Origin of the sequence: Mycolicibacterium hippocampi (assembly GCF_010723735.1) — a bacterium.
GTDB classification, from domain to species: domain Bacteria; phylum Actinomycetota; class Actinomycetes; order Mycobacteriales; family Mycobacteriaceae; genus Mycobacterium; species Mycobacterium hippocampi.
On record NZ_BLLB01000002.1, the window covers coordinates 4,272,152 to 4,502,837 of the forward strand.

General features: G+C 68.1%; 206 protein-coding genes, 3 tRNA genes, 1 other RNA gene and 2 pseudogenes (2 of these 212 cut by a window edge). 83 read left to right on the forward strand and 129 right to left on the reverse strand.

Annotated features, from left to right (window positions below; translation table 11 throughout):
* A protein-coding gene (locus tag G6N53_RS21580; protein ID WP_163891901.1) for a leucyl aminopeptidase crosses the window boundary here: on the forward strand, positions 1 to 309 show its 3' portion. It extends 1,218 nt beyond the left edge of the window; the window shows 309 of its 1,527 coding nt (coding positions 1,219-1,527); its start codon lies off the left edge, out of view; its stop codon occupies positions 307 to 309.
* A 6-nt stretch (positions 310 to 315) separates the two neighbouring features.
* Here G6N53_RS21580 and G6N53_RS21585 read toward each other — a convergent pair whose 3' ends face one another.
* From G6N53_RS21585 to G6N53_RS21595, 3 genes are all read right to left on the reverse strand, one after another.
* Complete coding sequence (locus G6N53_RS21585) at positions 316 to 681, reverse strand: type II toxin-antitoxin system HicB family antitoxin (protein ID WP_163891904.1); 366 nt, start codon at positions 679 to 681, stop codon at positions 316 to 318.
* A gap of 135 nt (positions 682 to 816) precedes the next feature.
* Complete coding sequence (locus G6N53_RS21590; protein WP_163891907.1) at positions 817 to 2,460, reverse strand: SDR family oxidoreductase; 1,644 nt, start codon at positions 2,458 to 2,460, stop codon at positions 817 to 819.
* Between the two features lie 23 nt (positions 2,461 to 2,483).
* Positions 2,484 to 2,840 (reverse strand): oxidoreductase, encoded by a 357-nt coding sequence (locus G6N53_RS21595; protein ID WP_159233104.1) that lies wholly within the window; start codon positions 2,838 to 2,840, stop codon positions 2,484 to 2,486.
* 171 nt (positions 2,841 to 3,011) lie between these two features.
* On the opposite strand from G6N53_RS21595, the gene sucB reads away from it, so the two are divergent.
* From sucB to G6N53_RS21625, 6 genes are read left to right on the forward strand one after another with little or no spacing between them, the layout of a single operon-like run.
* Positions 3,012 to 4,823, forward strand: coding sequence for a 2-oxoglutarate dehydrogenase, E2 component, dihydrolipoamide succinyltransferase (gene sucB, locus G6N53_RS21600; protein WP_163891910.1), 1,812 nt, complete (start codon positions 3,012 to 3,014; stop codon positions 4,821 to 4,823).
* 11 nt (positions 4,824 to 4,834) lie between these two features.
* Positions 4,835 to 5,746 carry a TIGR01777 family oxidoreductase gene (locus G6N53_RS21605; RefSeq protein ID WP_163891913.1) on the forward strand — a complete coding sequence of 304 codons (912 nt, stop codon included), beginning with the start codon at positions 4,835 to 4,837 and terminating at the stop codon, positions 5,744 to 5,746.
* 17 nt (positions 5,747 to 5,763) lie between these two features.
* The gene (lipB, locus tag G6N53_RS21610) at positions 5,764 to 6,462 is read left to right on the forward strand and encodes a lipoyl(octanoyl) transferase LipB (RefSeq protein ID WP_205390430.1); all 699 of its coding nucleotides are present in this window, start codon (positions 5,764 to 5,766) and stop codon (positions 6,460 to 6,462) included.
* Positions 6,459 to 7,421 (forward strand): lipoyl synthase, encoded by a 963-nt coding sequence (lipA, locus tag G6N53_RS21615; RefSeq protein WP_163891916.1) that lies wholly within the window; start codon positions 6,459 to 6,461, stop codon positions 7,419 to 7,421. The genes lipB and lipA overlap by 4 nt, the downstream gene beginning before the upstream one ends.
* A gap of 4 nt (positions 7,422 to 7,425) precedes the next feature.
* Positions 7,426 to 8,178: a DUF4191 domain-containing protein gene (locus G6N53_RS21620; RefSeq protein WP_163891919.1), complete on the forward strand. Its 753-nt coding sequence runs from the start codon at positions 7,426 to 7,428 to the stop codon at positions 8,176 to 8,178.
* A 41-nt stretch (positions 8,179 to 8,219) separates the two neighbouring features.
* The gene (locus G6N53_RS21625; protein ID WP_205390431.1) at positions 8,220 to 10,040 is read left to right on the forward strand and encodes an amidohydrolase; all 1,821 of its coding nucleotides are present in this window, start codon (positions 8,220 to 8,222) and stop codon (positions 10,038 to 10,040) included.
* 5 nt (positions 10,041 to 10,045) lie between these two features.
* Here G6N53_RS21625 and G6N53_RS21630 read toward each other — a convergent pair whose 3' ends face one another.
* Entirely contained in the window at positions 10,046 to 10,522 is a 477-nt protein-coding gene (locus G6N53_RS21630; protein WP_163891922.1) for an RDD family protein, read from the reverse strand.
* Between the two features lie 158 nt (positions 10,523 to 10,680).
* On the opposite strand from G6N53_RS21630, the gene glnA (G6N53_RS21635) reads away from it, so the two are divergent.
* Together glnA (G6N53_RS21635) and G6N53_RS21640 are read left to right on the forward strand one after the other, a co-directional pair.
* Positions 10,681 to 12,117 carry a type I glutamate--ammonia ligase gene (glnA, locus tag G6N53_RS21635; RefSeq protein ID WP_163891925.1) on the forward strand — a complete coding sequence of 479 codons (1,437 nt, stop codon included), beginning with the start codon at positions 10,681 to 10,683 and terminating at the stop codon, positions 12,115 to 12,117.
* A gap of 217 nt (positions 12,118 to 12,334) precedes the next feature.
* On the forward strand, positions 12,335 to 12,778 hold the full coding sequence (locus G6N53_RS21640) for a DoxX family protein (RefSeq protein ID WP_163891929.1): 444 nt from the start codon (positions 12,335 to 12,337) through the stop codon (positions 12,776 to 12,778).
* A 5-nt stretch (positions 12,779 to 12,783) separates the two neighbouring features.
* Here G6N53_RS21640 and G6N53_RS21645 read toward each other — a convergent pair whose 3' ends face one another.
* The 8 genes from G6N53_RS21645 to G6N53_RS21680 form a co-directional block, all read right to left on the reverse strand.
* Complete coding sequence (locus G6N53_RS21645) at positions 12,784 to 13,644, reverse strand: TIGR03619 family F420-dependent LLM class oxidoreductase (protein WP_163891932.1); 861 nt, start codon at positions 13,642 to 13,644, stop codon at positions 12,784 to 12,786.
* Positions 13,641 to 14,270, reverse strand: coding sequence for a PaaI family thioesterase (locus tag G6N53_RS21650; RefSeq protein ID WP_163891936.1), 630 nt, complete (start codon positions 14,268 to 14,270; stop codon positions 13,641 to 13,643). Before G6N53_RS21650 ends, G6N53_RS21645 begins: the two co-directional genes overlap by 4 nt.
* Positions 14,271 to 14,272: 2 nt before the next feature.
* Positions 14,273 to 17,254, reverse strand: coding sequence for a bifunctional [glutamine synthetase] adenylyltransferase/[glutamine synthetase]-adenylyl-L-tyrosine phosphorylase (locus G6N53_RS21655; protein WP_163896189.1), 2,982 nt, complete (start codon positions 17,252 to 17,254; stop codon positions 14,273 to 14,275).
* A gap of 22 nt (positions 17,255 to 17,276) precedes the next feature.
* Entirely contained in the window at positions 17,277 to 18,617 is a 1,341-nt protein-coding gene (gene glnA / locus G6N53_RS21660) for a type I glutamate--ammonia ligase (protein ID WP_159233133.1), read from the reverse strand.
* Positions 18,618 to 18,662: 45 nt separating this feature from the next.
* Positions 18,663 to 20,183: an alpha/beta hydrolase gene (locus G6N53_RS21665; protein ID WP_163891939.1), complete on the reverse strand. Its 1,521-nt coding sequence runs from the start codon at positions 20,181 to 20,183 to the stop codon at positions 18,663 to 18,665.
* A 58-nt stretch (positions 20,184 to 20,241) separates the two neighbouring features.
* Entirely contained in the window at positions 20,242 to 20,688 is a 447-nt protein-coding gene (locus G6N53_RS21670) for a GNAT family N-acetyltransferase (protein ID WP_237166600.1), read from the reverse strand.
* Entirely contained in the window at positions 20,682 to 22,214 is a 1,533-nt protein-coding gene (locus G6N53_RS21675; RefSeq protein ID WP_205390432.1) for an alpha/beta hydrolase, read from the reverse strand. The genes G6N53_RS21670 and G6N53_RS21675 overlap by 7 nt, the downstream gene beginning before the upstream one ends.
* Positions 22,215 to 22,279: 65 nt before the next feature.
* Entirely contained in the window at positions 22,280 to 23,671 is a 1,392-nt protein-coding gene (locus G6N53_RS21680) for a WS/DGAT/MGAT family O-acyltransferase (protein ID WP_163891946.1), read from the reverse strand.
* A gap of 162 nt (positions 23,672 to 23,833) precedes the next feature.
* On the opposite strand from G6N53_RS21680, the gene panB reads away from it, so the two are divergent.
* A complete protein-coding gene (panB, locus tag G6N53_RS21685; protein ID WP_163891950.1) occupies positions 23,834 to 24,697 on the forward strand; it encodes a 3-methyl-2-oxobutanoate hydroxymethyltransferase in 864 nt (287 codons plus the stop codon).
* A 1-nt stretch (position 24,698) separates the two neighbouring features.
* On the opposite strand, the gene G6N53_RS21690 is transcribed toward panB, so the two are convergent.
* Both G6N53_RS21690 and G6N53_RS21695 read right to left on the reverse strand, forming a co-directional pair.
* Complete coding sequence (locus G6N53_RS21690; RefSeq protein WP_163891953.1) at positions 24,699 to 25,481, reverse strand: enoyl-CoA hydratase/isomerase family protein; 783 nt, start codon at positions 25,479 to 25,481, stop codon at positions 24,699 to 24,701.
* Positions 25,482 to 25,520: 39 nt separating this feature from the next.
* Positions 25,521 to 27,290, reverse strand: a complete 1,770-nt coding sequence (locus G6N53_RS21695; RefSeq protein WP_163896192.1) for a fatty acyl-AMP ligase — start codon at positions 27,288 to 27,290, stop codon at positions 25,521 to 25,523.
* Between the two features lie 182 nt (positions 27,291 to 27,472).
* Between G6N53_RS21695 and G6N53_RS21700 the strand changes: the two genes are divergently transcribed.
* Entirely contained in the window at positions 27,473 to 28,996 is a 1,524-nt protein-coding gene (locus G6N53_RS21700; RefSeq protein WP_163891957.1) for a CYTH and CHAD domain-containing protein, read from the forward strand.
* A gap of 23 nt (positions 28,997 to 29,019) precedes the next feature.
* Here the strand turns inward: G6N53_RS21700 and rnpB are convergent.
* Positions 29,020 to 29,436, reverse strand: an RNA gene (rnpB, locus tag G6N53_RS21705) — RNase P RNA component class A.
* Positions 29,437 to 29,516: 80 nt separating this feature from the next.
* Between rnpB and G6N53_RS21710 the strand changes: the two are divergent.
* Both G6N53_RS21710 and G6N53_RS21715 read left to right on the forward strand, forming a co-directional pair.
* A pseudogene (locus tag G6N53_RS21710) lies at positions 29,517 to 29,971 on the forward strand (helix-turn-helix transcriptional regulator).
* A 10-nt stretch (positions 29,972 to 29,981) separates the two neighbouring features.
* Positions 29,982 to 30,398: a VOC family protein gene (locus G6N53_RS21715; protein ID WP_163891960.1), complete on the forward strand. Its 417-nt coding sequence runs from the start codon at positions 29,982 to 29,984 to the stop codon at positions 30,396 to 30,398.
* Positions 30,399 to 30,434: 36 nt separating this feature from the next.
* Here G6N53_RS21715 and G6N53_RS21720 read toward each other — a convergent pair.
* The 3 genes and pseudogenes from G6N53_RS21720 to G6N53_RS21730 form a co-directional block, all read right to left on the reverse strand.
* Positions 30,435 to 30,638: pseudogene (locus tag G6N53_RS21720) on the reverse strand (HNH endonuclease); the annotation flags it as partial.
* 144 nt (positions 30,639 to 30,782) lie between these two features.
* Complete coding sequence (locus G6N53_RS21725) at positions 30,783 to 31,430, reverse strand: class I SAM-dependent methyltransferase (RefSeq protein WP_163891964.1); 648 nt, start codon at positions 31,428 to 31,430, stop codon at positions 30,783 to 30,785.
* The gene (locus G6N53_RS21730) at positions 31,427 to 32,341 is read right to left on the reverse strand and encodes an NAD(P)/FAD-dependent oxidoreductase (protein WP_163891967.1); all 915 of its coding nucleotides are present in this window, start codon (positions 32,339 to 32,341) and stop codon (positions 31,427 to 31,429) included. The genes G6N53_RS21725 and G6N53_RS21730 overlap by 4 nt, the downstream gene beginning before the upstream one ends.
* Positions 32,342 to 32,387: 46 nt before the next feature.
* On the opposite strand from G6N53_RS21730, the gene G6N53_RS21735 reads away from it, so the two are divergent.
* Positions 32,388 to 32,972 carry a type II toxin-antitoxin system RelB family anti-toxin gene (locus tag G6N53_RS21735; RefSeq protein ID WP_163891970.1) on the forward strand — a complete coding sequence of 195 codons (585 nt, stop codon included), beginning with the start codon at positions 32,388 to 32,390 and terminating at the stop codon, positions 32,970 to 32,972.
* Here the strand turns inward: G6N53_RS21735 and G6N53_RS21740 are convergent.
* From G6N53_RS21740 to G6N53_RS21750, 3 genes are read right to left on the reverse strand one after another with little or no spacing between them, the layout of a single operon-like run.
* On the reverse strand, positions 32,963 to 34,090 hold the full coding sequence (locus G6N53_RS21740) for a bifunctional RNase H/acid phosphatase (RefSeq protein WP_163891973.1): 1,128 nt from the start codon (positions 34,088 to 34,090) through the stop codon (positions 32,963 to 32,965). The genes G6N53_RS21735 and G6N53_RS21740 overlap by 10 nt on opposite strands.
* A complete protein-coding gene (locus G6N53_RS21745) occupies positions 34,087 to 34,824 on the reverse strand; it encodes a zinc ribbon domain-containing protein (protein WP_163891977.1) in 738 nt (245 codons plus the stop codon). The genes G6N53_RS21740 and G6N53_RS21745 overlap by 4 nt, the downstream gene beginning before the upstream one ends.
* Positions 34,821 to 35,948 (reverse strand): Nif3-like dinuclear metal center hexameric protein, encoded by a 1,128-nt coding sequence (locus G6N53_RS21750; RefSeq protein WP_163891979.1) that lies wholly within the window; start codon positions 35,946 to 35,948, stop codon positions 34,821 to 34,823. The genes G6N53_RS21745 and G6N53_RS21750 overlap by 4 nt, the downstream gene beginning before the upstream one ends.
* Before the next feature lie 91 nt (positions 35,949 to 36,039).
* Between G6N53_RS21750 and G6N53_RS21755 the strand changes: the two genes are divergently transcribed.
* Genes G6N53_RS21755 through G6N53_RS21765 form a run of 3 tightly spaced genes read left to right on the forward strand, consistent with a single transcriptional unit; the run spans position 36,040 to position 38,079 of the window.
* Positions 36,040 to 36,729, forward strand: a complete 690-nt coding sequence (locus tag G6N53_RS21755) for an HAD-IA family hydrolase (protein WP_237166602.1) — start codon at positions 36,040 to 36,042, stop codon at positions 36,727 to 36,729.
* Entirely contained in the window at positions 36,722 to 37,222 is a 501-nt protein-coding gene (locus G6N53_RS21760; RefSeq protein ID WP_163891987.1) for a low molecular weight protein-tyrosine-phosphatase, read from the forward strand. Before G6N53_RS21755 ends, G6N53_RS21760 begins: the two co-directional genes overlap by 8 nt.
* Positions 37,223 to 37,224: 2 nt before the next feature.
* Entirely contained in the window at positions 37,225 to 38,079 is an 855-nt protein-coding gene (locus G6N53_RS21765) for an SURF1 family cytochrome oxidase biogenesis protein (RefSeq protein ID WP_163896197.1), read from the forward strand.
* Here the strand turns inward: G6N53_RS21765 and G6N53_RS21770 are convergent.
* Entirely contained in the window at positions 38,033 to 38,983 is a 951-nt protein-coding gene (locus tag G6N53_RS21770) for a cobalamin biosynthesis protein (protein ID WP_163896194.1), read from the reverse strand. The genes G6N53_RS21765 and G6N53_RS21770 overlap by 47 nt on opposite strands.
* Positions 38,984 to 39,055: 72 nt before the next feature.
* Between G6N53_RS21770 and G6N53_RS21775 the strand changes: the two genes are divergently transcribed.
* The gene (locus G6N53_RS21775; RefSeq protein WP_163891990.1) at positions 39,056 to 40,765 is read left to right on the forward strand and encodes an amidohydrolase; all 1,710 of its coding nucleotides are present in this window, start codon (positions 39,056 to 39,058) and stop codon (positions 40,763 to 40,765) included.
* A gap of 19 nt (positions 40,766 to 40,784) precedes the next feature.
* Here the strand turns inward: G6N53_RS21775 and G6N53_RS21780 are convergent, their stop codons facing one another.
* The 5 genes from G6N53_RS21780 to G6N53_RS21800 form a co-directional block, all read right to left on the reverse strand.
* Positions 40,785 to 41,081, reverse strand: a complete 297-nt coding sequence (locus G6N53_RS21780; RefSeq protein WP_163891993.1) for a hypothetical protein — start codon at positions 41,079 to 41,081, stop codon at positions 40,785 to 40,787.
* A gap of 84 nt (positions 41,082 to 41,165) precedes the next feature.
* Positions 41,166 to 41,240 (reverse strand) — tRNA-Val (locus tag G6N53_RS21785).
* 46 nt (positions 41,241 to 41,286) lie between these two features.
* Positions 41,287 to 41,751: a peroxiredoxin gene (locus G6N53_RS21790; protein ID WP_163891996.1), complete on the reverse strand. Its 465-nt coding sequence runs from the start codon at positions 41,749 to 41,751 to the stop codon at positions 41,287 to 41,289.
* Positions 41,752 to 41,786: 35 nt separating this feature from the next.
* Positions 41,787 to 42,260 carry a DUF3052 domain-containing protein gene (locus G6N53_RS21795; protein ID WP_276000290.1) on the reverse strand — a complete coding sequence of 158 codons (474 nt, stop codon included), beginning with the start codon at positions 42,258 to 42,260 and terminating at the stop codon, positions 41,787 to 41,789.
* A gap of 59 nt (positions 42,261 to 42,319) precedes the next feature.
* Complete coding sequence (locus tag G6N53_RS21800) at positions 42,320 to 42,892, reverse strand: Rv2240c family protein (RefSeq protein WP_205390586.1); 573 nt, start codon at positions 42,890 to 42,892, stop codon at positions 42,320 to 42,322.
* Positions 42,893 to 43,093: 201 nt separating this feature from the next.
* On the opposite strand from G6N53_RS21800, the gene aceE reads away from it, so the two are divergent.
* The 7 genes from aceE to G6N53_RS21835 all read left to right on the forward strand — a co-directional run bounded on the left by aceE (position 43,094) and on the right by G6N53_RS21835 (position 52,695).
* A complete protein-coding gene (aceE, locus tag G6N53_RS21805; protein WP_163892002.1) occupies positions 43,094 to 45,883 on the forward strand; it encodes a pyruvate dehydrogenase (acetyl-transferring), homodimeric type in 2,790 nt (929 codons plus the stop codon).
* 81 nt (positions 45,884 to 45,964) lie between these two features.
* The gene (locus G6N53_RS21810; protein ID WP_163892005.1) at positions 45,965 to 47,254 is read left to right on the forward strand and encodes a PucR family transcriptional regulator; all 1,290 of its coding nucleotides are present in this window, start codon (positions 45,965 to 45,967) and stop codon (positions 47,252 to 47,254) included.
* 143 nt (positions 47,255 to 47,397) lie between these two features.
* Entirely contained in the window at positions 47,398 to 48,348 is a 951-nt protein-coding gene (locus G6N53_RS21815; protein WP_205390587.1) for an ACP S-malonyltransferase, read from the forward strand.
* 65 nt (positions 48,349 to 48,413) lie between these two features.
* The gene (gene acpM / locus G6N53_RS21820) at positions 48,414 to 48,713 is read left to right on the forward strand and encodes a meromycolate extension acyl carrier protein AcpM (protein ID WP_159234008.1); all 300 of its coding nucleotides are present in this window, start codon (positions 48,414 to 48,416) and stop codon (positions 48,711 to 48,713) included.
* Positions 48,710 to 49,960 (forward strand): 3-oxoacyl-ACP synthase KasA, encoded by a 1,251-nt coding sequence (kasA, locus tag G6N53_RS21825; protein ID WP_163892011.1) that lies wholly within the window; start codon positions 48,710 to 48,712, stop codon positions 49,958 to 49,960. The genes acpM and kasA overlap by 4 nt, the downstream gene beginning before the upstream one ends.
* A 48-nt stretch (positions 49,961 to 50,008) precedes the next feature.
* Complete coding sequence (kasB, locus tag G6N53_RS21830) at positions 50,009 to 51,262, forward strand: 3-oxoacyl-ACP synthase KasB (protein ID WP_163892013.1); 1,254 nt, start codon at positions 50,009 to 50,011, stop codon at positions 51,260 to 51,262.
* A gap of 11 nt (positions 51,263 to 51,273) precedes the next feature.
* The gene (locus tag G6N53_RS21835) at positions 51,274 to 52,695 is read left to right on the forward strand and encodes an acyl-CoA carboxylase subunit beta (protein ID WP_163892018.1); all 1,422 of its coding nucleotides are present in this window, start codon (positions 51,274 to 51,276) and stop codon (positions 52,693 to 52,695) included.
* 91 nt (positions 52,696 to 52,786) lie between these two features.
* Here G6N53_RS21835 and G6N53_RS21840 read toward each other — a convergent pair whose 3' ends face one another.
* Positions 52,787 to 53,536 carry an SDR family oxidoreductase gene (locus G6N53_RS21840; RefSeq protein WP_163892021.1) on the reverse strand — a complete coding sequence of 250 codons (750 nt, stop codon included), beginning with the start codon at positions 53,534 to 53,536 and terminating at the stop codon, positions 52,787 to 52,789.
* Between the two features lie 87 nt (positions 53,537 to 53,623).
* Between G6N53_RS21840 and G6N53_RS21845 the strand changes: the two genes are divergently transcribed.
* Complete coding sequence (locus G6N53_RS21845) at positions 53,624 to 54,499, forward strand: LysR family transcriptional regulator (RefSeq protein WP_163892025.1); 876 nt, start codon at positions 53,624 to 53,626, stop codon at positions 54,497 to 54,499.
* Positions 54,500 to 54,560: 61 nt separating this feature from the next.
* On the opposite strand, the gene G6N53_RS21850 is transcribed toward G6N53_RS21845, so the two are convergent.
* Entirely contained in the window at positions 54,561 to 56,099 is a 1,539-nt protein-coding gene (locus G6N53_RS21850; RefSeq protein WP_163892028.1) for a glycerol-3-phosphate dehydrogenase/oxidase, read from the reverse strand.
* Positions 56,096 to 56,674, reverse strand: coding sequence for a TetR/AcrR family transcriptional regulator (locus G6N53_RS21855; protein WP_163896201.1), 579 nt, complete (start codon positions 56,672 to 56,674; stop codon positions 56,096 to 56,098). The genes G6N53_RS21850 and G6N53_RS21855 overlap by 4 nt, the downstream gene beginning before the upstream one ends.
* A gap of 53 nt (positions 56,675 to 56,727) precedes the next feature.
* Here G6N53_RS21855 and G6N53_RS21860 point away from each other — a divergent pair, with 53 nt between their 5' ends.
* Positions 56,728 to 58,308 carry an FAD-binding oxidoreductase gene (locus tag G6N53_RS21860; protein ID WP_163896203.1) on the forward strand — a complete coding sequence of 527 codons (1,581 nt, stop codon included), beginning with the start codon at positions 56,728 to 56,730 and terminating at the stop codon, positions 58,306 to 58,308.
* Positions 58,305 to 59,246: a diacylglycerol kinase gene (locus G6N53_RS21865; RefSeq protein ID WP_163892031.1), complete on the forward strand. Its 942-nt coding sequence runs from the start codon at positions 58,305 to 58,307 to the stop codon at positions 59,244 to 59,246. Before G6N53_RS21860 ends, G6N53_RS21865 begins: the two co-directional genes overlap by 4 nt.
* Here the strand turns inward: G6N53_RS21865 and G6N53_RS21870 are convergent.
* The 5 genes from G6N53_RS21870 to G6N53_RS21890 all read right to left on the reverse strand — a co-directional run bounded on the left by G6N53_RS21870 (position 59,227) and on the right by G6N53_RS21890 (position 64,501).
* Positions 59,227 to 59,739: a DUF3145 domain-containing protein gene (locus G6N53_RS21870; RefSeq protein WP_163892035.1), complete on the reverse strand. Its 513-nt coding sequence runs from the start codon at positions 59,737 to 59,739 to the stop codon at positions 59,227 to 59,229. The two genes, G6N53_RS21865 and G6N53_RS21870, sit on opposite strands and share 20 nt — an antisense overlap.
* 117 nt (positions 59,740 to 59,856) lie before the next feature.
* Positions 59,857 to 60,681 (reverse strand): serine hydrolase domain-containing protein, encoded by an 825-nt coding sequence (locus tag G6N53_RS21875; RefSeq protein ID WP_163892039.1) that lies wholly within the window; start codon positions 60,679 to 60,681, stop codon positions 59,857 to 59,859.
* 12 nt (positions 60,682 to 60,693) lie between these two features.
* Positions 60,694 to 61,662: a mechanosensitive ion channel family protein gene (locus G6N53_RS21880; protein ID WP_163892042.1), complete on the reverse strand. Its 969-nt coding sequence runs from the start codon at positions 61,660 to 61,662 to the stop codon at positions 60,694 to 60,696.
* A 51-nt stretch (positions 61,663 to 61,713) separates the two neighbouring features.
* Positions 61,714 to 62,796 (reverse strand): class I SAM-dependent methyltransferase, encoded by a 1,083-nt coding sequence (locus G6N53_RS21885; RefSeq protein WP_163892045.1) that lies wholly within the window; start codon positions 62,794 to 62,796, stop codon positions 61,714 to 61,716.
* Positions 62,797 to 62,884: 88 nt separating this feature from the next.
* Positions 62,885 to 64,501 carry a LuxR family transcriptional regulator gene (locus G6N53_RS21890; protein WP_163892048.1) on the reverse strand — a complete coding sequence of 539 codons (1,617 nt, stop codon included), beginning with the start codon at positions 64,499 to 64,501 and terminating at the stop codon, positions 62,885 to 62,887.
* Between the two features lie 141 nt (positions 64,502 to 64,642).
* On the opposite strand from G6N53_RS21890, the gene G6N53_RS21895 reads away from it, so the two are divergent.
* Together G6N53_RS21895 and G6N53_RS21900 are read left to right on the forward strand one after the other, a co-directional pair.
* Positions 64,643 to 65,728 carry an S-(hydroxymethyl)mycothiol dehydrogenase gene (locus G6N53_RS21895; protein WP_163892051.1) on the forward strand — a complete coding sequence of 362 codons (1,086 nt, stop codon included), beginning with the start codon at positions 64,643 to 64,645 and terminating at the stop codon, positions 65,726 to 65,728.
* A gap of 28 nt (positions 65,729 to 65,756) precedes the next feature.
* Positions 65,757 to 66,386 (forward strand): MBL fold metallo-hydrolase, encoded by a 630-nt coding sequence (locus G6N53_RS21900; protein WP_163892054.1) that lies wholly within the window; start codon positions 65,757 to 65,759, stop codon positions 66,384 to 66,386.
* Positions 66,387 to 66,490: 104 nt separating this feature from the next.
* On the opposite strand, the gene G6N53_RS21905 is transcribed toward G6N53_RS21900, so the two are convergent.
* A complete protein-coding gene (locus tag G6N53_RS21905; RefSeq protein ID WP_205390433.1) occupies positions 66,491 to 67,102 on the reverse strand; it encodes an SHOCT domain-containing protein in 612 nt (203 codons plus the stop codon).
* Positions 67,103 to 67,201: 99 nt separating this feature from the next.
* On the opposite strand from G6N53_RS21905, the gene G6N53_RS21910 reads away from it, so the two are divergent.
* From G6N53_RS21910 to G6N53_RS21920, 3 genes are all read left to right on the forward strand, one after another.
* Positions 67,202 to 68,287: a class I SAM-dependent methyltransferase gene (locus G6N53_RS21910; protein ID WP_163892057.1), complete on the forward strand. Its 1,086-nt coding sequence runs from the start codon at positions 67,202 to 67,204 to the stop codon at positions 68,285 to 68,287.
* Between the two features lie 105 nt (positions 68,288 to 68,392).
* A complete protein-coding gene (locus G6N53_RS21915; RefSeq protein ID WP_163892060.1) occupies positions 68,393 to 69,112 on the forward strand; it encodes a YciI family protein in 720 nt (239 codons plus the stop codon).
* The gene (locus G6N53_RS21920; protein ID WP_163892064.1) at positions 69,109 to 70,371 is read left to right on the forward strand and encodes an RNA polymerase sigma factor; all 1,263 of its coding nucleotides are present in this window, start codon (positions 69,109 to 69,111) and stop codon (positions 70,369 to 70,371) included. The genes G6N53_RS21915 and G6N53_RS21920 overlap by 4 nt, the downstream gene beginning before the upstream one ends.
* Here the strand turns inward: G6N53_RS21920 and G6N53_RS21925 are convergent.
* Together G6N53_RS21925 and G6N53_RS21930 are read right to left on the reverse strand one after the other, a co-directional pair.
* The gene (locus G6N53_RS21925) at positions 70,309 to 71,394 is read right to left on the reverse strand and encodes an NAD(P)H-dependent amine dehydrogenase family protein (protein ID WP_163892067.1); all 1,086 of its coding nucleotides are present in this window, start codon (positions 71,392 to 71,394) and stop codon (positions 70,309 to 70,311) included. The two genes, G6N53_RS21920 and G6N53_RS21925, sit on opposite strands and share 63 nt — an antisense overlap.
* A gap of 43 nt (positions 71,395 to 71,437) precedes the next feature.
* Positions 71,438 to 71,959 carry a hypothetical protein gene (locus G6N53_RS21930; protein WP_163892070.1) on the reverse strand — a complete coding sequence of 174 codons (522 nt, stop codon included), beginning with the start codon at positions 71,957 to 71,959 and terminating at the stop codon, positions 71,438 to 71,440.
* A gap of 100 nt (positions 71,960 to 72,059) precedes the next feature.
* Between G6N53_RS21930 and G6N53_RS21935 the strand changes: the two genes are divergently transcribed.
* The 7 genes from G6N53_RS21935 to G6N53_RS21965 all read left to right on the forward strand — a co-directional run bounded on the left by G6N53_RS21935 (position 72,060) and on the right by G6N53_RS21965 (position 80,540).
* Positions 72,060 to 73,619: an ABC transporter substrate-binding protein gene (locus tag G6N53_RS21935; RefSeq protein WP_163892073.1), complete on the forward strand. Its 1,560-nt coding sequence runs from the start codon at positions 72,060 to 72,062 to the stop codon at positions 73,617 to 73,619.
* 2 nt (positions 73,620 to 73,621) lie between these two features.
* On the forward strand, positions 73,622 to 74,596 hold the full coding sequence (locus G6N53_RS21940) for an ABC transporter permease (RefSeq protein ID WP_205390434.1): 975 nt from the start codon (positions 73,622 to 73,624) through the stop codon (positions 74,594 to 74,596).
* A complete protein-coding gene (locus tag G6N53_RS21945; protein ID WP_163892076.1) occupies positions 74,593 to 75,480 on the forward strand; it encodes an ABC transporter permease in 888 nt (295 codons plus the stop codon). Before G6N53_RS21940 ends, G6N53_RS21945 begins: the two co-directional genes overlap by 4 nt.
* A complete protein-coding gene (locus G6N53_RS21950; RefSeq protein WP_163892080.1) occupies positions 75,477 to 77,102 on the forward strand; it encodes a dipeptide ABC transporter ATP-binding protein in 1,626 nt (541 codons plus the stop codon). Before G6N53_RS21945 ends, G6N53_RS21950 begins: the two co-directional genes overlap by 4 nt.
* A 31-nt stretch (positions 77,103 to 77,133) precedes the next feature.
* Positions 77,134 to 77,874: an SDR family NAD(P)-dependent oxidoreductase gene (locus G6N53_RS21955; protein WP_163892083.1), complete on the forward strand. Its 741-nt coding sequence runs from the start codon at positions 77,134 to 77,136 to the stop codon at positions 77,872 to 77,874.
* 177 nt (positions 77,875 to 78,051) lie between these two features.
* On the forward strand, positions 78,052 to 78,942 hold the full coding sequence (locus G6N53_RS21960) for an LLM class F420-dependent oxidoreductase (protein ID WP_163892086.1): 891 nt from the start codon (positions 78,052 to 78,054) through the stop codon (positions 78,940 to 78,942).
* Entirely contained in the window at positions 78,942 to 80,540 is a 1,599-nt protein-coding gene (locus tag G6N53_RS21965; protein ID WP_163892089.1) for an FAD-dependent oxidoreductase, read from the forward strand. Before G6N53_RS21960 ends, G6N53_RS21965 begins: the two co-directional genes overlap by 1 nt.
* Here the strand turns inward: G6N53_RS21965 and G6N53_RS21970 are convergent.
* Positions 80,485 to 81,066 (reverse strand): TetR/AcrR family transcriptional regulator, encoded by a 582-nt coding sequence (locus G6N53_RS21970; protein WP_163892092.1) that lies wholly within the window; start codon positions 81,064 to 81,066, stop codon positions 80,485 to 80,487. The two genes, G6N53_RS21965 and G6N53_RS21970, sit on opposite strands and share 56 nt — an antisense overlap.
* A gap of 184 nt (positions 81,067 to 81,250) precedes the next feature.
* Between G6N53_RS21970 and G6N53_RS21975 the strand changes: the two genes are divergently transcribed.
* Positions 81,251 to 82,459, forward strand: a complete 1,209-nt coding sequence (locus G6N53_RS21975; RefSeq protein WP_237166603.1) for a cytochrome P450 — start codon at positions 81,251 to 81,253, stop codon at positions 82,457 to 82,459.
* 184 nt (positions 82,460 to 82,643) lie between these two features.
* Here G6N53_RS21975 and G6N53_RS21980 read toward each other — a convergent pair whose 3' ends face one another.
* The 3 genes from G6N53_RS21980 to G6N53_RS21990 form a co-directional block, all read right to left on the reverse strand.
* Entirely contained in the window at positions 82,644 to 84,170 is a 1,527-nt protein-coding gene (locus G6N53_RS21980; RefSeq protein WP_163892095.1) for a DUF222 domain-containing protein, read from the reverse strand.
* A gap of 145 nt (positions 84,171 to 84,315) precedes the next feature.
* Positions 84,316 to 85,392 (reverse strand): NAD(P)H-dependent amine dehydrogenase family protein, encoded by a 1,077-nt coding sequence (locus tag G6N53_RS21985; protein WP_163892098.1) that lies wholly within the window; start codon positions 85,390 to 85,392, stop codon positions 84,316 to 84,318.
* A 20-nt stretch (positions 85,393 to 85,412) separates the two neighbouring features.
* Positions 85,413 to 86,444: an aromatic ring-hydroxylating dioxygenase subunit alpha gene (locus tag G6N53_RS21990; protein WP_163892101.1), complete on the reverse strand. Its 1,032-nt coding sequence runs from the start codon at positions 86,442 to 86,444 to the stop codon at positions 85,413 to 85,415.
* A gap of 99 nt (positions 86,445 to 86,543) precedes the next feature.
* Here G6N53_RS21990 and G6N53_RS21995 point away from each other — a divergent pair, with 99 nt between their 5' ends.
* Together G6N53_RS21995 and G6N53_RS22000 are read left to right on the forward strand one after the other, a co-directional pair.
* Complete coding sequence (locus tag G6N53_RS21995) at positions 86,544 to 87,179, forward strand: TetR/AcrR family transcriptional regulator (protein ID WP_163892103.1); 636 nt, start codon at positions 86,544 to 86,546, stop codon at positions 87,177 to 87,179.
* Positions 87,180 to 87,199: 20 nt separating this feature from the next.
* A complete protein-coding gene (locus G6N53_RS22000; RefSeq protein ID WP_163892106.1) occupies positions 87,200 to 88,198 on the forward strand; it encodes an alpha/beta fold hydrolase in 999 nt (332 codons plus the stop codon).
* On the opposite strand, the gene G6N53_RS22005 is transcribed toward G6N53_RS22000, so the two are convergent.
* The gene (locus G6N53_RS22005; protein ID WP_163892109.1) at positions 88,178 to 90,880 is read right to left on the reverse strand and encodes a M4 family metallopeptidase; all 2,703 of its coding nucleotides are present in this window, start codon (positions 90,878 to 90,880) and stop codon (positions 88,178 to 88,180) included. The two genes, G6N53_RS22000 and G6N53_RS22005, sit on opposite strands and share 21 nt — an antisense overlap.
* Positions 90,881 to 91,104: 224 nt before the next feature.
* Between G6N53_RS22005 and G6N53_RS22010 the strand changes: the two genes are divergently transcribed.
* Entirely contained in the window at positions 91,105 to 92,724 is a 1,620-nt protein-coding gene (locus G6N53_RS22010; protein ID WP_435405301.1) for an alkaline phosphatase D family protein, read from the forward strand.
* Here the strand turns inward: G6N53_RS22010 and G6N53_RS22015 are convergent.
* Both G6N53_RS22015 and G6N53_RS22020 read right to left on the reverse strand, forming a co-directional pair.
* The gene (locus tag G6N53_RS22015) at positions 92,714 to 94,903 is read right to left on the reverse strand and encodes a molybdopterin-dependent oxidoreductase (protein ID WP_163892113.1); all 2,190 of its coding nucleotides are present in this window, start codon (positions 94,901 to 94,903) and stop codon (positions 92,714 to 92,716) included. The genes G6N53_RS22010 and G6N53_RS22015 overlap by 11 nt on opposite strands.
* Positions 94,904 to 94,990: 87 nt before the next feature.
* On the reverse strand, positions 94,991 to 96,439 hold the full coding sequence (locus G6N53_RS22020; RefSeq protein WP_163892116.1) for a peptide MFS transporter: 1,449 nt from the start codon (positions 96,437 to 96,439) through the stop codon (positions 94,991 to 94,993).
* A gap of 172 nt (positions 96,440 to 96,611) precedes the next feature.
* On the opposite strand from G6N53_RS22020, the gene G6N53_RS22025 reads away from it, so the two are divergent.
* The 5 genes from G6N53_RS22025 (at position 96,612) to G6N53_RS22045 (ending at position 100,554) form a co-directional block, all read left to right on the forward strand.
* Positions 96,612 to 97,475 carry an alpha/beta fold hydrolase gene (locus G6N53_RS22025; RefSeq protein ID WP_163892118.1) on the forward strand — a complete coding sequence of 288 codons (864 nt, stop codon included), beginning with the start codon at positions 96,612 to 96,614 and terminating at the stop codon, positions 97,473 to 97,475.
* 64 nt (positions 97,476 to 97,539) lie between these two features.
* Complete coding sequence (locus tag G6N53_RS22030; protein ID WP_163892121.1) at positions 97,540 to 98,031, forward strand: DUF427 domain-containing protein; 492 nt, start codon at positions 97,540 to 97,542, stop codon at positions 98,029 to 98,031.
* Positions 98,028 to 98,873, forward strand: a complete 846-nt coding sequence (locus G6N53_RS22035) for an adenylate/guanylate cyclase domain-containing protein (protein WP_371870848.1) — start codon at positions 98,028 to 98,030, stop codon at positions 98,871 to 98,873. The genes G6N53_RS22030 and G6N53_RS22035 overlap by 4 nt, the downstream gene beginning before the upstream one ends.
* Positions 98,874 to 98,943: 70 nt before the next feature.
* The gene (locus G6N53_RS22040; protein WP_163886479.1) at positions 98,944 to 99,105 is read left to right on the forward strand and encodes a hypothetical protein; all 162 of its coding nucleotides are present in this window, start codon (positions 98,944 to 98,946) and stop codon (positions 99,103 to 99,105) included.
* Between the two features lie 231 nt (positions 99,106 to 99,336).
* Positions 99,337 to 100,554 carry a hypothetical protein gene (locus G6N53_RS22045; protein WP_163892128.1) on the forward strand — a complete coding sequence of 406 codons (1,218 nt, stop codon included), beginning with the start codon at positions 99,337 to 99,339 and terminating at the stop codon, positions 100,552 to 100,554.
* 2 nt (positions 100,555 to 100,556) lie between these two features.
* On the opposite strand, the gene G6N53_RS22050 is transcribed toward G6N53_RS22045, so the two are convergent.
* The 4 genes from G6N53_RS22050 to G6N53_RS22065 all read right to left on the reverse strand — a co-directional run bounded on the left by G6N53_RS22050 (position 100,557) and on the right by G6N53_RS22065 (position 102,887).
* On the reverse strand, positions 100,557 to 101,081 hold the full coding sequence (locus tag G6N53_RS22050; protein ID WP_163892131.1) for a hemerythrin domain-containing protein: 525 nt from the start codon (positions 101,079 to 101,081) through the stop codon (positions 100,557 to 100,559).
* Positions 101,082 to 101,123: 42 nt separating this feature from the next.
* Positions 101,124 to 101,525 carry a thiol-disulfide oxidoreductase DCC family protein gene (locus G6N53_RS22055; RefSeq protein ID WP_163896210.1) on the reverse strand — a complete coding sequence of 134 codons (402 nt, stop codon included), beginning with the start codon at positions 101,523 to 101,525 and terminating at the stop codon, positions 101,124 to 101,126.
* A gap of 89 nt (positions 101,526 to 101,614) precedes the next feature.
* Entirely contained in the window at positions 101,615 to 101,875 is a 261-nt protein-coding gene (locus tag G6N53_RS22060) for a hypothetical protein (protein ID WP_163892134.1), read from the reverse strand.
* 19 nt (positions 101,876 to 101,894) lie between these two features.
* Positions 101,895 to 102,887: a GGDEF domain-containing protein gene (locus tag G6N53_RS22065; RefSeq protein ID WP_163892138.1), complete on the reverse strand. Its 993-nt coding sequence runs from the start codon at positions 102,885 to 102,887 to the stop codon at positions 101,895 to 101,897.
* A 47-nt stretch (positions 102,888 to 102,934) separates the two neighbouring features.
* Here G6N53_RS22065 and G6N53_RS22070 point away from each other — a divergent pair, with 47 nt between their 5' ends.
* Positions 102,935 to 103,324: an excalibur domain-containing protein gene (locus G6N53_RS22070; RefSeq protein ID WP_237166604.1), complete on the forward strand. Its 390-nt coding sequence runs from the start codon at positions 102,935 to 102,937 to the stop codon at positions 103,322 to 103,324.
* Positions 103,325 to 103,447: 123 nt separating this feature from the next.
* Here G6N53_RS22070 and G6N53_RS22075 read toward each other — a convergent pair whose 3' ends face one another.
* Positions 103,448 to 104,551, reverse strand: coding sequence for an FAD-dependent monooxygenase (locus tag G6N53_RS22075; RefSeq protein ID WP_163892141.1), 1,104 nt, complete (start codon positions 104,549 to 104,551; stop codon positions 103,448 to 103,450).
* 70 nt (positions 104,552 to 104,621) lie between these two features.
* On the opposite strand from G6N53_RS22075, the gene G6N53_RS22080 reads away from it, so the two are divergent.
* Both G6N53_RS22080 and G6N53_RS22085 read left to right on the forward strand, forming a co-directional pair.
* Entirely contained in the window at positions 104,622 to 105,233 is a 612-nt protein-coding gene (locus G6N53_RS22080; RefSeq protein ID WP_205390435.1) for a TetR/AcrR family transcriptional regulator, read from the forward strand.
* A gap of 80 nt (positions 105,234 to 105,313) precedes the next feature.
* On the forward strand, positions 105,314 to 106,522 hold the full coding sequence (locus G6N53_RS22085) for a Fic family protein (RefSeq protein WP_163892144.1): 1,209 nt from the start codon (positions 105,314 to 105,316) through the stop codon (positions 106,520 to 106,522).
* Between the two features lie 31 nt (positions 106,523 to 106,553).
* Here the strand turns inward: G6N53_RS22085 and G6N53_RS22090 are convergent, their stop codons facing one another.
* The 8 genes from G6N53_RS22090 to G6N53_RS22125 all read right to left on the reverse strand — a co-directional run bounded on the left by G6N53_RS22090 (position 106,554) and on the right by G6N53_RS22125 (position 114,517).
* Positions 106,554 to 106,940 (reverse strand): hypothetical protein, encoded by a 387-nt coding sequence (locus G6N53_RS22090; RefSeq protein ID WP_163892147.1) that lies wholly within the window; start codon positions 106,938 to 106,940, stop codon positions 106,554 to 106,556.
* Positions 106,940 to 107,608, reverse strand: coding sequence for a nucleotidyltransferase domain-containing protein (locus tag G6N53_RS22095; RefSeq protein WP_163892150.1), 669 nt, complete (start codon positions 107,606 to 107,608; stop codon positions 106,940 to 106,942). Before G6N53_RS22095 ends, G6N53_RS22090 begins: the two co-directional genes overlap by 1 nt.
* Positions 107,609 to 107,719: 111 nt before the next feature.
* Positions 107,720 to 107,793, reverse strand: a tRNA-Ile gene (locus G6N53_RS22100).
* A gap of 40 nt (positions 107,794 to 107,833) precedes the next feature.
* Positions 107,834 to 108,676 (reverse strand): carboxymuconolactone decarboxylase family protein, encoded by an 843-nt coding sequence (locus G6N53_RS22105; RefSeq protein ID WP_163892153.1) that lies wholly within the window; start codon positions 108,674 to 108,676, stop codon positions 107,834 to 107,836.
* 7 nt (positions 108,677 to 108,683) lie between these two features.
* Positions 108,684 to 110,057, reverse strand: a complete 1,374-nt coding sequence (locus G6N53_RS22110) for a metallopeptidase TldD-related protein (protein WP_163892156.1) — start codon at positions 110,055 to 110,057, stop codon at positions 108,684 to 108,686.
* Positions 110,058 to 110,061: 4 nt separating this feature from the next.
* The gene (locus G6N53_RS22115; protein WP_163892159.1) at positions 110,062 to 111,579 is read right to left on the reverse strand and encodes a TldD/PmbA family protein; all 1,518 of its coding nucleotides are present in this window, start codon (positions 111,577 to 111,579) and stop codon (positions 110,062 to 110,064) included.
* 29 nt (positions 111,580 to 111,608) lie between these two features.
* Positions 111,609 to 112,451 (reverse strand): CbiQ family ECF transporter T component, encoded by an 843-nt coding sequence (locus tag G6N53_RS22120; protein WP_163892162.1) that lies wholly within the window; start codon positions 112,449 to 112,451, stop codon positions 111,609 to 111,611.
* Entirely contained in the window at positions 112,448 to 114,517 is a 2,070-nt protein-coding gene (locus G6N53_RS22125) for an ABC transporter ATP-binding protein (protein WP_163892165.1), read from the reverse strand. The genes G6N53_RS22120 and G6N53_RS22125 overlap by 4 nt, the downstream gene beginning before the upstream one ends.
* A gap of 108 nt (positions 114,518 to 114,625) precedes the next feature.
* Here G6N53_RS22125 and G6N53_RS22130 point away from each other — a divergent pair, with 108 nt between their 5' ends.
* Together G6N53_RS22130 and G6N53_RS22135 are read left to right on the forward strand one after the other, a co-directional pair.
* The gene (locus tag G6N53_RS22130; RefSeq protein ID WP_163892168.1) at positions 114,626 to 115,105 is read left to right on the forward strand and encodes a MarR family winged helix-turn-helix transcriptional regulator; all 480 of its coding nucleotides are present in this window, start codon (positions 114,626 to 114,628) and stop codon (positions 115,103 to 115,105) included.
* A gap of 43 nt (positions 115,106 to 115,148) precedes the next feature.
* Positions 115,149 to 116,360: an MFS transporter gene (locus G6N53_RS22135; protein WP_163896216.1), complete on the forward strand. Its 1,212-nt coding sequence runs from the start codon at positions 115,149 to 115,151 to the stop codon at positions 116,358 to 116,360.
* Between the two features lie 5 nt (positions 116,361 to 116,365).
* Here the strand turns inward: G6N53_RS22135 and G6N53_RS22140 are convergent, their stop codons facing one another.
* Positions 116,366 to 117,100, reverse strand: coding sequence for a VIT1/CCC1 transporter family protein (locus tag G6N53_RS22140; protein ID WP_163892172.1), 735 nt, complete (start codon positions 117,098 to 117,100; stop codon positions 116,366 to 116,368).
* Between the two features lie 102 nt (positions 117,101 to 117,202).
* Here G6N53_RS22140 and G6N53_RS22145 point away from each other — a divergent pair, with 102 nt between their 5' ends.
* Complete coding sequence (locus G6N53_RS22145) at positions 117,203 to 119,182, forward strand: acyl-CoA dehydrogenase family protein (protein ID WP_163892174.1); 1,980 nt, start codon at positions 117,203 to 117,205, stop codon at positions 119,180 to 119,182.
* A 13-nt stretch (positions 119,183 to 119,195) separates the two neighbouring features.
* Here the strand turns inward: G6N53_RS22145 and G6N53_RS22150 are convergent, their stop codons facing one another.
* Positions 119,196 to 119,675, reverse strand: coding sequence for an LppP/LprE family lipoprotein (locus tag G6N53_RS22150; RefSeq protein ID WP_163892177.1), 480 nt, complete (start codon positions 119,673 to 119,675; stop codon positions 119,196 to 119,198).
* 107 nt (positions 119,676 to 119,782) lie between these two features.
* Positions 119,783 to 119,855 (reverse strand) — tRNA-Asn (locus G6N53_RS22155).
* A gap of 157 nt (positions 119,856 to 120,012) precedes the next feature.
* Here G6N53_RS22155 and G6N53_RS22160 point away from each other — a divergent pair.
* Positions 120,013 to 120,267 (forward strand): hypothetical protein, encoded by a 255-nt coding sequence (locus G6N53_RS22160; protein ID WP_163892180.1) that lies wholly within the window; start codon positions 120,013 to 120,015, stop codon positions 120,265 to 120,267.
* Positions 120,268 to 120,274: 7 nt separating this feature from the next.
* On the opposite strand, the gene G6N53_RS22165 is transcribed toward G6N53_RS22160, so the two are convergent.
* From G6N53_RS22165 to G6N53_RS22175, 3 genes are all read right to left on the reverse strand, one after another.
* Positions 120,275 to 120,586 (reverse strand): DUF7155 family protein, encoded by a 312-nt coding sequence (locus G6N53_RS22165; RefSeq protein WP_205390436.1) that lies wholly within the window; start codon positions 120,584 to 120,586, stop codon positions 120,275 to 120,277.
* A 71-nt stretch (positions 120,587 to 120,657) separates the two neighbouring features.
* The gene (dnaG, locus tag G6N53_RS22170) at positions 120,658 to 122,604 is read right to left on the reverse strand and encodes a DNA primase (protein ID WP_163892183.1); all 1,947 of its coding nucleotides are present in this window, start codon (positions 122,602 to 122,604) and stop codon (positions 120,658 to 120,660) included.
* 31 nt (positions 122,605 to 122,635) lie between these two features.
* The gene (locus G6N53_RS22175) at positions 122,636 to 123,904 is read right to left on the reverse strand and encodes a deoxyguanosinetriphosphate triphosphohydrolase (RefSeq protein ID WP_163892186.1); all 1,269 of its coding nucleotides are present in this window, start codon (positions 123,902 to 123,904) and stop codon (positions 122,636 to 122,638) included.
* Positions 123,905 to 123,981: 77 nt separating this feature from the next.
* On the opposite strand from G6N53_RS22175, the gene G6N53_RS22180 reads away from it, so the two are divergent.
* The gene (locus G6N53_RS22180) at positions 123,982 to 125,976 is read left to right on the forward strand and encodes a TPM domain-containing protein (protein WP_163892188.1); all 1,995 of its coding nucleotides are present in this window, start codon (positions 123,982 to 123,984) and stop codon (positions 125,974 to 125,976) included.
* An 86-nt stretch (positions 125,977 to 126,062) separates the two neighbouring features.
* Here G6N53_RS22180 and G6N53_RS22185 read toward each other — a convergent pair whose 3' ends face one another.
* Positions 126,063 to 127,454 (reverse strand): glycine--tRNA ligase, encoded by a 1,392-nt coding sequence (locus G6N53_RS22185; RefSeq protein ID WP_163892191.1) that lies wholly within the window; start codon positions 127,452 to 127,454, stop codon positions 126,063 to 126,065.
* A gap of 96 nt (positions 127,455 to 127,550) precedes the next feature.
* On the opposite strand from G6N53_RS22185, the gene G6N53_RS22190 reads away from it, so the two are divergent.
* Both G6N53_RS22190 and G6N53_RS22195 read left to right on the forward strand, forming a co-directional pair.
* The gene (locus G6N53_RS22190) at positions 127,551 to 127,922 is read left to right on the forward strand and encodes an ArsR/SmtB family transcription factor (RefSeq protein ID WP_163892194.1); all 372 of its coding nucleotides are present in this window, start codon (positions 127,551 to 127,553) and stop codon (positions 127,920 to 127,922) included.
* Complete coding sequence (locus G6N53_RS22195; RefSeq protein WP_163892198.1) at positions 127,919 to 128,320, forward strand: Fur family transcriptional regulator; 402 nt, start codon at positions 127,919 to 127,921, stop codon at positions 128,318 to 128,320. The genes G6N53_RS22190 and G6N53_RS22195 overlap by 4 nt, the downstream gene beginning before the upstream one ends.
* Here the strand turns inward: G6N53_RS22195 and G6N53_RS22200 are convergent.
* From G6N53_RS22200 to recO, 4 genes are read right to left on the reverse strand one after another with little or no spacing between them, the layout of a single operon-like run.
* Positions 128,317 to 128,505, reverse strand: a complete 189-nt coding sequence (locus tag G6N53_RS22200) for a hypothetical protein (protein WP_163892201.1) — start codon at positions 128,503 to 128,505, stop codon at positions 128,317 to 128,319. The genes G6N53_RS22195 and G6N53_RS22200 overlap by 4 nt on opposite strands.
* Before the next feature lie 29 nt (positions 128,506 to 128,534).
* On the reverse strand, positions 128,535 to 128,957 hold the full coding sequence (locus G6N53_RS22205) for a hypothetical protein (RefSeq protein ID WP_163892204.1): 423 nt from the start codon (positions 128,955 to 128,957) through the stop codon (positions 128,535 to 128,537).
* A gap of 49 nt (positions 128,958 to 129,006) precedes the next feature.
* Positions 129,007 to 129,894, reverse strand: a complete 888-nt coding sequence (locus tag G6N53_RS22210) for a decaprenyl diphosphate synthase (protein WP_163892207.1) — start codon at positions 129,892 to 129,894, stop codon at positions 129,007 to 129,009.
* Positions 129,839 to 130,675 carry a DNA repair protein RecO gene (gene recO / locus G6N53_RS22215; RefSeq protein ID WP_163892210.1) on the reverse strand — a complete coding sequence of 279 codons (837 nt, stop codon included), beginning with the start codon at positions 130,673 to 130,675 and terminating at the stop codon, positions 129,839 to 129,841. The genes G6N53_RS22210 and recO overlap by 56 nt, the downstream gene beginning before the upstream one ends.
* Positions 130,676 to 130,738: 63 nt before the next feature.
* Here recO and G6N53_RS22220 point away from each other — a divergent pair, with 63 nt between their 5' ends.
* Complete coding sequence (locus G6N53_RS22220; protein WP_163892213.1) at positions 130,739 to 132,256, forward strand: amidase; 1,518 nt, start codon at positions 130,739 to 130,741, stop codon at positions 132,254 to 132,256.
* 10 nt (positions 132,257 to 132,266) lie between these two features.
* A complete protein-coding gene (locus G6N53_RS22225) occupies positions 132,267 to 132,752 on the forward strand; it encodes a CAP domain-containing protein (protein ID WP_163892216.1) in 486 nt (161 codons plus the stop codon).
* 13 nt (positions 132,753 to 132,765) lie between these two features.
* Here G6N53_RS22225 and era read toward each other — a convergent pair whose 3' ends face one another.
* From era to hrcA, 10 genes are all read right to left on the reverse strand, one after another.
* The gene (gene era / locus G6N53_RS22230; protein ID WP_163892219.1) at positions 132,766 to 133,674 is read right to left on the reverse strand and encodes a GTPase Era; all 909 of its coding nucleotides are present in this window, start codon (positions 133,672 to 133,674) and stop codon (positions 132,766 to 132,768) included.
* Entirely contained in the window at positions 133,671 to 133,991 is a 321-nt protein-coding gene (locus G6N53_RS22235) for a cytidine deaminase-like protein (protein WP_163892222.1), read from the reverse strand. The genes era and G6N53_RS22235 overlap by 4 nt, the downstream gene beginning before the upstream one ends.
* Positions 133,988 to 135,295, reverse strand: a complete 1,308-nt coding sequence (locus tag G6N53_RS22240) for a hemolysin family protein (RefSeq protein WP_163892225.1) — start codon at positions 135,293 to 135,295, stop codon at positions 133,988 to 133,990. Before G6N53_RS22240 ends, G6N53_RS22235 begins: the two co-directional genes overlap by 4 nt.
* The gene (gene ybeY, locus G6N53_RS22245; protein WP_163892228.1) at positions 135,292 to 135,828 is read right to left on the reverse strand and encodes an rRNA maturation RNase YbeY; all 537 of its coding nucleotides are present in this window, start codon (positions 135,826 to 135,828) and stop codon (positions 135,292 to 135,294) included. The genes G6N53_RS22240 and ybeY overlap by 4 nt, the downstream gene beginning before the upstream one ends.
* Positions 135,829 to 135,839: 11 nt before the next feature.
* On the reverse strand, positions 135,840 to 136,886 hold the full coding sequence (locus G6N53_RS22250) for a PhoH family protein (RefSeq protein WP_163892233.1): 1,047 nt from the start codon (positions 136,884 to 136,886) through the stop codon (positions 135,840 to 135,842).
* Between the two features lie 82 nt (positions 136,887 to 136,968).
* Positions 136,969 to 139,857, reverse strand: coding sequence for an MMPL/RND family transporter (locus G6N53_RS22255; protein ID WP_163892236.1), 2,889 nt, complete (start codon positions 139,855 to 139,857; stop codon positions 136,969 to 136,971).
* Positions 139,857 to 140,276 (reverse strand): MmpS family transport accessory protein, encoded by a 420-nt coding sequence (locus G6N53_RS22260; RefSeq protein ID WP_163892239.1) that lies wholly within the window; start codon positions 140,274 to 140,276, stop codon positions 139,857 to 139,859. The genes G6N53_RS22255 and G6N53_RS22260 overlap by 1 nt, the downstream gene beginning before the upstream one ends.
* Before the next feature lie 111 nt (positions 140,277 to 140,387).
* Entirely contained in the window at positions 140,388 to 141,128 is a 741-nt protein-coding gene (locus G6N53_RS22265) for a 16S rRNA (uracil(1498)-N(3))-methyltransferase (RefSeq protein WP_163892242.1), read from the reverse strand.
* 7 nt (positions 141,129 to 141,135) lie between these two features.
* Positions 141,136 to 142,287, reverse strand: coding sequence for a molecular chaperone DnaJ (gene dnaJ, locus G6N53_RS22270; protein WP_163892247.1), 1,152 nt, complete (start codon positions 142,285 to 142,287; stop codon positions 141,136 to 141,138).
* Positions 142,288 to 142,331: 44 nt separating this feature from the next.
* Positions 142,332 to 143,363: a heat-inducible transcriptional repressor HrcA gene (hrcA, locus tag G6N53_RS22275; RefSeq protein WP_159234835.1), complete on the reverse strand. Its 1,032-nt coding sequence runs from the start codon at positions 143,361 to 143,363 to the stop codon at positions 142,332 to 142,334.
* 159 nt (positions 143,364 to 143,522) lie between these two features.
* Between hrcA and G6N53_RS22280 the strand changes: the two genes are divergently transcribed.
* The 3 genes from G6N53_RS22280 (at position 143,523) to G6N53_RS22290 (ending at position 145,771) form a co-directional block, all read left to right on the forward strand.
* Complete coding sequence (locus tag G6N53_RS22280; protein ID WP_163892250.1) at positions 143,523 to 143,837, forward strand: type II toxin-antitoxin system VapB family antitoxin; 315 nt, start codon at positions 143,523 to 143,525, stop codon at positions 143,835 to 143,837.
* Positions 143,838 to 143,960: 123 nt separating this feature from the next.
* Positions 143,961 to 144,617: a response regulator transcription factor gene (locus tag G6N53_RS22285; protein WP_163892253.1), complete on the forward strand. Its 657-nt coding sequence runs from the start codon at positions 143,961 to 143,963 to the stop codon at positions 144,615 to 144,617.
* Positions 144,614 to 145,771, forward strand: a complete 1,158-nt coding sequence (locus G6N53_RS22290) for a sensor histidine kinase (protein ID WP_163892256.1) — start codon at positions 144,614 to 144,616, stop codon at positions 145,769 to 145,771. The genes G6N53_RS22285 and G6N53_RS22290 overlap by 4 nt, the downstream gene beginning before the upstream one ends.
* Here G6N53_RS22290 and G6N53_RS22295 read toward each other — a convergent pair.
* The 9 genes from G6N53_RS22295 to G6N53_RS22335 all read right to left on the reverse strand — a co-directional run bounded on the left by G6N53_RS22295 (position 145,765) and on the right by G6N53_RS22335 (position 166,153).
* Positions 145,765 to 146,157 carry a hemophore-related protein gene (locus G6N53_RS22295; RefSeq protein ID WP_163892259.1) on the reverse strand — a complete coding sequence of 131 codons (393 nt, stop codon included), beginning with the start codon at positions 146,155 to 146,157 and terminating at the stop codon, positions 145,765 to 145,767. The two genes, G6N53_RS22290 and G6N53_RS22295, sit on opposite strands and share 7 nt — an antisense overlap.
* Positions 146,158 to 146,326: 169 nt before the next feature.
* The gene (locus G6N53_RS22300) at positions 146,327 to 146,542 is read right to left on the reverse strand and encodes an MbtH family protein (protein WP_163892262.1); all 216 of its coding nucleotides are present in this window, start codon (positions 146,540 to 146,542) and stop codon (positions 146,327 to 146,329) included.
* The gene (mbtG, locus tag G6N53_RS22305) at positions 146,520 to 147,836 is read right to left on the reverse strand and encodes an NADPH-dependent L-lysine N(6)-monooxygenase MbtG (protein ID WP_163892265.1); all 1,317 of its coding nucleotides are present in this window, start codon (positions 147,834 to 147,836) and stop codon (positions 146,520 to 146,522) included. The genes G6N53_RS22300 and mbtG overlap by 23 nt, the downstream gene beginning before the upstream one ends.
* Positions 147,833 to 152,371, reverse strand: a complete 4,539-nt coding sequence (locus G6N53_RS22310) for a non-ribosomal peptide synthetase (RefSeq protein WP_163892268.1) — start codon at positions 152,369 to 152,371, stop codon at positions 147,833 to 147,835. Before G6N53_RS22310 ends, mbtG begins: the two co-directional genes overlap by 4 nt.
* A complete protein-coding gene (locus tag G6N53_RS22315) occupies positions 152,368 to 157,614 on the reverse strand; it encodes a non-ribosomal peptide synthetase (protein WP_163892272.1) in 5,247 nt (1,748 codons plus the stop codon). Before G6N53_RS22315 ends, G6N53_RS22310 begins: the two co-directional genes overlap by 4 nt.
* A complete protein-coding gene (gene mbtD / locus G6N53_RS22320; protein WP_163892275.1) occupies positions 157,607 to 160,603 on the reverse strand; it encodes a mycobactin polyketide synthase MbtD in 2,997 nt (998 codons plus the stop codon). The genes G6N53_RS22315 and mbtD overlap by 8 nt, the downstream gene beginning before the upstream one ends.
* Positions 160,603 to 161,916, reverse strand: a complete 1,314-nt coding sequence (locus G6N53_RS22325; RefSeq protein ID WP_163892277.1) for a beta-ketoacyl [acyl carrier protein] synthase domain-containing protein — start codon at positions 161,914 to 161,916, stop codon at positions 160,603 to 160,605. Before G6N53_RS22325 ends, mbtD begins: the two co-directional genes overlap by 1 nt.
* Positions 161,913 to 162,656, reverse strand: coding sequence for a thioesterase II family protein (locus G6N53_RS22330; protein ID WP_163892279.1), 744 nt, complete (start codon positions 162,654 to 162,656; stop codon positions 161,913 to 161,915). Before G6N53_RS22330 ends, G6N53_RS22325 begins: the two co-directional genes overlap by 4 nt.
* Positions 162,653 to 166,153 (reverse strand): non-ribosomal peptide synthetase, encoded by a 3,501-nt coding sequence (locus G6N53_RS22335; protein WP_163892282.1) that lies wholly within the window; start codon positions 166,151 to 166,153, stop codon positions 162,653 to 162,655. The genes G6N53_RS22330 and G6N53_RS22335 overlap by 4 nt, the downstream gene beginning before the upstream one ends.
* Before the next feature lie 110 nt (positions 166,154 to 166,263).
* Between G6N53_RS22335 and G6N53_RS22340 the strand changes: the two genes are divergently transcribed.
* The 3 genes from G6N53_RS22340 to G6N53_RS22350 all read left to right on the forward strand — a co-directional run bounded on the left by G6N53_RS22340 (position 166,264) and on the right by G6N53_RS22350 (position 169,873).
* Positions 166,264 to 167,964, forward strand: a complete 1,701-nt coding sequence (locus G6N53_RS22340; protein ID WP_163892304.1) for a (2,3-dihydroxybenzoyl)adenylate synthase — start codon at positions 166,264 to 166,266, stop codon at positions 167,962 to 167,964.
* 84 nt (positions 167,965 to 168,048) lie between these two features.
* A complete protein-coding gene (locus tag G6N53_RS22345) occupies positions 168,049 to 168,243 on the forward strand; it encodes a hypothetical protein (RefSeq protein ID WP_163892307.1) in 195 nt (64 codons plus the stop codon).
* A 127-nt stretch (positions 168,244 to 168,370) separates the two neighbouring features.
* On the forward strand, positions 168,371 to 169,873 hold the full coding sequence (locus tag G6N53_RS22350) for a pyruvate kinase (protein WP_163892310.1): 1,503 nt from the start codon (positions 168,371 to 168,373) through the stop codon (positions 169,871 to 169,873).
* Between the two features lie 12 nt (positions 169,874 to 169,885).
* Here G6N53_RS22350 and G6N53_RS22355 read toward each other — a convergent pair whose 3' ends face one another.
* Positions 169,886 to 174,976, reverse strand: a complete 5,091-nt coding sequence (locus G6N53_RS22355) for a type I polyketide synthase (RefSeq protein WP_205390438.1) — start codon at positions 174,974 to 174,976, stop codon at positions 169,886 to 169,888.
* A gap of 143 nt (positions 174,977 to 175,119) precedes the next feature.
* Positions 175,120 to 175,500, reverse strand: coding sequence for a nuclear transport factor 2 family protein (locus tag G6N53_RS22360; protein WP_163892312.1), 381 nt, complete (start codon positions 175,498 to 175,500; stop codon positions 175,120 to 175,122).
* Positions 175,501 to 175,547: 47 nt separating this feature from the next.
* On the opposite strand from G6N53_RS22360, the gene G6N53_RS22365 reads away from it, so the two are divergent.
* Complete coding sequence (locus tag G6N53_RS22365; protein ID WP_163892315.1) at positions 175,548 to 176,408, forward strand: LLM class F420-dependent oxidoreductase; 861 nt, start codon at positions 175,548 to 175,550, stop codon at positions 176,406 to 176,408.
* 18 nt (positions 176,409 to 176,426) lie between these two features.
* Here G6N53_RS22365 and hemW read toward each other — a convergent pair whose 3' ends face one another.
* Positions 176,427 to 177,602 carry a radical SAM family heme chaperone HemW gene (hemW, locus tag G6N53_RS22370; protein WP_163896223.1) on the reverse strand — a complete coding sequence of 392 codons (1,176 nt, stop codon included), beginning with the start codon at positions 177,600 to 177,602 and terminating at the stop codon, positions 176,427 to 176,429.
* Positions 177,603 to 177,925: 323 nt separating this feature from the next.
* Between hemW and G6N53_RS22375 the strand changes: the two genes are divergently transcribed.
* The 5 genes from G6N53_RS22375 to G6N53_RS22395 all read left to right on the forward strand — a co-directional run bounded on the left by G6N53_RS22375 (position 177,926) and on the right by G6N53_RS22395 (position 183,534).
* A complete protein-coding gene (locus tag G6N53_RS22375) occupies positions 177,926 to 179,617 on the forward strand; it encodes a nitrite/sulfite reductase (RefSeq protein WP_163892317.1) in 1,692 nt (563 codons plus the stop codon).
* Between the two features lie 58 nt (positions 179,618 to 179,675).
* Positions 179,676 to 180,383 carry a phosphoadenylyl-sulfate reductase gene (locus G6N53_RS22380; protein ID WP_163892320.1) on the forward strand — a complete coding sequence of 236 codons (708 nt, stop codon included), beginning with the start codon at positions 179,676 to 179,678 and terminating at the stop codon, positions 180,381 to 180,383.
* Entirely contained in the window at positions 180,380 to 181,084 is a 705-nt protein-coding gene (locus tag G6N53_RS22385; protein ID WP_163896226.1) for a sirohydrochlorin chelatase, read from the forward strand. Before G6N53_RS22380 ends, G6N53_RS22385 begins: the two co-directional genes overlap by 4 nt.
* Positions 181,085 to 181,175: 91 nt before the next feature.
* Positions 181,176 to 182,543, forward strand: coding sequence for a hemolysin family protein (locus tag G6N53_RS22390; protein ID WP_163892323.1), 1,368 nt, complete (start codon positions 181,176 to 181,178; stop codon positions 182,541 to 182,543).
* A complete protein-coding gene (locus G6N53_RS22395) occupies positions 182,536 to 183,534 on the forward strand; it encodes a CNNM domain-containing protein (RefSeq protein WP_163892326.1) in 999 nt (332 codons plus the stop codon). Before G6N53_RS22390 ends, G6N53_RS22395 begins: the two co-directional genes overlap by 8 nt.
* A gap of 7 nt (positions 183,535 to 183,541) precedes the next feature.
* Here G6N53_RS22395 and G6N53_RS22400 read toward each other — a convergent pair whose 3' ends face one another.
* Positions 183,542 to 184,540, reverse strand: a complete 999-nt coding sequence (locus G6N53_RS22400) for an extracellular solute-binding protein (protein ID WP_163896228.1) — start codon at positions 184,538 to 184,540, stop codon at positions 183,542 to 183,544.
* A gap of 142 nt (positions 184,541 to 184,682) precedes the next feature.
* Positions 184,683 to 184,892: a hypothetical protein gene (locus tag G6N53_RS22405; protein WP_163892329.1), complete on the reverse strand. Its 210-nt coding sequence runs from the start codon at positions 184,890 to 184,892 to the stop codon at positions 184,683 to 184,685.
* An 87-nt stretch (positions 184,893 to 184,979) separates the two neighbouring features.
* On the opposite strand from G6N53_RS22405, the gene G6N53_RS22410 reads away from it, so the two are divergent.
* Positions 184,980 to 186,983, forward strand: coding sequence for a glycoside hydrolase family 15 protein (locus G6N53_RS22410; protein ID WP_163892332.1), 2,004 nt, complete (start codon positions 184,980 to 184,982; stop codon positions 186,981 to 186,983).
* 12 nt (positions 186,984 to 186,995) lie between these two features.
* Here G6N53_RS22410 and G6N53_RS22415 read toward each other — a convergent pair whose 3' ends face one another.
* The 3 genes from G6N53_RS22415 to lepA all read right to left on the reverse strand — a co-directional run bounded on the left by G6N53_RS22415 (position 186,996) and on the right by lepA (position 191,439).
* Positions 186,996 to 188,612 (reverse strand): inorganic phosphate transporter, encoded by a 1,617-nt coding sequence (locus G6N53_RS22415; protein WP_237166605.1) that lies wholly within the window; start codon positions 188,610 to 188,612, stop codon positions 186,996 to 186,998.
* Positions 188,613 to 188,732: 120 nt separating this feature from the next.
* Positions 188,733 to 189,470, reverse strand: a complete 738-nt coding sequence (locus G6N53_RS22420; RefSeq protein ID WP_163892334.1) for a sensor domain-containing protein — start codon at positions 189,468 to 189,470, stop codon at positions 188,733 to 188,735.
* 46 nt (positions 189,471 to 189,516) lie between these two features.
* The gene (gene lepA / locus G6N53_RS22425; protein ID WP_371870850.1) at positions 189,517 to 191,439 is read right to left on the reverse strand and encodes a translation elongation factor 4; all 1,923 of its coding nucleotides are present in this window, start codon (positions 191,437 to 191,439) and stop codon (positions 189,517 to 189,519) included.
* A 35-nt stretch (positions 191,440 to 191,474) separates the two neighbouring features.
* On the opposite strand from lepA, the gene G6N53_RS22430 reads away from it, so the two are divergent.
* Positions 191,475 to 192,086 carry a type II toxin-antitoxin system PemK/MazF family toxin gene (locus tag G6N53_RS22430; RefSeq protein WP_163892337.1) on the forward strand — a complete coding sequence of 204 codons (612 nt, stop codon included), beginning with the start codon at positions 191,475 to 191,477 and terminating at the stop codon, positions 192,084 to 192,086.
* 3 nt (positions 192,087 to 192,089) lie between these two features.
* Here G6N53_RS22430 and G6N53_RS22435 read toward each other — a convergent pair whose 3' ends face one another.
* From G6N53_RS22435 to G6N53_RS22480, 10 genes are read right to left on the reverse strand one after another with little or no spacing between them, the layout of a single operon-like run.
* Positions 192,090 to 193,484: an NADH-quinone oxidoreductase subunit N gene (locus G6N53_RS22435; RefSeq protein WP_163896235.1), complete on the reverse strand. Its 1,395-nt coding sequence runs from the start codon at positions 193,482 to 193,484 to the stop codon at positions 192,090 to 192,092.
* A 22-nt stretch (positions 193,485 to 193,506) separates the two neighbouring features.
* A complete protein-coding gene (locus G6N53_RS22440) occupies positions 193,507 to 194,997 on the reverse strand; it encodes a complex I subunit 4 family protein (RefSeq protein ID WP_163892341.1) in 1,491 nt (496 codons plus the stop codon).
* 7 nt (positions 194,998 to 195,004) lie between these two features.
* Positions 195,005 to 196,873, reverse strand: coding sequence for a proton-conducting transporter transmembrane domain-containing protein (locus tag G6N53_RS22445; protein ID WP_237166606.1), 1,869 nt, complete (start codon positions 196,871 to 196,873; stop codon positions 195,005 to 195,007).
* A 3-nt stretch (positions 196,874 to 196,876) separates the two neighbouring features.
* Positions 196,877 to 197,179: an NADH-quinone oxidoreductase subunit NuoK gene (locus G6N53_RS22450; RefSeq protein ID WP_163892344.1), complete on the reverse strand. Its 303-nt coding sequence runs from the start codon at positions 197,177 to 197,179 to the stop codon at positions 196,877 to 196,879.
* Positions 197,176 to 197,739, reverse strand: a complete 564-nt coding sequence (locus tag G6N53_RS22455) for an NADH-quinone oxidoreductase subunit J family protein (RefSeq protein ID WP_163892347.1) — start codon at positions 197,737 to 197,739, stop codon at positions 197,176 to 197,178. Before G6N53_RS22455 ends, G6N53_RS22450 begins: the two co-directional genes overlap by 4 nt.
* Positions 197,740 to 197,743: 4 nt before the next feature.
* Positions 197,744 to 198,634 carry a complex I subunit 1 family protein gene (locus tag G6N53_RS22460; RefSeq protein ID WP_163896239.1) on the reverse strand — a complete coding sequence of 297 codons (891 nt, stop codon included), beginning with the start codon at positions 198,632 to 198,634 and terminating at the stop codon, positions 197,744 to 197,746.
* A 5-nt stretch (positions 198,635 to 198,639) separates the two neighbouring features.
* On the reverse strand, positions 198,640 to 199,734 hold the full coding sequence (locus G6N53_RS30315) for a hypothetical protein (protein WP_163892350.1): 1,095 nt from the start codon (positions 199,732 to 199,734) through the stop codon (positions 198,640 to 198,642).
* Positions 199,725 to 200,069 carry an NADH-quinone oxidoreductase subunit A gene (locus G6N53_RS22470; protein ID WP_163892353.1) on the reverse strand — a complete coding sequence of 115 codons (345 nt, stop codon included), beginning with the start codon at positions 200,067 to 200,069 and terminating at the stop codon, positions 199,725 to 199,727. The genes G6N53_RS30315 and G6N53_RS22470 overlap by 10 nt, the downstream gene beginning before the upstream one ends.
* A 56-nt stretch (positions 200,070 to 200,125) precedes the next feature.
* A complete protein-coding gene (locus tag G6N53_RS22475) occupies positions 200,126 to 200,737 on the reverse strand; it encodes a GNAT family N-acetyltransferase (RefSeq protein WP_237166607.1) in 612 nt (203 codons plus the stop codon).
* A 5-nt stretch (positions 200,738 to 200,742) separates the two neighbouring features.
* Entirely contained in the window at positions 200,743 to 201,171 is a 429-nt protein-coding gene (locus G6N53_RS22480) for a CBS domain-containing protein (protein WP_163892356.1), read from the reverse strand.
* 112 nt (positions 201,172 to 201,283) lie between these two features.
* On the opposite strand from G6N53_RS22480, the gene G6N53_RS22485 reads away from it, so the two are divergent.
* Positions 201,284 to 202,144 (forward strand): ribonuclease Z, encoded by an 861-nt coding sequence (locus G6N53_RS22485; RefSeq protein WP_163892359.1) that lies wholly within the window; start codon positions 201,284 to 201,286, stop codon positions 202,142 to 202,144.
* Here the strand turns inward: G6N53_RS22485 and G6N53_RS22490 are convergent.
* The 3 genes from G6N53_RS22490 to G6N53_RS22500 are packed head-to-tail and all read right to left on the reverse strand — an operon-like array spanning position 202,128 to position 205,621.
* Entirely contained in the window at positions 202,128 to 202,967 is an 840-nt protein-coding gene (locus tag G6N53_RS22490) for a transglutaminase family protein (protein ID WP_163892362.1), read from the reverse strand. The two genes, G6N53_RS22485 and G6N53_RS22490, sit on opposite strands and share 17 nt — an antisense overlap.
* On the reverse strand, positions 202,968 to 203,942 hold the full coding sequence (locus tag G6N53_RS22495; RefSeq protein ID WP_163892366.1) for an alpha-E domain-containing protein: 975 nt from the start codon (positions 203,940 to 203,942) through the stop codon (positions 202,968 to 202,970).
* Positions 203,942 to 205,621, reverse strand: a complete 1,680-nt coding sequence (locus G6N53_RS22500) for a circularly permuted type 2 ATP-grasp protein (RefSeq protein WP_163892369.1) — start codon at positions 205,619 to 205,621, stop codon at positions 203,942 to 203,944. Before G6N53_RS22500 ends, G6N53_RS22495 begins: the two co-directional genes overlap by 1 nt.
* A gap of 240 nt (positions 205,622 to 205,861) precedes the next feature.
* Here G6N53_RS22500 and rpsT point away from each other — a divergent pair, with 240 nt between their 5' ends.
* The gene (gene rpsT / locus G6N53_RS22505) at positions 205,862 to 206,122 is read left to right on the forward strand and encodes a 30S ribosomal protein S20 (protein WP_163892372.1); all 261 of its coding nucleotides are present in this window, start codon (positions 205,862 to 205,864) and stop codon (positions 206,120 to 206,122) included.
* Positions 206,123 to 206,178: 56 nt separating this feature from the next.
* Here the strand turns inward: rpsT and holA are convergent, their stop codons facing one another.
* From holA to G6N53_RS22520, 3 genes are read right to left on the reverse strand one after another with little or no spacing between them, the layout of a single operon-like run.
* On the reverse strand, positions 206,179 to 207,153 hold the full coding sequence (gene holA, locus G6N53_RS22510) for a DNA polymerase III subunit delta (protein ID WP_163892375.1): 975 nt from the start codon (positions 207,151 to 207,153) through the stop codon (positions 206,179 to 206,181).
* The gene (locus tag G6N53_RS22515; RefSeq protein ID WP_237166608.1) at positions 207,150 to 208,661 is read right to left on the reverse strand and encodes a ComEC/Rec2 family competence protein; all 1,512 of its coding nucleotides are present in this window, start codon (positions 208,659 to 208,661) and stop codon (positions 207,150 to 207,152) included. The genes holA and G6N53_RS22515 overlap by 4 nt, the downstream gene beginning before the upstream one ends.
* Positions 208,658 to 209,473 (reverse strand): ComEA family DNA-binding protein, encoded by an 816-nt coding sequence (locus tag G6N53_RS22520; protein WP_163892380.1) that lies wholly within the window; start codon positions 209,471 to 209,473, stop codon positions 208,658 to 208,660. The genes G6N53_RS22515 and G6N53_RS22520 overlap by 4 nt, the downstream gene beginning before the upstream one ends.
* Between G6N53_RS22520 and G6N53_RS22525 the strand changes: the two genes are divergently transcribed.
* Positions 209,472 to 210,254, forward strand: coding sequence for a hypothetical protein (locus tag G6N53_RS22525; protein ID WP_371870852.1), 783 nt, complete (start codon positions 209,472 to 209,474; stop codon positions 210,252 to 210,254). The genes G6N53_RS22520 and G6N53_RS22525 overlap by 2 nt on opposite strands.
* A 101-nt stretch (positions 210,255 to 210,355) precedes the next feature.
* Positions 210,356 to 210,823 (forward strand): hypothetical protein, encoded by a 468-nt coding sequence (locus tag G6N53_RS22530; RefSeq protein ID WP_163892383.1) that lies wholly within the window; start codon positions 210,356 to 210,358, stop codon positions 210,821 to 210,823.
* 31 nt (positions 210,824 to 210,854) lie between these two features.
* On the opposite strand, the gene dmpG is transcribed toward G6N53_RS22530, so the two are convergent.
* The 7 genes from dmpG to G6N53_RS22565 form a co-directional block, all read right to left on the reverse strand.
* Positions 210,855 to 211,907, reverse strand: a complete 1,053-nt coding sequence (gene dmpG / locus G6N53_RS22535) for a 4-hydroxy-2-oxovalerate aldolase (protein WP_163892386.1) — start codon at positions 211,905 to 211,907, stop codon at positions 210,855 to 210,857.
* Positions 211,904 to 212,845 (reverse strand): acetaldehyde dehydrogenase (acetylating), encoded by a 942-nt coding sequence (locus tag G6N53_RS22540; protein ID WP_163892389.1) that lies wholly within the window; start codon positions 212,843 to 212,845, stop codon positions 211,904 to 211,906. The genes dmpG and G6N53_RS22540 overlap by 4 nt, the downstream gene beginning before the upstream one ends.
* 25 nt (positions 212,846 to 212,870) lie before the next feature.
* Complete coding sequence (locus G6N53_RS22545) at positions 212,871 to 213,749, reverse strand: enoyl-CoA hydratase (protein ID WP_237166609.1); 879 nt, start codon at positions 213,747 to 213,749, stop codon at positions 212,871 to 212,873.
* A gap of 102 nt (positions 213,750 to 213,851) precedes the next feature.
* Positions 213,852 to 214,292: a twin-arginine translocation pathway signal gene (locus G6N53_RS22550; protein ID WP_163892392.1), complete on the reverse strand. Its 441-nt coding sequence runs from the start codon at positions 214,290 to 214,292 to the stop codon at positions 213,852 to 213,854.
* 163 nt (positions 214,293 to 214,455) lie between these two features.
* A complete protein-coding gene (locus tag G6N53_RS22555) occupies positions 214,456 to 215,100 on the reverse strand; it encodes an Rv1363c family protein (protein WP_237166610.1) in 645 nt (214 codons plus the stop codon).
* Positions 215,101 to 215,306: 206 nt separating this feature from the next.
* The gene (locus tag G6N53_RS22560) at positions 215,307 to 215,546 is read right to left on the reverse strand and encodes an Rv2576c family protein (protein WP_237166611.1); all 240 of its coding nucleotides are present in this window, start codon (positions 215,544 to 215,546) and stop codon (positions 215,307 to 215,309) included.
* Between the two features lie 122 nt (positions 215,547 to 215,668).
* Positions 215,669 to 216,001, reverse strand: a complete 333-nt coding sequence (locus G6N53_RS22565) for a hypothetical protein (RefSeq protein ID WP_163896252.1) — start codon at positions 215,999 to 216,001, stop codon at positions 215,669 to 215,671.
* Positions 216,002 to 216,203: 202 nt separating this feature from the next.
* On the opposite strand from G6N53_RS22565, the gene G6N53_RS22570 reads away from it, so the two are divergent.
* Positions 216,204 to 216,719 carry an Rv2253/PknI dimerization domain-containing protein gene (locus G6N53_RS22570; RefSeq protein ID WP_371870853.1) on the forward strand — a complete coding sequence of 172 codons (516 nt, stop codon included), beginning with the start codon at positions 216,204 to 216,206 and terminating at the stop codon, positions 216,717 to 216,719.
* Positions 216,720 to 216,773: 54 nt separating this feature from the next.
* On the opposite strand, the gene G6N53_RS22575 is transcribed toward G6N53_RS22570, so the two are convergent.
* From G6N53_RS22575 to G6N53_RS22610, 8 genes are read right to left on the reverse strand one after another with little or no spacing between them, the layout of a single operon-like run.
* Positions 216,774 to 218,321, reverse strand: coding sequence for an MCE family protein (locus G6N53_RS22575; protein WP_163892396.1), 1,548 nt, complete (start codon positions 218,319 to 218,321; stop codon positions 216,774 to 216,776).
* Positions 218,321 to 219,580 carry an MCE family protein gene (locus tag G6N53_RS22580; protein ID WP_163892399.1) on the reverse strand — a complete coding sequence of 420 codons (1,260 nt, stop codon included), beginning with the start codon at positions 219,578 to 219,580 and terminating at the stop codon, positions 218,321 to 218,323. Before G6N53_RS22580 ends, G6N53_RS22575 begins: the two co-directional genes overlap by 1 nt.
* Positions 219,577 to 221,061, reverse strand: a complete 1,485-nt coding sequence (locus tag G6N53_RS22585) for an MCE family protein (RefSeq protein WP_163892402.1) — start codon at positions 221,059 to 221,061, stop codon at positions 219,577 to 219,579. Before G6N53_RS22585 ends, G6N53_RS22580 begins: the two co-directional genes overlap by 4 nt.
* Entirely contained in the window at positions 221,058 to 222,140 is a 1,083-nt protein-coding gene (locus G6N53_RS22590) for an MCE family protein (protein WP_163892405.1), read from the reverse strand. Before G6N53_RS22590 ends, G6N53_RS22585 begins: the two co-directional genes overlap by 4 nt.
* A complete protein-coding gene (locus G6N53_RS22595; RefSeq protein ID WP_163892408.1) occupies positions 222,140 to 223,171 on the reverse strand; it encodes an MCE family protein in 1,032 nt (343 codons plus the stop codon). Before G6N53_RS22595 ends, G6N53_RS22590 begins: the two co-directional genes overlap by 1 nt.
* Positions 223,168 to 224,355 carry an MCE family protein gene (locus G6N53_RS22600; RefSeq protein WP_163892411.1) on the reverse strand — a complete coding sequence of 396 codons (1,188 nt, stop codon included), beginning with the start codon at positions 224,353 to 224,355 and terminating at the stop codon, positions 223,168 to 223,170. The genes G6N53_RS22595 and G6N53_RS22600 overlap by 4 nt, the downstream gene beginning before the upstream one ends.
* Positions 224,356 to 224,362: 7 nt before the next feature.
* Positions 224,363 to 225,220 carry an ABC transporter permease gene (locus G6N53_RS22605; protein WP_163892414.1) on the reverse strand — a complete coding sequence of 286 codons (858 nt, stop codon included), beginning with the start codon at positions 225,218 to 225,220 and terminating at the stop codon, positions 224,363 to 224,365.
* On the reverse strand, positions 225,217 to 225,990 hold the full coding sequence (locus G6N53_RS22610) for an MlaE family ABC transporter permease (RefSeq protein WP_163892417.1): 774 nt from the start codon (positions 225,988 to 225,990) through the stop codon (positions 225,217 to 225,219). The genes G6N53_RS22605 and G6N53_RS22610 overlap by 4 nt, the downstream gene beginning before the upstream one ends.
* A 229-nt stretch (positions 225,991 to 226,219) precedes the next feature.
* On the opposite strand from G6N53_RS22610, the gene G6N53_RS22615 reads away from it, so the two are divergent.
* Complete coding sequence (locus G6N53_RS22615; protein ID WP_163892420.1) at positions 226,220 to 227,098, forward strand: alpha/beta fold hydrolase; 879 nt, start codon at positions 226,220 to 226,222, stop codon at positions 227,096 to 227,098.
* On the opposite strand, the gene G6N53_RS22620 is transcribed toward G6N53_RS22615, so the two are convergent.
* Together G6N53_RS22620 and G6N53_RS22625 are read right to left on the reverse strand one after the other, a co-directional pair.
* A complete protein-coding gene (locus tag G6N53_RS22620) occupies positions 227,095 to 227,949 on the reverse strand; it encodes an SDR family oxidoreductase (RefSeq protein WP_163892423.1) in 855 nt (284 codons plus the stop codon). The two genes, G6N53_RS22615 and G6N53_RS22620, sit on opposite strands and share 4 nt — an antisense overlap.
* Before the next feature lie 100 nt (positions 227,950 to 228,049).
* Positions 228,050 to 229,759 (reverse strand): flavin-containing monooxygenase, encoded by a 1,710-nt coding sequence (locus G6N53_RS22625; protein WP_163892426.1) that lies wholly within the window; start codon positions 229,757 to 229,759, stop codon positions 228,050 to 228,052.
* A gap of 132 nt (positions 229,760 to 229,891) precedes the next feature.
* On the opposite strand from G6N53_RS22625, the gene G6N53_RS30470 reads away from it, so the two are divergent.
* Both G6N53_RS30470 and G6N53_RS22635 read left to right on the forward strand, forming a co-directional pair.
* Positions 229,892 to 230,023, forward strand: coding sequence for a 2Fe-2S iron-sulfur cluster-binding protein (locus G6N53_RS30470; RefSeq protein ID WP_264062403.1), 132 nt, complete (start codon positions 229,892 to 229,894; stop codon positions 230,021 to 230,023).
* Positions 230,024 to 230,136: 113 nt separating this feature from the next.
* A protein-coding gene (locus G6N53_RS22635; protein WP_163892428.1) for an acyl-CoA dehydrogenase family protein crosses the window boundary here: on the forward strand, positions 230,137 to 230,686 show its beginning. Its footprint extends 632 nt past the window's final position; the window shows 550 of its 1,182 coding nt (coding positions 1-550); it begins with the start codon at positions 230,137 to 230,139; its stop codon lies off the right edge, out of view.

Sequence of the window (230,686 nt, forward strand, 5' to 3'; positions counted from 1 at the left end):
GTCGCCGAGATCTCCCAGGGGGTCGGCGAGAACGGCTGGGCGATGCCGCTTCCCGAAGAACTCAAGGACGACCTGAAGTCGACGGTCGCCGACCTGGCCAACGTCAGCGGCTCGCGCTACGCCGGGATGTTGGTGGCGGGCACCTACCTGCGGGAATTCGTCGCCGACGGGGTCCAATGGGCGCACATCGACATCGCGGCCCCTGCATACAACTCCAGCGGCCCGTGGGGTTACACACCCAAGGGCGGCACCGGGGTGCCGACACGGACCATGTTCGCGGTCCTCGAGGACATCTGCGAGAACGGCTGAGGGCGCTCACCAGTCCAGTGACGGGGGCCGGTTGGCGAGCTTCTGAACGACCCACTGGTTGAGCGATACATGCTGCTCGGCTGCTTCTATCGCCAACCGGGCGTGGAGTTCCCGAGACGTGCGGACCAGGAACGTCCCGCTGAAGTCGTGATCTGTCAACGGCGTTGGTGGCTCACCACCGAACATGTCGCCCATCGCTGCGAGGTGTTCGGCGGCCTCCCGCTCTGCGCGTGCGATGGCTTCGGACGCGGTGGGAGCCGACCCGGACACGCCCCGCAACTCCAGACAGCGGGCGACGTAGCCCTCGATTCTGGCCGACCACTCCACGCGGTAGGTGTAGCGGATTGTGTCGGCCGGCCCCGGTGATGCCATCGGAAAACGCTAACCCGACCGGGGGACGATCCACGTCACTGATTTCGGCTCACGACCCAGGTGTCCCGTCTTCAATTTCGATAGCGCATGCGATATCGGATTTCGCGAAGGGCGCATGTCCCCATCCGCTGACCTCTACAGAATGTTTCCGCCGCGTGCCGCACTGCGCATCGCCTGCGGTGCCGCATGGGCGACGCCGTAGAGGACGTACGCCTCCGGGGTGACCGGCCGGATCGCCTTGTTCGTCTTCACCGCCGCGACGATGGCCTTGGCGACCTTCTCCGGTCCCACCCGGCGCACGGCGAATCCCTTGCGCACCCGTCGGCGAATCGTCTCTGCGTCGTAGCTACGAGGCGCGGGGAGCGAGAAGCGGGTCGACTCGACGATGTTCGTGCCGATGACCCCGGGACAGATCGTGGTCAGCCCGACGCCGGCCGCATCCAGTTCGGCACGCAGACAGTCGGAGAACATGTAGACCGCCGCCTTGGAGGTGCAGTAGGCGTTCATCACGTTGACCGGGGTGTAGGAGGCCATCGACGCGACGTTGACGATGTGGCCTCCGGTCCCGCGCTCGACGAGGCGTTTGGCGAACGACCTGCAGCCGTTGACCACACCGCCGAAGTTGATGTCGAGCACCCGATCGAACTCCTCGGCCGGGGTGTCGAGGAAGAACCCGGCGTGTCCGACGCCTGCGTTGTTGACCACGATGTCGGGGACGCCGTGTTCGGCGCACACCCGTTCGGCGAACGCCTCGACCGCCGCCGCGTCGGCGACGTCGAGCGGGTAGCTGTGTGCGTCCGCCCCGGCGGCGGCGACCAGTCGGGCGGTCTCGTCCAGCGCGGCCCGGTCGACGTCGCTGATCACCACGTCGGCGCCGTCGCGGGCGAACGCCAGGGCGGTCTCCCGGCCGATGCCGCTGCCCGCGCCGGTGACCGAGACCAGCGTGTCGCCGAACGGCCCACGGGGGCGGCCGACCTGTGCCCGCAACAGTTCCCGCGCGGCCGGGGCACCTTCGAGATGGTCGACGAGCTGGGTGACCGAGCGCGCCAGTACCTGCGGATGGGAGGTGGGTGACCCGTGCCCGGCCTTGATGTCGCGCCGCCACAACCGCGGCGCCCAGACTGCGATGTCGTCGTAGAAGTGCGGCCGCAGGTAGGGGTCGAGAGCGTTCACGATCAGCTGCACCGGAACCCCGACGCCGAGGTCGTGGGGATCGGTCCGGGCTCCGGTGACGGTGTCCACGAAATTGGCGCGGTACATCTTCACCGGCACGGACCGGGGCAGCGCCGCCGCCAGCCTGCCGGTCTGACGCAGCCCCCGCAGGAACTGCCGCGGACGATACGGCCGGCTCAGCGTGTCCACGATGTAGCGGTGCACGTGACGGTGGCTCGGCCCCGAGACGGAGGTCAGCGACGCGACCCGGTCGGCGGCTCCGGGTCGGGTGAGGAGGAACTCCCAGACGCCCGTCGAGCCCCAGTCGTGGGCCAGCACGTGCACGGCGCGGCCCGGGGACACGTCGTCGACGACGGCGGCGAAGTCGTCGGCGAAACGTTGCATCCGGTACGCCGAAGTCCGTTTGGGGGCAGTGGAATCGCCCGCGCCGCGGTTGTCGTAGCGGATGATCCGGAACCTGTCCTCGAACAGGGCCACCACCGGATCCCAGAGGCGATGCGTGTCGGGGTACCCGTGAACCAGCACCAGGGTCGGCCCATCGGCACTGCCCTCTTCGTGGACCGCGATACGCACACCATCGCTGGTCTCGATAAACCGCCGCGTCATGACACCTCCGCGTGCGGACACTACTAGCGGCCTTCGAGCTCCTCGCGCTGGGCGCGCTTGCGCTGAATCCGCCGGCGCGCGTCGTAGTCGCGCATCCGCTGCGGGTAGCCGACCTTCTGGACGTCGTACACCGGGATCTTCAACCGGTCGGACAGCCGCCGCGCTCCGGCGTCTCCCCCGGCCTTGCGGCGTGTCCATTCGCCGTCGGCAGCCACCAGCACCACGGTCACCTCGGTGACTGTTGTCTTCGGTTCGACGAAAGCCTCCACGCCGATGTGCTCGGCGACCCATTGCTGCAGGTAACGAAGGTCCGCTGCCGGATCGCTTGCCGCGGCGCGACCTGCGCCACGCCGACGGCGAAGCTTGTCGAACAGTCCCACCTGGGGTTGCTCCTTTCCCGGCTTCCGGGCGCTCGCTGGATTTCGTGCCTCATTTCGATAGTGCCAGAGCGGCGAGTAACCCCGTCCGCGGCGAAACGTGACAGCGGACATGACAGGATGGGAAGCGACACTTCAACACCTGCGACTGACCGTGCAAGGGAGCCACGACATATGGCCATCTCCGTTCAGATGCCCGCACTCGGCGAGAGCGTTACCGAGGGGACAGTCACCCGCTGGCTCAAGCAAGAGGGCGACACTGTCGAGACGGATGAGCCATTGCTGGAGGTGTCGACCGACAAGGTCGACACCGAGATCCCGTCCCCCGCCGCAGGTGTGTTGAAGAAGATCGTCGCCCAAGAGGATGACACCGTCGAGGTCGGCGGCGAGCTGGCGGTCATCGGCGATGCCGACGACGACGACAGCGGTGACGACGACGACAGCGGTGACAGCGACAGCGGTGACAGCGGTGACGACGAGGCGGAGCCCGAAGCCGAGCCGGAGCCCGAAGCCGAGTCCGAGCCGGAGCCCGAACCCGAGGACGAGCCGGAGTCGAAGCCCGCCGCCAAGTCGTCGGGCAAGTCGGGTTCGGGAGGGTCCGCGACGCCGGTGCTGATGCCCGAGTTGGGCGAGTCGGTCACCGAGGGAACGGTGACCCGCTGGCTGAAGAACGTCGGCGACAGCGTCGAGGTGGATGAGCCGCTGGTCGAGGTGTCCACCGACAAGGTGGACACCGAGATCCCGTCACCGGTGGCCGGCACGCTGGTCTCGATCACCGCCGAGGAGGACGACACCGTCGAGGTCGGTGGCGAGCTCGCCAAGATCGGCGACGCTGATTCCTCGGCCGCCGACGAACCGGAGCCAGAGCCCGAACCGGAACCCGAACCCGAGCCCGAACCCGAGCCAGAGCCGGAACCGGAGCCCGCCAAGGAGTCCAAGCCGGAGCCGAAACCGGAACCCAAACCCGAACCGAAACCGGAGCCGAAGCCGGAACCCAAGCCGGCGGCGGAAGAGTCGGGCAGCGACAGCGGACCCTACGTCACCCCGTTGGTGCGCAAGCTGGCCAACGAGAACAACGTCGACCTGACGTCGGTCAAGGGCACCGGTGTGGGCGGCCGTATCCGCAAGCAGGATGTGCTCGCCGCAGCCGAGGAAAAGAAGGCTGCCAAGAGCGCTCCGGCCGAGGACAAGGCCGCACCCGCCGCCGAAGCGCCCGCGAAGTCGTCGTCGCAGGCTCCTGCGCCCGAGGCCGCACTGGCCCACCTTCGCGGAACCACGCAGAAGGCCAACCGGATCCGTCAGATCACCGCGAAGAAGACCCGTGAGTCGCTGCAGGCGACAGCGCAGCTGACCCAGACCCACGAGGTCGACATGACGAAGATCGTGTCCCTGCGGTCGAAGGCGAAGGCGAAGTTCGCCGAGCGTGAAGGCGTCAACCTCACCTACCTACCGTTCATCGCCAGGGCGGTCATCGACGCGCTGAAGATCCACCCGAACGTCAACGCCAGCTACAACGAGGACGCCAAGGAGATCACCTACTACGACGCCGAACATCTCGGCTTCGCGGTCGACACCGATCAGGGTCTGCTCTCGCCGGTGATCAAGAACGCCGGTGACCTGTCACTGGGTGGGCTGGCCCGGGCGATCGCCGACATCGCGGCGCGGGCCCGTTCCGGTGACCTCAAGCCCGACGAGCTGTCCGGCGGCACGTTCACCATCACCAACATCGGAAGCCAGGGCGCCCTGTTCGACACCCCGATCCTGGTTCCGCCGCAGGCGGCGATGCTCGGCACCGGGGCCATCGTCAAGCGGCCGCGGGTGATCGTCGACGAGTTCGGCAACGAGTCGATCGGTGTGCGCTCGGTGTGTTACCTGCCGCTCACCTACGACCACCGCCTGATCGACGGCGCGGACGCCGGACGCTTCGTCACCACGATCAAACGTCGTCTCGAAGAGGGTGCGTTCGAGGCAGATCTGGGCCTGTAGCTGCAGTGTCGATGCCATCAGATTCGGTCATCGCCGTCGCGGGATCCTCCGGTCTGATCGGTACCGCGCTGGTCTACGCGCTGCGCGCCACCGATCACCGGGTGCTGCGCATCGTGCGCCGGACCCCGGCCACCGCCGACGAGCTGTACTGGAACCCGGCCGCCGGCGAGTTCGATGCCGGCCTGCTCGGCGGCGTCGACGCCGTGGTCAATCTGTGCGGCGTCAACGTCGGCGAGAAGCGCTGGTCGGGGGCGTTCAAACAGAGTCTGCGGGACAGCCGGATCGGACCGACCGAAGTGTTGTCCAACGCTGTGGTCGACGCCGGGGTGCCGCTGCTGATCAACGCGAGCGCCGTCGGCTACTACGGCGACACCGGCAACCACTCGGTGGACGAGTCCGCCGGTCCGGGGAGCAATTTCCTGGCCAGGCTCACGGTGGACTGGGAGGCAGCGACCGCACCGGCCGCAGGCGCGGGCGTGCGGGTGGTGCTGACCCGCACCGGCCTGGTGATGGCCCCGTCGGGGGGCATGCTGAGCCGCCTCAAGCCGCTGTTCCTGCTCGGCCTAGGCGCCAGGCTGGGTAACGGTCGCCAGTACCTGCCGTGGATCAGCCTCGAGGACCAGGTGCGTGCCCTGTTGTTCGCGATCACGCACGACGAACTGTCAGGACCGGTCAACTTCACCGGGCCCGCGCCGGTCACCAACGCCGAGTTCACCACCGCGCTCGGGCGGACCGTGAACCGGCCGACCCCGTTGATGGTTCCCGGGTTCGCGTTGCGCACGGTGTTGGGCGAGTTCGCCGACGAGGGCCTGTTGGGTGGCCAGCGCGCAATCCCCGCGGCACTGGAGCGCGCCGGTTTCCGGTTCCGCCACAACACCATCGGCGAGGCCCTGGCATTCGCGACAGCGCCCAAGGGCCACTGAGGAGTACCGTCGTCCTGATGGTGGCATCGATTCGCTCGGACACCTCGCCGGTGCAGGTGCAGCGCCTGGGCACCCTCGACTACCGGCCTGCCTGGGACCGGCAGCGTGAGCTGGCCGACGCCCGCGCGGCCGGCGGCCCCGACACCCTGCTGCTGTTGCAGCATCCCCCGGTGTACACCGCGGGCCGGCGCACGCTCGCCCATGAGTTGCCGGTGGACGGCACGCCGGTCGTCGAGACCGACCGCGGCGGCAAGATCACCTGGCACGGCCCCGGACAACTCGTCGGGTACCCGATCATCGGCCTGGCCGAGCCGTTGGATGTGGTCAATTTTGTTCGGCGGCTTGAAGATTCATTGATCGCGGTGTGCGCCGACCTGGGCCTGCGGACCAGCCGCGTCGAGGGCCGGTCCGGCGTCTGGGTCCCCGCCGGTGACGCCCGTCCGGCGCGCAAGGTGGCGGCGATCGGGATCAGGGTGGCCCGGGCGACAACGCTGCACGGCTTCGCCCTGAACTGCGATTGTGACCTCAGCGCCTTCAGCGCCATCGTGCCGTGCGGCATCGCCGATGCCGGGGTCACGTCGCTGACCGCCGAACTGGGCCGCACGGTCAGGGTCGACGATGTGATGGACCGGGTGGCCGACGCGGTGTGTGACGTGCTCGACGGGCGCCTGCACACCGGCCGCATCAGCGCCGACGCAGTACCATCGACACAGTGACTGTCGATCCCGGAAACCGCAAGCTGCTCAGGCTCGAGGTGCGCAACGCGCAGACGCCGATCGAGCGCAAGCCGTCGTGGATCAAGACCAGGGCGAAGATGGGCCCGGAGTACACCGAGCTGAAGGCGTTGGTGCGCCGCGAGGGCCTGCACACGGTGTGCGAGGAGGCGGGCTGCCCCAACATCTACGAGTGCTGGGAAGACCGTGAGGCCACCTTCCTCATCGGCGGCGAGCAGTGCACCCGGCGCTGCGACTTCTGCCAGATCGACACCGGAAAGCCGGCGGAGCTCGACCGCGACGAGCCGCGCCGGGTGGCCGAGAGTGTCCAGGCGATGGGGCTGCGCTACTCGACGATCACCGGGGTGGCCCGAGATGATCAGCCCGACGGCGGCGCCTGGCTGTACGCCGAGACGGTCCGCCAGATCAAGGCGCTGAACCCGAACACCGGCGTGGAATTGCTGATCCCCGACTTCAACGCCGAGCCCGACCTGCTGCAGCAGGTCTTCGCCTCCCGCCCGGAGGTGCTGGCGCACAACGTGGAGACGGTGCCACGCATCTTCAAGCGGATCCGGCCCGGATTCCGGTACGAACGCAGCCTCTCGGTGATCACCAGCGCCCGCGATTACGGGTTGGTGACCAAGAGCAACCTGATCCTCGGCATGGGAGAGACGCCCGACGAGGTCCGCGCCGCGCTGCGTGATCTGCACGAGGCGGGCTGCGACATCGTCACCATCACCCAGTACCTGCGGCCGTCGGCACGCCACCACCCCGTCGAGCGGTGGGTGCATCCCGACGAGTTCGTCGAGCACGAGGAGTACGCGGCCGGCCTCGGCTTCCCCGGCGTGCTGGCCGGACCGCTGGTGCGCTCGTCGTACCGGGCCGGCAAGCTCTACGCGCAGACCGTCGCATCCCGTCCCGCCGGAGCGGCCGCGGCGGCGGCATCGGACTCCGTATCCTGAACGAATGGCGAAATCGCGTAACCCGGCGGAAGTGAAGGCGGCGAAGGCTGAGGCCAAGGCCGCCCGCAAGGCCGCTTCCAAGCAACGCCGCAGTCAGCTGTGGCAGGCGTTCCAGATACAACGCAAAGAGGACAAGCGGCTTCTGCCGTACATGATCGGCGTGTTCGTGCTGATCGTGGGCGCCTCGGTGGCTGCGGGGGTCTACGCCGGCGGGTTCACGATGTACATGATGATCCCGCTCGGTGTGCTGCTGGGCGGGCTGGTGGCCTTCATCATCTTCGGCCGCCGCGCCCAGAAATCGGTGTATCGCAAGGCCGAAGGGCAGACCGGTGCGGCCGCGTGGGCGCTGGAGAATCTGCGCGGCAAGTGGCGCGTCACCCCCGGGGTGTCGGCCACCGGCCACTTCGACGCCGTGCACCGGGTGATCGGCCGTCCGGGTGTGATCTTTGTCGGCGAGGGCTCCCCCACTCGCGTGAAGCCGCTTCTGGCGCAGGAGAAGAAGCGCACCGCCCGGTTGGTGGGCGACGTCCCGATCTACGACATCGTGATCGGCAACGGCGACGGCGAGGTGCCGCTGTCCAAGTTGGAACGGCACCTGGGCAAGCTCCCGGCCAACATCACGGTCAAGCAGATGGACTCTCTGGAATCCCGCCTCGCCGCGCTGGGCACCAAGGTCGGGCCTGCGGCGATGCCGAAGGGCCCACTGCCCGCCGGCGCCAAGATGCGCGGCGTGCAGCGCACCGTCCGGCGGAAGTGACCCCGTCCGGCGGTCGTTGACCGCAGCTACCGGGGGGCCTGATGTGTACTGCGTGCGAATGGGCGCCGCACTTCGCTGCTTTCGGTGCGGGCAGCCGCAGGCACCTGACGCGAAGAAATCTGTTACGGGCCGCCGCCATCACGACAACCCTGGCGGCTTCTGCCGCCTGCGCGGCCCAGTCCGGTCCGGGTGCGCAGCAGACCGCCGCTCCTCCGCCCGACGCTGATTTCGTATTCCGCAACGGAGCCGTCTACACGGTCGCCGGGCCGGCCCCCTGGGCCGAGGCCGTCGCGGTGACGGGCAACACCATCAGCTACGTCGGTGAGGAAGCCGGCGCGATGGCGCTCGCCGGGCCCGGCACCAGGGTCGTCGACCTCGACGGTCGGCTGCTTCTACCGGGGTTCGTCGAGGGCCACATCCACCCATTCCTCGGCGCCTTCCTCACCTCCGGTGTCGACCTCCAGGTGCCGACGGGTGCCGATGCGCTCGCCGCCATCGAGGACTACGCAAAAACCAACCCCGACGGTCCGGTGCGCGGCTTCGGCTGGCGGGTGGACATGTTCGGCCCCCAGGGCCCCACCCGTGCCGACCTGGACCGGGTGCTTCCCGACCGGCCCGGGTTCTTCTTCGCCATCGACGGGCACAGCCTGTGGGCCAACAGCAGAGCCCTCGAGATCGCCGGGGTCAACCGGGACACCGAGGACCCCATCCCGGGCTTCAGCTACTACGTCCGGGACTCCAGTGGCGACCCCACCGGCTACGTGCTCGAGGTGGACGCCGTGCTCGGCATCGTCGACGCCGTCGAGCCGATCTCGGCTCAGACCATGGAAACGCTGCTGGAGTCGTGGTTGCCGAAGGCGTCGGCCGCCGGCATCACCTCACTCTTCGACGCCGGCGTACCACCCATCGGAGACGATCAGGGAAAACTGATCAGCCTGTACGCCGACGTCGAGGCCCGGGACCTGCTGCCTTTTCGAGTCGTCGCCTCGTACAGCGTGAAGTCGCCACCGGTCGATGACGTGGTGGCCAGGCTGACCGACATCCGCGAGCAGATCTCCACCGACCTGGTGCAGGTGGGCGTCGTCAAGATGATCGGCGACGGCACCCAGGAGGGTTACACCGCGTGGCTGCTCGAGCCCTACGCGGACAAGCCGGAGTCCACGGGTGGATCACCGTTCACCGAACAGCAGTGGCAGCAACTGATCCGCGAGGTCGACGCTGCAGGATTCGACGTCCACGTCCATGCGTGCGGAGAACGCACGGCGCGCACCGCGCTGGATTCCATCGAACAGGCGGTCGGGGCGAACCCTCCGCGGGACCGGCGCCACACCGTGGCTCACCTGGTCTACGTGGAGGATCCCGACAGTCGGCGGTTCGGCGAGCTCGGCGTCATCGCCCAGTTCTCCGCCAACTGGATGTCCGCCGACCCCGACACCCTGGAGAACCTGGCGGCGCGTTACGGGCAGCCCCGCCAGGACCTGTTCTACCGGACCCAGGACGTGCTGAAGTCCGGAGGGCGCATCTCGCTGGGCACCGATTGGCCGGCGGCCGGGTACTACTCGACATACCGGCCGCTCGACTCCATCCAGATCGGCGTGACCCGCCAGCTGATCGGCACACCCGGGGCCGCGGTGCTGTCCCCGGCTGATCAGCGACTGTCCGTCGAGGAGGCGGTACACGCCAACACGCTCGGCGCCGCCTACCAGATCCGGCTCGACGCGCAGGTGGGCTCAGTGGAGGTCGGCAAGCTCGCCGACCTGATCGTGCTCGACAAGAACATCTTCGACGTCGACCCCCACGACATCCACAGCGCGACGGTGACGTTGACGATGATGAACGGGAAGATCTTCCACGAGCAATGAACCGGCTACCGGCGCACGACGGCGGTCTTGGTCGCGAGGTCGTGCAGGCCGCGCAGGTCGGAGTCGGTGAACAGCGCCGGGATGACGAGTGTGATCAGCAGCCCCCGCGCCAGTGCGCTTCCCGAACCCACGTGGGCACGGTCGTCGACGGCCGCCACCCGCAGGCCCAGCGCCAACTGCCCGGGGGTGAAGCCGAACAGGCGCACCGAGACGATGCCCATCACCAGCCAGACGACCAGGACCGCGGTCGACAGCATCGCCGGGCTCACGAGGCCCAACGCGATGGCCAGGCCCGCCAGCCCGTAGGACACCAGCCAGTCGACGCACAGCGCGGCAATACGCCGGCCGAATCGGGCGATCGACCCGGGTCCGGTTTGCGGGAGGCCGAGCCGTTCGCCCGGGTAGGTATTGGTGCCGGCGCCCGGATCATCGGATCGAGAGGGGTCCGGTCCTGACAGCCAGGACCCTAGTGCGCCGGCCATCCCGCCAGGATATGCGTGTGCCGAGGATGCGCTACCTCGGGTGTCGGGACGGGTGCTGGATCGCCATGCGTAACGTCCGCGCAACATATGGTTGACCACGGTGCAACATCGTGTCCATAGCGTCAACGCGGGCCTACCAGAAATAAGGAGACCAATCAGTGGCTGAAAAGACCGCCGACGACATCATCAAGCAGATCAAGGACGAGAAGGTCGAGTACGTCGACATTCGATTCTGCGATCTGCCCGGCGTCGTCCAGCACTTCTCAATCCCGGCTTCGGCGTTCGACGAGAGCGTGTTCGAGGACGGCCTCGCATTCGACGGTTCGTCGGTGCGTGGGTTCCAGTCCATCCACGAATCGGACATGATGTTGCTGCCCGACCCGGCAACCGCACAGATCGATCCGTTCCGCGCCGCCAAGACGCTCAACCTCAACTTCTTCGTGCACGACCCGTTCACGCGGGAGGCGTACTCGCGCGATCCGCGCAACGTCGCCCGTAAGGCGGAGAACTACCTGGCCAGCACCGGCATCGCAGACACCTGCTTCTTCGGCGCCGAGGCCGAGTTCTACATCTTCGACTCCGTGAGCTTCGACTCGAAGATCAACGGCACCTTCTACGAGGTCGACTCCGAGTCGGGCTGGTGGAACACCGGTGAGCCGTTCGAGTCCGACGGCAGCCCCAACCTCGGCTACAAGGTCCGCCCGAAGGGCGGCTACTTCCCCGTCGCGCCGTACGACCACTACGTGGACCTGCGCGACGAGATGGCCACCAACCTGCAGAACGCCGGCTTCGTACTGGAACGTGGCCACCACGAGGTGGGCACCGCGGGCCAGGCCGAGATCAACTACAAGTTCAACACGCTGCTGCACGCGGCCGACGATGTGCTGCTGTTCAAATACATCATCAAGAACACCGCGTGGAAGAACGGCAAGACGGTCACGTTCATGCCGAAGCCACTGTTCGGCGACAACGGTTCGGGCATGCACGCCCACCAGTCGCTGTGGAAAGACGGCAAGCCGCTGTTCCACGACGAGTCGGGTTACGCCGGTCTGTCGGATATGGCGCGGCACTACATCGGCGGCATCCTGCACCACGCGCCGTCGCTGCTGGCGTTCACCAACCCGACGGTGAACTCCTACAAGCGCCTGGTCCCGGGTTACGAAGCCCCGATCAACCTGGTGTACAGCCAGCGCAACCGCTCGGCGTGTGTGCGTATCCCGATCACGGGGAACAACCCGAAGGCCAAGCGTCTCGAGTTCCGTTGCCCCGACAGCTCGGGCAACCCGTACCTGGCGTTCGCCGCCATGCTGATGGCAGGTATCGACGGCATCAAGAAGAAGATCGAGCCGCTGGCTCCGGTCGACAAGGACCTCTACGAGCTGCCTCCCGAGGAGGCCGCGAACATCCCGCAGGCGCCGACGTCGCTGGCGGCGGTGATCGACAAGCTCGAAGAGGATCACGAGTACCTCACCGAGGGTGGAGTGTTCACCACCGACCTGATCGAGACGTGGATCTCCTACAAGCGGGAGAACGAGATCATGCCGATCCAGATCCGTCCTCACCCGTACGAGTTCTCGCTGTACTACGACGTATAAGTCGGCACCGCCGACGCGACGTATAAGTCGGCACCGCCGACGCGACGTATAAGTCGGCACCGCCGACGCGACGTATAAGTCGGCACCGCCGACGCGACACGCGTCAGCTCGAGAAGCCGGGTGGCTGCTCCGCAAGGGGCCGCCACCCGGTTTTCTGTTATCACCTTGTTCGCGTGCAGATCATTCGGACCCCGGTCCGTGAAGGTATTCTGCCCCCATGGCTCAGAATCTGGATGCCCGGTTGTCCCGCCTCTCGTCCCCGATGGTGAGCATCTTCCGCATCATGTTCGGGTTGCTGTTCACGCTGCACGGGACCATGAAGCTGTTCGGCTTTCCCCTCGGGGAGGCCGCTCCCGTGGCCACCTGGCCGTACTGGTGGGCGGGGCTGATCGAGGTGGTCACCGGCCTGCTGATCACCGTCGGCTTCTTCACGCGGATCGCGGCGCTGGTCGCGGCCGGCCAGATGGCGGTGGCCTACTTCTGGCAGCACTGGGGCATTCTCGGCGGAGAGCTGGGCAGCTTTTGGCCGTTCAGCAACGGCGGCAATGGCGGCGAGACGGCGATCCTGTTCTGCTTCGGGTTCCTGCTCCTGGCGACGACCGGAGCCGGCGCATGGTCGGTGGACGGTCAGCGGCGCGGGACGGTAGCCACGGCTCGCTGACGTCCCTAGTCCCCCAGCCCCAGATCCTTTCGGAACCGCCGCATCCCGTCGATCTTGTCGGCCACGGACGCGTCGGGCCCGCTGTAGAACATCCACGGCATCGTGATGATGCCGGTGATCCCGCCGGCCTCAGCGGCGGAGTAATGCTCCGGGGTGAAAGCGTCGGTCAACGGCGTGATGACCTCGAAACCCTCCATGGAGAGCCCCTTTTCGGCGCGCAGCTGCCGCAATACCGAAATCCTCTCCAACGCCTTCTCGGTGGTGATCAGGTCACCGATCCACCCGTCGTGGCGTGCGGCACGGCGCAGCGCGATGTCCGACAGCCCGCCGACGTAAACCGGAATCGGGGGCGGTGTCGGCTCCATCTCCATCCGCGGCGCGGTGTAGAACTCACCGCTGAACTCGGTCCACCCCGGCGCCCACAGCGCCTTCATCAACTCCAGCATCTCGTCAGTGCGCTTGCCGCGCCGGTCGAACTGCTGCCCCAGCAACTCGAACTCCTCGCGGCACCACCCGACGCCGATGCCCAGTTCCAGCCGCCCGGAAGCCAGCACCGCCGCCGTGCCGATCGACTTGGCCGCCGAATACGGATCACGCATCGCCGGCAGGTACACCGTCGTCACGAACCGCAGCCGGGTGGTCGCCAGCGCGATCGCGCCGATCATCACCCACGGGTCGGGCCAGTCGGTGAACGCCTCCCAGCGCCTGGCGCCGTCCTTGGTGTACGGGTAGGGCGTCTGCAGGGTTTCGAGGTTGATCACATGGTCGGGAATCGCCATCCCGTGGTATCCGAGATCATCTGCCGCCGTGGCGATCTCGACGGCCTCCCGGGTATCTAGGAACGCCGTGCTGACATAGAACCTCATCCGGCGTCACGCGCCCAGGCGGGCATGATGAACACGCCGTCGGCTTCCACGGTGACACCCTCGGCGTCCTTGAGGTATCCCCTCGCGTAGGTCTTGAATCCCTCCGACCGTTCGACGAACGCCTCGGCACGCACCGGCCCCAGATGTGTGCCGCGCAGGTATTTCACGCTGATCGTGCCGGTGAACTTCGGCAGGCTCAGGCCTTCACTGGCCACCTCTCCGAGGATGTGGTCGAGCAGCAGCGCGCAGATGCCGCCGTGCACCCATCCGGGCGGTCCCTCGTAGGTGCGCCCCAACGTGAACTCACTCCAACAGCTGCCGTCGGGCTCGTGCTGGATGATCATCGGTGGGGCGATGGCGTTGCGAAGCCCGACAGCGGGATTGGCCCAGGCGACCGGTTTGCCGGTGTCGGCGTGCCGCAGCGTCGAGGTCACGCTCCGCTGTTCACGTTCCAGCAACTCGGTGGCGGCCTCGAGGTGTCGCAGGGCCTCCTGCACCGTGGCGTCCTCGACGGCGGTGTGGATCCCCACATCGATGAGCCTGCGCAACGCATCGGTGAGCGGGTCATAGCTCGCGCGCTGCCGGTCGTAGTCCTCGGAACTGATCACGTCGAACGCGAACTCCACGCCTAGCCTCCAAATATTCTTAGTACCACCGCTTTTGCCCTTCGGGTGATCCTCAGGTAGTTGTCGAGGAACTCACCGCCGTCACCGTCGCGCCAGCCGGCAGCCACCGCCACCGCGTTGAGCAGGCGGCCAGGCCCGGGCAGTTGATCGGTCGGCTTGCCGCGCACCAGCACCAGCGCGTTGCGCGCCCGCGTCGCCGTCAGCCAGGCATCACGCAGCAGCTCGATGTCACCCTCGGCGATCAGCTCGGCGGCGCCGATGGCGTCGAGCGTGTCCAATGTCGACGTGGTGTGCAGCGCGGGCATCTTGTGCGCGTAGCGCAGTTGCAGCAGCTGCACGGTCCACTCGATGTCGGTGAGCCCGCCGCGGCCCAGCTTGGTGTGGGTGTTCGGATCGGCGCCGCGGGGCAACCTCTCGGCATCCACCCGGGCCTTGATTCGCCGGATCTCCTGCACGGTCTCCGTGGACACCCCGCCTGCCGGATACCGCGTCTTGTCGGCCATCAGCAGAAAGCGCTCACCGAGTCCGAGGTCGCCCGCGACGCGGTGTGCCCGCAGCAGCGCCTGGACCTCCCACGGCTGTGCCCACTGCTCGTAGTAGGCCGCATATGACGCCAGCGTGCGCACCAGCGGACCTGAGCGGCCCTCCGGGCGCAGGTTGGCGTCGACGTCCAGCGGTGGGTCCGCACCCGGTGTGCCCAGTCGTGACCGGACCTGCTCGGCGACGGTCTGCGACCATTTCACCGCCGCAGACTCCTCGACGCCGTTGTTGGGTTCGCAGACGAACAGCACGTCGGCGTCCGAGCCGTACCCGAGTTCCCCGCCGCCGAGACGGCCCATCCCGATGACGGCGATGCGCGCCGGCGGACCGGTGTCGGGGGTGTTGGCGCGGATCACCGCGTCCAGCGCGGCTTGCAGCACCGCCACCCACATCGAGGTCAGCTGCTTGCACACGGCGGTCACGTCGAGCATCCCGAGCAGGTCGGCCGACGCGATCCTGGCCAGCTCCCTGCGGCGCAGCGACCGGGCCGCGGCGATGGCCCGCAGCGGGTCGCTGTGCCGGGCCGCCGACGCGACCAGCGACCGGGCCACGCCCTCGGTGTCGACGTCACACAGCTTGGGACCGTTGGGTCCGTCGGCGTAGAGCTGGAGCACCTCGGGAGCGTGCATCAGCAGGTCCGGCACATACGCCGAGGTACCCAGGACGTGCATCAACCGCTTGGCCACCGCGCCCTCGTCGCGCAGCGTCGCCAGGAACCACCGCTGGTCGGCGAGCTCGTCACTGAGCCTGCGGTAGGCCAGCAGACCGGCATCCGGATCGGGGGTGTCGGACAACCAGTCCAGCAGTGTCGGCAGCAGCACCTGCTGGACACGGCCGCGGCGGGCGGTGCCGCCGGTCAGCGCGGCCAGGTGGGTCAGCGCGCTCTGGGGCCCCTCGTACCCGAGCGCGGCGAGCTGACGCTCGGCCGACTGGGTGCTCATTCCATCCGATAGCCCCAGTGTGGCCTGGCCGACCGACTCCAGAAGGGGTTGGTAGAACAGCTTGGCGTGCAGCCGCGACACCCGGCGGCTCTGCCGTTTGAGTTCCTCGCGCAGCACGCCCAGCGCGTCGTGGCGGCCGTCGGGGCGCATGTGCGCCGCCCGGGCGAGCCAGCGCATCGCCTCCTCGTCGTCGGCCTCGGGCAGCATGTGGGTGCGTTTGAGGCGCTGCAGCTGCAGCCGGTGTTCGAGCAGCCGGAGAAACTCGTAGGACGCCGTCAGATTGGCCGCGTCGTCGCGGCCGATGTACCCACCGGTGCCCAGCGCCGCCAGAGCGTTGACCGTCGAGGCGACGTGCAGCTCGTCGTCGTTGCGGCCGTGCACCAGCTGCAGGAGCTGGACGGCGAACTCGACGTCGCGCAGCCCTCCGCTGCCGAGCTTGAGTTCCCGGGTCCGGACGTCCGCCGGGACCAACTCCTCGACGCGCCGGCGCATCGCCTGCACCTCGGGGACGAAGTCTTCACGCTCGCAGGCCGTCCACACCATCGGCATCAGCGCCTCGATGTAACGCGCGCCCAGCCCGATGTCCCCGGCAGCCGGTCGCGCCTTCATCAGCGCCTGGAACTCCCAGGTCTTGGCCCAACGTTCGTAATAGGCGATGTGGGAGTCCAGGGTCCGCACCAGCTGCCCCTGCTTGCCCTCGGGCCGCAGCGCAGCGTCCACCTCGAAGAACGCGTCGGCGGCCAGCCTCATCATCTCGCCGGCGATCCTGGTAGCGGTGCCCAGGCTGGTGTGCGAGCCGTCGTCGGCGACGAAGATGACGTCGACGTCGCTGACGTAGTTCAGTTCGCGCGCCCCGCACTTGCCCATCGCGATGACGCTCAGCGCGGGCACCGGCCCGTCGCCGCACACCGATCGCGACACCACCTTCAATGCCGCGCCCAGCGCCGCGTCGGCAAGGTCGGACAGATGTTCGCCGACGACGGTGAACGGCAGCACCGGTTCGTTCTCCACCGTGGAGGCGACGTCCAGCGCGGCCAGCACCATCACCCGGTTGCGGTACAGCGTGCGCAGCGGTGGCACGGCGGCCGTAGCGCCCGTTGCCTTTTCGGCCTCCTCGGTGAACATCTCGGCCAGCTCCCGGACCGACGGCAGGGCGATGTTGCCCGCCAGCAGGTGCCAGGAGTCGGGGTTGGCGATCAGGTGGTCACCGAGCGCGAGCGACGATCCCAGCACCGCGAACAGGCGGCCCCGCAGACTGCGGTCCTTGAGCAGCGCGCCGTCGAGTTCGTGCCAATCGTCACCCAGCGCCTCCGACAGCCTGACCACCGCTCGCAGCGCGGTATCGGCATCGGGTGCCCGCGACAGCGACCACAGCAGTTCCACATGGGCGTCGGTGTTCCACCCGAGGCCGTTCAGATCGGCTTGCGCCTGCGGTTCGACCAGCCCCAGCCGACCGACGCCGGGCAGCTTGGGACGCTGCGTCGCGGGTTTGGCCACAAACAGAATCTAGTCCAGCCGGACCCGCCTACAGAGACAGGTAGGTCTTCAACTCGAACGGCGTGACGTGGCTGCGGTAGTTCTCCCACTCGGTGTGCTTGTTGCGCAGGAAGAAGTCGAAGACGTGTTCCCCGAGCGCCTCGGCGACCAGCTCCGATCCCTCCATCTCGCCCAGCGCGACACCGAGGCTGCCGGGCAGCTCCTTGTAGCCCATGGCGCGGCGTTCCTCCGGCGTCAGGCTCCACACGTCGTCCTCGGCCTGCGGGCCGAGCACATAGCCCTTCTCGATGCCACGCAGTCCCGCCGCGAGCAGCACCGCGAACGTCAGGTACGGGTTGCAGGCCGAGTCGGGGCTGCGCACCTCCACCCGCCGCGACGACGACTTGTGCGGGGTGTACATCGGCACCCGCACCAACGCCGAGCGGTTGGCCGCACCCCAGGACGCCGCCGTCGGGGCCTCACCGCCGTGCACCAGCCGCTTGTAGGAGTTCACCCACTGGTTGGTGACGGCGCTGATCTCGGTGGCGTGCTCCAGAATGCCTGCGATGAAGGACTTTCCGACATCGGAGAGCTGTTGCGGGTCGTCGGCGCTGTGGAAGGCGTTGTTGTCGCCCTCGAACAGGCTCATATGGGTGTGCATCGCCGAGCCGGGATGTTCGGAGAACGGCTTGGGCATGAACGACGCGCGCACCCCCTCACCGAGGGCGACCTCCTTGACGACATAGCGGAACGTCATCACGTTGTCGGCCATGGAAAGGGCGTCGGCGTAGCGCAGATCGATCTCCTGCTGACCCGGTGCGCCCTCGTGGTGGCTGAACTCCACCGAGATGCCCATCTGCTCGAGGGCGTCGATAGCGTGGCGGCGGAAGTTCGGCGCCGAGTCGTGCACGGCCTGGTCGAAGTAGCCACCGTTGTCAGCAGGGACGGGCTCACTCCCGTCGTACGGGCCCGGTTTGAGCAGGAAGAACTCGATCTCGGGGTGCACGTAGCAGGAGAAGCCCAGATCGCTGGCCTTCGACAGCTGGCGGCGCAGCACGTGCCGTGAGTCGGCCCAGGACGGCGAACCGTCGGGCATCGTGATGTCGCAGAACATCCTCGCCGAGTGGTGGTCGCCGCCGCTGGTGGTCCACGGCAGCACCTGGAACGTCGACGGGTCCGGGCGCGCGACCATGTCGGCTTCGGACACCCGGGCGAATCCCTCGATGGAGGATCCGTCGAAGCCGATGCCCTCCTCGAAGGCGCCCTCCAGTTCGGCGGGCGCGATGGCCACCGACTTGAGGTAACCGAGGACGTCGGTGAACCACAGCCGGACGAAGCGGATATCGCGTTCTTCCAGCGTGCGAAGCACGAATTCCTTCTGCCGATCCATGCCCGAAGCGTAGGTTCCGGCTGTTAATTCTGTGTTACGGCGCTGCTAGCAGCGCAATCCGGCAGCGGGCTGGACCAGGTCTGTGAGGAAATCGACGACGGCGGTGTCCACGCAGGCGTCGCCGTTGAACACCACCGTGTGCTGGCCGCCGTCGAACGTGATCAGCGACGCATCCATCTGCCGGGCCAGGTCGACGCCGGCCTGATAGGGCGTCGCCGGATCCCCTGTCGTGGACACCACCACGACCTTGCCCGGCCCCGGCGAGGTGGCGGGCTGCGCCGTCGAGGTGGGCGGCACCGGCCACATCGCGCAGACGTCGCGCGGGGCGAAACCGGTGAACGCGCCGTAGGACAGGAACGGCGCCGCCTCCCGCGCTCGGCGGTCGGCGTCGGCCCACGCGGCGGGGTCGGTCGGGTAGACCGCGTCGAGGCACCGAATGGCGGTGAACGCGTCCCGGCGGTTCTTGTACTGCCCGTTGCGGTCCCGCTGCTGGTAGTCATCGGCGAGCAGCAGCAGGTCGACCGGGTCGGTGCCGCGCTGCAGCCCGAGCAGTCCGCTGGTCAGGTAGGTCCAGTAGCGGGGTGAGTAGAGAGCGCTGACCGTCCCGGTGATCGCGTCCTGGTACCCCAGCCCGCGCGGGTCCGACGCCGCGGCCGGTCGGGTGGCCAGCGGATCGATCAGTTGGTGGTAGCGGCTGACGAACTGTGCAGGGTCGGTGCCCAGCGGGCATCCCGCCGACTGCGCGCAATCGGCCGCGTACCGGTCGAACGCCCGCTGGAAGCTGCGCAGCTGGTTCACGCTCTCGGTGATCGGATCGAGGCTGGGGTCCACCGCACCGTCGAGGACCATGGCCCGTACCCGGTCGGGGTAACGCTCGGCGTAGGCGGCGCCGAGTTGGGTGCCGTAGGAGAAGCCGAGATAGTTGATCTGCTCTTCACCCAGGGCCGCGCGGACCACGTCCATGTCCCGCGCCGCCGACGCCGTGCCGATGTTCGCAAGGAACTCGGCGCCCATCCGTTGCAGGCACTGTGCGGCGAGCTCGCGGCGCAGTTGCTCGGTCCGGGCGACACCGGCGGGGCTCTGGTCGGCCATCGGCTCGGCCCGGTAGGCGTCGAACTCGGCGTCGGTGCGGCACCGCAACTCCGGCGTCGAGTGCCCGACGCCACGCGGGTCGATACCGACCAGGTCGAAGCGGTCCAGGATCTCGGTCCCCGTCAGCGCGGCGCCCATGCCGGCGACGGCGTCGACCGCCGACGCGCCCGGTCCGCCGGGGTTGACGACGAGCACCCCGAGTCGCGGGCCGGTGGCGGGCACCTTGATGACCGCCAGTTGCGCCGCAGCGCCTTGCGGATTCGCGTAGTCCACCGGCACGGCGACGGTGCCACACTGGGCGGTGGGCAGCCGCGAGACGTCGTCGACGAAGTCCGCGCACGAACTCCACACGGGCGCAGCGGAGTACGACGGATCCTGCGGGGACTGCGGCGTCGCTGCCGCCGCCGGGGACAACACCGTCACCGCGGCGGTCATCGCCGCGAGCACTCGTCCCAGCCGCCGCATGGCAGTCATGGTTGCACGCGGGCGGGCCACCGGGCGCTGCCGGAACCCAAAGGTGATCAGGCCGTTATCAGGCGTCCAGCTCGTAGGTCAGCCACATCGACTTCTCGGCGCCGATGCTGTCGTAGAGCCGTTGGGCCGCCTCGTTGTCGGGCGCGGTCTCCCAGACCAGCTTCTCGGCTCCGCGGTCGTGGCACAGCGCAAGGCTGTGCGCGATCAGTGCCCGCCCGGTGCCGCCGTTACGTGCCTCAGGGGTGACGTACAGGTCGTTGAGCACGCCCACACGGGCGGCGTGCAGCGTCTGCCAGGTCCAGTAGATCGTGGCGAAACCCACCGGGGTGCGGTCGGAGTCGCGCGCGATGAGCTGCACACCCTCGTCGTCGGCGGCGATCAGCGCCCGCGACAGCGCCTCGAGCTTCTCGTCGGACGGGTCGACCCGATAGAAGTCGCAGTAGCTGCGCAACATCGGCAGCAACTCGGCCAGGTCGGCCTCCCCGACGGCCGAGATGGTCAGCACCGCGCGCCCTCCGGCGGGACGGTCACGTCGATGAGGTATTGCGACGCGATGTCGTCGACACACGACTCACCGCTGAACACGACGGTGTGCTGGGTGCCTTCGTAGGTCAGCAGCGTGCCGCCCAACTGTTCGGCCAGGTCGACGCCGGCCTGGTACGGGGTGGCTGGATCGTTGGTGGTCGAGACCACCAGGACCGGTGGAAGCCCGGAGACCTCGAGTTCGTGCGGTGTGCTGGTGGGTGGGACCGGCCAGAAACCACACGTCGGCATCGGCGCGAACCCGGTGAACTCGCCGTAGCTCATGAACGGCGCGGCCTCGCGGATGCGGCGGTCCTGCTCGACGAGAGTCTCCCGATCGGTGATCGCCGGCTTGTCCACGCAGTTGACGGCGACGCGCGCATCGGTGGCGTTGGTGTACTGCCCTTCCGGGTTGCGGCCCATGTACAGATCGGACAGCGTCAGCATGGTGTCTCCCCTGCCCTCCTCGAGCTCGCCGAGCGCCTCGGTGAGGTGGCGCCACAGATTGGGCGAATACAGCGGCAGGATGGTTCCGACGATCGCGTCGTTGTAGCTCAGGCCCCGCGGATCGTTGGTCTCGGCGGGGTTGTCCACCAGTGGGTTGACCAGGGAGCGGTAGACGTCGACCGCCTTGTCCGGGTCGGTGCCCAGCGGGCAGTCTTCGTCCTTGGCGCAGTCGGCGGCGTAGTCGTCGAAGGCCTGCTGGAATGCCTCGGCCTGGCGTACGTCGGCCTCGATCGGGTCGGCGTTGGGGTCGATGGCGCCGTCGAGGATCATCGCGCGCACCCGCTCCGGATAGGTCTCGGCGTACCCGGCGCCGATCCGGCTGCCGTACGAGTACCCCAGGTAGGTCAGCTTCTCGTCGCCCAGCGCCTCGCGCATCGCGTCGAGATCCCGCACCACACTGGCGGTTCCGACGTTGGCGAGGAACTCCTTGCCCATCTTGTCCACGCAGCGCTGGACGAACTCCTTGGTCTCCTTCTCGATGTGGGCCACCCCTTCCGGGGTGTACTCCACGACGTTGTCGGCGCGCAGCCGGTCGTTGTCGGCGTCGCTGTTGCACCACAGCGCCGGCGAGGAGTTCGCCACGCCGCGGGGGTCGAAGCCGACGAGGTCGAACCGTTGCCGCACCGCCTCGGGCAGCGTCGTCGCCATCGACGCGGCCGCCTGGACGCCCGACTCGCCGGGGCCGCCCGGGTTGATGATCAGCGAGCCGATCTTGTCGCCGGTGGCCGGGAACCGGATCATCGCGATGAGGGCGGCCTCAGCCTGCGGGTTGTCGGCGTTGTCCCAGTTGACCGGCACGGACAGCATTCCGCATTCGGCACCGACCAGCGCGCGCGGTATCTCGGACGGCCCGGCCTCGCAGGGGGTCCACTCGATGGGCGTGCCGGGCCGGGGCACCGAGATCAGTGCGCGTCCCTCCACCACCTTGCTGCACCCGGCGACCAGAAACAGCGCGCAGGTGAGCAGAAGGGCGGACCGCACCGCGCCGGACTTGAGCTTCATGGGAACACATGCTGCCATGGAGCTGCATCGTCGCTGGCGAGGCAGCTATCCTGGGCCTGGTGCGCTCACCTCGCGGCGCCGAGGAGTTCGTCGAGCGCGGCCTGGAAATCGTCGGCCATGCCCCACAGGTCGGGCAGCAGCTCCGGGCACGACACGATGCCCACATCCAGCTTGCCGTTGAGCGACATCACGGTGATGTTCAGGCCGGAGCCGTGGAAGATCGGACCCAGCGGATACATCGCCTCGACCTCACAGCCCAGCATGTACAGCGGCATCTGCGGGCCGGGCACATTGGACAGCACCAGGTTGTGCACGGGCCTTGCTCCGCTGAGCCTGCTGCTGGCATAGACCCGCATCGCGACGCCGAACACCGCGGGTGCGGCGAACTGCGTCCAGTCCTGCAGCAGAGTGGCGCCGATCGCCGAACTGTGTTGTTTGGAAACCGAATTCGCATCCGCGATGGCTTTGATCCGCTCGGCGGGATCCTCGACGCTGGTCTCGAGGCGGGAGAACATCCCCGACACCTGGTTGCGCCCGGGGCGGTCGGATTTGTCGTGCACCGACACCGGAACCATGGCGACCAGGGAGTTCGCCGGCAGCTGGCCGCGGTCCAGCAGGAACTTGCGGAGCACACCCGCCACCAACGCCATCACCACATCGTTGACCTTCACCCCGAAGTGGCTCTTCACCTTCTTGATGTCGTCCAGATCCAGTTGGGCGAAGGCGATGTTGCGATGTGCGGTGACGTTGGCGTTGAAGGACGTCTGCGGCGCCGCGAAGGGTGAGGCCATCGTGCTGCCGTTGCGGGCCCGCTTTGCGGTGTCGATCACGGTGGACACCGTCATCGGCACCACATTGGCCAGCTTCAGCGGCCGCGTCGCGAACTTCAGCGCGCCGCTGATCGCGATCTCCAGATCGCTCGCGTCCCCCGGCCCGTCGACCGGATCGGGCGGCGGCGCGTCGGGTTCGGTCGAGCACAACTTCGACATCAGGTTGGCCCCGGTCACGCCGTCGACGCTGGCGTGGTGCACCTTCGTCATGACGGCGATACGGCCCCCGTCGTGGGCATCCGTGCCGCCGACGTTCTCGATCACCCACATCTCCCACAGCGGCCGGGTCCGGTCCAACGGCAACGAGGCGATGTGTCCGCAGATCTCGGCGAGTTCGATGCGCCCGCCAGGCGACGGCAGACCGATGCGGTGGACATGGCGGTCGACATCGAAGTCTCTGTCTTCCACCCACACCGGGTGGTCCAGATTGAATCGGTTGTCGGCGAGCTTCTCCCGGAATTCCGGCATCGCCTTGATCCGCAGTGTCAGGCCGTCGCGGAGGCGGTCGAACGTATAGCCGCCCGGCATCGTCGAGGTGTCGAGCTCCAGGATCGAGCACACGTGCAGCGGTTGGGTTGCCGTTTCGAGATACAGGAAGCTGGCGTCGAGCCCGCTGAGCCTTTGCATGTCGCCGATGTTAGGCGTGGTAGGTGCGGGTGTGAGCAAATCCACTCAACGCGGCCGTTCAACTTCCGGCGCGATGGTGGCAGACTTGGACGGGTCAGCGAAACCCGGGGACCCTTTCCGGCCTCGAGGATTCGAAGAGACCCACCCGTCGAGGGGACAATGATGTCCGAGCAGACCGTTTATGGTGCTGTCGCCGATTCTTCTTCCACTGCCGAAGCAGCGCCGAAGCCGCGCATCAAGGTGCGCACCCACCACCTGCACAAGTGGAAGTCCGAGGGGCACAAGTGGGCCATGTTGACGGCCTACGACTACTCCACCGCCGCGGTGTTCGACGCGGCACAGATCCCGGTGCTGCTGGTCGGCGACTCCGCCGCCAACGTGGTGTACGGCTACGACACCACGGTTCCGGTGACCGTCGACGAGCTGATCCCGCTGGTGCGCGGGGTGGTACGGGGCGCTCCGCACGCGCTGGTCGTGGCCGACCTGCCGTTCGGCAGCTACGAAGGTGGCGCGGCGCAGGCCCTGGCCACCGCAACCAGATTCCTCAAGGAGACCGGTGCGCACGCCGTGAAGTTGGAGGGCGGTGAGCGTGTGGCGGAGCAGATCGCCGCGATCACCGCCGCGGGCATCCCGGTCATGGCACACATCGGGTTCACGCCGCAGAGCGTCAACGGCCTGGGCGGGTTCCGTGTGCAGGGCCGCGGCGACGCCGCTGAGCAGACGATCCACGATGCGATCGCTGTGCAGGAAGCCGGCGCGTTCGCGGTCGTGATGGAAATGGTGCCTGCTGAACTCGCCACCCAGATCACCGGCAAGTTGACGATCCCCACCGTCGGCATCGGCGCCGGGCCCAACTGCGACGCGCAGGTCCTCGTGTGGCAGGACATGGCGGGCCTCACGGCGGGGCGGACCGCGAAGTTCGTGAAACGCTTCGGCGGCGTCGGCGACGAACTGCGCCGGGCCGCCACCGAGTACGCCCAGGAAGTCGCCACCGGCGTCTTCCCCGCCGAGGAGCACTCCTTCTAGGTCAGCCGAACTCGGGTTTGCGCTTGGTCAGGAACGCGTCGATGCCTTCCCGACCGTCGGGTCCGTCGGCGTTGGCGGCGAGCAACCGCCCCTCGAGTTCCATCTGGGTCTCGATGCCGTTGTCGAACGTGGCGAGCAGCAACTTCTTGACCGCCGCGTGCGATTGTGTGGCACCGGCTGCGAGATCGGTCACGAGTTTGTCGGTGAAGCCAATGACTTCGGCGTCGTCGACGACGTAGTTCACCAGACCCCACTGCATGGCCTCGTCCGCGCTGAGCCGCCGATTCGTCAGCATCAAATCGTGGGTCCGGCGTATCCCGATCAGCCTGGGCAGGTGGTAGGAGGCGCTGCCGTCCGGGCTCAGACCGGCGCGCGTGTAGGCCATGGTGAACGTGGCGGAGGTGGCCGCGACCACCAGGTCGCCGGCGGCGGCCAGGGAGAACCCCGCACCCGCGGCGGTGCCGTTGACGACGGTGACCAGCACCGCATCCATGCGGGCGAACGTCGAGATGGCCCGGTGCAGGTCGTCGGCGATGCCCTTGACGAACCGTCCCGGCCCGAGCGGGGACGCCGCCATCGCCTTAAGGTCTCCGCCGGCGCAGAAGAATCGTCCGGCTCCGGAGAGGACCACGACTTTGGTTCCGGCGTTGTCACAGCGTGCCGCCACGTCGGCGAGCTCACGAGTCATGGTGTCGTCCATGCCGTTTGCGGCCTCGGGCCGGTTCAGTGTGATCCGGGCAACGGCACCGGATTGCTCGAAGATGATGGTCTGGTAATCGGTCACAGTCAGAAGACAGTATCTGCCCGTGTCGGCCGGCAGGGCTCAGAGGCCGCCGTCGAGATACTTGTCACGGCAGGCCCTACGGGCCAGCTTGCCGCTTGTCGTGCGGGGAATCGTTCCTGCGGCAACGAGTTTGACGTCGGCGACCGGCACGGCGTGGCGGCGGGAAACCGCCGCGCGGATGCTCTCCTGGACCGGCCCCGCCTCGGCGCGCCCAGCGCCCACCGCACGTTCGGCCACGATCACCACTTCTTCGCGCCCGTCACCCGGGACCGAGAAGGCTGCCACGAATCCGGCACGCACCGCCTTCGACGCCTCGGCGACGGTCGCCTCCACGTCCTGTGGATAGTGATTGCGGCCGTCGACGATGATGACGTCCTTGATCCGTCCGGTGATGTACAGCTCGCCGTCGAGGAAGACCCCGAGGTCGCCGGTGCGCATCCACAGCGCGCTCTCGGGGCTGCCCTCGGCGTGGCTGCCGTGCTGCAGGCGGGACTGCACCTTGTTCTGGAAGGTCAGCTCGGTGTCGTGCGGACGTCCCCAGTACCCGCGCCCGACGTTGTCGCCGTGCAGCCAGATCTCACCCACCCTGCCGTCGGGGACCTCGGCGTCGTTGGCCGGGTCGACGATCACGGCCCACTGGCTGCGCGCGATCTTGCCGCAGGAAACCTGGGCCAGGGCGTTCGGATGGTCCGCCGGGACGCGGACCGCGCGGCCCGCGCCCAGCTCGTCGCGGTCGAGGTGGATGGCTTCCGGGCGGGCGTCGTGCGAGGTGGTGGAGATGAACAGGGTGGCCTCGGCCATGCCGTAGGACGGCTTGATGGCGGCCGGGTTCAGGCCGTACGGCGCGAAGGCGGCGGTGAACTTGTCGACCGAGGTGATGCTCACCGGTTCAGACCCGTTGATCAGGCCCGCGACGTTGCTGAGGTCGAGCGCGTCGCCGGCAGGCGGCAGCCCACGCTGGGCCGCCAGCTCGAACGCGAAGTTCGGTGCGGCGGCGAAGGTCCTGCGGTCCGAGGCGCCGAGTTCACGGATCCAACGGTAGGGCCGACGCACGAACGCCACCGGTGACATCAGCGTGATGTGACCGCCGGCCAGCGCCGGGAACATGATCATCAGCAGGCCCATGTCGTGGAACAGCGGCAACCAGCTGACGCTGCGGATGTTGTGGTCGAGGCCGACCGACAGGATCATCTGCACGACGTTGGTGCAGGCCGCCCGGTGGGTGATCTCGACACCCGCAGGGGTACGGGTGGATCCCGAGGTGTACTGCAGGTAGGCGACCGCGTCGGTCCGCAAAGGTGCGGGGACGAATGCGGCGCCGACGGCGTCGGGCACCGCGTCGACGGCGATCACCCGCGGTCGACGATCACGCGGCAGCGTGCGGAGGAACTCCCGGACACCGGCTGCGGCCTCGGTCGTCGTCAGCACAACCGACGGGCGGGCATCGCCCAGCACAGCGTCCAGCCGCTCCGCGTGTCCCGGGAGTTCGGGCGCGAACAGCGGCACGGCGATGGTGCCCGCCTGGATCGCGGCGAAGAACGCGACGACGTAGTCGACGCCCTGCGGGGTCAGGACAGCGACCCGGTCCCCCGGCTGGGTGACCTGCTGCAGCCGGGCGCCGACGGCCCGCAGCCGGGTTCCCAGCTGGGTCCAGGTCAGTTCGAGGGTGCGGTCACGATCGAAGTCGAGGTACCGATACGCAGGGGTGGCTCCGAGTTCGGCGACGTTGCGATCCAGAAACGACGTCAGCGTGACACCGTCGGGTATGGCGATGTTGCCTTCTGGGTCGAGGTAGTCCTCGATCTTCATCTGGGCGGTGCCATCCGCAACCAGGGCTGCTTCCCGGTTCATAAGACGATTCTAAGAGCATGATGCGGGAAAACGTGACACCACCCGCCCCGCGCGCCCTTTTGATCCCGATACCCGTTCACCTGGATGTGGCACTCTTGGCTTTCCCAATTACCACCCGCATAGCCGCAGCAAAGGGGACCATGGCCGCCACCTCGCCCGAAAACTCCAGGTACACGGAGACCGAGCGCAAATTCGAGGTCGTCGAGTCCACGGTGACGCCCTCGTTCGACGGCCTGTCTGCGGTCGCCCGCGTCGAGCGGTCGCCGTCACAACAGCTCGACGCTGTCTACTTCGACACACCGGGGCGTGACCTCGCCCGGCACCGGATCACGTTGCGCCGCCGAACCGGGGGGTCGGACGCGGGCTGGCATCTGAAGCTGCCTGCCGGACCCGACACTCGCACCGAGGTGCGCGTGCCGCTGGACGACCGCGCGCCTGGCGATCCCGCCGATGCAGTCGTGCCGGAGAGCCTTCGCGACGTCGTGCTCGCGATCGTGCGAGACCGTCCGCTTGCGCCGGTGGCACGGATCAGTACCTCCCGCAGCATCGAGATGCTCTACGGCCCCGACGGTCAGGCGCTGGCCGAGTTCTGCGACGACCAGGTCACCGCCAGCGCCGAGGGCGGCGACGAACAACGTTGGCGTGAATGGGAATTGGAGCTGGTCGAGGCCACCGACCCTGAGTTGTTCGACCGGTTGACCAACCGGCTGCTGGATGCCGGCGCGCAGCCGGCCGGCCACGGTTCCAAGCTTGCCCGCGTGCTCGCCTCGAGTGAGCCCGCCGACGGTGAGGGTGGCGCGGACGAGGCTCCCGCCGCCTCCACGGACCCCCTGCACCGGGCGGTGGCCGAGCAGGTCGAGCAACTGCTCGAGTGGGACCGCGCCCTGCGGGAGGACAGCTACGACTCCGTCCACCAGATGCGGGTGACGACCCGCAAGATCCGCAGCCTGCTGCAGTCGTCGGAAGGGTCGTTCGGCATCACCGACGACGAGTGGATTCTCGACGAACTCCGCGAGCTCGCCGGGGTCCTCGGGGTGGCGCGCGACGCGGAGGTGCTGGCCGAGCGATTCGAGAACGCGCTGGACGATCTACCGGAGGACAACATCCGGGGACCGGTGCGAGAGCGCCTCGTCGAGGGCGCCAAGAAGCGCTACAAGAACGGGTGGAAACGATCGCTGACGGCGGTCCGCTCTCCGCGCTACTTCCGCCTGCTGGACGCTCTCGACGCGCTGGTGGCCGCCGAACCTCCCCCACCACAGCCCGGTGAGGAACCGGCCGAGGCCAACCTGGACTCGGCGTACAAGCGGGTCCGCAAGGCCGCCAAGGCCGCACGCGCCGCAGTCGACGACACCGAGGCCGACACCGACGAAGCGCTGCACCGAATCCGCAAGCGCGCGAAACAACTGCGCTACACCGCGGCTGCCACCGGGGAAAAGAAGGTGGCCGAGCGCGCCAAGGCGATCCAGAGCCTGCTGGGTGATCACCAGGACAGCGTGGTCAGCCGTGCGCACCTGAGCAGGCAGGCCGAGCTGGCGCACGCCGCCGGCGAGGACACCTTCACCTACGGGCTGCTCTACCAGCAGGAGAACGAACTGGCGAAGCGGTGTGAAGACCAGATCGACGATGCACTGGAGAAGCTGGACAAGGCTGTCCGCAAGTCCTGACAGCCCTTGGTCGCCGTGAAGGGCGGATGAGCTGGCCTGTAAGCCGGATTCTGTCCCTCAGCGCCGCGTGAACGGCGGCGAGGCGGCGACCATCCATCTGGACACACCGTCACCGGGTGCCTCGAGCGGCCTACCCGCAGACTCGGGCGAGCAGCCCTCGAACGCCTGCGCTGCCGCGCCTCGCGACGCGACATTCTTGGCCTTGCTTCGGGTGGGGTTTACCTAGCCGCTCCGGTCACCCGGAACGCTGGTGCGCTCTTACCGCACCTTTTCACCCTTACCACCCCAGCACCCGAAGGCGCTGTGGTGGCGGTCTGTTTTCTGTGGCACTTTCCCGCGAGTCACCTCGGATTGCTGTTAGCAATCACCCTGCTCTGTGAAGTCCGGACTTTCCTCGACATCCGGGTCACCCCGGATCCCGCGGCCGCCCAGCCAGCTCATCCGCCCTAACAACGTAATGGTTCGGGTCCCGATTCCGGTAACAGCGGCTCTGCACGGTCGCGGCGGCGATACTTGAGCCATGACGCAGGCTCCCCCGGCCCGCTATCTGATGCGAGCCAAGGATCTGGTCGATGCCCGGTACTCCGAGCCGATCACCGTCGACGACCTCGCTGCGGCGGCCGGGTTGTCGAGGGCCCACTTCAGCCGAATGTTCACCAAGACCTTCGGCGAGTCGCCGCGGGCGTATTTGCAGACCCGTCGCCTGGAGCGCGCCGCGTCACTGCTGCGCCACACCGACCGGACGGTGGCCGACATCTGCGTGATGGTCGGGCTGCAAACCGTCGGCTCGTTCACCACAAGCTTCGCCCGGATCTACGGCCTTCCGCCGGCGGCGTACCGCGCGGCATTGCCGCCCGCTGCCGTCCACGCCGGGTTCCGAGTTGCATCCTGCGTCGCGACACCCGACCCAGAGCAGACAGTCGGGTGGCCAAGACAGCACACGGGAAGAAGACGGGGTCGTCGGCCAAACCGTAGCGTCGCAGCCATGATCAAGATTGCAAGCGTCCACCTATGGGTTCACGACCAGGAAGTTGCATGCAGGTTCTGGACCGAGAAGGTGGGCATGGAAGTGCGGCAGGATGTTTCGCTCCCCGACGTCGACGGCATCTTTCGCTGGCTGACTGTCGGCCCGCCTGGTCAGGACGACGTCTCGATCGTCCTGATGGCGGTGCCGGGCGCACCGGTGATGGACGAGCCCACACGCAAGCAGGTCCTCGACCTCACCGCGAAAGGCTTTGCCGGCACCGTGTTCCTGACCACCGAGGACTGCCGCGCCACGTATGACGCCCTCTGTGCACGCGGTGTCGAGTTCACCGAGGAGCCCCACGAGATGCCATATGGCATCGACTGCGGCTTCCGCGACCCGTCCGGCAACAGCGTTCGACTCACCCAGTTGGCCTAGACCGGGCTAGACGCTCTCAGGCGGTGTCAGGCGGTGTCAGGCGGCGTCGAAGGTGGCCAGGTCGATGCTGAGGTGGCTCTCGGTGAGGCTGATTCGGCGTCGGATTGGTGGTCCGGGTAGTGGTGGGGCGGTGGAGTGGTAGACCGCCCCGGTGGGGGTGCGGTACTCGGCGCGGTGCTCCCCGTCAGCCTCGGTGGTGGTCACTTGCCAGCCGGGGGCTTCTTTGGCGTAGTTGCACGCCCCGCCGGATGGGCATAGAACCGGACACCCGCGCGACCACCGATTACCGCTTCGACACAGAAATCGTCGACCTCACCGACCACGGGGACCGCGTCGCGGTCGCCCTGAACGACGGCACGACCGTCGATACCTCCGCCTTCCCGACTATCCCGGCTGACCGGTCTCGGCCGCCTCCCGGCGCAGCACGATGAGGTTGTCCACCAGCACCCCGGCCTGACCGTCCGGTCCGACCGCATCGCGCTGCGCAGATCCGACCCGCACCCGATCCCACTGCCGCTCGTCGAGTTCGACGGTCTGCAACACTTCCTCGGCGCTGGGGAAGACGTGCTCGCGCAGGTGCGTCGAGGCCCACGGCGGTGCGGCGCCGTGATCAACGATGATCAACACCCCTCCTGGGGCGACGGCATTCGCGGCCGCGGTGAAGATCCGTACCCGGTCGAGGTGAACCGGAGACTGCAGAAACTGTGCCGACACCAGGTCGAAGGTTCCTGCGGGAAACGACTCCGACAGATCCATCTGCTCGAGTCGCACCCGGTCGGTGAGGCCTCGGGCCGCGACTTCAGCTGCTGCGCGGCTCAACGCCGTGTCGGAGATGTCCACCCCCAGCACGTCCCAGCCGTGTTCGGCGAGCCAGAGGGTGTCGCCGCCCTCACCGCAGCCGATATCCAGCGCGCGCCCAGGCGTCAACGGTGTCGCGAATTCCGCCAGCCGGGCGTTGACGTGCCCACTCCAGAACCGCTCACGTTCGGCGTACCTGTCCTCCCAATGCTGCTTGACCTCAGATGCCGTCATATCTCCTCCATCAGACTTCGAACCACAGATGCCGCAGCCGCCGAGCCCGCCGCAACAGCGGCCGCCACCTGAGGCATCTGCGTACACACGTCACCCGCTGCGAACACTCCCGGTGCAGACGTCTGATAGAGCGCGTCGACTTCGACCGCCTCCATCGAAACCGGCCCGGGTTCAACAAAATTCACACCAAGCTGGGCCGCGAGGTCGGTGCGCTGGTGCAACGTCGCAGCCACCAACAGCCCTCGTCGGGCCAGCCTGGATCCGTCGGTGAACACGATCGCCTCCAATTCGCCGTCGACCGATGCCAATCGCTCGATCGGGCGTTCGTCCACCGGAACCTCACTGGCACGCAGGCAGTTCCTGGTTTCCTCGGTGAGATCCTCTGTCCCGTTGGTCAGCACGATCACGTCGTCGGTCCACCCACGTAGCAACCGAGCCATGTGCATCGCACGCTCGCCCTGGGCCAGCACCGCGAGCGGCTGCTCGCGAACCTCCCAGCCGTGGCAGAACGGACAGTGGAACACCGAGCCTCCCCACAGTTCGTCCAGACCGGGCAGTGGTGGTGGGCGGTACTCCATCCCCATGGCCAGCAGCACCCGCTTGACGCGCTCGTGGCTGCCGCCGGCCAGCTCGATGTCGAATCCGCCGTCGCGGCGCTGGGCGGTGCGCACCTCCGCGCTTCGCACCTCGACGCTCGGATACTGTTGCAGCTCTTTTCTGCTCAGCTCGTACAGCTCGGTGGCGGGCCGCCCGTCGTGACCCAGCAGGCCGCCGATCCCCTTGGCCGCCAGGTTGCTCTGTCGGCCGGCATCAACTAGCAGCGTGCGCCGTCGTGCCCGACCGAGCACCAGCGCGGCGCTCAGTCCTGCAGCTCCGCCGCCGACGACCAGGCACTCCCAATCATTTTCCATGACCCGAGCTTGCCCAAACACCGCATCAATGCCAAGCTGGCTTGCCATGGAGGCAAAAGACGAGGACAGCGTGGATCTCCGGGTGCGGCGCCGACTGCGCGAACTACGGCAGCAGCGGGGCATGACGCTCGACGACGTCGCCGGCAGGTCCAACATCGACGTCTCCACGCTCAGCCGGTTGGAATCCGGCAAGCGCCGCCTTGCCCTCGACCACCTGCCCCGGTTGGCCGCTGCACTGTCGGTGAGCACCGACGAGTTGCTCAGCGCCCCCGAAGCGCCCGACCCGCGGGTGCGAGGGGGTGCACACACCCGTCATCTGGTCACCTACTGGCCGTTGACCCGCCAGGGCCCGGCAGGCGGACTCCACGCGTTCAAACTGCGGGTCAGCGCGCGGCGGCGCACCCCACCCGCCGAGCTACCGGTTCACGAAGGGCACGACTGGATGTACGTGCTGTCCGGGCGGCTTCGGTTGATCCTCGGTGACCGTGACTTCGTCATCGAACCCGGTGAGGCCGTGGAGTTCTCGACGTGGACGCCGCACTGGTTCGGCGTCGTCGACGGCCCGGTGGAAGCGATCGCGCTGTTCGGCGCACACGGTGAACGGGCACACCTGCACACTGATCACAGGTAGGCGGTCTGATTGACCAGCCGCACCGATGCCGCGCCGTCCGGATAGAACTCGGCGATCGACAGCGATGCGAGGTCGAGGTGCAGCCGGTACAGAATCGCCGGACCGGCATCGAGCGCCACTCGCAACAGGGTCTTGATCGGCGTCACGTGCGAGACCACCAGGACCGTCTGGCCACTGTGTTCGGCAACGATCCGCTGCTGGGCGCTGCGTACCCGGGTGGCGACGGCGTCGAAGCTCTCCCCGCCCGGCGGCGGCACCGAGGTGTCGCGCAGCCAGCTGCGGTGCAGCTCCGGATCGCGCTCGGCGGCTTCGCCGAATGTGAGTCCTTCCCACGCACCGAAGTCGGTCTCGATCAGGTCCTCGTCGACCACGACGTCGAGGCCCAACTTCCCGGCGGCTGCCGAGGCGGTGTCGTGAGCCCGCCGCAACGGAGAGGACACGACGGCGGCGATGCCGCCGTTCATCCCGAGGTACTGCGCGGCCGCCTCCGCCTGCCGTGCACCGAGATCGGTCAGCTCCGGGTTGCCCCGTCCGGAGTAGCGGCGCTGGACCGACAGTTCGGTCTGCCCGTGACGAAGGAGCAGCAACCGGGTCGGCGCTCCGGAGGCACCCGTCCATCCGGCCGGGTTGGTCACGACTGCCGTGCTGGCCGAAAGGGGGTCGGCGACTTTCGCGACTTCTGCGACGTCGGTGCCTGTCGGGGCATCGACGATGCCTGCGGCGGCATCCATGGCCTCGTTGGCCAGCCGGTCGGCGTGGCTGTTCTCGGCCCGCGGGATCCACTTGTAGGTGATGCGATCGAACTTTCGAGCGATGTCTTTCGCCTGCTGATGCAGCGGCGCGAGGTCGGGGTGCTTGACCCGCCAGCGCCCCGCCATCTGCTCGACCAACAGCTTGGAGTCCAGGCAGACCTCGACCTCGGTCGCGCCGACGCCGACCGCCTCCTCGAGACCTGCGATCAAGCCGCGGTATTCGGCGACGTTGTTGGTCGCCCTGCCGATAGCCGACTTGGCTTCCGCGAGAAGTGTTTTCCGGTCATCCGACCACACCACCGCACCGTAGCCCGCGGGCCCGGGATTGCCACGGGAGCCTCCGTCAGCCTCGACCCGCACCCTCACGCGTGCGAACCCTTGACCCGCAACAGGATCGCCGAGCACTCCGGGCAGCGCAGCACCTCGTCGTCGTCGGCCGCGGCGATCCGCGCCAGCTCACCTCTGTCGATCTCGATCCGGCAGGCGCCGCAGCGCCGGCCCTGCAGAGCCCCGGCACCCACTCCCCCGCGGGCACGCTGACGCTCATACGCCGCGATCAGGCCCTCGTCGATCCCGGCGACGAGATCGTCACGGCGGGAGAGGGATTGGTGCTGCAACTGAGTGAGCTGGCTGCGGGCATCGTCACACACCCGCTGAGCATCGCTCAGCGCGCTCTGCAACACGTCGATGTCGGCCAGAGCACGTTCCTGCTCGGCGGCCAACTCCTCCCGGCGCTCCATCACCTCCAGCAGCGAGTCCTCCAGGCTGGCCTGGCGCCGCTGAAGGGTTTCGAGCTCGTGCTGCAGCTCGGTGAGCTGCTTGGCGTCCACGGTCCCGCCATCGAGCAGGGAGCGGTCGCGATCCTCCCGCTGCCGTACTCCGTCGATCTCGGTCTCGAACTTCGCTATGTGGGCGTCGATGTCGGCGAGAGCGAGCTGCAATGCGGCAAGGCGGTCGTTGGCCTCCTGGTGCGCGCTCTGGGCCTCGTCCAGCGCCCGCTGCTCGGTGAGGTTCTTGGTCCGATGCTGGATCCGCGAGATCTCGGCATCCAGCTCCGCCAACTCGAGTAGCGACTGCTGTTGTGTCACATCAGCTTTCATGTACAGCTTCCTTCGACGTTCCATGGGTCGGTGCGTACGTCGGATACCGTGACCGGCAGCGACGCACCGAAGTGGTTGCGCAACAGTTGAGCCGCCTGGTGGCACCAGGGGAATTCGCTGGCCCAGTGCGCGACGTCGACCAGAGCGACGTCGGAGACCCGCCGGTGCTCGTCGGCGGGATGATGGCGCAGGTCGGCGGTGACGTAGGCCTGCACCCCGGCGGCGGCGACCTCGGCGAGCAACGAGTCACCCGCGCCGCCACACAACGCGACCCGCGACACCGGTGCCGAGGCATCCCCCGACGCGCGCACCCCCCACGACGTCGCGGGAAGCGCGTCACGGACCCGGGCCACGAACGCCGACAGCGGTTCGGGCTCCGGAAGCGTCGCGATGCGTCCCAGCCCCACCTCACCGGTGGTCACCGCGAGTTCGATCACGTCGAATGCGGGCTCCTCGTAGGGATGCGCACCGCGTAGACCGGTCAGCACCGCGGTCCGCCGGGACACCGGGGCGACCATCTCGATCCGGTCCTCGGTCACTCGTTCGACGGTGCCGACCGTCCCGATCGCGGGCGTCGCGCCGTCCTCGGGTAGGAACTCACCGGTGCCGCCGACGCTCCAACTGCACTGTGAGTAGTCGCCGATCTGTCCGGCGCCGGCCGCGAACATCGCCGCGCGCACCGAGTCGGCGTTCGCCGGCGGTACGAACACCACCCACTTGTCCAGGGCCGGCCCGGTCGGCAACGGGGAGAGCACGTCGGTCACCTCCAGGTCCAACGCGTCGGCCAGTGCGTCAGACACCCCGGGGGACGCGCTGTCTGCGTTGGTGTGCGCGGTGAACAGGGCGCGCCCGGTGCGGATCATCGAGTGGATCAGAGCGCCCTTGGCGGAATCAGCGGCCACCGAGTCCACGCCGCGCAACAGCAGCGGATGATGCGCCAGCAGGAGCCCGCGCTCGGGCACCTGCGCCAGCACAGCCGGTGTCGCGTCGACGGCGATCGTCACCGTCTCGACTTCTTCTGCCGGGTCGCCGCAGACCAGGCCGACCGAGTCCCAGCTCTGGGCGAATCGAGGGGGGTAGGCCGCATCGAGCACTTCGATGACGTCCGCGAGCCGGACCGTCATTGCGTCACCCCGAACAGGGAACTGCATCGACTTGCCACATCACGACACTAGTGCGGGTCGGCCCCGGCCAGGCATCAGGGACAATGGAGCCGTGACAGACACGCTGGACAGCACGCAGAACTCGGCGCAGGTGAGCCGCGGCGATCTGGTGATCTTCGATCTGGACGGCACGTTGACCGATTCGGCCGAGGGCATCGTCGCCAGTTTCCGCCACGCGCTGCAGACCGTCGGCGCCGCCGTGCCGGACGGTGACCTGGTCAGCCGGATCGTCGGCCCACCTATGCACCACACGCTGCGGGAGATGGGCCTCGGAGAGCACGCCGACGCGGCGATCGCCGCCTACCGCGCCGACTACACGAGCCGTGGCTGGTCGATGAACCGCCCGTTCGCCGGGATCCCCGCGCTGCTCGCCGACCTGCAGAGCGCCGGCGTCCGGCTGGCCGTGGCCACCTCGAAGGCCGAGCCGACTGCGCGGCGCATCCTCGCCCACTTCGGCCTCGACACCTGGTTCGAGGTGATCGCGGGGGCCAGCGTCGACGGTAGCCGGGCGTCCAAGGCCGACGTGGTGGCGCATGCACTGGCGCAGCTCGCGCCTCTCCCGGACCGGGTGATGATGGTCGGCGACCGGTCCCATGACGTCGAGGGGGCCGCCGCCCACGGCATCGGCACCATCGTCGTCGGCTGGGGCTACGGGCGCGCCGACTTCACCGCCGACGACAGCCCCCGGGCACAGGCGCACGTCGCCGACGTCGACGACCTACGGGAGGCGTTGGGTGTCTGACGCTGCGGTCCTCCACATCACTTTCATCTGCTCGGGCAACATCTGCCGCAGCCCGATGGCAGAGAAGATGTTCGCCCACCAGATCGGCGAGCGTGGCCTGGCCGACGTGGTGCGGGTCACCAGCGCGGGCACCGGTCACTGGCATGAGGGCGAACCCGCCGACCGCCGTGCCGGGCAGGTGCTGCGCGGCCACGGCTACCCGACCGCGCATCGCGCCGCTCAGATCGGTGACGACCACCTGTCGGCCGATCTGGTGGTGGCGCTGGGCCGAAACCATTTCCGCATGCTGCAGCACCTGGGGGTGCAGGCCGACCGGCTGCGGTTGCTGCGGTCCTTCGACCCGAGGTCGGGGGCACATGTCGACGACGTGGAGGATCCCTACTACGGCACCCACGACGACTTCGAAGACGTCTTCGCGGTGATCGACGCGTCGCTGCCCGGCTTGCACGCCTGGGTGGACGAGTGGCTGGCCGACCGGGAACAGGTGAGCTGACCATGCGTCGCTGGGCGTTCCTGCTGCGGCCGCAGTGGCTGGCGTTGTACGTGGTGGTGGCGGCGTTCGCCTACCTGTGCTTCACCGTGCTGGCGCCGTGGCAGCTGGGCAAGAACACCGCGACGTCGCGGGAGAACGCGCAGATCGCGAGCTCGCTGGAAGCCGAACCGGTCCCGGTGACGACGGTTCTGCCGCAGCAGGATTCCGCCGCCCCCGACGAGCAGTGGCACAGGGTGACGGCCACCGGACGCTACCTGGCCGAGGGGCAGGTCCTGGCCAGGCTGCGGGTCATCGACGGCGAGCCCGCGTTCGAGGTGCTGGCCCCGTTCGCAGTGGAGGGCGGGCCGACCGTGCTCGTCGACCGCGGCTACGTGCGCCCCGTCGAGGGTTCGCAGGTGCCGGCCATCGAGCCGCCGCCCGCCGGGACCGTGACGATCACCGCCCGACTCCGCGACCCCGAAGGCGTCGCCGTGGGAAAGGACCCGTTCCTGGCTGACGACATCCAGCAGGTCTACTCGATCAACACCGGCCAGATCTCCGACCTCACCGGTGTCCCGCTGGCGGGCTCATACCTGCAACTGGTCGACGGTCAGCCCGGCGGCCTGGGCGTCATCCCGCTGCCCCATCTCGACGCCGGACCGTTCCTGTCCTACGGCATCCAGTGGATCGCGTTCGGGATCATCGCGCCGATCGGCGTCGGCTACTTCGTGTACTCCGAACTACAGGTGCGACGTCGGGAGAAGGCCGCAGCCACGGCGACGGCCGAGGCCGCCTCGGCACGAGACGCCGCCGGTGAACCCGCGCTACCGGTCACGGCAGAGGAGAAACTCGCCGACCGCTACGGGAAGCGACGCTGACCGCCGCGACCGCGGCAGCCACCTGAACGGCGCGCGACAACCGCACCGCCCGGACGAGATCTGCAGCCTCCGGGGCCGCGCCGTCACCGAGCGTCGGCCGGATCTCCAGCTCGTGGGCGTACTGCGTGGGACCACCGAGACGCACCCCGAGAGCGCCGGCGAAGGTAGCCTCCGCGACCCCGGCGTTCGGGCTCGGGTGTTTACGCGCGTCCCGTCGCCAGGCCCGCACCGCGGCCACCGGCGACCCCCCGACCACAGGGGCGCACACGGCGACCAGCACGCCGGTGAGCCGAGCGCCGGCGAGGTTGACGAGATCATCGAAACGAGCTGCGGCCCAACCGAACCGGGCATACCGCGGGGAACGGTTGCCGATCATCGCGTCCAATGTGTTGGCGGCTCGGTACACCAGCACTGCGGGCGTGCCCCCGACTGCCGCCCACACCAGTGGGCTGACCTGGGCATCGGAGGTGTTCTCGGCGATGGACTCCAGCGCCGCACGGGCCAAACCCGGCGGGTCCAGAACCGCGGGGTCACGGCCGCACAGCGACGGCAGCAGCCGGCGCGCTCCTTCGATGTCATCGGCCTGCAGCAAGCCGGCCATCTGGTCACCGGTCCGGCACAGGGTCGTCCCGCCCAGCGCGACGAACGTCGCGGCCGCGACACACGCCGCCTCTCGCAGCGCGCCGCGGCCGCCCGCCCGTTCGGCGAGGGCTCCCAGGGCGGCGACGGCGGCCAGCAGTCCGGCGCTGTGCACGACACCCGCGGCCCGGCTGTCTGAATAGCTGTGCCGTTCCAAAGCCGCTGCACCGCTGCCGAACAGCGCGACCGGGTGAGCGCGCCGCGGATCGCCGAACACCGCGTCGGCCGCGACACCCGCGACGACGCCCGCGGCACGGGCCCCTATGAAAAGCACCACGGCAGCGTCTCACAGCACGAATCGCCCAAAGCCGCGAGGTTCAGCTGTCACACTGTGCGCATGGGCGATGTGATCTTGACCGCAGCAACGATCATCACCATGGACGACGCCACCCCGCGGGCTCAGGCGGTGGCCGTCTCCGGCGGCCAGATCGCCGCGGTGGGCAGCCTCGAGGACTGCCGGGCGGCACTCCCCGACGCCGAAGTGGTCGACACCGGGGCCGCTGCGCTGGCACCGGGATTTGTTGAGCCACACGGTCATCCGCTGATCAGCGGGGTGGCCACCCAGGCCCCGGCCCGGTCCATCGCGCCGTGGGACGCGGCGAGCTGGGCCGACGTGCAGAAGGTCTTCGCCGACGCGATCGCCACCACCGATCCGCAAACCCCACTGTGGTTCACCGGCTACGACGCCCTCCTGCATGGCCACCCGGCGCCCAAGGCCGACGAACTCGACGCCATCTTCGGCGACCGGGTCACGGTGATCACCGACAACTCGGGGCACGGCGTGTACTTCAACTCGGCGACGATCAGGCTCCACGGTTGGGACACCGACCCGCCCGCCGACCCGGTCGCGTCGCACTACGGCCGCAACGCCGACGGATCGCTGAACGGTCAGGGCTTCGAGTTGCCGGTGGTCACGGCGGTGGTCGGGCCGTTGATGGCCCAGATGGGCGACCCACTGCTGTCGGGCGCCCACTACTACGCGCTGATGTCACGCGGCGGCTACACCTCGACCTCCGACATGACCTACGACCCGAAGTTCGCCGCCGGCTACGAGGCGCTGGCAGCGGCGCCGTCGTGCCCGCTGCGGGTCAGCATGTGGGAGATGTCGATCACCGACACCTATTCGGAGACAACCACTTTCACCGCCGGCGAGGCCTGGCTGACTAAGGCGGGCGTCAAGCTGTGGACCGACGGCTCACCGTGGGTGGGCAACATCGCGATCTCGTTTCCCTACCTGGACACCGAGGCCACCCGCACGGCCGGGATCGACCCGGCCACCGCGGGTGGTGCCGAGTCGATGAACTACTCTCGCGCGCAGCTCGACGAGATCCTCGACCACGCCGCACCGAAGGGCTGGCAGATGGCGTTCCACGCCAACGGCGACCTGGCCCTGGACCTCGCGCTGGACGCCTACGAGAACGCGCTGCACCGGCACTCCCTGATGGGAACCGACCATCGCTGGCGGCTGGAGCACTGCGGTGCCGGCACCCGCGCACACTTCGACCGGGCCGCCCGGCTGGGCGTCCACGTGTCGTTGGCGCCGTTCCAGTACTACTACTGGGGAGAACTGCTCGACGGCGCGATGTTCGACAGCGAGCACGGTGCCCGCTGGGCCGCGTTCGCCGACGCCGTCGCCTCCGGGGCGTGCGTGTCGCTGCACAACGACGGATCGGTGTCGCCGCCCCTACCGGTCGTCAACATCGCCACCGCAGTCACCCGGCGCACCCGCAACGGCACCGTGCACGGCGCCGATCAGGCGATCTCGCTGGATCAGGCGTGGCGCGCCCAGACCATCAACGCGGCCCGCACGCTGCGTCGAGAGCATCTGGTCGGGTCCATCGCGCCGGGCAAGCTGGCCGATTTCGTCGAGCTGACCGCCGACCCGTGGACCGTGGAGCCGGCCGAGCTGATCGACGCGGTGCGGGTGAGCGGGACCTGGCTGGGCGGGCGCCGGGTCGACCTCGACGAGTTCCTCACCGCCGTCGGAGGCGGCGACAACGCCGAGCATGCGCACCTGGCCGAGCGCAGCGCACCGGGCTGCTGCTGAACATCCGAAGGGGCCGGGGTCACTCGGATCCGGTGCCGTGAACAGCGGCAAGAAGCACCAGGTTTGTCAGTAGGACCAGTACGCCCAGACAGGCGCCGAGCACGGCATCCCACCGGCTGGGAGCCAGACCCCGGTCGTATCGGTCGAATCCGATGAGGCCGGCGATGACCGCGCCGATGGCAGCGGGAATGGTGACGAACTCCCCCACGACGGGGACGAACATGAGCGCGGTCGCCAGCACCCCGAGGATCAGGGCGAGGTGTCCAGCACCGCCGGGCGGCGATGGCCTCGGCGTGTTGAGTGACCGCGTCGTCACACGTGTTCGCGCTCAGGCAACAGTGTCTCCGAAGAACACCGCACCAAGGCTACCGACACATACCCCGACCGGCGGGCCGAACGATGGTGGGCGCGGACGGTATCGAACCGCCGACCGCTGGTGTGTAAAACCAGAGCTCTACCACTGAGCTACGCGCCCGATCCCGGGCAGGCTACACGCACCTCGCCTGCCACCGGAAATTCTCTCAGCCCGGTCGCAACGCGGCCAGCGCATGTGACCACACGGCGCGGTCGCGCATCTCGCCGGGCTGCTTGCATTCGGCGAAGCGGATCACTCCCGAGCGGTCCACCGCGAAGGTCCCCCGGTTGGCGAACCCGCTCTCGTCGTTGAACACGCGATAGGCCTGGCTGACCGCGCCGTGCGGCCAGAAGTCGGCCAGCACCGGGAACGTGAAGCCGCGCTGGGCCGCCCACACCTTGTGCGTCGGCGACGGTCCCACCGAGATGGCCAGCGTGGCGGTCTCGTCGTTGACGAAATCGTCCGGGTGATCGCGGATCTCGTCCAGCTCACGGGCACAGATGCTGGTGAACGCGAGCGGGAAGAAGACCAGCAGCACGTTCTTGGCACCACGAAGGGAGCTCAGCGTCACCGGCTGGTTGTTCTGATCCTTGAGCGTGAAGTCCGGTGCGTCCTCGCCGACACCAAGCACGCGCTACCGCTGCCGTCTGCTCTTCGCGCAAGCGCTCATCGCTGCTTGGTGATGGCGTTTGCCTTCGGCTGCACCAGACGACTGGCGGACCAGTCCCCCAGGTTCGCCGACGATGTCTGCATCAGTCCCGCAGTCGGTGCCGACTCCGCGATCTCGGCCGGCTGCACGTGCCCGGCCTTGCCGGTCTTGGGAGTGACGACCCAGATGACGCCGTCGTCGGCAAGCGGGGTGATCGCATCCATCAGCGTGTCGACGAGGTCGCCGTCCCCGTCACGCCACCACAGGAGCACCACGTCGATGACTTCGTCGGAGTCCTCGTCGAGCAGGTCTGCGCCGCACGCATCCTCGATGGCGAACCGGATGTCGTCGTCGGTGTCCTCGTCCCAGCCCAGTTCCTGCACGACCTGATCTTTTTCGATGCCCAGTCTCTGGGCGTAGTTCGGGGGGTCACCCGCCGAGACCACCTTCAGTCCTCCTTCAGCCGACTCGCTCATTGTGCGCTGTGTCATGTTCGTCTCGCCCTATCGTCGCACGGCCTGCTGCGTCAGCGGACGTGTGATGGCAGGTTTCATCGGTATGCCGCGTCGCATCGGTCCAGCGCGACGGTCTTGGAGTCATTCAGTCGGGTGATCGCGGAGTTGAATTCCTCGGTCCCGTAATTGCCCACGATGGCGGTCGCGACGGCCCGCGCGGCATCCACCCAGCCGTTGAGCGCGTCCCGCAGTTCGGGGGGCAGCAGGTCGGACACGGTGCCCCCGACCAGGTCGGCGCTGAGGTTCAGCGCGTCCACCGCCGGACCGGCGGTGCGTGCGATGTCGGCGGGGTTGGAGTTGAATGCGGCGACGTAGGTGTTGACAGCGCCGATGGCATCGGCGCTGCTCGAGCTCATCGCCTCGCAGGAGGTCTGGATCGCCTCGGTGGTCAAGGTCTGCTGGCGTTCGGCCTCGCGGGCGCTCGAACTGGCCGCAGACTCCTCGAGCGAGGCCGACACCGATGCCCGGTACAGGGGAGCCTCACCTTCGGCCACCGCGGCGTCGCCGTCGGTGACGCTGGTGCACCCGACGATGATCATCGCCAGCGCCGCCAGGATGCCGGTGACGAAGCCGGCGACCCGGGCACGGGGCGCGCTCAGCCAACCCATCAGCACCGTGCAGACGTTACCGGTTCACCTGTCGGTCCACACGCACGTTCGGGTGCTGATCGACGGTTCCCCGCACTCCCGCCACCCCTTCGTCGCGGATGGGGCAGGATTGGACGAGGATGGGACCATCCGGGCGCGAGAAGCGAGGCAAACCCACTTCGCGGATCGCGCACATTTACCCCGCCTAACAAGGAGCGGAAGTTGACCACCGAGTTCGTGCGCCAGGATCTGGCCCAAAACTCCAGCAGCACAAGCGAACCCGACCGGGTTCGGGTCATCCGGGAAGGTGTCGCGTCGTATCTGCCGGACATCGATCCCGAGGAGACCGGCGAGTGGCTCGAGTCCTTCGACGACCTTCTCGACCGATCCGGGCCCGCCCGCGCCCGCTACCTGATGTTGCGGTTGCTCGAGCGCGCCGGAGAGCAGCGCGTCGCCATCCCGGCGTTGACCTCCACCGACTACGTCAACACCATCCCGACCGAGCTGGAGCCGTGGTTCCCCGGCGACGAGGACGTCGAACGCCGCTACCGCGCCTGGATCCGCTGGAACGCCGCGATCATGGTGCACCGGGCTCAGCGGCCTGGAGTCGGTGTCGGCGGCCATATTTCGACCTACGCGTCCTCGGCGGCTCTCTACGAGGTGGGGTTCAACCACTTCTTCCGCGGTAAGTCGCACCCCGGCGGCGGAGATCAGATCTTCATCCAGGGCCACGCGTCGCCGGGCATCTACGCCCGGGCGTTCCTGGAGGGAAGACTCAGCTCCGATCAACTCGACGGTTTCCGGCAGGAGCACAGCCACCCCGGCGGGGGTATCCCGTCCTATCCGCATCCGCGCCTGATGCCCGATTTCTGGGAGTTCCCCACGGTGTCGATGGGCCTGGGCCCGATGAACGCCATCTATCAGGCCCGGTTCAACCACTATCTGCACGACCGCGGCATCAAGGACACCTCCAACCAGCATGTGTGGGCGTTCCTGGGCGACGGCGAGATGGACGAGCCGGAAAGCCGCGGCCTGACCCACGTCGCGGCGCTCGAAGGGCTGGACAACCTGACCTTCGTCGTCAACTGCAACCTGCAGCGTCTCGACGGCCCGGTACGCGGCAACGGCAAGATCATCCAGGAGCTGGAGTCGTTCTTCCGCGGTGCCGGCTGGAACGTGATCAAGGTGGTGTGGGGCCGCGAGTGGGATGCGCTGCTGCATGCCGACCGTGACGGCGCGCTGGTCAACCTGATGAACACCACCCCGGACGGGGACTACCAGACGTACAAGGCCAACGACGGCGGCTACGTCCGCGACCACTTCTTCGGACGTGACCCGCGGACCAAGGCGCTGGTCGAGCCGATGTCGGACACCGAGATCTGGAACCTCAAGCGCGGCGGTCACGACTACCGCAAGGTCTACGCCGCCTACCACGCCGCGATGGAGCACAAGGGCCAGCCGACGGTGATCCTGGCCAAGACGATCAAGGGTTACTCGCTGGGCTCGCATTTCGAGGGCCGCAACGCCACCCACCAGATGAAGAAGCTGGCGCTGGAGGATCTGAAGAACTTCCGCGACGCCCAGCGCATCCCGGTCAGCGACGAGAAGCTCGAGGCCGACCCCTATCTGCCGCCGTACTACCACCCCGGGCCGGAGGCGCCGGAGATCCGGTACCTGCTCGATCGCCGACGAGCGCTGGGCGGGTTCCTGCCCGAGCGGCGCACCAAGTCCAAGCCCCTGACCCTCCCCGCCCGCGACGCCTACAAGGCGTTGAAGAAGGGTTCGGGCAAGCAGGAGGTCGCCACCACCATGGCGACGGTCCGCACGTTCAAGGAGATCCTGCGCGACAAGAACATCGGGGACCGGATCGTGCCGATCATCCCCGACGAGGCGCGCACCTTCGGCATGGACTCGTGGTTCCCGAGCCTGAAGATCTACAACCGCAACGGGCAGCTGTACACCTCGGTGGACGCCGAACTGATGCTGGCCTACAAGGAAAGCGAAGTCGGGCAGATCCTGCACGAGGGCATCAACGAGGCCGGGTCGATGGGCACCTTCATCGCCGCAGGCTCGTCGTATGCCACCCACAACGAGCCGATGATCCCCATCTACATCTTCTACTCGATGTTCGGGTTCCAGCGCACCGGTGACAGCTTCTGGGCGGCCGCCGACCAGATGGCGCGCGGGTTCGTCCTGGGCGCCACCGCGGGCCGCACCACGCTCGTCGGCGAGGGACTGCAGCACGCCGACGGGCATTCGCTGCTGCTGGCCTCCACCAACCCGGCCGCGGTGGCCTACGACCCCGCGTTCGCCTACGAGATCGCCTACATCATCGAAAGCGGCCTGGACCGGATGTACGGCAAGAACCCCGAGAACGTGTACTTCTACATCACGATCTACAACGAGCCCTACTCCCAGCCGCCCGAGCCGGAAGGACTCGATGTCGACGGGTTGCTGCGCGGCATCTACCGCTACCAGCAGGCGCCGGAGAAGAAGTCCCATGCGGCACAGATCCTGGTGTCCGGCGTGGCGATGCCCTCGGCGCTCAAGGCCGCCCAGATGCTCGCCGCGGAATGGGATGTCGCCGCCGACGTGTGGTCGGTGACCAGCTGGAACGAACTCAACCGCGACGGCGTGGCGATCGAGAAGGAGCGGCTGCGCCACCCCGACCGCGAGCCCGGTACGCCGTATGTCACCAAGGCGCTCGCCGAAGCGGCCGGCCCGGTGGTGGCGGTCTCGGACTGGATGCGTGCGGTGCCCGAACAGATCAGGCCCTGGGTGCCCGGCACCTACGTCACCCTCGGCACCGACGGTTTCGGCTTCTCCGACACCCGACCCGCCGCGCGCCGTTACTTCAACACCGACGCCGAGTCGATCGTCGTAGCAGTGCTGGAAGGCCTGGCCCGCGACGGCAACATCGACATGTCGGCGGCGGTCGAGGCCGCGAAGAAGTACGAGATCGACGATGTGATGGCGGCGCCGGAGCAGACGTCGGACCCCGGAGTCGCGTAAGCGACGACATTCGGCCAGGGCGTCGCCTGATACCACGAGTTCCTTGGAGGGATTCCCCAAAAACAGGCGTAGATTTTAGGGATGACCGACAACAATCGGTTCATCCCGCCGCGATCGACGGTCGAAGTGCTGGAGAACGTTCCCGAGTCCGCACTGCGCCGGCTCAAGCAGTACTCCGGACGGTTGGCCACCCAAGCCGTGCACTACATGGAGGAACGGCTGCCGTTCTTCGCCGACCTGGAGGCGTCGCAACGGGCCAGTGTCCAGCTGGTGGTACAGACCGCGATCGTCAACTTCGTCGAGTGGATGCGTAATCCCCAGAGCGACGTGAGCTACACCGCGCAGGCGTTCGAGGTGGTACCCCAGGATCTGCGCCGGCGCATCGCGCTGCGCCAGTCCGTCGAGATGGTGCGCATCACGATGGAGTTCTTCGAGGAAGTGGTGCCGCTGCTGGCGCGCTCCGAGGAGCAACTGACCGCGCTGACCGCGGGCATCCTGCGCTACAGCCGGGACCTCGCCTTCGCCGCTGCCAGCGCGTACGCCGACCAGGCCGAGGCCCGCGGCGCGTGGGACACCCGGATGGAGGCCAACCTGGTCGACGCCGTCGTCCGCGGCGACCTCGGCCCGGAGTTGCAGTCCCAGGCCGCCGCGCTGAACTGGGACGCCACCGCTCCCGCGACGGTCCTGGTCGGGACGCCGCAACCCGGCCGGATGGACTTCGCCAGCGACGACGTCCACGACGTGGCCAAGCGCAACGGCCGGGCCGCCCTGTCCGACGTCCACGGCACCTGGCTGGTCACCATCGTCTCCGGCGGACTGTCACCGACCGATCGCTTCCTCTCGGAGTTGATGAAGGTCTTCGACGCCGGGCCGGTGGTGGTCGGGCCGACGGCGCCGACGCTGGGCGCGGCGCACCGCAGCGCCACCGAGGCGATCGCCGGGATGAACGCGGTGGCCGGCTGGGCGGGCGCCCCGCGGCCGGTGGCGGCCCGCGAGTTGCTGCCCGAGCGGGCACTGTTGGGTGACGCCACCGCGGCGGTGGCACTCGAAGCCGAGGTGATGCGGCCGCTCTCGGACGCCGGCCCGGCATTGATGGAGACGTTGGACGCCTACCTGGACTCCGGCGGCGCCATCGAGGCTTGCGCACGCAAATTGTTCGTTCATCCAAATACCGTCAGGTATCGGCTCAAACGGATCGCGGATTTCACGGGCCGCGATCCGACGGTTCCGCGCGACTCCTATGTGTTGCGGGTGGCCTCCACGGTGGGCAGGCTGACCCGCCAGGCTCAGCAGTCGACCTCTGCGGTCGGCGGATCCGCACAGGCCGCAGGTGTTACTCCAGTCACACTCGCGGACCAAACGGGCGCATGACAGATTGCAGTCCGGTCTCAGTGGAGTCCCATCACATGCGGTTTTGTGGAGTACCTACAAAAACCTAAGACAAGGTTCATAATCTCTTACACCGTTCAAAACCGACTTCTCAATGTTTCCTTAGAGACGTGCCCCAGAAGACTGTGCTTGCCTTCCTCGCGCCCGGACAGGGTTCGCAGACTCCCGGCATGCTCGCCGACTGGCTCGAGCTGCCCGGAGCCGCCGAGCGCATTGCGGCGTGGTCCGACATCAGTGGCCTCGACCTGGCCCGTCTGGGCACCACCGCCACCGCCGAAGAGATCACCGACACGGCGGTGACGCAGCCGCTCGTCGTGGCGGCGACGCTGCTCGCCCACGAGGAGCTCACCAAGCGCGCCAACCTGGCCGAGGGCGGCGAGGACACCACGATCATCGCGGCCGGACACTCGGTCGGTGAGATCGCCGCCTACGCGATCGCCGGCGTCATCTCCGCCGACGAGGCCGTCTCGCTGGCCGCCACCCGCGGCGCTGAGATGGCCAAAGCCTGCGCGCTCGAGCCCACCGGGATGTCGGCACTGCTCGGCGGTGACGAAGCCGAGGTGCTCGCCCGCCTGGAGGCCCTGGACCTCGTTCCCGCCAACCGCAACGCAGCCGGGCAGATCGTCGCCGCAGGCGCGGTGTCGGCACTCGAGAAGCTGGCCGAGGATCCGCCGGCGCGTGCCCGGGTCCGGCGCCTCGCCACGGCGGGCGCGTTCCACACCCAATACATGGCCTCGGCGCTTGCCGGGTACACCGCGGTTGCCGATCGAATCGCGCCGGCTGAGATCTCCTCGCCCAACGTCAAGCTACTGTCGAACGCCGACGGCCGCCCGGTCTCGTCCGCTGCCGATGCGATGACCAAGCTGGTGGCCCAGATGACCAAGCCGGTCCGTTGGGACCTGTGCACCGCGACCATGCGCGAGTTGTTCGAGCAAGCGGACAACTCGGCGATCGTCGAGTTCCCCCCGGCGGGAACACTGACCGGGATCGCCAAACGCGAATTGAAGGGAACCCCGACCCACCCCATCAAGTCCCCCGCCGATCTGGACGGACTTGTGGAATCCCTCCGCAACTGACCATCACATCCCCGCAGTTCGTACGTTCCGTAACAAGTAACAACACACAGATAGAAGGAGCCACCGTGCCCGCCACTCAGGACGAAATCATTGCCGGCCTCGCCGAGATCATCGAAGAGGTCACCGGTATCGAGCCTTCCGAGGTCACGCCCGAGAAGTCGTTCGTCGACGACCTGGACATCGACTCGCTGTCGATGGTCGAGATCGCTGTGCAGACCGAGGACAAGTACGGCGTGAAGATCCCCGACGAGGACCTCGCCGGTCTGCGCACCGTCGGCGACGTCGTCGCCTACATCCAGAAGCTCGAGGCTGAGAACCCCGAAGCCGCCGCGGCCATCCGGGCGCAGATCACGGGTGACAAGTGACCAGACCTTCCACTGCTAACGGCGGTTACCCCAATGTGGTGGTGACCGCTGTAACAGCGACGACGTCGATCGCGGCGGACATCGAGAGCACGTGGAAGGGCTTGTTGGCCGGCGAGAGCGGAATCCACGTCCTCGAGGACGACTTCATCACCAAGTGGGACCTGCCGGTCAAGATCGGTGGGCACCTGAAGGAACCGCTCGACCCGCTGATGACGCGGCTCGACCTGCGCCGGATGTCCTACGTCCAGCGGATGTCGAAGTACCTGGGCAACCAGCTCTGGGAGACCGCGGGTTCGCCCGAGGTCGACCCGGACCGCTTCGCGGTGGTCATCGGCACCGGTCTGGGCGGCGGCGAGAAGATCGTCGAGACGTACGACGCGATGAACGAGGGCGGGCCCCGCAAGGTGTCCCCGCTCGCCGTTCAGATGATCATGCCGAACGGCGCCGCTGCCGTCGTCGGCCTCGCACTGGGCGCCCGCGCCGGGGTCATCACCCCGGTGTCGGCGTGCTCGTCGGGGTCCGAGGGCATCGCCCACGCCTGGCGGCAGATCGTCATGGGTGACGCGGACATCGCCGTCTGTGGCGGTGTGGAAGGCGGCATCGAGGCACTGCCCATCGCGGCGTTCTCGATGATGCGCGCCATGTCGACCCGCAACGACGATCCGGAAGGCGCGTCGCGGCCGTTCGACAAGAACCGCGACGGGTTCGTCTTCGGCGAAGCCGGCGCGCTGATGGTCATCGAGACCGAAGAGCACGCCAAGGCCCGTGGCGCCAAGCCCCTGGCCCGGCTGCTCGGCGCGGGCATCTCATCGGACGCCTACCACATGGTGGCACCGGCGCCGGACGGTCTGCGGGCCGCCCACGCGATGAAGCGGGCGATGGAGACGGCGGGCTTGTCCCCCGAGGACATCAGCCACGTCAACGCGCACGCCACGTCCACCTCGATCGGTGACCTGGCCGAGGCCAACGCCATCAGGGCCGCCGGTGTGGAACACGCCGCGGTGTACGCGCCGAAGTCGGCGCTGGGTCACTCGATCGGCGCAGTCGGCGCCCTGGAGTCGATCCTGACGGTGCTCGCACTGCGCGACGGTGTCATCCCGCCGACGCTCAACTACGAGACCCCCGACCCCGAGATCGGTCTCGATGTCGTCGCAGGTGAGCCTCGATATGGGGAATACCAGTACGCCATCAACAATTCGTTCGGGTTCGGCGGCCACAATGTGGCATTGGCCTTCGGTCGTTACTAGGAGACCCGACCGAGACGTTTGATCGGAGAAAGGACGCGCAGCTCACCCATGCCTTCGGCTACCACAGGTAACGGACTTCCGGACGTCGTCGTCACCGGTATCGCGATGACCACGAGTGTGGCCACCGACGCCGAGGCGACCTGGAAGGCGCTCCTGGATGGGCAGAGCGGCATCCGCAGGCTCGAGGATCCCTTCATCGAGCAGTTCCAGCTTCCGGTCCGCATCGGCGGTCACCTGCTGGAGGACTTCGAGTCGGAACTGACCAAGGTCGAGAACCGGCGGATGTCCTACGTGCAGAAGATGGCCGCCGTGCTGGGCCGGCGGGCCTGGGACGACGCGGGCGCGCCGGAGGTCGACACCGATCGGCTGTTGGTGTCGATCGGCACCGGCCTCGGCGGCGCCGAAGCACTGGTGTTCGCCTACGACGGCATGCGGGAGCGCGGCCTCAAAGCCGTCTCGCCGCTGTCGGTCCAGATGTACATGCCCAACGGGCCGTCCGCGGTGGTGGGACTCGACCGCCACGCCAAAGCCGGCGTCGTCACCCCGGTGTCGGCGTGCGCGTCCGGCTCGGAGGGCATCGCCCAGGCCTGGCGCAACATCGTGCTCGGCGAAGCCGACATCGCGATCTGCGGCGGCGTCGAGCAGCGCATCGAGGCCGTGCCGATCGCCGCGTTCGCCCAGATGCGCATCGTCATGTCGACCAACAACGACAACCCCGCCGGCGCGTGTCGCCCGTTCGACAAGGACCGCGACGGGTTCGTCTTCGGCGAGGCCGGTGCGCTGATGGTCATCGAGACCGAAGAGCACGCCAAGGCGCGCGGCGCCAAGCCGCTGGCGCGGTTGTTGGGTGCGAGTATCACCTCCGACGGGTTCCACATGGTGGCCCCCGATCCCAACGGGGAACGCGCCGGCTACGCGATGACGCGGGCCATCGAGCTGGGCGGTCTGCAACCCACCGACATCGACCACGTGAACGCACACGCCACCGGCACCAGCGTCGGCGACGTCGCCGAGGGCAAGGCCATCAACAACGCGCTCGGCGGTCACCATCCGGCGGTGTACGCGCCGAAGTCCGCGCTCGGCCACTCCGTCGGCGCGGTCGGCGCGGTGGAGTCGATCCTGACCCTGATGGCGTTGCGCGATGGCGTCATCCCGCCCACGTTGAACCTCGAGAACCTCGATCCCGAGATCGAGCTCGACGTGGTGGCCGGGAAGCCGCGTACCGGAGAACTCCGGTACGCGATCAACAATTCGTTCGGATTCGGCGGGCACAATGTCGCACTCGCCTTCGGTAAGTACTGACAGGAGATCACATGACGACAATGGCCCCCGACACGGTAGACGAATCACTCGATCCGCGTGATCCGCTGCTGAGGCTGTCCACGTTCTTCGACGACGGCACTGTCGAACTGCTCCACGAACGGGACCGCTCCGGTGTGCTCGCCGCGTCCGGAGCCGTCAACGGCGTGCGCACCATCGCGTTCTGCACCGACGGCACCGTGATGGGCGGCGCGATGGGCGTGGAGGGCTGCAAGCACATCGTCGACGCCTATGACGTCGCCATCGAGGAGCAGAGCCCGATCGTCGGCATCTGGCACTCGGGCGGCGCCCGGCTCGCCGAGGGTGTCAAGGCGCTGCACGCGGTGGGCCTGGTCTTCGAGGCGATGATCCGCGCGTCCGGCTACGTCCCGCAGATCTCGGTGGTCGTCGGCTTCGCTGCCGGTGGCGCCGCCTACGGTCCCGCGCTGACCGACGTCGTCATCATGGCGCCGGAAGGTCGGGTGTTCGTCACCGGACCGGACGTGGTGCGCAGCGTGACCGGCGAGGACGTCGACATGGCGTCGCTCGGCGGCCCCGACACCCACCACAAGAAGTCCGGTGTCTGCCACATCGTCGCCTCCGACGAGCTCGACGCGTACGACCGCGGCCGTCGTCTGGTCGGATACTTCTGCCAGCAGGGACATTTCGACCGCAGCAAGGCCGAGGCCGGCGACACCGATCTCAAGGCTCTGCTCCCGGAATCGTCACGCCGCGCCTACGACGTGCACCCGCTGATCGTCGCCCTGCTCGACAGCGACACACCCTTCGAGGAGTTCCAGGGCAAGTGGGCACCGTCGATGGTGGTCGGCCTCGGCCGGCTCTCGGGACGCACCGTCGGGGTGCTGGCCAACAACCCGCTGCGCCTGGGCGGTTGCCTGAACTCCGAGAGTGCGGAGAAGGCAGCGCGTTTCGTGCGGCTGTGTGACGCCTTCGGGATCCCGCTCGTGGTGATCGTGGACGTTCCCGGCTACCTGCCCGGCGTGGACCAGGAATGGGGCGGCGTGGTGCGCCGCGGAGCGAAGCTGCTGCACGCGTTCGGCGAGTCCTCGGTTCCGCGGGTCACGCTGGTCACCCGCAAGATCTACGGCGGCGCCTACATCGCGATGAACTCGCGGTCGCTGAACGCCACCAAGGTGTTCGCGTGGCCGGAGGCCGAGGTGGCCGTCATGGGCGCCAAGGCCGCGGTCGGCATCCTGCACAAGAAGAAGCTGGCCGCCGCCGCTCCCGAAGACCGTGAGGCGCTGCACGAACAGCTCGCCGTCGAGCACGAGAAGATCGCCGGCGGCGTCGACTCGGCGATCGAAATCGGCGTGGTGGACGCGAAGATCGACCCGTCGCACACCCGCAGCGTGCTGACCCAGGCGCTGGCCGAGGCACCCGCGCGCCGCGGCCGCCACAAGAACATCCCGCTGTAAACGACTGCTCTTTCGCCGAACTGAGGTTCCCGGCTGTGAATCCCGCCCGGATCACAACCGGGAACCTCATTTCGCTGCGACAAGGTCGCGTCTAGCGCGTGGTGTAGCCGCCGTTGGCCAGAATGGTCTGACCGTTGATCCAGTGCCCCTCGCCGGCCAAAAACACCACGAGGGGCGCGATGTCCTCGATCGTTGTCAGCCTGTTGTCCATCGCCTGGGATTTGTGGAACTCGACCCGCTCCGGCGTCTCCTGCGGATAGAAGAACGGTGTGTCCATCGGCCCCGGAGCGACGTTGTTGACGTTGATTCCGCGGACTCCGAACTCTTTGGAGGCGGCCCGGGCGAAGTGCTCGACCGGAGATTTGGCGCCGGCGTAGGTCGAGTACCCGTCGGTGTATGCAGCGAGCAGTGAGGTGACGACGGTGATCACCGAACCGTTGTCGTTGAGCCGTCTACCCGCCTCCTGCAGGAAGAAGTATGCAGCTTTGGAGTTGATCGCGAACATCGAATCGTATTCCGCCTCGGTCGTTTCCATGATCGGCTTGCGCAGCACCTTACCGACGGTGTTGACCGCGATGTCCACTCCGCCGAAAGCATTCGCTGCCGCCTCGAACAGCCCCGCCACGTTGGCCGGAACGGTGAGGTCGCCTTGCACCTTGATCGCCCGGGCACCAGCGTCTTCGACGGCCTGCACCGTGTTGTCTGCGTCAGCCTCGGTGCCGGCGCTGTTGTAGTGCACCGCCACGTTGACACCCTGACGCGCGAGCTGAGTGCTGATGAGCCCACCGAGGTTCTTCGCTCCGGCCGCGACGACTGCTGATTTCCCGTTGAGTGTTGTCATAGCGTCCACGCTAGGCAGCGGTTCCACAAATGAAAAACAACAATTTTTGGTCTTTCAACAGTTTTTCATTGTGGATACAGTGCAGGAATGACCTCCTCCGAACCCGACCTGCGCCGACTGCGCCACTTCATCGCCGTCGCGGAGTCCGGCGGGTTCACCAGGGCCGCCGCGTCGCTGCACCTGAGTCAGCAGGCCCTGAGCAGCTCGATCCGACAACTTGAAAAGGACCTCGGCACTGCACTTTTCACGCGGATGGGTCGCCAGGTGGCGTTGACCAGAGCGGGCCAGACGCTGTTGAGCGAAGGCAGGGTGCTGCTGGCGGCCGCACGCACCGTCGCCGAACACGTCGAAAGAGTCGGAGCCAGCAGTGCTGAGGCATTCGTCGTCGCCCACACTCCGGCCCTCAGCGGCATCGAGGCCTATACGGTTCTAGAACCCGCGATTGAAGCTTTTGGCGATGTCTCTTTCACTCTTCGACAGCTCTACCCCGCGGACTTGACGTCAGCGGTGCTGGATGGGTCGGTGCAGTTGGGGCTCAGACGCGGCGTCGTACCACCCGATGACCTAGCTGCGGCCGTGGTCGGCTATCACCCTGTCCGCCTTGCCGTTCCGTCGAACCATCGACTCGCGCACCGCCGGCGAGTAGATATCGACCAACTTGCCGATGAACGGATTGTTCTTTGGTCACCACCCGGGACGTCTTACTACAGCGACCTTCTGGCCGGTGCGTGCCGACGAGCCGGGTTCGAGCCCCACTACGTCATCAGCCGCGTTCAGGGGGCCGCGACCGTAGCCGCTCCCCTGACGACCGGCGCGATTGCGTTCGTCACATCGGCGGCCGGTCCGGCGATGGATGGACGCGTTCAGGTCATCGATGTGCACCCCGCAATCAAGGTTCCCGTTCAGGCCCTCTGGCAACGGCACACCGTTTCGGCGGTGCGCGACAAGATCCTCACCGGGTAGCGCGTTATCGCCGAACTGAGGGTCCTGGTTGTGAATCTCGCCCGACTCACAACCAGGAACCTCAGTTCGCCGCGGCGAGCATCTCCGCAGCCGCGGCTTCCGCGCGCGACCGGTCCCCGGCGACCAGGCCGATGCGGGTACGCCGGTCGAGGATGTCCTCGACAGTCAACGCGCCCTCATGGGTCACCGCGTACTCGAACTCCGCCCGGGTGACGTCGATGCCGTCGGCGACCGCATCGGTGGGTCGCTCGCAGCCGGCCTGGGCGATCACGTTGGGCGCCTCTGCGCCGTAGCGGGCCACCAGTGAGCTCGGGAGTTCGGCCGGCGACCGCAGCGTGGCCACCGGGTTCGACGGCGCGCCGACCAACGGCAGATTCCGGGTGCGGCAGACGCCTGCGGTCAGACCGCGCAGCGTCACGGCCCGGTCCACGACATCCTCGGCCATGTACCGGTACTCGGTCAGTTTCCCGCCGATCACGCTGATCACCCCCGAGGGCGATTCGGTCACCGCATGTTCGCGGGACACGTCGGCAGTACGACCCGACCCGGTGTCGATCAGCGGGCGCAGGCCGGCATAGGCGCCGACGATGTCGTCGTGGCCGAGCGCGGTGTCCAGCGCGGTGTTGACGGTGTCGAGCAGGAACGCGACCTCCGACGGGGTCGGATGCGGCACATCGGGGATCGGCCCCGGGGCATCCTCGTCGGTCAGCCCCAGATACACCCGACCGAGCTGCTCGGGCATCGCGAACACGAACCTGTTGATCTCGCCGGGGATCGGAACGGTCAGCGCCGCAGTGGGATTGCCGAACGCGGCGGCATCGAACACCAGATGGGTGCCGCGGCTGGGCCGCAACCGGATGGAGTCGTCGACCTCGCCGGCCCACACCCCGGTGGCGTTGACAACCGCGCGGGCGGTGACGTCCGTCGACTCCCCCGTCTGCACGTCGGTGAGCGTGACCGAGGTGCGGGTGGCATCCGACGCCGCGACCCGGGTGAGGATCCTGGCGCCGTGCTGCGCCGCGGTGCGGGCCACCGCGGTGACCAAACGGGCGTCGTCGACGAGCTGGCCGTCGTAGGCCAGCAGCCCACCGTCCAGTCCGTCGCGGCGCACCGTCGGCGCCAGCGCGACAGCACGTTGCGCATCGATCCGGCGGGACCGCGGCAGCGTCGCCGCCGGCGTGCCGGCCAACTTGCGCAGCCCGTCACCCGCGGCGAACCCGAACCTCACCAGCGCCCGGGAGGCGGCGGTCATCTCGGGCAGCAGCGGGACCAGCTGCGGCATCGCCCGCACGAGATGAGGGCCGTTGCGGGTCATCAGGATTCCACGTTCGACGGCGCTGCGCCGGGCGATGCCCACGTTGCCGGTGGCGAGGTAGCGCAGTCCGCCGTGCACCAGCTTGGAGCTCCACCGACTGGTGCCGAACGCCAGATCGTGCTTCTCCACCAGCACCACCGACAGGCCCCGGCTCGCCGCGTCCAGAGCGATGCCGGCGCCGGTGATGCCGCCGCCGATGACAATCAGGTCGACGGTCGTGCCGTCGGTGAGCGCGGCGAGTTCCCTGGCGCGCCGCGAGGCGTTCAGAGCCGTTGTGCTGCTCATGGTTTCAGATATCCGTTCAGCGAGTGGGCGAGCTCGACACCGAGCGCCTCGCGGTCGAGGATCTTCTCGACCATCTGGGAGGACTGGATGGTGGACTGCGTGATCAGCAGGCACATCGCGCCCATCTGGCGCGGATCACCCGGCCGGACGCTGCCGTCGTCCTGCGCGGCGGTGATCGCCTCTGCCAGCGCCTCGACGAGGATCTGCTGGCTGGTGCCGAGGCGTTCGGCGATGTACACCATCGCCAAGCTCGGCGCGTTGATGATCACCGACATCACGACCTCGTCGTTGCGCAGATGCTCGGCCACCGCGACCACCCGCTCGACCAGTGCCGTGCGCCCGGGCCCGCGGGACGGGATGGCGTCGAGCACCCCGGCGATCCGGGCCGTCAGCAGTTCGGCGATCACCCAGCGGATGTCCGGCCAGCGGCGGTAGATCGTCGGTCGGCTGACTCGTGCCCGCCGCGCGATCTCGGTCATCGTCGTCCGCTCGACGCCGAACGCCAGGATGCACGCCGCGGCGGCATCCAGGATTCGCTTCTCGACACTGGCATCAGCGTTACGGATTGACATGATCTGTAATACTGTAACTCATGACGCGCCCCAATGCCCATCCGGACCATCCCCCGATGCAGTGGAACGCCTGGGGTGACGCCGCTGCGGCCAAACCGCTGTCCCCCGGGATTCGCGCGCTGCTGGAGCAGGCGCTCGGGATCGAGGCGCACGACGTCGACGAGCCCAGCGCCGCTGAGGTCCGGTTGCGGCCGTCGGCGTTGTCCCAGACCGACCGCAACGGTCTGAGCGCCATCGTCGGCGCCGCCAACGTCACCGTCGACGACCACGCACGGTTGCTTCGCGCCGGCGGAAAGTCCACTCTGGACCTGCTCCGACGGCGCGATTTCGGGGTCCAGGACGCTCCCGATGCGGTGCTGTTGCCGGGCGGCGAAGACGAAGTGGCCAAGATCCTCACCTTCTGCGCAGATCGCAGCATCGCCGTCGTCCCCTTCGGCGGCGGCACCAGCGTCGTGGGTGGACTGGACCCGTTGCGCGGGGACTTCAAGGCGGTGGTGTCGCTGGATCTGCACCGACTCGACGGGTTGCACACGCTCGACGAGGTGTCGTGGGAGGCCGAGTTGGGTGCCGGCCTGAGCGGGCCGGAGGCCGAACGGCTGCTCGGCGAGCACGGTTTCGCCGTCGGCCACTATCCGCAGAGCTTCCTGTTCGCCACCATCGGGGGATTCGCCGCGACGCGGTCGTCCGGGCAGAACTCCGCGGGCTACGGCCGGTTTGACGACATGGTCCGCGGCCTGCGGGCCGTCACCCCGGCCGGCATCCTCGACCTCGGCCGGGCCCCGGAATCGGCGGCCGGACCCGATCTGCGCCAGCTGCTCATCGGCTCGGAGGGCACCCTCGGGATCATCACCCGGGTGCGAGTCCGCATCCACCCGATCCCCGAGGCCACCCGGTACGAGGCGTGGTCGTTCCCCGACTTCGCCACCGGCGCCGACGCGCTGCGCGCGGTCGTCCAGACCGGCACCGGTCCGACCGTGATCCGACTGTCCGACGAGGCCGAGACCGGCGTCAACCTCGCCACCACCGAGAACATCGGCGAAACGCAGATCACCGGCGGGTGCCTGGCGATCACCGCGTTCGAGGGCACCGAAGCCCACGTCGCCAGCCGTCACGCCGAAACCCGGGCCGTGCTGGAAGCCGGCGGCGGGACATCACTGGGTGAAGAACCGGCACGCGCCTGGGAGCACGGCCGGTTCAACGCTCCGTACCTGCGTGATGCGCTGCTGTCGGCGGGCGCCCTGTGCGAAACCCTGGAGACCGCCACCAACTGGTCGAACGTGCCGGTGCTGAAGGCCGCGGTCACCGAGGCACTCACCGCCGCGCTCACCGATTCGGGGTCACCGGCGCTGGTGCTGTGCCACATTTCGCATGTGTATCCGACCGGGGCATCGCTGTACTTCACGGTCGTAGCCGCTCAGCGCGGCAACCCGATCGAGCAGTGGCGCACGGCCAAAGCGGCCGCATCCGACGCGATGATGCGCGTCGGCGCCACCATCACCCACCACCACGCCGTCGGCGCCGACCACCGGCCGTGGATGCGCGACGAGATCGGCGACGTCGGAGTCCAGGTGTTGCGCGCGGTCAAGAAGGCCCTCGACCCCGCCGGGATCCTGAACCCGGGCAAGCTGATTCCGTGAGCCCTCCCGCGCGCGTCACCGTGCTGACCAACCCGGCCTCGGGGCACGGCCGCGCGCCGCACGCCGCCGAGCGAGCCATCACCCAACTGCACCGTCGCGGCGTCGACGTCGTCGCGGTCGCGGGCCGCGACGCCGAGCACGCCCGGCAACTGGTTGCCGGGGCCCTGGACCGCGGGATGGATGCGCTCGTGGTGGTCGGCGGCGACGGCATCGTCTCCCTCGCCCTGCAGGTGATCGCGCAGACCGAGATACCGCTGGCGATCGTCCCGGCGGGTACCGGCAACGACCACGCCCGGGAGTTCGGGATCCCGGCCGGTGATCCCGAAGCGGCCGCCGACGTCGTCGTCGACGGCGTGGTGCACGAGGTGGACCTGGGCCGCATAGTCGGCGCCGACGGCACCGACAAGTGGTTCGGCACCGTGATGGCCGCCGGCTTCGATTCGCTGGTCACCGACCGGACGAACCGGATGCGCTGGCCCCACGGCCGGATGCGGTACAACCTGGCGATGGTGGCCGAACTGTCCAAGCTGCGGCTGCTGCCGTTTCGTTTGACTTTCAGCGGGCCGGGAGGCGAGACAGATCTGGTCACCGAGCTGACGCTGGCCGCGTTCGGCAACACTCGCAGCTACGGCGGCGGGATGCTGATCTGTCCGGAGGCCGATCCGACGGACGGTCTGCTGGATGTGACGATGGTGGCCTCCGCGTCCCGCTCGCGGCTGATCCGGTTGTTCCCCAAGGTCTTCAAAGGCACCCACGTCCACCTCGAGGAAGTGCAGACGGCCCGCGCCCGCACCATCACCGTCGACTCACCGGGAATCAACACCTACGCCGACGGCGAGTACGTCTGCCCGCTGCCGGTGGAGGTGTCCGCGGTGCCGGGAGCGCTGAAGATATTACGTCCCGCAAAGCGAGGTCGGCCTAGCCGACTCCCCGGTTGAGCCAGCTGACCTCGGCGCCGGCGCCACCGTCGCGGTAGGCCTCGAGGGCTTCGTCCCAGGCGGTGCCCAGCACCGAATCCAGTTCGACGGCCAGGGTGTCCGCGCCGGATGCCATCAGGGTGCGCAGCCGCATCTCGCCGACCATCACGTCCCCGTTGGCGCTCATCGCTCCACTCCACATGCCCAGCTGCGGGGTGTGGCACCAGCGGTGACCGTCGACCCCGGTGCTGGGATCCTCGGTCACCTCGAAGCGCAGTACCGACCACGAGCGCAGTGCGTTCGCCAGTTGGGCTCCGGTGCCGACCGGCCCGACCCAGTTGGTGACGGCACGCAGCTGACCCGGCATCGCGGGTTGCGGGGTCCACTTCAGATTCGCCCTCGCGGAGAGGGTCGACGACAACGCCCACTCGACGTGCGGGCACACCGCCGCGGGTGAGGCATGGATGTAAACCACGCCCGTCGCCGCGTCGGCGAATTGGTTCGCTGCACGCATCTGTTGCTCCTTCGGCTCCACGAGGGACGTCTTCCCCAACGACCTGGTGAACCTTCAGAGGCTGTAGATGCAGTTGTGCTGTACGTGCCTATTGTGCCTTGTGAGGCGGATGTTGCGCTAGTCCGGTCCGAAATCTCTCAGAACTTCATCAGACAGGGCCGGCATCACCGACTGCGCCCACTCGCCGAATTTGCGGTCGGTCAGCACGACCAGGGCGAGTCCGGCTTCCGGGTCGACCCAGAGAAACGTCCCTGACTGGCCGAAATGACCGTAGGTGCCGGCGGAATTGTGCTTGCCGGTCCAGTGCGGCGATTTGCCGTCCCTGATCTCGAACCCCAGCCCCCAGTCGTTGGGGCGTTGCACGCCGAAGCCGGGCAGCACCCCGTCCAATCCGGGAAACTGCACCGACGTGGCCTCGCGGTGCATCTGCGGCGACACCGTCGCCGGCACCAGCAGGTCGCCGGCAAATGCCACCAGGTCGTCGACGGTCGACGTCGCCCCGTAACCGGCGGCCTGCGCCCCACCGTCGAGCACGGTGTCGGCCATCCCGAGCGGCTCACAGAGCGCCTCGCCCAGGTAGGTGACGAAGGGGATGGTCGATTCTCGCTCGAGGGTCTCGGCGAGCACCGCGAACCCGTGATTGGAGTAGATCCGGCGGGTGCCGGGCTCGGCGAGCACCTTCGCCGATGTCATCTCGTAACCGGCGGTGTGGGCGAGCAGGTGGCGCACTGTCGATCCGGGCGGACCGGCCTCGGTGTCGAGTTCCAGGGCACCTTCTTCGATCGCCACCTGGGCGGCGCGCGCGACCAGCGGCTTGGTCACCGACGCCAGCGGGAAGCGGTGCCGGGTGTCGCCGTGGCTGTCGAGCACCCCGGCGGCACCCACTACCGCCGCGGCGACGGTCGGAACCGGCCAGTCGGCGAGGACGTCCAGGGCTGCCATCGACTGAGCAGCCTAGTTCGTCTCCCCGTTCGGCTTCGAACCGCCGACCAGAGCGTGGATGCGTCCCCGCGGGTAGGGCAGATCGATCCCGGCCTCGTCGTAGGCGCGCAGGATCTCCCGGCGCAACCGCCGCTGCACCGCCCACTGGGCGCCCGGACGGGTCTTCAACGTCATCCGCAGCGTCATCAGATCGGGCGAGAGCTCCTGCACGCCGAGCATCTCGGGTTTCCCGAGAACCTTGGCCTCGATCGACTCATCGGCCAGGGCGGCCTCTGCCGCCTCCAGTGCGACCCGCTCGGCCTGGTCCACGTCGGCCGTCAGTGCCACCGGAACCTCGATCCGCGCCACGGCGTACTCCTGGCTCATGTTGCCCACGCGGGCGATCTCGCCGTTGCGGACGTACCACAGGGTGCCGTCGATGTCGCGCAGCGTGGTGATCCGCAACCCGACGCTCTGTACCTCACCGACCGCCTCCCCGAGGTCGACGATGTCACCCACGCCGTACTGATCCTCCAGCAGCATGAAAACGCCGGTGACAAAATCGCGCACCAGGTTCTGGGCGCCGAAGCCGATGGCGAGCCCGACCACGCCGGCAGAGGCGATGAACGGTGCGATGTTCACGCCGACCACGTTGAGGATCGCGAGGATCGCCCAGACCAGCAGCACGATCGACACCGTGGACTTGAGGACCGACCCGATGGTCTGGGCCCGCTGCTGGCGGCGTTCACTCACCTGCCGGCTGGTCGCGGTGGCCGGCACCCGATCGCGCAGACCACGCAGCAACGGCGGCTTGGCCGGCGCATTCTCGTCTCCGCTGGCCTTCTTCTTACCGGCCCGCCCGGTGGCCCGGTCGATCATCCGATGCAGGATGAATCGGGCGATCAGAACGACGACGAGATAGATCGTGATGCGCAGCGGCACCTCGCCGAGCCAGTGACGACTTGTCTCCGTCCATTCGAAAGCCAAGGAGTGCACATCCATGCTTTCGACCGTACGGATCGTCGCGGTGTTCTCCAACCCCGTCCCGGGCGCTCACTTCCTGGCGATGTAGTAGAAGTTCAGCGGGTCGGACTCGATCTCGCGCACCTGCACATCGGCGAACCCGGCGTCGGCCAGCATCGCCGTGGCGACCTCGCGACCCCAACAGGTACCGAGCCCGTCGCCGTCGAGACCCAACGACACACTCATGCAGTGCATCGTCGAGACGGTGTACAGGTAGGACCCGAACGGCACCCCGATGTTCTCCTCCAGCCGGCTGGACGCCTTGATGTCCACCATCAGGAAAACGCCTCCGGGCCGCAGTGCGCGATGGATGTTGGCCAGCACCTCGGCCGGGTGCGCCTGGTCGTGGATGGCGTCGAACGCGGTGATGACGTCGAAGGCCTCGGTTCTGCGGTCCTCGGCGACGTCGGCGGACTCGAACGTGACGTTGGTCAACCCGAGCCGCAGCGCCTCGGCGGCGCCCGCCGCGAGACCCTCCTGCGAGAAGTCGATACCGACGAATCGGCTGGACGGGAACGCCTGCCCCATGACGTTGACGGCGTGTCCACTGCCGCAGCCGAAGTCGGCCACGTCGGCACCGGCCTGCAGCCGTTCGGGCAGCCCGTCGACCAACGGCAGGATGCCGTCCACCAGAGCGGCGTCGAACACTTCTCCACTCTCTTCGGCCATCAGGGTGTGGAAGCGCGGATACTCGCTGTAGGACAGGCCGCCGCCGTGCTCGAAGCAGCTGATCACCTTCTGCTCCACCTCGCCCAGCAACGGGATGAACTGCGCGACGCGCGACAGGTTGTCCGGCCCGGCCGCGCGGGTCAGGACGGCCGCGCGGTGCTCGGGAAGCGAGTACGTCTGTGTCGCGGGGTCGTAGTCGACGATGCGGCCGGCGACCACACCGCCGAGCCACTCCCGGACGTAACGTTCGTTCAGCCCGGCGGCGTCGGCGATCTGTGTGCTGGTGGCCGGGGGCAGGCCCGCCAGCGTGTCGAACAGCTTGGTCTGGTGGCCGATCGACAGCAGCAGCGCCACGCTGGCGGCGTCGATCGCTCCGACGATCCGCTCGGCGAACTCCTCGGTGGCCTCGGTTGCACTTGTTGGGTTTACGTCCATAGTCGTCATGGGAGACACGCTAGGCCGACGGCGCCGTCGTCGGCATCGATCACCCGATGTAAGTCTCCGCAGACAAGTGGTGCAAATGATGCAGACGTCAGACGATGTTGTGGTCGCGCGCCCAGGACACCGCTGCAGTCCGGTTGGACACCCCCAGCTTGGCGTAGATGTTGGCCAGGTGCCTGCCGACGGTCTTGTCCGACAGACACAATCGCTGTGCCAGCTCCCGGTTGGTGGCGCCCCCTGCGATGCCGCACAGCACCTCGACCTCGCGCCGCGTCAGCCCGCCGGGCGCCGGTGATCCGCAGATCCCCGCAGGCTCCACGCCGAGTTCGGCGTAGATCGTGTCGGCCGTCGCCGCGTCGGCGGCAGCGGCAGCGGACTGCCCCAGCCCCCGTCGGGCCAGCGCCATCCACTCGTACACTTCGGCGGTTTCGTAGCGCGACTGCTGGATCCGGTACTCCCGCAACGCCGCCTGCAGCGACTGCAATCCTGCGTCGAACTGTCCCCGGCGCACCGCCACGGCACCCCGCGCATGCGCAGCCCATGCCAGATAACCCGGCGTCCCGAAGGACTCCGCGTCTTCTTGCAGTTCACGGGAGTACAGCTCGGCCTCGTCGAGATCGTCGCGGCCCAAAGCGATCTCCACGGCGGCCCGCAACAATCGCACTCGGGCCAGCCGGTCGCGGCCGGTGAGTGCCAGCCGGATCGCCGTCCACGCCCCGGCGATGTCGCCACGGCGGCATGCCAGCAGTGCCTCACCGGGCTGTGGATCCATGCCGAGCACCCGCGCCTGGGCGAAAGCGGTTGCCGCGCCGTCGAAGTCGCCCAGCAGCCGACGCACCTCGCCCAGCTGGTAATACCCTTCGGCGGCCGCCCAGGCGTTGGCCTCCTCCAGCGTCCTGCTGGCCAGGCCGAGCCGGTCCTCCAGCGCGCGGTAGTCCGCCTGATCACTGGTGGCCACCTGCACCTGCAGCCGGTGCACGTCGCAGACGCCCCCGTAGGGCACCGATCCCGACAGGCCGCACCACTGTTCCATCGACTGCGTCCAGGTGCGCATCCTCGGCATGTCGGCGAGCTTGTGGGTGTGGTGCAGCACGATGCAGTAGATGTCACCGGCCCATTCGATCGGCACCTGGTCGGCCAGCAGCGGCAGGATGCCCTCGTCGATCAGCGCGTATCCCTCGGCGGTGCGCGCGTGCAGGATCGCCTCGATGCCTGCGGCGATCAGCCCCAGCGCGGAGATCGCCGGGGTGGCCAGTCGCCCGCCCATCTCGCGCAACGTGTGCACCCGCGCCGTCAGTGCGTCCAGATCCAGGGAGAGTGCGGCGACGACGGCGTCGAGATAGGCGAGGTAGCCGTGGGCGGGCCCCTCCTCGGCGTCGGCGAGCAGTCGGCGGGCGCGGTTCATCCAGCCCTGTCCGATGTTGACATCGCCCCGGATCAGCCAGCCCAGCGCCAACTCGTTGGCCTTCATGGCCGCGGCCACCGGGTCGGTTCTGGTCAATTCGGCGAACACCCGCTCCGCAGCGCGGATGGACTCCTTGACATGGCCCAGCCGCCACGCGGCGAACGCGAATGCGTCCAGATCGTCGGTGTGCAGCGGTGCGTACCGGCCGGCGAGGTCGAAGGCGTGGTAGCTGGCAGCCCAGTCTCGCCGCCGGTGCGCTTCCCTGGCGGCGGAGAGGAGATCGGTCTGAGGATCGGCCAGCATCGACCCCTACGGTATGCCGATCCGGCTGCTCAGAACAGGTCGATGAGGTGTTCGGCGCACCGGTGCGCCGACGTGGACGGGCGTGTGGACACCAGTCCGGGCCGCTGCCCCGCCATCGGCGGGAACTATTAGGGTCTAGGCATGACTCAGACGGTGCGAGGTGTGATCTCCCGGACGAAGGCTCAACCGATCGAAGTGGTGGATATCGTCATCCCCGACCCGGGGCCGGGTGAGGTCGTGGTCGACATCCAGGCGTGCGGGGTGTGCCACACCGACCTGACCTACCGCGAGGGCGGCATCAACGACGAGTTCCCGTTCCTGCTCGGCCATGAAGCCGCCGGCGTCGTCGAATCCGTCGCACCCGGCGTGACGAATGTCGAGCCGGGCGACTTCGTGATCCTCAACTGGCGGGCGGTGTGCGGTCAGTGCCGGGCGTGCAAGCGCGGCCGGCCGCACCTGTGTTTCGACACCTTCAACGCCGCGCAGCCGATGACGCTGACCGACGGCACACCGTTGACCCCGGCGCTGGGGATCGGTGCGTTCGCCGACAAGACGCTGGTGCACGAAGGCCAGTGCACCAAGGTCGATCCCGCCGCCGACCCCGCCGCAGCCGGGCTGCTCGGCTGCGGCGTGATGGCGGGCGTCGGCGCGGCGATCAACACCGGGGCGATCAACCGCGACGACACCGTGGCGGTGATCGGCTGCGGCGGCGTCGGGGACGCCGCGATCGCTGGTGCCCGCCTGGTCGGCGCCAAACGCATCATTGCCGTCGACACCGACAACCGGAAACTGGACTGGGCCCGCCAGTTCGGCGCCACCCACACGATCAACGCCCGCGAACTCGACCCGGTGAAGACGATCCAGGACCTCACCGACGGCAACGGCGCCGACGTCGTCATCGACGCCGTCGGCCGGCCCGAGACCTGGAAACAGGCCTTCTACGCGCGTGACCTCGCCGGCACCGTGGTGCTGGTCGGGGTGCCGACCCCGGACATGACGCTGGAGATGCCGCTGATCGACTTCTTCTCCCGCGGCGGGTCGCTGAAATCCTCCTGGTACGGCGACTGTCTGCCCGAACGGGACTTCCCGACGTTGATCAGCCTTTACCTGCAAGGGCGCTTCCCGCTCGACAAGTTCGTCTCCGAGCGCATCGGACTCGGAGACATCGAGGACGCGTTCCACAAGATGCACGCCGGTGAGGTACTCCGTTCGGTGGTGGTCTTGTGATGAGCGCCCGCGCGAAGAACGGAGAATCATGAGCAGCAGCCCGATCCAGCGCCTGGTGACCAGCGGCACCTTCGAACTCGACGGCGGCAGCTGGGATGTCGACAACAACATCTGGCTCGTCGGCGACGACAAGGAGGTTGTGGTGTTCGACGCCGCGCACACCGCAGAGCCGATCATCGACGCGGTCGGCGGTAGGCACGTGGTGGCTGTGGTGTGCACGCACGGCCACAACGACCACGTCACCGTGGCGCCGCAGCTCGGCCAGGCTCTCGACGCGCCGGTGCTGATGCACCCGGCCGACGACGTGCTGTGGCGGATGACCCACCCGGACAACGATTTCCGATCGGTGGCCGACGGCGAGACGCTGCGGGTCGCCGGTACCGAGCTGCGTGCGCTGCACACTCCCGGGCATTCGCCCGGGTCGGTGTGCTGGCACGCACCCGAGCTGAACGCGGTGTTCAGCGGCGACACGCTGTTCCAGGGTGGGCCGGGGGCGACCGGCCGCTCGTTCTCCGACTTCCCCACCATTCTGTCGTCGATCTCCGAGCGACTCGGAAAGCTGCCCGGCGACACGGTCGTCTACACCGGCCACGGCGACACGACGACCGTCGGCGACGAGATCGTGCACTACGACGAGTGGGTGGCGCGCGGCAGCTGAGCTGCCAAATGGAGTGAGCAGCTGAGCTGCCAAATGGAGTGAGCAGCTGAGCTGCCAAATGGAGTCGGCAGCTGAGCTGCCAATTGGACGGAGCAGCTGAGCTGCTAGACCGGCGGCGGCAGCGGGCCCGGCCAGTTCGGCTCGTCCAGGCTGATGGGACCCTGGGCCGGACGTGCCTTCCTGCCCGCACGCACCCGCCATGCCAACGCGATCGCCAGTGCCGCCATGCCCGCTATGGACAAACCGCCGAACAGCCACAGCAGCCCAGCCGGTGAACTGTCGCGCCCGAACGACAGCTGCGGGTTGATGTAGCCGCCGACGTTGCCACCGGTCGAGATGTCGTACACGCCGTCCTGCGGGATCTGGGCGACCCAGATCCGGATCCGGACATCGTTGTTGATCGACGTCGTGGCGCCCATCGTCTCCGTGACGACCGGCTCTGGGACTCCCTCGGGTGGTGTGACGCCGAGTTGCAGGGCGGGGACCGGGAAGGCGCCGTTCACCCCACCCGTCACCGCGGTGTGGAAGCTGATGGTCACTTCGCCGGCGGGCAGTTGCAGCCTGCCCGAGCCCGGAATCGGCACCTCGCCGTAGGCGTCGAACTCGTCGAAGACGAACACGTTGAGCACGATCGCGACGATGAACCCGACCACCCCGGCCACCAGCGTCAGGACCGCACCGCCGATCGCGATCCGTGGACCGAGCCGCCCCGTCATGCGGCGAGTCTGTCATGCGCGCGCTTCTGCGGCGCGGCGCTCGCGCGAGGACTACCGTCCGAAGAGACGGAAAAGCCCAGATTCCCTCGAAAGGTCGCGATGCCTGAGTCCAGCATCGTCGTGCAGCCCGAGCCGATGGACAGCGGCACGTACACCGCTGCGTCTCGGCTCCAGGCGGCGGGGCTGCAGTCGGCCATCGCCGTCTTCGAGGAGTGCGCGGCTGCGGTGCCGATACCCGCGCCCCCGCAGCCGATCGTGATCGCCGACTACGGCGCGGCCAGCGGACACAACTCACTGCTGCCCATCGGCGCCGCAATCGCGGTGCTGCGCGGGCGTACCCGCCCCGAACACTCCGTGCTCGTCACCCACACCGACAGGCCGGACAACGATTTCAGCGCGATGTTCCGCACCCTCGAAGAGGATCCCGACAGTTATCTGCGCAAGGACCGCGCCACCTTCGCCTCGGCGATCGGCCGCTCCTTCTACAGCCAGATCCTGCCGTCCAACAGCGTCAACCTCGGCTGGAGTTCCTGGGCGATCCAGTGGCTGAGCCGGGTTCCGGGTGTCATCGGCGACCATCTCCAAGTCGCCTACTGCGCAGACGAATCCGTGCGCGCCGCGTTCGCCAAACAGGCCGCCCGCGACTGGCACGAGTTCGTCGCCTTTCGCGGCCGGGAACTGTGCCCCGGCGGCCGCCTGGTGGTGACGACGATGGCCGTCGGCGACGACGGCGAGTTCGGCTACCGGCCGCTGCTGTCGGCGATGGTGGACGGACTCGACGAACTCGCCGCCGGCGGACTGATCACCGGCGACGAGGTGTCCCGGATGTGTGTGCCGACGGTGTCGCGGCGTGCGGCGGACTTCGCGGCGCCGTTTGCGCCGTCCGGACGCTTCGAACGACTCGAGATCGAACGCATCGAGATGTTCGACGCAGAAGACCGGTTCTTCAATCGCTACCGGGTAGACGGCGAAGCAACCGCTTTCGGCGCCCGATGGGCGGGCTTCGCTCGCACGTCGGTGTTCCCGCAGTTGACGACGGCGTTGACCGACGGTGCCGCGGATCCGCGCGTACCGGAGTTGTTCGACCGGCTCGAAGCCGGTGTGGCCGAGCGGTTGGCGGCCGCACCGGAACAGATGCGAATCCCGCAGGCCCACGTCGTGCTGGTCAAACGCCACAGCACCTGATCGAGCGAGAAGACACCGGCAGCAGGTGTAGAGATCGGTTCGGCTTCTTCGTCGTATTCGGTAGAGGGGTGACAAGCCACTCACGACCGGAGAGGATCTGCTGATATGCACTATCTCGCGCTGCTGTACTGGCACGAAGACCCCAGGACGGCCGACCCCGACACGCCCGAGTTCGCCGAGGACGTCGCGCGGTATGCGGAGTTCGACAAGGCGGCGGGTGCGGCGGTCGTCGGTGGTGGCGCCCTGTACCCGGCGAGCGAGGCGCTGTCGCTGCGCCACGACGGGGACAAGGTGATCGTGACGGACGGTCCGTTCGTCGAACAGGCCGAGGTGATCGGCGGAGTCATGGTGCTCGATCGCGACAACCTCGACGACGCGCTCGAGGTCGCGGCGCAGATCCCGGCGGCCGCCGATGCCGGCGGCGCGGTCGAACTGTGGCCGATGGCGGAGTTCCGCCAGGACGACGGCCCACAGCCGGACTGGTGGCTGGCGCTGCTGTTCGAACCGCGCGACACCGCCCCCGGCCCGGGATCGGCGGCATGGGAGGAGGGTGTGCGGGAGCACTCCCGGTTCGGCGAGGTGTTCAGCAGCGTGCTCCGCGGGGGCGGTGCGCTGTACCCGGCGGTCGCCGCGACGACGGTTCGGGTCCGCGACGGCCAGATGCTGGTCACCGACGGCCCTTTCGTGGAGTCGACCGAAGTCGCCAGTGGCCTCTACTTCCTCGCCGCCGCCGACCGGGACAGTGCCGCCGCGGTCGCCGCGCAGATTCCTGTCGCCGGGAAAGGTGGCATCGAACTACGCCGGATCGTCGACATGGGCGAGTGAACCTCGACCACATCTACCGTGAGCAGTTCGGCCGGGCGGTCGCGACGACCGCCCGGCTCATCGGCGACATCGGCCTCGCCGAGGACGCAGTACATGACGCGTTCGCCGACGCGCTGCGGACCTGGCACGACCGCGGGCTGCCCGACAACCCGGGTGCGTGGATCACCACCGCCGCCCGAAACCGTGCTCTGGACCGGCTGCGCCGGGAATCCCTGCGCGGCAGGAAGGAGAGCGACGCGGCAATGGTCGCGCCACGGCCGGTGGACGACGAGACACCGCCGGTGGCCGATGACCGGCTGCGGCTGATCTTCACCTGCTGTCACCCGGCTCTCACACCCCAAGCGCGGGTCACGCTGACGTTGCGTCTGGTCTGCGGGCTGCGCACCACGGAGATCGCGCGGGCGTTCATGCAGCCGGAAGGCACTGTGGCCCAACGTCTTACGCGGGCCAAGGCGAAGATCCGGATCGCCGGGATCCCGCTGCGGGTGCCGCCGCCGCACCTGCTGCCCGAACGCCTGACCGACGTGCTGGCCTGCATCTATCTCGTGTTCGCCGAGGGCTATTCGGCGACGGCGGGCGATCAGATGGTGCGTCCCGAGTTGTGCGCGGAGGCGGTACGACTGGGCAGGCTGCTGTGTGAGTTGATGCCCGACGAAGGCGAGGCACACGCGCTGCTGGCGTTGATGCTGCTCAACGACAGCCGCCGTGGTGAGCGTTCCGGACCGACCGGTGAGCTGCTCACCCTCGAGGAGCAGGATCGCAGCAGGTGGGACCCCGCCTCGATCGACGAGGGAATGTCCCGGCTGCGGAGCGCGGCGGCGCTCGGCCGGGGACCGTACCTGGCACAGGCCGCGATCGCCGCAGCGCATGCCAGGGCGCCGAGTTTCCAGCGGACCGATTGGCGGGTGATCGTGGGTGCCTACGACGACCTGATGACGTGGTCGGCCTCGCCCGCGGTACGGCTGAATCGTGCTGTCGCGGTGGGGTTTCTGCGCGGTTTCGAGGTCGGGCTCGCCGAACTCGACGAGGTCGCCGCCGATCACCGGGTGGCCGAGGGCCACACACTGGCCGCGGCGCGCGCGGACCTGCTGCGGCGGCTGGGGCGAACATCGGACGCAGCCGTGCAGTACCGGCTGGCAATCAGCCGGGTCCGCAACGATCAGACGCGGCGGTACCTGCAGCGTCGGCTCGACGAGCTACCGGATGGTGCCGACCCCCGGGATCAACGGCAGATCCAAAGCCGTGACCCAGCCCGGTGAGAGGTCGTTGACCGCGGGTACGGCGTTGAGCGCCCGCAGACCGGTGGCCAGACAGCCGGCCGCGGCCGCGTCGCGACCGGACCCGTCGGTGAACCGGAACGCGGTCTCCTGGAAGATGCTCGGCGTCCCTTCGATGTCGACGCGATAGACGTCGTTCTGATCACCCGACGGCCAGTCGGGTGCCGCGTCGTTGCCGATCCGGTTGACGTGCTCGAGCTGGATGCGGGTCTCGCCGCGGTACACCCCGTTGATGGTGAACCGGACCGCGGCGACGTTGCCCGGTTCGATCACCCCTTTGGCGGTCTGACGCGGTTCGGGGGTGACCCACTTGTCCCAGGTGGTGGTGATCTCGTCGAGCATGATCCCCGCGGCGTGGGCGATCATCGGAACTGTTGCGCCCCAGGCGAACACCAGGATTTCAGGGTTCTCCAACATCGGCCGGTACTCGGGTGGTTTGCCGATACCCATCTCGCGGTCGTAGTCGCCCTCGTAATTGGTGTAATCCAGCAGCTCCGAGGCGCGGACCCGGCGTACCTCGGAACACAGGCCCATCAGCGTCATCGGGAACAGGTCGTTGGCGAAGCCCGGGTCGATACCGGTGGTGAAGCACGACGACTCCCCCAGTTCACACGCCACGGTGATCGGCTGGATCCAGTTCGGCGGGTTGAGGTGCATGGTCGGCCAGATCCACGGTGTCATCGCGGTGGAGCAGACGTCGATACCCGCGCGCAGGAACCGGGTGATCAGCTCGATGTTGGCGTCCGCGTGCGCGGCCGTGGGGCCGTAGTGCACCAGCGCGTCGGGCCGCAGATCGATCAGCGCGTCGACGTCGTCGGTGGCGGTCACGCCGAGGTCGGCACCGAGGCCGCAGATCTCCCCCACGTCTCGCCCGACCTTGTCCGGGTTGCTGACCCCGACCCCCACCAACTCGAAGCACGGGTGTCTGGCGATCTCGGCGATCACCATCCTGCCGACGAACCCGGTTCCCCAGATCACCACCCGCTTCACGTCGGATCCATTCACCAGCGCCGCCTCTCGTGGTCTCGACCGTCCGCCGGTTTCGGCGTCAGAAGCAGCGTCGCAGACCACCCGGTTCGCAGATCAGCGGGTACTGGTCGACCGGGATCGGCAGCGGTTCCTTGTACGACAACGTGAACGGCGTGTTGATGATCGCCGGTGCCAGGCCGCAGTTCCCGCTGTGCGAGACGCTGCGTGTCCCGGACATCGTGGCGTCGTCGAACTTGTACGTCTCGACCGTGGGGCCCCAGGTGCCGTCGGGGCACTGCATGCCGTCCTTCTGCGGCACGCTGAAACTCCATATCCCGCCGACCAGCCTGGCGTCACCGCTGAGCAGGCCCGTCGAGGCCGAGACCTTCAGCCGGCAACCGACCGGCAGGTACAGCGGCTCACGCAGATCCCCAACCACCGGCACGCACGACGGGTAGATGCTCCACGTCCCGGCCAGCCCCTCGGCCGGGGTGTAGTCGAAGACCCCCTCCATGACCTGCGCCGCCTGGGCGGGAGCAGGCAGTCCCAGAGCAACACCGAGGGCGACGACGGTGGCAGCGATGCCGCGCAGGATCTTCACGGAGTCGAGTATTTCAGTCGAGGACGGACAAAGTCACGGATTTGTCGCCCCGGCCAATGGGTAGTAAAACCGAGGCAGGCTCGAATCCGGGGTGGTGCAGATGACGAGAACAGCGGTCTCGACCGCTGTCCTCCGCATTTTCACAGCAGCGGTGGCCCTGGCCCTCGCGTTGACCGGCTGCTCCACCGGACAGCGGGTCGACCTGGGCGCCGGGGCCGACGGTGTGGTGGCGGCCATCGGCGGAGAGCCTGATCAACTGGACCCGCACAAGACCACCGCGTACTTCTCCTTCGAGGTCCTCGAGAACGTCTTCGACACGCTCGTCGAACCCGACGAGAACCTGCAGATGCAGCCCGCCCTGGCCGAGTCGTGGGAGGTCAGCCCCGACGAGCGCACCTGGACGTTCCGGCTGCGCGACGGCGTGGTGTTCCACGACGGCACCCCGCTGACCGCCGACGACGTGGTGTTCTCCTACCGCCGCATCATCGACGAAGAGCTCCCCAACTCCGACAAGTTCAGCGCGGTGACCGCCGTCGAGGCGCCGGACCCGTCGACCGTGGTGATCCGCACCGACCGCCCGGTACCGAACATGCTCACCAACCTCGGTGGGTTCAAGGGCATGGCGATCGTGTCGCGCGGCAACGTCGAGAGCGGAGAGATCGCCACCCGCCCGATCGGCACCGGGCCGTTCAGCTTCCGTGATCAGCGCAGCGGCGACTCCATCATGCTGGCGGCCAATCCGGACTACTGGGGCGGTGCTCCCGACATCACGGGGGTGACGTTCCGGTTCATCTCCGAACCGTCGACGGCCCTGTCGGCGCTGCAGGCCGGCGAGGTCGACTGGACGGATTCGATTCCGCCGCAGCGGGTGGCGCAACTCGGTGACGACGACTCGGTGACGCTGGCGGTGACCCCCAGCAACGATTACTGGTACCTGGCGCTCAACGAGGCCCGCGCCCCGTGGGACGACGTGCGGGTGCGTCAGGCGATCGCGTACGCCATCGACCGCGAGTCGATCGTGCAGGCCACCAGCTACGGCACCGCGGAGATCAATCAGCTGGCGATACCGCAGGGCAATCCCTGGTACACGCCGTACGACAGGTACCGCGAAGGCGGCAGCGAGGAAGGGCTCGACCGGGCCCGGGAGCTGTTGCAGGAAGCGGGCGCAGCGCCGTCACGGCTCGACATGCTGGTCACCACCGACTACCCGGAGACGGTGACGGCCGCCCAGATCATCGCCGACAACCTGTCCACTCTCGGCATCACCGTGGACATTCGCACCGTCGACTTCGCCACCTGGCTCGACGAGCAGAACTCCGGCAACTTCGACATGCTGATGATGGGCTGGCTGGGCAACATCGATCCGGACGACTTCTACTACGCCCAGCACCACACCGACGGGACGAGCAACGCGCAGAAGTTCTCCGACCCGGAAGTGGACCGGCTGTTGGACGCGGGCCGGGTGGAAACCGACAGAGACGCCCGCGCCGACGACTACGCCGAGGCGGCAACGCTGATCGCCGACAAGGTCAGCTACATCTTCTTGTACAACCCGTCGGTGATCCAGGCGTGGAATCCGGCCTTGTCCGGATATCAGGCGCGCCGCGACGGAGCCGTCCGGTTCCGCGACGCGACGATGAACCCGGACGGTGGTGTCTAGCCGTGGCCGCAGTCTCCGCGCTGACCCATCCGATCACCCGGTTCGTCGCGCGCCGGCTGGTGTACTCGGCGGTGGTGCTGCTCGGGGTGCTCGTGGTGGTCTTCGCGCTGGTGCACCTGGTGCCGGGCGATCCGGTCCGGATCGCGCTGGGAACCCGCTACACCCCGGAGGCCTACGACGCGCTGCGGGCGGCCAGCGGTCTGGATCAGCCGATCGTGTCGCAGTTCTTCGGCTACCTCGGCTCGGCGCTCACCGGTGATCTCGGGGTCAGCTTCCGCAACGGTGATCCGGTCACCGTCGCGTTGCTGGAACGGCTTCCCGCGACCCTGTCACTGGGCATCGCCGGCATGGCCATCGCGCTGGTGATCGCGTTGCCCGCCGGCATCTACGCGGCACTACGGGAAGGTCGGATCAGCGACGGAATAGTCCGCGTGACAAGCCAATTCGGCGTCTCGGTGCCTGACTTCTGGCTCGGCATCCTGTTGATCGCGCTGTTCTCGACGACTTTGGGCTGGCTGCCCACCTCGGGGTACCGGCCGCTGTTCGACGACCCGGCCGGCTGGCTGCGGCACATCGTGCTGCCGGCGTTGACCGTCGGCGTGGTGGCCGCGGCGATCATGACGCGTTATGTCCGCTCGGCGGTGCTCGAGGTGGCCGCGATGGGCTATGTACGCACCGCGCGGTCCAAGGGGCTCTCGCCACGGGTCGTCACGTTCCGCCACACCGTGCGCAACGCGCTGGTGCCGATCCTGACGATCACCGGCATCCAGCTGGCGACGATCCTCGGCGGGGTGATCGTCGTCGAGGTGGTGTTCGCCTGGCCGGGACTGGGCCGGCTGGTCTTCAACGCGGTGGCCGCCCGCGACTATCCCCTGATCCAGGGTGCGGTGCTGCTGATCGCCGCGCTGTTCCTGCTCATCAACCTGCTCGTGGATCTGCTCTACGCGGTGGTCGACCCGAGGATCCGGTTGGCATGACGACCTCCTCGAACTCCGTGGAAACCACCCGGGTCTCGTCCTGGCGGCTGCTGGCGGGCAACCCGATCACGCTGATCAGCGCGGTGACGTTGGTCCTGGTGGCAGTCGTCGCGGTGACCGCGAACTGGATCGCTCCGTACGGCGTGAACGACGTCGAAGTGCCCAACGCGCTGCAACCACCCAGCGGCTCACACTGGTTCGGCACCGACGAACTGGGCCGCGACGTGTTGTCCCGGGTGGTGGTCGCCATGCAGGCCTCGATGCGGATCGCCGTCGTCAGCGTCACGTTCGCCGTGGTGGTGGGGGTGGCCGTCGGGGTGGTGTCCGGGTATCGCGGCGGCTGGCTGGACGCGGTGCTGATGCGGGTCGTCGACGTGATGTTCGCGTTCCCGGTGCTGCTGCTGGCCCTGGCGATCGTCGCCATCCTGGGGCCGGGGGTGACCACCACGATGCTGGCGATCGGCATCGTGTTCACGCCGATCTTCGCGCGGGTGGCGCGCGCCAGCGCGCTGAGCGTCCGAAGCGAACCGTACGTCGCGGCCTCGCGCGCCATGGGGACCGGCGACCTGTACATCCTGCGGCGGCACATCCTGCCCAACATCTCCGGCCCGCTGATCGTGCAGACCTCGCTGTCGCTGGCCTTCGCGATCCTTGCGGAGGCGGCGCTGTCGTTCCTGGGTCTGGGCATCCAGCCCCCGGAGCCGTCGCTGGGCCGGATGATCTTCGACTCCCAGGGTTTCGCGACGATGGCCTGGTGGATGGCGGTGTTCCCCGGGGCGGCGATCTTCCTCATCGTGCTCGCGTTCAACCTGTTCGGTGACGGGCTGCGCGATGTGCTCGACCCCAAGCAACGCACCACCATCGAGGCCCGGAGGCAGCAGTGACGAGCCCGAAACCGGTGCTGAGTGTGCGCGACCTCGGAGTGCGCATCGGCTCGCGCACGCTTGTCGACGGGGTGTCGTTCGACGTCCACCGGGAGCAGACCGTCGGCATCGTGGGCGAATCGGGGTCCGGCAAGTCGATGACGGTTCTCGCGGCAACCGGACTGCTGGACGCGCCCGGGGCACGGGTGTCGGGCAGCAGCACGCTCACCGGTGAGGCGGGCGAACCGGTGCAGCTGGTGGGTGCGTCACCGCGGGTGCTGCGCCGGGTGCACGGCGCCCGGATCGGCTTCGTATTCCAGGATCCGGGCACCTCGCTGAACCCGCTGCTGACCCTGGAGCGCCAGATCACCGAGTCGCTGGAGACGCACCGCCGGATGACCCGGCGGGAGGCCGGAACCCGGGCACTGGAGTTGCTCGAGGCGGTCGGCCTGCCCGACCCCGAGATGCGTCTGCACGCCTACCCGCACCAGCTGTCGGGGGGCCAGCGCCAGCGGGTGATGATCGCGATCGCGTTGGCGTGTGACCCGGAGGTGCTGATCGCCGACGAACCCACCACGGCACTGGATGTCACGACGCAGGCGCAGATCGTCGAGCTGGTGCGGACGCTGCAGCGCGACTTCGGTACCGCGGTGGTGTGGATCAGCCACGACCTGGGCGTGATCGGGCAGGTCGCCCGCGAGGTGACCGTGTTGCGCGACGGCGTGGCCGTCGAGCAGGCACCGATCATGGATGTGTTCGACCGGCCGCGCGAGGAGTACACCCGTGACCTGTTGGCCGCCCGCCCGGTACTCGACGGTGCCGGCCCTGGCGCGGCCCCGGCCGACGCCAAGACTCTGCTGGAGGTCGACGGGCTCGATGTCCGGTTCGCGGTGTCCACCCCGGTGGGCCGGTCCACGGTGCACGCGGTCAAGGACGTGTCGTTTCGGATCCGCCGCGCGACGACGCTGGGCCTGGTGGGCGAATCCGGGTCAGGGAAGTCGACGGTCGCGGCAGTGCTGACCGGGCTGGTGAAGCCGGACGGCGGCAGCGCCACGCTGGACGGCACAGACATCCTGAGCGCAAAGGGATCCGGGGCCAAGGCGTTGCGCCGCCGCATCGGGCTGGTGCTCCAGGATCCGTTCTCCTCGCTGAATCCCCGTGCCCGTGTCGATGTCTCGATCTCCGAACCCCTGAAGGTGCACGGACTGGCGGAGGGCGCTCAGGCGCGCCGGGAGCGGGTCGCCGAACTTCTCGAGCTGGTGGGGCTGCCCACCTCGTTCGCGCAGCGCTATCCGCATGAGCTCTCGGGCGGGCAACGGCAGCGGGTGAGCATCGCGCGCGCCCTGGCCGCCGAGCCGGACCTGCTCATCCTCGACGAGGCGACCGCGTCGCTGGACGTGTCGGTGCAGGCCCGGGTGCTCGAGTTGTTGTCGCGGCTGCAACACGAACTCGGGCTGACCTACCTGCTCATCGGACACGACCTGGCGGTGATCCGGCAGCTGAGCCACGACGTGCTGGTGATGCGCGACGGCGCCGTCGTCGAGAGCCGGCCCGCCGACCAGTTGTTCGCCGCCCCCGAGCAGCCGTACACCCGGGATCTACTGGCGGCGGTTCCCCCGGTGACACCGCGCGCCGCCGTCTGACCTCTACTGCGGCCGTGAGAAGGTCGTGGGCATGAGTCAGCTGAGCGGAAAAGTCGCGTTGGTCACCGGTGCGTCGGCAGGTCTGGGCGCGGCGACCGCGCGGTTGTTCGCCGAGCGCGGCGCGAAGGTGTTCGGCATCGCCCGGGATGCCGCGCGGATGGCCGAGGTGTTCGCCGACGTGCCCGACGCCGGCTTCACGTCGGTCGACATCTCCTCCCCGCAGGCCTGCGCACAGGCCGTCGAGGACTGCGTCACGCACTTCGGCCGGCTGGACATCCTGGCCAACATCGCGGGGTTTCACCAGATGCGGCACACGCCGACGATGACCGACGACGACTGGGCCACCGATCTCGCGGTGAACCTCAACGGGCCGTTCTACCTGTGCCGGGCCGCGCTTCCCCATCTGCTGCAGACCGGGGGCAACATCGTCAACGTCTCGTCAATCGCCGGTGTCGAGGGCGAGGTGTACTCGGCCGGGTACTGCGCGGCCAAGCACGGGCTGATCGGCCTGACCCGGGCGCTGGCCATCGAGTTCACCAAGGAGAAGCTGCGGGTCAACGCGGTCTGCCCGGGAGGCATGCCGACCGCGCAGACCACCGAGTTCCAGGCGCCGGAAAACGCGGACTGGGATCTCATCATGCGGATCGCGTCGCCGCGGGGCTTCATGCAGACCGAGGACGTCGCCAAGACGATCGCATTCCTGGCCAGTGACGACGCCGCGGCGATCCACGGGGCCGTGTACCGGGTGGACAACGGCAAGGGCGCCGGCTGACCGGGCACACCTCGACTGGACACCTGTCTTGATTCGGCCCGTTCCAGGGATGCACAGGACGGTCTGCCGGACGTTGATCAGTGCGGGGTTCCCCGGCCGATAGCCCGATTGTCTCTTCCTGCAACACTTTTCCCACCGAGATTGTCTCGGAGGCCGCGATCTGCCTAGACTGGACTGGTGTCCAGTCAATCTTCCAGCACCGGTCTCGACTTCGGCTTGGTGTTGTTCACCTCCGATCGTGGTATCGCTCCGGCCGCAGCCGCCAAGCTCGCCGACGAACACGGCTTCACGACCTTCTACGTGCCCGAACACACCCACATCCCGATCAAACGCCAAGCCGCCCACCCCACCACCGGCGACGAAACCCTGCCCGACGACCGCTACATGCGCACCCTGGACCCCTGGGTCTCCCTCGGCGGCGCCGCCGCCGTCACCACCCGCGTGCGACTGTCCACCGCGGTGGCACTACCCGTCGAACACGACCCCATCACCCTGGCCAAATCCATCGCCACCCTCGACCACCTCTCCGCCGGACGGGTCTCCCTGGGCGTCGGATTCGGCTGGAACACCGACGAGCTCGCCGACCACAACGTGCCCCCCGGCCGCCGCCGCACCATGCTGCGCGAATACCTCGAAGCCATGCGCGCCCTGTGGACCGACGAAGAAGCCGAATACCACGGCGAGTTCGTCGACTTCGGCCCCTCCTGGGCCTGGCCCAAACCCGTCCAACCCCACATCCCGGTCCTCGTCGGCGCCGCCGGCACCGAAAAGAACTTCAAATGGATCGCCCGCTCCGCCGACGGCTGGATCACCACACCCCGCGACTTCGACATCGACGCCCCCGTCAAACTCCTCCAGGACACCTGGGCCGGCGCCGACCGCGACGGCACCCCACAAATCGTCGCCCTGGACTTCAAACCCGACCCCGACAAACTGCACCACTGGAAAAACCTCGGCGTCACCGAAGTCCTCTTCGGCCTCCCCGACCGCAACCCCGACGACATCGCCACCTACGTCGAACGCCTCGCCACCAAACTCGACGGCTACGGCTTCCGCGGAGGTGACTGATGGCCTACGTCATCACCCAGAACTGTTGCAAGGACGCCAGTTGCGTGCCGGTGTGCCCGGTGGACTGCATCCGCCCGGCGGGCGGCCCCGGCGAGTTCACCGGCACCGAGATGCTCTACATCGACCCGGAGGCATGCATCGACTGCGGGGCATGCATGGACGAATGCCCGGTCGACGCAATCCATTACGAGGAGGACCTGCCGGAGCACCTGGAGCGGTTCCGGGAGCTCAACGCCGCATACTTCGAACGGCACCCGCTGCAACCGGAGGCCACGCCGCCGGACAAGCGGCACGGACCGGTCGAGAACGGATCACTGCGAGTCGCCGTGGTCGGCGCGGGCCCGGCGGCGTGTTACGCCGCAGATGAACTGATCGCCGTCGACGGGGTCGAGGTCGACATGTTCGAGCGGCTGCCCACACCCTTCGGTCTGGTCCGGGCAGGCGTCGCCCCCGACCATCAGCACACCAAATCGGTGGTCAGCCTGTTCACCTCGGCGTTGGCCGACAAACGATTCGGTTGCCACCTCAATGTCGAGATCGGCAGGCACCTGGGCCATCAGGACCTGATGGACCACCACCACGCGGTGATCTACGCGGTCGGGTGCTCGGCCAGTCGCAACCTCGGCATCCCCGGCGAGGATCTTCCCGGCAGCCACCCCGCCTCCGATGTCGTCGGCTGGTACAACGGCCACCCCGACCACGCTCATCACCGATTCGACCTGTCGGGCCGGCGAGCGGTGATCGTCGGCAACGGCAACGTCGCGCTGGACGTGGCCCGCATCCTGTTGACACCCCCCGACCTTCTTGCCGGCACGGACATCGCCGAGCATGCGCTGGAGGCGTTGGCGCACAACTCGATCGAGGAGGTCGTGATCCTGGGCCGGCGCGGACCGCGGGCCGCGGCGTTCTCCGTCGGCGAGTTCCTGGCGCTGGGACATCTGCCCGGTGTGGACGTGGTCATCGACGGGTCCGGCCTGGAACCCGACCCCGACGACGACATCGAGACAGCGGCGAAGCTGGACGTCGCCCGCGAGTACGCTCGGCGCACGCCGACCCCGGGGAACAAGCGGGTGGTGTTCCGCTTCGGTTGCTCGCCGACGGCAATCGAGGGCAGCGAATCCGCGCAGGGGCTGCAGGTCAATGGCAGCGAGGTGATCGAGACGTCGTTGATTCTGCGCTCGATCGGATACCGCGGCGAGTCCCTGCCCGATCTGCCGTTCGACGACTCGACGGGCACGGTGACCAACGATCGCGGTCGGGTGACCGACGGCACCGGCAAGCCCGTCACCGGGGTTTATGTCACCGGCTGGATCAAGCGGGGGCCGCAGGGCGTCATCGGCACCAACCGATCGTGCGCGGAACAGACCGTTGCGCAACTGCTCACGGATTTCGACGCCGGCCTCCTGCGACGCGAGGTGGCAGCCCGAGACGCATTGCGGGCGTTGATGGATCATCGCGGACTGTCACCTGTGGACTGGAGCGGCTGGCGGGCCATCGACACCGCCGAACGCGAGCGAGGTTCGGCGGCGTCCCGACCGCGCGTCAAACTCGTTGCGATGGAGGAGCTTCTCGCCGCGGCGCGGTCGAGTCGGGGTTGAGGAAGCGCCGCAGCATCTCCCGCTCTTCGGCCGGGTCTGTGACCGGCCAGTACACCAGGGACAGCACCACCCGCACGATCCACTGACCGGCCTGGGTGTCGTCCTCGGCGTATCCGGACAGTTCGACCGCCAGCGCCGTCGGCAACGGCGACTCGGTGATCCATGCCAGGTCGGCAGCGCCCCGCATCGAGTTGATCAACGCCTGCCCGAGGGGGTCTGCCCTGATCCGTTCGAGCGCCACAATCACTGCGGTGAGCACGCGGTCGGGACCGCTGAGCCCGTCCACGGCGGACCGCACCGCCTCGATGATCCGTTCCGCGTTCCTTGCGAGCACCGCATCCCGGATCTTGGCCTTGCCGCCCACGTGTCGGTAGATCGTGGCCCGCGAGCAGTGCACCCGCTCCTCGAGAGCAGCGATGTCGAAGGCGTCGATGCCGTCGCGGGCGATCAGTTCGGCGGCGGCGGCGTAGATGCGCTCGGCAGCCGCGGCGCGCCGGTCGCCGACCAACCAGTCCCCTGTCACCACCGCATACCCTTCGCGAGAATCAAGCGCTTGGCTATCTCACCGTGAGACATTCTACGGACTTTTTCTCACTCGCCGTGCAGGTCGTGGCGTCGTCGTGAGACAGCCTGCCGGCGGGTCGCCGACCAGCGGTTTCGACTTCTGTTGGCGCATTGACGGGCCGCGACGCAGGGGCGACGCTGAGTGCGTGACAGTCCACGACGGTGACCTGGGCCTGTCGTTGTTCGACGACCGGTTCGTCCAGGATCCCTACCCGCTCTACGCGCGGATGTTGGCCGAGGCGCCCGTGCACCGCATCGGCACCTCGGGGTTCTACGCGGTCTGCAGCTGGGACGCCGTCACCGAGGCACTGGCGCGGCCCGAGGACTTCTCGTCCAACCTGACCGGGACGATGACCTATCGGTCCGACGGGACCGTGGACATGTTCCCGATGGACGGGCTCGGCGGGCCCACCCAGGTGCTCGCTACCGCCGACGACCCGTCCCACGCCTGGCACCGCAAGATGTTGGTGCCGCAACTGGCGGCCAAACGCATCCGAGCGCTGGAGTCGTTCGTCACCGAGACGATCGACCGGATATGGCGTGGCGGCCGAGTCGAATGGATGAGCGCGGTCGCCGATCGACTACCGATGATGGTGGTGTGTCGGCTCCTCGGCGTGCCTGTCGAGGACACCGATCAGCTGGCGTCCTGGGCATGCGCCAGCACTCAGTTCCTCGGCGGACTGGTCGGCCAGGACGGACTGGATTCTGCCGGCACTGCCGCAGTGCAGCTGAGCGGCTACATCGCCGAAAGGCTGCAGGAGGCGACGAAGAACCCGCCGGACAATCTGCTCGGCGATCTCGCCTCTGCCTGCGCCACAGGCGAAGTCGATGTGGTGACCGCCCAGATGATCATGGTGACGCTGTTCGGCGCCGGTGGTGAGTCGACGGCGTCGCTCATCGGCTCGGCGGCCGACATCCTCGCCACCCGGCCGGAGATCCAGGTCGGGCTGCGGGTGAACCCGCACCTCGTCCCGGCGTTCCTGGAGGAGGTGCTGCGGTTCGAACCGCCGTTTCGTGGCCACTACCGGCATGTGCGCAACGACTGTTCGCTCGGCGGGCAGGAGCTCGCAGCGGGCTCGCGGCTGCTGCTGCTCTGGGGAGCGGCCAACCGGGACCCGGCTCATTTCGAAGCGCCCGACGACTTCCAACCGGGCCGCCCCGGCGGCAAGACGCACCTGTCCTTCGGCAAGGGCGCACACTTCTGCGTCGGCGCCGCCCTCGCCCGGCTGGAGGCCCGGATCGTGGTCGAGCATCTGTTGGCACACAGCACCCGGATCGAAAAGGTCGAGCCGGCCCGGTGGCTGCCCAGCCTGCTGGTGCGTCGACTGGAAAGCCTCTGTCTCAAAATCGAATAACCGAGTGCACAGGGGGCGGTCCGCTCTGGCCCCTCATCATAGGCAATCGACATCGGCTGCATTCACCGACCGGCCTGTAGTCGTAAACTGTTGTCTTGCAGCCGGTTTCAGGCACGCCTCTTTGCAGAGTGCACCTCTCCTCCTTTGGGAACGCGGAGGTGCACTCTGCTGAAGCACGCGGCTGTCAGGCTGCTTGGTTTTCTGGTGGTGCGGGGCCGCCGGGTTCGCCGGGTTCGCCGGTGCGGGTCGCTTCGGCGGGCTCGCCGGGTTCAGTGGTGCGGGCCGCTTCGGGCTCGACCCGCTCGGCGGTGGTCTCTGAACGAGCGGGCTGTTCTGGTGGGTTGAGGAGTCGTTCGGGGAGGTGGTGGTAGTTGATCCGGGTCTGGCCGGTGTCCAAGGGTGGTGGCGGGATCCATTCGACCTCGCAGCGTTCGTTCATCCGGGTGCGCCAGCCGCCGTCGGTGTCCACAGCGCGGTTATCAGGCCCGCACGCCAAACCCATCTCGTCGACGTTGGTGTTCCCGCCGGCAGCCCAGTCAGCGGCGGCGTGATGGGCCTGGCAGCCGTAGGCACCCACGGTGCAGCCCGGTTTGGTGCACCCCCCATCGCGGGCGATCAGCATGATCCGCTGCGCCGGGGACGCGACCCGTTTCGCCCGGAACAACGCCAACGCCGAGCCGGTGGCTTTGTCGAACACCGCCAGGTGATGGTTGGCGTGGGCACCCATCCGGATCACCTCGGCGATCGGCACCACCGTGCCCCCACCGCTGACACCGACCCCGGCACGCGATTCCAGATCCTGCAACGTGGTGCGGATGATGACCGCGACCGGCAACCCGTTGAGCGTGCCGAGTTCCCCGCTCATCAACGCGATCCGCCCCACCACCACCAGCGCGTCGTGCTGGCGTTGAGCCAGGCTGCGGTGATCGTTGTCGATCTGGGCTTGCGACGGCACCCCCGAGGTGCACGGTTCAGGGTCATCAGGGTTGCACATTCCCGGTGCGGCGTACTTGGCGAAGATCGCCTCCCACACCACCGCAGCTTCAGGAGTCAACTCCCCGGTGACCGGGGTCATCGCATCACCGCGCTGCTTACCCAGCCTCACTCCGCGTTTGCGGGCCCGCTCGGCATCATCAGGCACCGGGCCGTCCTGATCGAGCAGAAACAACCTCAACGCGGCGGTGTCTTTGAGATCCTTCGGTCCCACCCCGGCCGCGACCCGCACCAAATCGACCTCGAACTGCCCACGGGTCGCGGCGTCGACAAAACCCGGCAGCCGGTTCACCGCATTGCGGATCACCGCGACATGCTCGGCGTTGATCAATCCCAACGCCCGGGCGGCCGCAGTCGCCGGCAGTGCTGCGGGCAGCGGCTCTCCGGTCACCGCGCGCCGCGGCGCCAACACCGCCGCCTCACCGAGACGGCGGTGGGCTTCGCCATGGGAGATCCGCCACCGGATCGCCAACACGTCCTTCCACGACTTGGCACCCAGCTGCTGCGGAGTCGCCTCGACCTGCAACCGGCCCAACAACCGATCCCGCAACCCCGGCAGCTGACACCACAACGTCTCCAACTCATCGAGCGAGTCGATCAACTCCGCACGGGTCAACAGGTCGAGATCGCAGGCGGCCACCACATCGAAAGCAGCCCGCAACGCGGCCACCGCCTCCTGCAACACCATCCCCGCACCCGACATGACTCGAACATACATTCGACCACCGACACGTTCCGGTCGCCGGCGCTACGACCTAGGCGATCAACGCGCCAGATCGACATCAAGGCTGCTCGAAACGTTTGGCGTCACGCCAGTCACAGCCGTGATGTCGATGTCGGCCCGAGGGTCCCGACTCGGTGTCCTAGAGCTTGAACCGGCCGGCAAATCCTCGCAGCGGCAGGTCGGCGCTGGTGATGATCCCCGGCGGCGCGGCCACCACCGACTTGATCGAGTTCAGCGCCGGCATTCCGGTGACGGTCATGCCGATGGAGGCGAAGTTGGCGGGGTCGGACAGGTCGACTCCCGGCCTCGGAAAGATCATGTGCTTGTTGTAGATGTTCGGGTCGCCCTTGATCTGGGTGATGTAGCAGCCCTTGATATCCCAGCTCGGATCCGTGTGCGGGGTCATCTGCCATTCCAGATGGGTTTCGACACGCGGTATCCCGTCCACGATGCCCTGGTATTTGATGTAGTTGCCGCCCAGCGAGCCTTTCGGCAGCCGATACCAGCCGAGGTCGACATCCTTGGTGCAGGCGCCGAGTTCGTAGCTGAACTTGACCTCGTCGAGCGCGAGATCGAAGCAGTCGGCCATCATCAGCACGCTGTCGGCGAACACCCGGGTGTACTTCTCCAGCTTCCCCGGGATCTCGGGATCGTCGACGGGCTGGCCGTAACCCACCTCGATCCAGGTGTCCTTGGAGTGGTGACAGGACACGTCGACCGACTCGATCGTCGTGACGTTCTCGATCTCGGCGACGTCCGCCGAGCAGACCACGCCGAGGATCTGGTTGACGCCGGGATTCATGCCGGTGCCGTAGAACGTCGAACCGCCCTTCTCACAGGCTTCTTGGAGCAGCTGGGTCACCGGTTTGCCGGAGTGGTGCGGGTGGTTGCGGTCACGGTGCCACCCGGTGATCCAGTCGGCGGTGGTGACGATGTTGATCCCTGCCTCAAGCACGCGGACGTAGAGGTCCTCGTCCGGGAACACCCCGTGGAAGGTGAGCACATCGGGTTTCGCGGCGATGATCTCCTCGATCGTGCCGGTCGCCGTCACACCGTTGGGCGCCAACCCGACCAGCTCGCCGACATCCCTGCCGATCTTGTCGGGCGAATAGCAGTGCACACCTATGAGTTCGACGTCGGGCTGGGTGGCAATCCGCTTGATCATCTCGGAGCCGACGTTCCCGGTGGCGACCTGGAACACCTTGATGGGACTCATGGAATGCCTTTCTGGAGTGGTCATCTGCTGTCGGCGGCGGCAAGTTCAGCGGCGCTTCCGCCCCTGCCGTCGGGATAGAACTTCATCGCCCACTGGCGGATGGCGGTGAACCCCGCCAACTCGGAGCTGGCCAGCGCCGGCGGGTCGGAATACCGCTGATGTGCCCAGATGTGGATGTCCTGGCTGAACTGCCGGATCACCTCGGCACCGAAGTCGTGGGCCTTGGCCTCGGCACGCGCAGGATCTCGGCCCGACTGGTCGGCAGGCCGGCCGATGTAGACCATGAACCGCACATCGGAGGTGAACTCGTCGACCGGGGTGATCGCCGAGATGGTCCGGTTGTCGATCATTCCCCAGCTCTTGGTCACCGCGATGCCGAGCCCGCCGTTGATCGCCTCGACGCCACTGTTGATGTCTTCGATCCGCTGACCGTCATCGCCTTCGAAGGTGATGGTGAAGTCGACGTAGGACACCGGCCCGTCGAAGTCGTGGCGGGTGAACACAGGCACGATCGGGGTGTTGTGCACGTACTTGAAGTGGGCGAAATCCACGCCGTTCTCCAGCACGTACTGCGGGTGCATCTGCAGGCCCTGCCGGAACAGCCGCTGCTGGGGAAAGTAGTCCGCGGCACTGCTGTCGTCGCCGAAGTCGGCGAAGATGTCGGGCGCCTCGAAGAACGGGTCGCGGTCCTCGATGTCGTGCCAGATGTAAACCGACTCGTTGCGCTCCACCACCGGGTATGTCTTGATACGGCGGCCACGGTTGGGCCGGTCCTCGTACGGGATGCACACGTTGCGCCCCTGCTGGTTCCACTGCCACCCGTGGAACGGGCACTGCAGCACCTCACCCTTGACGGTGCCGCCGTACCCGAGGTGCGCGCCCAGGTGTTCGCAGTAGGCGTTCATCACCGTCAAATCACCGGACTCAGCCCGCCAGGCCACCATCTCCTGGTCGAAGTACTTCATCGTGTGCACGTCTCCGACGGCGATCTCATCGGACCACGCGACCTGAAACCAGCCGGTCGGTTTCATCGACAGGGGTGGTTTGGCCATCGACAATCCCTTCGCGTCCGGCGGCGGCTTCGATGAATGGTAGAGCAGTCTATGAAAGAAACATAGTGGGTTCTACGAAACCTTCGCTATCCTCGGTGCATGACCGAGGTGGCCGAGCCGACCGGGGTGCCCGCGCGCCGCACGAACCGGCGCGGCCAAGCGACCCGCGAGAACATGCTCGAGGCCGCCCTGCGCTCACTGGCCTCGGGAGATCCCGGGTCGGTGTCGGCCAACCGGATCGCCAAGGACATCGGCGCCACCTGGGGTGCGGTGCAGTACCAGTTCGGCGACGCCGACGGGTTCTGGGCCGCGGTACTGCACCGGACTGCGCAGCGTCGCGCCGAGATCTTCGCCACCATCGAGGAGAGCGCACCGCTTCGCGACCGCGTCGCGGGCATCATCGACACGCTGTATCACGGCCTGGCGGAGCCGGATTCGCGTGCGATCGAGAATCTTCGGGCCGCCCTCCCCCGGGATCACACCGAACTCGAAAGGCTCTATCCCCAGACCGCCGCCGAACTGTACTCATGGGGTCAGTCGTGGCTGCAGACCTGCCGCAACGCGTTCGCCGGCCTCGACCTCGACCCCGAGCGGGTCCGCGAGGTCGCCACCCTCATTCCCGGTGCGATGCGCGGCCTGGTGTCCGAGCGCCAGCTGGGTTCCTACGCCGACCTCGACGTCGCCCGCCGCGGCCTGACCAACGCGCTGGTCGCCTACCTGCAGTCAAGGGACTGAATTTCCGCTAGCTTTCACGAGTGGACATCTTCGACGAGTGGCTTCGAGGCGGAACGCGGCTGCGCTGGACGTCGACCACACCGGCCAACGGCGGGGCCGAGGTCGAGGTGTTCACCCGCCGCTGCGGCACCCCCGGCGCACCGGCACTGGTTTGCGTCCACGGCTTCCCGACGTCCAGCATCGACTACCACGGGCTGGTGGGTGAACTCGGCGCCGAATTCGACGTCTTCACCGTCGATTTCCCCGGCTACGGGGTGTCCGACAAGCCGCCGCATCCCCATGTGTACTCGCTCTACGACGACGCGCGGCTGCTGGTGCACCTGATCACCGAGGTCTGGCAGCTCCGCGGATACCGGATGATCACCCACGACCGCGGTAGCAGTATCGGGATGATCGCCCTTGCCATGCTGGCCGAGCGCGGCGCCGCCACCCTGCCCGACGATGTGTTCCTGACCAACGCCAACATCTTCCTGCCGCTGGCGAACCTGACCGCCTTCCAGGTGGCGTTGCTCGATGAGGCCTCAGGACGGGCCACAGCGGCGGCTGCCTCACCCGAGATGCTGGCCGCCGGCCTGGGGATGACCACGTTCATGCCGCGGCGCACCCCCCAGGATCCCGAGATCGCAGCGCTGGCACGGTGTTTCGCATACGCGAATGGAATCGAGGTACTCCCCGACACGGTGAAGTACCTGCACGAACGTGCCGCCGATGAGGCTTCCTGGCTGCAGCGACTGTCCACCATCGATGTCGACATCACGCTGATCTGGGGTCTACACGACAGCGTAGCGCCGCTTCGGGTGGCCAACCACGTGTGGCAGACCTACCTGAAGGACAGTCCCGGCCACAACCGCTACTGGGTGGTGCCCGGTGCCGACCACTATGTGCAGTGCGACGCCCCCGGCGAAGTGGCCCAGATCATCCGGCTCACCACAGGTAGCACCGAGGTCGCACTCCAGACGATCGGCGATCGGCCCGACGGTCCGGTGCTGGTGGACCAGTCAGGCCGCGATACTGAATGAGGCTGCGGCGCCGAGGATTCCGACCGAGTCGAAGGCGTCGTCGATCGCCGCGAGTTGCGCGCTGGTGAACCCGAGTGTCGTCGCGGCGCTGAGCACAGCGGCGCGTCCGTCGGCGAAGACCGCGCCGGGGCTCAGCCGATACAGCGAGTGGTAGAACACCCTGGCCCAGGTTTCGTCCGAGACGCCGCTGGTGGCATCGGCCGTCATCATCCGGTAGGCGGCATGGCTGAAGATGGTGCTGTTGATGTGTTCGCCCGCGTCGTCAGCAGTGCCGGTGTAGCGCGTCGAGTAGTGGGACCGGTAGGGCCCCAGTCCCGTCGCCACCGACGCCGGGTCGGCGAGATTTCGGATGATCCCGTAGTCGGAGTCCTCGCCCAGCAGCCACCGCCCGGCACCCGACTTGCCTTCGATCAGCACACCGAGCACGTCGGCGTAGGCCTCGTTGAGTGCGCCGGACTCGCCGTAGTCGAGCACCGACCCTCCGGTGCCCACCACGTAACTGACGACGGCGTGGGTGAATTCGTGTCCGACGATGTCGAGTGCGGCCTGCAGGTAGCCGCTGTTGCCGTAGCCGAACTGCTGTCGGGTGGGGTCCCAGAACGCGTTGGCGTAACCACTGGCGGAGGAGTACGGGCTGTACCGGATGCTGACGTCGACGTGCGCGCCGGCGCCGTCGAACGAGGTGCGACCCAGCACGTCGACGAAGTAGTCGTAGACGACGGCGGTGTTGGCGTGCGCGGAGACCGCGGCCCGGTCCCAGCCGAACAACCAGCCACGCTTGACCACGGCACCGGGCAGCACCGGGCCGCCGAAACCGAAGAAACTGTACGAGGTCTTGTAGGTGGTGATGTTGCGCGTGCTGTCCGCCATCTTCCGGCTGGTGAAGAAGAACACCCGGGTGGAGTCGACGGTGATCGTCCGTTGCTCGCCGAGCCAGTCCGTGGCGAGGTTCGTCGTGGTGAGGTCCTGAGCGTTCGAGATCGTGACGAGGATGTCGCCGGCATCCTCTCCGGCAGCGCGAATCAGATACGTTGCGCCGGAAGGCGACATGTCGCCGGTGTCGGGAAGTTGCACGATCACCTGCCACACCAGGCCGGGTTCGGTGTCCTCGTGCCGGTAGACGACGAGCTGGTTGGCGAATGTGGTTCGGGCGATGAAGGACTCGACGGCTTCGGGGTCCGCGGAACCCAGGTAGGCGCTGCCGGCGATCAGGTGCACCTCCGTGTCGGTGTCCACCGTGGCGTCGGGGGTGACGTCGAAGCCCGCGGAGAGCCCGAGATAGTTGTTGAACAGACTGGTCACCGCACCCCCGGAGTCGGTCACCAGGATCACTTCACTGCCGACAACGGTGATGCCGGCGATGGTTTCGTTGAACTGGTAGAAGTGCTCGCGGGAACCCTGCGCGCCGGCCTGCGTGACGGTGATGGCCGACGGATCGGCGAACCCAGGTGCCGCGCCCAGGGCCGGCGCCACCGAGTTCATCACCGCGGCGGCGTCGGCCGCCGAGTTCACCAGGGTGTCGGTGAAGTGCCCGTCGATGATCCTCACGGACCCTTCGACGTCTGCGGTGACCGCGACGCCGCCGCGTGACACCAGATCGGTCAGGCCGATGGTCGCCAGATCGTCACGCTGGGCGGAGGGCGGCGCGGGGACCACGACCGTCACCTTCGTCGGCCCGGTGACGCCGAGAAGGCCGAGCAGTCCGTGGACGTGGAACGGGTTCCCGACGGTGTCGTCGACGGTGATCGTGAATCGGTCACCGCGAAGTGGCATTCCGGCATCCGGGGTGTAGGTGAAGTTGCCGAGCGCGTCGACGACCACGCTGCCGCGCTCGGGCGCTGCGCTGACGATGTAGGTCAGCGTGGTGTCGTCGAAGTCGACAGCGTTGAGGCTGCCGGTCAGCACACCGTCAGGGCCCGGACCTGAGGTGGAGACCTGCGCAGTGGGCCGTTGGTTGTTCACGACGTACTGCGTCTGGCGCACGGCCAGCCAGAGCGACTGCATCAGCGCGGACACCGGCGTCGCGGGGATGGGCAGATCCTCGGCCAGGGGCCGCAGGCCGACCCAGGTGAGCACATCGGTGACGATGCTGTTGACCGTGACGGGCCGGGCGCTGACCACGTCCTCGAGCGTGGGTTCACGCAGCGCGACGGCCGTGGTGGCCGGTTCCCGGGTCTGCGGCGCCGCGACGGGCGACACGGCGTCGTCAGCCTCGATGGCCGCTGCGCGCGGCTGGGCCGGTGCGCTGCCGGTGTCGGGTTCGACGGTGTCGGGTTCGTCGTCAGCGGTGGGTTCGACGGCGGCGGGTTCAATGTCAGCCGGCGCATGGTCGCGGGACAGCCGCTCCCCGGACTTCCGCGATTCGCGGGTCTGCTCGTCCTCGACATCTGGCTCGTCGGCTTGCTCGGTGTCCATGTCGACGTCGGCAACCTCGACGTCGGTGTCGCTCTCGTCGGGTTCTGCGGTGTGCTCGTCGGTGGCGGCCCGGTCGGAATCGGATCCGGCGCCGTCGTCTGACACCCGGGACGTGGTGGAGGCGGCGGGGGTGTCGTCCCGCTTGGCCGGCTCCGACGTGTCGGCGGACTGCGACGAGCCCGACGGTTCCGACGGGGCGGCCGCAGCGACGCCCGGGCCGACAGCCAGGCTGATGCCGATCCCGATCAGCGCAACACCGGCGAACATCCCCCGCCCCGGCCTGATCGGACGGCGTCCTCGATCACAAACGGCCACGTCGACCCCCCAGAGTTGGAAAAAACGTACCACCCCACAGCAAACATCCGAAGGGTCTGCGCGGATCGTCAGATCTGCCCGGTCGGCAAAGTGCGAAATCCTCACCTACCTGGCGACGGACACGCTCCGCCGATCCGAGAAGCGGGTGGCGGACACCCGCCTCTAGTCTGGGCACGGTGACACTTGTCCTGGGTCCCATCCTGCGCCATGTGGGCGAGACGACCGCGATGGTGTGGGTACAGACCGATACGCCGGCGGAGGTGGCGGTGCTGGGCTGCGCCGCCAGAACTTTCGAAGTGCAGGGACACCACTACGCGCTGGTCGCGGTGCAGGGACTGAGCCCGGACTCGGCAACCGAATACCAGGTACACCTCGACGGCGTGCAGGTGTGGCCCGAGCCGGACTCGCACTTCCCGCCGAGCGTGATCAGAACCAGGGGCCCGGACAGGGCCGACCGGCTGAGGGTGATCTTCGGCTCCTGCCGCTACCCGAAGACCGGTGACGACAAGCTCGACGCCAAGCTCGGGGTGGACGCCCTGGACAGCTACACCACCCGGTTGACAGCGCTGCCGATCGAGGAGTGGCCGGACGCGCTGTTGCTGCTCGGCGACCAGGTGTACGCCGACGAACTCACCCCGCAGGCCCGCCGCCACCTGGCCGGCCGCCGGGCCAAGGGCCGACGTCCACCGGACGAGGTCGTCACCTTCGACGAGTACGAGGGGCTCTACCGACACACCTGGGGTGATCCGGAGATCCGGTGGATCATGTCGACCCTGCCGACGGCGATGATCTTCGACGATCACGACATTCGTGACGACTGGAACACCTCCGAGGCGTGGCGCGCCGAGGTCAACAAGACACCGTGGTGGCGCGACCGCATTCGCGCGGGACTCGGATCGTATTGGGTGTACCAGCATCTGGGGAATCTGAGCCCAGACGAGCTGGCCGCCGACGACGACTACCGCAAGGTGCTGGCCGCCGAAGGAGACTGCTGGCCGCATCTGGTCGACCTGGCCGACCGTGCGGACACCGAGGTCGACGGCAGCAAGGGCCTGCGGTTCAGCTACCGCTGGGATCTGGGGCGCAGCCGTCTCATCGTGGTCGACTCGCGCAATGCCCGGATACTCGGCAGCGGGGCGCGAAAGATGCTGGGCGACGGCGAGTTCAGCTGGTTGGAGGCACAGGTCAACGACGATCTGGACACCATCGACCATTTGGTCATCGGGTCCTCGTTGCCGTGGCTTCTGCCCCCGGTGCTCGCAGATCTGCAGACGGTCAACGAGATCGCGGCCGGCCGCGGCGGGGTACGCGGTCGGCTCGCCGAGAAGATCCGTCAGGGAGCGGACTTGGAGCACTGGCCGGCGTTCATGGAATCGTTTCTGCGGCTGAGCAATCTGATCGACGACGCGGCGGCGCCGAAGAACGGACCGGCGACGGTGTCCGTGTTGTCCGGCGACGTGCACCACAGCTATGCCGCGCGCGCCGACTTCGGCGGAACAGCCGCCGGGCGGGTGCATCAGCTGGTGTGCTCTCCGGTGCACAACTACGTGCCGACGTACGTCAAACCGGCGTTCAAGTTGGGCTGGTCACCGCGGATGGCGCGGATCTCGCGGCGTTGGGCGCGTCGACACGGCTCGGCCGCGCTGCCGGTGTCGTGGCGCAACCTCAGCGGCCCGCTGTTCGGCAACACCATCGCGACGTTGCAGGCCCGCGGCCGGAGCGCCGACGTCATATTCGAGCAGCCCCGCGACGACGGCGAGTTGGCCACGGTCGCCAGGATCGACCTCACCGCCTGATCAGGCCACCGATCGGCTCGATGCGCACCGCCACGCCGTTGAGCACCGACATGCCGGCCAGTCGCTCCAGGTCGGCGGCGTCATTGGAGGTCAGCTCGTTGACGTTGGCACCTCCGGAACGGTTGGCCAGCTGCCAGCCACCGCGGTGTCCCCAGCCGTGCGGGATCGCCAGGGTGCCCGGCGACATCTCGTCGGTGATCTGCACCTCGGTCTCGATGGCTCCGTGCGGCGAGGTGATCCGCACGCCGCCTCCGTCCGACACCCCGGCGGCGGCCGCGTCGGCGGGGTGGATCCTGGCGCGATGACGTCGGTTGCCCTTCATCAGCGTCGGACTGTTGTGCATCCACGAATTCTGCGAGCGCATCTCGCGCATGCCGATCGCCATCAACGGGAAGTCGGGGTCGTCGGGGTGACGGTCACCGAGACTGCACACCTCGGTGAGAATCTCCTCGGGCGCCAGCACGACCTTGGCTTCGGGATGCCTGACGGCTGAGGCGCGGATCCCGGTACCGGCGTGCTCGGCCAGCACGATGCCGTGCGGGTTGGCTTTGAGCTTGCGCGGGTTGATGCCCTTGCGCCGCAGTCCGAACCGGTCGCCGTAGGGTCCGATCCGCATCAGCAGCTCGACCAGCCGCCGGGGTGTGATGCGGCCGATCCCGCGGCGATCCAGCCAGTGCAGGATGCCGTTGAACCGCGCGAGCGGACCGGTGGCGAAGATCGACAATCCCATCCGGCGGGCCAGCTCGTCGAACACCTCCCATTCGTTGCGCGCCTGACCGTACGGCGCGAACACGGGTTCGGCCGCCTGGATGAACACCGTCGGGGAACAGTTGGCGAAGCTGTACGGCACGTCGTAGCGCTCGAGGAAGGTGGTCGCGGGCAGCACGTAGTCGGCGTGGCGGTTGGTCTCGTTGACATACAGGTCCAGCGAGACCAGCAGATCGAGTTCGTCGAGCGCCTTTTCCAGCATCGGCCCGTTGGGCACGGTCAGCACCGGGTTGCCCGCGGTGACGAACAGTGCGCGCAGCTGCCCGTCGCCGGGGGTGATGATCTCCTCGGCGATCAGCGCGGCCGGGTAGGTGCTGATCACCTCCGGCAGGTCACCGATGCGGGACCGGGCGCTGTTGTACGTCAGCCTGCCCGCCTTCTCCCCCATGTCCTCCAACGGAATCACGGCCTGGGAGAACAGCATTCCGCCGACGCGATCGAGGTTGCCGGTGACGATGCTCAGCGCGTCCAGCAGGAAACTCACCAGGGTGCCGTGCCTGCCCAGACACGCCCCGGTCCGGCCATAGGCCACCGCGCTGCGGGCGGTGGCGAAGTCGCGGGCGATACCGCGGAGCACATCGGGGTCGACGCCGGTGCGGGCCTGGGTGTCCTCGGGCGGGAAACCGGCAGCGATGTGACGCAGCGTCTGCCAGCCCGTCGTCTGGGCCGTCAGCGCATCGGTGTCGGCGAGATCCTCGGAGAAGATCACCTGCAGCATCGACAGCAACAACCACGCGTCGGAGTCCGGTCGCACGGGCAGATGCTGGTAGGCGCGGGCGGTTTCGGTGCGCCGCGGGTCGACGACCACCACCCGTCCGCCGCGGCGGGTGATGGCCGACAGGTCATCCTTGATCCGTGGTGAGCGCACTGCGCTTCCGTGCGACACCAGCGGGTTGGCGCCGAGCATGAACAGGAAGTCGGTGCGCGGCAGGTCGGGGAACGGGATCTGGCTGGCGGCGCCGTAGAGCAGCTTGCTCGCGACGAAGCGTGAGTTGATGTCCTGAGAGCCCGACGAGTACTGGTGGTGTCCCCCCAGTCGGGTGAGGAACATCCCCGACCACAGCCCGGTGGCGTAGCCGAACGCGATCGGGTTGCCGAAGTACTGCCCCACCGCGCTGCCGCCGTGTTCGGCGACGACGCGGGTGAGCCGGCCGGCGATGTCGTCGAGGGCCTCGTCCCAGCCGACCTCCTCGAACGTACCGTCGGCACGTCGGCGCAGCGGCGAGAGCACCCGGTCGGCGTCGTTCTGGATCTCGGAGAACGCGATCCCTTTCGGGCATGCCCTGCCCCGAGACAGCGGATTGTCCGGATCCGGACGCAGCGACTGCAGGCGACCGTCCTCGACGGTGGCGATCATCCCGCACAGCGCTTCGCAGATGCGGCAGTAGGTGACGTGTTGCTCGACGGCCATCGAGACCCTTTCTGTCAGCCCCTACAGTCGCACCCCCGCCGACATTTCGCTAGACATAATCACAAAAGTGTTCACTGTGTCGCGCGGTCAGTGCACACCCTCCATCTGGCAGCTGATCCAACCCGCGATCGCGAACACCACCACACCGGCGACCACCGCCACCCCGCCGAGGATGCCGAAGTAGGCGACCTCGCGCGCCGGGTCGTAGTAGCCGGCGAGCACGCCCGACATCGCCGTCCCGAGGCCGACGGAGAAGAAGTACAGCGCCATCATCTGTGCGCGGAACGCATCCGGCGCAAGCTTGGTGGTCACCGACAGGCCGATCGGCGAGAGCAGCAACTCGGAGATCGCGAACACCGCCATGATGGCCATCACGAGCAGGGCCGGCACCGCGGTGATGCCGGCCAGCGGGACGAAGCACAGAAACGCGAGACCCATGCCGATCACGCCGTACGCGAACTTGTGCGGTGTGGTGGGCGCCCGCTTGCCCAGCCGCGTCCAGACGATCGCGAACACCGGCGACAGCAGGATGATCCACACCGGTTCGATCGACCCGATCCAGCTCGCCGGTGCGGTCCAGCCGAAGATCGACCAGTCCATCCGCTCATCGGAGTACACCGCCAGGACGGTGAAGATCTGCTGGAACAGCGACCAGAAGATGGCGTTGGCGACGAACAGTGGGATGAACGCGCGCACCCGAACCCGTTCCGGCACGGTGACCTTGGCACTGGTCAGCATGATGGCGAAGTAGCCGATCGAGGCGACGACGATGACGCCGGTGGTCACCTGTGACAGGTTGGCCAGTGTGATGAGCTGCAGCGCGATCGCGATCCCGATCACCAGGAGCCCGCCCACCATCACGGCCACAGTCTTGGTGATTGCGCTGCGCGGCAAGGGGTTCGGCACGTGGCGGCCGTGCTCGCCGAGGTTACGCCGGAATATCACGTACTGGGTCAGACCCAGCGCCATGCCGACCGCCGCCGCGCCGAATCCCCAGTGGAAACCGATGCGGGTCTGCAGCAGGCCGGTGATCAACGGGCCGACGAACGCGCCCAGGTTGATGCCGAGGTAGAACAGCGTGAACCCGCCGTCGGCGCGCGGATCTCCCTTGCCGTAAAGGGTGCCCAGCAGCGACGAGGCGTTGGCCTTCAGCGCACCGGAGCCCAGCGCCACGCACACCAGACCCACGCCGACACCGACCAGACCCGGCAGCACCGCCAACCCGATGTGGCCGATCATCACCACGACGCCGCCATAGAACACAGTGCGTTCCATGCCCAGCAGCCGGTCGGCGACCCATGCACCCAGAACGGTGGACAGGTACACCAGCCCGCCGTAGGCGCCGACGATGCCGGTGGCGGTGCTCTGCGGCAGGCCCAGCCCCCCGTCGGTCACCGAGTAGTAGAGGTAGTAGCCGAGAATGGTGAGCATCCCGTAGAACGAGAACCGCTCCCACAGTTCGACGCCGAAGAGGTTGGTCAAGCCGATCGGATGACCGAAGAATGTGCGCGGTTGCTCCTGCTCGCGGATCGTCATGCCGATACCTTGCACCTTTCCTGCCTCGCGCGCGGCGGTAGCGAGGCAAGTTGCATGCAGCTGTGTGACACGAAGAGACTGTGGTCGGCGACGTGAGCATGCCAACTGTCGCCCTGTGTGGCTGTCGTCGTCTGCAACCATGGGGTGAGTGGTCCCAGAGGAGACGCCGCACATGAGCGAAGTGAAGTTTTTGGAGCTGCACGGTGATCGCGTCGCTTATCAGGACGCCGGCACCGGGGACCAGGCGTTGTTGCTGATCCACGGAATGGCAGGAAGTTCGGAGACGTGGCGCGCGGTGATCCCGCAGCTGTCGAAGAGGTACCGTGTGATCGCTCCCGACCTGCTGGGACACGGTCAGTCCGCCAAACCCCGCAGTGACTATTCGCTGGGCGCCTTCGCGGTGTGGTTGCGGGATCTGCTCGACGAGTTGAAGGTGTCGCGCGCCACGGTCGTCGGCCAGTCGCTCGGCGGCGGTGTGGCAATGCAATTCGCCTACCAGCACCGCGATTACTGCGAGCGGCTGGTGCTGATCAGCAGTGGCGGTCTCGGCCCGGACGTCGGCTGGACCCTGCGTCTGCTGTCCGCCCCCGGGGCCGAGCTGCTCCTGCCGGTCATCGCACCGCCTCCGGTGGTCACCGCCGGCAACAAGCTGCGCTCGTGGTTCTCGGCGAGTGGGATCCAATCCCCGCGCGGCGCCGAGATGTGGAGCGCGTATTCGTCGCTGGCCGACTCGGAGGCGCGGCAGGCGTTCCTCAAGACGCTGCGCTCGGTGGTCGACTACCGCGGCCAGTCGGTGAGCGCGATGAACCGGTTGCATCTGACGTCTGACCTGCCCACCTTGGTCATCTGGGGCGATCAGGACAAGATCATCCCGATCGAGCACGGCTACGCCGTCCACGACGCGCAGCCTGGGTGCCGGCTCGAGGTGCTCGGCGGGGTGGGCCACTTCCCCCACGTCGAACGGCCCATCGAGGTCTCGGACCTGATCGACGACTTCATCACGACGACGAACCCGTCGCCCGACACGGTCGTGTAGCCGGCCGGGAAGCCGACCGTCGACTGAGCACTCCGGGCCGGGTTCGGTCCCTACACTCGGCGACATGCCCGTTCCCGACAAACCCCGCCCAGGACAGGAGTCGGTGTGGGACTACCCCCGGCCGCCCCGGCTGGAGGAGTTCACCGGCTCGATCACCGTCGAGCTGGGCGGTCAGGTCGTCGCTGCCGCGGAGCGGGCCTGGCGGGTGCTCGAGACCAGCCACCCGCCCACGTACTACCTGCCCCAGGAGTGCTTCGGCGAGGGCGTCCTGCGCGTGGCTCCAGGGTCGTCGTGGTGTGAGTGGAAGGGGCGGGCCAGCTACTTCGACCTGGTCACCCCGTCGGTCGTCGCTCCCCAGGCGGCGTGGACCTACCTGAAGCCGACGCGCCCGTTCGCCGCGATCACCGGCGCCCTCGCGGTGATGGCCGCGCAGGTCGATCGGTGCACCGTCAACGGTGAAGAGGTGGTGCCGCAACCGGGCGGGTTCTACGGCGGGTGGATCACCAGTCGCGTCTCCGGGCCGTTCAAGGGTGTGCCGGGTTCGATGGGATGGTGACCCAGAACGGGATCACCATCGCGTTGGCGGTTGTCGTCGCGCTGCAGTTCGCCGGGCTGGTCGCACTCGGTGTGCTGCTGATCGTGTCGCGGCGGACGCTGGCCGACACCCGCAGGCAACTCCGGCGCCACCGCGACCGGGCCGCTACACCACGCCAGGCTCGCCGCAGGCCGCTCGGCGTCGCGCCGCGCGCGGTGAGAACGGTGGTGCACACCCTCCAGGGCGCAGACTCGCTGATCCGCAAGGGCATCGTCGGATCGGTGCGCAGTTCGGTGGAGGACCTCGCCGGGTGGGCGCGGGTGGAACAACCGGACCTCGCCAGCATCACCTCCGACGGCCGGGTGGTGCTGGTCTTCTCCGACATCGAGGGCTCGACCGAACACAACGAAGCGCTCGGTGACCGCGCGTGGGTGAAAGTCCTGGAACGGCACAACGACTTGGTCGAGCGCCGCGTCGCCGCCCATCACGGCTACGTCGTGAAGAACCAGGGCGACGGGTTCATGATCGCCTTCGCCCGGCCCGACGAGGCGCTGCGTTGCAGCGTCTCGGTGCAGCAGGCCCTGCGGGACGACCCTCAACGGTATGACGGCATCAGGGTGCGGATCGGCGCGCACGCAGGTTCGTCGGTGCGGCGCGGCGATGACCTGTTCGGCCGGGATGTCGCGATGGCGGCGCGGATAGCGGATCTGGCCGACGGCGGCGAGATCCTCGTCAGCCACGCATTGCGGGAGTCGGTCCCCGACACCGCCGACATCGCTTTCGACGAACCGATCGAGGTGGAGTTGAAGGGACTCAACGGCACCCAGACGGTGTACGCGGTGGACATTCCCGCTGGTCAGTGACCCGAAGTTTGAATTTGACGGATGTGGCAACTCTGTCCCGGCAGTTGTAAACACTACGTACCGGATCGGATTGACCATGATTGTGCTCGGCATCATCCTCCTGTTGATCGGCTACTTCACCAGCCTCTCGATCCTCTACACCATCGGCGGAATCCTCGTCGTCGTCGGCGTCGTGCTGTGGATCCTGGGAGCAGTCGGCAAGCCCGTCGGCGGTCGAAAAGTCTGGTTCTAGGTCTCGACGTCCCGCGTCGCAGGGCCATCCGGGCAGTGAACGGGTGATCCGAGACGTGTGACAGCCGAAGGTTTTTGGGAATGGCGCGGGGTGTGAGCACCTCGCGCCTTTCCGTTTGTCTCGACCCCCGCACATCGGTGCGCGCGGATCGCCGTGTATTTCCCCGTTCATCTGCGCTCGAGCGCGTAAATTGATCGCGGGCGGGTGTTGACGAGACCAGTGGGGATCCGGATGAGACGTTCTACACGCACGATGCTGACGACCGGCGTCGCCGCGTTGTCCGTCGGTGCGCTGGTGACCACCCCGTCGCTGCCCCCGGAGGCGTTGCGGACCGTCCTCGGCTTCCGGCCGCTGACCTTGAGTACCGAGTTGAGTACCGCGATCACCCAGCCCGCGTCCGGCGCCTCGGTGACGCGGGTTTCGGAGGCAGAGCTGGAGACCGCGCTGGCGCTGATCGAACAGCTCGCCCCGGTTGCCGACGGCCGATTGGTCACCGTCGGTCTGGATGGCGACGACGGGCCGGGTGCCGCCACCGTCGCACCGGCGAGGTCGGGTGACGCCGCTGCGGCGACCGGCGAACTTCCCGGTGATCCCGCGACCGCGCAGGCGATCGAGGATCCCGCCCCGCTGAACGCGGCATCGGATCTCATCGACGGCGTCTACTCCTTCACCCGATACTGGGCCAACTACGTCTCGCTGGAACTCGGCCCCTGGTTGATCAACTGGGTTCCGTTCGGATACCTGATCTCCGACCAGATCTACATCTGGTACCCGGACTTCGTCCTTCCGGTGGTCGACAGCTTCGTTTACGACTTCCTCGACCCGGTGGTCAACAACCCGCTGGACCTCGGGGTGTGGTTCGACGGTATCGGCGACATCATCAACACCGCCGTCACCGGGGTCTACAACGGAATCGTCAGCGAGATCGACTACGTGCTGAGCTTCGGCTGGTTCCCGATCCCGCTGCCACCGCTGCCGGACTTTCCGCTGCCCGGGCTCACCTCGGACTCGACGGTGGCCACGGCCGCGCCGACGGCCGACGACCTGGGCGCGAATGTCACCGATGCCGACGATGTCACCGAAGACTCCCCTGTCGAGGAGGGGGCGGAAGCCGAGGAAGCCGGCGAAGAGTCCGCTGAGCCGCCGGCCCAGGAGGATCCGGCCGAAACGGCCGTCGACGATGTCGATGCACCGACGGAGCTCAAGCGGCAAGAAATTCCCGAGGGTCCGGTCGACGAGGGCACCGAAGAGGACGAAGAAGCCGCGGTCGACGAAGAAGCCGATGAACCCGAGACCGAGGTCAGCGAGGACGCACCCGACAGCGCTGCCGCTGAACCCGAGACCGACGATGCTGACCGGGCCGACGACAAGGACACCGCATCCGACTCAGGCGAGCGGTCCGGTGCCGAGAGCAGCAGCGACTCCGATTCTTCCGACTCGGACGACTGAACTCACGAGTTCTGTTCGATGTAGGTGTCCGCATCCCGGTCACGTCCGCTGATGCCGCGGCCCGCCTGATGCTCGGCGTAGAATCGCAGCCACTGCATTCCCAGCTCGTGGCGCAGCTCCAGTGACGCACTCTTGATGAAGTCGGGCATGGCCTCGCGCTCTTCCTCGTCGAGATGCTCGCCGTTTTCCTTGCGCGCTGCGATGACGGCCTCGAACCACTGTTCGCTGCCCGGCTGGTGCTCACGTGACCGGCGCACCGCGTCGCGGATGGAGTTGTGATCGGTGATGGCGTCTTCGGTTTCGTCCTCGGGGTCCCCTTCGGGGTTGCCGGGATGGTCCCTGCCCCCGTGCTTGAGCAACGCCGGATAGAACACGGCCTCTTCGGCGTCGGCGTGGGTGTCGAGCCTGGTACTCAGGACATCCCATACCGCCGCGAGTTCCTCGGCGCTCGCGGCGTCGTCCAGGCGGAAGAACTCCCGGCGCAGCCAGTCATGGTCGGCGTAGATCAGCTCGATGATGTCCGCCATGATCGTTACCTACTTCCTCGAGATCGGACCCTCGTGGATCGCTCACACATCCCGGAACCTCGCCCGTACCTCCGGCGCCGGGATCGGACAGGTGTCGTGAGTGCCGAAGACCCGGTATCGGATTCGTGCGAACCCGTCGTAGAGCCGGTCCCGCACCGGTGCGGGGATGATGCCCGCGCCTTTGAACAGCCGCCACGGGCCGCCGAGATAGTCGGCCACCCGCAGCGCCGCGGCGGACTTGACGTACACCTGCTCGACGGGCTGGTCGGGGTTCTCGACGAACACGATCGAGTCGACGGCCGCCAGCTCGGGGTGGCGGTTGATCACCGCTGCGGCGTAGTCACTTTGGAGCGCTGCGAACTGCAGCGTCCCATGCGGGTCCAGACGCAGGATCGTCTGCACCGCGCCGTTGCAGAATCCGCAGACCCCGTCGTAGAGCAGCACCGGTACGGCGCCGGGCGCCTTTCCAGGGGCCTTTCCGGGCGCCGTGGTGGCGCCATGACCGGCCGGCTGTGTCTGACTGCGTGGGTCTGTCACTGGATCCTTCTTTCTGGCCTGTGGTGGGCATTCCCCGCATGGCCGCAGGCCAACCAGCCTGTGAGCGATTCGATGGCGTGCGGCGAGACAGTGCCGGCAGGGCATAGTGAAGAACGTCGGACCAGTCCCCCGCCACCGAAGAGCTGGCGCGACGCGCCGGTGATGCGGGCTCCGAGGTGTCGCATCAGTCCCTGGCGGGCGAAGCTGCCGGTGACATACTCGGCCAGCTCAGCACTGATGTCGCCGGATTGCGCCATTTTCGGTTCCTTTCGGTCGCTACTCGCTGGCGGCATCCGCCGCACCTCTGCGCAAGGGGCGCCCGCGGCTCTCGTACAGGGCGGCGTCTGCTTGCTCGTACAAATCTGCGATGCTTGCCTCGAGTGAGGTCTGCGTGGCGGCGCCGAGGCTGACCCCCGGCGTCTGCCCCTCGACGTCACGGAGGAACTGCTCGACAGCCTCAAAACCTTCCCCGGCGATGCAGACGGCGAACTCGTCACCGCCGAGCCGGGCCAGGACGGCCTGCCGGGGAACGATCCGTCGCCAGCAGTGCGCGTAATCCACGATGCGACGGTCCCCGGCTTGATGTCCGTAGGTGTCGTTGATCTGCTTGAGGCCGTCGATGTCGAGAACCACGACGGTGATCGATGTGGTCTCCCCTCGTGGCCGGGTCAGCAGGTCGGCGGTTCCGATCTCCCACCCCGCGCGGTTGAGCAGGCCGGTCAACGGGTCGGTACAGGCTGCGGTGAACATCGCGCGCACCAGCAGGCCGAACGCCTCCGCTGCGCCGATGATCGCCACAGCGATGATGAGAAAGGTGATCACGCCGACGTGCGGCGCCGGGGCGATGGCGACGGCCACCACGCAGGCAACGGTCAGTGCGGCGATCATGAACCATGCCTGCCGGGTCGGGTGGAACGCCCGGATGTACATCGCCAGGAACATCGGGGCGATCAGGCAGACGTACTCGGCGGTGATCGAGACGTGAAACGCCATGACGATGGGGGTCGCCGCTATGGCAGCGACGGTGGCCAACCCGAACCGGTCCGGCTTGACGGCCAGGTACGCCAGCGCCGAGATCCCGAGAACGATGGCGATGATTCCGCCGACCGGGTTGCCGTAGGCGATGTCGGTCCGCACCGGAAACAGCGTGAAGACCACGCCGTAGGTGTAGAGGAAAGTGGTTGCGCCCAAATAGATCCGCAACAGCCGCACGCGCTGCCCTGCGAGGACGCCACTACCTGCGCCGGCGAGCGAACTGAGGCGGTACATGCCGCTAACCTGCCTGTTGCCAGAGGGGGCCGTCAACCGGAGGAGACATGGCGCCACCGCGTCAGACCGTCGCGCAGGTGCACTCAGACGATATGGGGCCGCCAGCGGCACAGGCCGCACTACAGTCGGCGGCGATGGGGAAATTGTCAGTCCTGATAATTGTGTTCGCCGTGGGTCTGGCGTTCGCTCCACCCGCGACCGCAGGTTCGGGCGGCGTGCCGTTCGAGCAGTTCGCCGGCCCCTATCAAGCGCGTGTTTCGCAGCAGCAAGGCTCATGTGACCCCAATTATTCGGGCGCCTGCGTGCCGATCGACAGCGATGTGGACTGCGCCGGCGGGAGCGGGGACGGTCCGTCCTACGTTTCGGGTCCCGTGGCTGTCGTCGGCGATGACCTCTACGACCTTGACCACGACGGCAACGGCACAGGCTGCGAATAGTGCCGGCAGCTCCCGGCTAGAGCTTCATGTCTTCGGGCCGGATGACGCCGGCCACGGTTTGGTGCCGACACCGCTGTCCCGGCGGTGCCCCATGACGCCGATTCGCCTAGTTTCATCAAGAACTCAGTCGGCTCGAACGAGTTCGCGATTGCGTGCGTCGATGGCTTCCTGAGTGGCGGGAACGATCAGGTCCCCGCCCGCGCCGACCGTGCCCTGGGCGTAGGTGACATGCGGGCGCTGCTCACACTCATATTGGGCGAACGCTGCATCCAGGTCGCTGGCGTTCTCCGTCAAAGCCTTTGCCAGCAGCCATGTTCCGGTGAGGGCCAGGCTGGTCCCCCGCCCGGACATCGGGGATGCGCAGTGGGCCGCGTCGCCGACGAGGACGACCCGTCCCCGACGCCACGACGGCATGTCGATCTGGCTCACCGAGTCGAAGTACAGTTCCGGGTCACGGCATGCCGCGTCGAGCAGTTCGGGCACCCGCCACTTGCCGTGTCCGCCGAACTCCTCGGTGAGGATGCGCTTCTGCGCGTCGAGGTCCTGGTAGTCGTAGTCGATCCAGGGTGAGCGGAAGCTCAGCACTGCCAAGGCCACGTCGCGATAGGTGAGAATCCCGACCATGTGCCCCGGGAAGTTGTAGATCGGGTTGGCGGCATCGGCCGGGTGGTACTGCGGCACATTCGCCAACGCGGTGTAGAAGCCCAGATGACGCAGGTACCGGCGCTCGGGCCCGAACACGAGCCGGCGGGTGGCTGAGTGCAGACCATCAGCGCCCACCACCAGGTCGTAGCGGGCCGGCTCATCGGAGGCGAACAGGACGTCGACGCCGCGACCGTCGTCGTGGAGCTCGGTGATGGAATCGCCGAACGTCAATGCCACCGACGGGCCGAGGGCATTGCGCAGCACGTGCGCCAGGTCCTCTCGGGGTATTTCGATGTCGTCGGCCGTGTCGTTGATCTGCGCGAGCGGAAGCTCGACCACCCGGTCGCCGTTGCCGTCGACGAAGCAAGTCCGCTCCGTCATGTCGACCTTCCGGACCCGGATCTCATCGAGAACACCCATCTGCCGGGCGACGGTCAGCGACTCACCGCGCAGGTCGATCGGTGATCCGTTGACCCGAAGGTGTTGTGCACGTTCGACGATGGTGACGTCATGGCCCGCGTTGCCCAGGTTGATGCCCGCGGACAGCCCGGCCATGCCCGCGCCGGAAACCAGAATGCGCATCGGGAAACCTCCTCGGAGATAGGATCCACTGTGTATCCAACGAACGTAGCGATCATCTTTAGGAAACGCAATGTCTCTTACTTCTGACGACGTTCCGCAGCGTCGCCGCGGTCCCGCGCTGGAGAACGCACTTCTGGCCGCGGCCTGGGACGAACTCAACGAGCGCGGCTACGACGACTTCACCGTCGATGGCGTCGCCGCCCGGGCCTGCACCAGTCGTGCGGTGCTGTACCGGCGCTGGCCGGGAAAACCGGAACTGGTGCACGCCGCGTTGATTGCCGCGATCAAAAAGGATCCGGTCACCGTGCCGGACACCGGCAGCCTGCGCGGCGACGTCATCGACCTGCTACGGCAGGCCAACAGCCGACGCGGCCATCTCGCCGTCACCGTCATCACCCGACTCGGCGGCTTCTACCGCGACACCGGCACCAACCTCGCCGACCTGCGGGACGCGCTCGAGGGTGAACTCGGCGTCACCATGGACGATCTCATCGCCCGCGCCGTCGCCCGCGGGGAGATCCGGCCCGACCAGATCAACGGCCGCATTGCGCAGCTACCCGCCGACCTGCTTCGTCACGACATCCTGTTCACGCATGCGCCCCTGACCGATGACGCCATCGCGGAGATCGTGGACGGGGTGTTCCTACCGCTGGTCCGGCTCGGCGCCGGCGACAACAGCTAGATCGGCCAAAGACGGGGCACGTGATGCGGACGCCAGCAGATAGCATCACTTAGAATCATAGGTGATGCTATCGTGGGAAGGTGGCCTCAGTTGGCGGCAGCACAGCGCTGATGTACGAAAAGCTGCTTTGGGATGCACCCGCTGAAGCCGGCTACGGACTCGCGGACCTGCGTGCGGCACAGCGCCAGGCCGGGGAGTACGAGGCGGCGATCCCCGCCTCCATCGCCGAATTGTCGGTCAATCTCCCAGCCGCAGTCCTTGCTGACGCCGAGGAAGCAAGCAATGAGATCACTCGATTCGACGCCGAGCTTGGTGACGAGATTGCACCTTTCTCCGCAGTCTTGCTGCGATCCGAATCAGCAGCGAGTTCCAATATCGAAAACTTGACCGCTTCGGCGCGAGCCATCGCCGAAGCGGAAGCCCTCGGTGACACCAGCCGGCGCAATGCTGCCCAGATCGTGTCCAACACCGAGGCGATGAAGGCGGCTGTTGCTCTGGCCGACCAACTCGACGAGAACGCCATCCTTGCCATGCACAGCGCGCTGATGCGTGTCAGCGACCCGACCTCCGCCGGACAGTGGCGTACTGAACAAGTCTGGATCGGCGGCGGAAGCTTCGGTCCCCGCGGTGCCGACTACATCGCTCCTCACCACACCCGCGTCCTCGAGACGATCGCAGACCTACTCGACTTCACCCGTCGCACCGATCTGCCCACACTCCCCCAGATCGCGATAGCGCACGCCCAGTTCGAGACCATCCACCCCTTCACCGATGGCAACGGCCGCACAGGACGAGCGCTCATCCAGGCGATGCTGCGCCACAAGCGGCTCACCCGCCAGATCACAGTCCCGGTCTCCGCCGGCCTTCTCACCAACACCGATGCGTACTTCCACGCACTCGGCTCTTACCGCGAGGGCGATGTCGCTCCAATCGTCGCGCGCCTTTCGGAGGCATCACTGCTAGCCGTCGCCAACGGCCGACAACTCGTCACGGAACTGCGATCAATTCGTGAAGAGTGGAACTCCAGGATCACCGCTCGCCGTGACTCAGCGATCCATCGCGTCGCCGACATGCTCATCAAGTACCCGGTCATCAACGCGAGGTTCCTGCAACGTGAACTCATGATCAGGACCGGGAACGCGCGCCGATACATCGATCCACTGGCCGAAGCGGGAGTCATCATCGAATTCACGGATCGCGCGCGCAACAGGGCATGGCGCGCGCCTGAAGTGCTGGGCGCGCTGGACGCCTTCGCTGTCCGAGCGGGACGACGTACGCACCCATCTTGATATCGATGCGCAGATCGCTGTTTGTGTGGTGTCAGCGTCCGGAAGCCATTGCTAGCCTGGCCGCCTCGACCAGGCGCTCTGCCGCACGGTTCATTCTCTTCAACTCCGCTGCAGTCAGGCCCTGATGGGTGTAGGCAGCCTTGTTCTTCAAGTTCAACAGCGTGTTCAGGTGACGCTCGGAGCCGTTGTCTGCCCGCTTCAGCAAAGCGACGGCCTCGTTATGCTTGCCGGTGTTCGAGTGCGCCCCGAGGCGAACGCAGCAGATCACGTCCGCGGCGGCAATTCCGGAGTCAACATAGAGATCGCCGGCGGCGTTGGGCATCCCCTCTCCCAGATGGTCTGCCGCTGCGAAGAACTCGTTCGCCTTGGACATGCGCCCGGCAGTGACCACGGCGTCGCAGTCGCGTTGCCCCGCCATCACGATCCCCTCGCAACCGGAGAACTACCGATCGGGCGCAATTGCGTGTTGAACCAGGCCCGTGTTCCCGCGACGGTCAGGCCCTGCGTGGCCACGTCACGAAGCAGAGGTTCACCAGCCGAGGCTGCGGCGGCGAGGTCGTTTTCGGTGTACTCGACGACACGGGCGTCATTGCCGGTCCACGCGGTGACGAGTCGGGCGAGTTCGGTCAGCCGCTGTTCCCACAGGTCGGGCCCCACATCGTGACCATCGAGATCGGGCGTGCAGGCGCGCACCAGAAACAGGTCGATGTCGCTGTCCAGCGTCATCCGGCCGGCTGCTGCGGACCCGAACACCGCGGCGTACTTCAGATCCTTGCCCCAGCCCGCCAAGTGGGCCTCCAGCCGCTCCAAGAAGATGGAGATCAGCTTTGAGAGCGACACGATTGGCTCGGCTGCAAGATGTTCCGTATTGAGCCGATAGGTGTTCGTCCTTCCCACCCGATCGTGCAGTACTACGCCCTGGGCGGTGAGGCGGGTAAGGACCTTGCGGATGCCTTCACCCGACACCGTGGTGAGGATGCGCTGGATCTGGGAAATCGTGAATGGGACATCAGCGCTTGCCAGGACACCCAGTACATCGCCGTCCAATGTGGGCGTCACAGTGGCGAACGGCTTGTTCAACTGCATACTCGAAGTCCTCAACGCTCAAACTATAGTTAGAGTTACACTACTATAGTTGCATTGCGCAGGTCTCCAAGCCGGCCGATTGGCAGCCTCTGAACCAAGACAACTTGGACGTGGGGCGGGCGGGGCTCGAACCCGCGGCCTACGGATTATGAGTCCGCAGCTCTAACCGACTGAGCTACCGCCCCGTCGCGACGTGCGCGGCCACCATGGTCGCATATGGCTTTCTCAGGCGAAGATCGTCTGTCCGGCCTCGTCCACCTCGTAGCGCTCGGTGCCTTCGGCAACGCGCGGTTCATCGGCGGCCAGCGAGACCGCGATCTTGTTCGCCGCGTTGCGCATCACATCCAACGTCAGCTCGATCATCTGCTTGCCCGAGAAGTGCTTACGCACCCCGGCCGCCACCGACGGGTCGATCTGCGACGGCGTCCAGATCAGCGCGTCGACGTAGCGCAGCGCGGCCTTGTGCGCGTCGGACAGGTCGTCGGCGGACTCGAAATCGGCGATCTGGCGGTACATGTCCTCCGACCCGCCGGCGTCAAGTGCGTGCACTTCCCGCAACGACTGGCACAGCCGGCAGTGGTGCGCCGCCGCGCCGCGCAACCGGACTATCTCCGTGGTGACGGGGTCGAGCTTGCTCAGCCGGGCCACCGCGGGCACGAACCCGTTGAGCAGCGCGTCAATCGGGTCGGTGTCGCGGTCCCACTGCACATCGGCGGTCCGCCCCGGATGCCCGAGATCGAGCGCCTCACATCCGGCCCAGACCCGAGGCACGAAGTCGGCGATGAAGATCGCCACCGCGACCCGAAAGGCGTTGTCTCCCGCGGCAGCGAGGAAACGGGTGCGCTGGTTGTCCCCGATGTTGGTCACGTCCACCGAGAACTGCTCGGCGAACGCCGCCAGAACGGACAGCTCTTTGGTCCGCTCGTCGGCCAGATCACCCGGAGTCGGCAACGCCGGCAGAGCCAGCGCCCGTCCGCACGTCAACCTGATCAGGGTGTCGGCGTTGCTGTCCCCGCTGGACGACGCCACCAGTCCGGCCAGCCGCTCCGAGGGTGTGGGTTCACTCACACCAGGATTATTGCGCCTGACTGACCGAGGACATGTGAAAGTCGGGGATCCGAAGCGACGGCATCTGAGCGCGGGTCGCCCAGTCACCCCACTCCCGGGGCAGGGTCAGCTCGCTGACGCCGGCCTGGGTGGCACGACGCAGCAGGTCCAGCGGGCTCTCGTTGAAGCGGAAGTTGTTCACCGCGGCCGTGACCTCACCGTCCTCGACCAGGTACACCCCGTCGCGGGTCAGCCCGGTGAGCAGCAGCACCGACGGGTCGACCTCGCGCATGTACCACAGCGTGGTCAGCAGCAGACCCCGTTCGGTGCCGGCGATCATGTCCTGCAGGCTCTGCGGCCCGCCGGTCATCAGGAGGTTGTCGGCGGCCACCGTCACCGGCGCATCGAACTCCGCGGCCGCCGCCCGCGGGAAGGACAACGCGTTGATCACACCGTCGCGGATCCAGTCGACGCGCTCGATCTCCAGCCCGTTGTCGAACACCGAGGCCCGCTCCGAGGAACTCGCCGTCGCGATGAACGGCGCGCACTCCAACCCCACCGCGCGGGGGTCCGAGTACAGCGTCAACGGCAGCGACGTCAGTTTCTCCCCCACCCGGGTTCCGCCGCCAGGCGCCGCGAGCGCGGTGCGTCCCTCCTGCGCGCTCCGTCCACCCATGGTCCAGCTCAGGTAGATCATCATGTCCGCCACCGTGGACGGCGGCATGATCGTCTCGTAACGCCCGGCGGGCAGCTCGATGATGCGCCGCGCCCACGACAACCGCGTCGCAAGCTGGTCGAGCATCGAATCCGTTGGCACCGCTTCGAAATCGGGGGTGCCGACGCCCACCCAGGCGCTGGCACCGGCACGTTTGGCGTTGATCTCCGGCGACCCGGTGGGCTCGGTGAACCGCCGGCGCAACCCGTTGGAGGTCGCGACGAACGTCGTCTCGACGATGTGGCGTGCGTAGCCGAACAGCGTGTCACCGCCCCGGAAGCCGCGCGCCAACGCACCGGCCACGTCACCGAAGACCTCCGCCCCTGTGCCGGGCACGGGCGCGTCCCAGTCGGGCGGCGCGTCAGCAGCCGGCAGTGCCGGCGCGGCGTCCCTGGCGTGCGGCGCCGTTGCGGCGGCCTGCTGGGAGGCCGCCACCAGGTCGGTGATGACGGTCGGGTTCACCGAGCTGGACCGCACGGATCCGACGCGTGCGTCGTCGCCTTGTCGCACAACCGAAATGATCGTGGTGGTGCGGCTGGTAGATTCGCCGTTGGTGGTCATCGTGTTGTTCGCCCAGCGCAGTGAGGCATCAATGCGATCGGTGACCAAGACGATGGTTTCGTCTGCCCTGCCGAGCCGCCGGGCTTCGGCCAGCGCGATGTCGACTACCTGTTGTGCGGTGATCACTGTTCTACCGCCCGCTCTCTTCACGGGTGTTGAGCACGTTGATGCCCCTGAACAAGGCCGACGGGCAGCCGTGGCTGACCGCGGCGACCTGACCGGGCTGCGCCTTGCCGCAGTTGAACGCGCCCCCCAGCCGCCAGGTGCCCGGCCCGCCGACCGCTTCCAGCGCTCCCCAGAAGTCGGTGGTGGTCGCCTGGTAGGCGACGTCACGGATCTGCCCGTCGAGCTTGCCGTCACGGATCCGGAAGAATCGTTGGCCCGTGAACTGGAAGTTGTAGCGCTGCATGTCGATTGACCAGCTCTTGTCGCCGACGATGTATATACCGTCGGCCACCCGGGCGATCAGGTCGTCTGTGCTCACGTCGTCGTGGCTCGGTTGCAGCGAGACGTTGGGCATCCGCTGGATCGGCACGTGGTGGGCGGAATCGGCATACGAGCAGCCGTTGGAGCGCGCCACCCCGAGCCGCGGTGCGAACACTCGGTCGAGTTGATACCCGACGAAGATCCCGTCACGCACCAGATCCCAGCTCTGCGCACGCACCCCCTCGTCGTCGAAACCCACGGTCGCCAGGCCGTGGGCGACGGTGCGGTCGGCGGTCACGTTCATCACCGCCGACCCGTACTTCATGGTGCCCAGCTTGTCCGGGGTGGCGAACGACGTCCCGGCGTAGGCGGCTTCATATCCGATCGCGCGGTCGTACTCGGTGGCATGGCCGATCGACTCGTGGATCGTCAGCCACAGGTTCGTCGGGTCGATCACCAGGTCGGTCGGTCCGGCCACCACGCTGGGTGCCTTCGCCTTCTCCGCCAGCAGCGAGGGCAACTGCGCCAACTCGCCGGTCCAGTCCCACACCTCGTCGCCGGCAACGGCTTCCCAGCCCCGCGCGGTCGGCGGCGCCAGCGTGCGCATGGTGTCGAACGTCCCGGCGGCCGAATCCACGGTCACCGCCTCGAGATTCGGCAGCACCCGTACCCGCTGCTGGGTGATGGACGAGCCGAACGTGTCGGCGTAGAACGTCTGCTCCTTGGCGGTGTGCAGCCACGCCGACACGTGGTCGACACCGTCTGCGGCCAGCAGCCGGCCCGAGTAGTCCTGCAGCACCGCGACTTTGTCCTCGGCAGCCACCGCGAACGGATCGACGACGTAGTCCGACACCCAGGACAGATCACGGTAGACGGGCTCGGGCGCCAGTTCGATGCGCTCGGCGTTCAGCGCGGACAGCGTGGCCGCCACCTTCACCGCACGCCGCGCGGTCTCGGCTGCCGCTGCGGTGTCGAGCTCGGCGTGCGAGGCGAAGCCCCAGGTGCCGTCGACGATGACGCGCACCGCCAGCCCGATCTCGTGGTCGACGACGGCGTTCTCGAGCGCACCGTCACGTAGCTGCATGGTCTCGGTCGTGATGGCGTGCACCCGCAGGTCGGCGTAGCTCGCTCCGGCCGCAACCGCCGTGGACAGCGCCGCGTCCCCCAGTTCATGGCGTGGCAACGCAAGAAAGTCGGCATCGATTCGTCGGGACCCCGTCACGCGAACCACCGTAGCGGCTGCCTCCGGGGTCAGCGGCCGGTGCCGCTGGTGCCCAGCACCGTCAACTCGAGCGCCAGGGCGGTTCCGCAGACCGCGATCACGATCGCGAACGCCACCCAGTCCCGGCGCTTGGGTCGTGTCGGTGCCGCCGAGATCTGTCCGGCGCCGCCGCGGGCGGTGATCGCGTCGCCCATCTCGTCGGCGCGGCGCAACGCGACGGTGATCGCCGCGGAGAGCAGGTCGATCAGCTCGGCGGCCCATCGCCGCCCGCGGCCCCGCCCGGTCGCGTCGACGTCACGGGGACGCAGCTGGCGCGCCGCATAGAGCACCCGGAACTCCTCGAACAGCATCGGGAATGCCCGCAGCGCCAACGCCAGCGTCACCGCCCAGTCGTCGACCGGCACCCGCAACGGGCGCAGCGGACGGCCCAGCGTCGCCACTGCGGGCGCGACCTCGGCGACGTTGGTGGTGAACGACACCATCGCACCGAGTCCGAGCAGTACCACCGTCAGCGCGGCGATGCGCAGGAAGTTCAGCAGCCCGCCCAGACCGATGTCGACGGAGCCGACGGGGATCACCGGGCTGCCGCCGGCGAACGCCGCGGTGATCGCCCCCAGCGCCACCAGCACCCACAACACCCTCGGCACTGTCGGGAACGCGCCGCGTGGGATGTGCGCCAGCCGCGCCGCCACGACGATCAGCACGGCGACGGCGCCGATGGGCACCCAGCCCGGGTAGAACGTCAGCAGCACTCCGATGCCGGCGACGATCAGCAGCTTCGAGCCGGCCCACAGGTCGTGGATGACGGTCTGGCCCGGTACCGGCCGCAGCAGCACCACCTGCCTGCGCTGCTTGCGCGGTGCGGCCGTCATGACCGTTCCCCTGCCGTCGTCGGCACCGCGGCCAGCATCCCGTCCTCGAGATGCAGCGTGCGCGGGCACAATTCCTCCAGCCCCATGAAGTCATGCGAGATGACCACCAGCGTCAGCCCCTCGCGGCGACGCAGGTCCACCAGCAGGCGCAGCAGGCCGCGCTGGGAGGCTGCGTCCAGGCCCGCCAGCGGTTCGTCGAGGATCAGCGCGCGCGGCTTACGGGCCAGCAGCCCGGCCAGCACCACCCGCCGCATCTGCCCGCCGCTGAGCTCGTCAACCCGCCGGGCGGCCAGCGTGGGCTCCAGGCCGACGGTGTGCAGCGCTTCGGTCACCTTCGCCTGGTTGTACATCGAGAACCCGGCCGACGAGGCTATCTCCAGGGCGACGTGGCTGCGCATCAGTTGCAGGCGCGCTGCCTGGAACGAGATCGCTACGGCACCAACCTGATCCGACACCGGCGAGCCGTCGAGTAGACAGCTGCCCGACGTCGGGACGGTCAGGCCGGCCATGATCCAGGCGAGGGTGGACTTGCCGGACCCGTTGAGGCCGTGGATCAACACACCGTCACCTTGGTGTACCGCGAAGTCGATGTCGCTCAAAGCGCTTTTTGCCCAAGGGGTTCCGCTGCCGTACTCGTGGCACACACCGTTGAGCTCGAGAACCGGCGCGCCGCGCGGGGGTTCACCGACCTCGCTGGCCGCCGGCGCCTCGGCGGTTTCGACCATCTCGACGTTGTCGGCGCTGCCGGAGTTGTCGGCCGCAGCGGAGTCGTTGCCGGTCAGGTTGACGGTGCGGTCGGCGGCGTCGGCTTCGTCGTTGTAATGGGTGATGTGCACCAGTGACGTGCGGTGGCGTTGGGTGAGTCCCGACAGCACCGACATCAGGTCCTCGCGCCCGTCTTGGTCGACCATGCTGGTGACCTCGTCGGCGATCAGCAGCGAGGGCTCACGGGCCAGTGCCGCAGCCACGGCAAGCCGCTGCAGCTCACCGCCTGACAGCCCCCCGGTGTCCCGCTCGGCGAGCCCGTCGAGGCCCACCTCAGAGAGCAGTTGGCCCACATCGGTCGCCGTACCGGGGGGCAGACCCCAGACGACGTCGTCGGCGACCCGGGTACCCAGTACCTGACTCTCGGGGTGCTGCATCACCACCGCGGTGCCGCCGAGCTTGCCCAATCCCACGGCGCCGGGGCGTTCCACGGTTCCCGAGGTGGGGTCGCGGCCCGACAGCACGAGCATCAGCGTCGTCTTGCCCGAGCCGTTGGCGCCGGTGACCGCCACGTGCTCCCCGGGTTGCACTGCCAGCGATACGGGTCCCAGCGCGTCGCGGCCGGAACCCGGGTACCGGAACCGGACGTCGCGCAGCTGCAGCGGCACCGGTTCGACCGGACCCGCGTCCACCGACGACTCAAGCTTGTGCACGTCGGGGATGCCGACCAGCCGCGACATCACCCGCGACAGCGCCCACCAGCCGACCAGGCTGACGAACAGGATGCTGAACACGCCGGTGGCGAAGAACACCAGCGGCCAGTAGTCCAGCGCTGTGGCGAAGTCCTGCTTGATCCGCTCGGAGGCCTCCTCCATGCCCGGGATCCGGGCGATGACCGCGGCGGCGCCGGTCACGTTGGCGGTGACCGAGTCGAAGATCAGGTTACGCAACCGGCTCAGGATGGCCAGCGCGATCACGGTGCCCGCGCCGAACAGCGCACCGGCGATGAGCGCCGCCCCCACCACCGTCGGGGTGCCGCGGCCGCGGCGCTTGACGATGCCGGTCAGCCCGCCGATGTAGGCGCAGTTCACGACCGTCATGAAGCCGCCCATGCCGGCGATGAGGAAGGCGACGAGACCGCCGGCGACGGTCGCGGCGATCAGCACCCGCAGCCGGTAGCGGTAGGCGAGCAGGCCCATCGGGACGGTGCCCAGCAGCGAGAGCCCGGCCGCGAACGGGACCACGACCGCGATGATCGCGATGGCCGCACACAGCGCCGCCATCACGGCGGCCTGGGCGAGTTCGACCGGTTGAAGCGAACCAGTCCGTCGAGGGGCACTCTCCGGGCCGGCCGAGGTCATTCCTTGATTCTGCCAGTCGTCGGGGCGTTGACCTCCTGACCGGGTGGTGACCGACGCCACCCACCCGCGGCGTTGAAATACATAGCATCCCTATGTAAGCATGGAGCCATGTCGTCAACGCTCGGTGCAGACCTGCTCGCAGTGGTGGCCCGGATCAACCGGCTGGCCAACCAGCGGGTTCGGATGCCGATTCCCTTCGCCCAGGCCAGGCTGCTGTCCACCATCGAGGACCAGGGCGAGGCGCGGATCTCGGACCTGGCGGCACTCGACAACTGCTCGCAACCCACGATGACCACCCAGGTCCGCCGGCTCGAGGACGCCGGCATGGTTGCGCGCACCGCCGACCCCCTCGATGCGCGCGCCGTGCTGATCCGGATCACCCCCGACGGTGTCGCGGCGCTGCGGCAGGCGCGGCTGGACCGCGGGGCCGCAGTCGATCCGTACCTGGAGCGGCTCAGCGACGACGAGCGCCAGTGCCTGACCGAGGCGCTCGTCGTGCTTCGACGGCTGATCGAGGACGCCGCCGCGCCCGGCACCGCCGCCCGCCGTCGCGACACCGCCGACAGAAGCACCGTGCCCGGTGCCTGAACAAGCCTCGATGCCGGAACGGGCCTCGGTGTCGCAACAATCCATGTGGCGGCAACCGAAGGCCGTGTGGGCCGTCGCGTTCGCCTGCGTCGTCGCATTCATGGGCATCGGCCTGGTGGACCCGATCCTCAAACCGATCGCCGACAACCTGAACGCCTCGCCGTCGCAGGTGTCGTTGCTGTTCACCAGCTACATGGCGGTGATGGGGGTGGCGATGCTGATCACCGGCGTGGTGGCCAGCCGCATCGGACCCAAACGCACCCTGCTGCTGGGCCTGGTGATCATCATCGCCGGCGCGGGACTGGCAGGGATGAGCGACACCATCGGCCAGATCGTCGGCTGGCGCGCACTCTGGGGCCTGGGCAACGCGCTGTTCATCGCCACGGCGTTGGCCACGATCGTCAACTCGGCGCAGGGTTCGGTGGCGCAGGCGATCATCCTCTACGAGGCCGCGCTCGGCCTCGGCATCGCCGTCGGGCCGCTGGTCGGCGGACTGCTGGGCTCCATCTCCTGGCGTGGCCCGTTCTTCGGGGTGTCGGTGCTGATGGCCGTCGCGGTCGTGGTGACCGCGCTGCTGCTGCCGTCGACACCGCGGGCGGTGCGCGCCACGACGCTGGCCGACCCGTTCCGGGCGCTCGCCCACCGCGGGCTGCTCGGAGTCGCGATCACCGCACTGCTGTACAACTTCGGGTTCTTCACCCTGCTGGCGTTCACGCCGTTCCCGTTGGACATGAGCGCCTACGGGATCGGGCTGATCTTCTTCGGCTGGGGTCTGGCGTTGGCGTTCACGTCGGTGTTCGTCGCGCCGCGGTTGCAGCGCCGCTTCGGCACCATCCGCACGTTGCTGGTGAATCTGCTGTTGATGACGGCGACGCTGGCGGTGATGGCGGTGTGGACCGACCACAAGGCGGTGCTGGCCGGATGTGTCGTGGTCGCCGGACTGTTCATCGGCGTCAACAACACGCTGATCACCGAGACCGTGATGAAGGCCTCCCCGGTGGAGCGCGGGGTGGCCTCGGCGGCGTACAGCTTCGTGCGGTTCTCCGGAGCGGCGCTGGCGCCGTGGCTGGCCGGGATGCTCGGCGAGCGGATCAACGCGCATGTGCCGTTCTGGGTGGGCGCGGGCGCGGTGCTGCTGGCGGCCGGGGTGCTGGCGGCCACCCGCGCGCATCTGCCCGACATCGACGCCCCCGAGCCCGAACTCGACGAACTCACCGACCGTGCCAGGGCGGTCACCGTCGGCAACGACAGCTGACCGCGTCAGGTCACCCCGACCCCGATCAGGTAACCGACGAGGTAGGTGGCCGCGATGGCGAACCCGCCGAACGCCAACTGCCGCAACGATCCCAGCGCGAGGGGCCGACCGGTGATCTTGGCCGCGGAACCACCGGCGAGCAGAAGTCCGACACCGCCGAACGCGAGACCGAGCCACAGCGACCCGTACCCGAGCAGGTACGGGATCAGCGGGATGATCGCGCCGATGGCGAACAGCACGAACGACGACCCAGCCGCCACCCACGGGGACGGCTTCTCCCGGGGGTCGACCCCGAGCTCCTGCACCAGGTGGAAGTTCACCGCCCTGTTCTCGTCCCGGTGGATCTCCTCGGTGGCGGTTGCGGCAGTCTGCGGCGTCATCCCCATGTCGGTGAGCATCGCCGCCAACTCGGCCCGCTCGGCCTGTGGATGCAGGCGGAACGATTTGCGCTCCACCAACACCTCGGAGTCGATCTGCTCGTTGGCGGTGGTCACCGACGTGTACTCCCCCAACGCCATCGAGAACGCCCCCGCCAGCAGGCCGGCGACACCACTGAGCACCACGGTCGCAGGGCTGGCGCTCGCGGCCACACCGGCGATCAGGGCGGTGTTGCTCACCAGCCCGTCCATCGCCCCGAACGTCGCGGCCCGCAGCCACCCACCGGTGACGTTGGCGTGCCGGTGGTCGGCGACGTGTGGCATGCCCGTCGGGGACACGGGCGGATCGACTGGTTCGGTCATGGTGATGATTGAACGCCTGCCGTGGTGCGCTCGCGAAGTCAGGTTGACCTGGGTTTGCAGCATCACAGTTTGCATCCGTGACACGCGGGCTACCGTCGAGTCATGACCACCACGGCGGAGCATCTTCGTAACACACTGGACGGTCGCTTTCGCGACGTGAAGAACCGGGTGCGCCAGGAACTCACCAACCCGGTGTTCCGGCCCCACTACACCCCGAACACCGTGATCGCCCGCACCAAGGTGGGTGAGCAGATGCGCATCATGGCCTCCCAGGGGGCGGCCGAAGACGGATTCAAGAAGGAGCACGGCGGCAACGGCGACGTCGGCGCAGCCGTCACGCAGATCGAGATGCTCGCGATGAGCGACCTCTCGCTGATGGTGAAGGCCGGCGTGCAGTGGGGCCTGTTCGGCGGCGCGGTGGAGAACCTCGGCACCGAGCGGCACCACCAGGAGTACGTGCCCCGGATCATCAGCCTGGATCTGCTGGGGTGCTTCGCGATGACCGAGACCGGGCACGGCAGCGACGTCCAGTCACTGGAGACGACTGCGACCTACGACCCGGAGACGCAGGAGTTCGTCATCGACTCCCCCACCCCGTCCTCGCGCAAGGACTACATCGGGGGCGCAGCCGAAACCGCGCGAGTGGCAGCGGTTTTCGCGCAACTGATCACCCCGGACGGCGAAGGCCACGGGGTGCACTGCCTGATCGTGCCGATCCGCGACGACAAGGGCAACGACCTGCCGGGCGTGACCACCTCGGACTGCCACTACAAAGGTGGCCTGCCCGGGGTGGACAACGGCCGCATCCAGTTCGACCACGTGCGGGTCCCGCGGGAGAACCTGCTCAACAAGTATGCCGACGTCGCCCCCGACGGCACGTATACCTCGCCTATCGAGAACATCGGCCGCCGGTTCTTCACGATGCTGGGCACCCTGATCCGCGGTCGCGTCACGGTGGGCGGCAGCGCGGGCGCCGCGGCGCGGGTGGGAGTCGACATCGCCACCAGGTATGCGTTGGAGCGCAGGCAGTTCTCCGCCCCCGACGACGAGCAGGAAGTGCTGCTGATGGACTACCTGGTCCATCAGCGCCGACTGCTGCCGCTTATCGCACGGTCGTATGCGTTGCAATTCGCGCAGAACGAACTCGTCGCCAAGTGCCACGAACTGCAGACCGCCGATGATCCCGACCCCGAGGAGCAACGCGAACTGGAGTCACGCGCGGCGGGCCTCAAAGCGGCGAACACCTGGCACGCGACCCGTGCCATCCAGGAGGCCCGCGAAGCATGCGGCGGCGCAGGCTATCTCGCCGAGAACCGGTTGATCGCGCTGAAGGCCGACACCGACGTGTTCACCACCTTCGAGGGTGACAACCACGTGCTGATCCAGCTGGTGGCCAAGGAACTGCTGACCGCTTACGCCGACGACATCAAGGGCATGAGCCCGGTCGAATGGGTGCGCTTCGCGGCCAACTTCGCCGGCGAGCGGGTGATGAAACGCACTGCGGCGCAGACGATCATGCAGACGATCCTGGACACCCGGCAGGACAACGAGGAAGAGGGAAGCCTCTTCAACCGCGGCACGCAGGTGAAGATGTTCGAGGACCGCGAGGAGTACATGCTGGCGTCGGTCGCCCGCCGGCTGCAGGGCAAGTCCAAGGAGATGAGTGCCTTCGACGCGTTCAACGCCGTGCAGGATCACGTGCTGCACGCCGCCACCGCGCACATCGACCGCATCATCCTGGAGGCGTTCGTCGCCGGCATCGACACCTGCGAGGACGCGTCTGTTGAAGGGCGGGAGGCCCGCGAGATCCTCGAGATGGTCTGCGACCTCTACGCGCTGTCGGTGATCGAAGAGGACAAGTCCTGGTTCGTCGAGCACCGCTTCCTGTCGACCGAACGCGCCAAGGCCGTCACCCGCGGGATCAACGACCGTTGCCGGCGGTTGCGTCCCCACGCGGAGACACTCGTCGACGGGTTCGGCATCCCCGAGCAGTTGCGCTACGCCGAGATGCTGCACCCCGAGCACATTCCCGACGCCGACGAGCACGCCGAGCAGGACGCCAAAAGCGCCGGGGTCATCTGACCCAGGATCAGGGTCAGGGTCCGGGAATCGGGTCCAGCACGGTGAGCCTGCCGTCCTCGAGCGTCACCCGGGCCGACCCGATTCCGGTCGGGCAGCACGGCTCATCCTGACCCTGGCGCCACTGGTACTGCACGTGCGCATGATGGTCGCCCTGCGGGATCACGGTGATGTAGGGACGCGGCTCCGGGGTGGGTGAGCCCACCGGGTCGGTGCCGTCGAAGAACAACACCTGCTGCGGGCTGTCAGGAGCCTCACCGTCGGTGACCACCACCCAGTTCAGCCGGCAGTCCGGTGCGTTGCCGCGCGCGGTTTCCCGCCACTGACCCGGCGGCAGCAGTAAGAACTCGGAGGTGACGACCTCGTCCGTCGGACCGGGGCCGCAAGCGGCGGTGCTCGTCGGTGCCGGACCCGACGGGCTCCACCCGCAGCCGACGGTGAGCGCGGCCAACGTCACCAGCATCATCAGCGCCGACACAGGGCGCGAAACTCGCATGCCGCCAGACTAATGGGGCGCGGGCAGTGCACGGCTCGCAGCGCCACCAGGGCCGGATCTCTCGGCCGGCGCAAGCCGGACAGCTGACCGGCTGTTGAATGCGTGTGCTCCCCCGGCTGGACTCGAACCAGCAACCCTTCGGTTAACAGCCGAATGCTCTGCCAATTGAGCTACAGGGGATTGCCCTCCCACGGTCGTTGCGCCGCGGGCCAGAGAGCACTTTAGCCTACGTCCGCGCCGCCTCGCCAATACGCTCCCAGCCGGGCGCGCACTGCCCGCGGTGAGGCAGGATGGACACCGAGCACGCAGTCCCGCGAGAGATATCTGGAGGAGCCCTGTGATCGGGTATGTCGCCGTTCTGGCCGTCGGCTACGTGCTGGGAACCAAGGCGGGCAGGCAGCGCTACGAGCAGCTCTCGGGAACGTACAAGGCCGTCACGGGCAGTCCGGCCGCCAAGGCGGTCATCGATGCGGGACGGCGCAAGATCGCCGACCGGGTCTCCCCCGACCCGTCGATGGTGGAGTTGACACACATCGACTCCGGCACCGAGGTTCTCGAGCCGGAGCAGATGACGAAGAAGAAGGCCCGTTAGCCGTCCGTCAGCCGAAGTCGCGGGTGATGGTGGTGCCGGGCAGCAGTGGCCCCGTCTCGAACGGGATGCCGACGCCGACGCCGTCGCCGTAGAGGCCGATCTCAGGCGTGCCGACGATGACGGGCGAGCCGTTGGAGTACCCCATGCAATTGCCGTCTTCTTTGTTGCCGAACCAGGCCAGGCAGGCCGGCTGCGCTGTCACCTGCGGGGTGGCATCGGTGCTGCTCAGCGACGCGTAGAGCGGCACGGTCACGGCTGCGGCCGCAAACGCCCCAGCGATCAGTCGGGTGCTGTTGGTCCGGATCATGTGCACGAACATCGCCAACTCGCCTTCTCACTACCAATCAAAACGGCCCCGACTTCACGAACACCATAACCCGGCGGACCTGATCACGCAGTCAGGTCGTCGCCACTGGCCTGTTCGAGCAGGCTGCGCCGGTAGCTCTCCATCGCCACCAGATCGCCGAACAGCGCGTGGTATTCGTCACCCTGCTCGACCGGCGACATCCGCTGCAGCTTGGACTTCACCTCGGCGATCTGGCGTCCGATCCACACCTCCTGCAACCGGGCCAGCACCCCGCTGATGTAGCGGGGCAACCGCTCGTCGTCGGCGTTGATCGCCTCGGCGCTCAGTTCGTTGACCAGGCCGGCCGCCATCGGGGAGGCGGTCTGGTCACGGACGGCCTCGATCCACTGCGCGCCGGTCACACCGGCCGACGTCCCGCCGGCGGCCTGGATCGCCACCCGCACCGCCGCGTAGCCGGGATGGGTGAAGCTCTCGGTGGCCAGCGAGTCGAACACCGGCCCGGCCAGTGCCGGGTACTGCAGCGCCGACTTGAGCGCTTCGCGCTGGGGCCACAGCGTGGGGTCGGCCGGGTCAGGCCGGGCCGGCGTGGGCGCCGCCACACCGCGGGCGCCCGGCGCCGGAACGGGTTCGGGAGCGCCGCGACGACGCGTCCGGTCGGGCATCCCGCGCTTGCCCGCTTCTTCGCGGACCCGGCTGAGCACCTGGCCCTCGTCGCGCCACCCCGTCCAGCCCGCCAGGCGGCGGGCGTATTCGTCACGCAGCGCGTAGTCGCGGATCTGGGCGACCAGCGGCACGCACCGGCGCAGCGCGTCCACCTGCGCCTGCGGGTCGTTGTCCAGAGCGTCACCGTCGGGAATCAGGCTGCGGATCGCGAACTCGAACATCGGGATCCGGCGCGCCACCAGATCCCGCAGCGCCCCGTCACCGGACTTCAGCCGCAGATCACACGGATCCATGCCATCGGAAGCGATTGCCACGAAGGACTTTCCGGCCACCTGCTGATCGCCGTCGAACGCCTTGAGGGCCGCCGCCTGTCCGGCCGCGTCACCGTCGAAGACGAAGATCAGCTCGCCGCGGTACCAGTTGTCGTCCATCATCAGCCGCCGCAGCAGCGCCAGGTGGCCGTCGCCGAAGGCGGTGCCGCAGGACGCGACGGCCGTGGCCTCACCGGCCAGGTGCATGGCCATCACGTCGGTGTAACCCTCCACCACGACGGCGCGGTGCGCTTTGGCGATGTCGCGTCTGGCCAGGTCGAGGCCGAACAGCACCGCCGACTTCTTGTACAACACCGTCTCGGGGGTGTTGACGTACTTGGCCTCCATCTGGTCGTCGTCGAAGATCCGCCGGGCGCCGAACCCGATGACCTCGCCGCCGCCGGCCCTGATCGGCCACAACAGCCGGCGGTGGAACCGGTCCATCGGTCCGCGCCGCCCCTCCCGGGACAACCCGGCCGCCTCGAGCTCCTTGAAGTCGAAACCCTTGCGCAGCAGGTGCTTTGTCAGCGAATCCCACCCCGACGGCGCAAAACCGCAGCCGAACCGGGCGGCGGCCTCGGCGTCGAAGTTGCGTTCGGTCAGGTACTGCCGCGCCGGGGCGGCTTCCTCGGACTGCAGCGCGGCGGCATAGAACTCCTGCGCGGCGGCGTTGGCGGCCAGCAGCCGGCTGCGACTGCTGCGATCACGCTGCACGTTGGTGGTGGAGGATCCGGTGTAGGTGACGGTGTAGCCGACGCGGTCGGCGAGAAGTTCGACCGCCTCGACGAAGCTGACGTGCTCGATCTTCTGCAGGAACGCGTAGGCGTCGCCGCCCTCCCCACAGCCGAAACAGTGGAAGTGGCCGTGGTTGGGGCGGACGTGGAACGAGGGGGATTTCTCGTCGTGGAAGGGACACAGCCCCTTCATCGAATCCGCCCCGGCGCGCCGCAGCTGGACGTACTCGCCGACAAGGTCCTCGATGTTGACCTTGTCACGGATGGCGGCGATATCGCGATCAGGGATCCTGCCCCGTCCCCGAGTCCCGTCGCCCGCCACCCGGCCAGTCTAGAGCCCGCGGCGGCAGCGGCTACGCGGGTTCGAGGCGCTCCAGTCGACCCTCGGTGTAGGAAGCCACCTGGTCGATCACCACCCGCAGCCGTGCGCCGTCGTCGGCGGCGGAGTTGAAGTCCGGGACGAACAACGGATCCAGCGTCGCCGGCGCCCCGGCACGGATGAACCGCACCGCCGCGTCGATCCGGTCCCGCTGCTGCGCCTGCAGATCCAGGTGCCGGGGGTCGGACATGATGAACTGCAGCGCGAGGATCTTCAGCACCGCCACCTCGGCGCGCACCACGGTGGGCACCTCGAGGTCTGCGCGGTACCGCACCAACCGCCCCGGGCCGGCCACGGCGCGGGTGGCCGCGATGGCAGACGACGCGAATCGGCCCACCAGCTCACTGGTCATGGTCTTCAACGCCACCGACGCCGCCAACGTGCCGTCGTACTTGCCGACGGCGGCCACCGCGGGGAGCAACGACAGCCGTTCGGCGGCCTCGACCAGGTCCGCGGCCGCCAGGCCGCCGCCCATGCCGTGGGACTGGCCCAGCCGGCCCAGCGCACCCACCGCATCGTCGTCGGCCAGCACCCGCAGGTCGATCCGTCCGGAGGTGACACCGTCCTCGACGTCATGCACGGAGTACGCGACGTCGTCGGCCCAGTCCATGATCTGAGCTTCCAGGCACGGCCGTCGGTCGGGCGCGTCGCCGCGCACCCAGGCCGCGGCCGCGGCGTCGTCGGCGTAGAAGCCGAACTTGCCGCCCTCCGGGGCCCGGTACCACGGATACTTCGTCACCGCGTCCAGCGCGGCCCGGGTCAGGTTCAGGCCCGCGCTGCGCGGCTCCTCGCCCTGCGTATCAAGCACTTTGGGTTCCAGCCGGGTGAGTATTCGGAAGTTCTGCGCATTGCCCTCGAACCCGCCGCACACCTCGGCGAGCTCGTTGAGTGCCCGCTCCCCGTTGTGCCCGTACGGCGGATGACCGATGTCGTGAGCCAGCCCGGCCAGGTCGACGAGGTCGGGGTCGGCACCCAGTCCGACGGCCATTCCCCGGCCGATCTGCGCGACCTCCAACGAGTGGGTGAGCCGGGTGCGTAGGGTTTCGCTCTGCCTCGGCCCGACGACCTGGGTCTTGTCGGCCAGCCGGCGCAGCGCAGCGGAGTGCAGCACCCGGGCGCGGTCACGGGCGAAATCGGTGCGGTGCTCAGTGGCCGTGCCGGGCAACGCGGCACTCTTCGCCGGTTCGACCACCAGACGCCGGCGGTCGAACGCGTCGTAGCTGTCCTGCAGTCGTGGGCTCACCGAAGCACAGTCTGCCAGCACCGCCGATCACATCCTGACCACAGCCGCGCCCCGCACCGCGCACTACATTGACGGATATGCGCATCGCCCGATTCATCGGCCTGCTGGTCGCGATCCTGACCACAGCCGCCCTGGTGGCCCCCGGCGCAGCCGCGGGGCCGCCGCTGCGGCTGCCGGCGTACATCACCGACGACGCAGACGCCTTGAACGCGGCCGGCGAGGCCCGGGTGCAGAGTGCGATCGACAGGCTCTACGACGAGCGCCGCATCCGGCTTTGGGTGGTGTTCGTCGAGGACTTCGCCGGCCAGAACGCGCAGGCATGGGCGGAATCCACCTATCAGCGCAGCGATCTCGGTGATCAGGACGCGATCCTGGCAGTGGCCACCGTGGACCGGGCGTATGCGTTCCTGGCACCCACCGAGGCGTTGGGCGGCGTCGACATCGACGAGGTGCGGCGCAACGACGTCGAACCACTGCTGCGCACCGGCGACTGGGCCGGCGCGGCGATCGCGGCCGCCGACGGCCTGGCCGACACCGGCCCCTCGGGCGGTTCGGGCAGCTGGGTGGGCATGCTCGTGCTACTCGGGCTGATCGCGCTGGCGGTCGGGGCGCTGGTGCTGTGGCAGCGGCGCCGTAAACGCAAGCGGCGCGAGGCCGAGTTCGCCGCCGCGCAGCGGGTGGACCCATCGGACCCGAATGCGCTGGCGTCGGTGTCCGTCGACGCGCTCGACGACCTGTCCAAGCAGATCGTCGTCGAGGTCGACAACGAGGTGCGCACCAGCGAGAACGAACTGACGTTGGCGGTCGAGGAATTCGGCGAAAAGGACACCGCAGCGTTCACCCGGGCGGTCACCAACGCCAAGACCACGCTGGCGCAGGCGCTCAACGTGCGCCAGATCCTCGACGACGCTGTGCCCGAGACGCCGCAGCAGCGCCGCGACCTGCTGACGCGGGTGATCGTCGCCGCCGCCCGGGCCGATCAGGAACTCGAGGCCCAGCGCGAGTCCTTCGCCGCGCTGCGCGACCTGGTGATCAACGCGCCCACCCGCCTGGACAAGCTGACCCAGCAGATGGTCGACCTGACGGCCCGGCTGGCCCCGGCCGAGCAGGCGCTGGCCCGGCTGCACTCCCAGTTCGCCGAGACCGCCCTCGCCTCGGTGTCCGACAACGTCGACGAGGCCAAGCATCGGCTGGAGTTCGCCGATCAGAACATCGGCACCGCCCGCGACCTGGTGTCACGGCCGTCGAACCGGCAGATCGGCCTGGTGGACGCCATCCACGCGGCCGAGGCGGCGCTCGGTCAGGCGCGCACGCTGCTCGACGCCGTGGACAGCGCGGGCACCGACATCAACCGCGCGGTGGCGGGCCTGCCCGCGGCGATCGCCGACATCCAGAACGGCATCAACCAGGCGGGATCCCAGCTCGCACAGGGCGGTGTCGCGGTGGCCACCGAGCTCAGTTCCGCCCGCGACGACGCGGTGCAGGCGGTGGCCCACGCCCAGAGCGAGGGCAACTCCGACCCGCTGGGCGCCTTCACCCGGCTGACCCAGGCCGACGCCGAGTTGGACCGGCTACTCGAAGAGGTCGCCCACGAACGGGAAACCACCGAGCGCCTCAGCCGCACCTACGACCAGGCGCTGTTCAACGCGCAGTCCCGGGTGCGCTCGGTGTCGGACTACATCGACACCCGCCGCGGCGCCGTCGGCCCCGAGGCGCGCACCCGGTTGTCGGAGGCGGTGCGCCAGCTGCAGGCCGCGCAGGACAAGCGGGCCACCAACCTGGCCGAGGCCACCGCCCACGCCAACGGCGCCGCGATGCTCGCCGCCCAGGCACAGTCGCTGGCCAACGCCGACGTCTCCGCCGCCCAGCGGCACTTCAACGGACCCTACGGCGGCGGTGGTCGCGGCGGCGGCGGTCAGATGGGTGCGGTGATCGGCGGCATCCTCATCGGCAACGTGCTCTCCGGAGCCCTGCGCGGCGGCTTCGGCGGCGGCGGGTTCGGTGGTGGCTTCGGTGGTGGAGGCTTCGGTGGCGGAGGCGGCGGCATGAGCGGCGGCGGCGGGCGCTTCTAGCCCGCTCGCGGCGAACCGCGAGCAGACACAAACTCACCTGTTTTCGAGTGAAAAAGGGTGAGTTTGTGTCTGTTCGCGGCGAAAGGTCAGCAGCCCTTGAGCCGGACGGCCAGGTAGTCCGACACCTCCGAGATCGCCACCCGTTCCTGGGTCATGGCGTCGCGTTCGCGCACCGTCACCGCATGATCGTCGAGCGAATCGAAGTCCAGCGTCACGCAGAACGGCGTGCCGATCTCGTCCTGACGGCGGTAACGCCGGCCGATCGCGCCGGCGTCGTCGAACTCGATGTTCCACGACGTGCGCAGTTCGGCGGCCAGGTCCCGGGCTTTCGGCGACAGGTCGGCGTGCCGCGACAGCGGCAGCACCGCCGCCTTGACCGGCGCCAACCGCGGATCCAGCTTCAGCACGGTGCGCTTGTCGACGCCGCCCTTGGCGTTGGGCGCCTCGTCCTCGGTGTAGGCGTCGACGAGGAAGGCCATCAGCGAGCGCGTCAGCCCGGCTGCCGGCTCGATCACGTACGGCGTGTAGCGGGTGTCCGAAGCCTGATCGTAGAACGACAGGTCGGCGCCGGAATGCTTGGAGTGCGTGGACAAGTCGAAGTTGGTGCGGTTGGCGATGCCTTCGAGCTCACCCCACGGGCTGCCGGCGAAACCGAACTTGTACTCGATGTCGACGGTGCCGTCGGAGTAGTGGGACAGCTTCTCCTTGGGATGGTCGTAGAGCCGCAGGTTGTCGCGGTTGATGCCGAGGTCGACGTACCAGGCCAGCCGGGTGTCGATCCAGTACCGGTGCCACTCGGCGGCCGTGGACGGCTCGACGAAGAACTCCATCTCCATCTGCTCGAACTCACGGGTGCGGAAGATGAAGTTGCCCGGGGTGATCTCGTTGCGGAAGCTCTTACCGATCTGGCCGATGCCGAACGGCGGCTTCTTGCGCGCCGTGGTGACCACATTGGCGAAGTTGACGAAGATGCCCTGCGCGGTCTCGGGGCGCAGATAGTGCAGGCCCTCCTCGGTCTCGATCGGGCCGAGGTAGGTCTTGAGCATCATGTTGAAGTCACGCGGCTCGGTCCACTGGCCCTTGGTGCCGCAGTCCGGGCAGACGATCTCGGTCATCGGAACCGAATCCGGATCGTCGAGACCCTTCTTGGCGGCGTAGTTCTCCTGCATGTGGTCCTGGCGGTGCCGCTTATGGCAGTTCAGGCACTCGACCAGCGGGTCGTTGAAAACCTCCACGTGACCTGACGCGACCCATACCTGGCGCGGCAGAATGATCGCGCTGTCCAGGCCGACGACATCGTCACGGCCGGTGACCACCGAACGCCACCACTGCCGCTTGATGTTGTCCTTGAGCTCGACGCCGAGCGGACCGTAATCCCAGGCGGATTTGGTCCCGCCGTAGATCTCGCCGGACTGGTACACCAGCCCACGGCGTTTGGCCAGGTTTGCAACGGTGTCGATGATCGAGGACGGAGCCACGGCTCAACAGCGTAGCGAGGCCGTTTGGCTGCTCGCGGCGCGGGCGAGGGGCCCGTCCGGTTGACATGCGCAGTTCCGCATGTATCGTGGGTTCAAATGAAAACGGTTTCCACTATGTCCGATTCGCAGGACTCACACGACCCGGCTCTGGAGGCGGGCACTCCGCCCGCCGAGCTGCCGCCGCGCGAAGTCCTCGACACCGCGGGCGACCTGCTGCGCGCCCTTGCGTCGCCCTTACGCATCGCGATCGTGCTGCAACTCCGCGAAGAGGCGCGCTGCGTCCACGAACTGGTCGACGCGCTGAACGTCCCGCAGCCGCTGGTCAGCCAGCACCTCCGGATCCTCAAGGCCGCGGGCGTGGTGGACGGCGCGCGGTCGGGCCGGGAAGTGTTGTACCGCTTGGTCGATCACCACCTGGCAGATATCGTCATCGCAGCTGTCAGTCATGCCGGGGAGGAGCAGCAATGACGGGTGCCGTGCGGGCGACGCGCCAGCGCGCGGCCATCGCCGCGCTACTGGACAACCTCGACGACTTCCGCTCGGCCCAGGAGCTGCACGACGAACTGCGCCGCAGCGGTGAGGGCATCGGGCTGACCACCGTCTACCGCACGCTGCAGCAGATGGCCGCGTCCGGCGCCGTCGACACGCTGCGCACCGACACCGGCGAGTCGGTGTACCGCCGGTGCTCCGAGCACCACCACCACCACCTGGTCTGCCGGACGTGCGGATCCACCATCGAGATCCAGGGCGGCCACGTCGAGAAATGGGCCGCCGCGGTCGCCCGCGAACACGGCTTCACCGACGTCAGCCACACCATCGAGATCTTCGGTCTGTGCCGCAAATGCGCGGCGGCGGCAGACAACTAGCGCTTGAGACCCCGCCATCCGGCGACGGCGACGATCACGCCGACAATCGCGATGATCGGTCCGAGGACGGTCCAGGTCGTGGTGTTGCTCATCGGGCTCCCCGACACCGCCCCCAGGCCCTGGAAGAAGAAGAGCAGACCGGCGAGAGTGACCACCACTCCGACAATGACCACTGCTGTACGCATACCCGCGACCCTAGTCCCGCGCGGTCCGGTCAGGCGACCAGCGCGCGGCGGACGTCGGTGCCGGTGGCCAACACCATCAGGATCAGCGTTCGCAGCGCGTCGTCGGTGAGGCCCGCGGCCGGGAAGTTGTAGCGCAGCAGCACGTCACCGGTCTTCTTGGAACGGCCCTTCTCCGGGCCGACCTTCTGCGCGCCGATCTTCTCCACCAGCGACACGGTGCCGAGCAGGGTGTCGTGCGCATGTTTGGCCACGCGGGCGCGGATCTTGCTGTCCAGCGGCAGATCCCACGCCAGCACCTGGGTGAGCGACACCAACTCGAGGTCCTCGGCGATCGGCACCACCCGCAGCGACGCGAACGTGTCGTCGTGCTGCACCGTCAGCGCACCGTCGTCCTCGTGCTGGACGGGCAGGACCTCCCCGAGGACCCCGGCGAGCCGATCGTGCAGCTCCATCTAGGCCCTGCCGCTCAGGCACATCATTCGGCTCTGCCGCTCAGGCACATCATTCGGCTCTGCCGAAGCGTCGGTTGCGGTGCACATATTCCTCGCACGCCGCCCACAGATCGCGGCGGTCGTAGTCCGGCCACAGCTTGTCCTGGAAGACGTATTCGGCGTAGGCCGCCTGCCACAGCAGGAAGTTGCTCGCCCGCTGCTCACCCGAGGTACGGATGAACAGGTCGACGTCGGGGATGTCGGAGCGGTGCAGGTGCTTGGCGAATGCCGCCTCGCTGATCCGGCCGGGGTTGATCTTGCCGTCCACGGCTTCCTGCGCGAGTTGGCGTGCCGCCTCCACGATCTCGGTGCGACCGCCGTAGTTCACGCAGTAGTTGATCGTGATGACGTCGTTGTCGACGGTCATCTCCTCGGCGATGTCGAACTCCTTGATGACGCTGCGCCACATCCGGGGCCGGGAACCGACCCAGCGCATCCGCACACCCATGTCGTTGAGGTTCTCCCGCCGCCGGCGCACCACCTCCCGGTTGAAGCCCATCAGGAATCGGACTTCCTCGGTGCTGCGCTTCCAGTTCTCGGTGGAGAACGCGTACACCGTCAGGTGCTTGACGCCGATCTCGATGGCCCCGCAGGTGATGTCGATGAGCACCGCCTCGCCCATTTTGTGCCCCTCGGTGCGGTGCAGCCCGCGCTGGGTGGCCCACCGCCCGTTGCCGTCCATCACCACCGCGACGTGGCTGGGCACCTGGTCGGCCGGGATCTGCGGTGCGGCAGCCTTGGAGGTGTGCTGCGGCGGGCGGGCGAATTTGCCGTTGGTGCGCGCCGGCAGCTCCGGGAAAACGACCGGCCAGCTCGACTTGTCCGGGAAGCTGGGGTAGTCGTCAGGCGCCGGCGGCAGCTGCGGGTAGCGGTTCTTCCCCGTCCGCTTGGTTGCCATGCGCTTCATCCTGCCTGATGCCCTGTCTGGCGGTCCGCTCCACCCGGTAGACACCTCGCTCCACAAGGGGCAGCGTCCGCAGCTGCCGTTCCAGATGCCACTGCAGGTGCGCGGCGACGAGTCCGCTGGCCTGACTGCGGTGCTGCGACTCGGATGCCTGCGCGTGCTCCCAGTCACCGTCGTGGAGCGCGACCATCAGGTCCAGCACGGCTTGCGGCGGTGTCACCGACCCGGACGGCCGGCAGTGCACGCACACGCTCCCACCCGCCGCGACGTGGAACGCCCGGTGCGGGCCGGGGGTTGCGCACCGGGCGCACTCGGTCAGCGCCGGGGCCCACCCGGTGATGCCCATCGCACGCAGCAGGTAGGCGTCGAGGACGAGTTCACGGGGACGGTTGCCGTCGGCCACCGCGCGCAGCGCCGCCACCGTCAGCCGGTGCAGCGCAGGCGCCGGGGCCCGCTCCTCCCCCGCCAGCCGCTCGGCGGTTTCGAGCACCGCGCAGGCACAGGTGTAGCGCCCGTAGTCGGAGACGATGTCCGAGGCGAACGCGTCGATCGCCTGGACCTGGGTGACGATGTCGAGATTGTGGCCCGGATGCAGCTGAACATCGATGTGCGCGAACGGTTCCAGCCTCGCCCCGAACTTGCTTCGGGTGCGCCGCACCCCCTTGGCCACCGCCCGCACCAGACCGTGATCGCGCGTGAGCAGGCTCACGATGCGGTCGGCTTCGCCGAGCTTGTGCTGGCGTAACACCACCGCACGATCCCGGTACAGACGCATTCGACCAGTCTGGCATTGCCAACCGACTAAAACCGGTCCGCAGCGCCGATACTCTCGTAAGTGATGGCAAAGACTCCTCCCCGCCGCGATCGACCCGCGGCCAGGTTCCCCACCCTGACTCACCAGCTCTATCAGCTGGCGAGCGGGAGTTCCTCGTCCGAGGAGCTGGTGCGCAGATCCCTGGAAGCCATCGAGGCGAGCCAGGACACCCTGAACGCCTTCCGGGTGGTGCTGGCCGACCAGGCCGTCGCCGATGCAGCCGCCGCCGATCGCAAACGCCAGGCGGGCCAGGACATTTCGCGGTTCCCGCTGCTGGGCATCCCGATCGCGGTCAAAGACGACGTCGACGTCGCCGGCGTGCCCACCCGGTTCGGCACCGAGGGCCGGGTGCGGGTGGCCGACGCCGACTCCGAGGTGGTCCGACGGCTGCGCGCCGCCGGCGCGGTGATCGTCGGGAAAACCAACACCTGCGAGTTGGGGCAGTGGCCGTTCACCAGCGGCCCCGGCTTCGGACACACCCGTAACCCCTGGTCGAGGGAGCACACCCCGGGTGGATCGTCCGGCGGCAGCGCCGCCGCCGTGGCGGCCGGCCTGGTGGCCGCCGCGATCGGGTCCGACGGTGCCGGCAGCGTACGTATCCCGGCGGCCTGGACCCACCTCGTCGGCATCAAGCCGCAGCGGGGCCGGATCTCCACCTGGCCGCTGCCCGAGGCGTTCAACGGAATCACCGTCAACGGGGTGCTGGCCCGCACCGTGGCCGACGCCGCGCTGGTGCTCGACGCCGCATCCGGCAACACCCCCGGCGACCTGCACAAGCCGCCCCGGATCCAGGCGTCGGACTATGTGTCGCGCGCGCCGGGGCCACTGCGGATCGCGTTGTCCACCAAGTTCGCGTTCACCGGGTTCCGGCCCACCTTGCACCCCGAGATCAGTTCCGCGTTGCAGGCGGTGGCCGGTCAGCTCGAACAACTCGGCCACACGATCATCTCCGCCGACCCGGACTACGACCTGCGGATGTCGTGGAACTTCCTGGCCCGCTCCACCGCCGGTATACCGGAGTGGATCGAGCGGTTGGGCTACGGCGTGACGCTGGACAAACGCACCCGTTCCAATGCCCGAATGGGCCGGCTGCTGTCCGAGGACGTGCTGCGCAAAGCCCGCGCACACGAATCGGCTTCGCAGCGGCGGATCGGCTGGGTCTTCAACCTGGCCGACGTCGTGCTCGCCCCCACCACCGCCCAGCCGCCGCCGAAGGTGGAGGCGTTCGACCAGCTCAGCGGGCTGGCCACCGACCGGGCGATGATCCGAGCCTGCCCGGCGACGTGGCCGTGGAATCTGCTCGGCTGGCCGTCGATCAACGTGCCCGCCGGGTTCACCTCCGACGGCCTGCCGATCGGGGTGCAGTTGATGGGCCCGGCGCACAGTGAACCGCTGCTGGTGTCGCTGGCCGCCGCACTGGAGGCCATCAACGGCTGGGCGGCCCGGCAACCGCAGAACTGGTGGGAACCGCGTCCCGAGATCGCGCCGGAGCAGGCCACGAATCTGCCCGCTCCGCCCTCGATTGCCGACGAGGTCGCGTAAAGTCCCCGCTGTGACCAGCAGCAAGATCGTGCGAGCACTACCCGCGGTGGCACTCGTCGGCGCCGCGATCGCCGGCATCCCGGCCGCCAACGCCGACAATCGGCGGCTCAACGAGAGCGTGGTCGTCAACGTCTACACGATCCAGCATCGCAACGACTGCGAGACCGAGATCAAGATCAACCCCCAGCTCCGGCTGGCCGCGCAGTGGCACACCAACGACGTCCTCCGAAACCGCGCCCTGAACGGCGACATCGGCTCGGACGGGTCGACCGCCCAGGATCGGGCGAACCGCGCGGGGTTCGTGGGTACGGTCTCCGAGACCGTGGCGATCAACCCGGCGCTGGCCATCAGCGGCGTCGAGATCATGAACCAGTGGTACTACCGGCCGGACTACATGGCCATCATGTCGAACTGCGCAAACACCGAGATCGGGGTGTGGTCGGAGAACAGCTGGGACCGCTCCGTGGTGGTGGCGGTGTACGGCCAGCCCGGCTAGCTCTCAGCTGGCCCTAGAAGCCCAGACGTCCCAGCTGCTTGGGATCCCGCTGCCAGTTCTTCGCGATCTTGACGCGCAGATCCAGGTAGACCTTCGTGCCGAGCAGCTTCTCGATCTGGGTCCGGGCCGCGGTTCCCACCTCTCGTAGCCGCTCACCGCCCTTGCCGATCACGATGCCCTTCTGGGAGTCGCGCTCGACGAAGAGGATGGCGTGGACGTCGACGAGAGGCTGGTCGTCCGGGCGGCCCGGGCGCAACTCCATCTCCTCGATGACCACGGCCAGCGAGTGCGGCAACTCGTCGCGGACCCCCTCGAGCGCCGCCTCCCGGATCAGTTCCGCGATCAGCGTTTCCTCGGGTTCGTCGGTGAGCTCGCCGTCGGGGTAGAACGCCGGGCCCGGTGGAAGCTGGGCGACCAGCACGTCGATCAGCACGTCGAGTTGTGTCCCGGACGTCGCCGAAACCGGGACGATCTCGGTATCGGGCCCGACCAACTCGCTCACGGCCATCAGCTGCCCGGCGACCTGTTCCTTGGACACCTTGTCCATCTTGGTCACGACCGCCACCAGCGTCGTCCTCGGCGCGACCGCGCGGATCTGCTCGAGAATCCACCGGTCCCCCGGCCCGATCTTCTCGTCGGCGGGGATGCACAACCCGATGACGTCGACCTCCGAGTAGGTGCCTTTGACCAGGTCGTTGAGGCGCTGCCCGAGAAGCGTGCGGGGGCGGTGCAGGCCGGGGGTGTCGACCAGCACGATCTGGAAGTCGTCGCGGTGCACGATGCCGCGGATGGTGTGCCGGGTGGTCTGCGGCCGGTTCGACGTGATCGCCACCTTGGTGCCGACGAGCGCGTTGGTCAGCGTGGACTTGCCGGTGTTCGGCCTGCCGACGAAACACACGAAGCCGGAACGGAATTCGGTCACGCAAGCACCGCGCCGGCCCGGTCGGTCACGATGAGCACGGCATCGCCGGAGAGCTCGCGAACCGCGGCGACGCCGGGGTCATCTGCCGATCCTCCCGCCAGCACGGCGGCCTCCAGACCGGTGGCACCACTGGACACCGCCGCGGCGACCGCGGCCTGCAGCGCGGTCAGCTCCAGCGCCGCCAGCCGGACGGGGGCACCCGCATAGGTGCGGCCGTCGACGTCGCGCACCGCCGCGCCAGTCGGTGTCTCGGCCCGGGCCATCGCGCCGCGGGCCAGCACCACCAGCTTCGCGTCTTCTGGATCCAGCTCGCTCATCGGCGTTCTTCTCCGTCGTCATCATCGTCGGGATCGGGTTCGACCGGGCTGACCAGTACGGTGCCGATCCGGACCCGCCCCCGCGGGTCGGGCCCGCCTTCGGCGCGTAACCGCAGACCGTCCCACGTCACCTCGGCGCCGGGCAGCGGCACGCGTCCGAGTTCGAGCGCGACCAGGCCGCCGACGGTGTCGACGTCGAGATCCTCGTCGAACTCCACCTCATAGAGCTCGCCGAGGTCCTCGATCGGCAGCCGGGCCGAGACCCGGTACTGCCGGTCGCCCAGGTCCTCCACCGGCGCGACCTCGTCGGTGTCGTATTCATCGGCGATCTCGCCGACGATCTCCTCGAGCACGTCCTCGATCGTCACCAGACCGGCGATCGCGCCGTACTCGTCGACCAACAACACCATGTGCACCCGGTCGAGCTGCATCTCGCGCAGCAGGGCGTCCAGCGGTTTGGAGTCGGGCACGAACGCCGGTTTGCGCATCACGTCCGACACTGCGGTGTCACGGCCGCCGTTGATCGAGTTGTAGGTGCGTTGCACCAGATCCTTCAGATACACGACGCCGACGACGTCGTCGACGTTCTCGCCGATCACCGGGATGCGCGAATGCCCGCTTCGCACCGCCAGCGAGGTGGCCTGGCCCGCCGTTTTGTCACTCTCGATCCACACCATCTCGGTGCGCGGCACCATCACCTCACGCGCCGGGGTGTCCCCCAGCTCGAACACCGACTGGATCATCCGGCGTTCGTCGTCGGCCACCACACCACTCTGCTGAGCCAAGTCGACGACCTCGCGCAGCTCGATCTCGGAGGCGAACGGACCGTTGCGGAAGCCCCGGCCCGGGGTCAGCGCGTTGCCGATCAACACCAGCAACCGGCTGACCGGAAGCAGCAGCACCGAGATCGCTTGCAACGGAAGGGCCGTCAGCAATGCGATGGTGTACGCGTTCTGCCTGCCCACCGTGCGGGGCCCGACACCTATCGCCACGAAGCTGACCACCACCATGATCGCGGCGGCGGCGGCCAGTCCCCACGTCACGCCCAGGCCGCCGTCGAGGTAGGCGGCCAGCAGCACCGTCGCGCTGACCTCGCAGGTGATGCGCAGCAGCACGATGAGGTTGATGTAGCGGGGCCGCTCGACCATCACCCTGGCCAACCGCACAGCACCCGGCCGTTCCTCGCGGACGAGTTCGTCGACGCGCGCCTTCGACACGGTGCTCAGCGCGGCGTCGATCGCGGCGAACAGCCCACCGAACGCGACCAGCACAACGGCGCTGATCAGCTGACCGACGGGGCTCACGGTTCGTCGAACAGTCGGGATCTGTCCACCAACCGGCGGTCCTTATCGATCTGCCGGTCCTGGTAGTAGGCCTCGACCTGGTCGGCCACCCACTCTTCGAGCAGCTGGCGCTGCAGCGCGAACATCTCTTTTTCCTCATCGGGCTCGGCGTGGTCGTAACCCAGCAGGTGCAGCACACCGTGGACGGTGAGCAGGGCCAGCTCCTGACCCAGGGTGTGCCCGGCATCTTCGGCCTGCTTGGCGGCGAACTCGGGACACAGCACGATGTCGCCGAGCATCGACGGCCCCGGCTCCGGCGAATCGGGCCGGCCGCCGGGTTCGAGTTCGTCCATCGGGAAACTCATCACATCGGTCGGGCCCGGCAGGTCCATCCACCGCATGTGCAGGTCCGCCATCGCGGCGGTGCCGAGCAGCACCATCGACAGCTCGGCAGCTGGATTGACGTCCATCTTGCGGATGACGAACTGGGCGACGCTGATCAGTTCCTGCTCGGAGATGTCGATGCCCGATTCGTTGGCAACCTCGATACTCATGGGGTGCTCTGCTACCGCCTCGGTCTGCCCGAGCTGGTCGAGCGCCGCTGCGCACGGTTCATCAGGGTCGGCTCCTCGGATCTGGCGTAGGCGTCCACGATCTCGCCGACCAGGCGATGACGGACCACGTCGGCGCTGGTGAGTTCGGCGAAGTGGATGTCATCGATCCCGTCGAGGATGCGCATCGCCGCGCGCAGTCCGGACGCCGCGCCACCCGGCAGGTCGACCTGCGTGATGTCGCCTGTCACAACGATTTTCGAGTCGAAGCCGAGCCGGGTGAGGAACATCTTCATCTGCTCGGCGGTGGTGTTCTGAGCCTCGTCGAGGATGATGAACGCATCCGAAAGGGTTCTGCCACGCATGTACGCCAGCGGTGCCACCTCGATCACCCCGGCACTCATCAGCTTCGGGATCAGCTCGGGATCCATCATGTCGTGCAGGGCGTCGTAGAGGGGACGAAGGTACGGGTCGATCTTCTCGCTCAGCGTGCCGGGCAGAAAGCCGAGGCGCTCACCGGCTTCCACTGCCGGGCGGGTCAAAATGATTCGGCTGACCTGTTTGGTCTGCAGCGCGTTGACGGCTTTGGCCATCGCCAGATACGTCTTGCCAGTACCCGCGGGGCCGATGCCGAACACGATGGTGTGCGCGTCGATCGCGTCGACGTAGCGCTTCTGGTTCAGCGTCTTGGGCCGGATCGTCTTGCCGCGCCGCGACAGGATGTCCAGGGTCAGCACCTCGGCCGGCGACTCGTCGACCGTGCCCGTCAGCATCGCCACGCTGTGGCGCACCGCATCCGGTGTCAGCGTCTGACCACTGGAGACGACCTCGATCAGCTCGGAGAGCGCCCGCTCGGCCAGCGCCACATCCGCGGGTTCACCGGAGACGGTGATCGCGTTCCCGCGGGCGTGGATATCGGCGCTGAGCAGATTCTCGAGGGCGCGCAAGTTCTCATCGGAGGAGCCGAGCAGGCCCACGATGAGGTCGGGCGGAACAGTCATGCTGCTGCGGACCGACGGCTCAGGCGTGTCCGAGGCGGCGTTCGTCTCGCGGGGGCTCACGTGTGGTTTTCTGCCTGCTTCCTGTGTCTCGACCCGAATCGAAAACCCAGTTTAGCGCCGCCGACCGTCACGTCCCAACGCGTTACGACGGCGGCCCGACCGGCGTCGGCTCCGTCGTCTCCACCGGCCGCGGGTCGGGGGGACGCAACGGACGTTCGCGCACCACCACCGGCCACCAGAACCATCGGCCCAGCAGAGTGGCGATCGACGGCATCATGAACGCGCGCACGACGAAGGTGTCGAACAGCAGACCCAACCCGATGGTGGTGCCGACCTGCGCGATCACCCGCAGGTCGCTGACCACCATGGAGGCCATGGTCAGCGCGAAGACGACACCCGCGAGCGTGACCACGCTGCCGGTACCACCGATCGAGCGAATGATGCCGGTCTTGATCCCGGCACCGATCTCCTCCTTGAACCGCGACACCAGCAGCAGGTTGTAGTCCGATCCGACCGCGATCAGCGCGATGATCGACATCACCAGCACCATCCAGTGCAGCTCGATGCCGATGATGTGCTGCCAGATCAACACCGAGACCCCGAACGAGGCGCCCAACGACAGGATCACGGTACCGACGATGACCAGCGAGGCGACCAGGCTGCGGGTCAGCAGCAGCATCACCATCAGCACCAGGCTCAGCGCGGCGAGGACTGCGATCATCATGTCGTAGCGGGACCCGTCCGACATGTCCTTGAACGTCGCCGCGGTACCCGCGAGCTGGATCGTGGCGTCTTCCAGCGGGGTGCCCTTGAGCGCCTCGATCGCCGCGATCTTGATGGGTTCGACCCGCGCGAGCGCCGCGGGTTCTGTCGGGTCGCCGCGGTGGGAGACCAGCATGCGCACGGTCTTGCCGTCGGGCGAGAAGAAACTCTCCATCGCCTGTTGGAAGTCCTTGTTCTCGAACACTTCCGGCGGCAAATAGAAGGAGTCGTCGTTTCTGGCCGCATCGAACGACTTCCCCATCGCCGTGGAGTTCTCGCTCATCTCGTCCATCTGATCGTAGAACCCGCCCATGGTGGCGTAGGTCGTCAACATCATGTGACGCATGCTCTCCATGGTCTCGATCATCGGCGGGAACGTCGCGAGCATCTGCGGCAACAGCGTCCGCATCGTCTCCATGTTCACCAGCGCCTTGTCGAACGAGTCGGTCATGGTGCTGATGCCGTCCATCGAATCGAACAGCGACCGGAACGTCCAGCACATCGGGATGTTGTAGCAGTGCGGTTCCCAGTAGAAGTAATTCCGGATCGGACGGAACTGGTCATCGAAGTTGGCGATCATGTCGCGGACCTGATGCACGGTCTGCTGCATCTCGGTGAAGTCGTCGATCATCACCGTGGTGACGTTCGACAACTGCGTCATCAGCCCGTACATGGTGCGCATGGTTCCGATCGTGCGGGCCAGGTCATCAGCCTGGACGCGCATGTCCTCCATCCGGTCCTGCATCAGCTTCATGTTCTGCTGCTGACCGACGCCCTGCATGCTGATCAGGAACGGGATCGAGGTGTTCTGGATCGGCGCCCCGTCCGGACGGGTCGGAGCCTGCACGCGTGCGACACCCTCGACGCCGAAGACCCTCTTGGCGAGCCGGTCCAACACCAGGAAATCGGTGGGGTTGCGCAGGTCGTGATCGGATTCGACGAGGAGGATCTCCGGGCTCATCCGGGACAGCGAGAAGTGTTCCGTCGCAGCCTCCAACCCGGCGTTGGCCGGAATGGACTCCGGAACATAGCGGGTGTCGTCGTAGCTGGTCTGGTAGCCCGGCAGCGCGGCCAACCCGATGAAGGACAACGCCAGCGACGCCACCAGTATCGGTCCGGGCCAGCGGACCACCATGGTGCCGACGCGACGCCAGGCGCGGATCCGCATGGCGCGCTTGGGCTCGAGGAGACCGAACCGGCTGCCGACGGTCACCACCGCCGGGCCGAGGGTGAGCGCGACGGCCATCCCGGCCAGGGTGCCCACCCCGCACGGCACACCCATGCTCTGGAAGTAGGGCATGCGTGTGAACGACAGGCAGAACATCGAGCCGGCGATGGTCAGTCCCGAGCCCAGCACGACGGGCGCCGTGCCGTGGAACATCTCGTAGTAGGCCTCTTCATGGGTGGCGCCGGCGGTTCGGGCCTCCTGATAACGGCCGACGAGGAAGATCGCGTAGTCGGTGCCCGCGGCCACAGCCAGCGAGATCAACAGGTTGGTCGCGAACGTCGACAGACCGATCAAGTCGTAGTGGGCCAGCGCAGCGACGACGCTTCGTGCCAGCCCCAACTGGACGAGGACCACCGCCAGCAGCAGCAGCACGGTCGAGATCGAGCGGTAGAAGAACAACAGCAGCACCGTGATCACCACGAAGGTGACCATCAGCACGAGCGCCATGCTGCTCTCGCCGGCGATGTTGACGTCGGCGGTCAATGGCGCCGGCCCGGTGACGTGCACCCGAACCCCGGGCGGCGGCGGTGAATTGGCGACGATGTCTCGGACCGCTGCTACGGCCTCGTTGGACTCGGCCTCGCCCATGTTGCCGGCGAGGTTCAGCGTCGCGTACGCGGCTCGGCCGTCCGAGCTCTGTGCGGCCGCCTCGGTCAGCGAGTCACCCCACATGTCCTGGATGTTGCGGACATGCTCGGGCGCCGCCTCCAGCTTGTCGATCAGCTGGTCGTAGTAGTCGTGGGCGTCGTCACCGAGGGGCTGTTCGTTCTCGCTCTCCAGGACGATCAACGCGATCGAATCCGAGTCGGCCTCCTCGAAGAGCCGGCCCATGTCGGCCATCGCCTGCATCGACGGCGCATTGCTCGGGCTCATCGAGACCGAATTCTCGGCAGCGACGACCTCCAGTTGAGGCACGAGCACGTTGAGGGCAACGAGCAGAAGCGTCCAACCCACGATGATGGGGATCGCGAGCCGTCGGATCGACTGCGCGAGGAATCTCGGTCGGCGCAGCGCCTCGCTGCGGTTGCCGGCGACGTTCATCACGCCGCCTTGGTGAAGCAGTAGATGTAGGCGCTGACGTTGGTGATGGTGCGTTCGTCCTTCACTACGCCGTCGGCGGTGATCCGGCATCCGATGAAGTCGCCGTTACCCTGGGCCACGATGTTTCCCGACATCGCCGGCGAGTCGGTCTCGATGTCGATCGACCACGGAAGGGCGGCACCCACAAGCTGGTTGGGGTCGCCCTCAGCGTCGACGTAGTTGATGTCGGCGATCGCGCCCGGTTCGCCCCAGACCTCGTAGCGGACCACCTTCGGGTCGGACTTGTTGGAATCCTCGGACATGCTCCCCGCATAGCTCGGCAGCTGCTGTGAGCCGAAGATGCCGCGGATCCGCCATACGCTGAACGCGCCGACAGCGAGCACGATGACCAGAACGAGCGGTAGCCATGCTCGTGCCAAACGGGTGAGAATCAGACGTCCTTCGCCCTCGGGTGCAGCTTCTGGGGTCGTTCAGAAGGGAAGGCTAACCTATCTAATATCGGGCGGGTGAGCTACCCCCCGGGGGTGTGGTCAGCGCCACCGCGAGGTCAGCACCCCGAGCGCACCCAGCGCCACCGCGGCGGCCGTCGATGTCCGTAACACGGTCGGCCCCAACCGGACCGCCACCGCTCCGGCCTCCGTCAGCTCGGCCAGCTCGGCGTCGGCGATGCCTCCCTCGGGCCCGACCACCAGCGTCAGCGCCTCGGACTGCGCCAGCGCCACCTCGGTCAGGGGCCGGGCGGCCGACTCGTGCAGCACCAGCACCGTGGCCGGGTCTGCGGCCCGCACCCGGTCGACGAGTTCCCCGGTCGAAACGACGCCCTCGACGGCGGGGATGTAGGGCCGCCGGGACTGGCGGGCCGCCGAACGAGCCACCGCCCTCCAGCGCCGCAGGCCCTTCTCGACCTTTGCCGGCCCGTCCCAGCGCGCCACGCACCGCGACGCCTGCCACGCCACGAACGCGTCCGCTCCCACCTCCGTGGCGAGTTCTACGGCGAGTTCGGAACGCTCGGCTTTGGGTAACGCCTGCACCACCGTGATCCCCGGCACCGGAGGCTGTACCTGATGACGTTCCTGCACCCGGGCCGTCAGCCGGCCCTTCGCGACGTCCTCGACGACGCAGTGCGCCACCGCACCGGCGCCGTCGCTCAGATCGAGGTGCTCCCCTGGACGGGTTCGGCGCACGTTGGCCGCGTGGAAGCCCTCGTCGCCGTCGACCACCGCGAGCTCGCCGGGTCCGGGCACCGCCTCGACGTAGAACAGGCTGCGCACCGGTGGCCTAGCGGCCGGTGAACGTTTCGCGCAGCCGGTTGAACAGACCGCCGCCGTGCGACGAGTTGTTGCTGTGGGCGGTGCGAACCTCGGCGGTGCCATTGGTGCGCTCCTTGAAGGCGCGCAGCAGCTCGACGTCCTCGTGGTCGAGCCGTGACGGAACGACGACGTCGATGTGGGCGTGCAGGTTGCCGCGGACACCCGAGCGCAGGTGTGGCATGCCGTGGCCGCGGAGCGTGGTGACCGAGCCGGGTTGGGTCCCGGCGCCGACGGTGATCTCGATGGGCCCGTCGATGATCGCCTCGACGGTGACGGTGGTGCCCAGCGCGGCGTCGACCATCGGCACCGAGATCGTGCAGTGCAGGTCGTCCCCGTCGCGGACGAAGACGTCGTGCGGCTTCTCGTGGACTTCGACATACAGGTCGCCGGCGGGGCCGCCACCGGGCCCGACCTCGCCCTGAGCCGCCAGCCGCACCCGCATCCCGTCCCCCACCCCGGCGGGGATCTTGACGCTGATGTCGCGGCGGGCCCGGACCCGGCCGTCCCCGGCGCACCTGTTGCACGGATCCGGGATGACCTCGCCGACGCCGCCACAGACCGGGCAGGGGCGGGACGTCATCACCTGTCCCAGCAGCGAGCGTTGCACCGTCTGGATCTCACCGCGGCCCCCGCAGGTGTCACACGACACCGGCGTGGAGTTTCCGTGGGTGCCCTTGCCCTGGCACAGGTCGCACAGCACCGCGGTGTCGACCGTCACCTGCTTCGTCACCCCGGTCGCGCATTCCTCCAGGTCCAGCCGCATCCGCAGCAACGAGTCGGAGCCGGGACGCACCCGCCCGGTCGGCCCGCGCGAGGCGGCACCGCCGCCGAAGAACGCCTCGAACACGTCCCCCAGACCGCCGAACCCGGAGAATCCGCCGGCGCCGGCGCCGCCGGCTGCGGATTCCATCGGATCGCCACCGAGGTCGACGATCCGGCGCTTCTCCGGATCGCTGAGCACCTCGTAGGCGACGCTGATCTCCTTGAACCGGGCCTGGGCGGCCTCGTCGGGGTTGACGTCGGGGTGCAGCTCGCGCGCCAGCTTGCGATAGGCACGTTTGATCTCCGAGTCACTCGCACCGCTGCTCAACCCGAGCAGCCCGTAATAGTCGCGTGCCACGCTCAACCTTTCCCACCCGCTGATCCGTCCGAGACGAACACCGATCAGCGGCTACCTAGGACCTCGCCAATATAGAGAGCAACCGCGGCGACATTGGCGATAGTTCCCGGATAGTCCATCCGAGTGGGACCCACCACACCCATGCCGCCGAACACCTTGCCCGAACTACCGTATGCCGTGCTCACCACCGAGGTGCCGGCCATCTGTTCGGCCTCTGTTTCATGGCCGATCCGGACGGTGACCTTACCCGCCTCCTGCTGCGCGGCCAGCAGGCGCAGTACCACCACCTGCTCCTCGAGCGCCTCGAGCACCGACCGCAGCGAGCCCCCGAAATCCGCGGTGTTGCGGGTGAGGTTGGCGGTGCCGCCCAGCATCAGCCGCTCCTCGCTGTGTTCGACCAGCGACTCGACCAGCACGGTCGCCGACCTGCCGACGGCATTGGCGAGCCGACCCTGGCCGTTGAGTTGCGAGGCCAGATCGGAGACCGCAATGGAGGCGGCGGCCAGCGGCTTGCCCTCCAACGCCTGCCCGAGAAGATCGCGCAGCTGGGACAGCTCGACATCGTCGATGCCGTCGCCGAGCTCGACGATGCGCTGGTCCACCCGGCCGGAGTCGGTGATCACCACCAGCAGCAGCCGCGCCGGCGTCAGCGCCACCACCTCCAGATGCCGCACCGACGACGTCGACAGCGTCGGGTACTGCACGATCGCGACCTGGCGGGTCAGCTGAGCGAGCAGCCGCACCGCACGGCGCAGCACATCGTCCAGATCGACCCCGGACTCCAGGAACTTCAGGATCGCGCGGCGCTCCGCGCTGGACATCGGTTTGACGTTGTCGAGCCGGTCGACGAACTCGCGGTAGCCCTTCTCGGTGGGCACCCGCCCCGAGCTGGTGTGCGGCTGGGCGATGTAGCCCTCCGCTTCCAGCACCGCCATGTCGTTTCGCACCGTCGCGCTCGACACCCCGAGGTTGTGGCGCTCGACCAGGGACTTGGAACCGATGGGCTCCTTGGTCGAGACGAAGTCGGCAACGATTGCGCGCAACACCTCGAATCGACGATCGTCAGCGCTGCCCATTGTTCACCCACCTCTCGTCGGCCGTACCGGTCGACGTTCAGTTTACGGTGATCAGCGGCGGGTTCATCCCGCGGAGCAGCCCGGGCGCGCCCGGGCTCCAGGGGTTAACCTGGCAGACGGTCCGATATTGCGGGGGGCAAGGGCAGCGAAGGCGCGTCGATGATCTTCAAGGGAGTCCGCGAGGGAAGGCCCTACCCCGACCACGGGCTGTCGCACCGGCAGTGGGCCCAGATCCCGCCGCGCCAGATCCGCCTCGACGAGTTGGTGATGACGACCACGGTGCTCGCCCTGGACCGGCTGCTGTCGGAGGACTCCACTTTCTACGGTGACCTGTTCCCGCATGCGGTCAGGTGGCGCGGCAGCGTCTACCTCGAAGACGGCCTGCACCGGGCCGTGCGGGCGGCGCTGCGCAACCGGACGGTGCTGCACGCCCGGGTGTTCGACATGGACCTGCCGCTGCCCCAGCCGGGCTGAGCCGCCACCTTTGCCGCGCGAGGGCGCGTGTCTGCACGCGACACACCGCAATTCTCTGGCGTTCAGCGCACGCTCGCCGCTCCTCACAGCGCCCAAACAGCCATGCGTGTACATCATGGAGGTATGCGGGTGCTCGTGGCGGAGGACGAGCAGCTGCTCGCGGATGCGGTGGCCACGGGTCTGCGTCGGCACGCCATGGCTGTTGACGTGGTCTATGACGGCGCGAGCGCGCTCGAGCGGGCCACCGTCAACGACTACGACGTAGTGGTGCTCGACCGCGACCTGCCCGGGGTGTCCGGCGACGAGGTGTGTGCGACGCTGACTGGCGCCGGCGGCGATTCCCGGATCCTGATGCTGACCGCGGCGACCGCGGTGATGGACCGCGTGGCGGGTCTGCGCCTGGGCGCCGACGACTATCTGATCAAACCTTTCGCGTTCGCCGAGTTGGTCGCCCGCGTGCAGGCCCTGGCTCGTCGGGCGCGTCCCGCCGTCCCACCGGTGCTCGAACGCAGCGGCATCCGGGTGGACCCGCACCAACGCACGGTACAGCGAGATGGCCGACCGATTCCTCTGTCCCGCAAAGAGTTTGCCGTTCTCACCGAGCTGTTGCAGGCCAACGGCGGGGTGGTGTCGGCCGAACAGTTGCTGGAAAAGGCGTGGGACGAGAACGTCGACCCGTTCACCGGCGTCGTCCGGTACACCATCATGATGCTGCGTCGTAAGCTCGGCGATCCGCCGGTGATCGACACCGACCCGGGCGTCGGGTATCGCATCCGATGACGCCCCGATCCCGGCGTCGGTCGACCATCCGATGGCGCCTGACCGTCCTGTACGCCGGCGCCTTCTTCCTGGCCGGAGCCGTCCTCATCGCCCTGACGTACTTCTATTTGCATCAGTCGCTCTACAACCGCCCTGCCGGCGCCCAGGGCGTCGTGAGCCAGTTCCTCGATGATCGCGGCGTGCGGAACCGTCCCGTGGTCGACGGCCTGTTCCGCGCCCTCGCCACCGAGGCTGAGCGGGAGCGACGCGACACCCTACGCGGCATGCTGACCTGGTCGCTGGTGTCGCTGGGCGCCGTCGGCCTCGTGGCGGGGGCATTCGGCTGGTTGCTGGCCGGGCGCGCGCTGGCACCGCTGCAGAACGTCACCGCGACTGCACGCCGGGTCGCTGACCGCAGCCTGCACGAACGGATCACGCTGGACGGCCCGAACGACGAGATCAAGGAATTGGCAGACACTTTCGACGCGATGCTGGAGCGGCTGGACCGCGCATTCGACGGACAACGCCGATTCGTGGCCAACGCCTCACACGAGTTGCGTACCCCCTTGGCGATCAATCGGACTTTGATCGAGGTCGCACTGCAGGACCCGGACACCCCCGCGGCAACCCGCAAGCTGGGCGAAACGCTTCTGGGTGTCAACCACCGCAACGAACGCCTCATCGACGGCCTACTGGTACTTGCCAGCAGCGATCAGCAATTGCAGGTACGCGCCCGGGTGGACCTGGGAAAGATCACCGATCGCGCGGTGGCGATGGCCAACCCACCCAACGGCGTCCGGATCCGCGCCGATCTACCGCCGACTCCAGTCCTGGGCGATCCGGCACTACTGGAGCGCGTCGCCCAGAACCTCATCGACAACGCTGTGCGGTACAACGTGACCGAGGGTGGATGGGTGGACGTATCGGTCAGCGCATCCGATGGCGTTGCCCGCCTAGCCGTGACGAACTCCGGCCCAGTGGTGGCCGGCGCGGACATTCCCGCCCTGTTCGAACCATTCCGCCGGCTGGCCGGAACCGAGCGGATCGGCTTCGGTGCGGGCCTTGGTCTTTCGATCGTCCGTTCGGTGGCGACCGCCCACGGCGGCGAGGTACACGCGGTGCCCCGCCCCGAGGGCGGCCTGGTAGTGACGGTCACACTGCCGTCACGTCAGTAGTTGTGGCAGGTGTTCGCGATACGCGCCATCGTCTGGGCTTTCTCCTGACCCTCCGGCGTGTCCCACTGTTCGTCGATCTTGTTCTGCCAATGCGGATTCTCGGACAGCAGCCGTGCCAGCTCCTGTTGTCTCTGCTCTACCGACATCACCACGAAGTCCTGCAGCTTCTGCTGAGCGGCGGGACGGTTGTCGAGTTCGGCAGCGGCCTTCGGCGCTTCGGTGCGCACGGCCGCATACAACTGGTCGCAGTTGCACGTCGTCTGGATCAGCGGGCCATTGCCCGGTTGCGCAACAGCCACATCCGGCAACGCCAGCAACGGTAGGACGATCGCGGCACTGCCTGCAACCAGCAGTCTTGACGCAAATCTTGAAAACACGGTTTCCACCTTTCGACGCGTGCTCAGCCCACCGCGGTGTTGCGGTCGCCAGATCAGTGCATCAGGCGGACTGTTTGGTCAGCGCTAGCGTGCTCGTGGCGGCCGAGCGTGCGTGAAATGCCGGCAATTGCGGCGCGCCGCCGTGCAAACGCGCGCGTTCGCGGGGCAGACCGGAGTGCTACGGACCGGACATCGCCTCACGCAGGCTGCGCGGGCGCAGGTCGGTCCAGGTCTCCTCGACCCAGGCCAGGCAGTCGGCGCGGGTGCTCTCCCCGAACACCACCCGCCAGCCGGCCGGGACGTCAACGAACGTCGGCCACAGGCTGTACTGCTCCTCGTCGTTGACCAGCACGTAGAACGTGCCGTTCTCGTCATCGAACGGGTTGGTGCTCATCTGTTCTCCTCGTCGATCGGGTCGAATGGTCCGGTGCCGCATCGGGGTATCGGCTCCCCAGCACGCGGTCGGACAGCAGCCCCAGACAGCTCAGGTTCGGGAATCCGGGGCCCTGGGTCAGACCGGCCAGGCCGGGCAGGAACAGTTTGGGCTCGACACCGCAGACGGCGAGGTCGTGACCGATCGACTCCTGCAGCGCGTCCCCGGTCAGCGGCCGCCGCAGTCCCAGTTCGAGCAGATCACGGGCATCCTGGCTGAACAGCGGCAGAAACCACATCGAGTCGGCGCCCGAGCCGTCGATGACGAGGTCGAACCCGTGCACCGTCTCCAGACGCTCGCCCCCGCGATCGGTGCTCAGCGTCAACCGGATCCGCTCCTCGCGTGCGACGGCGTGGGCGACCCGGCCGCGCAGGTGCCGGATCCGGTCGTCGGCGAGCAGCGCGTCCTGCACCCTGGCCGAGAAAACCCCGCGGTCGGTGCGGGCCAGCGCATCCCGGCGCTCGGCCATCGTCAGGCTCGACCAGTCGGTCGGGTCCGAGAACAGCGTGTTCTCGAAGAAACCCTCGCCGCGGGTGAACAGGGTGACCTGCGGGGAGATCACCGTGATGGTCGAAACACGATGTCGGAAGAGCTCGTTGAGCATGGAGGCAGCCGTCTCGCCGCCGCCGATGACGGCGACCCGTTCGGCGACGATGAGTTCGTTGCGCGCGGCATGCTGCCAGAACTGTGCGATCGACAGCACGCGCGAATCGTGCGGCAGGATGGAGCGCTGCGCCTGGCCGGGGCCGGTGATCATCACGCCGTCGGCGTGCACCGTCTGCCCGCCGGTGGCCAGCGCCCAGCGCTGACCGTCCACCGAGATGCGTTCCACCTCACCGGTGATCACCGACATCGCCACCCTGTCGGCGACCCAGCGCAGATAGCGACTCCAGCCCCAGTGCGTCGGTGCCGGACGTCCGCGGTCCACCCATTCGGCAAACTGGGCGCTGGCGATCAGATAGGACTGCCAGCTGTGCCGGGTCATCCGTTCGTCGAGTTCAGCGTTGCGCCGCGGGACGAGCGACGAGCGGTACGGGAACCCGACGTCCTTCTCCGGGCTGGTCCCCAGGCGGTGCTGGCCGTCGGTCCAGCCGCCGACGGCCTGCCAGTTGGCTGCGACGGTGCTGCGCTCGATCGCCACGACGTCGGGGACGTCGACGCCCATGTCCCGCAACACGGCGGCTTTCGCGGCGACGGCGACGGCTTTGGGGCCGGCGCCGATGACGGCGAGCGTTTGTCCGGCGGCCGCGTTCACAGTGCCTCCCCGAGGATGATGACGGCGCGCCGCCAGTGGTCGGTGAGACTCTCGACGTCCTCGATGCTCGACAACCGGTCACTCCACCGCCAGCTGGTGCGCAGCTGGGGGCCCTCAGGGCTGCCGTGGACGACCGAGATGACGTCAAACGTATAGCGCAGTGGCAGTTCGGGTTCCGGTGAGATCGGCATCAGCCCGTTGAGGCTGCTGTCGGTGACCAGCGACCACTCGGTGGCGGTCTGGTCCGCGCTCAGGTCGTAGCGGCCGATGTAATTGAACTCCACCTGGGGACCGGGGAGGCGTGCCAGGTCCCCGTCCGGTCCGCCGTTTGGGGGGTAACGCAACAGCCCGTAGTCCATTCCCCGGTTCGGCACGGCGGCCAGCTGGTCGGTGACCGCCCGCAACAGGGTCCGGGCCGCTGCCGGATTGCGCTCCGCGGCAGCGACGTCGATCGCCGCCTCCCCCGCTCCGAGCCGCACCGGGAACACCGAGGTGAACCATCCGACGGTGGCCGACGTGTCGACCGAACCCGCAGGACCCGAGACCACCGCGTCCTCCCTACCGTGCCCTTCGAGGGCGATCAGCGCCCCGTGGTGTGCCGGTTGGCCGCGGGCCACCCGCGACGACGCGATGGTGATCGTGAGCGCGGTGAGCAGGAAGTTCCGCATCTCGATGCCCGCACTGTCCAACCGGCTGAGGATGTTTCGGGTGGTGGCGGGGTCGGTGAGGATATCGGTCAGGTGCAGCGACGCCCAGGTGTCCCGCGCCGGGTCGGGCAACCGGCTGCCGAGCACCGGGTCGGGGGCGGTCAGCTGCCGGACCCAGTAGTCACGTTGTCCGGCGACTTCCGCTGAGCGGCTTCGTTGTGCGAGCAGTGCGGTCCACTGCCGGTAGGTGGTGTATTCGCCGGCCTGCCCGGGGGTGGCGCCGGCCTCGATCTCGACAGCCAGCTGCATCAGCGCCCCGAGAACGACGTACCAGGACACCACGTCGGTCGCCAGGTGGTGCACGCACAGCATCAGCACCGGCGGTTGCGCGTCGAACCAGACGGCCTGCACCATCGAACCGTCGGCCGGATCGATACGGTCCAGTGCGGCAACAGCTTCGGCTGCGACGACGTCCTGCAAACCTTCTGGTCCGACATTCACCCGGGTCAGCACGTCGCCGGCTGCGACGGCACCGGGGGGACGCGTGGCGAGTCGGTACCCACCGGTGGTGGTGTCGAGGACCGAGCGCAGCATGTCGTGGCGGTCCAGCAGCGCCTGCAGGATCTGTTCGAGGCGGCCTGCGGGTATATCGGACGGCAGCGCGATCAGCACATTCTGGGTGAACCGGCGGAAGTTGCCGTGCTCGTAGAGCCACGACATGATCGGCGCGGGGGTGACCGTCCCGTACCGGCCGGGGGTCACCGGGGCGGGCTCGGGTTCCGAGACGCCGGAGTCGATCGCCGCTGCGAGCTCACGGATATTGGTGCATTCCAACATCAATCGGGCCCGCATCTCGATACCGCGACGGCGGGCCGCCTGTACCGTCGTCAACGCCACGATGCTGTCCAGCCCCATCTCCAGAAAATCGGTGGTCACCGCGACCTGGGCACCGTCGAGCACCTCGGTGAGCAGCTCGACCAGGGCGGCCTCGGTCGGGGTCTGCGGCAGCGACGACGGCCCTTCCGATTCCGGCGAGTCCACGGTGATCGCCGCCAGGGCGGCTTCGTCTATCTTGCCGTGCGAGGTCAACGGCAGCTCGTCGACCACGATGATCTCCTGGGGCACCATGTAGCGCGGCAGCCGTGCCGCCAGCCACGCCCGCAGTTCGGTGATCACCGGCGGCTGTGCTCCCCCGGTGACGTAGGCGCTCAGCCGCGGTCCCCGGCTGCGTGCCCGCGGGGTGACGTGGGCGTCGCGCACGTCGGGATGGCTCTGCAGCACAGCAGCGATCTCGCCCGGCTCGACCCGGAAGCCCCGGATCTTGACCTGGTCGTCGGCTCGGCCGAGGAACTGCAGACCGCCGTCGGCGCCGCGGCGCACCACATCACCGGTGCGGTACATCCGGGATCCCACCGTGAACGGATCGGCGACGAAGCGGCCCGCCGTCTCGGCAGCCCGACCGAGATAGCCGCGGGTGAGCTGACCGCCGGACAGGTACAGCTCACCGGTGACCCCGTCGGGCACCGGGCGCAGCCACGCGTCGAGCACGTGCGCGCAGGTGGTCGCGGTCGGGCGTCCGATCGAGGGCCGCTCGTGGGAATCGATGGCGGCGACCACCGCCTCGACGGTCGTCTCGGTCGGTCCGTAACAGTTGAACGCGGTCATCCCGGTGCGGGCGCATTCCTCGCCGAGCAGGCGCCAGGTCGCGAGGTTGACCGCCTCGCCGCCGAGCGCGAGCACCGCGAGCGGCACGGTGCTGAGCAATCCGACGTCGTGCAGCTGCGCGAACATCGACGGTGTGGTGTCGAGCATGTCGATGCCGTAGCGGCCGATGGTCTGCACCAGGGCTTCGGCGTCGCGCTGGACGTCGTCGCCGACGATGTGCACCGAATGGCCGTCGAGCAACGCAGCCAGCGGCTGCCAGGCGGCGTCGAACGTGAACGACCAGGCGTGGGCGACCCGCAGCGGCCGTCTGACCCGCTCGGCCGCGGGTCGCAGGACGTGCTCGACGTGGTCGTGGGCGTAGCCCAGCACGGCGCCATGGGTGCCCACCACCCCTTTGGGCCTGCCCGTGGTGCCGGACGTGAACACCACGTAGGCCGCCTGCGCCGCGGGCACCTCCGCCGGCCGGTAGTCCCGCGGCGGCTCCGGGTACGACGACGCGGACGCGGCGACGAACGCGTCGTCGATCACCACCCGCGCACCGGACTGCTCGAGGATGTCGCCGACCCGCTCGGCGGGCATCGCCGGGTCGAGCGGCACGATCATCGCCCCGGCCTTCAGCACGCCCAGCATCGCGACGACGTAATCCGGACCCCGGGAGAGCATCACGGCGACCGCCGTCTCGCGCTGCACGCCGACGTCGAGCAGCGCCGCGGCCACCCGGTCGGCGGCCTCGTCGAGCTCCCGGTAGGTCAGCGCGCCGCCGTCCCACGTCAGCGCCTGCGAACCCAGCCGGCCGCCCGCCACCTCGGTGAACCTGGTGTGCACACCGGTGACCGACCACCCACCGGACGAGGTCGGCGCCGGGGGCGGGTCGCTCTCGGCAGGTAGCAGCACACCGACGTCGCGAAGCGGCCTGTCCCAGTGACTGATCAGCCGCTGCGCGGTGTGCAGCACGCGCCGACCGAGCTCATCAGGCGGCAACAGCCCCAGGGCGCCGTCGAGCACCTCGACGAACACCGTGAGCTCCTCCCCCGCCAGGTGCGCCGCGATCGTCACCGGGAAGTGCGACAAGCTCTCCAATGCCGCCGGGATGAAGGTGGCGCCGTTGGCCGGGAACTCGGCGGTGCCCACCACCCCGCCCGGTGGGAAGTTCTCGTAGACCAGCAGCGTGTCGAACATCTCGCCGATGCCGGCGAGCGCGCGCATCTCGGAATGGCTGAGATAGCTGTGCTCGCGCAGCGCCGCGGCGTCGCGTTGCAGCGCCACACACTGACTGCGTGTGGAGGCGGCAGGGTCCAGCCGCACCCGCAGGGGCACTGTGTTGATGAACAGCCCGACCATCCGTTCCACGCCGGCGAGCTCACCGGGACGGCCGGACACCGTCACACCGAACGTCACGTCGTCGCGATCGGTGATCACCGACACCACAGTGGCCCAAGCCATCTGAATGAGCGTGTTCACGGTGACGCCACGGGTCCGGGCCGCCTCGACCAGCTCCCGGGTGGCCGCCGCGTCGAGCGTGACCTCGGTGAGCTTCGGGCGACCCGCGGGGGGCGCAGTCGACGTCAGCGCCGGGGTCAGCAGCGTCGGTGCGTCCACACCGTCGAGGTGGCGCCGCCACACCTGGCGGCTGAGGTCCTGGTCGCGCTGGGCGAGCCAGCCGATGTAGTCGCGGTAGGGTCGCGGCGGTTCCGGCAGCGCGGACACGTCCCCGCCGGCGCGGTACAACGTGACGAGCTCACCCATGAACAGCGGCAGCGACCAACCGTCGATGACGATGTGGTGGGCGGTCACCACGAACCGCCAGCGCGCCGGCGATTCGATGAGCAGGAACCGGATGACCGGCCCGCGGGCGAGGTCGAACGCCGTTGCCCGCTCAGCGGATTCGATGGCCTCTACGCCCTCGTCGGAGTCCACCGTGACGTGCCGCCACGGCAGCTCGACCCGGCTGGGAATGACCTGGACCGCGCGGCTCAGGTTGCCCTGGACGAAGCTGGCCCTCAGGTTGGCGTGGCGCGCCAGCAGCGCTGCGGTGCACTGCCGCAGCAGCTCCACGTCGAGCGAGCCCGTGACATCGGCGGCCATCGCGATGAGGTACGGGTCGGCGTCACCGGTGGTGCCCTCGGTCAGTGTGGCCATGGAGAACAGGCCCTGCTGCAGCGGGCTCAACGCCAGCACATCCTCGATGGCCGGCGGTTGCACCTGCGGTTGTGTCTGCGTCATCCGGTGCTCCACGCCGCGGTCAGCTCCGAGAGTTCGTCCTCGGAAAGGCCCGAAGCCGACATCGGCGCGTGATGGGTGTCCTCGGCCACGACGGCCGATCCCCCGCCCGCGCCGCTGTCCACCGCGGCGGCCAGTTCGGCAACCGCGGGGTGCTCGAACACCATCCGCGCGGTCAGCTCCATCCCGGCGTCGCGGGCGCGGGCAGCCAGTTGCACCGCCAGCACACTGTCGCCGCCGAGACCGAAGAAGTCGTCGTGCCGCCCGACGTTCTCGGCGCCGAGCAGATCGGACAGCAGCTCCGCAAGCGCACGTTCGGTGTCGGTGCCCGGCGCCTCCCAAGCCACGTCCGGGGTGTCCGGCGGGATCTCGACGGCTGCCCCGGCGCGGATCTCGCCACCGACGATCTCCAGCCGGCCGTCGTCATCCCACCGGGCGCGATCCCCGGTGCGGTACAACCTCGCCCCGGGCACATTACGGAATGGACCGGGCACCAGCCGAGCCGCCGGGTCGTCGGGTCGATGCCAGCAGGCGGCCGAGAACGGACCACCGGAGAGATACAGGTCGCCGAGCACCCCCACCGGGACCGGGGTCAGGTCGGCGTCGAGCACATACACCTGCGCCGGGCCCGCGGCCGTGCTCCACTGCCCCAGGATCCGTTGTTGCTCCTCGGCTGCGAGGATCTCGACGTCGCCCACGGTGCGGTCGGGATTCTCTGCGAACGCGGCGATGACCCGGCTCAACCAGCCGGCCAGACGCTCCACGGTCCGGCGGGTGTAGAGCTCCGGGCGGTAGATCAGATGCCCCCGGTAACCGGCCCGCTCGGCAGCGCCGTCGGATTCCTCTCCGGCCAGGAAGTTCACCGACAGGTCCGCCTGGGCGATATCGAAAGTCGGCTCCAGTGCCGTGAACTCGGTTTCGGCGTCGATGCGCTGACGCTGCGGCAGCTGCTCGCGGACATGCACGACCACCTGGAACAGCGGATTGCGCGCCAATGTCCGCGGAGGGTTGACCGCGTCCACGATCTGTTCGAACGGCAGATCCTGATTCGAGTAGGCCGACAGCGCCATGTCTCGGGCCCGCCGCAGCACATCACGCAGAGTAGGGTTGCCGCTCAAATCGTTTCGCAACACCACGAAGTTGACGAAGAACCCGACAAGGCGCTCCAGCTCGGTCTCCGACCGGCCCGCCACCGGGGTTCCCAGCGGAACGTCGTCACCACCGCCGGCCTTGTACAGCACCACGGCCACCGCCGCCTGCAGCAACATGAACTCGGTGATGCCCAGATCTCGGCACAGCTCGGCCAGCTTGTCTCGTGTCTGCCCGTCGATGCTGAACTCGACAGCGTCCCCCTTGCCGCTGGGCAGCCTGGGACGGGCGAAGTCCAGAGGCAGCCCGGCCTCCACCGGGGCGCCCTCGAGCTGGCGGCTCCAGTACTCCCGCTGCGGTCCGACTATCCCTGCTTCTTCGTTCAGCAGATCTACCTGCCAGGCACCGTAATCGGTGTACTGCACCGGTAGCGGAGCCCAGTCCGGCTGCTTCCCGGCCTTTCTCGCGCGGTAGGCCGTGACCAGATCGGTGAACAGCACGCCGCCCGACCAGTGGTCTCCGGCGATGTGGTGGATCACCAGCGACAGCACGTGCTCACCGGTGCCTGATCTGCTGGCTCCGCCGTCGGCAACACTGAGCACCGCCGCCCGGATCGGCCAGTCCCGCTCCAGATCGAAGGCATGTCGGCGTTCCTTCGCCAGCTCGTCGCGCAGCCATTCCTCGCCCGACCCGCGGGCCCGCCGCACCGCGACCTCGGCGGGCGGATTCACGACCTGGTAAGGGGTGCCATCGATCTCGCGGTAGGTCGTGCGCAGGATCGCGTGCCTGTCGACCACGTCGCGGATCGCGGCGACGAATGCATCGACGTCCACCGGACCCGACAGCCGCGCAGCGAACGGGATGTTGTTGATCGGCGTGGGCCCCTCGATCCGGTAGCCGAACCAGGACCGCAGCTGCGACGACGACAGCGGTGCGGGACCGTCGTGTGACCTCGCGACCAGTCTCGGCCTCGCCGAACCGGTCTCACCGGCGGTCAGCGCGTCGATGTGGGTGGCCAGCCGCGCGACGGTGCCGAGCTCGAAGATGTCGCGCACCCCGACATCGACACCGAACCGGGACCGTAGCTCGGCCACCAGCTTGGTCGCCAGCAACGAATGCCCGCCGAGGTCGAAGAACGAGTCGTCCGCACCGACCTGGTCGTGGCCGAGCAGGTCGGCGAACACGTCCGCGAGTTGCCGCTCGGTACCGGCGGCCGGCTCACGGAACTCGTTGTCCACCGACATCTCCGGCGCGGGCAGCGCTTCGCGGTCGATCTTGCCGTGCGCGGTGATCGGGATCTCGTCGACGACGACGTAGCCGGCCGGTGTCATGTACTCGGGCAGTGCCGCCGCTACCCGGGCGCGAACCCGGTCGACGTCGACTGTCGTCCCGTCGGCTGGGGTCAGGTAACCGACCAGGCTCTTGCCGAGATGTGGCAGATCGCTGACGACGACAACGGCCTGCCCGACGCTGGGGTCGACCGTGATCGCGGCGGCGACGTCGCCGAGTTCGATGCGGAACCCGCGGATCTTGACCTGTTCGTCGGCGCGGCCGACGAACTCGAGGTCTCCGTCGGCGTTGCGGCGCGCCAGGTCCCCCGACCGGTACATCCGGGCACCCGGTGTGAACGGATCCGCAACGAACCTCTCGGCGGTCAGCCCGGGCCTGCGGTGGTAACCGCGGGCGACATGGGTTCCGCCGATGTAGATCTCGCCGATGGAGCCGACCGGCACCGATTGCAGTGCATCGTCGAGCAGGTGCAGCGTGGTGTTGATCTTGGGTTTGCCGATCGGGACGATGCGGGTGCCCTGCCTGCCCTCGACCTTGAAGCGCGACGCGTTGATCACGGTCTCGGTGGGCCCGTAGAAGTTGTGCAACAGCGCGTCGAAGGTGGCATGGAACTTGTCGGCGACCTCGCCGGGCAGTGCTTCGCCGCCGATCGGCACCCGCTGCAGGGTGCGCCACTGGTTGACGCCGGGAAGCGACAGGAACAACCCCAGCAGCGAAGGCACGAAATGCATTGCGGTGATGCCCTCGTCGCGCAGCAGATCGGTGAGGTAGCCGATGTCGCGCAGCCCGTCGGGACGATGGATCACCAACCGGGCACCGCACGCCAGGGTGCCGAACACCTCGGCGATGGACACGTCGAAGCTCGGCGAGGCCACCTGCAGCAACCGGTCGCTCGCGTCGACCTGGTAGTCGCCCTTGAACCAGACGAAGTACTCGGCGACGGGCCGGTGCGGCACCGGAACCCCCTTGGGCAGACCGGTGGATCCGGAGGTGTAGATGAGATAGGCGGTGTTCTCCGGACGCAGCGGACGCACCCGCTCGGTATCGGTGGGGTTGTCGCAACGGTACCCGTCCAGTCCCGACACAGGCTCCCGGACAACCTGTTTCGCGTCACAATCGCCGAGGATGAAGTCCAGTCGGTCCTGCGGATACGTCGGGTCGATCGGCAGATACACCGCACCGGCCTTGAGCACACCGAGCGCCGTGACGACGAGTTCGGGTGACTTGTCGAGCAGCACCGCAACCCGGTCCTCGGTGCCGACGCCCTGCCCGATCAGCCGGTGCGCGACCCGGTTCGCCTGTTCGTTGACCTCCCGGTAGGTGTAGTGGCGCCCTTCGTACACCACCGCCGTCGCCTCGGGGGTGCGTGCGACCTGCGCCTCGACCAGGTCGCACAGGGTCGCCGGCGGGGTGTCGAACACTTCGCCGTGAGACATCTGCCGCAGCCATGCGGTGTCGGCGGCACCCATCAGGTGCAGATGACTCAGGGTGGTGTCCGGATCGGCCAGCGCACTGTCGAGCAGCACGATGAAATGGTCGAGGAGCTGCCTGGCGAGCTTAGGCTCGAAGATCTCCACCAGGTGCTCGAGTTCGACGAGGATCGCCGATGCGTCGAACTCGACCATCAGACCCAGTGGCAGGTGGGTCAGGTGGGCGCGCAGTTCGGCGCGTTCGCAGTGCACCCCTGCCGGGGTGAAGCCGTATCGGTCCGGGCCGCGGAACCCGAAGCTGACCCGGGTCATCCGTTCGGTGCCGTGGCGCCGGTCGGGGTTGAGTTCGCGCACCATTCGGTCCAGGCCGACGCGCTGGTGGGCGAACGCGCCGAGCGCGGTCTCGGTGGTCTCGGCCAGGAACTGCCGGAAGGTGACCTCCGACCGCGGCCGCATCCGCATCGCCACCGTGTTGCCGAAGTAACCGATGACGTCCTCGGCGTCGCCAGTGCGATTGAGCACCGGGGTGGCCACCAGGAAGTCGTCGGCGTGGCTGTAGCGGTGCACGAGCACCCCGAAGACGGCCAGCAGCACCGCATACGGGGTCGCCCCCGCGTCGTTGGCCAGCTCCGTCACCCGGGCGGCGACATCGGCGTCGAGGCGCACCGTGGCGCGCTGCGACCGCCAGCTCGTCGGCACCGCCGAACCCGTCGGGCCGGGCAGCTCGAGTGGCTCGGGCGGGTCGGCCATCACCGCGCGCCAGTACTCCACGTCCGCCTCGTCGGAGGCGGTGCCGGTGACGACGGCGGGAGGCGCGGGCGCCAGCTGCGCCCCGTCGTAGGCGCGGGTCAGGTCGGTGAAGAACACCTCCCACGATCCGTCGTCCCAGGCGATGTGATGGGCGACCAGCAGCATCACCAGCTCCGTTGGGCCGGTGCGGATCACGGTGATCCGCAACGGCGCCTCGGTGCCGAGGTCGAACGGCGCGGCGAACTCGCGCTGCGCCAGCACCTCGAGCCGGAGCTGGCGGGCCCGCTCGGACAGTTCCGACAGGTCGTGCTCCGCCCACCCCGGCTCCAGGCCGGGGTGCACGGTCGGAACGGGGACCCCGGTGTCGATGCCGGAATCGGTGACCTCGGTGCTGTACGTGGTGCGAAGCACGCTGTGCCGCCGCGCAACTGCGTTGACGGCCTCATGCAGCCGGGCCAGATCGACGTCGCCGGTGAGACGGTAGGACAGGCAGACGTTGAGCAGCGCGCCGCTGGGGTCGGCGGCGTGGACGAACCACATCCGCAGCTGACCCTCGGACAGTGCCGGGGTGTCGGCCGCGGTGTCCGCCGGCGCTGCGGCGTCACGGAGGCCGCGCTCCTGGAGCCTGCGGCGCAACAGCTCCAGTCGCTGCTCGTCCAGCCGTGCTCCGGCGTCGATGTCAGTCACGCGAAGATTCCACCTTCTCTGAGAGTTCTGCTATCAAGTCGGTAGCGGTGATCCCGCCGAGCAGTCTCGCCAGCGGGACGGTGTGCCCGGTCAGCCGTTTCAACCGCTTCCGCAGGTCCAGCGCCAGCAACGAATCGACGCCGAGGTCGAACAGCGACGAGTCGAGGTCCAGCAGGTCGGCCTCGACGTCGAGCACGGCGGCAAGCTGACTGCGCACCGCGGCCGGGGCGGTCGTCGCCTCGCCGTCGCCGACCATCTCGTCGGGACTGGCCGCCGGAGCCACCAGTCCGGGGAGTCCGGCGCCTCCGGTGTCCGGGCCTCCGAAGAACATCTGCAGCCGGACCGGGTCGGCCGCAAGCACCAGTGGGTCTTCTCGGTAGTCGTGCAAACCGGCGGCCACGGCGAGTCCGGGTGACATCTGGCGCAGCCCGGTGCGTTCGACGCGCGCGATCTCGGCCGCGTCGACGATGCCGCTACCCTCCCACAGACCCCACCGCACGGCGGTGCAATGGTGTCCATCGGCACGCAGCCGGGCGGCCATCACGTCGAGCATCCGGTTCGCGGCGGCGTAGGCCGCCACTCCTTTGCCTCCCCACACACCGGTCACCGACGAGCACAACATGATTCGCGCATCGGTGGCCAGCGGCCACAGTTTGGTGAACCGCGCAAGTCCTGCGAGCTTCGCCGCGGACATGTCGACCAGCGACCTACCGGTGATGCCCGAGCGATCGGCGAACGATGCGATTCCGGCTGCGTGGATCACCAGGGTCGCCGCGCCGCCGGCATGCGCGACAGCGGCACCGGCGAGCTGGTCGGCGTCGGTGATGTCGCAACGGGGCGCGACGATCTCGGCGCCGTGCTGCGCGCTGAGATCGGCCAGCACCGCGGGATCGCCGCCGCGGCGACTGAGCAGCACGATGCGCCTGGCGCCGCGGTCGGCCAGGGTGCGCGCGAAGTTCAGCCCGATCGCACCCGAGCCGCCGGTGATCACGACGTTGTCCAGTACGCCGGAGTTCGCCGGCCACGGCGATGCCGACGAGGCGTCCTCGCCGAGAGTCCGCCGATAGACGGCGGGGCCTGACGGCTCCCGACGGACCGCCAACTCGCCGGTCTCCCGCAGCGCCACATCCACCACCGCGGCGAGCAGCGATACCGGGTCCTGCGCGGGCAGGTCCACGTGGTGGAAGCTCTGGTCGGCGAACTCGAAGCCGAGGCTGCGGTGCATCGCCGCCACGGCGGCCTGGCCGGGGTCGGGGACCGGATCGGTTTCTGCGACCGTTTCGGCGCCCACGGTGACCAGCCAGACGTCGCGGCATCGGGGACCGAAAGCGTCGACATAGTCCAGCAGGCCGGCGTCGATCCGGTCGGCCAGATCGGAGACCACTCCGGCGATGTCGGTCGACGCCGGCGGAAACGCCACGGCGAGCACCACTTCGGCGGCGGCCGCGTCGGTGAGCGCTGCGCCGTCGCAGGAGTCGACGACGTCCCGCAGCGCTGAGACGAGCGGCCCGTCGTGCTGCAGGCCGAGGACCGCCACCGACCGTGTCGTCCCGGCGGGGTGCGTGCGTGGCAGGTGTTGCCGCCACCTCTCGGCGACGACGGTCAGTGACGGTGCCGGCGGAAGCGGCTCCGCTGTGGCCCAGAGGTGTTCGGAGCGCATCGGTGCGCCGGGGAAGCCGCGCAGCGGTTCGGGCCGCCCGTCGAGCAGGTCGGCCCACCGATACCCGGGATCGGCGACCGCAGCGGCGGTGATGTTGGCTGCCAGGCAGTCGGCGATCGGCTGGTCACGGTGGCCCGAACCCACCACCACTGCCGGGTCGGCGCCTTTTTCGGCAGCGCGTTCGGCGGCGTCCTCGACGGCGAACAGCAACGACGGGTGCGCCGACATCTCGACGAATGTCCCTGCACCTCCGGCGATCGCAGACTGTGCTGCCCGGTCGAAGCGAATTGTGTTGCGCAGGTTGGCATACCAGTAGGGGCCGAAATCGGTGCCCGCCGCCACCAGGGCACCGGTGGCCGAGCCGATGAATTGCACCGCCGAGTCTCCGAACCCGGCGTGCGGCAGCCGGCGCAACAGCTCGTCGCGCTGGGGATCCATGGCGCTGGTGTGGGCCGGGAAGCTCATCGCGAGCTCGCGGGCGAACAGCCCCCGCGCGGTGGCGGCCGCTACCACCGACCCGATGGCGTCCCTGTCTCCGGCCACCGCAACAGATTCCGAGGCGTTCACCGCCGAGAGCTCCAACCAGCCTGCGGTGGCGTCGATCAGTTCGGCGGCCCGCGCCGGGTCCACGCCCAGCACCGCCACGCCGTTGCGGCCGGGGATGGCCTCGATCGCGTGCGCCCGCGCGGCGATCACGGCGATCGCGTCATCGAGGGTGATGACCTCGGCCGCGTAGCCGGCGGCGACCTCGCCCAGGCTGTGCCCGAGCGTCAGGTCCGGCACGATGCCGCAAGACCGCCACACCGAGGCCAGCGCGACCGAGTGGACGAACTGTGCGCCCTGCAGTTCCAGCTGGGACACCGTGTCGGTTTCGGTGTCGGCGCCCGCGTCGATGGTCAGGAACGCCAGCGGCGAAGGCAGTCCCGCAGCCAGGAACGCCGCATCGAGTCGGTCTGCCTCGGCGCGGTACCCGGGCACCGACCGGTACGCGTCGGCGCCCATCCCCGGCCACTGACTTCCCTGTCCGGGGAACACGAATGCGGTGCGCGCGGCGGTGCGGCGTCCGCAGCGTTCGACGAGCGGGTGGGGTCGCCCTTCGGCGACGGCCCACAGTCCGGCGGCGAGCTCGTCACGGTCGGCGGCCCTGATGACCGCACGGTGGCGCCGTACCCGCCTGGTGGCGATCAGTTGTGCAGCGACCTGCGCGACCTCACACCGGTGTCGGTCCAGATAGCCCGCGAGCGCCGTTGCGTCGGCGCCGAGCAAGCTTTTGTCGTGCGCGCTCAGCAGCACCGCCACGCGGCCATCGGGCAACCGGCTCGACACCATCAGGCCGCGCTGCCTTCCGCCGCGTGCGCGGGTACCGCGACCACGACATGGGTGTTGGTGCCGCTCATCCCGAACGCCGACACCGCCGCGAGCCGGACACCGTTCACCGCGGGCCATGGTGTCGACTTGTCGGCGAGGCGCAGACCTTGTCCGTCCCAGTCGATCTCGGTGCTGCGATCGTCGACGTGCAGGGTCGCGGGCACGGTGGCGTGTTCGGCGGACAGCAGCACCTTGGCCAGCCCGAGCGCGCCCGCGGCGGCCTGGGTGTGTCCGACGTTGGACTTGACCGACCCCAGGAACGGCCCGTTGCCGGGGGTGCCGGCGCCGTAGGTCGCGGCCAGCGAGTTCAGCTCGACGCGGTCACCGAGGCGGGTGCCCGTGCCGTGGCCTTCCACCATGCCCACCTCGTCGACGTCGACGTCGGCCGCGCTGAGCGCCCGCTGGAACAACCGGACCTGCGCGTCCTGGCTGGGAGCCGTCAGCCCCACCGACCTTCCGTCGGAGTTGACGCAGCTGGCGCGCACCTCGGCGAGGATGCGGCGGTGCTCCCGCCGCGCCGCCGACCTGCGCTGCAGGACGAACATCGCGGCGCCTTCGGCCCACACGGTGCCGCTGGCATGGGCGCTGTAGGGCCGGCAGTGACCGTCGTCGGACAGTGCGTGTTGCTTGGAGAACTCCACAAAGTACCCGGGCGAGCCCATCACACAGACCCCGCCGGCCAGCGCCAGGTCGCAGTCGCCGGACCGCAGTCCCTGCACGGCGACGTGGAACGCGGACAGCGCCGACGAACACGACGTGTCGACGGTCATCGCGGGTCCTGCCAGCCCGAGCGTGTACGCGATGCGTCCGGAGATCACGCCCAGCGAGGTCCCGGTGATGAGATGGCCGCTGTGATGGGAGAATTCGGCCATCGCCGGTCCGTACCGCATGTCGGAGGCCCCGACGTAGCAGCCGACGTCGTGTCCGGACAGATCGTCGGGGTTGATGGCGGCGTCCTCCAGCGCGTGCCAGGCGACCCGCAGGGCGACCCGCTGCTGCGGATCCATCGCGATGGCCTCACGCCGGGATATCCCGAAGAACTCCGGGTCGAACGATCCCGCAGCGGAGAGGAACCCGCCGAGATCGTGGATGCGTTTGAAACCGTCCCGGCGCGACCCGTCGAGTAGGTCGCGGATCGACCAGCCCCGGTCCTCGGGGAACGGCCCGAGCGCCTCGCGCTGCTCGGCGAGCAGGGTCCAGTAGTCGTCGGTGTTGTCGACTCCCCCGGGTGCCTCCAGCGCCATCCCGACGACGACTACCGGGTCGTCGGTCATGTGCAGCTCACCAGTTCGGCAACTTCGTCGAGGTGGTCACCGACGTAGAAGTGGCCACCGTCGAAGACCGTGAAGGTGAACGCGGCATCGGTGTGGAACTCCCACTGACGCAACAGGTCCTGCTCGACGCGGTGGTCGTCCCGGCCGCCGACGGCGTGGATGTCGGCGTGGATTCGGACGTGTCGATCGCAGGTGTAGCGGTTGAACGCCTGGTAGTCGGCGCGGACCGCGGGAAGCAGCAGTTCCAGGAAGTCCTCGTCGTCGAGCAGGCTCGCGTCGGTTCCACCGAGGTCGACGATGTCGGCCAGCAGTTCGCGGTCGGTGGTGGGCACCGGGCGCGAGCCGGCGACCGTCGAGGGGGCCTGGCTCGCCGAGGCCCACAGCTCCCGGACGGTGCCACCGTGGTTCTCGGCGATCCGGGTGAACTCGAACCCGACGAGCGCGCCCATGCAGTGCCCGAACAGTCGCAGTGGCCCGAGCCGCGCCCAGTCCGCGGCAGCGAAGATCTCGGCAGCCATCCCGCCGACGGTTTCGGGTGCCGGGTCGGCCAGCCGCTCGCCGCGTTGCGGATACTGCACGAGGTAGGTGTCGACACCGCGGGCCGCCAGCGCCAGCGCGAAGGTGCGGTAGGCCGCGGCGGCGCCGCCGGCGTGGGGGAACACGAGCGTCGCGGTTCCGCGCTCACCGGGAAACCGCTTGATCCACGGCTTGAGATCGACTCGGCTTTGCTCGCCGATCATCGAGCGGGTGCCGAGCTGGTCTCGAGCGCCGACACGACCTCACCGATGTCCATCGCGGTGACCTCCAGGTACAGCTGCGCCACCTCCGCCAACCGGTTGTCATCGGTTTCGCGTGCGGTCAGTCGGGCCGCCAGCGCCGCGACGGTGCGGGTGGCGAAGATGTCGGCGACCATCACCGTGGGGGTGTCCAGCCACTTCCGGATCCGGGCCACCACCTGGGTGGCCAGCACGGAATCCCCGCCGACGGCGAAGAAGTCGTCGTCGGCGCCGACTCCCGGCCCCGCGTTGTCACGCCCGAGCACCTCCCCGATGATCCCGGCCAGCGCGGACTCCAGCGGCGTCGACGGAGCACGGTAGCCGACGCCGGCACGGACGTCGGCGGCGTCCAGCCGGCGCGCCACGGCGACCCGGTCGATCTTGCCTCCCGCGGTGAACGGGATCTTCTCGGCCGGGATGACGAGCTGCGGAATCATGTGCGGGGGAACGAATTCGGCCATCTCGGAGACAACCGCGTTCGGGTCGACCGCGGCCTTCCCGTCGTCGGCGGTCACGAGCGCGGCCAGCACGTCGCGGCCCCCGTCGACCGTCACCACGGCAGCCACCGCGGCGTCGACGCCCGGGACGCGCCGCAGTGCGGCCTCCACCTCGCCGAGTTCGACCCGGTAGCCGCTGATCTTGATCCGGTGATCGGCCCGCCCCACGAACTCGATGACACCGTCGGGGTGGTAGCGCACCAGGTCACCGGTGCGGTACCAGCGCCTGCCGTGATGGGTGACAAATCGCTCGGTGGTCAGATCCGGCCGGGCGCAGTAGCCCCGCGCGATCCCGCGGCCACCGACCCACAGTTCACCGGGCACCCAATCGGGACAGTCCCGGCCGTCGGGACCGACGACGCGGCATACGTTGTTGGGCAGTGGCACCCCCAGCGGCACCGACGTCCACTGCTCGGGGAGTTCGGCGACCTCACAGATGGTGTTGTGCGTGGCGGTCTCGGTGGCGCCGCCCAGGCCGGCGAACCGCACCCCGGGAGCCCGGTTGCGCAGCGCACGCACCATCTGCGGCCTCACCCAGTCGCCACCGGTGGGCACCACCCGTACCGAGGACAGATCGCCGTCGACCTCCAGCAGCATCTCCAGCCAGCCCGGCATGAAGTGCAGCACCGTCACCCGGTGCTGCTCGATCAGCCGCGCCCAGGCGTCCGGGTCCCGCCGGTCCGCCTCGTCTACGACGACGATCGAGGCACCCGCGCGCAGCGTGGCGAACACGTCGAGCACCGACAGATCGCATTCCAGCGTCGACAGCGCCAGGCACCGGTCCCGGGGTCCGATCGCGAAGTGCGCGTTGATGAAATCCACGGTGTTCATCGCGGCGGCGTGCGGCATCTCCACACCCTTGGGCTCTCCGGTCGACCCGGAGGTGAACAGGATGTACGCCAGCTCCTCGGGGTCGACCGCAGCCGGGGTGAACCCGGTCTCGCGGCGCCCCACCCGGACCGCTTCGGCGACGGTGAGCCCGCACCGGCCGGGGATGGGCGCGTCGCCGCAGGCCAACACCATGCGCGCGGCGCTGTCTTTGAGCATGCGGTCCGAGCGTTCGGCGGGGTGGTCGACGCCGACGGGCACGTAGACCGCTCCGGCGGCCGTGATCCCGAGCAGCGCGACGACCTGTTCGAAGTTCTTGGGCCCCATCACCGCGACCGGGTCACCGCGCCGCACGCCGGCCACGGTCAACGCCGCCGCGACCGCGAGCACCTGCTCACGAAGTTCGCCGTAGGTCAGGTCGCCGTCGCTGCTGTACACCGCCGGGGCGTCGGGGTGGGCGGCGGCGTGCCGGAAGAAGCCGTCGTGCAACGCGTCCCCGCTGGGCGGGGCCGTCTTCGAGTTGACCCGGTCGCGCACCGCCTGTTGCGCCGCGGTGACGGCGGGCAGATCGACAGCGTCCCAAGCGCTCTCATCGGTAGCCAGTCGCTCGAGCTCGGCCAGGTGGTGGGCGAACATCGCGTCGGCGACACCCGGACGGAACGCGTCTTCGCGAACGTCCCAGTTGATCATCAGGCCTTCGGCCACCGGGGTCGCCTGGGCGTCGAGCAGCACCTGCGGCCCCTGTGAGATGGTCCACACCGGCCTGCCGAACTGCGCGGTCACCTCGCCGGCGAACAGGTCGCCGAGGCCCAGCGCGCTGGTGTAGACGAAAGGCGCCAGCGTCGGGGTGCCGTGGTGTCGGGTCAGGTCGCGAAGCACCGACAAGCCCGAGTAACTGGAGTGCCGCGCCGTGGTGTGCAGGGTCTCCTGCGCCACCCGTGCCCGTTTGAGCGGGGTGTCGGCATCGCTCAGGTCCAGGTCGAGCATCAGCGACGAGGTGAAGTCGCCCACCAGCTTGTCGACATCGGGATGAAACTGTTCGCGCCCGAACATGGGCAGGTTCAGCAGGAAACGGCGGCTCGTCGACCACCGCGCCAGGGTGCCGGCGTAGGACGCCGCAACCGCCATCGCCGGGGTGATGCCGCGGCGGTGCGCCGCGGCGAACAGCGCATCCCGGGTCGCGACGTCGAAGACGTGCCAGCGGCGCGTCCCACGACGCGGATCGGCCTGCTCGGCGCGCGGGACCAGCGGCAGCGCAGGACCTTCCGGAAGGTGCGGGACCCGCTGCGCCCACCACTGCCGGTCCTCGTCGGACTCCGAGGTCGTCGACGTCAGCGCGGTGCGGTACTCCCGGTAGGAGTAGCCCAGTTCCGGCAGGTCTCCCCCGCGGTAGAACACCGCGAGGTCGGACATGAAGTTGCGATAGCTGACCGCGTCGGCGGCTTGCATGTCGAGATCCACGTGCAGGCGGGTGCGGCCGTCGGCCAGCAGCGACAATGAGAGCTCCAGCACCTCGCCGCGCAGCAGCTGGTGTGACTTCTCGTCGCGGATCTCCTCGAGCCGGCGTTGCGCCTCGGCGACGTCGAGGTCTCGCAGATCGTGGACCTCGACCGGCAGGCCGCGCTCACCGATGCGCTGAGTGCCGTCGGGCAGGATGTCCACCCGCAGCATCGGATGCCGCGCCGCGAGCTTGGCCGCCGCAGTGCGCAACCGTTCGGGGTCCACTGCGGCGCCGTCGAACTCGACGTACAGGTGGGCGGCGACGCCGCCGAGTTGCTGATCGTCGTTGCGTCCCACCCACAGGGCGTGCTGGATGGGCGCGAGCGGGAACGGTGTGTTGTCCTCGGCCGCATCGGTGGCCGGGTCGGCCGCGGACGTCATGGTGTCGGCTGCCGGTGCCGGGCTGTTCGCGGCGATGAGATCCGCCCACGCCTGCACGGTGGGGTTTTCGGCCAACGCCGCGAAACCCACGTTGACGCCCTGCCGGCGCCAGCGACCCGACAGTGACATCATCCGGATCGAGTCCAGACCCGAGGCGATCAGATCGGCCTGCGGATCCAACTCATCGGGGCTGACCCCGAGAAGCTCGGCAACCTCGTCGTGGACCGACTCCGGTCGCGCCGCTGTTACACCCACCAATCCTCCTCGACTGCCTCCAGAATTAAGCCCAGGCTGCCCTAACTTCGTGGAGGCTACCCTATATTCGGGTGACCGAAAACTCCTACCCAGAGCGGCGATTTTGACTGATGAGCACGGGATTCCTGCCTGAACAGGGCGATCACCAGCGCCTCGGACCCGGTGACGGGCCGGGGCACACCGACTTGGCCGATGGGTTCGTCCCGTTCCCACCCGATCGAGCGGAGTCATACCGCCGCGCGGGCTACTGGACGGGCCGTCCGCTGGACTGTCTCCTCACCGACGCGGCGGCGACCTGGCCGCAGAAGGCGGCGATCGTCGACGCCACGTCGAGCTACACATTCGCCGAGCTCGACTCCGCGGCCGACCGGGTCGCGGCCGCCCTGGCCGACCGGGGCATCGCCGAGGGCGACCGAGTGCTGTTGCAGCTACCCAACTCCTGCCGGTTCGCTCTCGCGCTGTTCGGGCTGCTGCGCGCCGGCGCGGTGCCGGTGATGTGCCTGCCCGGACACCGGACGGCCGAATTGGGCCATTTCGCCGAGGTCAGCGGTGCGGTGGGGCTCATCGTCGCCGACCGAGCGGCCGGCTTCGACTACCGCGAGATGGCCTCCGCGCTGACCGCCGAGCACCCCGCGCTCCGCCACGTCTTCGTGGACGGCGACGTCGACGGTGGCCCGTTTTTGTCATTTTCGGACCTCGTCGAGTTCGACGGCCCACCGGTTCGACGCCGACCGGTGGATCCGGCCCTTCCCGCGCTGCTGCTGGTGTCGGGCGGCACCACCGGGCTTCCCAAGCTCATCGCGCGCACCCATGACGACTACGTCTACAACGCGCGGGCGTGCGCCCAGGCCTGCGACATGACCGGTGACGATGCCTACCTCGTGGCGTTGCCCGCCGGGCACAACTTCCCGTTGGCATGCCCCGGCCTGCTCGGCTCGATGACGGTCGGGGCCACCACGGTGTTCACCGCCGACCCCAGCCCCGAATCGGCGTTCGCGTTGATCGACCGACACTGGATCACCGTGACCGGCCTGGTGAACGCGCTGGCCAAGGTGTGGGCGCAGGCGTGCGCGTGGGAACCGGTGCTGCCCACGTCGCTGCGGTTCGTCCAGGTGGGTGGCTCCCGGATGAGCCCCGAGGAGGCCCGTTTCATCCTGGACAACCTGACGCCCGGCATGTCACAGATCTTCGGCATGGCCGAAGGGATGCTGAACTTCACCCGGCCGGGTGACCCGGTCGACGTGGTCGTGCACACCCAGGGCCGGCCGATGTCGCCGCACGACGAGATGCGGGTCGTCGACGAGAACGGCGACGAGGTGCCCGCCGGGCAGGAGGGCGAACTGCTGGTGCGCGGGCCCTACACCCTCAACGGCTACTACCGGGCTGCCGACAGCAACGCCCGCTCGTTCTCCCCCGACGGCTTCTACCGCACTGGCGACCGGGTGCGCCTCTTCGCCGACGGTCCGCGGGCCGGCTACGTCGAGGTGACCGGCCGGATCAAGGACGTGATCCACCGCGGCGGCGAGACCGTGTCCGCAACGGACCTCGAAGACTATCTGCACACCCACCCGGCGATCTACTCGGCGGCCGTGGTCGCCCTACCTGATGACTACCTGGGTGAGAAGATTTGCGCCGCAGTGATCTTCAGCGGCAAACCGGTCACGCTGGCGGAGCTGAATGCGTTCCTCGACGACCGCGGTGCCTCGACCCACGCACGGCCGGATGTGCTCGTGCCGTTGAGATCGCTGCCCACCACCGCCGTCGGCAAGGTCGACAAGAAAAAGGTCGTCGCCCAGATCACGATGACGTAATCCGCTGGCCGAAGGGCGAAGGTCCCTAGTACCCGCACTACCCGCAGCGCACGCTGGGCAGGTAGCGGCGGAAGGGAGCCACCAATGACCGAAGCGACCACGGTGTACTGCAAGGTGTGCGGCCACGCGAAGGAACATCACGACCTGAACGTGCATCTGGAAGCCGGAACCGACCACGCCAAGGCCCGCGGCGAAGCCGGCCGGGGCCACGGTGCGTGTCGTGACATGTCCTATGGCGACCACCCCTGCGTCTGCCTGGAGTACCAGAGCTGGACCTGACGGTCGAGGTCCCCGGGTCGTTCACCGGGACAGCGGGCACGTTTGACCAGCCCGCCGCCCGGCAATCTGCGCGTGCGGAAACGCCGACTGCCGGCCGCAGCCGGAAACCTACTCGCGAGGTGTTGTGATGCCATCAGACGAGGCTTCCTCAGGCGGCACGCTGGACGCGTTGGCCCGTGACGTCGACCAACTCCGTCGTGAACTCGACGGCGCGCAGCAGCAGTGGTCACCGTGGATCGGTCGAGTTGCGCCGCAGCGCCGCTCGAGCGCGGTGAACATGGCCCATTACTGGGCGATCCGTCAGCACGATCTACGTGACCTGCAGACGCGTCTGGCAGAAGTGGGACTGTCGTCGCTGGGCCGCTCCGAGCCTCACGTACAGCGCACCCTCGACCTCGTCGCCGGGGCGTTGTGCGCCCTGCGAGGCCGCCGGCAACCGGCATTCGCCGACAACGCGATCGGAGTGAGGGAGGGCTACGACATCCTGCAGCAGCGCACAGAAGAACTGCTGGGACCGCGCCCGGGCAGGCGGTCAGTGCGGATCATGGTCACCTTGCCGACCGAAGCGGCCAAGGACGAACGACTGGTCAGCGAGATGGTGGCGCACGGTATGGACGTCGCGCGGATCAATTGCGCACATGATGGACCCGACGATTGGCGTGCCATGGCGGCCAACGTACGTTCCGCAGCCAGAGAACACGGCCGAGCCTGCCGGGTTGCAATGGATCTCGCGGGTCCCAAGCTGCGCACCGGTGCACTGCAGCCCGAGGACGCACACCTGATGCTGGGTGCCGGCGACCTCCTGAGGCTGACTCGCGATGCCGAACCGGCAACCGCCGACAGTCACCGGATCGGATGCAGCCTGCCGCAGGTGTTCGATCATGCCGAGCCAGGTCATCGCATCTATTTTGATGACGGCAAGTTGGGCGGAGTGGTGGTGTCGGTCGACTCCGAGGGCCTGGACGTGCGTATCGACCATCCGGCGCGCGACAAGGCAAAACTCAAACCGGGCAAAGGTGTCAACGTTCCGGACACCGACCTGCACATATCGGCGATCACCGACAAAGATCTCGATGACCTGTCCACCGTCGTCGACATCGCCGACGTCGTCGAAGTGTCCTTCGTCCGCGACCCCGAAGACGTGCAGCGACTGCTCGACGAGCTCGATCGACGCAATGCCTCCGAACTGGGCGTCGTGGCCAAGATCGAAACCAAACCGGCGTTCGAGAAACTGCCGCAGATCCTGATGACACTGATGCAGCGCTCACGCGCCGGGGTGATGATCGCTCGAGGCGACCTCGCAGTCGAGGTCGGCTACGAGCGGATGGCCGAGCTGCAGGAGGAGATGCTGTGGCTTTGTGAATCAGCGCATCTGCCGGTGCTGTGGGCGACCCAGGTGCTGGAGACGCTCGCCAAGAAGGGGCAACCGACCCGCGCCGAGGTGTCAGACGCCGCGATGGGGGTGCGTGCAGAATGCGTGATGCTCAACAAGGGTCCCTACATCACCGACGCGGTCAGCACGCTGGACAGCATTCTGTGCCGGATGGAAAAACATCGCTACAAGAAGAACCCACTGCTGCGCACGCTCACCTCGTGGCGACCGGACGCGGCCGAGTTCATCGGCACCTGACCGCCAAAGCTGTCACGACACCTGCGAAACATCCTGCGGGGTCAGCAGTTCGACGATGCGTGCGGTCACCGCAGCCGCTGTGGGGTGCTCCCACAACAGGGTCGGCGGTAGCGCCAGACCGGTGCGCTTCTCGAGCGAGCGGCGCAACGCGACGGTCATGATGGAGTCGACTCCGGTCTCGACCAGCGGAACCCGTGCGTCTACGTCGCCCGCGGACAGGCCGAGTTCATGGGCCACCGCCTCGACGACCTGCTGGGCCACCCACTCGTCGACGTCGCCGTCACCCGGCCCCACCACCACCCCATCGGCGTCTGCGTCCAGCTGCCCCGTGGGCGCGACATCGGCCAGGATCGGCACCGTGGCCGCGCCTGGGAGCACCGGCAGCACGACAACATTGGGGTCTCCGGTGCGCATCGCCGAATCCAGCGCCCGCATGGCGTCGTCGGCTCCGATCATGCCCATGCCCAGTGCTTCGAGTTGGGCCGCCACGAAACCCGATGTGGAACCCATCCCGAGGCCCCGCCACGCCGTCCACGCCACGGCGACCGTCCGGTCGCCACGACTGCGGCGGTGCCGCGCGGCCGCGTCGAGGAAGGCGTTGGCGCACGCATACGCGCCCTGACCCGGGAATCCCGCCAGATACCCGCAGGACGAGTACAGCACCATCCAGTCGAGCCGACCGGGCGGGAACAACTCGTGCAGGGCCAGGGTCCCTGCGACCTTGGGGCTCATCGCGGCCCGGACTTCTTCGGGTGTCGTATTGATCAGCAGGGCACCGGCTTCCACGCCCGCAGCATGTACGACACCGCGAACCGAGGGCAGCTCCCGCAACACCGCACGCAGCCGCTCGACGGCGCCGTCGGCCGCGATGTCGATCGCTGCGACGTGCACCGACACCCCGCGTTCTTCGAGCGCCGACACGGCGCGAACCAGTTCGGACCGACTCCCGGACCACTGGTCACGGTGCGGCATGCCCGAGCGGGACAGCAGCACGAGGCGGCGCGCGCCGAGGTCGGCGAGGCGATGTGCGATGCGCAGGCCCAGGGCACCGGTGCCACCGGTGATCAGATACGTCCCTCCCGGGCTGCACGTCATCGGGGTGTCCGCCCCCGGGTGTGCGTGGGCGAGCCGCGCCGTCAGGGCCACGCCGTCGCGCACCACCACGACACCGTGACCATGCAGTGAGGCCAGCGCACCGAGGGGCAGAGCGCCGTCGGAGACGTCGAGCACCCCGCCCCACAGCTGCGGATGCTCCGCCGCGGCAACCCTGGCCAAGCCCCACAACGGGGCGTGCACCAGGTTGTCACCCTCGTGCACATGGCGGGTCAACACCCAGAGCCGGGCAGCAGAACCGTTGTGGTGCAGTTGCTTCAGCGTCCGCAGCACCATCTCCGCGGCTGCCTCGGGCGTGTGATCGGCGGGCGGCAGCACCAGCACCACCGTGCCTGCCGGCTGATCGCCGGGCAGCTCACCGGGCTCGGCGTACCGTCGGCTCGGGATCTGCGCGGCGGCCAGATCGTGTTTCAGCGAAGCGATTTCGTCGTCGACTCCGCCGACCAGGACGACCCCGGCCGGGCGGTCCTCGGGTCGGTACGGCGTCGAGTGCCACGCCAGCTGGTGCAGCATCCGCGACGGGTCGCCACCGCCCGAGTTCTCCAGCTCTTCGAACGTCATCGCGGTGATCACCGCCAGCACCGCGCCGGACTCGTCGGCGATCGACACGTCGGTGGTGGTTCCCTCCCGAAGGCGCACGTGCAGCCGCGCCACCGCCGGTGGCTCCCCGCCGATGTGCACCCGCGCGATCCGCGCAGGCATCCGCAGCCGCGGCGGTCCGTCGAACACCGTCGACGCCGCCGACGTGGCGGCGTCCAGCAGACCCGCCCAGGTGGTCGGCTTCGAACCGTCCGCTTCTGCTGATACCCGCGCGCTGAGTTCCCGTTCGCCGCGCCATAATTCGAGCACCTGCCAGCCGAACCCCATCGCGGCCACCCCGACGCCGGCGAGGGTGTCCACCACATTGCTGGCCGGCAGTTGCTCTGCACACCCGGCAGCGCTGTCGAGCGCTTCGACGGCCAGTTCGTCGGGCGCCACGATGGCACTGCTGTGGGTGAGCCAGGTGTTGTCGGAATCATCCGCGCTCAGGCGTGACGACAGCCGCAACGAGCGGTCCTGCAGGACCACCTGGATGTCGCGCTCCCGCGCGGGCGCAACCGGCGTGCGCAACCGCACGTCGGTCACATCGCCACCCGCCGCTGTCAGGAAAGTGTTGAGCAGCACCGCCGCCGGGACGATCTCGGTGTCCTGGACCGGGTGATCCCCGGGATACGGCCGGTTCGCCATGTCCAGCCGCGTCTGCCAGACCTGCGCCGGCACCGCACCCGCCACCTCCACCGCGCCGCCGAGCAGGGTGTGTGACGCGACATCGTGCAGGGCACGAACGCCGGGCGGCGGCGTCGGGGTGCGCCAGAACCGGCGGTGCTGCCATTGCGTGCCGGGAAGGTCCGCGGCCCACGCAGCCGCCGTGGTGAGTCCGTGGGCAACCGGCGCCCCGTGGCAGTACAACGCCCCGATCGCGGCGCCGACCGCCCGTCGCTCGGGCTGATCGCGGCGCAGCACCGGCACCACCGCGTGCTCGGTGACCTTGCCGTGCAGCAGCGTCTCGACGATTGAGTGCGACACCACCGGATGAGCCGACACCTCCAGGAACAGCCGGTGCCCGTCCTCGGCCGCGGCCTGCACCGCTTCGGCGAAGCGCACCCGGCCCCGCAGGTTGGCCACCCAGTAGCCCGGGCCCCGCGGCGCGGTCGACCGCGGGTCGGTGAGCGCGGTCGTGTACAGCGGCACCCGGGCGACGCCGGGCACCGGTAGGCCACCGACGAGCCGGGCGAGCTCCGCGGTCAACAGATCCATTGCGGGGCTGTGGAATGCCACGTCGGTGTTGACCCGGCGCACCATCGTGCCCTCGTCGGTCCACGCCTCGACCACCTCGTCGACCGCCGCCACCGTGCCCGACACCACCGTGGACTCTGGGGATGCGCTGATGGCCGCCACCACGTCTTTGCGGTCCCGCAGCCGGTGTTCGGCGTCGGCGAACGGCAGCCGCACCAGCGCCATCGCGCCCTCTCCCATCACCGACCTGAATCCCCGCGCCCGGAAGCACGCCACCGCCGCGCCGTGGACGAGGTCGAACACGCCGGCCACCACACACGCGGCAACCTCGCCGACCGAATGGCCGATCACCGCCGCCGGTGCCACGCCGCGGGCACGCAGCACCGCCGCCAGCCCGACCTGCATCGCGAACGTCAGCGCCTGCACCTGGTCGGTGCCGCCCAACTGCTCGGCGGTCAGCGCCTCCCGCGCGGAGAAGCCGAGCTCGCGGCGGAACACCACGTCCACCTCGTCGATGGTGGCCGCGAACACGGGTTCGGTCGCGAGCAGCTCGCGGCCCATGCCCGCCCAGTGCGATCCGTGGCCCGAGAACACCCACACCGCACCGTTTTCCGCGCCGGGCACCACCGAACCGGTCACCACGCGGGGATCACGGGCCTGCAGCGCCATCGCGTCCAGCGCGTCGATGACGGTGTGCGAGGCGTTGGCGTCGGTGAGACCGTCGGTCACCACCGCGCCGCGGACCGGCTCATGCGAGCGGCGCGTCCACATCGTCGCGGCGACGTGGTCGACGGAGATCTCCGCGGTCCGCAGATGCTCGGCCAGCGCCGACGCGTGCTGGGTGAGTCGGGACTCCGAGCGCGCCGACAACGGGATGACGACCGCCTGCCCCGGCATCTCCTGTGGCTGGGCAGCGGCGGGGGCCTCCTCGATCAGCACGTGGGCGATGGTGCCGCCGTAGCCGTAACTGCAGACCGCGGCCCGGCGCGGTTCGGCGCCGCGCGGCCAGGCTTCCACTTCGGTGGGCACCCGCAACCCGCTGGCGGCCCAGTCGACCGCGGACGTCAACGTGTCCACCCCCGCCGTCGGCGGCAGCAGTTCGTGGTGCAGCGCCAGCGTCGCCTTGATCAGTCCGACGACGCCCGCACCGCCTTCGAGGTGACCGGTGTTCGGCTTCACCGAGCCGACCGCACACGGGTCTACGGTGCGACCCGCTCCGTAGACGGCCGCCAGGGCGCCGACCTCCACCGGATCGCCGGTGGGTGTGCCGGTGCCGTGAGCCTCGATGTAGCCGACGCCGGCCGGATCGACACCGGAGGACCGGCACGCCAGGCGGAACAGATCCTGCTGCGCCTGGCCGTTGGGCGACATGATCCCGACGGTGCGGCCGTCCTGTGCCACCGCACCACCGCGGACCACCGCGAGCACCCGGTCGCCGTCACGCTGGGCGTCGTCGAGCCGCTTGAGCACGACGACGCCGGCGCCCTCACCGCGGCCGTAACCGTCGGCCGACTCGTCGAACGTCTTGCACCGGCCGTCGGGCGCGGTCGCCCCCGCGACGTCGAGCACCCTGGTCAACCCCGGACCGATCAGGGCGCTGACGCCGCCGGCGAGCACCAGCGATGTCTCGCCGTCGCGTAGCAGTTGACATCCCTGGTGCACGGCGACCAGCGACGCCGCGCAGGCGGCGTCCAGCGCGACGCTCGGGCCGCGCAGGTCCAGCAGATGCGAGACCCGGTTGGCCACCCCGCACAGCGAGGTGCCGATCCCGGTCCACGCCTCGATGCCGGCGAGGTCCTCCATGATGAGCTTGCCGTAGTCGTCGGAGTTGACACCCATCAACACCGCGGTGTCGCTGCCGGCCAGCGACCGCGGCGGAATTCCCGCGTGCTCCAGCGCCTCCCAGGACACCTCCAGCGCCAGGCGTTGCTGCGGGTCCATCAGCTCGGCCTCGCGCGGGGACACCCCGAAGAACTCGGCATCGAAACCCGGCAGGTCGTCGAGGAAGGTGCCCCACGGCGTGGTGCCGCGCAGCACCGCCGCGTTGCGCGGATCGCGGTGCAGATAGGGCTCCCACCTCTCGGCAGGCACCCGGCGCACGGCGCTGCCCCCGGCCAGCAGGAACGACCAGAATTGTTCTGCAGTGGTCACGGCACCCGCCAGCCGGCAGCCGATACCGACGATGGCGATCGGCGCGCGGGCGGTCAGTTCCACGGTGGGGTCGCCGCGGCGACAACCGGCCCGGCCGCGGCGACAACCGGGCCAATGGTGTGGTTAGCCTCTCCTAAGCCCAGCTTCGGCATGCCGGACATCCTGGCACACCGTCCGCCCGGACAGGGAGGTACGTGGCCCGGCGCTCACCCGGGCGGCGGCTGGGCGCCGGCGTCCCCGGGATCGATCTCGACCGCATAGGACGTGATGGCGCGGATCTTCTCGCCCTCGAACTCGTAGATCGCGCAGCTCGCCACCGCGGTGACGCCGTCGGGCCGGACGTACCGGACGACGGTGTCCACGGCGACGACGTCGGTGCCGGCGGCAGTCACACTTCGGTCGAACTCCATCGACGTGCCCTCGAGACTGTCGAGGGTTTCCTGGCAGGTGCGCCGGACCGCGTCGGCGCCCTCGAGGACCATGTAGCCGACGATCGTCCACTTAACATCCGGGGCGAGGTGGCTCAGCGCGTCCTGGAACCTGTGCTCGGAGAACGCGCGGCCGACGGCGCCGGGATCGAATGCCATGCAGGGACCGTAGCGCCCCGGAACCGGGACACGGTAAGAGTAGAGGCATGAAGCTGTCTGGGATCGGCCTGTGGAGTTCGCAACTGCGCTACGGAAATCCGGCGGAGGCGGCCGACGCGGCCACCGAACTCGATGAACTGGGTTTCACCGCGCTGTGGATTCCCGACGTCGGCGGTCCGGTCCTGGACTCGGTCGACAACCTGCTCTCGGCCACTGAGAAGACGGTGATCGCGACGGGCATCCTCAACCTCTGGATGCACGACCCGGCGGAGGTCGCCGCGCGCTACGCCACGCTGACCGACACCCACGGTGAGCGGTTCCTGCTGGGCATCGGGGTCAGCCACGCCCCGCTGATCGATTCGAAGGAGCCGGGCCTGTACCGCAAGCCCCTGGCCGCGACGAGGAAGTTCCTCGACGGGATCGACAGCTCGCCGCAACCGGTGCCGCCCGCCAACCGCGTGCTGGCCGCGCTCGGCCCGAAGATGCTCGAGCTGTCGGCGACCCGCGCCGGCGGTGCGCATCCCTATCTGAGCACCCCAGACCACACCCGCACCGCACGCGAGGTCCTCGGCGAGGGCCCGATGCTGTTGCCCGAGCAGACCGTCATGCTCACCGACGACAAAGAACAGGCGCGCGCCGTCGGAACCGAGTGGCTGCGTTCGTATCTGGCGCTGCCGAACTACGCCAACAACCTGCTGCGCTCAGGCTTCAGCGAGGACGACGTGGCCTCGGTCAGCGACCGGCTGTTCGACTCCCTCATCGCCTGGGGTGACGAAGACGCGGTCGCGGCCCGGATCGCCGAGCACCGTGACGCGGGCGCCGACCACGTCTGCATCCAGGTGCTCACCGCCGATCCGACGGAGTTCCCGCGCGAGCAGTGGCGCCGGCTGGCGGCCGCGCTGCTGTAGCCCCGTCACGCCAGCAGGTCACGCGAGCAGGTCGCGCACCACCGCGTCGGCCAGCAGCCTGCCGCGGTCGGTGAGCACCAGCCGCTCGCCCGCGGCGCGCAGCAGCCCGTCGGCGACCGCCCGCGCGGCGTGGTCGACTTCGGCCGCGGACAGCCCCGAAACCGGCAGCCCCGAGCGCAGCCGCACCCGCAGCATCACGTCCTCGACGTGGGAGGTGTCGGTGTCGAGCTGCTCGAAGTCCGCGACCGGCAGCGCACCGGCGGTGAGCGCTTCGGCATAGGCGTTGGGATGCTTGACATTCCACCACCGGGTGGAGTCGACGTAGCCGTGCGCGCCGGGCCCGGCGCCCCACCATTCGCCGCCCTCCCAGTAGCCGAGGTTGTGCCGGCACTCGGCTCCCGGGCGTGCCCAGTTCGACACCTCGTACCAATCGAGGCCCGCATCGGTGAGGCGACGGTCCAGCAGTTCGTAGCGCCGGGCGAGCACGTCGTCGTCGGGTGCGGGCATCTCACCGCGGCGCACCCGCCGGGCCAGCGCGGTGCCGTCCTCGACGATCAGCGCGTAGGCCGAGATGTGGTCGACGCCGGCAGCCAGGGCCGCGTCGGCCGACCGCAGCAGATCGTCGTCGGTCTCCCCCGGCGTTCCGTAGATCAGGTCGATGTTGACGTGGTCGAAGCCGGCCGCGGTGGCTTCGCGCGCCGCGTCGAGCGCGCGACCCGGCGAATGCACCCGGTTCAGCGCGGCGAGCACGTGCGGCGCCGTCGACTGCATGCCCAGCGACACCCGGGTGAACCCGGAGGCGCGCAGTTCGGCGAAAAGCGCGGGCGACGTCGATTCCGGGTTGGCCTCGGTGGTGACCTCGGCGCCGGAGGCCAGCGGTAGGTGCTCGCGGACCGCGTCGAGGACGGCGGTCAGCCCCGCCGCCCCCAGCAACGACGGGGTGCCACCCCCGACGAAGACCGTCTGCACCGGTGGCGGCGCGCCGAGGTGAGCCGCGGCCAGCCGCAATTCGTCGCGCAGCGCCGCCAGCCAGCCTTCCGGCGTCCCGCCCCCCAGCTCGGCGGGGGTGTAGGTGTTGAAGTCGCAGTAACCGCAGCGTGTCGCACAGAACGGCACGTGCACATAGACGCCGAAAGGACGCGACGGCCGGCCCCGGCGCGCGGTCAGCGCCGGCAGCACGGTCCGGGTCGGCATGGTCCGGGTCGGCGGCGTCACCGGACCAGTCTCCCAGAGCCGCGTCCCGTCGCTGTCCGCGCAAATTTCGCCCGGTTAGGGCCGGTGCCGGCATCCGTGGCACAATTGGTTCCGTGACTGCAGCCCACAGCCTCTCCCGCAGGGTCTCGCTGGTGGCGCGCCTTCATGTCGACTTCAAGCGCGTTTGTTCTTCTTGCTGTCTGCCTTGACCTCGTAGAATCTGCCCACCTGAACTTCAGCTGGCCGCCGGATCTGCGCCGCCGGACAGCCACCGGTGAGAACGCGCGATCCGTCACGCCGGCTCCGACGAGGAGCACGACCCGATGACCACCGCACCGAACACATCCGCCAAGCCCGCCAAGCCCGTCAAGCGGCCCCGCGGCGAAGGCCAGTGGGCGCTCGGCTACCGCGAGCCGCTCAACCCCAACGAACAGTCCAAGAAGGACGACAACCCGCTCAACGTGCGGGCCCGCATCGAGGACATCTACTCGAAGAACGGCTTCGAGAGCATCGACAAGGGCGATCTGCGCGGCCGGTTCCGCTGGTGGGGGCTCTACACCCAGCGCAAACCGGGCTACGACGGCACCTGGACCGGTGACGAGAACACCGACATGCTCGAGGACGAGTTCTTCATGCTGCGAGTCCGCAGCGACGGCGGCGCGCTGACCACTGCTGCGCTGCGCACCCTCGGCGGCATCTCCACCGAGTTCGCGCGCGACACGGCCGACATCTCCGACCGGCAGAACATCCAGTACCACTGGATCCGGGTCGAGGACATGCCGGAGATCTGGCGTCGCCTGGACGAGGCGGGTCTGCAGACCACCGAGGCGTGCGGTGACTGCCCCCGCGTGGTGCTGGGATCGCCGCTGGCCGGTGAGTCGCTCGACGAGGTGATCGACGGCACACCGGCCGTCGACGAGATCGTCAAGCGCTACATCGGCAAGAAGGAGTACTCCAACCTGCCGCGCAAGTTCAAGACCGCGATCTCAGGCCAGCAGGATGTGGTGCACGAGGTCAACGACGTCGCGTTCATCGGTGTCGAGCATCCCGAGCACGGGCCCGGGTTCGACCTGTGGGTGGGCGGGGGCCTGTCCACCAACCCGATGCTGGGGCAGCGGGTCGGTGCGTGGGTTCCGCTCGACGAGGTGCCCGATGTGTGGGAGGGCGTGGTCAGCGTGTTCCGTGACTACGGCTACCGCCGCCTGCGGTCCAAGGCCCGGCTCAAGTTCCTGATCAAGGACTGGGGTGTAGAACGATTCCGCGAAGTTCTCGAAAAGGAATACTTGCACCGCCCATTGCTGGACGGTCCCGCTCCCGACCCGGTGTCCCGGCCCATCGACCATGTGGGTGTGCAGAAGCTGCGCAACGGGCTCAACGCCGTGGGGGTGGCCCCGATCGCCGGTCGGGTGTCCGGCACCATCCTGTCCCAGGTCGCCGACCTCGCCGAGGCCGCGGGCAGCAACCGGGTCCGGTTCACGCCGTACCAGAAGCTGATCGTGCTCGATGTGCCCGACCAGAAGCTGGACGAGTTGCGCGCCGGCCTGGACGCGCTGGGGCTGCCGTCCACACCGTCGCACTGGCGCCGCAACCTGATGGCCTGCACGGGCATCGAGTTCTGCAAGCTGAGCTTCGCCGAGACCCGCAAGCGCTCGCAGACGCTGGTTCCGGAGTTGGAGAAGCGGCTGGAGGACATCAACTCCCAGCTCGACGTGCCGATCACCATCAACATCAACGGCTGCCCGAACTCCTGCGCGCGCATCCAGGTCGCCGACATCGGCTTCAAAGGCCAGATGGTGGACGACGGCGACGGCCCGATCGAAGGCTTCCAGGTCCATCTGGGCGGCAGCCTGGGTCTGGACAGCGGTTTCGGCCGCAAGTTGCGCCAGCACAAGATCCTCTCCAGCGAGCTCGGTGACTACATCGACAGAGTTGTTCGCAACTTCGTGAAACAACGCGAGCATGGTGAGCGTTTCGCTACGTGGGCACTACGAGCAGACGAGGCGGACCTTCGATGAGCGCTTGCGCGAAGAGCGTCGGTCGCGATGAGCGCTTGCGCGAAGAGCGGAGTATGAGGTGACGGATTTGATTGCGGACACGGATCTGCAGGCGCTGGCCGAGCGCGGCGCGGCCGAACTCGGTGAGGACGCCAGCGCCGAGGACCTGCTGCGCTGGACCGACGAGCACTTTGCAGGCAACTACATCGTGGCGTCCAACATGCAGGACGCGGTGCTGGTCGATCTGGCCGCCAAGGTCCACCCCGGGGTGGACGTGCTGTTCCTCGACACCGGCTACCACTTCGTGGAGACGATCGGCACCCGAGACGCGGTCGAGGCGGTCTACGACGTCAACGTCGTCAACGTGCGCCCCGAGCTCAGCGTCGCCGAACAGGATTCGGTGCACGGCAAGGACCTGTTCGCCCGGGAGGCGGCGGCGTGCTGCCGGATGCGCAAGGTCGAGCCGCTGGGCATGGCGCTGAAGAACTACTCCGCGTGGGTGACCGGCATCCGTCGGGTGGAGGCACCGACCCGTGCCAACGCCCCGTTGATCAGCTGGGACAAGGCTTTCGGTCTGGTGAAGATCAACCCGCTGGCGGCGTGGAGCGACGAGGACATGCAGAACTACATCGACGGCAACGGCATCCTGGTCAATCCCCTTGTCTTCGAGGGCTATCCGTCGATCGGTTGCGAACCGTGCACGGCCAAGCCGCTCGAGGGCGCGGATCCGCGCAGCGGCCGCTGGGCCGGCCAGACCAAGACCGAATGCGGGCTGCACGCGTCGTGACACTCGTGCTCACTGCGCACGGCAGCGCCGACCCGCGGTCGGCGGCCACCGTGCACGCGGTCGCCGACTGCATTCGGCGGTTGCGGCCGAGCCTGGACGCACGGGTTGCGTTCTGTGAGCAGAACTCGCCGAATCTGCGCGATGTGCTCGCCACCGTGACGCACGGCGGTGCGGTGGTCGTCCCGTTGCTCCTTGCCGACGCCTACCATGCCCGGGTCGACATCCCGGCGATGATCGCCGATTCCGGCGCCGATGCCCGCATTGCCGGGGTGCTCGGTGAGGACGACCGGTTGATCCACGTGTTGCGCCAGCGACTCGAGCACGCCGGGGTGTCGCGGCTCGATCCCGGCGTCGGAGTGCTGGTGACCGCGGTCGGCTCGTCACATCCGCAGGCCAACGAACGCACCGCCGTGGTGGCGCGGGAACTGACGCTCACCACCCGCTGGTCGGCCACCACGGCGTTCGCGACCGGCCCGCACCCCACGCCGGCCGAAGCCGCCGAGGAGCTGCGTGCGCGGGGAGCGACCCGGCTGGTCGTCGCGCCCTGGTTTCTGGCCCACGGCCGCATCACCGACCGGGTGGCGAAGTTCGCCCGGTCACAAGGTATCCCGATGTCGGCCCCGCTGGGTGCACATCGCCAGGTGGCCGAGACGGTGCTGGACCGCTTCGACGCCGCGCTCGCCATCCGGATGGCTGCTTAGTCACCGAGTGCACCATCGCTATCCCGGTACACTGGCGCTGACCCCTCACCGAGCAAGGACCGATGCAACCTCATAAACCCATGGCGGTCCCGTGCTGACCGCCGTCATCGGAATTCTTGTCGGTTTCCTGGTCGTCCTGGCGATCACCGTGCTCACCGGCTACTTCGTCGCCCAGGAATTCGCCTACATGGCGGTGGACAGGTCCCGGTTGAAGGCCCGCGCCGAGGCAGGTGACACCCAGTCCGCGCGGGCACTGACCGTCACCCGCCGTACTTCGTTCATGCTGTCCGGGGCGCAACTCGGCATCACGGTCACCGGGCTGTTGGTCGGCTACGTGGCCGAACCGCTGATCGGGCAGGGCCTGCAGGTGGTGCTGGGTGATGTCGGAATCCCGACTGCCGTGGCTGTGGTGGCCGGCGGTGTGGCGGCTATTGCGGTGTCGACGGTGGTGCAGATGCTCTTCGGGGAGTTGTTCCCCAAGAACCTCGCCATCGCACGTCCCGAACCGCTGGCGCGTTGGCTGGCGCTGTCGACCACCCTCTACCTGAAACTCTTCGGCTGGCTGATCTGGTTGTTCGATCAGTCCTCGAACCTTCTGCTGCGGGTTCTGCGGATCGAACCGGTGCACGACGTCGAGCACTCCGCGACACCGCGCGACCTCGAGCACATCGTCGCCGCCTCCCGCGACGCGGGCGACATTCCGCGGGAACTATCGGCGCTCCTCGATCGGATCCTGGACTTCCCCACCAGCACCGCCGAGCACGCCATGATTCCACGTTCCCGGGTCGACGTGCTGACCGCCGACGAGACGGTGGCGGCCGTGCTGGAGCGCATGGCCGTCGGCCACACCCGCTACCCGGTCACCGGGCCGGATCGTGACGACGTGGTCGGCATCATCCACCTGCACGATCTGCTGGGACCGATACCCGCGACGGACACCGCCGCGACCCGCTGCCGCCCTGCGGTGGTCGTTCCGGAGACGCTACCGCTGCCCAATGTGGTGAAGCTGCTGGCGGAGGCGGACGAGGAGATGGCCGTCGTCATCGACGAGTACGGCGGATTCGCCGGCGTTGTCACCCTCGAGGACCTGGCCGAGGAACTGGTCGGCGAGATCGACGACGAGCACGATGCCGAGCACGGCGCCGATGTGGTGCCCGACGGTGAGGGTTGGCTCCTGTCCGGCGATCTACCGCTGGACGAGGCCGAACGCACGCTCGACCTGACCCTGCCGCCGGGCGATTACGAGACGGTCGCCGGCATGTTGATCGCCCATGCCGTCGGCCTGCCTGCAGACGGTGACACCGTGGAGATCGAACTGCCTTCCGACGCAGCCGATCTGCTCGAGGACGGGCCCGCGCCCACGCGTCGGTTGATCGCGCAGGTCCGCTCGATCGAGCGCCGGGTCCCGGCTTCGGTGTTCGTCACCGTCGAGGTCGAACAGGGGGCCGACGATGAGTAGCGGCTGGACCATCGCATTGATCACCACCGTGCTCATCGGTTCGAGCGCGTTTTTCGTCGCGGTCGAGTTCGCGTTGATCGCGGCGCGACGCAGCCGTCTGGAGGACGCCGCGGCCACCAGTGCCTCCGCACGGGCCGCACTGCGAAGCGCGAGTGAACTGTCGTTGCTGCTGGCCGGTGCACAGCTCGGCATCACTGCGTGCACGCTGCTGCTCGGGGCGATCACCAAACCCGCAGTGCACTATGCGATCACACCGCAGCTGAGCAGCCTCGGCGCACCGCTGTGGGTCGCCGACGTCGGCGGCTTCGTGCTCGCCCTGATCATCGTCACGTTCCTGCACCTGGTGATCGGCGAGATGGCGCCGAAGTCGTGGGCGATCGCGCATCCCGAGCGTTCGGCGACGATGCTGGCGTTGCCGATGCGCGGGTTCATGTTCGTCACCCGCCCCTTGCTGCGCGCGCTCAACCACGCCGCCAACTGGTGCCTGCGCCGGGTAGGGGTGACGCCGGTGGATGAACTGGCCGGAAGCCAGGATCCCGACACGCTGCGCAAGCTCGTGGAGCATTCGGCCACGGTCGGCACGTTGGACGAGCGGTATCACGCCAACTTGACCGGCGCGCTGGAACTCGAGGCACTCACCGTCGGACAACTGGCAAATCGCGCCGCCGAATACAGCTCGGTCGGCGTTGGTGCGACACCGTCCGAGATCCGGGAGACCTCCGAGAGGACCGGCCACCTGCGGTTGCTGGTCCGAGACGGGCAGGCCGACGTGGGGGTCGTGCACGTGCGAGACAGCCTGTCGTCGTCCGGCACCGCGCGCGACCTGATGCGCCCGGTGCTGACCCTGCCCGAGGACACCCCGGTGTACGAGGCGCTGCGGCTGATGCGGGAGACGCGCAATCACCTGATCGTGGTCGACGGCCCGTCGGGACGCGGGCTGTTGACGCTGACCGACCTGTTGCACCGGCTGTTACCGACGCAGGCCGCCTGACTCGTGGTCATCCAGTCGCCTGCTTGTAGATCTTGGTGATGACTCCGTAGTCCTTGTCGAACAGTTCGGGATCGGCCTGCCCCCAACCGCCCAGATCGTCGATCGTCCACAGTTTCTCAGGGGCCGGGAACTTGTCGGCGAACTCGGCCAGCACGGCCGGGTCGACGGGACGGAAGTTGGCTTCGGCCCACAACGTCTGCGCTTCCGGGGTGAACTGGAAGTTCACGAAATCTGTTGCCTTGTCCCGGTGCCGGCTGGTGGTGACCACCGCCAGCGGGTTCTCGATCTTGAAGGTCTGCGGTGGGTTCACGTACTCGAGATCGAAGTTCAGCGCCTCGTTCTCGTACGCCAGCAGCACGTCGCCGCTGCCCTGTTCGAACACGTCGGTGGCCTCGCGACCCGACGCCGGGCGCAGCTTGACGTGCTCGGTCACCAGTTCGTCGACGTACGCGATGCCCGCCTCGGGGTTTCGGCCGCCGTCGCTGGCCCAGGCGTAGGGGGCCAGCAGATTCCACTTGGCCGCGCCGGAACTCAGCGGACTCGGGGTGATGACCTCGACGCCCGGTGCCAGCAGGTCGTCCCAGTCCCGGATGTTCTTGGGGTTGCCGGGCCGCACGGCGAAGCTGACCACCGAACCGAACGGAATGCCCCGGGTGACGCCTGCGTCCCAGTCCTCGCTGACCTTCCCGGCCTCGACCAGTCGGGTGATGTCGGGTTCGACCGAGAAGTTCACCAGGTCGGCGGGCTTGCCGGTTTCGACGGCGCGCGACTGGTCGCTGGAGGAGGCATAGGACACCGTGACCGCCACACCCGCACCCTCCTCGGTGTCCGCGAAGGCGGGAGCCACCTTGGCCCACCCGGGCTCCGGCACCGCGAACGCGGCCATCGTGAGGGTGGTCTCCGCGTCGGACGGGCCGGCGTCGGACGGGCCGGCGTCGGACGGGCCGGCGTCGGACGGGCCGGCGTCGTCGCCGACCACGTCGCTGGGTCCACCACCGCAGGCCATGACAAGCGTCACCGACAGGGCCAGTACGGCCCCCGTGCGCCACCGGGACGCGGCCCCCCTCACCGGGTGAGCAGCCACATGACGATGACGAGGACGATGAGCGCGACCAGCGCCAGCGTCACGCGTGACCGCGGCATGCCGCTCATGAGTCTGCTCCTTCGCTGTCTGCGTCGCCGTGTCGGCGGAGCCGCCGGCGCACCCGGATCCCGTTGCCCAGCACGCCGTCGAGTAGCACCGCGATGCCGTACGCCAGCGTGAGCACAACCGGCATCACCACCACCGTCTGCACGACGAACGGCAGACCGGTGAGCCACAGCTCCACACTGTCCCACCAACTGAGGAAGCCGTTCACCCGGTCAGACTATGCGTCCTGCCGATCACCGGACACACCCGGTGTTCTGAGTAGACGACGGGGTGCCCGGCAGTCGATGATGGGCCAATGGCTTTGCAGCAAACCGAGGCTTCCGATGGATCTGCCGGCGACGGACACTCGACCTTCACCGTCGTGCCCCAGCCGATGTCCTATACCGGGACGCTGTTGCGCAACCCGTTCCCGCCGATCGCCGACTACGCCTTTCTGTCGGACTGCGAGAACACGTGCCTGATCTCGTCGGCCGGTTCGGTGGAGTGGCTGTGTGTGCCGCGGCCCGACTCGCCGAGCGTGTTCGGGGCGATCCTGGACCGGGGCGCGGGGCATTTCCGGCTGGGTCCCTACGGGGTCTCGGTGCCCGCGGCCAGGCGCTATCTGCCGGGCAGCCTGATCCTGGAGACCACCTGGCAGACCCACACCGGGTGGCTGATCGTGCGCGATGCGCTGGTGATGGGCCCGTGGCACGACCTCGAGACGCGGTCCCGCACCCATCGCCGCACCCCGATGGACTGGGACGCCGAGCACATCCTGCTGCGCACCGTGAAGTGTGTGAGCGGCACCGTGGAACTGGTGATGAACTGCGAGCCGTCCTTCGACTACCACCGTGTCAGCGCCGGCTGGGAGTACTCCGCCCAGGCGTACGGCGAGGCGATTGCACGCGCGAGCAAGAACCCCGACTCGCACCCGACGCTGCGGTTGACCACGAACCTGCGCATCGGCCTCGAAGGCCGCGAAGCGCGGGCACGGACCCGGCTCAGCGAGGGCGACAACGTGTTCGTCGCGCTGAGCTGGTCCGGGCACCCGGCTCCTCAGACCTTCGAGGAAGCCGCCGACAAGATGTGGAAGACCAGCGAGTCCTGGCGCCAGTGGATCAACGTCGGCGACTTCCCCGACCATCCGTGGCGGTCCTACCTGCAGCGCAGCGCGCTGACATTGAAGGGCCTGACCTACTCGCCTACCGGCGCGCTGCTGGCGGCGCCGACCACGTCGCTACCGGAAACCCCGCAGGGGGAACGCAACTGGGACTACCGCTACGCATGGGTGCGCGACTCGACCTTCGCGCTGTGGGGCCTCTACACCCTGGGGCTGGACCGCGAGGCCGACGACTTCTTCGCGTTCATCGCCGACGTCTCCGGCGCCAACAACGGCCAACGCCACCCCCTTCAGGTGATGTACGGCGTGGGCGGCGAACGCAGCCTCATCGAAGAGGAACTCAACCACCTCTCGGGCTATGACAACGCCCGCCCGGTCCGGATCGGCAACGGCGCCTACAACCAGATGCAACACGACATCTGGGGCACCATGCTGGACTCGGTGTACCTGCACACGAAGTCCCGCGAGCAGATCCCGGAGACGCTGTGGCCGGTGCTCAAGGAACAGGTCGAGGAGGCCATCAAGCACTGGCGTGAACCCGACCGCGGGATCTGGGAGGTGCGCGGCGAGCCCCAGCACTTCACCTCGAGCAAGATCATGTGCTGGGTCGCGCTCGACCGCGGCGCCAAGCTGGCCGAGCTGGAGGGCGAGAAGTCCTACGCCCAGCAGTGGCGGGTGGTCGCCGAGGAGATCAAGGCCGACATCCTCGAACACGGCGTCGACGGCCGCGGCGTGCTCACCCAGCGCTACGGCGACGACGCGCTGGACGCCTCGCTGCTGCTGGCAGTCCTCACCCGCTTCCTTCCGCCCGACGACCCGCGCATCCGCGCCACCGTGCTGGCCATCGCCGACGAACTCACCGAAGAAGGCCTGGTGCTGCGCTACCGGGTCGAGGAGACCGACGACGGTCTGGCCGGCGAGGAGGGCACCTTCACGATCTGCTCGTTCTGGCTGGTGTCGGCGTTGGTCGAGATCGGCGAGTTCAACCGGGCCAAGCATCTGTGTGAGCGGCTGCTGTCGTTCGCCAGCCCGCTACATCTGTATGCCGAGGAGATCGAGCCCCGCACCGGGCGGCATCTGGGCAACTTCCCGCAGGCGTTCACCCACCTGGCCCTGATCAACGCCGTGGTGCACGTCATCCGCGCCGAAGAGGAGGCCGATACCTCCGGCAACTTCCAGCCGGCCAACGCCCCGATCTAGCCGGCGCAGCGGTCAGAACATCGCCCGCAGACCCACCAGTCCGACGGCGCCGAGGATGGCGGCTGAGGGCAGCGTGATCACCCAAGCCAGTGCGATCGGTCTCATCAGCCCCCAGTTCGTCGAGCGGTTGACCATCCCGATGCCCAGCACGGCACCGATCAGGATGTGGGTGCTGGACACCGGCAGACCCATGATGGTGGCGCCCATGACCACCGATGCCGCGGCGAGCTCGGCTGAGAACCCCGACGCGGGGTGCATCTGGGTGAGATTGGTCCCCACCGTCGCGATCACCCGACGCCCGATGAACCACAAACCTGCGACAAGCGCGACGCCGAACGCGAGCATCGCCGCCGGCGGCACTGCGGCCTCACTCTCGACTGATCCGGTTCGGAACACATCCAAAATCGCAGCGAACGGCCCGATCGCATTGGCGATGTCGTTGCTGCCGTGGCTGAACGCGAAGCCGGAAGCGGTGAACACCTGCATCCAGCTGAACATCAGGAACGTCGATCGAGGCAGCGATTCGCCCTTCAGGGTTTTGGCGAAGATGAAGGTCGCCATCCACACCGCCGCACCGATCATGCCGATGATGAAGTAGTTGTTCATCGTGGTCAGGCCCAGATGCATGTTCTTGAGCCCCTTGAACAGCAGCATCGCGCAGATCATCATCGCGCCGAAGGCAGCCAGCAGCGGCACCCAGGTCTGCATGGCCTTGTACGCGTCGATCGACTTGGTCTGCTCGTCGATCTCACGCAGTTCCCGGTAGTAATCGGACTCCATCTCGTCCGGATCCAAGTCCTCGCGGTTGGCGGCGACGGCGTCGCGGGCCAGCGCTCCGGTATAGGCGATCTGCTGGATCTCACTGAGCCGCTCGAACGCCTCCTTGTGCCTGTTGCGGTGCGCGATGCGTTCCTTGCGGACCTCTTGCAACCGCTCGTCCGCCCGGTCGTTGTAGGTCAGGATGTGCCGCTTGATGGTGCCGTAGAGCAGGTACGCGACGGCCCCCCCGAGCAGGGGCGACAACACCCAGGAGATCGCGATCTGGCCGATCTGACCCCACTGCACCATGTCCCAGGCGGAGTTCCCCTGTCCGGACACAAAGCCGAGCATCAGTGCGGCGCCGACGATGCCGCCGATGATCGAATGCGTGGTGGACACCGGGTAGCCCATGCGGGTCGCGAACAGCAGCCAGGTGGCTGCTGCGAACAACGCAGCCATCATGATGAACACGAAGTCCATGGGCGACACCTGCACGATCGACAGATCGACGATGCCACTGCGGATGGTGTCGGTGACCTCGCCTCCGGCGATCACCGCGCCGCTGACCTCGAAAACAGCGGCAACCAGCAGGGCTTGCTTCATGGTCAGCGTGCCGGCGCCGACACTGGTGCCGAAGGAGTTCGCGACGTCATTGCCGCCGATGTTGAATGCCATGAAAAGTCCCAGCACCGTAGCGACGATCAGAATCACCTTGCTGGAGGCGGCGTCCACATAGCCCAAGGACCACCAGGTGAAGGCACCGAACGCCACGGCGAGCATCAGCCCGAACGTGAGGTGCCAGTTTCTATCTTCGCCGAGAAATCGGCCGTCCGCGGGCGTGGCTGGGGCAGAGGTCGTTGGTGCGCTCACCCGGGGAAAAATATGCAGATCAGGAAATCAGCCGGAACCCGGACGGTGAACGGCCGCGGAACAACCCGCTACTTCCGGGGCACGTCGTCGATCATCGCGGTCGCGATCTCGGCGGCTTCGTCAGCGCTGCGCCGCGATCTTGTCGAGAATGAGCTCGGCGACGCCGACGGCCGGCTGGACACCACCCGCCGCACGCGGGTCGGTCAGCTCCACATCGACGATGCAGTCTCCCACCACCCCGAGAGCCCGCGAGGTCGCCGGCGAACCAGGACCTGCCGATGTGTGCAGCACGCTCGCCGAGACCACCCGCTCGTCGAACACGACGCCGGAAACCCTGCTCAGCTCGTCGGTGCCCGACCCGGCTTGCTGCAACGCCACGGTCTGACCGTTGCAGCGCCGCCACTGGTCGGTGATCGTGGCGAAGAACTGCGCTGCGTCGGCGGCGCCGGCCATCTGCACCACGCCGAAGAAACCCGACACCGGCGGACCGTCGAAGCCGCCGCCGGCCCAGGAGCCGGTGGCCACGGCCTGCACGGGGCCGGCGTCGTACACGATCTTCTGGAGTCGGTATGCGGTGCTGACGCAGTGCACCGGCGTCGCCTGCACCGCGTCGACGCTGCGCAGCAGCATGTCCGCGTCACCCTCGACGAGCTGTCCCATCAAGCCGTCGGGCCCGGTCCCCAGCGTCGCGGACAGTTCCTGTGCGTTCGGCAGGAACTGCCCGAGCGGAATCGAGGGCTGCGCGGCCTCGACGATTCGCACCACCGGCCGCTGGTCGACCGGCGCGCCCGCACAGCCGGCGATGGCCAGGCACGCGGCCGACAGGACGGCAACAGTCGTCGCGCGCGGTGTGGGCATCACACATCGATAGCAGGTCGGGCACCGACGCGCGACCGCTTCGGCACTACTTCTTGCTCGCCTTGTCCGCGGGCGCATCGCTGGACAGTGCCGCGACGAACGCTTCCTGCGGTACCTCGACCCGGCCGATGGTCTTCATCCGCTTCTTGCCTTCCTTCTGCTTCTCCAGCAGCTTTCGCTTGCGCGTGATGTCACCGCCGTAGCACTTGGACAGGACGTCCTTGCGGATGGCCCGAATGTTCTCGCGGGCAATGATCTTCGACCCGATCGCAGCCTGCACCGGCACCTCGAACTGCTGACGGGGAATGAGCTCTTTGAGCTTGGTGGTCATCTTGTTGCCGTAGGCGGCCGCCGAATCCTTGTGGACGATGGCGCTGAACGCATCGACGGCCTCACCCTGGAGCAGGATGTCGACCTTGACCAGCTGGGCTTCCTGTTCGCCGGCCTCCTCGTAGTCGAGGCTGGCGTACCCGCGGGTGCGCGACTTCAACGAGTCGAAGAAGTCGAAGATGATCTCCCCCAGCGGCATCGTGTAGCGCAGCTCGACCCGCTCCGGCGACAGGTAGTCCATGCCGCCCAACTCGCCGCGCCGCGACTGGCACAGCTCCATGATCGAGCCGATGAACTCGCTGGGCGCGATGATCGTCGTCTTCACCACCGGCTCGAAGACGCTGCGCACCTTGCCTTCCGGCCAGTCCGACGGGTTGGTCACCATCAGCTCTGTTTCATCGTCTTTGATCACCCGGTAGACGACGTTCGGCGACGTCGAGATCAGGTCGAGGTCGAACTCGCGTTCCAGGCGCTCCCGGGTGATCTCCATGTGCAGCAGTCCGAGGAACCCGCACCGGAAACCGAACCCGAGCGCCACCGATGTCTCCGGCTCCCACATCAGCGCGGCGTCGTTGAGCTGGAGGCGCTCCAGCGCGTCGCGCAGGTTCGGGTAGTCCGAACCGTCGACCGGGTAGAGGCCGGAGTAGACCATCGGTTTGGGTTCGCGGTATCCGGTCAGCGCCTCGGTCGCGCCGTGGCGTGCGGTCGTGACGGTGTCACCGACCTTGGACTGCCGCACGTCTTTCACGCCGGTGATCAGGTAGCCGACCTCGCCGACGCCGAGACCTTCGGTGGCCTTGGGTTCCGGGGAGACGATGCCGACTTCGAGGAGTTCGTGGGTGGTCCCGGTGGACATCATCTTGATCTTCTCGCGCGGGCTGAGCTTGCCGTCGACCAACCGGACGTAGGTGACGACTCCGCGGTAGATGTCGTAGACGGAGTCGAAGATCATCGCCCGCGCCGGCGCATCGGCGTCACCGACCGGCGGCGGGATCAGCCGGACCACCTCGTCGAGCAACTCGGTGACCCCGACCCCGGTCTTTCCGGAGACCCGCAGCACGTCGGACGGTTCGCAGCCGATGATGTGGGCGATCTCGGCGGCGTAGCGGTCCGGGTCGGCGGCGGGCAGGTCGATCTTGTTGAGCACCGGGATGATCGTCAGGTCGCGGTCCAGCGCCAGGTACAGGTTGGCCAGCGTCTGCGCCTCGATCCCCTGGGCGGCGTCGACCAGCAGCACCGCCCCCTCGCAGGCCTCCAGCGCACGGGACACCTCGTAGGTGAAGTCGACGTGGCCGGGGGTGTCGATCAGATGCAGCACGAACTCTTCGCCGTTCACGGTCCAGGGCAACCGCACGTTCTGCGCCTTGATGGTGATGCCGCGCTCCCGCTCGATGTCCATCCGATCCAGGTACTGGGCGCGCATGTCCCGGTCCGCGACGACACCGGTGATACCGAGCATCCGGTCGGCGAGCGTCGACTTGCCGTGATCGATATGGGCGATGATGCAGAAGTTCCGAATCTGCGCCGGCGCAGTGAAGGTCTTGTCGGCGAAGCTACTGATGGGAATCTCCTGGTTGACCGGTTTTGTCTGCTTGGGCAGGCCAGACAAGAGTATCGAGCGCAGGCCTTCCCGACACAATCGAGCTTGCCCACATGCGCCTATGCTCGGTCGGTATGGCGTCACCGTCATCGGGTTGGAGAACTTTTCAACGGTTCGTGCGCACGAACACCGAGAACCTCGTCTTCAACGAGGCCCCGAAACTCGTCCGCCAACTGCAGAGATCCGAGACCCTCCAGCGCGGCATCCAGCAGGGCATCCGGATCGGGCTCGAGACCCTGGCCGGCTCGCCCGACGCCCAGGCACCGGAGCTTCCTGCCGGCCGGCCGGTGTCCCGCAACCTCGTCCCGACCGCCCACCGCGCGCGCAGGGTCGTCTACTCACCGGACCTCGACGGCCGGGCCGACCCGGGTGAGGTCGTGTGGACCTGGGTGGTCTACGAGGACGACCCGACCCGGGGCAAGGACCGTCCGGTGCTGGTCGTGGGCCGGGACCGGCACATCCTGCTCGGTCTGATGCTGTCCAGCCAGGACCGCCACCACGACGATCCGAGCTGGGTCGGCATCGGCAGCGGCAGCTGGGACCACGAGGGACGCCCCAGCTGGGTGCGCCTGGACCGGGTGCTCGACGTCCCGGAGGAGGGCATCAGGCGCGAGGGCGCGATCCTCGACCGTGAGGTGTTCGACATCGTCGCAGCCCGGCTGCGCGCCGATTACTCGTGGAGCTGAACCTCACCCGCCCAGCACTGGCCATGCCAATCCCGCGGCCACGCCCAGAGCCAGGCTCAGCCCGGCGGCCACCACGGCAGCACCGGCCGACCACCGGTGCGCCGTGAACACGTCATCGCCGGGTTCCGCCTCGGGGCGCTGGACCGCCGGGATGATCCAGCGCAGGTAATAGAACAGGCTGAGCAGGGTGTTGACGAACACGGCCACGACGAGCCAGGCGGCGTCCCCCTGCCACGCGGCGGCGGTGGTGGTGACCTTGCCGATGAACACCGCTGTCGGCGGGGTTCCGACCAGTCCGAGCAGCGCGACGATCAGGGCCACGGCGATCCACGGCCGCGACCGGATCAGCCCGCGGTAGCCCTGCAGGTCACGCAGCCGGGGCAGGGCGGTCGACACCGCGAACGCCGCGCTGTTGGTCAGCGTGTAGGCGGCCAGGTAGAACAGCAGCGCGGGTTGCGCCAGTTCGGCGCCGCCGGCGACCGCGACCGGCACCAGCAGGTAACCCACCTGGCTGACGGTCGACCAGCCCAGCAGCCGCCGCGGGTCGGTCTGCCAGAACGCGGCCAGATTGCCCAGAGTCATGCTCGCCACCGCCAGCACCGCGATCAGCAACGCCCAATCGATGGAGTCGGGCAACGTCTGCACCAGCCGGAAGATCGCCACCACCGCGCCGACCTTCGGCACCGTGGTGAGGAACAGCGCTGCGGTGCCGGTGGTGGCTTGTGCGGCGTCGGGCACCCAGAAGTGGGCGGGCACCCCGCCGGCCTTGAACAGCAACCCGCCCAGGACCCCGACCGTCCCGGCGGCCACGACGGCGGCGGGCGCTCCGGCCAGTTCGGTGGCCATCTCGGGGTACCAGGTGCTGCCGGTCACGCCGTAGAGCAGCGTGACCCCGAGCAGCAGCAGGATGCCGAACAGCGCACCGAGCAGGTAGGTCTTCATCGCGGCCTCCGCGGCCTGCGGCGAGCGGGCCATGCCGATCAGCGCGTACAGCGGGATGCTGGCCAGCAGGTAGCCGGCGGCCAGCACCATCAGGTCGGCCGCGCCGGCCAGCACCAGCACCCCGCTGGTGGCGAACAACAGCAGCGCGTAGGTCTCGCTCTCGCGCGGCGATCCCGCGATCTCGTCACCGGCCACGGCGAGCACCAGCAGTGCGCCGACGGCGACCACGATCCGCGCCACCCCGGTCGGGGTGTCCACGGCGAAGGTGCCGTCGAACGCCACGGCGTCCGGCCCGGTCAGCTGGATCGCGGCCACGGCGGCTGCGGCGGTCAGCGCCGTCGCCGCCAACACCCTGCCCCACCACTGGCGCCGCCGGGCCAGGAACGATCCGCCGAGGAGCACGGCCAGCCCGGCGCTGAAGACCAGGATCTCCGGCAGCATCAGCGACAACTGCATCCCGGTGTGGGAAGGCACCCGGCTACCTCCCGACGAGCGTGACGAGTGTGTGCGCGGCCGGCTCGATCGTGTCCAGCAGCACCCGGGGCAGCAGACCGATCACCACCGATAGCGCCAACAACGTTGCAGGCGGCCACATCTCGAAGCGACGCAGGTCGGTGAAGCCTTCGGAAAGGCCTGCGGTCGCACCGGTGAACAGCCGTTGGAAGGACCGCAGGAACAGCGCGGCGGTGATCAGGATGCCGGGTAGCGCGATGGCGGTGACGGGTGCGGCGGCGATGCTGCCGGTGAAGATCTGGAACTCGGCGATGAACCCGGAGAAACCCGGCAACCCCAGCGAGGCGAAGGCCCCCACCGCGAACAGCGCGGCGAGCTTGGGCGCGGGACCGGCCAGGCCGCCGTAGTCGGCCATCCGGTAGCTGCCGGTGCGCGTGTAGAACACCCCGGCCAGCAGGAACAGCGCGGCGGTGATCAATCCGTGGCTGACCATCTGGGTCACCGCGCCGGTGACTGCGATGTCGCGGGCCTGGGCGGTGCCGGTCGCGGTCAGACCCGCGGCGCCGACGGCGAGCACCACATAACCCATGTGGTTGACCGAGGTGTAGGCGATCATCCGCTTGAGGTCCTGTTGGGCGAGTGCGACCAGCGCGCCGTACAACACCGACACCACGCCGATGGCGATGGTCACCCATGCCCAGGCTCGCCAGGCCTGCGGCAGCATCGGCATCGCGATGCGCACGAATCCGTATGTCCCCATCTTCAGCAGCACCCCTGCCAGCACGGCGGAGCCGATCGCCGGGGCGTCGGTGTGTGCGGGCGGCAGCCAGGTGTGGAACGGGAACGTCGGCGTCTTGATCAGCAGCCCGATCAGCACCGCGGCCAGCACCAGCCCGCCGGCCAGCGGGCGGCCGGCCAACGGTGTCACCGCGGCCAGTTCCACCATGTCGAAGGTGTGCGGTTCGGCACCGATGTAGAGGCCGATGAAGCCGACCAGCAGCGCAAGCGACCCGAGAAAGGTGTACAGGAAGAACTTCAGCGCCGACCGGCCCGCATCGCCGTGGCCCCAGCCGGCGATGACGAAGTACATCGCGACGATCGACAGGTCGAAGAAGACGAAGAACAGGATGAGGTCGGCGGCGGCGAACACCCCGAGGCTGACCGACTGCAGGAACAGGAACAGGGCGGCCTGGGTGCGCGGCCGGTCGCTGTCGCGCAGGCTGTAGACCGCACACGCCAGGAAGATCACCGTGGTCATCGCGACCAACGGCAACGACAGGCCGTCGATGCCGACGTGGTAACTGCTGTTGACGCCCGGGATCCACGGCACCTGCTCGTCGAAGGCCAGGGTGTCAGGCGGTGGGGTGTCAAAGCGCAGCCACACCGCCGCGACGAGCCCGACCTCGGCCGCGGTGACCGCGACCCACGACCAGCGCACCGCTACGTCGGTCAGCGCCGGCACCGCGAGCAGCACCAGGGCCGCGGCCAGCGGCAGGAACACGATCAGACTGAGCACATTCACCTCACGTGAGCAGTAGGACGACGGCGACGACGAGCATGACCGCGGCGGCCATGTAGTACTGGTGCAGTTGACCGGTCTGCGGTCTGCGCGCCAGTTCGCCCAGCCGCCGGGTGAGCGCCGCCGACGCCTCGACCACACCGTCGACGCCGCGGTGGTCGGCGCGGGCGAGCCGGTCGGCAGCCGACCGCGACACGGTGGCCGTCGCCCCGACGGCGCCGTCGAGGACGTGGTCGTCGAAACGGGCCGCCTGCACCGATATCCGCGTCACCGCGAGCGCGGCGGCGGACACCGACCGGTCGAGGACCCGGTCGTCGAATCGGGCGAGGGTGTCGGCCAGCCACAGCACCGGTACCACGACCACCCGCTGGGCGGCCCGCTCGAGCCCGAACCAGGCCAGCGCCCACCTCGGCTCGGGGACACCCCAGCGCCACACCGCCAGCAGCACCGCGCCGGCCAGTACCGCCGAAGCAGCCAGCTCGGTCACCGGCGCGCTCGCGGTGATGCCCAGCGGCGGCAGGGCGAGCACCCCGGCGCCCGCCGCGCCGACCGCCAGCACGACCAGCGGCACCTGCGCCAGGCCGTCGGGCGACCCACCGCCGGCGTCGCGGTCGGCTGCCGGACGCCACAGGACGAGCAGGATCTTGCCGGCGTAGGCCGCGGACAGTGCGGTGGCCAGCAGACCCGCCGCGTACCACCACAGCGAGTGTTCGAGCGCGACGGCCAGCACCGCGTCCTTGGTCGCCCACAGCGAGAGCGGCGCGATACCGGCCAGCGCGAGCGCCGACACCGTCGCCGTGACACCGACGACCCGCCATCGCCGGGCTGCCCCGCGCAGCTCCTCGAGGTTCTTGCTGCCGAGCAGCGTCAGCCACGCCCCGGCGGCGAGGAACAGGCCTGCCTTGGTGAACGCATGCGCGACGAGTTGGGCGGCCCCGCCACCGACCGCGCCCAGCCCGGCCGCCATCACCACGAAGCCCAGCTGCGCGGCCGTGGACGCGGCCAGCAACTGCTTGAGGTCGCGCTGCGCGACTGCCACCAGACCCAGCCCCACCGCGGTCACCGCGCCGAGCCACACCGTCGCGGTCGCGGCCCAGCCGGTGGCCCCGAGCAACGGCGAAACCCGCAGCAGCAGGTAGGCGCCCATCGCCACCATCGCCGCCGAGTGCAGCAACGCACTCACCGGGCTGGGCCCCTCCATCGCCCGCGCGAGCCAGAACGAGAACGGCAGCTGCGCCGCCTTGCCCAGCGCGGCGACCAGCACGCCCGCCGCGATCACGTGCCGCCAGCCCGGCGTCGAGTCGGCCAGGTCGGCCAATGCGAGCCCAGCGCCTCCGGCCAGCGCCGCGCCGGCAGCGAGGTAGAGCCCCAGGTCCGCGGTGCGGGTGGTCAGGAACGCGGTCAGCCCCGCCGAGACACGATGGTCGTCCTGCCACCGGTAGCCGATCAGCGCGTAGGACATCGCGCCCATCACCTCCCACGCCAGCAGCAGCGCCGGCAGGGTGGTCGCGGTGGCGGTCAGCATCGCCGCGGCGGCGAACACCAGCATGTAACCGTGGAACCGGTGGCCGGCCACCGAACGCTCCCCCACGGCGAACGTCAACACCAGCAGGGTCACCACGGCCACCGCCGGCACCACGGTGCCCGACAGTCCGTCGACGCCCAGCGCGAACTCTGTTCCCGCCAGGAACGCCACTCCGACCGCGGGCCGGGTCACGGCGACCACGACCGACAGTGCGACCACGACGGCCGACACGCCGATCGACACCAGAGCGGCGGTGCGCCCGCGTGCGTTGGTCAGCAGCAGCGCGACGCCGGCGAGCGCAGGCAGACACACCAGTGCCCACAGCGCCAGGTCGGGAACGGTGAGCACCGGCTATCCCGACAGATCCGTGGCCATGTCGGTCATATCGGCCTGGCGGTCACGGTGCAGCAGCGTCGCGACGGCGAATCCCATCGCCATCTCCACCGTCATCGCGGCGATGATCACCATCAGCAGCACCTGACCCGTCGGTGCCGGTGCCAGGAACCACCACAGGCCGACGGCGGCGAGGATCACGGCGTTGATCATCAGCTCCAGGCCCATCATCACCATGACCACCACCTGCTGGGACAACGCGCCGTACAGGCCGACACAGAACAGCGCGGCGGCCACCAGCAGCAGCGTCTGCAGGGTCATCGCCCGACTCCCCCCGGCTGCGGGTCCCGCGGCGGCCGTTGATCGAGGTCGTCACCGAACCGGTCGTAGCGTCCCCGGTGCGCAGCCAGCACGACTGCCCCGACGATGGTGGCCACCATCACCGGGCTGATCACGATCATCGCCAGCATCTTGGGACCCATGAGCTCCTCCCCGAGCGCGACGGTGACGTCCGGGGGCGGCGCGCCGCGGCGGGCCGGCCAGTCGACCAGCAGGATTCCGGCGCTCAACAACAGGAACAGGCCGACCGACAGGGCCAGCGACATGCGTTTGCCGTGGACCATGCTCATCGGCATCAACGCCGGGTTCATCCCCATGAACATCACCATGTAGACGGCCATCACCGCCATCTCCATGACCATCATCAGGATGATGACGACGCCGACATAGTTCTGCTGTAACAACAGCGCCACGACCCCGACCGCGATGAACGACGCGGCAAGCGCGTAGGTGGCCCGGGCCATCGAGTCGACCGCGAACACTGCGGCCCCGGCGAGCACTGCCACCGCCGCGGCGACCCAGAACACGATGTCGGTGATCAAAGCCTCAGCCCCTCCAGACGGCGATGACGGCGACGACAAGATCCTGCACCAGCACCAGCGGCAACAGCACCATCCACCCCACCTCCATGAACTTGTCGGGCCGCAACACCGGAAGCCGGCGCCGCAGCCACACGAAAATCGTCAGCAGCACAACGGTTTTGACGAGGACCCACAGCCATCCCGGCAGCAGCGGGCCGGCGCCGCCGCCGAGGAACAGCGGGACCGCGAACGCCGCTCCCGCGGCCAGCAGGGCGTACCGGCCGACCTCGAACAGCAACCGGTCGACACCGGACAGTTCGGCGGCCGCGCCGCCGGCGATGTCGTCACCCACCGCGGCCGACAGCGGCCCCCACACCGAAAACCCGGTTACGCCAAGGCAATAAACGACAAACGCCACAGGCATCCAGACCACGAACCACAGGTCCTGCTGGGCGGCCGCGACGGTGCCGACGTGCAGGCTCTGGGCCGCGATAGCCGGAGCGACCAGGGCGAACATCAGCGGCAACTCGTAACCGAGCCCCTGCGCGAGAAAGCGGTAGCCCCCGATCAGCGAGTGGGCCGAGTTCGGCCCCCACCCCGCGAGCCACACCAGCGCCCAGACCAGCACGTCCATGGCGTTGAACCACACGATCCCGACGTCGAGGTCGAACAGCACCCACTGCCCGAGCGGCACCACCGTGATCATCAGCAGCGCGGCCGCGAGCAGACCGAAACCGCCGAGACGCCACAGCGGCCGATCCGCCTCGAGCGTGACCCGGCGCCGCTGCCGCATCAGCCGCGTGGCTTCGCCCACCGGTGCGCAGACCCCCGCCCGGTCGAGAGCGGCCGCGTAGTACGCGAGCAACAGCAGCATCACCGCCGCCACCGGCGCCCAGGCCGCCGACACCACCGTCATCCCGGTCACGGTGCCTCCAGTTGCGCGGGCACCGCCGTGTCGACGCCGAGACCGGCGATCACCAGTCGGACGGCGGCGACCTCGAGGCCGGCGACGATGCCGGGCAGGGCGTCGGCGAGCGCTGCCGGGTCGACGTGCAGGGGGTCGGCGGTCAGCCGGTTCGACAGCAGGTCGCCGACGACCTGCGCCCGGGTCTGTAGCCGGTCGTAGGTGTCTCCCGCGAGTGATGCCGGCAGCCGTTCGGCGACAAGCCGTTCGGGGGTGAGCGGCGCGAGCCCGCGCAGTGACCAGCGCAGCAGCCTCGAACGACGCACGCTGCGCTGCAGACGTTCGACCTGGTCTCGGGCGCGTCGGTCGCGGGGATCGTCGAGCAGCAGGTCGCGGCACCGGCGGGCCCTCTCCGCCGCGTGCGGCCAGCCTGCCAGCGTGAGCAGGTCGACGAGGTGGTCGCACTGCCGGGCCACGACGGGGGTGGCGGCGCCGGGCCGGTGCTCGGCGTCCAACAGGTCGACCGTCGCGTCGGTCACCACGTCCCCGGCCAGGACGCACCGCAGCCGCACCCCGGCCGGCCAGTGGGCGAGGACCGGCCCCAGCTCCAGGTGCAGCACATCCATCTCGAGTCCGTCGCGGTCTTGTGCCCCCTCGGCCAGCGGGATACCGGACGGGGCCATGTCCATGTCGCCGTGGTCCATGTCGCCGTGATCCATGTCGCCGTGGTCCATGTCGCCGTGGTCCATGTCGCCGGTGTCGGGGCGCCGGCGGCGGCTGCGCGCGTCGCCGACTTGTGCTGCGGTGTCGAGCAATGCGGCGGCGGCACGGTCGAGCGCGTCATCGACCGAGCCGATGTCGGGCACCTCGATGCGCGCTCGCGGGCCCGGCAACTGGTCCCAGACCAGATCGATCAGCGGGCTCATCTGCGGCCCCGGCGCGCCACACACCGCCAGCACGTCGGCGTCGGCGGGGCTGACCGCCATCCGCCAACCACGGGCCAGCACCCGGCGCTGCAGCGCGACGTGGGTCGACCACTGCCCCGGGATCTCGACGGCGAGGACGTGTGTCCGGGCGACAGCCAGCCGCGCCGTCCACCCGCTCAGGACCACCGCAGCGCCCCTTCACGCCAGGCCCACACGACAGCGATCAGGAGCGCCGCGAGGAACACGAACATCTCCACCACCGCGGTGAGGCCCTGCTCGACGACCACGACCGCCCACGGGTACATGAACAGCATCTCGACGTCGAAGGCCAGGAAGACCAGCGTGGCCAGGTACCAGCGCACGTGGTAGCGCGACAGCGCGTGTTCCTCATGCCGCCAGCCTGATTGGAACGGCAGCGAGACGAGCGGATCGGGGGCCACCGCGGTCAGCCGGTGCAGCAGATACGCGCCGACACCGCCGACCAGGCACACCAGGAGCATCGAGGCGACGCCGGCGTACATCGAGTCGACTCCTATCCGTGGGCGGGCCTACTGCGACGTTCCCGGACGATTCCCCTCTAAACGGGCCTCCGCCACATCTGCCACATCGTGGGCCCGCCGTCGGGGAGGGTGATCTCCCCTGTCACGTCGAAGCCCCACCGCATGTAGTACGGCACGTTGGATTCCTTGCTCGACTCCAGGTAGGCAGGCGCGCCCTCGGCGTCGCAGCGGTCCAGCCGCGACCGCATCAGCACCTGCCCGAAGCCGGCCCCGCGCACATCGGGATCACTGCCGATGACCGCCAGATACCAGTGCGGTTCCTCGGGATGGTTGCGCTTCATCATCTCGCTCATGGCCTTACCCCGACCGACGTGCCGCCCCATCGCGAGCAGGAACCTCGGCATCATCCGCCACTCCTCACGCGGGGTCTGCTTCCACCGGCCCGGCGGATCCCACAGCGCGGCGGCACCCACCTGCCCGGCCCGGCTCGCCACCTGCGCCGCGCCACCGGCCAGGAAGTGGTGCCGGGCCATCGCGCCGAACACCAGCGGCAGAGCCTTTGCCCGGCGCGCGTCGTCGGGCAGCATCCACCGCATCACCGGGTCGTCGAAGAAGGCCCGCCCCAGCACGTGCGACAGATCCCGCACGTCCGGCTTCTGCGCGACATGGACATCGATGGTGGCCGGCACGCCGCTCACCCCTGGGTGATGTAGGCCTGGAGCTGCTGCTGTTCTCGCTCGAGTTCTTCCATCCGGGTCTTGACGACGTCGCCGATGCTGACGATCCCGGCGAGCCGGCCCTCGACCACGACGGGCACGTGCCGGACCCGGTTGGTCGTCATCAACACGCTGAGGCTGTCCACGGAGTCCTCCGGCGAGCAGGTCGCCACCAGCGTCGTCATGATGTCGGACACCGGCCGGGTCAGCAGGTCGGCGCCCACCTCGTGCAGCATGCGCACCACATCGCGCTCGGACACGATGCCCAGCAGACCATCCGGCGAGACCACCACCATCGCTCCGATGTTGTGCACGCACAGCTCCGTCAACAGGCCGGCAACCGAGGTTTCCGGGGTGATCGTTGCCACTGTCGCGCCCTTGTTGCGCAGTACGTCGGATATCCGCATCGAGCTCTCCGCCCCTCGTGGGTTTCCTCACCCCCCAGGCTAGGCAATAAACACGGCCGCGTTCGGCGTTTTCCGCCCCCCGGACACCCGATCGGAGGGTTAGGTGGGGTTCATGATCGAAGTCACCCTTCTCGGCACCGGCAGCCCCATCCCCGACGCCCGCCGCGCGGGACCGTCCACGCTCGTGCGCGCAGGCGGGCAGACGTTCCTGGTGGACTGTGGCCGCGGCGTGCTGCAACGCATGGCCGCCCTCGGGACCGGGGCCAACAACCTCAGCGCGCTGCTGCTGACGCATCTGCACAGCGACCACATAGCCGACCTGGGCGATGTGCTGATCACTCGATGGGTGTCGAACTTCACCCCGGACCTCGCGCCGCTGCCGATCATCGGCCCGCCGGGAACCGCGGAGGTCGTGGAGAACACGCTCAAGGCGTTCGGGCCCGACATCGGATACCGCATCGCGCATCACGCCGATCTGACGACGCCACCGCCGGTCGAGGTGGAGGAGGTGACCGACGGTGTGGTGTGGGGCCGCGACGGCGTCGCGATCCGGGTCGCACCCACCGATCACCGGCCGGTGGCGCCGACCATCGGGTTCCGCATCGAACACGGCGGGGCGTCGGTGGTGCTGGCCGGGGACACGGTGCCCTGCCCGACCCTCGACGACCTGGCCGCCGGTGCGGGAGCGCTGGTGCACACCGTGATCCGCAAGGACCTGATCGACCCGCTGCCGATGCAGCGGATCAAGGATATCTGCGACTACCACTCGACGGTGGAGCAAGCCGCCGAGACCGCCAGCCGCGCCGGTGTCGGCATCCTGATCCTCACCCACTACGTGCCGGCGATCCAGCCCGGCCAGGAGGAGGAGTGGCGGGCGCTGGCCGCGTCGGTGTTCGACCGCCAGATCGAGATCGGCGACGACCTGCACCGGGTGGAGGTCCATCCCGGGGTGTGCGCTAAGCCAGCCGGGTGATCTCCACGACGACGTCCAGGTCGGTCGACCCCTCGCCCGAGTAGATGCCTTTGAGCGGGGTGACATCGGCGTAGTCGCGACCGACCCCGACGCTGATGTACTGCTCGTTGATCTCCTTGTCGTTGGTGGGGTCGTAGTGCCACCACTCCCCCGTCCACGCCTGGATCCACGCGTGGCTCTGCCCGTCGACGGTGTCCCCGAGCTTGGCGTTGCGTTTCGGGTGCAGATATCCCGAAACGTAGCGGGACGGAATCCCCATGCCGCGCAACACCATCAACGTCAGGTGGGCGAAATCCTGACACACGCCTTTGCCCTCGCGTAGCGCGTCGACCCCCGAGGTGTGCACCCCGGTGGTGCCGGGCACGTACTCGAGTTCGGCCGCCACCCAGCGCGCGGCCTCGATGACGGCCTCGGTGGGTTCGTGGTACTTCGCGATGCGGCGGCCCACACGTTCGATCCGCTTGCTCGCGGGAACGTAGTGCGTCGGGGCCAGCATCTCGTCGTACTTGTCGATCACCGCCTCGCTCTCGAGGTCCTCCCAGCTGATCTTGGTCTTCGGCAGTTCCGGCCGGTCGGTCTCGACCACCGAGGAAGCCGTCACCTCCAGTTCGGTGTGCGGCGCGTGCAGATCGAACGCCGTCACCGCGGTACCCCAGTAGTCGACATAGCGGTAAGACCTTGTGGCGGGCACGGTTTCGACCCGGTTGAGGATGACGTTCTGCCGCGAGTCGGACCGCGGGGTCAGCCTCGCCTCGTTGAACGACGCGGTCACCGGGGATTTGTACGCGTAGCCCGTCGCGTGCACCACGCGCATCCGCCACATCTAGATCTCTCCTTCTTCGATGACCAGAGCGTTGCGGCCGGCGTCAGTCCACGCCACCCATGGCGCCGAGTGGAAGTACTCCAGCGCCAACGCTTCTCCGACATCGGCGCACGTTGTCTGGATGGCGGCCAGCCGCTCTTCCAGCGATTCCAGCAGGACTCCCTGCGGCATGAACTCCAGTTCGCTGCGGGCACGGCCGAGCAGACGCTGCACTTCCGCGGTGGCGCCCACCCGTGCCGGCCGGCGCTTGTGCAGCTCGTCGAGGCTGTGTTCGGCCAGTCGCAGCGAGTACATCACCGAGCGCGGGAACAGCCGGTCCAGCAACATGAACTCGACGACTCGGGCCGCGTCGAGCACCCCCCGATAGGTGCGCAGGTAGGTGTCGTGGGCACCCGCCGAGCGCAGCACGGTGACCCACGCCGGCGAGGACGCGCTGTCGCCGACCCGGGACAGCAGCAGCCGCACCGTCATGTCGACGCGTTCGATCGCCCGCCCCAGCACCATGAACCGATAGCCGTCGTCGCGGGACAGGGTGGAGTCGGCCAGGCCGGCGAACATCGCGGCGCGGCCCTCGACGAACGACAGGAATTCGTGCGGCCCGAGGCGTTTGGCGGCTCGTTCCCTCTCGGCCAGCGCGTTGTAGGTGGTGTTGAGGCACTCCCAGATCTCGGTGGACGTGACTTCACGTGCGCCGCGGGCGTTTTCCCGGGCCGCCGAGATCGCCTCCACGATCGAGCAACCGCCTTCGGTGTCCCGGCTGAACGCCACCAGGTCGGTCAGCGACCACAGGTCGAGTTCGGTCTCCGGCGGTTCGATGCCCAGCACCCGCAGCAGGGTTCGGGACGCATGGTCGGGATCGACGCTGGAGTCCTCGAGCAGTTGATGCACGGTGACGTCGAGGATGCGGGCGGTGTCGTCGGCCCGTTCGACGTAGCGGCCGATCCAATACAGCGACTCCGCGTTGCGCGCCAACATCAGCGCACCACCTGCTGCTGTTGCTGCTGTTGCTGTTGTTGCTCTTCCTGGCGGTTGGCCTGTGACTGTTGCTGCTGGGACGACGACCCGTCACCGTTCCTGTCGGCCTTGGCCCCCTTGCCCGACTTCGGCAGCGACCGGACGACCTCGGCGGCGGCCAGTTCGCGGTCGGCGACCGACGCGCGCGAGGCCAGCACCCAGGTGTCCTTCGATCCACCACCCTGACTGGAGTTCACCACGAGAGAGCCCTCCGGCAACGCCACCCGGGTCAGCCCGCCGGGCAACACCCAGACGTCGTCGCCGTCGTTGACCGCGAACGGCCGTAGATCGACGTGCCGGGGCGAGAGGGCGTCGTCGATCTGGGTCGGCACCGTCGACAGCTGCACCACCGGCTGAGCGATCCAGCCGCGCGGATCGTTGCGCACCTTCTTCGTGATGGCCGCCAGTTCCTTCTCCGAGGCGTCCGGCCCGAACACGATGCCGTAGCCACCCGAGCCCTCGACCGGCTTGATGACAAGTTCGTCAATGCGATCGAGCACCTCCTCGCGCTCGTCGTCGAGCCAGCACCGGAACGTGTCGACGTTCTGCAGGGAAGGCTTCTCACCGAGGTAGTACTCGATGATGGTCGGCACGTAGGTGTAGACCAGCTTGTCGTCGCCGACGCCGTTGCCGACTGCGCTGGAGATCACCACGTTGCCCGCCCGGGCCGCGTTGAGCACGCCGGCGACACCCAGCACCGAGTCCGGCTTGAACTGCATGGGGTCGAGGAACTCGTCGTCGATTCGGCGGTAGATGACGTCGACCTGACGCTCGCCCTCGGTGGTCCGCATGTAGACGGTGTTGTCGCGGCAGAACAGGTCGCGTCCCTCGACGAGCTCGACGCCCATCTGCCGCGCCAGCAGCGAGTGCTCGAAATAGGCGGAGTTGTAGACGCCCGGCGTCAGCACCACCACCGTGGGGTCGGCCTCGTTCGACGCCGCGGCGTTGCGCAGGGCGCGCAGCAGATGCGACGCGTAGTCCCCGACCGCGCGTACCCGATGGGTGGCGAACAGGTTCGGGAACACCCGGGCCATCGTGCGACGGTTCTCCATCACGTAGGACACCCCGGACGGAGATCGCAGGTTGTCCTCGAGCACCCGGAAGGTGCCCTGCCCGTCGCGGACCAGGTCGATGCCCGCGACGTGGATACGCACCCCGTTGGGCGGCACGATCCCGACCGCCTCCCGGTGGAAGTGTTCGCAGGACGTGACCAACCGGCGCGGGATGACACCGTCGCGCAGGATCTCCTGTTCGCCGTAGATGTCGTCGAGGTACATCTCCAGCGCTTTCACCCGTTGGCGGATCCCCCGCTCCAGCCGGGTCCATTCGGCCGCCGAGATCACCCGCGGCACGAGATCGAGCGGGAACGGGCGTTCCTGTCCCGACAGCGAGAACGTGATGCCCTGGTCGATGAACGCCCGACCCAGGGCCTCGGCCCGCGCCTCCAACTCGGCGACATCGGAGGGCGCGAGTTCTGCGTGAATGCCCTTGTAGGGACCCCGGACGTTGCCGTCACCGTCGAACATCTCGTCGAACGCCTCGCAGTACACGCCGAGGTCGTTGTAGCCGCCGAAGACGCCGTCATGCTTTTTTACGATCTTGGAGTTGCTGCGCGAGGTCCGTACCGTCTCGGTGGCCAAGATGTCTTGTGCTCCTCACGTCGGCGGTCTGTGCAGTTTCCGCTGTTGTCCGGTTCCCGTGCGATACGTTTCGCATACGCACGACTGCCATGCTGCAGCATTTCGGCCGTTTCGGCAGGCCAGTGGGTCTCGCTTTGGGACATTTCTGGCCTCGCTGGTACCCTGAACACTCGCTGCCCACAGCAGGGCGCGCCTCAAGACTCAAGCAACCCCGACCGAGATTTACGAAGGAACACACGCGTGGCCAACATCAAGTCGCAGGAGAAGCGGATCCGCACCAACGAGCGCCGCAGGCTGCGCAACAAGTCGGTGAAGTCCTCCCTTCACACTGCGGTGCGTGGATTCCGTGCGGCCGTGGAGGCCGGCGACAAGGACAAGGCCGGCGAGCTGCTGGCCTCGACCAACCGCCAGTTGGACAAGGCCGCCACCAAAGGCGTGATCCACAAGAATCAAGCGGCCAACCGCAAGTCCGCCCTCGCGCAGGCCTTCAACAAGATCTGAGCTCGGCCGGCCGGCGGGTCAGTCCGCCTTGGTCTTGCCGCTTCAGTCCTCTGGCTTCAATCTTCGACGAGTTCCGCGACCCGGCGGACGGCAGTTTCCAGCGCATAACCCGCATCCGCTGCCGCTCCTTTGACGTCAGCGTTGAGCGTCGCCACCACCCGCATCGCCTCGGCGACAGAGTCCCGCGACCACCGGCGCGACTGCTTCTGGGCCTTCTGCACGCGCCACGGCGGCATGCCCAGTTCACCGGCCAGGCGGTACGGATCACCCGACATCGGGCCGACCCTGGCGATGGTGTGCACCGCTTCGGCCAGGGCGTCGGCAAGCACCACATGCGGTTCGCCGCCCATCATCGCCCACCGCAGCGCCTCGGCCGCCCCGGCGACGTCGCCGACGACGGCCTTGTCCGCGATGTCGAATCCCTTCACCTCGGCCTTGCCGGAGTGGTAGCGGCGCACCGCGGCCGCGCTGAGATCGCCGCCGGTGTCGGCGACCAGCTGTGAACACGCCGCGGCCAGCTCGCGGATGTCGGAGCCGACCGCGTCGAGCACCGCGGTCACCGTGTCATCGCCCACCTTGACCCGCAGCGCGCGGAACTCCTTGCGGACAAAATCGGCCCGCTCCGATGCCTTGGTGATGCGTGCGCAGGGATGCACGTGAGCACCCAGCTTCTTGAGCTGATCGGCGAGTGATTTCGCGCGGCCACCGCCGGAGTGCGCCACCACGAGCATCATCCCGTCGGGCAGATCCGCCGCGGCGGACTCGATGATCGCGGCCGCATCCTTACCGGCTTCGGCGGCGGACTCGAGGACAACCACCCGTTCGTCGGCGAACAGCGACGGACTGAGCAGCTCGACGAGCTCACTGGTGCTGACCTCGCCTGCGCGCAGCCGGTCGACCGGGATGTCGGCAGGGGCGCTGCCACCGCCGGCGGAAGCCCGGGCGTGCTTGAGCACCGCCGCGATGGCCCGCTCGACCAGCAGCTCCTCGTCACCCAGGATCAGGTGCAGGCCGGTTTTCTCTCGACTCACCGCACGATCGTGTCATGCCTCGCCGACACCGGACCGCATACCCGATGCCACACTGCGGCGGCGCCGAGTGCGGCGATCCCGATGGTCACCACCCCGGCCGGTCCCGACGGCACGGGCACCGACGCAACAGGAAGTCCGGCGGCCCAGTGGGCGACACTGAGCAGCCACCACACCTCGGGGCCGGTGAAGCGGATCAGAAGCTCGGCACCAGCGGGCCACAGCGGGCACAGCGCGGCGGCGGTGGTGCCGATGACGGTGATCGGCGGGATCACCGGCGCGACCACGAGGTTGGCGGCGACGGCGACCAGGCTCACCGATCCCGAGATGCCGGCCACCAACGGCGCTGTGACCAGCTGCGCAGCGACCGCGACGCTGACGGCGTCGGCGAGCGGTCGCGGCCAGCCACGCTCGGTGAGGCGCCGCGACCACGCCGGAGCGATGAGCACCAGTGCGGCGGTGGCGGACACCGACAGTGCGAAGCCGACGTCGACTGCGAGTTCCGGCACGGCGACCAGCAGGCCGATGACGCTGGCCGCCAGTGCCGGGAGCGCCTGGCGACGGCGATGCGACAGCACTGCCAGCAGGGTGATCGCGCCCATCACCGCGGCGCGCAGCACGCTGGCCGAGGGTTGCACCACCACCACGAAGCCCAGCAGCGTGACCGCGGCCAGTACTACGGCCGCCCGCGGCCCGACCAGCACCGCGGTCAGCAACACCGCGCCGCAGACGATGGTCACGTTCGCCCCCGACACCGCGGTCAGGTGGGTCAGGCCCGACGCGCGGAAGTCCGCGGTCGTCCGCGCCGGCACCGTCGAGGTGTCGCCGAGGACGAGCGCGGGCAGCATGGCTGCCTGGTCCGCGGGCAGCGCCGCACGCGAGGACTGCGCGAACCTCTGGCGGACGTCGTGGGCGACACGGTGCACCGGTGCCGCGTCGCCCAGGGCAGGCGCACCCTTCGCCGCGAGTACCGCGACCGTGAGGTCGCTCCGTTTCGGTGCGCTGGCCTGCGCGCGAAACGCCACGGGCTGTCTGGCCATCACCCGGGCGTACTCCCCGCCGGAGGCGAAGACGATCACTCTGCCGGAGGATCGGGCTCCGGCGAGTTCCAGCAGCGACCCGCGGAACATCGTCCGACCCCCCGCCAGCACCCGGGGGGTTTCGGTCGGGGTGACAACCACGGTGGTGACCTCGCCGAAGTAGCCGGAGACCGGATGGTGGCGCACCTCGTCGACCCGCAACCCCACCGCGACGCACATGCCGCCACCCAGCACCAGCACCGCGGCCACGCTGGTCCCCACCGCCCGCCGGTCCGCCGCTCGGCCCTCACCACGACTGCCCCACCAACCGACTGCGCCGGTCACCGACACTGCAACGGCCATCGCGGCCAGCGAACCGGCCTGCGCCCACACGATCCCGGCGGCCGCGACCGCCCACGCGGTCAGCGCCGGCGGGACGAGCCGCAGGTCCAGGACCGGCGCGCTGGGCGATGCGGGCACCACCGGCGTCACACACGGACATGATCGCGCAACTTGTCCAGCCGAACCGGGCCGATGCCGTCGACATCGGCGAGCTGATCCACGCTGGCGAACCGACCGTTGGCCTCGCGCCACGCGACGATCGCCGCAGCAGTCACCGGCCCCACCCCGGGCAGCGTGTCGAGCTCCTCGAGGGTCGCCGAGTTCAGGTCGACCAGGCTCGTCGGCCCGGAGCTCGCGCCGCCTGCCCCCGGCGCCGCCGGGGACGCGGCGGGATCCGCCACCACCGAGCTGCCCATCTGCACCGGCTGGCCCGGCGCCACCCCGATACCGACGACGATCTGCTCCCCGTCGGTGACACGCCTGGCCATGTTGAGCCCCAGCAGGTCGGCGCCGTCGACCGCGCCACCCGCGGCCTCCAGGGCGTCGGCGATCCGGGCCCCGGGGTCGAGCGTGACCAGACCGGGCGCGTTGACCAGACCGACGACGCTGACCACGACGGGCGCCGCCGGCCCGGCAGAAGCCGACTCCGGGCTCGGGGCAGCCGACGAAACCATCTCCACCGGCGGGAGTTTCGCCGAGACCACCGTAGGTGGTCGATCACCGAACAAGCTCAACACCGTCACCAGCACGGCGACCGCACCGACGGCACCCAACGCGACCACCCCGGCCCGGCCCGGGTCAGCCCGGACCTTCGAGATCCAGGCGGCCGGGCCCGTCGACGTGGATTCCGGCAGCCAGCGCGACAACGACGTGTCGGGCTGCTCGCCGACGTCCCCGACACCGGTGTCTTCGGCTGCACCGAGGCGTCGATGCAGCCGCTCGGTGGGCAGTTCGGTTGACATGCGCCCGACGGTAGGCTGGCCGGCCGACGTCAGCGGGTCCTGGCGCGACGGCCGCCTCACTCTGGGGATGAACGCCGCATTGGGGACGACGGTGGCTACGATTGCTCCCGATATGAACCGTCGCGCCCCGATGATCGCAGGCCTTTTGTTCGCGGTGCTCTACGCGACGGCCGTACTCGTGATCCCCGCGCTCGCCGGCTCCGACGAAGGAGTCGTCAGGGCGCAGGCGCTGCTCCTGGCGTTCGCCGTGCTCGCCCTGGTCGTCGTGCTGGCGTTCACGCGGGAACGGTTGACCGGGCCGGCGGCGCACGTGTTCACCATCGGGTCAGCGGTACTGGTCGCCCAGCTGTGTCTCGCGATCTGGTTCACCGGTGGTCCCGCGCTGCGCCCCGGCCAGCTGGACACCGACGCCGCGCGCGTCGTCGGCGACGTCGGCGCGATGTGGCTGCCCGCCGCCACCGTCGCCCACATCCTGGTGGCCGTCCCGATCCTGTTGGCCGCCAACGAAGATCTGTTCCCGCGGTGGCTGGGCACCGGCGCTGCGGTCTTCACCGTCGAGCAGCTGGTCGAGACCATCACGATCATCGGGCCGCCCGGTAGCTTCATCTCCCCCGGCGGCCCGATGAACCAGTACCTCGGCGGCACGCTGACGGCCGCGTTCTTCCTGGGGGTGGGGATCGCGCTGTCGGTTGGTGAGAACACCGCCGATCCCGCGCCACCCGACGACCCGGGTGCCGTCGAGGGCACACCACCCGTCGATCAATGCGCAGCAGATGAGTGACAGCGCCTCTCGTGCCGACCCCCTTCGCTCGATGTGTCGTGTGTCCGCACAGCGAGACGATGGGCCGGCACGGCGCATTTATTGATGTACTTTCGGCCCCTATGCGCACTCCACCGAGCAAAAAACCGACGAACGTTCTCGCGGCGGTCGGTGTGTTCGCGTCTGCTGCGATGCTGTACGCACCGGTTGCCAACGCCGACATGCTCTCTGGGAACTACGAGTTGCGCATCGAGGGCCGGAATGACTTCCATACATGGGCATGGGCGGTCTCACGCTGTGGCGGTAGCCCTGACTGCCGCTACATCACCGCGATACCCATGCCGATCGCGAAGGCCTTCTCGTACACCGGTGAGACTCAAATGACCGACGGCCGATACGCACTGACTGTCGATGTGCCAGACGGATTGCGCTGCGGGAACATCTACTACGGACCTGTCATTCCCACCCGCGACGTCTATTCGTGGGATGCGGCCACACTGCGGGGAACGCTGGAATCGTCGTTTGCGGTGGGGTGTGACGGAAGGCCCGGCGGAACGTACGTCTATCCGTTCACGCTCGTGATGATGTAGCCCGCCCGGCGGGGTGTGACGTTGCCCGAAACTATGCCGGGGTGTCCATTTCGCGTTTGATCTCCAGTGCGATGTCGATGAGTTGGTCTTCCTGGCCGCCGATGAGTTTGCGTTGTCCGGCGCGGTGCAGGAGTTGGTGTGCGGGCACCCCGTAGCGTTCGGACTGGCGGATGGCGTGTTTGAGGAAGCTGGAGTACACCCCGGAATAGCCCATGATCAGCGCGTTGCGGTCCAACAGGCATTCAGCCGGCATCGCCGGGGCCACCACGTCCTCGGCGGCATCGGCGATCTCGAAGAAATCGATCCCGGTCTTCACCCCGATCTTGTCGAACACCCCGATCAACGCCTCGACCGGCGCGTTACCGGCCCCGGCGCCGAACCGCCGGCACGACCCGTCGATCTGCTTGGCCCCGGCACGGACGGCCTCGATGGAGTTGGCCACCCCCAGACCCAGGTTCTCGTGACCGTGAAAGCCCACCTGGGCGTCGTCGCCGAGCTCGGCGACCAGCGCCGACACCCGATCGGCGACACCTTCGAGCACCAGTGCCCCGGCCGAGTCGACCACATACACACACTGGCACCCGGCATCGGCCATGATCCGCGCCTGCTTGGCGAGCTTGTCCGGGCCGATGGTGTGGCTCATCATCAGGAACCCGACGGTCTCCAGACCGAGTTCGCGGGCCAGGCCGAAATGCTGGATCGACACGTCGGCCTCGGTGCAGTGCGTGGCGATCCGGCAGATCGACCCGCCGTTGTTCTGCGCCTCTTTGATGTCTTCCTTGGTGCCGACCCCGGGCAGCATCAGGAATGCGATCTTGGCGTTGCGGGCCGTCTGCGCCGCGAGCTTGATCAGCTCCTGCTCCGGGGTCTTGGAGAACCCGTAGTTGAAGCTCGACCCGCCCAGACCGTCACCGTGGGTCACCTCGATGACCGGCACCCCGGCGGTGTCGAGCGCGGCGACGATCGCGCCCACCTCCTCGGCGGTGAACTGGTGGCGTTTGTGATGACTGCCGTCGCGCAGCGACGTATCGGTCATCCGGATGTCCCACATCGGATCGAAATAGATGGTGTCGATGCCACTCATGCTTGCCCTCCTGACGACGCGGACAGCGATGCCCCGGCACTCTGCTTGGCGATCTCCTCGCCGACCTTGGTCGCCGCCGCGGTCATGATGTCCAGATTCCCCGCATACGGCGGCAGATAGTCACCGGCGCCTTCCACCTCGATGAACGTCGTCACCACCGCCTGCCCGCCGGAGTTCATCGACGGATCGTCGAACTGCGGGTCGTTGAGCAGCCGGTAACCCGGCACATAGGTCGCCACCTCGGCCACCACATCACGGATCGACGCCGCGATCGCATCACGATCAGCGTCCTCGGGGATCGCGCAGAAAATAGTGTCCCGCATGATCATCGGCGGATCGGCCGGATTCAGGATGATGATCGCCTTACCCCTGGCAGCGCCGCCGATGTGCTGCACGCCGGCGCTGGTGGTCTTGGTGAACTCGTCGATGTTGGCCCGAGTCCCCGGTCCCGCCGACGCCGAGGACACCGACGCCACGATCTCCCCGTAGGCCACCGGGACCACCCGCGACACCGCATACACGATCGGGATGGTCGCCTGACCGCCACAGGTCACCATGTTCACGTTCGGCGCATCCAGATGCTCCCGCAGATTCGCCGGCGGGATCACCCCCGGCCCCACCGCCGCCGGGGTCAGATCGATCGCCCGGATCCCCGCCTCGGCATACCGCGGCGCCGCATCCCGGTGCACATACGCACTGGTCGCCTCGAACACCAGATCCGGCTTCTCCTCACGCGCCAACAACCAGTCCACACCCTCATGCGAGGTCTCCAGACCCAGCTTGCGCGCCCGGGCCAGACCCTCACTGTCAGGATCGATGCCGATCATCCACCGCGGCTCCAACCACTCCGAACGCAGCAACTTGTACAACAGATCGGTACTGATGTTGCCCGACCCCACGATCGCCACCTGAGACTTCGGCGCACCCGTCCCGGTCATTGACACTCCCCACTGTCATCGCACATCACAACTTTCCCCTCATCGATTGGATGTCGACTCCACCCAGTGAACCGTTGCCCATCTCAGCGTTGTGGGCATGGGCGAAGTGATGAAGTCCGAACACCGCGTCCATTCCGCTGCGTAGACCCATCTGGTCCTCGCATTGGTTGACAGCCCGTTTGGCCAGCGCGAGTCCGAACGTCGGCATCGCCGCGATGCGCGAAGCCAAAGTCAGCGTCTCGTCAAGCAGTCGGTCGCGTGGCACCACCCGGTTGACCATGCCTACTTCGTAGGCCCGCTGCGCGGTGAATCGGTCGCCGGTATAGAGGGCCTCCTTGGCGAACCGCGGACCGAGAACCCACGGGTGGGCAAAGTACTCGACCCCGGGTATTCCCATGCGTAACACGGGGTCAGAGAAGAATGCGTCGTCGGCAGCCACGATGAGATCACACACCCAGGCGAGCATCAGACCGCCCGCGATGCAGGCGCCGTGCACCATCGCGATGACCGGCTTGGGAATCTCGCGCCAACGCCTACACATCCCCAGGTAGACTTCGGTCTCTCGGGCGAAGCGCTGGTCTCCTGCGGGTTTTCCCACGTGATCCCACCACAGCGCCGCGCGGTTTTTGTAGTGCACATGATGATCGCGTTCCGGTGTGCCGATGTCATGCCCGGCACTGAAATGCTCTCCGCTGCCGCATAAAACGATGACGCGGACATCGTCGTCATCTACCGCGCGGGTGAAGGCGTCATCCAACGCGTAGGTCATCGCCGAGTTCTGCGCATTGCGGTACTGCGGACGGTTCATCATCACTGTGGCCACACCGTCGGCCACCTGATACGTCACCACGTCGCTGTTGTTCTGCATCTGGCCGCCTTTCGATCCGACGCCGTTGGCGCGCATGCCATCATGGTGGGCGGACGATCTGCGCGGTCGACGTACGCCGCCCACTGACTGGATGTTGTCTGCCTCACACCACCGGTCCACACCCCCGACGGCGCAACGTCAGAGCGGGTCCAACGACGAGATGAGCCAGTGTCCATCAACCTTGGCCAGTCCGACCATGACGCTGCTCGCGGATTGAACGGGATCAGGATTGTCGCGGCTCGTTGTGGTCTGATCGAGGAATAACAAGACTTTCGCGTGGTCGGCATGCACTTCGACGGGAGCGGACCGCACGATGGTCGCCGCGGCGTGGACGTCTCTCTGTTTGGCCGCCGGCGCCACGATCTGGTCGGCGAACTCGCGGTAATAGGTGAGTAATTCACCGGTCAGATGTGTCTGCGCCGCGGCCAGGTCACGGTCCAGACTGTCGGGCGCATAGGACAACAACGCCGCGGCACCCTGCGATGCCGCACTCACTACTGCCGTCTCGGCTGCAGAGATCTGCTGATCAGCCCGGTACTGACCGAAGTACAGTGCGGCCACCAGCGCAGCAGCTGTCACCACTGAGAGACAGACCGCAATCAGGCGCCGACGTGCCACTACCCGACCCTTCCAGCTGCTGTTACGTCGAGAGTCTTCCGAGGTTGCGCCGCCCGATGTGGTGTCGTCGATATCCTCAGCGCCGCAACGTTCGTCGGTTCATCAACTTTCGCCACCATCACCGTCACGGAACGAACTCCACCTTCGACATCTTTATCTGCCCTCCGTCTCTGACTACATCGACACTGAGGCGCCACGTCCGGGGTTGTTGATTGGAACCGGCGGAATCGGTGATTGTGGTTGCGGCACTGACTAATACGACTGCAGAGTCGCCTGTCATCGACTCGATCGCAGTGGCTTGCACCGTTGCGCTCGTGACCGCCTGTGATTCCTTGGCGACCTCGACGAATTCCTCAGCCGTGTCCTGGAAGTCGTCCCGAAACTGCCCGGTGGAGTGATCGAGAATCCGCTGGACGTTGTCTTGAGCCTTACTGCTGTCGATCGACATCAACGCGACGACGGCCTGTCCGGCTGCAGCGGAGAACTCCGCTCGACTCTGCCGCTCACGATCACCCTGCTGTTGATTCCACACCAGGTAGCCGCCTGTCGCCACGAGGGCGCACATCGCGAATACAGCGATTCCAGCGAGGACCGTCACCGGCTTCGGTCCACGCCACCGTCGATCTGATCGCGGCAACTGCGACTCCACTACCGGATCGGTAGCCTGCCGATCAGTTTTGGCCTCTACGTCCGGGGACTCGAAGGTGTCTCCGGCTCCTCCAGACGTGCGCAGCTCCCGAGCGCGCGCGCGTGCCGCGTCGGCCAGCACCTCTGCTGCCACCGCCTCGGCTTCGGCTAGTTGGGCGAGTTCAGTGAGGTTGTCGCCCCGCATGATCGACCTCTTTTCTCGCGGCCGCGCTCGTCCCTGGGTGCCGCGTGCAACGCGCGCTGTCGCAGAACGCTAGCCGACATACCAATGTGTCGAGGCAGAGTTCCCGCCCAGCGGTCTCTGTACGAATGATCGGATATCTGCGCTCACCAGTGACGCAACGAGCACAGGGTGCCGTCCGAACCGGCAGCCGTGACGACGACGATTCCGTCCACGGCGAGTTCACATCGCATGACGCCCGGCGACCGTGTCGAACCTTGGGCGACCGCGACCATCGCCCACTGTTCAGGATCGGTGAGCATGACGTCACGGACCCATGGTCGTCCCGGTACCAACGGAACTTCGGCCTTGGGACTGAACACATACGGATCGTGGCTGTAGTCCACCCGTCGGATCATCGCCTTGTGCCGTCACCGGTCTTGCGGCAGCGACGGTCATCGCCAACACCGATGAGACGAGGGCTGCGCGGGCCATGAGGCTGTTGCACGTCAGCAGCACCCCGTACCGCTCAGCTGTTGCCACGCACCCACCGACTCGAACCATCACCCGCGACACAAGTCAGGAAGAGTCCGTCGGGAGCCTGCGCCACCTGGTTCAGATATCCTCCGCAGTAGTGATTCTCGTTCTTGATTCCCGCCATCGGTGGTGACCGGAAGTAGCGGGGGGCGTAGCGGCGCGGAGATCCGCAGAACACCAGACGTCCCCACGAAGTGGTGCCGAACACGAACTGGCTCGTGTCCGAGCACGACGCGCCGAGAACGACCCCGCCGGTGATCCCGGGTACGCACGATGGCTCGTTGCAGTCGACGGGCTCGGCGGCGGAGATACCCGGCGTGAGCATCCCGGCGACCAGAAACCCGGCCACCAAGACCGGAACTATCCGCACGAAAACCACTGTGACACGGTCGGCATCCGGCGCTATAGAAATGTCCACCAGGTGGGAGTTCGGAGGTCAACCGGGGGCAAACATCGGACAGTGAGTTGCAGTAGGACGGGCAGCGACGGTTGGTGTCGCCGTGCGTTGATCGAGTTGAGGAGTCGCGATGCGCATGTCGAGGGTGTTGACAACGGCCGCCGTGATCGCCGGCGGGGTGACAGTTGCCGCCGCGACACCGGCGGCGGGCGGTCCCAGCGACTGGGGCCTGAACGGCACGTACATTTTCACGTCCAACGGTGAGTGGGCGAAGGTCAACGACGTTTTTCGGGACGAGGCGAGTATCCGTAGTACGTGGACGATCTCGTCGACCTGTAGCTACCCCACTGAGTGCACGGGGACCGTGAGCAGCGACTGGGGATGGACCGCGCCCATCTACCAGAAGGGCGCCGTCTGGTATGTCAAGCGGACCGTGGACAACTGGCAGCCCTGCCCCGACGGCACCGCCGCCCCCGGGCTCCAGGTGTTCCGGTTCTATCCGTCCGTCCCAGACGGCAGCGCGGCGGACCCGACGTCAACGACTCTGTTCGGCGATGATCAGACCACAGGGATCAGCGGCTCCTGCGGGAGCAGCAAGGTGGTCTTCATCAGCATCCCGTTCAAACTCGTCAAGACAAACGTCTGACGCGACCGCGGGCGCCACGACGACCGCACGCGACCTCCCGGCATGGCCCCTCGTTCATGCCGGGAAGAGATCCTTCCACGATCGCTGACCGGTCGGGGTGGCCAGATCGCTCTGTCTGTACACGTTGCCGTCGGGGGTGGCGTACTGACCCGTCTGTGGGTCGTAGGTGGCGATGGCCACCGATGGTCCAGCGGACCCGTTCGTACCGTGTGCACTCGGCGCCACCACCGGACCGCCCGCGATGGGGCCGGGTGGCGCCGGTGGGCCTTCCGCCGGCACGGGCACTCCCGGCGGCGGGGTCGTGCCTTCCAACGGACCGTAGATGTTGGAGTCCGGACCGGCGCGGCTATCAGGGGGTACCCCCTGGGCGATGAGGTTGGGATCCATCGGGTAGGGCCCCAGGGCGTGCTGGCGCGTCGCCAGTGGCTCGTACGGCTTGTCACTGGCACAGATCTCCACTGTGGGTGCGCGCTTGCCGGGATTGTTCATGCACGGATAGTTGCGGGCGCCACGAACTCCGATCGGAGAGTCCTGTGGCAACTTGCAGTACAACCCGTCGGGGGTGTCGATGTCGGTCGTATCCTCTGGCGACCGCCACATGTTCGGCGGCAGGAAGCCGACTGTGCATGCGGGTGGGTCGCTGATGTTGAGGGTGAAGTCGCCCAACGACATTCCGACGGGGTTGTTCTTGGGCGCTCCATAGGACTGGGTGGATGCCACGACCGGCGGCAACAACACCAGCAGCTGCTCCAGCGAGGGATGGTACGTCACACCGATCTGACCGAGCGACGTGAGGTTGGCGAGCAGCAGGGGCAGTGTGGGCTTCAGCTGATCGAACAATCGTGAAGCCTCGTCAGCCGCGCCGGGTCCCTCCTGCAGCAGGGTTCGCACCTGCGGATCGTTGATGACCAGTTGCTCACTGACGCCCTTGAGGCTGTCCGACCAGGTCCGGATCGCCTCGATCGACTGCACCTGGCCATCAAGCAGTGGCCGGCTGTCATCGACCAGCGACCGCGTTTGATCGGCAACCGCATTCACCTCACCGATCAGTTGTGACGACGAGTCGAGCAGAGATCCGAAATCGTAACCGGATCCGTTGAACGCCTTGAACGTTTCGTCGAGCAGGGGGCTGATCTTGTCCTTCGGGACGCTCCCGATCAACGCACTGACCTGATCCAGCATCGGGCCCACGGCTTGCGGAATCGAGGTGTTCGCAACGGGGATGACGGACCCCTCCTGCAGGTACGGTCCCGATTCGTTGCTGGGTTGCAGGTCGACATACTGTTCGCCCACCGCCGAGACACTGAGCACCGCGGCGTGCAGGTCGGCGGGAATCTTGGGCGAGGTGTTCAACGACAGTGTCGCCACCGCGCCCTCGCGCGTCGGCCGCACCTCGGTGACCTTGCCGATCTGCACGCCGCGATAGGTCACATTCGAGAACTCGTACAGCCCGCCGGTGGCAGGTAGCTCGACGGTCACCGTCATCCGTCCGATACCCAGCAGGATGGGCGCCTGTAGATACACGCCGATCATCACAGACATCCCGACGACCGAGGCGATCGCGAAGAGGACGAGTTGGGTTCGGACGAATCGTGTCAGCACTAGGTGCCACCTCCACCTGAATGCGCCGCGTCGAGGGGGTCCGACATGACCGTAGGATCGGCGCCCGGCGGGATTGCCGGATCGGCGGGTGACGCCGTGGTCTGCGGCGGGTCGACCAGCGGGGGCATCGTGGCGACCTCCGGTGGTGGAGCCGCGATAGGAGCGTTCAGAGGATCTTTGGTGTAGTTGGCGTAGAAGGGATCCCCCGGTGCCGGCACCAGCGGGGCGCCCTCCTGGCCCCACCGGGTTCCCAGGAACAATCCCCGCTTGAGCCGGGGAATGGTGAAGTCGAACGTGATGAACTCGTTCAAATAGTCCCCTCTGATCGCCCGGTCGATGAAGTTCTGCGGGTAGGGGTAGGTTGGTACGTAGGCGAGAACGGTGCCCAGGATCGGTCCGACGTCGGCCAGCGCGCGCACCGTCGGCTCCAGGTTCTCCAGGTTCCTCACGAGATCCGCCTGGGTGGCGTTGATCAACGCGGTGGAAGTCTCACTGAAAACACGGAACTTCTCCAACGCGGTGGTGATGCGTGGCCGCTCCTTGATCAGGACATCGAGTGCCGGCGGGATCCTCTGCAGTGCATCGCTGATGACCTCGCTCTGGCCCGCCAGCGTGCCGGACAGGCGGTTCAACGCCGTTATGGACAAGTTTATGTCGTCGCGCTGCCTGGCGAGGACACCGACGAAGTCGTCAAGGCGGGTGAGCAACTCGCGCACCTGATCCTCACGGCCGTTGAGCGCGGCGTTGAACTCGGTGACGATGTCGCCGATCTTGCCCAGTCCGCCGCCGTTGACGACGACCGACAGCGACGACAGCGTCTGTTCGGTGGAGGGATAAGTCGATGACCGGTTCAGTCCGATCGTGGTGTCCGGCAGCAGTCTGCCGGTGGGCGGTTGTCCGAGCGGTGGATTGAGAGCCAGATGCATCGAGCCCAGCAGACTCGTCTGTCCGACCGATGCGATGGCGTTGGCCGGAACGACGACCTCGGGTCGCACCGATATCTCGACGTCAGCGTGCCAGTTCCGCACCGTCATCCCGCTGACGCTGCCCACCACGACGTCACTGATCAGCACCGGCGAATTGGACTCCAGGGTACCGACGTTGGCCAGTTCGACGTGGTAGGTCATCGCGTTCGCGCCGCGGCCTTCGGTGCCTGGCAGCGGCAGCGAGTTGAGGCCGTTGAACGTACACCCGGTGGCGGCCAGCACCACCGTCGATGCCATCGCCACCAGGCCGGCGATCGATCGTCGTCTGATCATGGTGTCCCTCCACCCGGGGGCGGTGCCAGTTCCGTCGGCGCCGGCCCGGCTTCCGCCGGCAGCAGCATGTCTTGCAGATTGGCGGGCATCTGAACCTGCGGTGCGGCGGTAGGCATGTCGACCACCGCAGGTGGCACCGGGGCGCCAGGGAACAGCGCCGGCGATGGATTGGCCGGTAGACCGCCGGGAGCGTACGCCCCTGGGGGCCCCGGTGGCGTGTTCCAACCGGCCGGCGGCGGTATGTCACCCGCGCCGGTGTACCCCGATACCGCGGGCGGAATCGTCGGAAGATCCGGAGCACCGCCGGTACCGCCGGGGGCAAGGTTGGGATCCGAGTAGACCAGATTGTGCGGACTCGGCGACTTGCGCAGGTAGGCGTTGAACGGGAACGGCAGGTAGTTGAAGTTGATCAAACGCAGCGCCGGACCGAGATACTGCGCGCACAGCTTGGACGTTTCCGACGCGGTTGCGTTCTTCACCGCCGCGATCGCCGAGCACACCACCGACACCGGGTCGGCGAAGTTCGACAGGGCGAACGCTCCGACCGCCGATCCGCTGTCCGGGTTGTAGATGTTGTAGCCGTTGGCAATTGCATTGGGGGCGACGTGCAGAACGTTCTCCAGCGCGGTGCGATTGTCGACCAGATTCTGGGTGACGTTGTTCAACCGCTGAAGCTGCTCGGCGGTCTGGTTCCTGCTTCCGGCGATGAATCGCTCCACCTCGCCCACAGCGGTCCCGAGATTTGTCATGGCGGCATCCAGATCGGTCCTGCTGCCGTCGATGACACCGGTCACGCTGGCGAGCCGGTCCTGGAACTGGACGATCTCGGTGTTGCTGTCCCGCAGGGCGCTGACAAAGAGCTGCAGGCTCGTGATGATCTCGACGACATCGCCGCTCCCGTCGGCGAGAATGCGGCCCGCCCCGGACAGTTGGGAAATCGCTTGGCGCAGTTTGTCCCCGTTACCGTCCATTGCGTTGGCGGCGCTGTCGATGAAGCGACTCAGCGAAGTTCCCGAGGCGCCATTGAGCGGTCCCAGATCCGTCGCCAACCTCATCAGTTGATCCTTGACCTGATCCCATTCGACAGGAACCGCCGTGCGTTCGACACCGATCTCGGCACCGTCAGCCATCGTCGGTCCGATGTCCTCGTAGGCAGGGGCCAACTGCACATAGCGCGCCGCCACAAGATTCTGCGCCATGATGATCGCGTTGGCTTCAGCCGGAATCGGGACGCCGCGGTCGACGGCGAGGGTCATCTTGGCCTGGGCGCCCTGCGGTTCGATCGAGGTGATGGTGCCGACTTTGACCCCGGCGACCCGGATGTCGTCTCCGGGGTAGATCGCGGTGGCGGAGGTGAAGTACGCGGTGATCGTGGTCGGCCGATTCACCTTCTGGTACGCGACAAACGCGCTACCCGCGGCGAGAAGCCCAATCAGCAGGATCGTCAGTGCCCTGCTGAACTTCCGTATGTAGGCGGTCATCGACTTCCTCCTGGAATGCCGTTGCGTGGCCAGGGGAGCTCGGCCCGTGGCCCGGCGTTGTCCGGGGGTTGTCCGGCGTTGACCCCGCGCCGGAACCCAAACGCATAGTCCAGGAAGGGTTGCAGGGTCTGCGAAGGTAGGAGGTTGCCGACGAACGCGTTGTAGTAGAACCCGTTGTTCACGGATTCACCCTGCGTCACCTGGTATTTCGCCAAACCTTCGAGCGCTTTGGCGATGTTGTCACGATTGGTCTCCAGCATGGCCGTCACAGAGTTCAGCTTCTCCAACGTCGGTGCCAACTCCTGCTCGTTGTCCGCCACCAGCCCGGACAGCTGCTGAGACAGGGCTGAGGTGTTGGCGAGCAGATTCACGATGGCGTAGCGGCGTTGGTCCAACACCCCGAGCAAGTCGTTGGCATTGAGCAGAAGTGAATTAACCTGTGCGCTTCGCTGAGACAGAATGCCAGTGACGTCGGCTGCGCTCCTGAGCAGCTCACCCAGCGACTCGTTGCGGCTGTTGAGGGTCTCCGACAATCGGGTGAGCCCTTCGAAGGTCGGCCCCAACTGTGGCGCAATGCGGTCGATCGTGTCCGACAGAGTGTCCAGGGACTGGGTGAGCGAAACCGTGTCGGTCCCTGCTGTATTGGTCGTGAAGTCACCGACCGCATTGGTCAGCGAATACGGCGAGGACGTGCGGGATAGTGGGATGGTGTCCGACGCCTGCAGGGGGTCCGTACCGGCTGGTTCCAGGGTCAGCATCCGTGCACCGAGGACTGTTCCCGTCCTGATGTGGGCGGTGGTGTCCGAGCCGAGTCGCACAGCGCTGTCGAGGCTGAAGCTCACCAACGCCTTACCGTGGCTCAGCGCGACGTCGGTGACCGTTCCCATCTTCACTCCGGACACCTTGACGTCGTTGCCCGCGGTCAGCCCGCCGGCCTCGGCGAACAGCGCGCGGTAGTGCAGGGCGGTCGCCCACGACAGCAGCGTCTGTGGCTGCAGGCCGACCGCGATGACGAGCACGATCAGCACCACGCCGATGAAACCTGATCGGACAAGTTGAGGTCCAAAGTATTTCAGCATCAGGGCTCCCCGCACCGGCCGGTGTTCTGCATGATCCACGGGAAGTACGCGGTGCGACCCTGCAGGTCGGAGACGCGCACGTTCATGCCGCACAGATATTGGTTGATGAAGCTGCCGTAGGAACCGAGTCGTACGAGCTTGCGGTAATTGCCGGGGGCCTTCTGCAGCGCCAGGTCCAATCGCGCCATGTCGTCCTCATTGGACAGCAACGGCGCAACGCGGTTCAGTTGATCGACGGTGCCTGCCAACGACGGCCGAGCCTGGGTCAGCAGATCGGCGACGGACGCAGTCCCGGCGTCCAGTGCGGTGATGGCTTCCCCGATGGGGTCGCGGTCGCGGGACAAGCCGGTGATGAGCTGCTCGAGGCGGTCGACGGCCGCGGAGAACTGGTCACCGTCCTTTGCGACGGTGGACATCACCTGTCGGAGATTGTCGATCAGCTGCTGCACTGTTTGGCCGTTGTCGGCCAGCGCGTTGCTGAACGACGAAGTCTGGGACAGAAGCGATTCCATGGTCCCGCCCTGCCCCTGCAGGATCTGGATCAGCGAGTTGGTGAGCGCGTTCACGTTCTGTGGATTCAGGCCCTGGATCACCGGTTTCAACCCGCCCAGCAGCAGATCCAGATCCAGCGCCGGCTCGGTCCGCTCGGCCGGTATGCGGGATCCAGCCGGCTGGATCCTGGTCGAACCGGGATGGTCGAGCAGGTCGAGGTAACGGTTTCCGACAAGATCCAGGTAGCGCACCGCGACCTTGGTCGCGGTGGTCAACATGATTTCGCGGTCGGCGTCGAATTCCACCAGCACTGAATTGTCGGGTTGCAGCGCAACCCCACGCACCGTTCCGACACGAATGCCCGCCACTCGAACCGAATCGCCGGATTTCAGGCTCGAAGCATCGGTGAACACCGCGGTGTAGGCGTTGGTCGAGCCCGTCCGATACTGGCCGAGGATGACGAACAACGCAGCCGTCAACATCAGCATCGTGACGCCGAAGACGCCGAACTTCACGGCGTTACCCCGTGGCGCTGTCATCCCGGTTGGCCGATCTGTGCGGTGTTGCGCGGTGGCCCGTCGAGTGGCCCGAACAGTGCTTCCTTGAGAGCGTCGGAATTCAACAGGATCCCCTGATTTCCGTACTGCGCGGGATTGGCGTCGATGTCGGTCACCACGAACGGTGGCCGCTTGCCGAACCCGACGTCGGGCAGATCCATGCACTGCGGACCGCCCGTGGCCGCGACCTTGGGCAGGTTACCTGGGTAGCGGTACCGCTCGGTGCCCAGGAGGAACGAATCGAGCAGCATGACTCCCGGCAACGGTTGGGGCGGGCCGGTGGCCAGTGGTTCGAGTCCGGCCAGCGCGCAGTTGATGGCCGGGTGGTATTCGTTGGTCAGATCCGTCGTGGGCACCAGAAGGCGCAGGACCTCGGTGAGCGACGCACTGTTGGTCGCCAGCACGTCGTTTCCGATGTCCGCCAACCCGGTTGCGCTGACCAGAAGTGTGTCCAGATCTGTTTGTCGGTCGACGATGGTGTCGCTGATCCTGGTGGCATTCTCGAAGATCGCGACAAGATCGGGTGCCACATCGGCATAGGCGTTGAGCACTTGCGGAGCAACCGCGATGTCGTGACTCAGGTTGGGAAGGCTTGGGTCGAGCCTTGCCAGGAGGGCGTTCAGGTCCGAGAGTGTCTGACCGAGTTGCTCACCTCTGCCGCTGAATGCCTGCGAGAAGGCACCGAGGGTCTGATTGAGTTTCTCGGGCTCGATCTGGGACAACACCGAGACCAACTGCTGGAACACCGTATTGATCTCGACGGTGACGTTCTTGGCGTCGAGCACCTGTCCGGCGTACATCGATTCCGTTGAAGGATTCTCCGGTGGCACCAACTGGACGAACTTGGAACCGAACACGGTGGTCGATGCGATGTCGACGAGCGCGTTGGCGGGGATGAGCTCCAGCGCCGACGGGTCCATCTCCAGGTGGATGGCGGCCTGCCCGCCGGGCAGGGAGTCGATCGAAGCGACCTTTCCGACCTGAGCACCATGCAACTTGACCTTGGCGTCGGGACCCATCACCAGACCTGCGCGCTGCGAAAGCACCGTCACCGGGAGCGTTTTTGTGGCGTCACCGCGAAACAGCACGATGGCACCGGCGACGGTCACGGCGATCAGTACAACGGCGGCCAGGCCCGCCAGCAAGCGTGTGGTGTCGCGCGACATTGTGCCCCTAGCCCGACAAGTTGAAGTTGCCGTCGGCGCCGTAGACGGCCAACGAGATGAGCAGGGTCACCGAGACGACCACGACCAGCGAAGTGCGGACCGCAGTGCCCACGGCCACGCCGACACCGGAGGGTCCACCGGTCGCGAAATACCCGTAATAGGTATGGATCAACAGGATCGCCAAGGCCATCAGGACGGCTTGCAGGAAGGACCACAGCAGGTCGATCGGGTTGAGGAACGTCGTGAAGTAGTGGCTGTAGAGACCCGCGGACTGGCCGAGCAACACGACCGTCGTGAACTGGCTGGCCACAAACGACAGGATCACCGCGATCGAGTACAGCGGCGTTATCGCGATCATTCCCGCCACGATCCGGGTGCTCACCAGGTACTCGATCGGACGGATGCCCATCGATTCCAGGGCGTCGATTTCCTCATTGATGCGCATGGCGCCCAGCTGCGCGGTGACCCCGGCGCCGAAGGTGGCCGCCAACCCGATGCCGGCGACGATGGGCGCCGAGATGCGGACGTTGATGAAGGCCGCCAGGAAGCCGGTCAGCGCCTCGATGCCGATGTTGCCCAGAGAGCTGTAACCCTGTACCGCCAGTACCCCGCCGGTGGCCAGTGTCAGGAATCCGACGATGACCACGGTTCCACCGATCATGGCCAGAGTGCCTGCGCCCATGCTGATCTCGGCAATCAGCCGGATCACTTCGCGTCGATAGTTGGCGACCGCGAACGGAGTGGCTGCCAGCGCCTTGCCGTAGAAGATGACGTGATCGCCGAAGTCTCTCAGTGCCGCACCCGGTCTGCCGACTCGTCGGGCCAGGCCCGGATAGCTGGACCGTAGCGTCGCGGGGGCGCTCACGTGGACGTCATCTGGATGCCGATGGCGGTGACGACGACGTTGACGACAAACAGGGCCATGAACGCGTACACCACGGTTTCGTTGACGGCGTTGCCGACGGCCTTCGCGCCACCGCCGCGGATCGTCAACCCGCGGTAGCACGCCACCAGTCCCGCGATCAGGCCGAACAACGTCGCCTTGACACACGAGATGATCATCTCGGGCACGCCGGTGAGCAGCGTGATGCCGGCGGCGAATGCCCCCGGGTTGACACCCTGGACCAGCACCGAGAAAAAGTAGCCGCCCATGATTCCGATGATGCAGACCAGGCTGTTGAGCAACAGCGCAACCAGTCCCGATGCCAACATCCGCGGGGTGACCAGTCGCTGCACCGGATTGATGCCCAGCACCTCCATCGCGTCGATCTCTTCGCGGATGGTCCGTGAGCCGAGGTCGGCGCACATCGCAGTCGCTCCGGCTCCGGCCACGATGAGGACGGTCACCAGCGGACCGACCTGCGTGACTGCTCCGAATGCGGCGCCGGCACCGGAGAGATCGGCCGCGCCGAGTTCGCGCAGCAGGATGTTGAGGGTGAAGCTGACCAGCACGGTGAAGGGGATGGCCACCAACAGGGTCGGCGCCAACGACACCCGGGCGACAAACCAGCACTGATCCAGCAATTCGCGCCACTGGAACGGCCGTACAAAAATGAACTTCGTCGCGTCAACCGACATCGCGAAGAGCCCACCGATAGCCCCCATGGGAGCAGCACCGACGCGTGCGCGGGTCATCGCTGCTCCCTTCTAGGCCGTGGAGTCCGCGTGGCGGACGGCTGTGTCTCGACGGGCAACACTGGCAGCACAGTGAGCCGCGGCACAGCGACTGTCCCGCTTACTGGGAGGCCATCGCCGTGGGTATCCCGGCCAGTGTGAGTCGACCCGGTCACCGGGATAGGTGGACGCACCCTCTGGCCGGTGTGGCATCCTGCCGACAACCCGATCGCGCGTTGACGGAGGACCCATGACCGAGTTGTCCGAAGAGCCCACAGCCGTCGAACCCAATGAAGACCTGCGTGAAATCAACACTCAGGCAGGTACTTTGCGGTACTTCGACGTCGGGGACGGTCCTCCGCTGCTCTTCTTGCACGGCTCGGGACCGGGTGTCACGGGCTGGCGGAACTTTCGCGGGATCCTTCCCGCGTTCGCCGCGAACTTCCGGTGCCTGATCCTGGAGTTTCCCGGCTTCGGAGTCAGCGACGACTTCGGCGGGCACCCCATGGTCACGGCCCAAGGAGTGGTGGCGCCGTTCCTGGACGCACTCGGCGTCGACCGGGTGGACATCATCGGCAACTCGATGGGAGGCGGCGTGGGCATCAGCACCGCGATTCACCACCCTCACCGGGTGCGCCGGCTGGTGACAATCGGCGGCATCGGTACCAACGTGTTCAGTCCCGGCCCGAGCGAAGGGATTCGGCTGCTGCAGGAGTTCACCGAGAATCCCTCCCGACAGCGTTTGGTCGACTGGCTCAACTCCATGGTGTTCGACCCGGCGATCGTCACCGACGAGTTGATCGAGGAACGATGGGGGCTGGCGACGGACCCAGAGACCCTTGCCTCCGCCCGCCGCATGTACGGCAAGGCGGCTTTCGCCGCGATGATGGACATGATGAGGGCGGCCGACACGCCGATGCCGTGGGCGCAGATGCACAGGGTCAGCGCCCCGACCCTGCTGACATGGGGACGGGACGACCGCGTCAGTCCACTGGACATGGCCCTGATACCCATGCGCACCATCCCGAACGCGGAGCTGCACGTGTTTCCCAATTGCGGGCACTGGGCGATGATCGAAGCCAAGGCGGCCTTCGAAAGCACGGTCCTGGCGTATCTGCGCCGCCCTTAGAGGCGGGCGCGAAACCTCGCGGACCGAAACACGTAACGCGGTGTCCCGACCACCGACAACGGTGCGGGCCAGTGGTCGGCGCGAAAGTACGCATCGGATCCACCGTCCACGAAGATGACGCTTCCGCAGAGGAAGTCGGCGGTCTCCGAGAGCATGAACACCATCCACTCGGCCAACTGGGCGGGATCGCCGAAGCCGCCGACGGGCACCGGGAATCCGCGCACTGCCTTGGCTCCGTTGGGTGTGGCAAGTTGCTTCTGCAGAAGCGGTGTCAGGATCGCACCGGGAGCCAACGCATTGAGCCGGATGCCGTGGCCGGCCCACTCCTGGGTGACGGCGTGCCGCCGCACCCACCGGCTCACCGCGATCTTGGAGGCCGCGTACGCCATGGCAGGGGCCGCACCCAGGAACACCTTCACCGCCCGCACCGCCGCATCGGGGTCACCCTTCAACACGGCCCGCACTGCACGACGCGGGACCATCGGAACCGTCGTGGTCGAATTACTGGCTACAACAACCACTTTAGCGCTACGACTGGCGGCCAGAGCCGGCCGCCACATCTCCAGCAGATCGACAACGCCGAAGTAGTTGACCTCAAAGATGAGCCGCGGCCGATCAGCACCGGGTGTGGGCCCGATCCCGGCCGCGAGGACGACACCGTCGAGCCGGTGTTCAGCGGCGTCCAGCGCAGCCGCGGCAGCGGCTCGACGGCCGTCAGCGGTGGACAGATCGGCGATTACCTCGGCGTCGTGCAGGTCAACCCCGATGACAGTGTGACCCGCTGCGCGCAGCTTCACCGCTGCTGCATGCCCCATGCCCGATGCCGAGCCCGTGACTGCGTAAGTGCCCAATGCCCGATTCCTCTGGCTTTCCCCGGAACTCGATGTCATACGTCCTGCACCGCTTGCGACACCATCTGGGTGAGGACGGAATCGCCGAGTAGTCCCGGTATCAAGGGGTCTTGATCAACGTGAACCCCTTGTACCCCGCTGCGGCCACCTCGGCACAGATGTCGTTGTACACCGCGAAACCGCCGATGAACAACATGAACACCCTCGGCTTGCCCGGCACGTTGGCGCCCATGTACCAGGAGTTGGCCTGAGTGAACAATGTGGATTCGGCACGCTGAGCGCACTCGGCGATCCAGTTGTCCACGGATTCCGGGCTGGCCTCGATGGCAGTGTAGGCGTGCCCATCGAGGTAGTCGATGGCCTCGGCGATCCAGTTCACGTGCGCCTCTGCGTGCAGCACCATGTTGGCCAGCACGGCGGGGGCGCCGGGTCCGGAGATCAGGAACAGATTGGGGAAGCCGTCCACACCCAGCCCGAGGTACGTCCGCGGGCCGTGCGCCCAGTCGTCGCGCAGTCGCTGTCCGTCGCGGCCCACGATGTCGATCTTGGCCAGCGACCCGGTCATTGCGTCGAACCCTGTGGCCAGCACGATCGCGTCGAGGTCGTAGTGCGCGTCGCTGGTGCTGATACCCATCGGGTCGACAGCCTCGATCGGGGTGCGGCGTACGCTGACCAACGTGACGTTGGGACGGTTGAAGGTCTGAAAGTAGTTGCTATCGGTGCAGATTCGCTTGGTGCCGATCGGGTGATCGGACGGGATCAGAAGTTCGGCCACCTCCGGATCGTCGATGACGGCGCGGACCTTCTCCTCGTAGAACTTGCGCGCTTCCGCGTTGGCAGCCGGATCGATCATCTGATCGGGGAAGGTCTTGGAGAAGAGCACACCGCCGAGCTCCCAGCGTCTCTCGAACTGTGCGCGGCGCTCCTCGGGCGAGACGTCCATCGTCTTCTTCGGGTGCGCGATGTGCGGTGAGCCGCCTCCGCTGCGCCACGACATCCGCCGACGTTCGGCGTAGTTGGCCTTGATCTCGGCCAACTCGTCGGCGCTCAACGGCTTGTTGCCGGCCGGCACGCTGTAATTCGGGGTGCGCTGGAAGACGTAGAGGTGCGCGGCTTGCTCGGCGATGATCGGGATCGACTGGATACCCGAGGACCCGGTGCCGATCACGGCCACCCGCTTGCCGGTGAAATCGACGGGCTGATGCGGCCAGTGCGCGGTGTGGTAGATCTCGCCGGCGAAACTGTCCAACCCGGGGAACTGCGGGGTCATCGCCGCCGAGAGGGGGCCGGTGGCCATCAGGCAGAACCGGGCGGTGACCACCTCGCCGCCGTCGGTTGTGACCGTCCACCGCAGCGTGGTCTCGTCGAGGACCGCCGAGACGGCCTTCGTGTTGAAGGTGATGTCGCGACGCAGATCGAGTTTGTCCGCGACCCAGTTGATGTAGCTCAGGATCTCGGCCTGGGTGGCGTACTTCTCCGTCCAGGTCCACTCCTGCTCGAGTTCCTGCGAAAACGAGTAGCTGTAGTCGACACTCTCCACGTCGCAGCGGGCACCGGGGTAGCGATTGTGGTACCACGTTCCTCCGACGTCGGGGGCCGACTCGAAAACCCTCACCGAGAGCCCCTTGGCCCGCAGTGTGTGCAGGGCATACAGTCCCGCGAAGCCGGCGCCCACGACCACCGCGTCCACATCCTGCTCGACAAGCCCTTCGGCCGCATCGTTCACGGATTCCACGTTAGGTCGACTCAGGGCACCGACCCCTGCTGTCTCCCGGTGACCGGGCGGCGCGCTGTCCAGCGTCCCGGCCATCGGTCGTAGGTACCGGGCGCCCACTTTCCTGCGGTCACAATCGAGGCATGTCAGAGTCGAACACGTCGACACCGCCACCGCTGCCGCTGCCGCGGTCAATGTCGAACTGGACGGAATCCAGCACCAGCTGTCGTGGCCACGGTGATCTCCGGACGGGTGGAGATGGCGCACTGCGACCTCCTCGAACCCGAGGATCTGGCCGATGGTCTGATTCTGGGATGCCAGGCGCGGCCGGTGAGCGACGATGTGCACATTGAGTTTTGACCGACGTGCAGTTCTCGGAGTCGCGATTTCGGTCCACTGATCGGGAGCGCGGCCCCGTCGGCGTCGTCGACTGCGGTACACCTTCACACAGCCCCCTAGGTTAGGACGTCCACATGAGCGAGCGGGTACTCGACCGGATCAACGACATCGCCGATCAACTGCGTGAGCAGGCCTGGGAGGCGGAGAAGCTGGGCCAGTTGCCCCATGCCACCGTCAAGCAGATGAAGACGATCGGATCGATCAGGCTGCTGCAACCCAAGAAGCACGGTGGACTGGAGGTGCATCCGCGGGAATTCGCCGAGACGGTGATGGCAACCGCCGCGCTGGATCCGGCAGCGGGCTGGATCACCGGGGTCGTCGGCGTGCACCCATATCAGCTGGCGTACGCGGATCCCCGCGTGGCCGAGGAGGTATGGGCGAGCGACGTCGACACGTGGGTCGCCTCTCCCTATGCTCCGCAGGGGGTGGCCAAGCCGGTGGACGGCGGTTACGTCTTCAACGGCCGCTGGCAATTCAGTTCCGGGACCGACGCCTGCGACTGGATCATCCTGGGTGCGATGATCGGTGACACCGACGGCAAGCCCCTGATGCCGCCGCAGATGCTGCACATGATTCTCCCCCGCAAGGACTACGAGATAGTGCCGGACTCGTGGAATGTGGTGG

Bases quoted from the DNA above. Each gene is read 5' to 3' on its own strand.
- G6N53_RS21620 (WP_163891919.1), top strand. From the start codon at position 7,426: ATGGCGAAATCGCGTAACCCGGCGGAAGTGAAGGCGGCGAAGGCTGAG.
- G6N53_RS22195 (WP_163892198.1), top strand. From the start codon at position 127,919: ATGACGGGTGCCGTGCGGGCGACGCGCCAGCGCGCGGCCATCGCCGCG.
- G6N53_RS22025 (WP_163892118.1), top strand. From the start codon at position 96,612: ATGAGCGAAGTGAAGTTTTTGGAGCTGCACGGTGATCGCGTCGCTTAT.
- G6N53_RS21775 (WP_163891990.1), top strand. From the start codon at position 39,056: ATGGGCGATGTGATCTTGACCGCAGCAACGATCATCACCATGGACGAC.
- G6N53_RS22205 (WP_163892204.1), bottom strand. From the start codon at position 128,957: ATGGAGCTGCACGATCGGCTCGCCGGGGTCCTCGGGGAGGTCCTGCCC.
- hemW (WP_163896223.1), bottom strand. From the start codon at position 177,602: ATGCCGACCCGGACCGTGCTGCCGGCGCTGACCGCGCGCCGGGGCCGG.
- lipB (WP_205390430.1), top strand. From the start codon at position 5,764: ATGGTGGCATCGATTCGCTCGGACACCTCGCCGGTGCAGGTGCAGCGC.
- G6N53_RS22005 (WP_163892109.1), bottom strand. From the start codon at position 90,880: ATGTTCGCCGGTGTTGCGCTGATCGGGATCGGCATCAGCCTGGCTGTC.
- G6N53_RS22470 (WP_163892353.1), bottom strand. From the start codon at position 200,069: ATGTACGCCGGCGTCGCCTCGATGCTCCTGGTGTGCCTGGTCGGCGGT.
- G6N53_RS21630 (WP_163891922.1), bottom strand. From the start codon at position 10,522: ATGGCCGGCGCACTAGGGTCCTGGCTGTCAGGACCGGACCCCTCTCGA.
- G6N53_RS21900 (WP_163892054.1), top strand. From the start codon at position 65,757: ATGAGCAGCAGCCCGATCCAGCGCCTGGTGACCAGCGGCACCTTCGAA.
- G6N53_RS21590 (WP_163891907.1), bottom strand. From the start codon at position 2,460: ATGACGCGGCGGTTTATCGAGACCAGCGATGGTGTGCGTATCGCGGTC.
- kasB (WP_163892013.1), top strand. From the start codon at position 50,009: ATGCCTTCGGCTACCACAGGTAACGGACTTCCGGACGTCGTCGTCACC.
- G6N53_RS21965 (WP_163892089.1), top strand. From the start codon at position 78,942: ATGGCCTACGTCATCACCCAGAACTGTTGCAAGGACGCCAGTTGCGTG.
- G6N53_RS21905 (WP_205390433.1), bottom strand. From the start codon at position 67,102: ATGACGGGGCGGCTCGGTCCACGGATCGCGATCGGCGGTGCGGTCCTG.
- G6N53_RS22435 (WP_163896235.1), bottom strand. From the start codon at position 193,484: ATGCAGTTGTCGCTGATGCTGCCGGAGATCCTGGTCTTCAGCGCCGGG.
- G6N53_RS22120 (WP_163892162.1), bottom strand. From the start codon at position 112,451: ATGACGGCCGCACCGCGCAAGCAGCGCAGGCAGGTGGTGCTGCTGCGG.
- G6N53_RS21885 (WP_163892045.1), bottom strand. From the start codon at position 62,796: ATGACGACTATGGACGTAAACCCAACAAGTGCAACCGAGGCCACCGAG.
- G6N53_RS22340 (WP_163892304.1), top strand. From the start codon at position 166,264: ATGAGCACGGGATTCCTGCCTGAACAGGGCGATCACCAGCGCCTCGGA.
- G6N53_RS21800 (WP_205390586.1), bottom strand. From the start codon at position 42,892: ATGGGTTGGCTGAGCGCGCCCCGTGCCCGGGTCGCCGGCTTCGTCACC.
- G6N53_RS22450 (WP_163892344.1), bottom strand. From the start codon at position 197,179: ATGACCCTGCAGACGCTGCTGCTGGTGGCCGCCGCGCTGTTCTGTGTC.
- G6N53_RS21605 (WP_163891913.1), top strand. From the start codon at position 4,835: ATGCCATCAGATTCGGTCATCGCCGTCGCGGGATCCTCCGGTCTGATC.
- G6N53_RS22165 (WP_205390436.1), bottom strand. From the start codon at position 120,586: ATGTTCGTGCACATGATCCGGACCAACAGCACCCGACTGATCGCTGGG.
- G6N53_RS22220 (WP_163892213.1), top strand. From the start codon at position 130,739: ATGGCAAAGACTCCTCCCCGCCGCGATCGACCCGCGGCCAGGTTCCCC.
- G6N53_RS22090 (WP_163892147.1), bottom strand. From the start codon at position 106,940: ATGGCGGGGCAACGCGACTGCGACGCCGTGGTCACTGCCGGGCGCATG.
- G6N53_RS22210 (WP_163892207.1), bottom strand. From the start codon at position 129,894: ATGGCAACCAAGCGGACGGGGAAGAACCGCTACCCGCAGCTGCCGCCG.
- G6N53_RS21750 (WP_163891979.1), bottom strand. From the start codon at position 35,948: ATGACGGTCCGGCTCGCGGACGTCATCGAAGTGCTCGATGCGGCCTAC.
- G6N53_RS22150 (WP_163892177.1), bottom strand. From the start codon at position 119,675: ATGCGAGTTTCGCGCCCTGTGTCGGCGCTGATGATGCTGGTGACGTTG.
- G6N53_RS22285 (WP_163892253.1), top strand. From the start codon at position 143,961: ATGCGGGTGCTCGTGGCGGAGGACGAGCAGCTGCTCGCGGATGCGGTG.
- G6N53_RS22520 (WP_163892380.1), bottom strand. From the start codon at position 209,473: ATGTCAACCGAACTGCCCACCGAGCGGCTGCATCGACGCCTCGGTGCA.
- G6N53_RS22595 (WP_163892408.1), bottom strand. From the start codon at position 223,171: ATGACAGCGCCACGGGGTAACGCCGTGAAGTTCGGCGTCTTCGGCGTC.
- glnA (WP_159233133.1), bottom strand. From the start codon at position 18,617: ATGGATCGGCAGAAGGAATTCGTGCTTCGCACGCTGGAAGAACGCGAT.
- G6N53_RS21910 (WP_163892057.1), top strand. From the start codon at position 67,202: ATGCCTGAGTCCAGCATCGTCGTGCAGCCCGAGCCGATGGACAGCGGC.
- mbtD (WP_163892275.1), bottom strand. From the start codon at position 160,603: ATGGTGTCGAGCCGGTTGCCCGATGGCCGCGTGGCGGTGCTGCTGAGC.
- G6N53_RS22060 (WP_163892134.1), bottom strand. From the start codon at position 101,875: ATGGCGCAATCCGGCGACATCAGTGCTGAGCTGGCCGAGTATGTCACC.
- G6N53_RS21745 (WP_163891977.1), bottom strand. From the start codon at position 34,824: ATGAAAGCTGATGTGACACAACAGCAGTCGCTACTCGAGTTGGCGGAG.
- G6N53_RS21995 (WP_163892103.1), top strand. From the start codon at position 86,544: ATGACCGAGGTGGCCGAGCCGACCGGGGTGCCCGCGCGCCGCACGAAC.
- G6N53_RS21645 (WP_163891932.1), bottom strand. From the start codon at position 13,644: ATGAGGTTCTATGTCAGCACGGCGTTCCTAGATACCCGGGAGGCCGTC.
- G6N53_RS22030 (WP_163892121.1), top strand. From the start codon at position 97,540: ATGCCCGTTCCCGACAAACCCCGCCCAGGACAGGAGTCGGTGTGGGAC.
- G6N53_RS21895 (WP_163892051.1), top strand. From the start codon at position 64,643: ATGACTCAGACGGTGCGAGGTGTGATCTCCCGGACGAAGGCTCAACCG.
- G6N53_RS22360 (WP_163892312.1), bottom strand. From the start codon at position 175,500: ATGGCATTCGATCCCGGCGCCGTCGGCCGCGCGTTCTCCGAGCACAGG.
- hrcA (WP_159234835.1), bottom strand. From the start codon at position 143,363: ATGGGCAGCGCTGACGATCGTCGATTCGAGGTGTTGCGCGCAATCGTT.
- G6N53_RS21680 (WP_163891946.1), bottom strand. From the start codon at position 23,671: ATGCAAAGGCTCAGCGGGCTCGACGCCAGCTTCCTGTATCTCGAAACG.
- G6N53_RS22075 (WP_163892141.1), bottom strand. From the start codon at position 104,551: ATGCGCATTCTGGTTTCCGGCGCGGGCATGGCCGGGCTGTCCGCGGGC.
- G6N53_RS22490 (WP_163892362.1), bottom strand. From the start codon at position 202,967: ATGTGGCGGATGCGCGTGGTGCACGCGACGGGCTACGCGTACAAATCC.
- G6N53_RS21990 (WP_163892101.1), bottom strand. From the start codon at position 86,444: ATGGCCAAACCACCCCTGTCGATGAAACCGACCGGCTGGTTTCAGGTC.
- G6N53_RS22420 (WP_163892334.1), bottom strand. From the start codon at position 189,470: ATGCCCACACCGCGCGCGACGACTGTTGCCGTCCTGTCGGCCGCGTGC.
- G6N53_RS21915 (WP_163892060.1), top strand. From the start codon at position 68,393: ATGCACTATCTCGCGCTGCTGTACTGGCACGAAGACCCCAGGACGGCC.
- G6N53_RS22180 (WP_163892188.1), top strand. From the start codon at position 123,982: ATGCGCATCGCCCGATTCATCGGCCTGCTGGTCGCGATCCTGACCACA.
- G6N53_RS22400 (WP_163896228.1), bottom strand. From the start codon at position 184,540: ATGGCCTGCGGTGGTGGACCCAGCGACGTGGTCGGCGACGACGCCGGC.
- G6N53_RS21840 (WP_163892021.1), bottom strand. From the start codon at position 53,536: ATGACAACACTCAACGGGAAATCAGCAGTCGTCGCGGCCGGAGCGAAG.
- G6N53_RS21835 (WP_163892018.1), top strand. From the start codon at position 51,274: ATGACGACAATGGCCCCCGACACGGTAGACGAATCACTCGATCCGCGT.
- G6N53_RS22310 (WP_163892268.1), bottom strand. From the start codon at position 152,371: ATGACGCAGACACAACCGCAGGTGCAACCGCCGGCCATCGAGGATGTG.
- G6N53_RS21935 (WP_163892073.1), top strand. From the start codon at position 72,060: ATGACGAGAACAGCGGTCTCGACCGCTGTCCTCCGCATTTTCACAGCA.
- G6N53_RS22585 (WP_163892402.1), bottom strand. From the start codon at position 221,061: ATGACCGCCTACATACGGAAGTTCAGCAGGGCACTGACGATCCTGCTG.
- G6N53_RS22485 (WP_163892359.1), top strand. From the start codon at position 201,284: ATGATCGAAGTCACCCTTCTCGGCACCGGCAGCCCCATCCCCGACGCC.
- ybeY (WP_163892228.1), bottom strand. From the start codon at position 135,828: ATGAGTATCGAGGTTGCCAACGAATCGGGCATCGACATCTCCGAGCAG.
- G6N53_RS21945 (WP_163892076.1), top strand. From the start codon at position 74,593: ATGACGACCTCCTCGAACTCCGTGGAAACCACCCGGGTCTCGTCCTGG.
- G6N53_RS21880 (WP_163892042.1), bottom strand. From the start codon at position 61,662: ATGGATGTGCACTCCTTGGCTTTCGAATGGACGGAGACAAGTCGTCAC.
- G6N53_RS22395 (WP_163892326.1), top strand. From the start codon at position 182,536: ATGAGTAGCGGCTGGACCATCGCATTGATCACCACCGTGCTCATCGGT.
- G6N53_RS22350 (WP_163892310.1), top strand. From the start codon at position 168,371: ATGCCATCAGACGAGGCTTCCTCAGGCGGCACGCTGGACGCGTTGGCC.
- G6N53_RS22130 (WP_163892168.1), top strand. From the start codon at position 114,626: ATGTCGTCAACGCTCGGTGCAGACCTGCTCGCAGTGGTGGCCCGGATC.
- G6N53_RS22050 (WP_163892131.1), bottom strand. From the start codon at position 101,081: ATGGCGGACATCATCGAGCTGATCTACGCCGACCATGACTGGCTGCGC.
- G6N53_RS22525 (WP_371870852.1), top strand. From the start codon at position 209,472: ATGCGCCCGACGGTAGGCTGGCCGGCCGACGTCAGCGGGTCCTGGCGC.
- panB (WP_163891950.1), top strand. From the start codon at position 23,834: ATGTCCGAGCAGACCGTTTATGGTGCTGTCGCCGATTCTTCTTCCACT.
- dmpG (WP_163892386.1), bottom strand. From the start codon at position 211,907: ATGAGTGGCATCGACACCATCTATTTCGATCCGATGTGGGACATCCGG.
- G6N53_RS22345 (WP_163892307.1), top strand. From the start codon at position 168,049: ATGACCGAAGCGACCACGGTGTACTGCAAGGTGTGCGGCCACGCGAAG.
- G6N53_RS21845 (WP_163892025.1), top strand. From the start codon at position 53,624: ATGACCTCCTCCGAACCCGACCTGCGCCGACTGCGCCACTTCATCGCC.
- G6N53_RS21890 (WP_163892048.1), bottom strand. From the start codon at position 64,501: ATGCTGGCCGATCCTCAGACCGATCTCCTCTCCGCCGCCAGGGAAGCG.
- G6N53_RS21875 (WP_163892039.1), bottom strand. From the start codon at position 60,681: ATGGCAGCCCTGGACGTCCTCGCCGACTGGCCGGTTCCGACCGTCGCC.
- G6N53_RS22015 (WP_163892113.1), bottom strand. From the start codon at position 94,903: ATGGCCGTCGAGCAACACGTCACCTACTGCCGCATCTGCGAAGCGCTG.
- G6N53_RS21585 (WP_163891904.1), bottom strand. From the start codon at position 681: ATGGCATCACCGGGGCCGGCCGACACAATCCGCTACACCTACCGCGTG.
- G6N53_RS21860 (WP_163896203.1), top strand. From the start codon at position 56,728: ATGCAGTGGAACGCCTGGGGTGACGCCGCTGCGGCCAAACCGCTGTCC.
- G6N53_RS21675 (WP_205390432.1), bottom strand. From the start codon at position 22,214: ATGAAGCTCAAGTCCGGCGCGGTGCGGTCCGCCCTTCTGCTCACCTGC.
- G6N53_RS22080 (WP_205390435.1), top strand. From the start codon at position 104,622: ATGTCTCTTACTTCTGACGACGTTCCGCAGCGTCGCCGCGGTCCCGCG.
- G6N53_RS22590 (WP_163892405.1), bottom strand. From the start codon at position 222,140: ATGCTGAAATACTTTGGACCTCAACTTGTCCGATCAGGTTTCATCGGC.
- G6N53_RS21870 (WP_163892035.1), bottom strand. From the start codon at position 59,739: ATGCGTGCAGCGAACCAATTCGCCGACGCGGCGACGGGCGTGGTTTAC.
- G6N53_RS22070 (WP_237166604.1), top strand. From the start codon at position 102,935: ATGGCGCCACCGCGTCAGACCGTCGCGCAGGTGCACTCAGACGATATG.
- G6N53_RS21955 (WP_163892083.1), top strand. From the start codon at position 77,134: ATGAGTCAGCTGAGCGGAAAAGTCGCGTTGGTCACCGGTGCGTCGGCA.
- G6N53_RS22325 (WP_163892277.1), bottom strand. From the start codon at position 161,916: ATGACCGACGACCCGGTAGTCGTCGTCGGGATGGCGCTGGAGGCACCC.
- G6N53_RS22045 (WP_163892128.1), top strand. From the start codon at position 99,337: ATGAGACGTTCTACACGCACGATGCTGACGACCGGCGTCGCCGCGTTG.
- G6N53_RS22375 (WP_163892317.1), top strand. From the start codon at position 177,926: ATGACCACCGCACCGAACACATCCGCCAAGCCCGCCAAGCCCGTCAAG.
- G6N53_RS22480 (WP_163892356.1), bottom strand. From the start codon at position 201,171: ATGCGGATATCCGACGTACTGCGCAACAAGGGCGCGACAGTGGCAACG.
- G6N53_RS22290 (WP_163892256.1), top strand. From the start codon at position 144,614: ATGACGCCCCGATCCCGGCGTCGGTCGACCATCCGATGGCGCCTGACC.
- G6N53_RS21700 (WP_163891957.1), top strand. From the start codon at position 27,473: ATGGCCGCCACCTCGCCCGAAAACTCCAGGTACACGGAGACCGAGCGC.
- G6N53_RS21715 (WP_163891960.1), top strand. From the start codon at position 29,982: ATGATCAAGATTGCAAGCGTCCACCTATGGGTTCACGACCAGGAAGTT.
- G6N53_RS22255 (WP_163892236.1), bottom strand. From the start codon at position 139,857: ATGAACGTCGCCGGCAACCGCAGCGAGGCGCTGCGCCGACCGAGATTC.
- G6N53_RS22565 (WP_163896252.1), bottom strand. From the start codon at position 216,001: ATGCTCACGCCGGGTATCTCCGCCGCCGAGCCCGTCGACTGCAACGAG.
- G6N53_RS22065 (WP_163892138.1), bottom strand. From the start codon at position 102,887: ATGTACCGCCTCAGTTCGCTCGCCGGCGCAGGTAGTGGCGTCCTCGCA.
- G6N53_RS22190 (WP_163892194.1), top strand. From the start codon at position 127,551: ATGAAAACGGTTTCCACTATGTCCGATTCGCAGGACTCACACGACCCG.
- G6N53_RS22140 (WP_163892172.1), bottom strand. From the start codon at position 117,100: ATGACCGAACCAGTCGATCCGCCCGTGTCCCCGACGGGCATGCCACAC.
- G6N53_RS22430 (WP_163892337.1), top strand. From the start codon at position 191,475: ATGGCGTCACCGTCATCGGGTTGGAGAACTTTTCAACGGTTCGTGCGC.
- G6N53_RS21640 (WP_163891929.1), top strand. From the start codon at position 12,335: ATGGCTCAGAATCTGGATGCCCGGTTGTCCCGCCTCTCGTCCCCGATG.
- G6N53_RS22280 (WP_163892250.1), top strand. From the start codon at position 143,523: ATGATCTTCAAGGGAGTCCGCGAGGGAAGGCCCTACCCCGACCACGGG.
- G6N53_RS21985 (WP_163892098.1), bottom strand. From the start codon at position 85,392: ATGAGTCCCATCAAGGTGTTCCAGGTCGCCACCGGGAACGTCGGCTCC.
- G6N53_RS22610 (WP_163892417.1), bottom strand. From the start codon at position 225,990: ATGACCCGCGCACGCGTCGGTGCTGCTCCCATGGGGGCTATCGGTGGG.
- G6N53_RS22200 (WP_163892201.1), bottom strand. From the start codon at position 128,505: ATGCGTACAGCAGTGGTCATTGTCGGAGTGGTGGTCACTCTCGCCGGT.
- G6N53_RS22495 (WP_163892366.1), bottom strand. From the start codon at position 203,942: ATGTTGGCGCGCAACGCGGAGTCGCTGTATTGGATCGGCCGCTACGTC.
- G6N53_RS21665 (WP_163891939.1), bottom strand. From the start codon at position 20,183: ATGACTGCCATGCGGCGGCTGGGACGAGTGCTCGCGGCGATGACCGCC.
- G6N53_RS21810 (WP_163892005.1), top strand. From the start codon at position 45,965: ATGACCGACAACAATCGGTTCATCCCGCCGCGATCGACGGTCGAAGTG.
- G6N53_RS21725 (WP_163891964.1), bottom strand. From the start codon at position 31,430: ATGACGGCATCTGAGGTCAAGCAGCATTGGGAGGACAGGTACGCCGAA.
- G6N53_RS22615 (WP_163892420.1), top strand. From the start codon at position 226,220: ATGACCGAGTTGTCCGAAGAGCCCACAGCCGTCGAACCCAATGAAGAC.
- G6N53_RS22145 (WP_163892174.1), top strand. From the start codon at position 117,203: ATGACCACCACGGCGGAGCATCTTCGTAACACACTGGACGGTCGCTTT.
- recO (WP_163892210.1), bottom strand. From the start codon at position 130,675: ATGCGTCTGTACCGGGATCGTGCGGTGGTGTTACGCCAGCACAAGCTC.
- G6N53_RS22135 (WP_163896216.1), top strand. From the start codon at position 115,149: ATGTGGCGGCAACCGAAGGCCGTGTGGGCCGTCGCGTTCGCCTGCGTC.
- G6N53_RS21735 (WP_163891970.1), top strand. From the start codon at position 32,388: ATGGAGGCAAAAGACGAGGACAGCGTGGATCTCCGGGTGCGGCGCCGA.
- G6N53_RS22410 (WP_163892332.1), top strand. From the start codon at position 184,980: ATGGCTTTGCAGCAAACCGAGGCTTCCGATGGATCTGCCGGCGACGGA.
- G6N53_RS22095 (WP_163892150.1), bottom strand. From the start codon at position 107,608: ATGCAGTTGAACAAGCCGTTCGCCACTGTGACGCCCACATTGGACGGC.
- G6N53_RS21795 (WP_276000290.1), bottom strand. From the start codon at position 42,260: ATGACACAGCGCACAATGAGCGAGTCGGCTGAAGGAGGACTGAAGGTG.
- G6N53_RS22235 (WP_163892222.1), bottom strand. From the start codon at position 133,991: ATGAGCGAGCTGGATCCAGAAGACGCGAAGCTGGTGGTGCTGGCCCGC.
- G6N53_RS21980 (WP_163892095.1), bottom strand. From the start codon at position 84,170: ATGTATGTTCGAGTCATGTCGGGTGCGGGGATGGTGTTGCAGGAGGCG.
- G6N53_RS22460 (WP_163896239.1), bottom strand. From the start codon at position 198,634: ATGACGGTGGTGTCGGCGGCCTGGGCGCCGGTGGCGGCGGTGATGCTG.
- G6N53_RS22625 (WP_163892426.1), bottom strand. From the start codon at position 229,759: ATGGCCGGGACGCTGGACAGCGCGCCGCCCGGTCACCGGGAGACAGCA.
- G6N53_RS22545 (WP_237166609.1), bottom strand. From the start codon at position 213,749: ATGCGCGCCAACGGCGTCGGATCGAAAGGCGGCCAGATGCAGAACAAC.
- G6N53_RS22540 (WP_163892389.1), bottom strand. From the start codon at position 212,845: ATGACCGGGACGGGTGCGCCGAAGTCTCAGGTGGCGATCGTGGGGTCG.
- G6N53_RS22580 (WP_163892399.1), bottom strand. From the start codon at position 219,580: ATGATCAGACGACGATCGATCGCCGGCCTGGTGGCGATGGCATCGACG.
- G6N53_RS22300 (WP_163892262.1), bottom strand. From the start codon at position 146,542: ATGAGCACCAACCCGTTCGATGACGAGAACGGCACGTTCTACGTGCTG.
- G6N53_RS21730 (WP_163891967.1), bottom strand. From the start codon at position 32,341: ATGGAAAATGATTGGGAGTGCCTGGTCGTCGGCGGCGGAGCTGCAGGA.
- G6N53_RS22020 (WP_163892116.1), bottom strand. From the start codon at position 96,439: ATGACGATCCGCGAGCAGGAGCAACCGCGCACATTCTTCGGTCATCCG.
- G6N53_RS21695 (WP_163896192.1), bottom strand. From the start codon at position 27,290: ATGAAGATCGAGGACTACCTCGACCCAGAAGGCAACATCGCCATACCC.
- G6N53_RS22600 (WP_163892411.1), bottom strand. From the start codon at position 224,355: ATGTCGCGCGACACCACACGCTTGCTGGCGGGCCTGGCCGCCGTTGTA.
- G6N53_RS22570 (WP_371870853.1), top strand. From the start codon at position 216,204: ATGCGCATGTCGAGGGTGTTGACAACGGCCGCCGTGATCGCCGGCGGG.
- sucB (WP_163891910.1), top strand. From the start codon at position 3,012: ATGGCCATCTCCGTTCAGATGCCCGCACTCGGCGAGAGCGTTACCGAG.
- G6N53_RS21625 (WP_205390431.1), top strand. From the start codon at position 8,220: ATGTGTACTGCGTGCGAATGGGCGCCGCACTTCGCTGCTTTCGGTGCG.
- G6N53_RS21765 (WP_163896197.1), top strand. From the start codon at position 37,225: ATGCGTCGCTGGGCGTTCCTGCTGCGGCCGCAGTGGCTGGCGTTGTAC.
- G6N53_RS21850 (WP_163892028.1), bottom strand. From the start codon at position 56,099: ATGAGCAGCACAACGGCTCTGAACGCCTCGCGGCGCGCCAGGGAACTC.
- G6N53_RS22365 (WP_163892315.1), top strand. From the start codon at position 175,548: ATGAAGCTGTCTGGGATCGGCCTGTGGAGTTCGCAACTGCGCTACGGA.
- G6N53_RS22530 (WP_163892383.1), top strand. From the start codon at position 210,356: ATGCGCACTCCACCGAGCAAAAAACCGACGAACGTTCTCGCGGCGGTC.
- G6N53_RS22330 (WP_163892279.1), bottom strand. From the start codon at position 162,656: ATGATCGGCGAGCAAAGCCGAGTCGATCTCAAGCCGTGGATCAAGCGG.
- G6N53_RS22125 (WP_163892165.1), bottom strand. From the start codon at position 114,517: ATGACCTCGGCCGGCCCGGAGAGTGCCCCTCGACGGACTGGTTCGCTT.